The sequence below is a fragment of the Caulobacter sp. genome (assembly GCF_017744445.1).
Taxonomy (GTDB): Bacteria; Pseudomonadota; Alphaproteobacteria; order Caulobacterales; family Caulobacteraceae; genus Caulobacter.
On the sequence record NZ_JAGIBH010000006.1, the window covers coordinates 1 to 228230 of the forward strand.

The 228230-nt window shown below is 67.8% G+C and carries 200 protein-coding genes, 2 tRNA genes and 1 pseudogene (1 of these 203 running past the window's edge); 104 read left to right on the forward strand and 99 right to left on the reverse strand.

The window, feature by feature from the left end; all coding sequences use genetic code 11:
• The 3 genes from J7528_RS10000 to J7528_RS10010 all read right to left on the reverse strand — a co-directional run.
• A partial coding sequence (locus J7528_RS10000; RefSeq protein ID WP_291874404.1) for a hypothetical protein occupies window positions 1-95 on the reverse strand: 95 nt, incomplete at its 3' end.
• Window positions 96-250: 155 nt separating this feature from the next.
• Complete coding sequence (locus J7528_RS10005) at window positions 251-475, reverse strand: hypothetical protein (protein ID WP_291873509.1); 225 nt, start codon at window positions 473-475, stop codon at window positions 251-253.
• An 11-nt stretch (window positions 476-486) separates the two neighbouring features.
• Window positions 487-2106 (reverse strand): isocitrate lyase, encoded by a 1620-nt coding sequence (locus J7528_RS10010; RefSeq protein WP_291873511.1) that lies wholly within the window; start codon window positions 2104-2106, stop codon window positions 487-489.
• Between the two features lie 165 nt (window positions 2107-2271).
• On the opposite strand from J7528_RS10010, the gene J7528_RS10015 reads away from it, so the two are divergent.
• Both J7528_RS10015 and J7528_RS10020 read left to right on the forward strand, forming a co-directional pair.
• Window positions 2272-3696: a helix-turn-helix transcriptional regulator gene (locus tag J7528_RS10015; RefSeq protein ID WP_291873513.1), complete on the forward strand. Its 1425-nt coding sequence runs from the start codon at window positions 2272-2274 to the stop codon at window positions 3694-3696.
• Window positions 3697-3853: 157 nt separating this feature from the next.
• The gene (locus tag J7528_RS10020; RefSeq protein ID WP_291873516.1) at window positions 3854-4549 is read left to right on the forward strand and encodes a Crp/Fnr family transcriptional regulator; all 696 of its coding nucleotides are present in this window, start codon (window positions 3854-3856) and stop codon (window positions 4547-4549) included.
• Here the strand turns inward: J7528_RS10020 and J7528_RS10025 are convergent.
• On the reverse strand, window positions 4546-5262 hold the full coding sequence (locus tag J7528_RS10025; protein WP_291873518.1) for a Crp/Fnr family transcriptional regulator: 717 nt from the start codon (window positions 5260-5262) through the stop codon (window positions 4546-4548). The genes J7528_RS10020 and J7528_RS10025 overlap by 4 nt on opposite strands.
• A gap of 311 nt (window positions 5263-5573) precedes the next feature.
• On the opposite strand from J7528_RS10025, the gene J7528_RS10030 reads away from it, so the two are divergent.
• Entirely contained in the window at window positions 5574-6146 is a 573-nt protein-coding gene (locus J7528_RS10030) for a sigma-70 family RNA polymerase sigma factor (protein ID WP_291873521.1), read from the forward strand.
• Window positions 6143-7144 (forward strand): FecR domain-containing protein, encoded by a 1002-nt coding sequence (locus tag J7528_RS10035; protein WP_291873523.1) that lies wholly within the window; start codon window positions 6143-6145, stop codon window positions 7142-7144. Before J7528_RS10030 ends, J7528_RS10035 begins: the two co-directional genes overlap by 4 nt.
• On the opposite strand, the gene J7528_RS10040 is transcribed toward J7528_RS10035, so the two are convergent.
• A complete protein-coding gene (locus tag J7528_RS10040) occupies window positions 7141-7563 on the reverse strand; it encodes an AraC family transcriptional regulator (protein WP_291873526.1) in 423 nt (140 codons plus the stop codon). The two genes, J7528_RS10035 and J7528_RS10040, sit on opposite strands and share 4 nt — an antisense overlap.
• Before the next feature lie 88 nt (window positions 7564-7651).
• On the reverse strand, window positions 7652-8488 hold the full coding sequence (locus J7528_RS10045) for an alpha/beta hydrolase (protein WP_291874406.1): 837 nt from the start codon (window positions 8486-8488) through the stop codon (window positions 7652-7654).
• Window positions 8489-8784: 296 nt separating this feature from the next.
• Between J7528_RS10045 and J7528_RS10050 the strand changes: the two genes are divergently transcribed.
• Window positions 8785-10227, forward strand: coding sequence for a catalase (locus J7528_RS10050; RefSeq protein WP_291873528.1), 1443 nt, complete (start codon window positions 8785-8787; stop codon window positions 10225-10227).
• Between the two features lie 96 nt (window positions 10228-10323).
• On the opposite strand, the gene J7528_RS10055 is transcribed toward J7528_RS10050, so the two are convergent.
• The gene (locus tag J7528_RS10055; protein WP_291873530.1) at window positions 10324-11214 is read right to left on the reverse strand and encodes a LysR family transcriptional regulator; all 891 of its coding nucleotides are present in this window, start codon (window positions 11212-11214) and stop codon (window positions 10324-10326) included.
• Between the two features lie 120 nt (window positions 11215-11334).
• Here J7528_RS10055 and J7528_RS10060 point away from each other — a divergent pair, with 120 nt between their 5' ends.
• The 3 genes from J7528_RS10060 to J7528_RS10070 are packed head-to-tail and all read left to right on the forward strand — an operon-like array spanning window position 11335 to window position 13163.
• Window positions 11335-12069 (forward strand): hypothetical protein, encoded by a 735-nt coding sequence (locus J7528_RS10060; protein ID WP_291873532.1) that lies wholly within the window; start codon window positions 11335-11337, stop codon window positions 12067-12069.
• An 11-nt stretch (window positions 12070-12080) separates the two neighbouring features.
• A complete protein-coding gene (locus J7528_RS10065) occupies window positions 12081-12602 on the forward strand; it encodes a redoxin domain-containing protein (RefSeq protein WP_291873535.1) in 522 nt (173 codons plus the stop codon).
• 15 nt (window positions 12603-12617) lie between these two features.
• Window positions 12618-13163, forward strand: a complete 546-nt coding sequence (locus J7528_RS10070; RefSeq protein WP_291873537.1) for a peroxidase-related enzyme — start codon at window positions 12618-12620, stop codon at window positions 13161-13163.
• Here J7528_RS10070 and J7528_RS10075 read toward each other — a convergent pair.
• The 10 genes from J7528_RS10075 to J7528_RS10120 all read right to left on the reverse strand — a co-directional run bounded on the left by J7528_RS10075 (window position 13147) and on the right by J7528_RS10120 (window position 26131).
• Window positions 13147-13317 carry a hypothetical protein gene (locus J7528_RS10075; protein WP_291873541.1) on the reverse strand — a complete coding sequence of 57 codons (171 nt, stop codon included), beginning with the start codon at window positions 13315-13317 and terminating at the stop codon, window positions 13147-13149. The genes J7528_RS10070 and J7528_RS10075 overlap by 17 nt on opposite strands.
• Window positions 13314-14414, reverse strand: a complete 1101-nt coding sequence (locus tag J7528_RS10080) for a PepSY domain-containing protein (protein ID WP_291873544.1) — start codon at window positions 14412-14414, stop codon at window positions 13314-13316. Before J7528_RS10080 ends, J7528_RS10075 begins: the two co-directional genes overlap by 4 nt.
• A 235-nt stretch (window positions 14415-14649) precedes the next feature.
• Window positions 14650-16794 carry an outer membrane beta-barrel family protein gene (locus J7528_RS10085; protein ID WP_291873547.1) on the reverse strand — a complete coding sequence of 715 codons (2145 nt, stop codon included), beginning with the start codon at window positions 16792-16794 and terminating at the stop codon, window positions 14650-14652.
• 99 nt (window positions 16795-16893) lie between these two features.
• Window positions 16894-18393 (reverse strand): MFS transporter, encoded by a 1500-nt coding sequence (locus J7528_RS10090; RefSeq protein ID WP_291873550.1) that lies wholly within the window; start codon window positions 18391-18393, stop codon window positions 16894-16896.
• Window positions 18394-18463: 70 nt separating this feature from the next.
• Entirely contained in the window at window positions 18464-19969 is a 1506-nt protein-coding gene (locus J7528_RS10095; RefSeq protein WP_291873553.1) for a PepSY-associated TM helix domain-containing protein, read from the reverse strand.
• On the reverse strand, window positions 19969-20532 hold the full coding sequence (locus tag J7528_RS10100; RefSeq protein ID WP_291873556.1) for a hypothetical protein: 564 nt from the start codon (window positions 20530-20532) through the stop codon (window positions 19969-19971). Before J7528_RS10100 ends, J7528_RS10095 begins: the two co-directional genes overlap by 1 nt.
• Complete coding sequence (locus J7528_RS10105) at window positions 20529-22805, reverse strand: TonB-dependent receptor (protein ID WP_291873558.1); 2277 nt, start codon at window positions 22803-22805, stop codon at window positions 20529-20531. Before J7528_RS10105 ends, J7528_RS10100 begins: the two co-directional genes overlap by 4 nt.
• A 171-nt stretch (window positions 22806-22976) precedes the next feature.
• Window positions 22977-24440: a D-aminoacylase gene (locus tag J7528_RS10110; RefSeq protein WP_291873561.1), complete on the reverse strand. Its 1464-nt coding sequence runs from the start codon at window positions 24438-24440 to the stop codon at window positions 22977-22979.
• A gap of 8 nt (window positions 24441-24448) precedes the next feature.
• Window positions 24449-25732 (reverse strand): alanine racemase, encoded by a 1284-nt coding sequence (locus J7528_RS10115; RefSeq protein ID WP_291873563.1) that lies wholly within the window; start codon window positions 25730-25732, stop codon window positions 24449-24451.
• A 9-nt stretch (window positions 25733-25741) separates the two neighbouring features.
• Window positions 25742-26131 carry a RidA family protein gene (locus tag J7528_RS10120; RefSeq protein ID WP_291873566.1) on the reverse strand — a complete coding sequence of 130 codons (390 nt, stop codon included), beginning with the start codon at window positions 26129-26131 and terminating at the stop codon, window positions 25742-25744.
• Between the two features lie 225 nt (window positions 26132-26356).
• On the opposite strand from J7528_RS10120, the gene J7528_RS10125 reads away from it, so the two are divergent.
• Window positions 26357-27310 (forward strand): MurR/RpiR family transcriptional regulator, encoded by a 954-nt coding sequence (locus J7528_RS10125; RefSeq protein ID WP_291873569.1) that lies wholly within the window; start codon window positions 26357-26359, stop codon window positions 27308-27310.
• Between the two features lie 139 nt (window positions 27311-27449).
• Here the strand turns inward: J7528_RS10125 and J7528_RS10130 are convergent, their stop codons facing one another.
• Window positions 27450-29744, reverse strand: coding sequence for a family 20 glycosylhydrolase (locus tag J7528_RS10130; RefSeq protein ID WP_291873572.1), 2295 nt, complete (start codon window positions 29742-29744; stop codon window positions 27450-27452).
• Window positions 29745-30298: 554 nt separating this feature from the next.
• Here J7528_RS10130 and J7528_RS10135 point away from each other — a divergent pair.
• From J7528_RS10135 to J7528_RS10180, 10 genes are all read left to right on the forward strand, one after another.
• Entirely contained in the window at window positions 30299-33226 is a 2928-nt protein-coding gene (locus J7528_RS10135; RefSeq protein ID WP_291873574.1) for a TonB-dependent receptor, read from the forward strand.
• A gap of 210 nt (window positions 33227-33436) precedes the next feature.
• Window positions 33437-34765 (forward strand): gluconate:H+ symporter, encoded by a 1329-nt coding sequence (locus J7528_RS10140; protein WP_291873576.1) that lies wholly within the window; start codon window positions 33437-33439, stop codon window positions 34763-34765.
• 91 nt (window positions 34766-34856) lie between these two features.
• Window positions 34857-36605 (forward strand): response regulator, encoded by a 1749-nt coding sequence (locus J7528_RS10145; protein WP_291873579.1) that lies wholly within the window; start codon window positions 34857-34859, stop codon window positions 36603-36605.
• 80 nt (window positions 36606-36685) lie between these two features.
• Window positions 36686-38032, forward strand: a complete 1347-nt coding sequence (locus J7528_RS10150; RefSeq protein ID WP_291873582.1) for a glycosyl hydrolase 53 family protein — start codon at window positions 36686-36688, stop codon at window positions 38030-38032.
• A 140-nt stretch (window positions 38033-38172) separates the two neighbouring features.
• Window positions 38173-40818 (forward strand): TonB-dependent receptor, encoded by a 2646-nt coding sequence (locus tag J7528_RS10155; protein ID WP_291873585.1) that lies wholly within the window; start codon window positions 38173-38175, stop codon window positions 40816-40818.
• 157 nt (window positions 40819-40975) lie between these two features.
• Complete coding sequence (gene galA / locus J7528_RS10160) at window positions 40976-43465, forward strand: beta-galactosidase GalA (protein WP_291873588.1); 2490 nt, start codon at window positions 40976-40978, stop codon at window positions 43463-43465.
• Between the two features lie 402 nt (window positions 43466-43867).
• The gene (locus J7528_RS10165; protein WP_291873591.1) at window positions 43868-46963 is read left to right on the forward strand and encodes a TonB-dependent receptor; all 3096 of its coding nucleotides are present in this window, start codon (window positions 43868-43870) and stop codon (window positions 46961-46963) included.
• A gap of 99 nt (window positions 46964-47062) precedes the next feature.
• The gene (locus J7528_RS10170) at window positions 47063-47785 is read left to right on the forward strand and encodes a SapC family protein (RefSeq protein WP_291873594.1); all 723 of its coding nucleotides are present in this window, start codon (window positions 47063-47065) and stop codon (window positions 47783-47785) included.
• On the forward strand, window positions 47782-48816 hold the full coding sequence (locus J7528_RS10175; RefSeq protein ID WP_291873597.1) for a cupin-like domain-containing protein: 1035 nt from the start codon (window positions 47782-47784) through the stop codon (window positions 48814-48816). Before J7528_RS10170 ends, J7528_RS10175 begins: the two co-directional genes overlap by 4 nt.
• 19 nt (window positions 48817-48835) lie before the next feature.
• A complete protein-coding gene (locus tag J7528_RS10180) occupies window positions 48836-50335 on the forward strand; it encodes a tryptophan halogenase family protein (protein WP_291873599.1) in 1500 nt (499 codons plus the stop codon).
• On the opposite strand, the gene J7528_RS10185 is transcribed toward J7528_RS10180, so the two are convergent.
• The 4 genes from J7528_RS10185 to J7528_RS10200 form a co-directional block, all read right to left on the reverse strand.
• Entirely contained in the window at window positions 50332-51633 is a 1302-nt protein-coding gene (locus J7528_RS10185; RefSeq protein WP_291873602.1) for a glycosyltransferase family 4 protein, read from the reverse strand. The two genes, J7528_RS10180 and J7528_RS10185, sit on opposite strands and share 4 nt — an antisense overlap.
• A 12-nt stretch (window positions 51634-51645) precedes the next feature.
• On the reverse strand, window positions 51646-52914 hold the full coding sequence (locus tag J7528_RS10190; protein WP_291873605.1) for an FkbM family methyltransferase: 1269 nt from the start codon (window positions 52912-52914) through the stop codon (window positions 51646-51648).
• A gap of 86 nt (window positions 52915-53000) precedes the next feature.
• The gene (locus tag J7528_RS10195; RefSeq protein ID WP_291873607.1) at window positions 53001-54575 is read right to left on the reverse strand and encodes a hypothetical protein; all 1575 of its coding nucleotides are present in this window, start codon (window positions 54573-54575) and stop codon (window positions 53001-53003) included.
• 67 nt (window positions 54576-54642) lie between these two features.
• Window positions 54643-54942, reverse strand: a complete 300-nt coding sequence (locus tag J7528_RS10200) for a helix-turn-helix transcriptional regulator (RefSeq protein ID WP_291873610.1) — start codon at window positions 54940-54942, stop codon at window positions 54643-54645.
• 265 nt (window positions 54943-55207) lie between these two features.
• On the opposite strand from J7528_RS10200, the gene J7528_RS10205 reads away from it, so the two are divergent.
• From J7528_RS10205 to J7528_RS10245, 9 genes are all read left to right on the forward strand, one after another.
• Window positions 55208-58387 (forward strand): calcium-binding protein, encoded by a 3180-nt coding sequence (locus tag J7528_RS10205; RefSeq protein ID WP_291873613.1) that lies wholly within the window; start codon window positions 55208-55210, stop codon window positions 58385-58387.
• A 259-nt stretch (window positions 58388-58646) separates the two neighbouring features.
• Complete coding sequence (locus J7528_RS10210; RefSeq protein ID WP_291874409.1) at window positions 58647-60368, forward strand: type I secretion system permease/ATPase; 1722 nt, start codon at window positions 58647-58649, stop codon at window positions 60366-60368.
• Between the two features lie 62 nt (window positions 60369-60430).
• Window positions 60431-61741, forward strand: coding sequence for an HlyD family type I secretion periplasmic adaptor subunit (locus J7528_RS10215; protein WP_291873616.1), 1311 nt, complete (start codon window positions 60431-60433; stop codon window positions 61739-61741).
• A gap of 136 nt (window positions 61742-61877) precedes the next feature.
• Window positions 61878-62855: a GDP-mannose 4,6-dehydratase gene (gene gmd / locus J7528_RS10220; protein WP_291873619.1), complete on the forward strand. Its 978-nt coding sequence runs from the start codon at window positions 61878-61880 to the stop codon at window positions 62853-62855.
• Window positions 62855-63487, forward strand: a complete 633-nt coding sequence (locus tag J7528_RS10225; protein WP_291873621.1) for an acetyltransferase — start codon at window positions 62855-62857, stop codon at window positions 63485-63487. Before gmd ends, J7528_RS10225 begins: the two co-directional genes overlap by 1 nt.
• A complete protein-coding gene (locus J7528_RS10230) occupies window positions 63484-64611 on the forward strand; it encodes a DegT/DnrJ/EryC1/StrS family aminotransferase (RefSeq protein WP_291873624.1) in 1128 nt (375 codons plus the stop codon). Before J7528_RS10225 ends, J7528_RS10230 begins: the two co-directional genes overlap by 4 nt.
• 3 nt (window positions 64612-64614) lie before the next feature.
• Entirely contained in the window at window positions 64615-65652 is a 1038-nt protein-coding gene (locus tag J7528_RS10235) for a glycosyltransferase family 4 protein (protein ID WP_291873627.1), read from the forward strand.
• Window positions 65649-66686 (forward strand): glycosyltransferase family 4 protein, encoded by a 1038-nt coding sequence (locus J7528_RS10240; RefSeq protein ID WP_291873629.1) that lies wholly within the window; start codon window positions 65649-65651, stop codon window positions 66684-66686. Before J7528_RS10235 ends, J7528_RS10240 begins: the two co-directional genes overlap by 4 nt.
• 56 nt (window positions 66687-66742) lie before the next feature.
• Window positions 66743-68326 (forward strand): TolC family outer membrane protein, encoded by a 1584-nt coding sequence (locus J7528_RS10245; protein ID WP_291873633.1) that lies wholly within the window; start codon window positions 66743-66745, stop codon window positions 68324-68326.
• On the opposite strand, the gene J7528_RS10250 is transcribed toward J7528_RS10245, so the two are convergent.
• Entirely contained in the window at window positions 68323-69609 is a 1287-nt protein-coding gene (locus tag J7528_RS10250) for a glycosyltransferase (protein ID WP_291873635.1), read from the reverse strand. The genes J7528_RS10245 and J7528_RS10250 overlap by 4 nt on opposite strands.
• A 184-nt stretch (window positions 69610-69793) precedes the next feature.
• Between J7528_RS10250 and J7528_RS10255 the strand changes: the two genes are divergently transcribed.
• Entirely contained in the window at window positions 69794-71329 is a 1536-nt protein-coding gene (locus J7528_RS10255; RefSeq protein WP_291873637.1) for a class I SAM-dependent methyltransferase, read from the forward strand.
• A 589-nt stretch (window positions 71330-71918) separates the two neighbouring features.
• Here the strand turns inward: J7528_RS10255 and J7528_RS10260 are convergent.
• From J7528_RS10260 to J7528_RS10275, 4 genes are all read right to left on the reverse strand, one after another.
• Window positions 71919-72668, reverse strand: a complete 750-nt coding sequence (locus J7528_RS10260) for a DUF599 family protein (protein ID WP_291873640.1) — start codon at window positions 72666-72668, stop codon at window positions 71919-71921.
• 41 nt (window positions 72669-72709) lie between these two features.
• Entirely contained in the window at window positions 72710-74149 is a 1440-nt protein-coding gene (locus tag J7528_RS10265) for an MFS transporter (RefSeq protein WP_291873643.1), read from the reverse strand.
• Between the two features lie 69 nt (window positions 74150-74218).
• Window positions 74219-74374 (reverse strand): DUF3309 family protein, encoded by a 156-nt coding sequence (locus J7528_RS10270; RefSeq protein WP_099580360.1) that lies wholly within the window; start codon window positions 74372-74374, stop codon window positions 74219-74221.
• A gap of 105 nt (window positions 74375-74479) precedes the next feature.
• The gene (locus J7528_RS10275; RefSeq protein ID WP_291873649.1) at window positions 74480-74863 is read right to left on the reverse strand and encodes a DUF983 domain-containing protein; all 384 of its coding nucleotides are present in this window, start codon (window positions 74861-74863) and stop codon (window positions 74480-74482) included.
• 282 nt (window positions 74864-75145) lie between these two features.
• Between J7528_RS10275 and J7528_RS10280 the strand changes: the two genes are divergently transcribed.
• Complete coding sequence (locus J7528_RS10280; RefSeq protein ID WP_291873652.1) at window positions 75146-75313, forward strand: hypothetical protein; 168 nt, start codon at window positions 75146-75148, stop codon at window positions 75311-75313.
• A gap of 3 nt (window positions 75314-75316) precedes the next feature.
• On the opposite strand, the gene J7528_RS10285 is transcribed toward J7528_RS10280, so the two are convergent.
• The 4 genes from J7528_RS10285 to J7528_RS10300 form a co-directional block, all read right to left on the reverse strand.
• Entirely contained in the window at window positions 75317-75454 is a 138-nt protein-coding gene (locus J7528_RS10285; RefSeq protein WP_291873655.1) for an entericidin A/B family lipoprotein, read from the reverse strand.
• 80 nt (window positions 75455-75534) lie between these two features.
• Window positions 75535-75939 (reverse strand): beta/gamma crystallin-related protein, encoded by a 405-nt coding sequence (locus J7528_RS10290; RefSeq protein ID WP_291873657.1) that lies wholly within the window; start codon window positions 75937-75939, stop codon window positions 75535-75537.
• A 12-nt stretch (window positions 75940-75951) separates the two neighbouring features.
• Window positions 75952-76539, reverse strand: a complete 588-nt coding sequence (locus J7528_RS10295; protein ID WP_291873660.1) for a beta/gamma crystallin family protein — start codon at window positions 76537-76539, stop codon at window positions 75952-75954.
• 87 nt (window positions 76540-76626) lie between these two features.
• The gene (locus J7528_RS10300) at window positions 76627-78729 is read right to left on the reverse strand and encodes an acylase (RefSeq protein ID WP_291873663.1); all 2103 of its coding nucleotides are present in this window, start codon (window positions 78727-78729) and stop codon (window positions 76627-76629) included.
• 163 nt (window positions 78730-78892) lie between these two features.
• On the opposite strand from J7528_RS10300, the gene J7528_RS10305 reads away from it, so the two are divergent.
• Together J7528_RS10305 and J7528_RS10310 are read left to right on the forward strand one after the other, a co-directional pair.
• Window positions 78893-79642: a class I SAM-dependent methyltransferase gene (locus tag J7528_RS10305; RefSeq protein ID WP_291873666.1), complete on the forward strand. Its 750-nt coding sequence runs from the start codon at window positions 78893-78895 to the stop codon at window positions 79640-79642.
• A 9-nt stretch (window positions 79643-79651) separates the two neighbouring features.
• Window positions 79652-79751: pseudogene (locus J7528_RS10310) on the forward strand (hypothetical protein); the annotation flags it as partial.
• 23 nt (window positions 79752-79774) lie between these two features.
• Here the strand turns inward: J7528_RS10310 and J7528_RS10315 are convergent.
• Window positions 79775-80863: a L,D-transpeptidase gene (locus J7528_RS10315; protein WP_291873669.1), complete on the reverse strand. Its 1089-nt coding sequence runs from the start codon at window positions 80861-80863 to the stop codon at window positions 79775-79777.
• A gap of 77 nt (window positions 80864-80940) precedes the next feature.
• Between J7528_RS10315 and J7528_RS10320 the strand changes: the two genes are divergently transcribed.
• Window positions 80941-82023 (forward strand): M15 family metallopeptidase, encoded by a 1083-nt coding sequence (locus tag J7528_RS10320; protein ID WP_291873672.1) that lies wholly within the window; start codon window positions 80941-80943, stop codon window positions 82021-82023.
• Here the strand turns inward: J7528_RS10320 and J7528_RS10325 are convergent.
• Together J7528_RS10325 and J7528_RS10330 are read right to left on the reverse strand one after the other, a co-directional pair.
• Entirely contained in the window at window positions 81953-82573 is a 621-nt protein-coding gene (locus J7528_RS10325; RefSeq protein WP_291873674.1) for a glutathione S-transferase, read from the reverse strand. The two genes, J7528_RS10320 and J7528_RS10325, sit on opposite strands and share 71 nt — an antisense overlap.
• Window positions 82570-82746, reverse strand: a complete 177-nt coding sequence (locus J7528_RS10330) for a hypothetical protein (protein ID WP_291873677.1) — start codon at window positions 82744-82746, stop codon at window positions 82570-82572. Before J7528_RS10330 ends, J7528_RS10325 begins: the two co-directional genes overlap by 4 nt.
• A gap of 63 nt (window positions 82747-82809) precedes the next feature.
• Between J7528_RS10330 and J7528_RS10335 the strand changes: the two genes are divergently transcribed.
• Together J7528_RS10335 and J7528_RS10340 are read left to right on the forward strand one after the other, a co-directional pair.
• Window positions 82810-83361: a hypothetical protein gene (locus J7528_RS10335; protein WP_291873679.1), complete on the forward strand. Its 552-nt coding sequence runs from the start codon at window positions 82810-82812 to the stop codon at window positions 83359-83361.
• A gap of 53 nt (window positions 83362-83414) precedes the next feature.
• Window positions 83415-84191 carry a DUF3883 domain-containing protein gene (locus J7528_RS10340; protein WP_291873682.1) on the forward strand — a complete coding sequence of 259 codons (777 nt, stop codon included), beginning with the start codon at window positions 83415-83417 and terminating at the stop codon, window positions 84189-84191.
• 7 nt (window positions 84192-84198) lie between these two features.
• Here the strand turns inward: J7528_RS10340 and J7528_RS10345 are convergent, their stop codons facing one another.
• Both J7528_RS10345 and J7528_RS10350 read right to left on the reverse strand, forming a co-directional pair.
• On the reverse strand, window positions 84199-84759 hold the full coding sequence (locus J7528_RS10345; protein WP_291873685.1) for a hypothetical protein: 561 nt from the start codon (window positions 84757-84759) through the stop codon (window positions 84199-84201).
• Window positions 84759-85802 carry a hypothetical protein gene (locus tag J7528_RS10350; protein ID WP_291873687.1) on the reverse strand — a complete coding sequence of 348 codons (1044 nt, stop codon included), beginning with the start codon at window positions 85800-85802 and terminating at the stop codon, window positions 84759-84761. The genes J7528_RS10345 and J7528_RS10350 overlap by 1 nt, the downstream gene beginning before the upstream one ends.
• Before the next feature lie 276 nt (window positions 85803-86078).
• On the opposite strand from J7528_RS10350, the gene J7528_RS10355 reads away from it, so the two are divergent.
• Genes J7528_RS10355 through J7528_RS10365 form a run of 3 tightly spaced genes read left to right on the forward strand, consistent with a single transcriptional unit; the run spans window position 86079 to window position 89735 of the window.
• The gene (locus tag J7528_RS10355; RefSeq protein ID WP_291873690.1) at window positions 86079-86720 is read left to right on the forward strand and encodes a hypothetical protein; all 642 of its coding nucleotides are present in this window, start codon (window positions 86079-86081) and stop codon (window positions 86718-86720) included.
• Window positions 86717-87286, forward strand: a complete 570-nt coding sequence (locus J7528_RS10360) for a hypothetical protein (RefSeq protein WP_291873693.1) — start codon at window positions 86717-86719, stop codon at window positions 87284-87286. Before J7528_RS10355 ends, J7528_RS10360 begins: the two co-directional genes overlap by 4 nt.
• A gap of 1 nt (window position 87287) precedes the next feature.
• Window positions 87288-89735 carry a nucleoside triphosphate pyrophosphohydrolase gene (locus J7528_RS10365; protein WP_291873695.1) on the forward strand — a complete coding sequence of 816 codons (2448 nt, stop codon included), beginning with the start codon at window positions 87288-87290 and terminating at the stop codon, window positions 89733-89735.
• Between the two features lie 145 nt (window positions 89736-89880).
• Here J7528_RS10365 and lepA read toward each other — a convergent pair whose 3' ends face one another.
• On the reverse strand, window positions 89881-91689 hold the full coding sequence (gene lepA, locus J7528_RS10370) for a translation elongation factor 4 (RefSeq protein WP_291873697.1): 1809 nt from the start codon (window positions 91687-91689) through the stop codon (window positions 89881-89883).
• A 161-nt stretch (window positions 91690-91850) separates the two neighbouring features.
• Between lepA and J7528_RS10375 the strand changes: the two genes are divergently transcribed.
• Window positions 91851-92591 carry an EipA family protein gene (locus J7528_RS10375; protein ID WP_291873699.1) on the forward strand — a complete coding sequence of 247 codons (741 nt, stop codon included), beginning with the start codon at window positions 91851-91853 and terminating at the stop codon, window positions 92589-92591.
• Window positions 92592-92595: 4 nt separating this feature from the next.
• Here the strand turns inward: J7528_RS10375 and msrA are convergent, their stop codons facing one another.
• The 11 genes from msrA to infC form a co-directional block, all read right to left on the reverse strand.
• A complete protein-coding gene (gene msrA / locus J7528_RS10380; protein ID WP_291873701.1) occupies window positions 92596-93186 on the reverse strand; it encodes a peptide-methionine (S)-S-oxide reductase MsrA in 591 nt (196 codons plus the stop codon).
• A 73-nt stretch (window positions 93187-93259) separates the two neighbouring features.
• Window positions 93260-93547, reverse strand: coding sequence for a hypothetical protein (locus tag J7528_RS10385; protein WP_291873703.1), 288 nt, complete (start codon window positions 93545-93547; stop codon window positions 93260-93262).
• Window positions 93532-93828 (reverse strand): hypothetical protein, encoded by a 297-nt coding sequence (locus tag J7528_RS10390; RefSeq protein WP_291873705.1) that lies wholly within the window; start codon window positions 93826-93828, stop codon window positions 93532-93534. The genes J7528_RS10385 and J7528_RS10390 overlap by 16 nt, the downstream gene beginning before the upstream one ends.
• A 122-nt stretch (window positions 93829-93950) precedes the next feature.
• Complete coding sequence (locus J7528_RS10395) at window positions 93951-94103, reverse strand: hypothetical protein (protein WP_291873707.1); 153 nt, start codon at window positions 94101-94103, stop codon at window positions 93951-93953.
• 255 nt (window positions 94104-94358) lie between these two features.
• Entirely contained in the window at window positions 94359-96794 is a 2436-nt protein-coding gene (pheT, locus tag J7528_RS10400) for a phenylalanine--tRNA ligase subunit beta (protein ID WP_291873709.1), read from the reverse strand.
• A gap of 10 nt (window positions 96795-96804) precedes the next feature.
• Window positions 96805-97878: a phenylalanine--tRNA ligase subunit alpha gene (gene pheS / locus J7528_RS10405; protein ID WP_291873711.1), complete on the reverse strand. Its 1074-nt coding sequence runs from the start codon at window positions 97876-97878 to the stop codon at window positions 96805-96807.
• Window positions 97879-98123: 245 nt separating this feature from the next.
• Entirely contained in the window at window positions 98124-98480 is a 357-nt protein-coding gene (rplT, locus tag J7528_RS10410; protein WP_291873714.1) for a 50S ribosomal protein L20, read from the reverse strand.
• Window positions 98481-98495: 15 nt separating this feature from the next.
• Window positions 98496-98696: a 50S ribosomal protein L35 gene (gene rpmI, locus J7528_RS10415; RefSeq protein WP_010918930.1), complete on the reverse strand. Its 201-nt coding sequence runs from the start codon at window positions 98694-98696 to the stop codon at window positions 98496-98498.
• Window positions 98697-98819: 123 nt separating this feature from the next.
• Window positions 98820-100010 (reverse strand): MFS transporter, encoded by a 1191-nt coding sequence (locus tag J7528_RS10420; protein ID WP_291873729.1) that lies wholly within the window; start codon window positions 100008-100010, stop codon window positions 98820-98822.
• A 35-nt stretch (window positions 100011-100045) separates the two neighbouring features.
• Window positions 100046-101989 (reverse strand): S9 family peptidase, encoded by a 1944-nt coding sequence (locus J7528_RS10425; protein ID WP_291873731.1) that lies wholly within the window; start codon window positions 101987-101989, stop codon window positions 100046-100048.
• Between the two features lie 141 nt (window positions 101990-102130).
• A complete protein-coding gene (infC, locus tag J7528_RS10430) occupies window positions 102131-102652 on the reverse strand; it encodes a translation initiation factor IF-3 (RefSeq protein ID WP_172263415.1) in 522 nt (173 codons plus the stop codon).
• A gap of 239 nt (window positions 102653-102891) precedes the next feature.
• Here infC and J7528_RS10435 point away from each other — a divergent pair, with 239 nt between their 5' ends.
• Complete coding sequence (locus tag J7528_RS10435) at window positions 102892-103491, forward strand: YitT family protein (protein ID WP_291874411.1); 600 nt, start codon at window positions 102892-102894, stop codon at window positions 103489-103491.
• 13 nt (window positions 103492-103504) lie between these two features.
• Here J7528_RS10435 and J7528_RS10440 read toward each other — a convergent pair whose 3' ends face one another.
• The 3 genes from J7528_RS10440 to J7528_RS10450 form a co-directional block, all read right to left on the reverse strand.
• A complete protein-coding gene (locus J7528_RS10440) occupies window positions 103505-103894 on the reverse strand; it encodes a GIY-YIG nuclease family protein (RefSeq protein ID WP_291873736.1) in 390 nt (129 codons plus the stop codon).
• Between the two features lie 111 nt (window positions 103895-104005).
• Window positions 104006-104977 carry a glycosyltransferase family 9 protein gene (locus J7528_RS10445; protein WP_291873738.1) on the reverse strand — a complete coding sequence of 324 codons (972 nt, stop codon included), beginning with the start codon at window positions 104975-104977 and terminating at the stop codon, window positions 104006-104008.
• Window positions 104974-106146, reverse strand: coding sequence for a glycosyltransferase family 4 protein (locus J7528_RS10450; protein ID WP_291873741.1), 1173 nt, complete (start codon window positions 106144-106146; stop codon window positions 104974-104976). Before J7528_RS10450 ends, J7528_RS10445 begins: the two co-directional genes overlap by 4 nt.
• 56 nt (window positions 106147-106202) lie before the next feature.
• Here J7528_RS10450 and J7528_RS10455 point away from each other — a divergent pair, with 56 nt between their 5' ends.
• Window positions 106203-107075, forward strand: coding sequence for an alpha/beta hydrolase (locus J7528_RS10455; protein ID WP_291873744.1), 873 nt, complete (start codon window positions 106203-106205; stop codon window positions 107073-107075).
• A gap of 3 nt (window positions 107076-107078) precedes the next feature.
• Here the strand turns inward: J7528_RS10455 and J7528_RS10460 are convergent, their stop codons facing one another.
• On the reverse strand, window positions 107079-108023 hold the full coding sequence (locus tag J7528_RS10460; RefSeq protein WP_291873747.1) for a class I SAM-dependent methyltransferase: 945 nt from the start codon (window positions 108021-108023) through the stop codon (window positions 107079-107081).
• Between the two features lie 115 nt (window positions 108024-108138).
• The gene (locus J7528_RS10465) at window positions 108139-108999 is read right to left on the reverse strand and encodes an SDR family oxidoreductase (protein WP_291873749.1); all 861 of its coding nucleotides are present in this window, start codon (window positions 108997-108999) and stop codon (window positions 108139-108141) included.
• Between the two features lie 149 nt (window positions 109000-109148).
• On the opposite strand from J7528_RS10465, the gene J7528_RS10470 reads away from it, so the two are divergent.
• From J7528_RS10470 to J7528_RS10500, 7 genes are all read left to right on the forward strand, one after another.
• A tRNA-Gly gene (locus J7528_RS10470) sits at window positions 109149-109223 on the forward strand.
• Window positions 109224-109272: 49 nt separating this feature from the next.
• A tRNA-Gly gene (locus tag J7528_RS10475) sits at window positions 109273-109347 on the forward strand.
• A gap of 99 nt (window positions 109348-109446) precedes the next feature.
• Entirely contained in the window at window positions 109447-111204 is a 1758-nt protein-coding gene (locus J7528_RS10480) for a DUF885 family protein (protein ID WP_291873752.1), read from the forward strand.
• Between the two features lie 126 nt (window positions 111205-111330).
• Window positions 111331-112254: a sugar kinase gene (locus J7528_RS10485; RefSeq protein ID WP_291873753.1), complete on the forward strand. Its 924-nt coding sequence runs from the start codon at window positions 111331-111333 to the stop codon at window positions 112252-112254.
• Between the two features lie 9 nt (window positions 112255-112263).
• Window positions 112264-113130 carry a hypothetical protein gene (locus tag J7528_RS10490; protein WP_291873756.1) on the forward strand — a complete coding sequence of 289 codons (867 nt, stop codon included), beginning with the start codon at window positions 112264-112266 and terminating at the stop codon, window positions 113128-113130.
• A gap of 146 nt (window positions 113131-113276) precedes the next feature.
• Entirely contained in the window at window positions 113277-113645 is a 369-nt protein-coding gene (locus J7528_RS10495) for a helix-turn-helix domain-containing protein (RefSeq protein WP_291873758.1), read from the forward strand.
• The gene (locus J7528_RS10500; RefSeq protein ID WP_291873760.1) at window positions 113645-114370 is read left to right on the forward strand and encodes a DUF6456 domain-containing protein; all 726 of its coding nucleotides are present in this window, start codon (window positions 113645-113647) and stop codon (window positions 114368-114370) included. Before J7528_RS10495 ends, J7528_RS10500 begins: the two co-directional genes overlap by 1 nt.
• On the opposite strand, the gene J7528_RS10505 is transcribed toward J7528_RS10500, so the two are convergent.
• A complete protein-coding gene (locus J7528_RS10505; protein WP_291873762.1) occupies window positions 114367-115116 on the reverse strand; it encodes a glucose 1-dehydrogenase in 750 nt (249 codons plus the stop codon). The genes J7528_RS10500 and J7528_RS10505 overlap by 4 nt on opposite strands.
• 188 nt (window positions 115117-115304) lie before the next feature.
• Between J7528_RS10505 and J7528_RS10510 the strand changes: the two genes are divergently transcribed.
• Entirely contained in the window at window positions 115305-115778 is a 474-nt protein-coding gene (locus J7528_RS10510) for a GatB/YqeY domain-containing protein (RefSeq protein WP_291873766.1), read from the forward strand.
• A gap of 111 nt (window positions 115779-115889) precedes the next feature.
• Window positions 115890-116768 carry a glutathione-dependent disulfide-bond oxidoreductase gene (gene yghU / locus J7528_RS10515; RefSeq protein WP_291873769.1) on the forward strand — a complete coding sequence of 293 codons (879 nt, stop codon included), beginning with the start codon at window positions 115890-115892 and terminating at the stop codon, window positions 116766-116768.
• Here the strand turns inward: yghU and J7528_RS10520 are convergent.
• The 5 genes from J7528_RS10520 to J7528_RS10540 form a co-directional block, all read right to left on the reverse strand.
• Complete coding sequence (locus tag J7528_RS10520) at window positions 116741-117043, reverse strand: helix-turn-helix domain-containing protein (protein WP_291873772.1); 303 nt, start codon at window positions 117041-117043, stop codon at window positions 116741-116743. The genes yghU and J7528_RS10520 overlap by 28 nt on opposite strands.
• A 74-nt stretch (window positions 117044-117117) precedes the next feature.
• Window positions 117118-117567, reverse strand: a complete 450-nt coding sequence (locus tag J7528_RS10525; RefSeq protein WP_291873774.1) for a PA2169 family four-helix-bundle protein — start codon at window positions 117565-117567, stop codon at window positions 117118-117120.
• Window positions 117568-117625: 58 nt separating this feature from the next.
• Window positions 117626-118567, reverse strand: coding sequence for a rhodanese-related sulfurtransferase (locus J7528_RS10530; RefSeq protein ID WP_291873777.1), 942 nt, complete (start codon window positions 118565-118567; stop codon window positions 117626-117628).
• Window positions 118551-118976, reverse strand: coding sequence for a SufE family protein (locus J7528_RS10535; protein ID WP_291873779.1), 426 nt, complete (start codon window positions 118974-118976; stop codon window positions 118551-118553). The genes J7528_RS10530 and J7528_RS10535 overlap by 17 nt, the downstream gene beginning before the upstream one ends.
• Window positions 118977-119020: 44 nt before the next feature.
• Entirely contained in the window at window positions 119021-119815 is a 795-nt protein-coding gene (locus J7528_RS10540) for a HAMP domain-containing sensor histidine kinase (RefSeq protein ID WP_291873781.1), read from the reverse strand.
• Between the two features lie 198 nt (window positions 119816-120013).
• On the opposite strand from J7528_RS10540, the gene J7528_RS10545 reads away from it, so the two are divergent.
• The gene (locus J7528_RS10545; protein WP_291873784.1) at window positions 120014-121759 is read left to right on the forward strand and encodes a HAMP domain-containing sensor histidine kinase; all 1746 of its coding nucleotides are present in this window, start codon (window positions 120014-120016) and stop codon (window positions 121757-121759) included.
• A gap of 198 nt (window positions 121760-121957) precedes the next feature.
• Here J7528_RS10545 and J7528_RS10550 read toward each other — a convergent pair whose 3' ends face one another.
• A complete protein-coding gene (locus tag J7528_RS10550; RefSeq protein ID WP_291873787.1) occupies window positions 121958-122839 on the reverse strand; it encodes a hypothetical protein in 882 nt (293 codons plus the stop codon).
• A 75-nt stretch (window positions 122840-122914) separates the two neighbouring features.
• On the opposite strand from J7528_RS10550, the gene J7528_RS10555 reads away from it, so the two are divergent.
• The gene (locus J7528_RS10555) at window positions 122915-123244 is read left to right on the forward strand and encodes a DUF1491 family protein (protein WP_291873789.1); all 330 of its coding nucleotides are present in this window, start codon (window positions 122915-122917) and stop codon (window positions 123242-123244) included.
• A gap of 144 nt (window positions 123245-123388) precedes the next feature.
• The gene (locus tag J7528_RS10560; protein WP_291874413.1) at window positions 123389-123769 is read left to right on the forward strand and encodes a hypothetical protein; all 381 of its coding nucleotides are present in this window, start codon (window positions 123389-123391) and stop codon (window positions 123767-123769) included.
• Between the two features lie 4 nt (window positions 123770-123773).
• Here J7528_RS10560 and J7528_RS10565 read toward each other — a convergent pair whose 3' ends face one another.
• Window positions 123774-123911, reverse strand: a complete 138-nt coding sequence (locus J7528_RS10565) for a hypothetical protein (RefSeq protein WP_291873791.1) — start codon at window positions 123909-123911, stop codon at window positions 123774-123776.
• A gap of 254 nt (window positions 123912-124165) precedes the next feature.
• Between J7528_RS10565 and J7528_RS10570 the strand changes: the two genes are divergently transcribed.
• The 5 genes from J7528_RS10570 (at window position 124166) to J7528_RS10590 (ending at window position 132919) form a co-directional block, all read left to right on the forward strand.
• Window positions 124166-126559, forward strand: a complete 2394-nt coding sequence (locus J7528_RS10570; RefSeq protein WP_291873794.1) for a TonB-dependent receptor — start codon at window positions 124166-124168, stop codon at window positions 126557-126559.
• 104 nt (window positions 126560-126663) lie between these two features.
• Entirely contained in the window at window positions 126664-128253 is a 1590-nt protein-coding gene (locus tag J7528_RS10575) for a hypothetical protein (RefSeq protein WP_291873795.1), read from the forward strand.
• Window positions 128250-129782, forward strand: a complete 1533-nt coding sequence (locus J7528_RS10580; protein ID WP_291873797.1) for a DUF1570 domain-containing protein — start codon at window positions 128250-128252, stop codon at window positions 129780-129782. The genes J7528_RS10575 and J7528_RS10580 overlap by 4 nt, the downstream gene beginning before the upstream one ends.
• Before the next feature lie 2 nt (window positions 129783-129784).
• The gene (locus J7528_RS10585; RefSeq protein WP_291873798.1) at window positions 129785-131296 is read left to right on the forward strand and encodes a hypothetical protein; all 1512 of its coding nucleotides are present in this window, start codon (window positions 129785-129787) and stop codon (window positions 131294-131296) included.
• Window positions 131297-131320: 24 nt separating this feature from the next.
• Window positions 131321-132919: a peptide chain release factor 3 gene (locus J7528_RS10590; protein ID WP_291873799.1), complete on the forward strand. Its 1599-nt coding sequence runs from the start codon at window positions 131321-131323 to the stop codon at window positions 132917-132919.
• Here J7528_RS10590 and J7528_RS10595 read toward each other — a convergent pair.
• Window positions 132916-133734 (reverse strand): hypothetical protein, encoded by an 819-nt coding sequence (locus J7528_RS10595; RefSeq protein ID WP_291873800.1) that lies wholly within the window; start codon window positions 133732-133734, stop codon window positions 132916-132918. The genes J7528_RS10590 and J7528_RS10595 overlap by 4 nt on opposite strands.
• Window positions 133735-133738: 4 nt before the next feature.
• The gene (locus tag J7528_RS10600; RefSeq protein WP_291873802.1) at window positions 133739-134269 is read right to left on the reverse strand and encodes a hypothetical protein; all 531 of its coding nucleotides are present in this window, start codon (window positions 134267-134269) and stop codon (window positions 133739-133741) included.
• A 228-nt stretch (window positions 134270-134497) separates the two neighbouring features.
• Here J7528_RS10600 and J7528_RS10605 point away from each other — a divergent pair, with 228 nt between their 5' ends.
• Entirely contained in the window at window positions 134498-134881 is a 384-nt protein-coding gene (locus J7528_RS10605) for a methylglyoxal synthase (RefSeq protein ID WP_291873803.1), read from the forward strand.
• Here the strand turns inward: J7528_RS10605 and J7528_RS10610 are convergent.
• Window positions 134878-135357, reverse strand: a complete 480-nt coding sequence (locus tag J7528_RS10610; protein ID WP_291873804.1) for a ribonuclease H — start codon at window positions 135355-135357, stop codon at window positions 134878-134880. The two genes, J7528_RS10605 and J7528_RS10610, sit on opposite strands and share 4 nt — an antisense overlap.
• Window positions 135358-135738: 381 nt before the next feature.
• Between J7528_RS10610 and J7528_RS10615 the strand changes: the two genes are divergently transcribed.
• The gene (locus J7528_RS10615; protein ID WP_291873806.1) at window positions 135739-137118 is read left to right on the forward strand and encodes a hypothetical protein; all 1380 of its coding nucleotides are present in this window, start codon (window positions 135739-135741) and stop codon (window positions 137116-137118) included.
• Window positions 137119-137181: 63 nt separating this feature from the next.
• Window positions 137182-137481 carry a hypothetical protein gene (locus J7528_RS10620; protein WP_291873807.1) on the forward strand — a complete coding sequence of 100 codons (300 nt, stop codon included), beginning with the start codon at window positions 137182-137184 and terminating at the stop codon, window positions 137479-137481.
• 22 nt (window positions 137482-137503) lie between these two features.
• Here the strand turns inward: J7528_RS10620 and J7528_RS10625 are convergent, their stop codons facing one another.
• Window positions 137504-139573 (reverse strand): ATP-binding protein, encoded by a 2070-nt coding sequence (locus J7528_RS10625; RefSeq protein ID WP_291873810.1) that lies wholly within the window; start codon window positions 139571-139573, stop codon window positions 137504-137506.
• 253 nt (window positions 139574-139826) lie between these two features.
• On the opposite strand from J7528_RS10625, the gene fliQ reads away from it, so the two are divergent.
• From fliQ to J7528_RS10650, 5 genes are all read left to right on the forward strand, one after another.
• A complete protein-coding gene (gene fliQ, locus J7528_RS10630; protein WP_291873813.1) occupies window positions 139827-140090 on the forward strand; it encodes a flagellar biosynthesis protein FliQ in 264 nt (87 codons plus the stop codon).
• A 20-nt stretch (window positions 140091-140110) separates the two neighbouring features.
• Window positions 140111-140866: a flagellar biosynthetic protein FliR gene (fliR, locus tag J7528_RS10635; RefSeq protein ID WP_291873814.1), complete on the forward strand. Its 756-nt coding sequence runs from the start codon at window positions 140111-140113 to the stop codon at window positions 140864-140866.
• Window positions 140867-140875: 9 nt separating this feature from the next.
• Entirely contained in the window at window positions 140876-141973 is a 1098-nt protein-coding gene (gene flhB / locus J7528_RS10640; RefSeq protein WP_291873817.1) for a flagellar biosynthesis protein FlhB, read from the forward strand.
• A gap of 100 nt (window positions 141974-142073) precedes the next feature.
• Complete coding sequence (cckA, locus tag J7528_RS10645; RefSeq protein WP_291873820.1) at window positions 142074-144155, forward strand: cell cycle histidine kinase CckA; 2082 nt, start codon at window positions 142074-142076, stop codon at window positions 144153-144155.
• A 40-nt stretch (window positions 144156-144195) separates the two neighbouring features.
• Window positions 144196-145734 carry a DUF5605 domain-containing protein gene (locus J7528_RS10650; RefSeq protein WP_291873822.1) on the forward strand — a complete coding sequence of 513 codons (1539 nt, stop codon included), beginning with the start codon at window positions 144196-144198 and terminating at the stop codon, window positions 145732-145734.
• Here J7528_RS10650 and J7528_RS10655 read toward each other — a convergent pair.
• Entirely contained in the window at window positions 145731-146249 is a 519-nt protein-coding gene (locus J7528_RS10655) for a DUF4199 domain-containing protein (protein ID WP_291873824.1), read from the reverse strand. The two genes, J7528_RS10650 and J7528_RS10655, sit on opposite strands and share 4 nt — an antisense overlap.
• Before the next feature lie 97 nt (window positions 146250-146346).
• Window positions 146347-146760 (reverse strand): response regulator transcription factor, encoded by a 414-nt coding sequence (locus J7528_RS10660; protein ID WP_291873826.1) that lies wholly within the window; start codon window positions 146758-146760, stop codon window positions 146347-146349.
• Window positions 146761-146868: 108 nt separating this feature from the next.
• On the opposite strand from J7528_RS10660, the gene J7528_RS10665 reads away from it, so the two are divergent.
• On the forward strand, window positions 146869-147579 hold the full coding sequence (locus tag J7528_RS10665) for a hypothetical protein (RefSeq protein ID WP_291873828.1): 711 nt from the start codon (window positions 146869-146871) through the stop codon (window positions 147577-147579).
• Here J7528_RS10665 and J7528_RS10670 read toward each other — a convergent pair.
• Complete coding sequence (locus tag J7528_RS10670; RefSeq protein WP_291873831.1) at window positions 147576-147884, reverse strand: hypothetical protein; 309 nt, start codon at window positions 147882-147884, stop codon at window positions 147576-147578. The two genes, J7528_RS10665 and J7528_RS10670, sit on opposite strands and share 4 nt — an antisense overlap.
• Window positions 147885-147918: 34 nt before the next feature.
• Between J7528_RS10670 and J7528_RS10675 the strand changes: the two genes are divergently transcribed.
• A complete protein-coding gene (locus J7528_RS10675) occupies window positions 147919-148242 on the forward strand; it encodes a (2Fe-2S) ferredoxin domain-containing protein (RefSeq protein ID WP_291873835.1) in 324 nt (107 codons plus the stop codon).
• On the opposite strand, the gene J7528_RS10680 is transcribed toward J7528_RS10675, so the two are convergent.
• Window positions 148225-149406 carry an MFS transporter gene (locus J7528_RS10680; RefSeq protein WP_291873839.1) on the reverse strand — a complete coding sequence of 394 codons (1182 nt, stop codon included), beginning with the start codon at window positions 149404-149406 and terminating at the stop codon, window positions 148225-148227. The two genes, J7528_RS10675 and J7528_RS10680, sit on opposite strands and share 18 nt — an antisense overlap.
• Before the next feature lie 105 nt (window positions 149407-149511).
• Between J7528_RS10680 and J7528_RS10685 the strand changes: the two genes are divergently transcribed.
• Complete coding sequence (locus tag J7528_RS10685; protein ID WP_291873841.1) at window positions 149512-150105, forward strand: TetR/AcrR family transcriptional regulator; 594 nt, start codon at window positions 149512-149514, stop codon at window positions 150103-150105.
• Here the strand turns inward: J7528_RS10685 and meaB are convergent.
• Both meaB and J7528_RS10695 read right to left on the reverse strand, forming a co-directional pair.
• Window positions 150102-151082, reverse strand: a complete 981-nt coding sequence (meaB, locus tag J7528_RS10690; RefSeq protein WP_291873844.1) for a methylmalonyl Co-A mutase-associated GTPase MeaB — start codon at window positions 151080-151082, stop codon at window positions 150102-150104. The two genes, J7528_RS10685 and meaB, sit on opposite strands and share 4 nt — an antisense overlap.
• 9 nt (window positions 151083-151091) lie before the next feature.
• Entirely contained in the window at window positions 151092-151409 is a 318-nt protein-coding gene (locus J7528_RS10695) for a YbjQ family protein (RefSeq protein ID WP_291873847.1), read from the reverse strand.
• Between the two features lie 182 nt (window positions 151410-151591).
• Between J7528_RS10695 and J7528_RS10700 the strand changes: the two genes are divergently transcribed.
• Both J7528_RS10700 and J7528_RS10705 read left to right on the forward strand, forming a co-directional pair.
• Window positions 151592-152056: a DUF4112 domain-containing protein gene (locus tag J7528_RS10700; protein ID WP_291874416.1), complete on the forward strand. Its 465-nt coding sequence runs from the start codon at window positions 151592-151594 to the stop codon at window positions 152054-152056.
• 36 nt (window positions 152057-152092) lie between these two features.
• Complete coding sequence (locus J7528_RS10705; RefSeq protein WP_291873851.1) at window positions 152093-152554, forward strand: DUF4112 domain-containing protein; 462 nt, start codon at window positions 152093-152095, stop codon at window positions 152552-152554.
• Here the strand turns inward: J7528_RS10705 and J7528_RS10710 are convergent.
• The 3 genes from J7528_RS10710 to J7528_RS10720 all read right to left on the reverse strand — a co-directional run bounded on the left by J7528_RS10710 (window position 152551) and on the right by J7528_RS10720 (window position 156796).
• Entirely contained in the window at window positions 152551-153126 is a 576-nt protein-coding gene (locus J7528_RS10710) for a Uma2 family endonuclease (protein WP_291873853.1), read from the reverse strand. The two genes, J7528_RS10705 and J7528_RS10710, sit on opposite strands and share 4 nt — an antisense overlap.
• Window positions 153127-153199: 73 nt before the next feature.
• A complete protein-coding gene (gene scpA, locus J7528_RS10715) occupies window positions 153200-155350 on the reverse strand; it encodes a methylmalonyl-CoA mutase (protein ID WP_291873855.1) in 2151 nt (716 codons plus the stop codon).
• A 3-nt stretch (window positions 155351-155353) separates the two neighbouring features.
• A complete protein-coding gene (locus J7528_RS10720; protein ID WP_291874419.1) occupies window positions 155354-156796 on the reverse strand; it encodes a methylmalonyl-CoA mutase subunit beta in 1443 nt (480 codons plus the stop codon).
• A gap of 209 nt (window positions 156797-157005) precedes the next feature.
• On the opposite strand from J7528_RS10720, the gene J7528_RS10725 reads away from it, so the two are divergent.
• From J7528_RS10725 to J7528_RS10745, 5 genes are all read left to right on the forward strand, one after another.
• Complete coding sequence (locus tag J7528_RS10725) at window positions 157006-158013, forward strand: nitronate monooxygenase family protein (protein WP_291873857.1); 1008 nt, start codon at window positions 157006-157008, stop codon at window positions 158011-158013.
• A gap of 93 nt (window positions 158014-158106) precedes the next feature.
• Entirely contained in the window at window positions 158107-158826 is a 720-nt protein-coding gene (locus J7528_RS10730; RefSeq protein ID WP_291873859.1) for a DUF2793 domain-containing protein, read from the forward strand.
• Between the two features lie 228 nt (window positions 158827-159054).
• On the forward strand, window positions 159055-159630 hold the full coding sequence (locus J7528_RS10735) for a TMEM165/GDT1 family protein (protein WP_291873862.1): 576 nt from the start codon (window positions 159055-159057) through the stop codon (window positions 159628-159630).
• Window positions 159631-159761: 131 nt separating this feature from the next.
• The gene (locus J7528_RS10740) at window positions 159762-163334 is read left to right on the forward strand and encodes a hydantoinase B/oxoprolinase family protein (RefSeq protein ID WP_291873865.1); all 3573 of its coding nucleotides are present in this window, start codon (window positions 159762-159764) and stop codon (window positions 163332-163334) included.
• Window positions 163319-163798: a low molecular weight protein-tyrosine-phosphatase gene (locus J7528_RS10745; protein ID WP_291874421.1), complete on the forward strand. Its 480-nt coding sequence runs from the start codon at window positions 163319-163321 to the stop codon at window positions 163796-163798. Before J7528_RS10740 ends, J7528_RS10745 begins: the two co-directional genes overlap by 16 nt.
• A gap of 134 nt (window positions 163799-163932) precedes the next feature.
• Here the strand turns inward: J7528_RS10745 and J7528_RS10750 are convergent, their stop codons facing one another.
• The 4 genes from J7528_RS10750 to J7528_RS10765 all read right to left on the reverse strand — a co-directional run bounded on the left by J7528_RS10750 (window position 163933) and on the right by J7528_RS10765 (window position 166289).
• Entirely contained in the window at window positions 163933-164424 is a 492-nt protein-coding gene (locus J7528_RS10750) for a hypothetical protein (RefSeq protein WP_291874423.1), read from the reverse strand.
• 135 nt (window positions 164425-164559) lie between these two features.
• A complete protein-coding gene (locus J7528_RS10755) occupies window positions 164560-165201 on the reverse strand; it encodes a DUF1190 domain-containing protein (protein WP_291873867.1) in 642 nt (213 codons plus the stop codon).
• Window positions 165202-165213: 12 nt separating this feature from the next.
• Window positions 165214-165645, reverse strand: coding sequence for a DUF350 domain-containing protein (locus J7528_RS10760; protein WP_291873870.1), 432 nt, complete (start codon window positions 165643-165645; stop codon window positions 165214-165216).
• Complete coding sequence (locus J7528_RS10765) at window positions 165645-166289, reverse strand: YjfK family protein (RefSeq protein ID WP_291873873.1); 645 nt, start codon at window positions 166287-166289, stop codon at window positions 165645-165647. Before J7528_RS10765 ends, J7528_RS10760 begins: the two co-directional genes overlap by 1 nt.
• A gap of 156 nt (window positions 166290-166445) precedes the next feature.
• Here J7528_RS10765 and J7528_RS10770 point away from each other — a divergent pair, with 156 nt between their 5' ends.
• From J7528_RS10770 to pelA, 4 genes are all read left to right on the forward strand, one after another.
• On the forward strand, window positions 166446-167117 hold the full coding sequence (locus J7528_RS10770; protein WP_291873875.1) for a YjfI family protein: 672 nt from the start codon (window positions 166446-166448) through the stop codon (window positions 167115-167117).
• A gap of 24 nt (window positions 167118-167141) precedes the next feature.
• Entirely contained in the window at window positions 167142-167900 is a 759-nt protein-coding gene (locus tag J7528_RS10775; protein WP_291873878.1) for a PspA/IM30 family protein, read from the forward strand.
• On the forward strand, window positions 167900-169063 hold the full coding sequence (locus tag J7528_RS10780) for a glutathionylspermidine synthase family protein (protein WP_291873880.1): 1164 nt from the start codon (window positions 167900-167902) through the stop codon (window positions 169061-169063). The genes J7528_RS10775 and J7528_RS10780 overlap by 1 nt, the downstream gene beginning before the upstream one ends.
• Window positions 169064-169286: 223 nt before the next feature.
• Entirely contained in the window at window positions 169287-170582 is a 1296-nt protein-coding gene (gene pelA, locus J7528_RS10785) for a pectate lyase (protein WP_291873883.1), read from the forward strand.
• A 4-nt stretch (window positions 170583-170586) separates the two neighbouring features.
• Here the strand turns inward: pelA and J7528_RS10790 are convergent, their stop codons facing one another.
• Window positions 170587-171324: a copper homeostasis protein CutC gene (locus J7528_RS10790; RefSeq protein WP_291873886.1), complete on the reverse strand. Its 738-nt coding sequence runs from the start codon at window positions 171322-171324 to the stop codon at window positions 170587-170589.
• A gap of 54 nt (window positions 171325-171378) precedes the next feature.
• On the opposite strand from J7528_RS10790, the gene J7528_RS10795 reads away from it, so the two are divergent.
• The 9 genes from J7528_RS10795 to J7528_RS10835 all read left to right on the forward strand — a co-directional run bounded on the left by J7528_RS10795 (window position 171379) and on the right by J7528_RS10835 (window position 181553).
• The gene (locus J7528_RS10795) at window positions 171379-172407 is read left to right on the forward strand and encodes a N(4)-(beta-N-acetylglucosaminyl)-L-asparaginase (protein WP_291873888.1); all 1029 of its coding nucleotides are present in this window, start codon (window positions 171379-171381) and stop codon (window positions 172405-172407) included.
• A 65-nt stretch (window positions 172408-172472) separates the two neighbouring features.
• Window positions 172473-173336 carry a dienelactone hydrolase family protein gene (locus J7528_RS10800; protein WP_291873890.1) on the forward strand — a complete coding sequence of 288 codons (864 nt, stop codon included), beginning with the start codon at window positions 172473-172475 and terminating at the stop codon, window positions 173334-173336.
• A gap of 98 nt (window positions 173337-173434) precedes the next feature.
• Complete coding sequence (locus J7528_RS10805; protein ID WP_291873892.1) at window positions 173435-174439, forward strand: purine nucleoside permease; 1005 nt, start codon at window positions 173435-173437, stop codon at window positions 174437-174439.
• 90 nt (window positions 174440-174529) lie between these two features.
• Window positions 174530-174988, forward strand: a complete 459-nt coding sequence (locus J7528_RS10810; RefSeq protein ID WP_291873894.1) for a MarR family transcriptional regulator — start codon at window positions 174530-174532, stop codon at window positions 174986-174988.
• Between the two features lie 6 nt (window positions 174989-174994).
• Window positions 174995-177013, forward strand: a complete 2019-nt coding sequence (locus J7528_RS10815; protein WP_291873897.1) for an FUSC family protein — start codon at window positions 174995-174997, stop codon at window positions 177011-177013.
• Window positions 177010-177219: a DUF1656 domain-containing protein gene (locus J7528_RS10820; protein ID WP_291873900.1), complete on the forward strand. Its 210-nt coding sequence runs from the start codon at window positions 177010-177012 to the stop codon at window positions 177217-177219. The genes J7528_RS10815 and J7528_RS10820 overlap by 4 nt, the downstream gene beginning before the upstream one ends.
• Window positions 177220-177245: 26 nt before the next feature.
• Window positions 177246-178103, forward strand: a complete 858-nt coding sequence (locus J7528_RS10825; protein ID WP_291873903.1) for an efflux RND transporter periplasmic adaptor subunit — start codon at window positions 177246-177248, stop codon at window positions 178101-178103.
• Entirely contained in the window at window positions 178100-179518 is a 1419-nt protein-coding gene (locus J7528_RS10830; protein WP_291873906.1) for an efflux transporter outer membrane subunit, read from the forward strand. Before J7528_RS10825 ends, J7528_RS10830 begins: the two co-directional genes overlap by 4 nt.
• Before the next feature lie 55 nt (window positions 179519-179573).
• Window positions 179574-181553, forward strand: a complete 1980-nt coding sequence (locus J7528_RS10835; protein ID WP_291873909.1) for a TonB-dependent receptor plug domain-containing protein — start codon at window positions 179574-179576, stop codon at window positions 181551-181553.
• A gap of 5 nt (window positions 181554-181558) precedes the next feature.
• Here J7528_RS10835 and J7528_RS10840 read toward each other — a convergent pair whose 3' ends face one another.
• The 4 genes from J7528_RS10840 to J7528_RS10855 all read right to left on the reverse strand — a co-directional run bounded on the left by J7528_RS10840 (window position 181559) and on the right by J7528_RS10855 (window position 188969).
• A complete protein-coding gene (locus tag J7528_RS10840) occupies window positions 181559-182524 on the reverse strand; it encodes a FecR domain-containing protein (RefSeq protein WP_291873912.1) in 966 nt (321 codons plus the stop codon).
• Window positions 182514-183035: an RNA polymerase sigma factor gene (locus tag J7528_RS10845; RefSeq protein WP_291873914.1), complete on the reverse strand. Its 522-nt coding sequence runs from the start codon at window positions 183033-183035 to the stop codon at window positions 182514-182516. The genes J7528_RS10840 and J7528_RS10845 overlap by 11 nt, the downstream gene beginning before the upstream one ends.
• Before the next feature lie 98 nt (window positions 183036-183133).
• Window positions 183134-186097: a TonB-dependent receptor gene (locus J7528_RS10850; RefSeq protein WP_291873916.1), complete on the reverse strand. Its 2964-nt coding sequence runs from the start codon at window positions 186095-186097 to the stop codon at window positions 183134-183136.
• A gap of 154 nt (window positions 186098-186251) precedes the next feature.
• On the reverse strand, window positions 186252-188969 hold the full coding sequence (locus J7528_RS10855) for a TonB-dependent receptor (RefSeq protein WP_291873918.1): 2718 nt from the start codon (window positions 188967-188969) through the stop codon (window positions 186252-186254).
• A 249-nt stretch (window positions 188970-189218) separates the two neighbouring features.
• On the opposite strand from J7528_RS10855, the gene J7528_RS10860 reads away from it, so the two are divergent.
• Together J7528_RS10860 and J7528_RS10865 are read left to right on the forward strand one after the other, a co-directional pair.
• Complete coding sequence (locus J7528_RS10860; RefSeq protein WP_291873919.1) at window positions 189219-189920, forward strand: dienelactone hydrolase family protein; 702 nt, start codon at window positions 189219-189221, stop codon at window positions 189918-189920.
• 8 nt (window positions 189921-189928) lie between these two features.
• Window positions 189929-190867, forward strand: coding sequence for an alpha/beta hydrolase (locus tag J7528_RS10865; RefSeq protein WP_291873922.1), 939 nt, complete (start codon window positions 189929-189931; stop codon window positions 190865-190867).
• Window positions 190868-191016: 149 nt separating this feature from the next.
• On the opposite strand, the gene J7528_RS10870 is transcribed toward J7528_RS10865, so the two are convergent.
• Window positions 191017-193500 (reverse strand): glycoside hydrolase family 9 protein, encoded by a 2484-nt coding sequence (locus J7528_RS10870; RefSeq protein WP_291873926.1) that lies wholly within the window; start codon window positions 193498-193500, stop codon window positions 191017-191019.
• A 422-nt stretch (window positions 193501-193922) separates the two neighbouring features.
• Between J7528_RS10870 and J7528_RS10875 the strand changes: the two genes are divergently transcribed.
• A complete protein-coding gene (locus J7528_RS10875; protein ID WP_291873929.1) occupies window positions 193923-194879 on the forward strand; it encodes a glycoside hydrolase family 43 protein in 957 nt (318 codons plus the stop codon).
• 60 nt (window positions 194880-194939) lie between these two features.
• Window positions 194940-196838, forward strand: a complete 1899-nt coding sequence (locus J7528_RS10880) for an NPCBM/NEW2 domain-containing protein (RefSeq protein ID WP_291873931.1) — start codon at window positions 194940-194942, stop codon at window positions 196836-196838.
• Window positions 196839-196860: 22 nt separating this feature from the next.
• On the opposite strand, the gene J7528_RS10885 is transcribed toward J7528_RS10880, so the two are convergent.
• Entirely contained in the window at window positions 196861-197208 is a 348-nt protein-coding gene (locus J7528_RS10885; protein WP_291873933.1) for an ethanolamine utilization protein, read from the reverse strand.
• A 167-nt stretch (window positions 197209-197375) separates the two neighbouring features.
• On the opposite strand from J7528_RS10885, the gene J7528_RS10890 reads away from it, so the two are divergent.
• Genes J7528_RS10890 through J7528_RS10905 form a run of 4 tightly spaced genes read left to right on the forward strand, consistent with a single transcriptional unit; the run spans window position 197376 to window position 201684 of the window.
• Window positions 197376-197849, forward strand: coding sequence for a MarR family transcriptional regulator (locus J7528_RS10890; RefSeq protein ID WP_291873935.1), 474 nt, complete (start codon window positions 197376-197378; stop codon window positions 197847-197849).
• A 31-nt stretch (window positions 197850-197880) separates the two neighbouring features.
• Window positions 197881-199293, forward strand: a complete 1413-nt coding sequence (locus J7528_RS10895) for an aldehyde dehydrogenase (protein WP_291874426.1) — start codon at window positions 197881-197883, stop codon at window positions 199291-199293.
• 47 nt (window positions 199294-199340) lie between these two features.
• A complete protein-coding gene (locus tag J7528_RS10900) occupies window positions 199341-200168 on the forward strand; it encodes a p-hydroxycinnamoyl CoA hydratase/lyase (RefSeq protein WP_291873938.1) in 828 nt (275 codons plus the stop codon).
• A gap of 25 nt (window positions 200169-200193) precedes the next feature.
• Window positions 200194-201684 carry an AMP-binding protein gene (locus tag J7528_RS10905; protein WP_291873941.1) on the forward strand — a complete coding sequence of 497 codons (1491 nt, stop codon included), beginning with the start codon at window positions 200194-200196 and terminating at the stop codon, window positions 201682-201684.
• A 168-nt stretch (window positions 201685-201852) separates the two neighbouring features.
• On the opposite strand, the gene J7528_RS10910 is transcribed toward J7528_RS10905, so the two are convergent.
• Entirely contained in the window at window positions 201853-202923 is a 1071-nt protein-coding gene (locus J7528_RS10910; protein ID WP_291873943.1) for an aromatic ring-hydroxylating dioxygenase subunit alpha, read from the reverse strand.
• Window positions 202924-203102: 179 nt separating this feature from the next.
• Between J7528_RS10910 and J7528_RS10915 the strand changes: the two genes are divergently transcribed.
• Together J7528_RS10915 and J7528_RS10920 are read left to right on the forward strand one after the other, a co-directional pair.
• Window positions 203103-203573 carry a MarR family winged helix-turn-helix transcriptional regulator gene (locus J7528_RS10915; RefSeq protein WP_291873945.1) on the forward strand — a complete coding sequence of 157 codons (471 nt, stop codon included), beginning with the start codon at window positions 203103-203105 and terminating at the stop codon, window positions 203571-203573.
• A 117-nt stretch (window positions 203574-203690) separates the two neighbouring features.
• Complete coding sequence (locus tag J7528_RS10920; protein WP_291873948.1) at window positions 203691-205106, forward strand: MFS transporter; 1416 nt, start codon at window positions 203691-203693, stop codon at window positions 205104-205106.
• Here J7528_RS10920 and J7528_RS10925 read toward each other — a convergent pair.
• The 4 genes from J7528_RS10925 to J7528_RS10940 all read right to left on the reverse strand — a co-directional run bounded on the left by J7528_RS10925 (window position 205103) and on the right by J7528_RS10940 (window position 211326).
• On the reverse strand, window positions 205103-205600 hold the full coding sequence (locus J7528_RS10925) for a MarR family transcriptional regulator (protein WP_291873950.1): 498 nt from the start codon (window positions 205598-205600) through the stop codon (window positions 205103-205105). The two genes, J7528_RS10920 and J7528_RS10925, sit on opposite strands and share 4 nt — an antisense overlap.
• 59 nt (window positions 205601-205659) lie before the next feature.
• Window positions 205660-206799: a CapA family protein gene (locus J7528_RS10930; RefSeq protein ID WP_291873954.1), complete on the reverse strand. Its 1140-nt coding sequence runs from the start codon at window positions 206797-206799 to the stop codon at window positions 205660-205662.
• The gene (locus tag J7528_RS10935; protein ID WP_291873956.1) at window positions 206796-208544 is read right to left on the reverse strand and encodes a CocE/NonD family hydrolase; all 1749 of its coding nucleotides are present in this window, start codon (window positions 208542-208544) and stop codon (window positions 206796-206798) included. Before J7528_RS10935 ends, J7528_RS10930 begins: the two co-directional genes overlap by 4 nt.
• A gap of 79 nt (window positions 208545-208623) precedes the next feature.
• Window positions 208624-211326: a TonB-dependent receptor gene (locus J7528_RS10940; RefSeq protein WP_291873958.1), complete on the reverse strand. Its 2703-nt coding sequence runs from the start codon at window positions 211324-211326 to the stop codon at window positions 208624-208626.
• A gap of 370 nt (window positions 211327-211696) precedes the next feature.
• Here J7528_RS10940 and J7528_RS10945 point away from each other — a divergent pair, with 370 nt between their 5' ends.
• The 3 genes from J7528_RS10945 to J7528_RS10955 are packed head-to-tail and all read left to right on the forward strand — an operon-like array spanning window position 211697 to window position 216212.
• Complete coding sequence (locus tag J7528_RS10945; protein WP_291873959.1) at window positions 211697-212953, forward strand: CaiB/BaiF CoA-transferase family protein; 1257 nt, start codon at window positions 211697-211699, stop codon at window positions 212951-212953.
• Window positions 212953-215301: a 2-hydroxyacyl-CoA dehydratase family protein gene (locus J7528_RS10950; protein WP_291873961.1), complete on the forward strand. Its 2349-nt coding sequence runs from the start codon at window positions 212953-212955 to the stop codon at window positions 215299-215301. The genes J7528_RS10945 and J7528_RS10950 overlap by 1 nt, the downstream gene beginning before the upstream one ends.
• Before the next feature lie 20 nt (window positions 215302-215321).
• Window positions 215322-216212 carry an alpha/beta hydrolase gene (locus J7528_RS10955; RefSeq protein ID WP_291873963.1) on the forward strand — a complete coding sequence of 297 codons (891 nt, stop codon included), beginning with the start codon at window positions 215322-215324 and terminating at the stop codon, window positions 216210-216212.
• On the opposite strand, the gene pcaD is transcribed toward J7528_RS10955, so the two are convergent.
• The 8 genes from pcaD to pobA are packed head-to-tail and all read right to left on the reverse strand — an operon-like array spanning window position 216209 to window position 223666.
• Entirely contained in the window at window positions 216209-217399 is a 1191-nt protein-coding gene (pcaD, locus tag J7528_RS10960; RefSeq protein ID WP_291873965.1) for a 3-oxoadipate enol-lactonase, read from the reverse strand. The two genes, J7528_RS10955 and pcaD, sit on opposite strands and share 4 nt — an antisense overlap.
• Complete coding sequence (gene pcaB, locus J7528_RS10965; RefSeq protein ID WP_291873966.1) at window positions 217399-218547, reverse strand: 3-carboxy-cis,cis-muconate cycloisomerase; 1149 nt, start codon at window positions 218545-218547, stop codon at window positions 217399-217401. Before pcaB ends, pcaD begins: the two co-directional genes overlap by 1 nt.
• A gap of 17 nt (window positions 218548-218564) precedes the next feature.
• Window positions 218565-219212, reverse strand: a complete 648-nt coding sequence (gene pcaG / locus J7528_RS10970) for a protocatechuate 3,4-dioxygenase subunit alpha (protein WP_291873968.1) — start codon at window positions 219210-219212, stop codon at window positions 218565-218567.
• Entirely contained in the window at window positions 219205-219912 is a 708-nt protein-coding gene (gene pcaH / locus J7528_RS10975; protein WP_291874429.1) for a protocatechuate 3,4-dioxygenase subunit beta, read from the reverse strand. The genes pcaG and pcaH overlap by 8 nt, the downstream gene beginning before the upstream one ends.
• A 15-nt stretch (window positions 219913-219927) precedes the next feature.
• Entirely contained in the window at window positions 219928-221127 is a 1200-nt protein-coding gene (gene pcaF, locus J7528_RS10980; RefSeq protein ID WP_291873970.1) for a 3-oxoadipyl-CoA thiolase, read from the reverse strand.
• Window positions 221124-221771, reverse strand: coding sequence for a CoA transferase subunit B (locus J7528_RS10985; RefSeq protein WP_291873972.1), 648 nt, complete (start codon window positions 221769-221771; stop codon window positions 221124-221126). The genes pcaF and J7528_RS10985 overlap by 4 nt, the downstream gene beginning before the upstream one ends.
• Window positions 221771-222481, reverse strand: coding sequence for a CoA transferase subunit A (locus J7528_RS10990; protein WP_291873973.1), 711 nt, complete (start codon window positions 222479-222481; stop codon window positions 221771-221773). The genes J7528_RS10985 and J7528_RS10990 overlap by 1 nt, the downstream gene beginning before the upstream one ends.
• Before the next feature lie 9 nt (window positions 222482-222490).
• Complete coding sequence (gene pobA / locus J7528_RS10995; RefSeq protein WP_291873975.1) at window positions 222491-223666, reverse strand: 4-hydroxybenzoate 3-monooxygenase; 1176 nt, start codon at window positions 223664-223666, stop codon at window positions 222491-222493.
• A gap of 139 nt (window positions 223667-223805) precedes the next feature.
• On the opposite strand from pobA, the gene J7528_RS11000 reads away from it, so the two are divergent.
• Entirely contained in the window at window positions 223806-224675 is an 870-nt protein-coding gene (locus tag J7528_RS11000) for a helix-turn-helix domain-containing protein (protein ID WP_291873977.1), read from the forward strand.
• A 77-nt stretch (window positions 224676-224752) separates the two neighbouring features.
• On the opposite strand, the gene J7528_RS11005 is transcribed toward J7528_RS11000, so the two are convergent.
• Window positions 224753-227662, reverse strand: a complete 2910-nt coding sequence (locus tag J7528_RS11005) for a TonB-dependent receptor (protein WP_291873979.1) — start codon at window positions 227660-227662, stop codon at window positions 224753-224755.
• 425 nt (window positions 227663-228087) lie between these two features.
• On the opposite strand from J7528_RS11005, the gene J7528_RS11010 reads away from it, so the two are divergent.
• Window positions 228088-228230, forward strand: partial view of an MFS transporter gene (locus tag J7528_RS11010; protein WP_291874431.1) — the start only. The gene runs 1045 nt beyond the window's last position; the window shows 143 of its 1188 coding nt (coding positions 1-143); its start codon is at window positions 228088-228090; its stop codon lies off the right edge, out of view.

Sequence of the window (228230 nt, forward strand, 5' to 3'; positions counted from 1 at the left end):
GCCACGAAGTCCAGCGCTTCGGGGGTGAGTACTTCCGCAGCGCGGCCTTCGACCGGACCGGTGACCTGGATGTTGGCGGCGATGTCGAGCGGCATGGGAAGCTTTCCGGTAAAGGCAGAAACGGATCTGGAGGCGACTGCCCCCGCACCGACCATCCCCGCGAAAGCGGGGATCCAAGCTGAAGCGGGATATCTAGCAGCCGAACGTCAGCTTGGGTCCCCGCTTTCGCGGGGACAGTCGGATTGAGGGGCTAACGAGTACCGTTGGGGCGGACGGTCGGGACGATCTGGTCGCCCCAGTTACCGGTTCCGTCATGGTGGCGCGAGGTGCGCACCAGTTCCACCGAGTAGCCCGCGGCGATGGCGCGCTGCACGGCGTCGTTCAGGCGGTGGGCGGCCTCGGCCACCCGGTCCACCGCGCGCTTCTGGGCGTCGGTATCCGGCATGGCGGCGGGGGCGAATTGCGTAACGCTCATGGCTTTCTCCTCTATTCAGCCGCGAACTGGTTCATGGTGTTGGCGTGGCCGCCGGCCTTCAGGGCGCGCTCGCCGGCGACCATCTCCTTGAAGGTGTCGCCGAGATCCGAGCCGACCTCGTGCTGGTGCTTGACGGCCGACACGCCGCGGCGGATCTCCTCGCGCTGCACCGTATTGACGTAGGCCTGCATCCGCTCCTCGCCGAAGTAGCCGCGCGACAGCTCGTCGACGCTCTTGGCGGTCAGGTGGAAGGTCGGCAGGGTGATCAGGTTGTGGAACACGCCGGCGCGGGTCGAGATGTCGACCTGGAAGCGCGCCAGGCGATCGTCGGCCTCGCGGCCCAGGTCGCTCTTGTCGTACTCGGCTGACATCAAGCTGTTGCCGTCCGGGTAGCTGTCCTTGTGGATCTTGCCCTCGGCGATCCACTGGTCGCGGACCTGCTTGCGCAGATTGAGCGTCCAGTTGAACGACGGCGAGTTGTTGTAGGTCAGCTTGGCGTTCGGCACGACCTTGCGGATCTCGGCCACCATCGAGGCGATCTCGTCGACATTGGGGGTGTCGGTCTCGATCCACAGCAGGTCGGCGCCGCCTTGCGTCAGGTTGGCGATGCAGTCCTCGATGACCCGGGCGCGGCCGGTGCCGTCCTGGAAGGCGAACAGGCCATTGGGCATGCGCACCGGCTTGACGAAGGCGCCGTCCTTCATGATCGCCAACTCGCCGTCCTTCAGCGGATTTTCCGGCGTGATGGCCTCGGTCTTCAGCCACTTGATGTAATCGGCGGCCAGGTCGCCTTCGCCGGCGCTGACCGGGATCTTCTGGGTCAGGCCCGCGCCCAGGCTGTCGGTGCGGGCGACGATCACGCCCTCGTCGACACCCAGTTCCTCGAAGGCCAGGCGGCAGGCGCGCAGCTTCTCGATGAAGTCCTCGCGCGGCACGGTGACCTTGCCGTCCTGGTGGCCGCACTGCTTGGCGTCCGAAACCTGGTTCTCGATCTGCAGGCAGCAGGCGCCGGCCTTGATCATCTCCTTGGCCAGCAGATAGGTCGCGTGCTCGTTACCGAAGCCGGCGTCGATGTCGGCGATGATCGGCACCACGTGGGTCTCGAAGGTGTCGATCGCCTTGATCGCGGCCTGCTCGGCGACCTGGTCGCCGGCGGTGCGGGCCGCGCGCAGGGTCTTGAAGAGGTCGTTGATCGCCACTTCATCGGCCTGGCGCAGCGAGACGTAGATCTCCTCGATCAGGTCGACGACCGAGGTCTTCTCGTGCATCGACTGGTCGGGCAGGTGGCCAAAGCGGTTGCGCAGGCCGGCGACCATCCAGCCCGACAGGTAGACATAGGCGCCCTTGGTCGTGCCGCGCAGGCGCTTGACCGCCTTGATCATCTGCTGGGCGTGGAAGCCCGACCAGCAGCCCAGTGACTGGGTGAACTTCGAACTGTCGGCGTCATAGGCGGCCATGTCGGCGCGCATGACCGGAGCCATGCCGCGAGCGATGTCCAGGTGGGTCGGGAAGGTGTTCTGCAGCTTCAGCTGGATGATGTCGTCGATGTCGACGCCGCCCGGCGCCACGCCGTTCGGATAGCGCGCCAGCAGGGCGTCGCGGTGGTCGGCATAGGTCTTGCGCTGCGTCATGGTCGTTCGATCCCACTAAGGAGCCCGGGGCGTTTCGCCTTTGCGGGCCAAGGAAAGCTGTTCGTGGTGAGCTAACGCTGCGCTGCGGGATGGGTCGAACCTATTGAAGGTGATTTGTCAAAGATCGACTTTGTAAAATCTGTAAAGTCGTGACAAGTTGACGAAATGGCGACAGGTGACAAGAAGCTCTTTCTAGGGGGGCGGCTGAAGCGGCTGCGGCGCGATCTGGGGGTGACCCAGGCGCGGATGGCCGAGGAGCTGGGCGTCTCGGCCAGCTATCTGAACCTGCTGGAGCGCAACCAGCGGCCGGTCACCGCCCAGCTGCTGCTGCGTCTGGCCGACGCCTACGACCTGGACCTGCGCAGCCTGTCGGCCGACGACCCGGGCGGCGGCGCGGGGCTGGAAGAGGTGCTGGCCGACAAGATGTTCGCCGACCTGGGCGTCTCGCGTCATGAAGCGGCCGAGGTGGCCGAGCTGTCGCCGGGCCTGGCCGAGGCGGTGACGCGGCTCTACCGCGCCTATCTGGATCGCGGCCGGATGATCGACCTGGGCGCCTTCGAACGGCCGGACGGGGCGGGGCCGGTGTCGGAGCAGTCGCCGACCGACTGGGTCCGCGACCTGGTCGGCGCCCAGCGCAACCACTTCGCCGAGCTGGAGACCCTGGCCGAGAAGATCGTCGCGCAGCTGAAGGCCGACCCGCAGGACCTGGGCCCCGCGGTCCGCGAGCGCCTGCAGAGCAAGTTCAGCGTCCAGACCCGGGTCATGCCGGTCGAGGTGATGACCGGCTCGCTGCGCCGCTACGACCATCACCGCAAGCGCCTGATGCTGTCGGAGACCCTGGCCCCGGCCAGCCGGATCTTCGGCATGTGCTACCAGCTGGGCCTGATGGAGGGCGGCGAGGTGCTGTCGGACCTGACCGACCGCTTCAAGGCGCCGGACCGCGCCACCCGTCAGTTGCTCAAGGTGTTCCTGGACGGCTACCTGGCGGCGGCGATCATGATGCCTTACGAGGCCTTCCTCAGCGCCATGGAGGCCAGCGGCTACGACATCGAGCGGGTGCGTCCGCGCTTCGGCGTCAGCTACGAACAGGCCGCCCAGCGCCTGACCACCCTGGGCCGTTCGGGCTCGCGCGGCGTGCCGTTCTTCATGATGCGGCTGGACGCGGCGGGGAACATCTCCAAACGCTTCGCGTCCGGCCCGTTTCCGTTCTCGCGCTTCGGCGGCGCCTGTCCGCGCTGGAACGTGCACGACAGCTTCAAGACCCCCGGCCGCATCGTCACCCAGGTGATCGAGACCCCCGACGGCGAGCGCTACTTCACCCTGTCGCGCACGGTGCGGCGGGTGTCGGGCCTGCACTCGGGTCTCGAGGATGAGCTGGTGATCGGCCTGGGTTGCGAGCTGAAATATGCGAGCAAGCTGGTGCAGGCGCGCGGCCTGGACATCGCCAATCCCATCACGGTCGAGATCGGCCCCTCGTGCCGGATCTGCGAACGGCCCGCCTGTCCCCAGCGGGCCGCCGCGCCGATCAACAGGACCCTGCTGGTCGAGGAGACCAGCAAGTCCCTCTCGCCGTTCCCGTTCGCCCGCTAGGCGCTCATCAGGTTGTGCTGAGGCATAAGAATATCCTTATGCGATCGGTCGACATGCCTATCAGATGATAAAGACCGTGGTCTGGCTCGCTGCTAGGGACGTAGCGACCAATGACGATATTCACGGTACGGCGCGTTTCAGTCGGGGCGGACACCCCATGATAGGCAGCCCCTCGCAGGGGGCGGTCGACAAGCCGCATGTCCGAAGGCTGAAGCGTTATGGCCCGCTCCTCGATGAGGACGTGGCGGCGCTGGAGGCGCGGCTGGGGCGCGTGGAGACCTATCCCGCCGGCAAGAACCTGGAGCTGACCGGTTCGCCGCCGATGTTCCTGCTGTCGGGCTGGGCTTGCCTGGCCCATTCGCTACGCGATGGCCGGCGGCAGATCCTGGCTTTCCTGTTGCCGGGCGACGGGATCGGCTTCGATCTCCTGACCCGCTCGCAGCGCTCGGTCGAGGTGCTGGCCCTGACGCCGTTGAAGGTGCGCCGCGCGCAGGCGGGCTTCGCCGCCGGCACCGAGCGCCTGGGCCGGGTCTTCGCCGGCGCGGCGGCGGCACAGCAAGGACGGATGATCGACCAGATGGTGCGTCTGGGCCGCCAGACCGCCCTTGAGCGCATGGCCCACCTGCTGCTGGAGCTGCACAGCCGCCTGGCCGAAATCGGCGAGGTGAGGGGCGAGACGTTCCACCTGCCGCTCAAGCAGGAGATCCTGGCCGACGCCTTGGGGCTGAGCCTGGTGCACGTCAACCGCACCCTGCAGCAGATGAAGCGCGACAAACTGATCGACATGCGTGGCGCTCAGGTGACGCTGCTGGACCGTTCCGCCCTGGAAGCAGCCTCGGACCAGAGCTCCTAGATCGGCTCTTTCTGCAGGCGCAGATAGGTCGGGTCGAACTCAGCCAGCTGGGCAAGGCGCGCCCAATCCAGGATCTCCACCTTCTGGTCGCGCCAGGTGATCAGGTCGCGCCGGCGCAAGGCCTGCAGCGTGCGGTTGGCGTGCACGACCGAAAAGCCCAGCACCTCGCCCAGCTCCTGCTGGGTCAGGGGCAGGTCCATGCGCATGTCGCTGGCCAGACCCACGACTTCCAGCCGCAGGTAGAGTTCGCAGATCAGGTGGGCCAGCCGGGCTGGGCCGTTCTGACGGCCCAGAGCCAGCAGCCACTGGCGATGCACGGCCGCGTCGATCACCGTCTCCAGCCACAACATTCGCGTCAGATGCGGATAGCGTTCGGTTACGGTCTTCAGCGCTTCGTGCGGCACGTCCAGCACCGTCGAATTCGAGAAGGCGTGCACGCCGTGGTCCAGGTGCTTCATGACGAAGCCGTGCAGGTCGACGAAGTCACCCGGTACGCTGATCTCGGTGTACTGCCGCGCGCCGCTGGCCAGGGCGGAGAAGCGTCCGCATATGCCGGAAATCAGCAGGCAGCTGACCTGGACCCGGGCAGCGTAGCCGACGACGTTTCGGCCGGCCCGCACCTCGCGCAGGCGGGCGGGCAGGGCGCGCAGGGCCTCGCGCTCGACCTCGCTAAGATCGTCGCGCCGTTCGAGCTTCCGTATGAACGGATCCATCTGGCCGCCGGCTGTCATCCACGAAAGACGCCGGGGGCGGGGTTAGGTTCCGCCCAGTACCGCGCTCTCACGTTGAACAGCACCCGGCGCGGCTCGCCCCAGTAGCCGCCTTCTCGTACCGGCTGAAAGGGGTGGCGGCGGTGCGGGCCGGCGACGCTTCGATCGTGCTGCCGCCCGGACGCGGCGTCTGGATCCCGGCCGGTATGCGCCAGCCGGTTCCTGAAACCGGACGTCGAGAGCCCTCTCTGCTGAGGGTACGGGTTTTCGCCGCCGGTGCGTGTTCGAGAGAATGACCGGCGCTGGAGTTCCGCATGCTCCTGGAGCATGAACAGTTCATGGAGGGACCGCGCGACGCGTCGAGCGAGCAAGGCCGCCGCGCCCAGGCGCGCGGGGCGGCGCTGGCGGCTTCTCTCAATGAGCCGCTGGCGGCCTTCTTCCGCCGGCGCCTTGGACCCTGCCAGGAGGCCGAGGTCGAGGACCTGACGCAGGAGGTCTTCGTCCGCGCGGCCGACCAGCTGAGCCTGGCCGAGGAAGAGCACGCGCGGGCCTATGTCTTCCGCGTCGCCGCCAGCGTCTGGATCGACCGCCATCGGCGGCGCCAGGCGCGGCGGGCCGACCGGCACGTGCCTTTCGACCCCGACCGCCACGACGGCGAAGGCCTGGATCTGGCCCGTCAGCTGGACGCCCGCGAGAGCCTGCGCATCGCCACCCAGGCGCTCTCGACCCTGCCCGAGCGCACCCGGGCCATCTTCATCCTTCGCCGCATCGAGGGTCTGGCCGTGCGCGAGGTCGCCCACCAGCTGGGGCTTTCGACCAGCGCGGTCGAAAAGCACATGGTGCGCGCCCTCGAACACCTCCTGGCGCATACGAGGATCCCGCGATGACCGACCGTATGCTCAGCGACCTGGCGGGCCTGCCGCCGGACCAGGCCGCCGCCCGCCTGCTGGTCGAGATCGACGAGGCCGATCCGGTCCAGGCCGCGCGCCTGGACGCCTGGCTGGACCAGGATCCGGCGCACCGGGAGGCCTGGCTGAACGCCCAGGAGGTGCTGGCCAGCTTCGACTTCGCCGACGAGCACCGGCCGCTGGACCTGCCGCGCCGTCGGGCAAAGGCGCTGCGGGGGCCGCGATCGGTCACGCCGTGGCTGGCGGCGGCCGCCTGCGCGGTGGCGGCGGTCGGGCTGGCCGTGACCCTGGCGCCGTGGAAGGCCGATCCGGTCACGCCGGCGGCGGCGACCCAGCGCATCGACTTCGAGACCGCCGACCAGCAGCGCCTGTTTCCCATGCCGGACGGCAGCAAGGCGACCTTGGCCCCCGGCAGCGCCCTGGACCTGGCCTATACCGCCGGCGAGCGGCGGGCGCGGCTGGTGCGGGGGCAGGCCTATTTCGATATCGCCCACGACGCCGCGCGACCCTTCGTGGTCGAGGCCGAGGGCAGGCTGGTCACGGCCTTGGGCACGCGCTTCGACGTGCGCAGCGACTCCGAGGGCCTGCGCGTGACCTTGCTGGAGGGCAGCGTCCGCGTCGACGTGCCTGGCGCCAGTCCCGCCCAGGCCGCTGTGGTGCTGCGCCCGGGGCAGGAGCTGCTGGTCGCGCCGGGCAAGCCGGAGGTGGTGCGGGAGGCTGATACGACCCGCTCGGAGACCTGGCGCGAGGTCCGCATGGTGTTTGACGACAAGCCGCTGAGCGAGGTCGTCGCCGAGCTCAATCGTTACGCCGTGCTGCAGCTGGTGATCGACGATCCGCGCGTGGCGGCCCTGCGGATCACCGGCCAGTTCCGCACCGGCGACAACGCCCGCTTCGCCCGCAGCCTGGCCAAGCTCTATCCGGTGCGGGCCGTGCCCGATGGGCCGGGCCGGTTGAAGCTGGTGCGGGCCGACTAGGCGGTGCGGTGATCGCGCCGCCAAGCCGTGGGCGTCATGCCCATCAGGCGACGGAAGCGGTTGGTGAAGTGCGACTGGTCGGCGAAGCCGCAGGCCAGGGCGATCTGGTTCAGCGGCTCGTCGGTGGTGGCCATCAGCACCTTGGCCCGATCGAGACGCTTGCGGGTGATCAGGGCGCGTGGAGCCAGGCCGAAGGTGTCCTTGCAGGCTCGCCCGAAATAGCCCGGGCCCACGCCCGAGAAGGCGGCGATACGGGCGACGCTGAGCGGCAGGCTCAGGTTCTCGTCGATGAACCGCTCGACCTGGCGGGCGCGCCAGGGCGCCAGGCCGCCGATCCTTGGCTGTTTGTATTGGGGCGGCTCGTAGTGGGGCGGCTCCCGGTAGGTATGAGTTTCGACGCCCCCGACATGTCCCAGCATGATGTTCTCCCCGAGACCCGAGAGGCCTCGACTCAAGAACACGCACGGCGCCGGAGAACCCGTACGCCGTGCGCTGGCAGAAGCGGGATCAGGCCTTGATGAAGGCCAAGAGGTCGGGGTTCACCACCTCGGGGTGGGTCGTGCACAGGCCGTGCGGCAGGCCCTTGTAGGTCTTCAGCGTGCCGTTCTTCAGCAGCTTGACCGACAGCGGCGCGCTATCCGCATACGGAACGATCTGGTCGTCGTCGCCGTGCATGACCAGGGTTGGGACGGTGATGGCCTTCAGGTCCTCGGTGAAGTCGGTCTCCGAGAAGGCCTTGATGCAGTCGTAGTGGGCCTTGATGCCGCCCATCATACCCTGGCGCCACCAGTTCAGGATCACGCCCTGGTCGACCTTCGCGCCCGCGCGGTTGTAGCCGTAGAACGGGCCGGCCGGCACGTCGTGGAAGAACTGGGCGCGGTTGGCGGCGGTGGCGGCGCGGAAGCCGTCGAACACCTCCAGCGGCAGGCCGCCGGGGTTCTTATCGGACTTGACCATGATCGGCGGCACCGCGCCGATCAGCACGGCCTTGGCCACGCGGCCGGGCTCGGAGCGCGCCACGTAGCGGGCGACTTCGCCGCCGCCGGTCGAGTGGCCGATGTGGACGGCGTTCTTTAGGTCCAGGTGCTTGGCCACCGCGATCATGTCGGCGGCGTAGGTGTCCATCTCGTTGCCGGTGTCGGTCTGGGTCGAGCGGCCGTGGCCTCGGCGATCGTGGGCGATGACCCGGAAGCCCTGGGCGTAGAAGAACATCATCTGATTGTCCCAGTCGTCCGCGCTCAGCGGCCAGCCGTGGTGGAACACGATCGGCTGGGCGGTCTTGGGACCCCAGTCCTTGTAGAAGATCTGGACGCCGTCCTTGGTGGTGACAAAGCCGCTGCTCATCTGGGTCATTCCTTGTGGGTTCTGAGGTTGGGCCGTACAGGCCGCCTGGGGCCCGGCCATCGCCAGCAGGGCGATGCCGAGGCCTCCGCCGACGACGCCGCGACGCGTGACGTCATCGTCCTTGGGTTCGGGTGAGTTCATCAAAGCCCCCGTTTTTCGAACGCGGGCATTCTTGGTCCGGCGCGGCGGATCGGTCTTGCACCAACCGAGCGTGATCCACGGTCAGTTCGTTCAATCCTGGCGGGCGCGACGTCGCCAAGCTTTGGGCCATCGCTTGGATCGCCCGGAGCCGCCTTGTGTCCGATCACCGCCTGACCCGCGCCAACGGCGCCCCCGTCGCCGACAACGTCAACATCGAGACCGCCGGCCCGCGCGGGCCCGCCTTGCTGCAGGACATCTGGCTGATCGAGAAACTGGCCCACTTCGACCGCGAGGTGATCCCCGAGCGCCGGATGCACGCCAAGGGCTCGGGCGCCTACGGGACCTTCACGGTCACCGGCGACATCACCCGCTTCACCAAGGCCAAGATCTTTGCGGAGGTCGGCAAGCAGACGCCGGTGTTCCTGCGCTTCTCGACCGTGGCCGGCGAGCGCGGGGCGGCCGACGCCGAGCGCGACATCCGCGGCTTCGCGGTCAAGTTCTACACCGAGGAGGGCAACTGGGACCTCGTGGGCAACAACACCCCGGTGTTCTTCTTCCGCGATCCGCTGCGCTTTCCGGACCTGAACCACGCGGTCAAGCGCGACCCGCGCACGGGCATGCGCAGCAGTCAGAACAACTGGGACTTCTGGACCCTGCTGCCCGAGGCCCTGCACCAGGTGACCATCGTGATGAGCGACCGGGGCCTGCCGCGCGGCTATCGCCACATGCACGGCTTCGGCAGCCACACCTTCAGCTTCATCAGCGAAGGCGGCGAACGGACCTGGGTCAAGTTCCACTTCCGCAGCCACCAGGGCATCGAGAACCTGACCGACAGCGAGGCCGAGGCCCTGGTCGGCAAGGATCGCGAGAGCAGCCAGCGCGACCTGTTCGAGGCCATCGAGCGCGGCGACTTCCCGCGCTGGACCCTGTCGATCCAGGTGATGACGGACGCCCAGGCCAAGGCTTTCAAGTTCAACCCGTTCGACCTGACCAAGGTCTGGCCCAAGGGCCAGTTCCCGCTGGTCGAGGCCGGGGTGCTGGAGCTGAACCGCAATCCCGACAATGTCTTCGCCGAGGTCGAGCAGGCGGCGTTCACGCCGGCCAATATCGTGCCGGGCATCGGCGTCTCGCCGGACAAGATGCTGCAGGCGCGGCTGTTCTCGTACGGCGACGCCCAGCGCTACCGGCTGGGCGTCAACTTCAACCATATCCCGGTCAATGCGCCCAAGTGCCCGTTCCACAGCTATCACCGCGACGGGGCGATGCGGACGGACGGCAATCTGGGCGGGACAACGCACTACTGGCCCAACAGCCGGGGCGAGTGGATCGACAGGCCCGAGCTGAACGAGCCGCCGCTGGCCATCGACGGCGCGGCCGCCCATTGGGATCACCGGGTCGACGAGGACCACTGGCAGCAGCCCGGCGACCTGTTCCGGCTGATGAACGCCACGCAGCGCCAGGCCCTGTTCGACAACACCGCCCGCTCGCTGGGCGGGGCCAGCGTCGACATCCAGGAGCGCCACATCGCCAACTGCGTCCGGGCTGATCCAGCCTATGGCGCGGGCGTCGCCGAGGCGCTGGCTCGCCTGGCGCCATAGGTTCGGGTCCGCCACCGCCGCTGCACACTTGGACCCGAAGGGCCGTCCCGAACGGTTTCCCCGGCCGCCGGGACGGCCCGCTTTCTCAGTCCATTTTCAGGCCGCGTCGGCCAGGTAGCCGGACGTCTTCAACCCCTCGGCCGTGGCCTCGACCAGCGCCCGCACGCGCGGCGTCTGGCGCACGTCGCGGTGCACTCCCAGCCACACCGTCCGCGTCGGAGGCAGAGAATGGGTGACGATCTCCACAAGGCCCGGGGTCTTCTCGCCCAGGCAGCGCGGCAGCACCGCGACGCCCGCCCCGGCGGCGCAGGCGCGGGCCTGGGCTTCGCGGCTGTTGCTGCGCAGGGCGACATGGGCGTCGACGGCGATGCCGGCCAGCCACTCGGCGTCGACCTGGCCGCCGTGCTGCTCGTCCATCTGGATGATGGCGTGGCCGCCCATGCCGGTCCGGCAATCGGGCGTACCGCGCCGCGCGATGTAGTCCGGCGAGGCGAACAGGGCGTGCGGCACGTCGGCCACCTTGCGCTGGAAGATGTCGGCCTGGTCGAAGCGGTTGAAGGACAGGGCGATGTCGGCCTCGCGCCGCGTCAGGCTGAACAGGCGCACGTCGGTCAGCAGCTCGATGGTCACCTCCGGATGCTCCAGGGTGAAGTCGGCGAAGATCGGGGCCAGGACGCGGGCGGCGAACCACTCGATGGCGGTGACGCGAACGGGGCCGGACAGGCCCGCGTCGTGGCCGATGATCATCCGCTCGACGGCGAGGGCCTCGCCCTCCATCCGCTCCAGGCCCGCCAGGATCGCCGCGCCGGCGGCGGTGGTGATGTAGCCGGTCGGGGTGCGGTCCAGCAGGCGCGCGCCGGTGCGCTTCTCCAGCGCCGCGATGCGTCGGCCGACCGTGGGCTGGCTGAGCCCCAGGTCGCGGGCCGCGCGGGTCAGGCTGCCCGACTTGGCCACCGCCAGGAATACGCGGAGGTCGTCCCAGTCCATCGCTCATCCCATGCGAATTTGAATAGCGTTCGGACGAAACTGGGCAGTCCCACAACGAAAATCAACCACCACCTTCTTCACAACGGCGGCCGAGGCCGCGCTCATCAAGGGGTAGTCTTCATGTCCAAGCTGCGTTCGGCGCTCGCCGCCTCCGCCCTTTCGTTCCTGACCGCCGGCAGTGTCGCGGCCCAAGCGATCACCGCTCCGGCCACGCCGGCCGCCGCCGCGCCGTTCGACATCGTCCGCACCGAGATCGTCTCGAACGGCGCGGATGTCGCCTTCAAGGTCCAGGTGCGCGGCAAGGCCGGGGAGCTGAAGCCCAAGGCCACCGGCCAGTTCGCCGGCAGCGCGGTCTACAGCTATGTCTGGCCGACCTCGCTGGACAGCGCCACGGTCGGCTTCGACAGCGCCCAGGGGATCCTGGCCCTGGCCGTGACCTTCCACCCGGACTTCGACGACGGCGCGGGCGGAGCGGTCAACCGCCACGTCTGGCACCCGCACTGGGTGGTGCTGACCAAGGATCCCGCCTGCGGCCCGGCCGCGCTGAAGGTCAAGGACATCCCGGAAGGCGCCAAGCCCAAGCTGCCGGCCACCTGGCCCGGCGTGCCGCTGCTGATCGACAGCCCGACCTATCCGACCACCCTGGCCACCGACACCGTGGAGGTGAAGGTCCCGGTCTCGGTGATCGGCGCGACCGAGGGCGTCAAGTTCGACGGCGTCACCTCGGCCCTGAAGGTCAACGGCAACCTGCACGCGCCGCTGCTGTGCGTGTCCGACGTCTTCGACGTGGCCTCCGGCGATCTCAGCCTGCCGGGCAAGGTCACTTCCATCACCAAGGGCGCCCACGCCCACTAAGGAACAAGCCCATGCCATCGCTGAATGGCCCTGCGCCGTCCTGGATGACGACGCAGTGGTTCAACACGCCTGTACCCCTAACCCTGGAGAGCCTGCGCGGCAAGGCCGTCGCGCTGTACGCCTTCCAGATGCTGTGCCCGGGATGCGTCAGCCACGCGCTGCCCCAGGCCCAGCGCCTGCGCGAGGCCTTCCCCGCCGAGGACCTGGCGGTGGTCGGCCTGCACAGCGTCTTCGAGCACCACGAGGCCAACAGCCCCGCCACGCTCGAGGCCTTCCTGCACGAGTACCGGATCAAGTTCCCGGTCGGCATCGACGCCGCCGGCATCGACGATCCGATCCCTCGGACCATGTCGGCCTATCGCATGCGCGGCACCCCGACCCTGGTGCTGATCGACGCCGAGGGTCGGCTGCGCCGCCAGGTGTTCGGCCATGCGCCGGACCTGAATGTCGGAGCCGAGATCACCCGCATCCTGCAATCCAAAGCCCCTGCCGACGACTGCGCCAGCGGCGTCTGCGCCATTCCCCAGACCTAGAGAAGGAGACTAACCATGACCCGTGTGAACCTGATCGACCCGGCCGCTGCCGGCGCCGACGTCAAGCCGGCCCTCGACCAGATCAAGGGCGCGTTCGGCGTCGTGCCGAACATGTTCAAGGCCGTCGCCAATTCGCCGGCGGCTCTCAGCAGCATGTGGAGCGCGTTCGGCGCCTTGGGCGGCGGCAAGCTGGGCGCGCGCCTGGGCGAGGAGATCGCCGTGGCCATCGCCAACGCCAACGCTTGCGAATACTGCCTGGCCGCCCACACCGCCCTGGGCCGCCGCGCCGGCGCCTCGGCCGACGAGATGGCCGCCGCCCAGGTCGGGACCTCGGCGGATCCGCGCACCCAGGCGGCCCTGACCTTCGCCCTGAAGGTGGTCCGCGACCGCGCGGCGATCTCGGAAGGCGATGTCGCGGCGCTGAAGGCCGCCGGCTTCGATGACGAGGGCGTGGTCGAGATCATCGCTCACGTGGCGCTGAACCTCTTCACCAACTACGTCAATGTCGCCCTGGACGTGCCGGTGGACTTCCCCGGTGTGCGCCTCAAGTCCGCCGCCTAAGGCGGGCCCAGACGATCACCACGAGCGGGACCGCCAGGCCGATCCACGAGACCCAGTCGTTGAGGCCGTCGCCCAGCAGGGCGGCGACCAGGCCGATCAGGCTGACGACGGCGATCGCGATCGGGGCGGCCCAGACGCGGCGGAAGGGGCTCATGACGCCTCTCCGCCGCGACGCTTGGAGAGCCACAGATAGAGGCCGGTGACCAGCACCACGATGGTCACCACGTCCAGCAGCGCCCACAGGATCTTCAGCGGCAGGCCGCCATAGTCGCCGAAGTGCAGGGGCTGTGACAGCAGCAGCGCCTGGGCGTACCAGGGCATGCGGCGCATGGCGGTGAGCTGGCCTGTCTCGGCGTCGATCAGCGCCGGGGTCAGCAGTTTCTCGGTGGCCGGCGTCTCGCCTTGCATGAAGACGGCATAGTGGTGGTTGCTCGAAAACGAGCCGCCCGGGAACGCCACGAACTGCACCCGCATGCCCGGCGCGGCGGCTTGAGCGGTGGCCACGGCCTTGCCGATCGAGCTGAGATGCGTCGGGACGGGCTTGCCCTTGTAGGGCGCGGTCATGGCGGCCAGTTCGTTGGCCTTCCAGACCTGGATGATCGGTTCGGACAGGGTGTTGATGACGCCCGTCAGGCCCACGACGATGACCCAGGCCGCCGTCACGACGCCCAGTAGGTTGTGATAGTCCAACCACTTTAGACGGCTCGAGCGCGAGACGCGCACCGTGCCGAAATCCAGCTTGCGCATGAAGGGCGGGTAGACGACCAGGCCCGAGACGATGGCGGCCGTGAATAGCAGCCCCATGAAGCCCAGGAACAGCAGGCCCGGCAGCCCCAGGAACATGTCCTTGTGGATGCGTAGGATGACGTCCATCACCCCGCCCGCCGCGCCGCCGGGGGCCAGGATCTTGCCCGTGGTCAGGTCGATCGACGCGAAGTGCATCTGGCTCTCGGGCGCGTCTGGGCGAGGGCCGCTGGTGACGTTCACGACCGGCCGGTCGATGTCGAAGCTCATGAACAGGCCGACCTCGCCGGGGCGCGCCTTCAGCGCGGTGTCCAGCACCTCGTCCAGGGTCGCGAGACGCTGACCGGGCTGGGCGACGATCTTCGGCTCATGGTTCAGCGCCCCGTCGATCTCGTCGTGGAAGACCAGCGGCAGGCCGGTGACGCAAAGCATCAGCAGGAACGCCGTGCAGATCAGGCTGGTCCACTTGTGGATCAGCGTCCAGGCGCGGACGGTCTTGGGCGTCATCGAGAACTCGAGCGAATGAGAAGCGTTCGCGTAGCGGTTCCGATGGCGCGGAGCAAGGTGGCGCGTCCCCGGTTCGGCGGGCAGGCCTCGCCGGGGACGCCCGCGCCGGCCCCAAGAGGAGAGCCCGAGGCGGCGCTGAGTTGTGCGGCGTCAAAGGGGAGGAAGACGCTGCTGATTAATTCCTATTCATTTGATGGGGATTAATCGAGGCAGATTTTCTGGAGGCGGTTTCAGCCTAGCCGGGACCGCCGCCGGGGCTCTGGAAGTCGAAGCCCGGATCCTTGCGAGACTTGCCGGTTCCGAAGGTCCAGGCCAGGCCCACGCGAACCCAGCGGGCGTCGACGTCGCGGACGACCAGGCTCTTCAGCGTCGGGGTGTCGATCACCTGCTTGTCGCGGAACAGGCCGAAGGCGTCCTGCACCGTGACCACCAGAGACAGCCGGTCGTCGATCTTGCGGCGATAACCCAGGTCGATGCCGATGGCGGGCAGGGCGTAGCCCTGGGCGGTCAGGCGCTTGCCGCTGATGAAGCCGTTCATCTGCAAGAGGTCCTTGGGCGTGGCCTGCCAGTTCAGGCTGCCGCGTCCCTGGACAGTGACCATCGAACGCGTGCCGGGGATGCCCAGGTTCGAACCGTCCAGCTCGGCCCAGAAGGTGTTGCTGCTGATATTGTAGGTCACTTTGGAGGTCAGCTTGCCATTCAGGACGAGCTCCAGACCGCCGTTGCGGGTCTGGGAGACATTGGCCTTGGTGGTGACGAACACCCCGCCGCCCATGTCGGTGACGACGTCCGACACCACCTTGTCGTTCTCACGATAGTACAGGGTGGCCAGGGCCGTCAGCGGGGCCTTGCGATACTGCCAGCCCAGCTCGAACGAATGGGTCTGCTGGGGTTTGAGGTTCGGATTGCCGATCCGGTAGTTCAGCGGGTCCAGCATGAACGGCACCGGGTTCAGGTCGAACGGGCCGGGGCGTTGCAGGCGCTGGCTGTAGCTGGCGGTCAGCTTCTGGCGGTCGGTCAGCGGGTACGACACGTGCAGGCTGGGCATCAGCCTGGTGGTGTCGTTGTCGGTCTTCACGCCGGCGGCGGTCAGATCCAGCTTCGACTGCTCGTAGCGCAGGCCGGCCAGCAGGGTCAGCTTGGCCAGCGGCCGCTCGTAGGTGACATAGGCCTGGCTGAGTTGCTGCTCGTAGAAGAACCGGCTGGTCAGGCCCGGATCGACCACGAGGTTTGACAGGCTGGTCCCGCGCAGGCCGACATTGTCGTAGCCGTTGTCGTCGAACTGCAGGTCGAAGCCGACCTTCAGCGTCTGGCCCGGACCCATGGGCCGGACATAGTCGCCCTTCAGGTCGGTCTGGCGGGTGTCGTAGCCCAGCCGCTGCTGGTCCCAGGTGCTGGAGGCGGTGGGCAGCACGGTCGCGGTGTGGCCGGTGCGCGTGCGGTTGTCGTCCACGACGTCGTAGCTGAGCTTCAACGACAGCTCGTGGCCGTCGCCGTCGAACTTCTTCTTCAGGTTCGTGCTGAGGGCGGCGTTGTCGCGGGTCTGGCGGATGGTCAGGTCGCGATGGAAGGCCTGGGTCAGGGCGCCCAGGCCGTCGCGGCGGGTGGTGTCGGCGGCGGCGTCCAGGCCCAGCTTGAAGCGGCTGAGACGCGCCTCGCCGCCGATCCGCAGCTTGTCGGAGATGTCGTAGTCGACCGTGCCCTGGCTGGTCAGGCTGCGGAAGTCGAAGCTGGTCTTGCCTTGGGTCTCGTTGTCCAGATTGGCCTGCTGGCGGCGCTCATAGTCGGCCTGGCTGGCCGGGTCGCGGCGCCAGTTGATGTCGCCGGCCGCCGACAGCTTGCCGCTGTTGTAGCCGATATTGGCGCTGGCCCCGCTGCGGCCCGCGTCGCCGGCGGTCAGGCGCAGGCCGCTGGTGCGACCGGCGCCCTTGGCCTTCTTGGTGATCAGGTTGATGACCCCGCCCGTGCCGTCGGCGCGGAACTCGGCCGAGGGGTTGGTGATCACCTCGACGCGGTCGATGCGCTCGGCCGGCATCTGCTGCAGCGCCTGGCCTCGGCCCTCACCCTGGAACAGGCCCGAGGGCTTGCCGTCGATCAGGATGGTGACGTTGGGATCGCCGCGCAGGCTGACATTGCCCTGCACGTCGACCTCGACCGACGGCAGGTTCCTCAAGGCGTCCGAGACCGAGCCGGTCTGGGCGGTCAGGTCATTGGCGACGCTGTAGCTGCGGCGGTCGATCGAGGTGCGCACGGCAGGCGCGTCGGCGGTGACGGTCACCGCGCTGACGCCATTGGCGGGCTCGGCCGGCTTTTGCGGCGGCGGAGCGGGCGTGGTGGCTTGCGCGGCGACGACCGCGGCCCAGACGAGGCCGATATGCACTGATGGATCCCCCAAACGGCCGCGAGGCGCGGCGACCGGCGAAGGATCGCTTTCAGGTCAGGTGAACTACAAGTGTACTTTCCGTAATGCGACGAAAGCCTACTTGTGGCCGCTCAACTCGGCTCCGGCGTCCTTGTCGAAGCGGCGGTTCCAGATCGTGGCCGAGGCGGAGATCGCGGTGACCACCAGGAAGGCGACGGTGAAGTCCAACAGCTGCGGATTGGCGTGGCCGCCGGCCAGCATGCCGACATGCAGCGCCGCCGCCCCCGCGCAGACGCCCATCGACAGCATCAGCTGCTGGAAGGTGGCGTAGAAGCTGGTCGCCGCGCTCATCCGCTCGGGCGGGATCTCGTCATAGGCGATGGTGTTGTAGGCGGTGAACTGGAACGACATGCAGAACCCGCTGGCCATCAGGGTCAGGAAGATCAGCGGGATCGGCCAGCCGGGCCGGAAGAAGCCGCACAGGGCGTAGCCGACGCTGGCGGCCAGTCCGGCGACGATCATGCTGTCGCGAAAGCCGAAGCGGCGCAGCAGGCGTGGCGCCAGGCTCTTCATGGCTAGCGAGCCGATGGCTCCGGCGATGGTGATCGTGCCGCTGACCGCCGCGCTCATGCCGAAACCCAGCTGCAGCATCAGCGGGATCAGGAACGGCTGGGCGCCCTGGGTGATGCGGGTCAGAGAGCCACCGATCACCGACAGCCGGAACGAGGGGACCTGCATCAGGGTCAGGTCAAGGATCGGCGCGGCGTGTCTGCGGGCGTGGCGGATGTAGAGCGCGCCGGCGACAACGCCGATGGCGATCAGCATCAAGGCGTTGGTCAGCTCGCCGCTGCGGCTGGTCATCTCGAAGCCGAACAGCAGGCAGCCCAGTGACATGCCCGACAGCAGGAAGCCCGGAATGTCGGTACGCTTAGGCGTCTCGCCGCGCACCTCGTCGATAAACAGGGTGACCAAAACGAGGCCCAGCAGACCGATCGGGATGTTCAGGTAAAAGATCCAGCGCCAGTCCAGATAGGTGACGATGAAGCCACCGATCGGCGGGCCGATGATTGGGCCGATCAGGGCCGGCATGATCAGCCACGAGGTCGCCGAGACCATGTCCTGCTTGGCCACCGAGCGCAGCAAAACCAGGCGCCCGATCGGGATCATCATCGCTCCGCCCATGCCTTGCAGGAAGCGGGCGAGGATCAGGAACGGCAGGTTGGTCGCCTGGCCGCACAGGGTCGAGCCGGCCACGAAGATGATGATGGCCAGGCGAAAGACGGTCTTGGCCCCGAAGCGGTCGGCCAGGCGTCCGCTGGCGGGGATGAACACGGCCAGGGCCAGCAGATAGGCGGTCAGGGCCGAGCTGAGGTTGGTGGCTGGGACGCCGAAGTCGCGGGCCATGGTCGGCAGGGCGGTCGCCAGCACGGTGGCGTCCATCTGCTCCATGAAGAGGGCGCAGGCGATGATCATCGCCACGATGCGGTAGTCGCGGGCCTTGGGGGCTTCGGCAGTCGCGGTCTCGGGCGAGACGGTCACGCCGTCGGCGGCGGGGACGATGCCGTCGCGGATCTCGGAATTGATCGACGCCAGACCGCGCCGACGAAACTTCACCATAGGAACTCGACGAGCTGCGACGTTCCTCCCTGGCGGTGAGATAGGCCCTCCGCGCACGGAGGGCCACCCACTAAACGGCCGATCTGGGTTTCAGCGTCGTGGCCGCCAGCAGCGCGGCCGTGGCTAGCAGACTGGCGTCGATGATCCAGCCCACCGGGTCGGCCATGCTGCCGAAATGGAAGCCGGCATGGGCCAGGGCGACCAGGGTCAGCAGGCCGGCGGCGATGCGGCGCAGGGCGATCGAGATGCCGGCCGGCGTCCCGACGATGGCCGAGGCGCAGGCCGCCAGGGTCGCCAGGCCCCAGACCGCGACGGGCGGCGTCGGCGGCGACAGCACCGCGACCAGGGCCGAGAAGGCGTAGGCCACGGGCTGGCTCCAGACGAAGGCGATCCAGATCCGCTCCCAGCGCGGCGCCGGACGACCCTTGTCGCGGCGGCGTGCCAGCCAGATGGCGACGCCGCTGGAGGTCACCGCCGTCAGGCCCAGGCCCAGCAGCAGATAGGCGACCTTCACCGGCCAGCCGCCGAACCAGCCGAAGTGCAGCGGGGTCATGGTCGACAGCACACGCATGCCGACCGAGCCGCTCTCGTAGCCGACCTCGCCCAGGATCTTGCCGGCCCCGTCGACGACCACGGTCTCGCCGCGCGACAGGCGGCCGTCGTGCACGACATTGACGCTGGCGTGCTGGCCCATCTCGGTCGGGTGCTCGATGTAGAGATAGTTCACGCGGCCTTCGGGGTAGCGGGCCTTCAGCGTCGTCAGGGCGGCCTCGACATTGAACGGCTGGGCCGCCGGGCGCGGGTCGTCCTTGACCTGGGGACCCGTGAACAGGGCGTAGGCTTTGCTGGTGTCGCCCTTGAAGGTGGCCAGGGCCAGCACGCCGACGATGATCACGGTCAGCCCTAGGAAGGCGCCGGTCAGCGAGACCACCAGGTGGAACGGCAGGCCCCACACCGAGATGCGGTTGTGCAGGTCGGCTTCCTGCAGGCGCTTGGAGCCGCCCCAGCGAAACGCGAAGGCGTCCTTGAACACGCGCGGATGCGACAGCACGCCCGAGACCAGCGAGGACAGCAAAGCGACGCCCGTCAGGCCGACGATGAAGCCACCCCAGGCGCGCGGCAGGTGCAGCACGGTGTGCAGCTCGGCCTGGAACGTCATCCAGGGCGTCTGCTGCTCGGCCACGACCTTGCCGGACGCGTCGGCGAACCAGGTGTGCTCGCCGCCCTTGGCGTCGTCGCCGTGGACCGACAGGCGCGGATAGGCCGGCTCGGGCAGGCGGACGAACAGGTCGTGGGCCTTGGGGTTCTTGGCCAGCACCTCACGGAAGGCCGCGTCGGCGGCCTGGGGCGTGACGTCGTGCAGGACGGGCCCGGCGGGCTGTTCCCAGCGGCCGAACTCCTGCGTGAAGACGGCGATCGAGCCCGAAAAGCAGACCAAATAGATCAGCGCCGCGAAGGCCAGGCCCAGGGCCGAGTGGCCGGCCAGCATGGCGCGGACGAACTCGGCGGGCACCTTGGGCCAGATCGGCTTGCCGGCGACCTTCGTCTTGGCCGGAGCGGCGGTTGTACCGTCCATCACAGCGCTCCCTTCAGGAAGGCCGCGCCCAAGGTGACGACCGAGACGCCGGCCAGCACGGCGAAGGCGCGCAGGATCTTGTCGTCCGACAGGGTCCAGGCCATGCCGCCGGCCCACAGGAACGGAACCATCAGCCCGCCAATGACCATGCGGCTCTGGATCTGGCCCGGCGCGCAGATGGCCACGGCCAGGCCGCAGCCCAGGGCCGCGACGCCCGCCAGCGGACCGGCGAGAAAGCCGCGCAGCCAGCCGCGCCAGACGACGCGGCGACGGTCCGAGGGTTCGGGCGCCAGCTCGCGCAGAGCCTTCTTCTTGGCGTTGCGGCGCTCGACGCCGGCGGCGACCAGGATCAGCGCGACGGTCGAGCCGATCGACAGCATGACGAACGGACCTCGCGCGGGCCCCATCAGCGGGACCGAGGCGGCGATGGCGACGGCCAGCAGGCCCCAGCCGCCGAGGATGAAACGAGGCCGGTTCGGGCCGGGCTCGTCCCAGGCCTTCTTCAGCAGAAACGCCCCCGCCAACGGCAGGGGCGCGAGGGCCAGGCTCCAGAGCGGGCTCACCAGCGGGTCTCCAGGGTCACGCCCAGGATGCGCGGCTCGCTGAGCAGGGCGATGTGGGCGTCGTCGCGATTGTACTGGCTGTAGGTGGCGTTCAGCAGGTTCTTGGCGAAGACATAGGCGCCCCAGTGCTCGCGTTCGTAGCCAAGGCGGGCGTTGAACAGCAGGCGGGCCTTCACCAGCGCCTCCTGGGCCTGGCTGATGTCGGCCTGCGAGAACGAGTCGCTGCGGTAGTTGCCGTCCAGGTGGGCCAGCACGCCGTTGTCCCAGCGGTAGTCGGCGCCGGCCGCCAGCGTCCAGTGCGGGGCATAGGGGAATTCCGAGCCCGACAGGTTTGTCGTGGCCGTGCCCGCATTGACCGTGAAGTCGTCGAACTTGGTCTTGGTGTGGCCCGCCGAGGCGTACCAGGACAGCTGCGGCGTGACGCGCTGGTTCACCTCGACCTCGAAGCCGTACAGGTGCGACTTGCCGGCGTTCTTGACCTCGTAGTCATAGGCGTTGAGGCCCATGTTGACGGTGACCTGCTGGTCCTTCCAGTCGGTGTAGAAGGCGTTGGCGTTGACCGTCAGGGTCCCGTCCAGCCAGGCGGTGCGCAGCGAGGCCTCGTAGTTCCAGGTGTATTCCGGATCATAGGCCGCCACCGACGAGCGCGCGGCGTTGACCGTCGACCCGCCCGAGCGATAGCCGCGCTGGGCGACCAGGCTGGTGTTGATGTCCGGCGTCCACTCGTATTTGACGCCGACCTTGGGCAGGAAGGCGTTGAACTTGCGAGTGCCCGTGGGCGCGGACGAGTTGGCCTGGGCGACCATGCCGGCCACGAAGGCGTTCACCTGGACCACATAGGGCGCGTAGGCGCCGAAGGCGGCGGGCGTCGGATAGGTCCCGGCGAAGCGCGCCGTCTGCACAGTGCTGCTGGTGTTCTCTTCGTGGTCGTAGCGGAAGCCGCCCAGCACCGAGAGCTTGTCGGTCAGCGCGAAGCTGGCGTCGGCGAAGATGGCGCTGGTGTCGATCACTGAGGGCTGGTCGCCGGTATAGTCGACCGGCACCACCGGCAGAGCGGCGATGTAGAGGTTGGCGAAGGCATTGGCCTGGGCCGCGGCGCCGGCCTGCTGCGCGGGCGTCGGCGAAGGCGTGCCGGCCAGCAGGGTCGAGGTCAGGACGCTGACCAGGGTGGCGCGCGGGAACGGCACGTTGGTCAGGCTGACCGAATAGTCCCGGGCGTCGCGCCGGGCTTGATACAGGCCGACCAGGCCCTTCAGCCGCTCGCCCTCATAGTTCAGCCGCAGCTCCAGCGAGGTGGTGTCGTTGCGCTGGCTGCGGGTGCCGTACGAGCTGCGGACCGGCAGGTAGTCGAAGTCGACCGTAGCGTCGCTGGCGACGGCGTTGAACGAGGCGATGGCGTTCAGGGTCAGCTTGTCGGTGAACGCGTAGGACGCGTCCAGCGTCAGGATGTCCGACTTGGTCTTGGTGCGGCTGGGATCGCCCGAGGTGTCGATGCGGTGGTCGTAGTAGTCGGGGCGATCGGTGCGCGCATAGGTGAACAGATACGCCCCGTCGCGGTCGTTGTGGGCGTAGGCTAGCATCGCCCGCAGGTTCGGCGCGGCGGTGGGCGTGAACAGCAGCTTGCCGCGGACATACAGGTTGTCGACCGCGTCCATGTCCTGCTTCAGGGTCGGATTGTAGATGAAGCCGTCGCTCTTCTTCTTCTCGGCGGCCAGGCGGAAGGCCAACTGGTCCTGGACGATCGGACCGCTGAGCGCCAGCGCCACGCTGCGCTCGTCGCCGCTGGCGTAGCCGACGCGGGCGCGGCCCTGGAAGGTCTGGGTCGGGTTGGCCGAGGTGATGATCACCGCGCCGGCCAGCGAGTTGCGGCCTTGCAGGGTCGACTGCGGACCGCGCAGCACCTCCACCTGGCCGATGTCCCACAGGTCCAGCGGACCTCCGTAGCTGGCTTCCACCGGCAGGGCCGCGCCGTCGACATAGATGGTGGCCAGGCCACCAGTCCCGCCGCCCGAGACGTTGCTGTTGGACACGCCCCGGATCGTGAAGCCGGTCTTGCCGTAGGTCTCGCTCATGTTCGCCGTGCCGGCGACCACGTCGTAGAAGTTCCGGATGTTCTCGCGCTCGATCTTGGCGGCGGTGGTGACGGCCACGCTGGTGACGGTCTGCTGCAGTCCCCGGTTGGTCTTTTCGCCGGTGACGATGACGGCCTCGACGGCATTGGCCTGATCGTCAACGGGCGGGGCGGTCTCGGCCGCGTGGACCCCTTGCGCCATAACCAGAACGCCCAGCGCGCTCGCCGCCAACCACATCCGCTTCATCGATAACCCCCGCCACAAAACTGATGGGAGGGCGCTTACGTGCTCATGATTATGCGAGTCAATCTCAATTACGAAAATGACCTGACGTAAGCGCGCCAGAACCGGCGGGCGAGCGCGGCGGCGCTCTTAGGTCGCGCGGCGCAGGAAGCGGCCGGCGCGCTGCGGCGTCGGCCCGCCGTCCGACCAGGCCAGTACGCCATTGACGAAGACATGGGCGATGCCGCGCGCCGCCTGGGTCGGGGCCTCATAGGTGGCCAGGTCCAGGATGGTCGCCGCGTCGAACACGGTGATGTCGGCCTTCATGCCCACGGCGATGCGGCCGCGGTCCTTGAGGCGGAAGGTCTCGGCGGCCAGGCCGGTCATCTTGTGCACGGCGGCCTCCAGGCTCATCAGGCCCAGGTCGCGGGCATAGTGGCCCAGCACGCGCGGGAAGGCCCCCCACAGGCGCGGGTGGGGCAGGGTGTCGTGCGGCAGGCCATCCGAGCCGACCATGCAGCAGGCGTGGCTGAGGATGGCCTGCATGTCGCGCTCGGCCATCTGGAAGTAGCTGGCGCCGCCGGGCTGCAGCCGCTCGGCCGCCTCGGGCTGGCTCAGGCCCCATTCCTCGGCGATCGACTTGAGGGTGCGGCCGCCCATATCGGGATGCGGCTCGGACCAGTTGATCAGGATCTCGACCTCGCCGTCGGCCAAGTCGGGGCGGATGATCGTCGAGCCGGCCGTGTAGGGGTAGCAATCCAGATAGACCGGCTGCTTCTGGCGGGTCTGGTCGATCAGGCCCAGGGTCTCGGCCGCGCGGCCCCAGTTGCGCACGCCGGCGCACTTGTGGTGCGACAGGATCAGCGGGGCGGGGCCACGCTCTGTTCCCCCTTGGGCGACCTCGAAGGCCTCCTTCAGCGCTTCGATGATGCCCTCACGCTCGTCGCGGATGTGGGCGGTGTAGACACCGTCGGCCTTGGCGACCGTGTGGGCCAGGCCTTGCAGTTCCGCGACATCGGCCGCCTGGGCCGGGGCGTAGAAGACGCCGGAGCTGAGGCCCAGGGCGCCTTCGTCCAGGGCGTCCTGCAGCAGGGCGTCCATGTGCGCGCGCTGATCGGCGTCGGCGGGGCGCTCCAGGTCGTCCATCGCCACGACCCGCAGGGCCGAATGGCCGACCAGGGCGGCGACATTGACGCGCGGCACGGCCGCTTCCACCGCCCGGCGGTAGTCGGCGAAGGTGTCGTATGCGAAGTCCTCGCGCGCGCCCAAGAGGTTGAAGGGCTCGGCGACGGCATCGTCGAAGCGCAGCAGCGGCGCCGAGATCCCGCAGTTGCCGGCCACCACCGTGGTGACGCCCTGGCTGATCTTGGGCGTCATGTCTGGCTGAGTGATGCAGATCAGGTCGTCGTGCGTATGCACGTCGATGAAGCCGGGGGCGACGACCAGGCCGGTGACGTCGACGATCTCGCGCGCCTCAATCGCCAGGTCCGGGCCGATGGCGACGATGACGTCGTCCTTGATCGCCACGTCGGCCGCGAAGGCCTCGCCGCCGCCGCCGTCGATGACCAGGCCGTTCTTGAGGAGGATGTCGGCGGTGATGCTGTCTGTGACCATGATACGCGTCAAAAGAACGTCTTGAGGCCGCCCAGGACGGCGTAGTCGTCATCGACCTCCAGCAGCAGCGACCACTTGTCGAAGGTCGTGCACGGGTGGGAGATCTCGAAGCCCAACAGGTCGCCGACCTTGAGGTCCGCGTCGGGCGGGACGGACAGGAAGCCGTGCTGGTCGGCCAGCTTCTCGACGGTGACGTCGGGGGCGGGCTGGGGCGCGGCGTGCAGGCCCTCGCGGAACCACTTGCGGGCCATGGGCAGGTGGATGTCGAACGACACGTCGCGCTTGCCCATCATGACCATGGCCAGGTTCGGCTGCGGGCGCGAGATGACCCGGGTCCAGACCTCTAGCGCGGGCTTCAGGCGCGGCGGTTCGCCGATCACGCTGCGATCGTCCATGCGGGCCAGAAGCTCGCGATAGAAGCCGCTGTCGTGGGTGACGTAGCAGCCGCTGCGCAGCACGGGCACGGCGCCGGGCGTATCGCCAGCCAAGGCGCGGGCGACGAGGTCGTAATAGGCCGAGCCGCCGGCGGTCAGGATGACCTCGTCCGGATCGGCGAAGAGAGCCTCGGCGCGCAGTTGGTCGTAGAAGCCCTGTAGCCCGCCCAGATAGGCGTCGACGTCGGTCGCGTCCTGCTTGGCATGGTCGGTGAAGATCAGGCCTTCATAACCCTCGACGCCGTGCAGTTCGACGCGCGGCAGGTCGCGGACCAGGCGGGCCAGGGCCAGACCCTCGTCCAGGGTGCGCACGCCGCAGCGGCCGTCGGCCATGCCCAGCTCGATCAGCAGGCGCGCGGGCGGGGCGTCCGGGAAGCGGGCGAAGACGTCCGAGATGGCGCGGGCGCCGCCCTCGCTATCGATCAGGACGTAGCAGGGGCGGTCGGGCGCGGCGGCGGTCAGGCGCGCCAGGCCCTCGATCTCGGCCCGGCCCACCAGCTGGTTGGCCAGGATGATGCGTGGCGCGCCCAGGTCGTGACACAGCTTCAGCTGGGTTATGGTCGCCACCGTCAGCCCCCAGGCGCCGCCGTCCAACTGGCGCCGCAGAAGCTGCGGGCACATGGTGGTCTTGGCGTGGGGGGCGAGCTTGGCGCCGGCCTTGTCGACATAGGCCTGCATGACGGCGAGGTTGTTCTCCAGCGCCGAGCGCTTGAGCACCGCCGCCGGGACCGGCACGTCGCCGGCCAGCAGGTTGAGGCCGGCGTGGGCCAGGTCGCCGACCGTCCGGATCGAACCATCCAGCGAAATGGCCTTGGTTCCCGGCGCGAGTTCCAGCTTGTCGATGTCCCCCAGCACCACGTCCGCCCTCTAGGCTTGCGGCTTCAGGGCGACGACTTCGATCTCGACCTTGGCGTCGATCATCAGCGGCGACTGCACGCAGGCGCGGGCCGGGAAACCCTCTGCGAAATAGCTGGCGTAGACGCGGTTGAAGGCGTGGAAGTCACGGGCGTCGTCCAGCCAGATGTTGGCCTTCACCACGTCCTTCAGGGTGCAGCCGGCCTTTTCCAGGATGGCGATGACATTCTGGATGGTCTTGTGGGTCTGCGGGACGATGCCGCCTTCGACCACGACGCCGTTCTCGTCCATGGCCACCTGGCCCGACACGAACACGAACCCGTTGGCGATCGTCGCCTGGCAGAAGGGCAGGGTCTGGCCGCCAGTTCCGGTGGCCGTGGCCCCGATGCGTTCGATCGACAAGAGAACCTCCAGAAGCTTGCGAAACACGCGCTGTTGCGATCGCAAGAGCCACTATGGATGTAGTGGTGTCAACGAAAATGTAGTGAAACTTTCATTTGATCTATCATTCAGCCGTCAAACACGATTGCCGACCCACATCGGCGCCACTATCTGTTGCGGTGCGACGCGAAACAGTCCGAAGATGTGGCCTGTGGGGTGCCCGTGGGGTGTAAGGGGAATGACGGGATGAGCAGCCAGCCTGCAGCGCCGACCGATGGCGGCGACATCCTCCCGCGGCTCGAGTCGATGATGGAGGCGATGACGCGCTCCGATCTTAAGATCGCCAAGCTGATCCTGAAGTCGCCCAACGAATTCGTCCGCTCCAGCGTCCGCTCCGTCGCCACCGATCTAGGCCTGTCCGAGCCCACCGTCCTGCGCTTCTGCCGCACCGTCGGGTGCGAGGGCTTCAAGGACCTGAAGTTCCGGCTGATCCAGGAACTGGCCCTGGCTCAGGCCATGACCGACCAGCGCGAGCGGGCCACGCGTCCGGCCCCCGCGCCGCGCCGTCCCGACCCCGCCGCGCGCAATCTGGCGGCCGGCGACGAGGCGGTCGGCGACCGCGTCTTCGACACCATCATCGAGGCCCTGAGCCGCACCCGCGACACCCTGGTCGAGAAGGACCTGGAGGCCGCCGCCGCGGCCGTCGCGCGGGCCGGGCGGGTGGTGATCTATGGCATCGGCGGCAGCTCGGCGGCCCTGGCCACCGAGATCCACAACCGCCTGTTCCGCCTGGACGTGCCGGCCATGGTATTTACCGACGGCTACGCCCAGCGCATGTCTGCGGCGATCCTGTCCGAGGGCGACGTGGCGCTGTTCCTGTCCTCCACCGGCCGCCCGCGCGAGCTGCAGGAGAGCATGGAGCTGGCCAAGTACTACAAGGCCGTCTGCATCGCGATCACCGACGGCGAGTCGCCCCTGGGCCGCGACGCCGACATCTGCCTGCACGTGGGCCTGGCCGCTTCGGGCGTGGAGGAGTTCCAGCCCAATCCGATGCGGTTCGCGCAGCTCTTCGTGATCGACCGCCTGGCCTATGCCGTGGCGGTGGCGTTGGGCGACCGCGCGCACCAGATGCTGCGCCGGGCGCGGGGGAGTGTGGCGTGGCTGCACGGCATCGCGCCGCGGCAGCCGATCGGGGACTAAGATCTCTGAACTCGCACTAAATTCCTCGTCATCCCGGGCGGCGTAGCCGACCCGGGACCCAGGGGCCAGCGCACTGCGGCTGTCCTGGGTCCCGGCTCTCCGCTTCGCTGCGGCCGGGATGACGAGTTGGAGTTTGGGGCTATGGGGTTGGCGTCAGCGTCACCGCATCCAACGCCCACAGCATGTCCCGGCTGGGGCGATTGAACGTCAGGCACAGGTCTTTGACCCCCACCGTGGCCGGGATCTTCGTGGTGATCTCCGACAGCCCCGCCTTGCCGGCCGCCGCCGCGTCGATCGGCAGGATGGCCAGGGTTTCCCCATCACACGTCGGCCCACCGGTCTCGCGCTTGCGGACTACCAGCTCACCATAAGGACTGGTCGTAGGCTTGTTGAAGTCGACGATGCGGCGGCCGCCGGCCAGCTGGAAATTGAACGGCGTCTGGCCGATGCGCGCCGTCAGGGTCGCGCCCTTGGCGACGTCCGCGCCTTCCCAGACCCAGCAGGGGCGGTAGTTGCCGGTCATGAACACCGGCCGTTGGCCGTTGCGTGGGAAGTCGGCCTCCATGCGCAGCGGCACGGTCTCGCCGCAGAACTTCAGGTGGCTGCTGACGCGGGTGTTCAGCGCCCGGGTCGAGACGTCGATGTCGCGCACGCCGCCCAGAGGCTGGCCATTGAGGAAGGTGCGGGCCTTCAGCGTCGCGCCGTCCGCCAGGGTCAGCGGCTCGGCATAGAGCGGCGAGGCGGCCGTCGGGGCCTTGCCGTCCGTAGCGTAGCGGATCTCGCCGACGCCCAGGGCCGAGGCGAGGCTGACGCTCAGGCGGTTGCCGGCCGGGGCCAGGGTCGCCTCGGGCTCGAACGGTACGCCGTCGTGCGCGACGCCCAGGGTGTCGAGTTGGCCCCGGGTCACCGTCAGGCCGTGGCTGTAACGGTTCCAGTCGCGGCGCGCGGGCTGGGTCCAGCCCAGCTCGGCCACGGCGGTCAGGCGCGGGAAGACCATGGTCTCGACCCGCTTGGCCGTGCGCTGGTGCTCGGTGAAGGTATTGGCCTGCACGCCGATCACGTGGCGCGCCTGCTCCGGCGTCATGCCCTCGGCCAGCTCGTTGAAGGTGTAGAGGCCCTTCAGCGTCGACAGCTCGCTGCGGCCGGGCGGTTCGTTGGCCGACAGGCTCTGGCGGCTGTCCATGTAGAACTGGGGGTGCGCGGTCAGGATGGTGTCGTGGCCATGCCGGGCGGCCTCGGCGGCGCGGTCGACGCCGCGCCAGGCCATGATGATCGAGCTCTGCTGGGCGCCGCCCTCGAGGATCTCGTCCCAGCCGACGATCCGCCGGCCCTTGGTCGCCAGGTGCGCGGCGATGCGGTTGATGAACCAGCTCTGCAGCTTGTCCTCGTTCTCGAGGCCCAGGGCCTTGATCTTGGCCTGGACCTTGGGGCTGGCCTGCCACTGGTTCTTGATCGCCTCGTCGCCGCCGATGTGCAGGTAGGGAGCGGGGAAGATGTCGACCACCTCGTCCAGCACCGTTTCCAGGAAGGCGAAGGTGGCGTCGTCGACATTGTAGAGGTTGGGGAAGACGCCCCAGTCCGACATGCCCGACTCCGGGATCTTCCCCGTGACGCCCAGCTCCGGATAGGCGGTGATCGCCGCGGTGGCGTGGCCGGGCAGCTCGATCTCGGGCACGACCATGATGTTGCGGGCCGCCGCATAGGCGACGATCTCGCGCGCCTGGGCCTGGGTGTAGAAGCCGCCATAGGGCTCGTACTTCGCCGGCGCTGGGCGGTAGGCGTCGGCGCCCTTGGGCTGGCGCCAGGCGCCGACGCTGGTCAGTTTCGGGTAGGCCTTGATCTCCAGCCGCCAGCCCTGGTCGTCGTTCAGGTGCCAGTGCAGGACGTTCAGCTTGTAGGCCGCCATGGCGTCGATCAGGCGCTTGATCTCGGCGACGCTCTGCATATGCCGGGCGCTGTCCAGCATGAGGCCGCGCCAAGCATAGCGCGGGGCGTCCTGGATGCTGGCGGCGGGCAGGGCGGGGCCGTTGGTCGCTAACTGCCAGACGGTGACCGCGCCATAGAACAGGCCCTTACGGTCGCCGGCGGCGATGGTGACGCCGGCGGGGGCGATCTCCAGGTCATAGGCCTCGCCCGTGCGCTCGCCGCGCTTGAGGACGATCGCGCCAGTCGGGACCGCGCCGCCCTCGACGATCTTTAGGGATGGCTTGCCGGCGCGGACCAGCATGTCGCGCAGCTGCAGCGCCACGGCCTTGGCCTCGGCGTCGCCGGCGGGGACGTGGATCGCGGTCTTGGCGGTGAGCTTGAAGGCGCCGGCCTCTGGCGCATAGGCGGCGGGCCAGGGCACCAGAGCCGGCGTCGAGGCCGCCAGGGCGGGCGAAGCCAGGCAGGAGGCGGCGGCCAGGGCTAGCATCAGGGGGCGAAAAGCCGTCATGTCGAGGTCCTCCCGGCATTCGCCGCGATCATCTTTGATAGTGTGACTACATCGCGCCTTCCTTCAGGTCGAGAGGGGCGCTGGACATTTGAAGTTGGCGTAACGGAATCTGTCGCTTGGGTAGAATTGCTGAAAATCATTGAAAAGACGAGGTATCCGGTTGTGGGACCGGTAGCATGGCGTGGCTCCGAAAATCGAGCGACCGCCGCCGACGCCGCTTTCTTGAGCATCGCGCTGTCACCTTGAAAAACAAGAGGAATTCACCGAATGGCGATGTAAAAGCGAGCAATGATTTTATGAGTGCTACATAAATGAATGTTTTGTGATTGACGATATTCGAACCCCATGCCTATCCTCGCCTCGTTCTGATCAAGGCACTCGGCAAAGGTCAATGAGAACGTATCGCAAGTACGATCCTGGTCCTCACCGATCTCCGGAAGTCGAAACGCTAACAGCGCTCCCGCGCTGATAATAAAAAACAAGTAATGCGACGCAGTCAGCGCTCCAGCAGAGGGCGCCAGGAGAGTGGTCTTCTCAGCACGGGGGTAGGGATTTTGTTCAAGTTCAATCGCGGCTTTTATGCCGGCACCGCGTCGGCGCTGGCGCTGTTGTCCTGGGGGGCGACGGCCAATGCGGCGCAACAAGCTGATACGGCGACCGCCGACGACACGACCATCACCGAAGTCGTCGTCACCGGCACGCGCCTCAATTCACGCGGCTTCAACCAGCCGACGCCGACCACGACGGTGACGTCGGAGGACCTGGACAAGGCTGCTCAGCCCAACGTCTTCCAGGCCATCACCCAGATGCCGGCCCTGCAGGGCAGCACCGGCCGCAGCGTCGGCGCCAACGGCACCAGCTCGGGCCAGCAGGGCCTGTCCTCGCTCAGCCTGCGCGGCCTGGGCGCGACCCGCACCCTGACCCTGCTGGACGGCCAGCGCGTCACGCCCGCCAACGTCAATGGCGTCACCGACGTCAGCCAGTTCCCGCAACTGCTGATCAAGCAGGTCGACGTGGTGACCGGCGGCGCCTCGGCCTCGTACGGCTCGGACGCCATCGGCGGGGTGGTCAACTTCGTCACCGACAAGACCTTCGAGGGCTTCAAGGCCCGCTTCGAAGGCGGCGAGAGCAAGTATCACGACAACGACACGGTCGTGGCCCAGGTGGCGCTCGGCAAGGCGTTCCTGAACGACCGCCTGCACGTGACCGCGAGCGGCGAGTTCAGCCGTGAAGCCGGCGTCCTGGCCGGCGGCTTCGGCACCAAGCAGGCCGGTGGCCGCGACTGGTTCACGACCCCCGCCATCCAGGTGCGTCCGCTGGCCTCGACCACCGACGGCCTGCCGCAGTACCGCGTGATCAACAACGCCCAGCAGATCCAGTACGCCCAGTACGGGCTGATCACCAACGGCCCGCTGCAAGGCATCGCCTTCGGCCCCGGCGGTCAGCCCCGTCAGTTCCAGTACGGCTCGAACGGCGTCGCCACCGGCACGGGCGCGGTGACCAACTGCTTCAGCCCGTTCTGCGTGGGCGGGGATCTCTCCGGCGGCATCGGCGCCTCGCCGACCCTGGCCGCGCGCATCAAGCGCAAGGTCGCCTATACCCGCGTCGGCTATCAGGTCAGCGACAACTTCGAGGTCTACCTGACCGCCAACTTCGCCCAGGTGTTCTCGCTCAACCAGCCGAACATCGGCGCCGAGCGCACCGGTCTGACGATCCAGTGCGAGAACCCGTTCGTGCCGGCCGCCATCAAGGCCGCCTGCGTCAGCAACGGCATCACCAACTTCCAGTTCGGCACCAGCAACGGCGGCTTTGGCCCCATCGATGTCAACATCAAGCGCGAACAGAAGCGCTTCGTGCTGGGCTTCAACGGCACGCAGAACCTGTTCGGCACGGACTGGAAATACGACGCCTACTACGCCTACGGCATGAACCGCGTCCGCCTGGACGTGGACAACATCTCGGTCACGCCGCGCTACAACGCCGCGATCGACGCGATCGCCGGTCCGAACGGCACGATCATCTGCCGTGACCCGGTCGCCCGCGCCAATGGCTGCGTGCCGCTGAACGTCATCGGCCAGGTGGCCCTGGAGCCGGCGGCGCTGAACTACGTCATGCCCAAGAACGGCCCGCGTCAGCGTTCCAAGCAGATCGAGTCGGTGGCCAGCTTCAACGTCAGCGGCGAGCCCTTCTCGCTGCCGGCCGGTCCGGTGGCCATCGCCGCCGGCGTCGAATGGCGCGAGGAAGACTACAAGACCCTCGGCGACCCCTATGGCGACGGCATCTGGGCCGAGAACCCCTATACCGACGACTATCCGGCCGACCCGCTGATCCGCACCGCCGGCAACAACTGGTACGCCGGCAACTACCACAGCGGCGCGGGCTACTACCACGTGACCGAAGGCTACGTCGAAGCCAACGTCCCGCTGTTCAAGTCGGACGCGCTGGGCGAAGGCAACATCAACGGCGCGGTCCGCCAGACCAAGTACTCGACGGCGGGCAACGTCACGACCTGGAAGATCGGCGGCGTCTGGAAGACCCCGTTCGAGGGCCTGCGCTTCCGCGCCGTGACCTCGCGCGACATCCGCGCCCCGAACCTGGGCGAGATCGCCGCGCCGCCGGTGGTGGTCAACGCTACCGTCCTCTATCGCGGTACGGCCGTGAACGTGCTGCAGGAGACCGTCGGCAACCGCAACCTGCGGCCCGAAATCGCCCGCAACACCGAGGTCGGCGTGGTCCTGACCGAGCCGAAGTTCCTGCCGGGCTTCAGCTTCTCGGCCGACTACTTCCAGATCAAGGTCGACGGCGCGATCAGCTCGCTGGCCGCCCAGGACCTGGTCGACCTGTGCGTCGCCGGGAACCAGGAGATCTGCGGCGCGATGCTGCTGACCAGCACGGTCCCGAACACCAACTACGTCCGGGTACAGGCCTTCAACGTCGCCACCCTCAGCAACAAGGGCTTCGACCTGGAAGCCGTGTACCGCAAGAACCTGGAAGACTGGGGCCTGAAGGGCACGCTCTCGCTGCGCGCCCTGGCCACCCACATGATCGAGTTCAAGACCAATTCGGGCGTCCTGGGCACGATCACGGTGGACAGCGCCGGCGTGAACAGCGGCAACACCCCGGACTGGAAGGCGACGTTCAGCCAGACCTGGTCGACCGACAGGCTCAGCCTGTCGATCTACGAGCGCTGGTTCAGCGACGGCGTCTACAACAACGAGTGGATCCAGTGCACCAGCGGCTGCCCGGTCTCGACCGTGGCCTACCGCACCATCGACAAGAACAAGATGAAGGGCGCGACCTACATCGACATCGGTGGTTCCTACGAAGTGACGAACAACGCGACGGCCTACTTCAAGGTCGACAACCTGTTCGATAAGGATCCGGCCGCCTCGCCGACGACCAATGTCAGCCCCGGCGTGAACCCCTTCCTCTATGACGTCATCGGCCGGATGTACCGCGCCGGCGTGCGCCTGAGGTTCTAGCCCCCTGGGGCGCGCCGCCGGTGGGCGCGCTTCATCGCCCGCCGCTCTCCCACCTCCCCGGTGGAGCGGCGGGCAGAGCCCCTCCGACGGTCCTCCCCGCCGCGAGGGTTCCTGATTCCCCGGTATAGCGATCGGACCTCGCGACACCGGGGAATCGCTCTTTTCTAGTCAGATCGCGGAACGTCTCCGCGTTTGAGGGCGAGGCTCCTGATGGTGTTCGCGGTCGTCGCGCTGATCGCGCTGCTGGTCGTCCTGATCGGCTGGGGCAAGGTCCCGCCGTTCGTCGCCTTCCTGCTGACCGCCCTGGTCGCGGCCTTGAGCTTCGGCATGCCGCTGGATCACGTGGCCAAGTCGATGGAGAAGGGCGTCGGCGACATGCTGGGCGGCCTGACCGCCATCATCTGCCTGGGCGCCATGTTCGGCCGCGCGATCGCCGACAGTGGGGCGGCCCAGAGCATCGCCCGCACCCTGATCGGCGCGGTGGGCCTGCGCTTCATCCTGCTGGCCATGGCCCTGACCGGCCTGATCGTTGGCATCCCGCTCTTCTACAGCGTCGGCTTCGTGGTCATGATCCCGCTGATCCTGACCATAGCCAAGCGTGCCGACCTGCCGCCGGTCTATGTGGGTCTGCCGCTGCTTTGCGGCCTGTCGGTAGCGCACGGCTTCCTGCCGCCGCATCCCTCGCCCGTGGCGCTGATCAGCCTGTTTGGCGCCGACACCGGCCTGACCCTGGGCTACGGCCTGATCGTCAGCATTGCTGCCCTGGCGGCGGGCGGGCCGCTGCTGGCCCTGACCCTCAAGCGTCTGAACGCCATTCCGCAGGCGCAGGCGGGCGCGGAGACCTCGTTCGCCGTGGCCGAGACCGAGGACGCCAAGACGCCCGGCGCCTTCAACAGCTTCACCACCGCCCTGCTGCCGGTGGTGCTGATCGCCGTGACTACAGTTCTGCTGGTGATCCTGCCAGCGGCCTCGCAGGCCAAGCCGCTGGTCGGCTTCCTGGGTCAGTCGGTCGTGGTGCTGACCCTGTCGCTAATCTACGCCAACTTCAGCCTGGGTGTGTTGCGGGGGCAGGCATTTACCGGCCAGATGGGCCGCTATGCCGACGCCCTGAAGGATGTCGCCGGCATCCTGCTGATCCTGGCCGGGGCGGGGGCGCTGAAGCAGGTGTTTGTCGATGCCGGCATCAGCGACCAGTTGGGCGCCTGGCTGACGGCGCTGCCGCTGCATCCGCTGGTGCTGGGCTGGCTGATCGCCATGGTCATCCGCGTGGCCCTGGGCTCGGCCACCATCGCCGGCCTGACCGCCGCGGGCCTGCTGCAGCCGGTCATCGCCGCCAGCCATGTCGATCCCAACCTGATGGTGCTGGCGGTGGGCGCGGGCAGCCTGATGTTCTCGCACGTCAACGACCCGGGTTTCTGGCTGTTCAAGGAGTATTTCGGCCTGGATCTCAAAGGCACCTTCCTGTCGTGGACGGTGATGGAAAGCCTGGTCGGCGTGGTCGGCCTGCTGTGCGTGCTGGGCCTGAGCCTGGTCGTCTGAGAACTCGCGTTTCGGGCGATCCCTCGGGCGCGAATCGTAGCCCTATGACAACGCGACTTCCCTGACGGAAGAGGGCTCGGGCGGGACCCTGATGTTGAAGCGGCCGACGGACGTGACCCAGCTGGACGGGCTGGTGCGCTACTCGCGTAGCGTCGCCCTGTCGCGCCTGGCCCTGGTCGCGGTTTTAGTCCTGCTGCTGATGAGCTTCGCGCCTTGGGGCATCTCCGCCCTGGGCGTCGTGGAGTTCGGCCTCTACTTCGGCCTGTTCATGGCCACCGAGGTCGCCCTGCGCGATCCGGACCCGGTGAAGGCCCACAAGCGCCTGGCCCTGCAGTCCGACATCCTGATGCTGCTGCTGGTCGGCAACGCCTGCTGGATGGCGGTGCAAATCCGGCTTTGGGAGGGCGCTCAGTATCAGGTCGAGGCCGCGCTGCTGGCGATCTCCGTGCTGCTGTTCGCGGCGTTGCGCGTGCACCTGACGCGGGTCAGCTATTTGATCGGGGTGGTCCCGCCGTCGCTGACCCTGGTCTGGATCGCGGTCGACTGGAGCCACCCCTTCCAGCTGGATCACTACACCCTGGCCGTGATGCTGTTCGTGGCGGCGGTGCTGCTGGTGACCGCGCGTCAGCAGGCGACGGATCGGGCTCTGACGCGGACCGCGCGCGACCTGACCCGCAACAACGTCGCCCTCACCCAGGCCATGCACGAGGCCAAGGCCGCCAACCGCGCCAAGAGCGAACTCTTGGCCGTCGCCAGCCACGAGATCCGCACGCCGCTGAACGCCATTCTGGGCTTTGCCCGCTCGCTGCGCGGCGAGCCGCTGACGCCGCGCCAGGCCGAGCTGGCCGCCGGGGTGGTCGAGGGCGGCGAGCAGCTGAACCGCCTGCTGGACGGGATCCTGGATTTGGCCCGCGCCGACCCGCTGCGGGCCAAGCTGGACATCGCGCCGGTCGACCTGCGGACCCTGGCGCGGTCGGTGGTGCGGGTGTGGAGCAGCCATGCCCGGGCCATTGGCGTGTCGCTGATCTTGGAGGACGCCGACCCGGCCCTGTCCTTCCACGTGGTCGCCGATCTCGTCCGGCTGGAGCAGACCCTGGTCAACCTGGTCTCCAACGCCCTGGGCGCCGTCTCGGCCGGCGGCAAGGTCACGTTGCGTCTAGCCGGGGCGGTGCAGGGCGGCGACCTGCGGGTGCTGATCGAGGTGGCCGACACCGGCCCGCCGATCCCCGCCGACGAGCGGCTCAAGGTGTTCGAGGCCTGGGAGCAGACCGAGCGTGGCCGGCTTCAGGGCGGCACGGGCATGGGCCTGAAGATCTGCGCCCAGAACCTGGCTCTGATGGGCGGCGAGATCGCGGTCGGTCCGGCGGAGGGCGGGGCGGTGTTCTGGTTCGCCTTCGCCGCGCCGATCCATCGCCCGGCGTCCACGCCCGTCTCCCGCGAGAAGGGCCAGCCCGGCGAGATCCGGGTTCTGGCGGCCGAGGACAACGCCGCCAACCGTCGGGTGCTGGCCCTGGCGCTGGAGAACGCGCCGGTTTCCCTGACCTTCGCCGAGGATGGGGCCCTGGCCCTGGATCTGTGGCGGACGGGCGCCTTCGACCTGATCCTGATGGACGTCAATATGCCGGTGCTGGGCGGCCGTGACGCTGTCCGCGAGATCCGCCGCGCAGAGCCGGCCGGGACGCACATCCCGATCTGGATGCTGACCGCCAACGTCTTCCCCGAGGATGTCGCCCGCTATCGCGAGGACGGGGCCGACGGGGTGCTGCGCAAGCCGCTGGATGTCGCCGCCCTGTACGCCCTGCTGGCCGACGTCGCCCAAGTGCGGTTCGCCGCGACCTGAACAGCCGCTTGCATCAATTGTACGATAAATGATAGTCGCTCCGCAGCGGCGCGCCTCGATGCGCCCGCGACGGAGGAAACATGTCGAACGCCCGCACCTCGCTGATCGCGCTTTCGCTGGCCGCCTTGCTGGCCGCGCCGGCGCACGCCGCGCCCCAGACCTACCTGGGCGTCGACATCTCCTACGCCAACGAGATGGAGGACTGCGGGGCGGTCTATCGGGCGGGCGGCAAGACAGTCGAGCCCTACGCCTTCTTCAAGTCGGCGGGCGCCAACGTCGCGCGGATCCGGGTCTGGAACGACCCCGACTGGACGCCCTATTCGAACCTGAAGGACGTCAAGCGCAGCATCGCCAAGGCTCGCAAGGCCGGGCTGCAGGTGCTGCTGGACTTCCACTATTCCGACGACTGGGCCGACGGCGACAAGCAGATCGCCCCCAAGGCCTGGGCCGAGCTGTCGACGCCGGATCAGGCCAAGGCGCTGTACGCCTTCACCCACGACACCCTGGCGCAGCTGGATCGCGAGGGGCTGATGCCCGACCTTGTGCAGGTCGGCAACGAAACCAATGGCGAGATCGTCTCCAGCTTGGCCAGGGCGAAGGAGCCGATCGACTGGACCCGCAACGCCCTGCTGTTCAACGCCGGGATCAAGGCCGTTCGCGACGCCGGCGCGGCCTCGAAGATCAAGCCGCGGGTGATGCTGCACATCGCCCAGCCCGAGAACGTCGAGCCCTGGTTCGCTGCCGCCGAGAAGGCCGGGGTCACCGACTTCGACCTGATCGGCGTCAGCTACTACAGCAAGTGGTCCAAGCGCTCGATGGCGCAGCTGGGTGAGACGATCAACCGCCTGCGGCACCTCTATTCGGCTGACGTGCTGGTAGTCGAGACGGCCTATCCGTTCACCAATGACGGCGCCGACAGCTCGCCCAACCTGCTGGGCGCGGACTCGCTGATCGCCGGCTATCCAGCCACCCCGGCGGGCCAGAAGAAATACCTCACCGACCTGACCCAGCTGGTCTACGCCAACGGCGGGGTCGGGGTCGTCTACTGGGAGCCGGCGTGGCTCTCGACCAAGTGCAAGACCCGCTGGGGCACGGGCTCCAACTGGGAGAACGCGGCGCTGTTCGACTTCAAGGGCCAAGCCCTGGAAGGCGTTCAGTGGCTGACCGCGCCCTATGTCATGCCGGTCGACGTGACCTTCCGCGTCGCCGCCCATGGCGAGGCCGCCCGGTTCATCGACGGCGACTTCCTGGGCGGGGTCGGGCCACGCCCGATGACGCTGGAGAACGGCGCCTGGACCTATCGCACCCGCCTGATGCCCGGCGCCTCGGTGACCGCCGCCACCGCGACCGATGCCGCTGCCGTTGGCGACGCCCCGGCCAAGACCGCGACTGTGGGCAAGGGCGCCAGCGTCATTCCGTTGGAGTGACAGCGCTTGCCTTGTCCGATTGATATGATAAATGAGGGGCGTGACGTTCGCGGGAGCGTCTGACGCCCAGACACGTCGAAGCCCAAGGCAGCCGCGCCACAAAAAACGAAGCGCGGCGCTGTTTCATCAGGGGGAAACACATGACTCGCCATGCCATTCTGCTCGCCGCTGTCAGCGGCCTTGCTCTGACGTCGGCCGCCGGAGCCTACGCCCAGACCACCGAAACCTCGCAGGTCGAAGAAGTCGTCGTCACCGGCGTGCGCAAGAGCCTGCGCGACGCCCTGGCCGTGAAGCAGGGCTCCGACAAGGTCGTCGAAGCCATCTCGGCCAAGGATATCGGCATCCTGCCCGACGTCACCATCGCCGAGTCCATCGCCCGCCTGCCGGGCGTCAACGCCACCCGCGACCGGGGCAATGACAGCCAGGCCGTCGTGCGCGGCCTGGGCGCGCGCCTGGTGCTGGGCACGATCAACAACCGCGAAGTCGCCTCGTCCGAGCCCGACCGCAACGTGCGCTGGGAGATCTATCCCTCGGAAGTCGTCTCCGGCGTGCAGGTCTACAAGTCGCAGTCGGCCGACCTGATCGCCGGCGGCGTCGCGGCCACGATCAACATCGACACCATCGCGCCCCTGGATTATCGCGGCCCGGCCTTCGTGCTGCGCGCCGGTCCGGTGTTCTATGACGGCGGCAAGGACATTCCGAACTACGGCACGACCGGCTATCGCGGTTCGGGCTCGTTCGTTCACAAGCTGAATGACGACCTGGCCGTGGTCCTGGGCGTCACCGCTCAGCGCCAGAAGAACGGCTATGGCTCGTTCACGGGCTGGGGCTACAACGACAGCAACGCCCGCCCGCCGGCCGGGGCCAGCGACTATTCCAGCGACCTGAACCGCGACGGCAAGGTCGACTACACGCCCTGGGGCGCGCAGATGTCGGCCAGCCGCATCGACCAGAAGCGCACCGGGATCTCGGGCGGCCTGCAGTTCAAGCCGACCGACAGGTTCGAGTTGAAGGCCGACGCCCTCTACTCGAAGATCAAGATCACCGAGGTCCAGGACCAGACCGTCTGGGGCGCCAACAACTGGGGCAACTGGAACCGCGGCGACGGCACCAACACCGGCTGGAACGACGCCGACTATCACGCCGCCGGTGCGTCCTTCACCCTGATCAACAACGCCGTCGTGGCCGGCCGCCTGCCGTTCAGCTCGGTGCAGACCGTGCTGGCCAAGTACAGCGAGGACAAGGACCTGTTCGCCGGCGGCCTGAACGGCAAGTGGACCGGCGACCAGTGGACCGTCACCGCCGACGCCTCGTACTCGAAGGCCAAGCGCAAGAACACCTGGAAGGCCGTGCGCTTCGAGGCTTGGCCCGCCTGGACCACCTTCGACTGGCGCGCGGGCGTGACGCCGACCATCACCACCAGCGACGAGAGCATCAAGCTCAGCCAAACCGCCGACCTGGCTGGCTCGCACGATGGCCCTGAGCGTCTGAACGACGAGTTGAAGGCGGCCGCCCTGGACTTCGCCCGCGACTTCGGCGGCGACAGCGTCTTCAAGAGCGTGCAGTTCGGCGTGCGCGCCTCGGACCGCACCAAGGACCACACCCGCTTCACCTTCAGCCCGGCGGCCACCGGCGCGACGGTGCCGGCCAGCCTGCTCAGCGCCTACAAGCTGAGCGACGGCGCCAATGTGCCGGCCCTGCTGACCGGCGACATCGACAAGATCGCGGCCGTGGCCTACGCGGCGGGCGCCTTCGACCTGAAGAACGCCAGTGAAGACCTGGGCTCGCGCTGGGCGGTCAACGAGAAGGTCTATGAAGGCTTCGGCAAGCTGAACTTCGCCGGCGACGGCGTGGGCGGTTCGTGGGTCACCGGCAATGTCGGCGCCCGCCTGGTCCACACCGAGACCAGCAGCGACGGCATGCAGCAGGACGCCGCCAGCGCCTTCAAGGCGGTGACGATCGACAACAGCTACACCGACCTCTTGCCCTCGGCGAACGCCAAGCTGGACTTCGGCGACGGCAAGCTGATCCGCCTGGGCGTGGCCAAGGTCATCGCCCGTCCGCCGCTGGATGAACTGCGCGCCAGCCGCACCCTGGCCAACTGGTCGCCGTGGACCGGCAGCGCCGGCAATCCCAAGCTGAAGCCGTTCGAAGCCATCCAGTTCGACGCCTCGGCCGAGTACTACTTCCGTCCGGAAGCCCTGGTCGCGATCTCGTACTACTACAAGGCCGTCGACAGCTATATCGGCTGGAAGCAGACCCCGGCCACGTTCAACGGCCAGACCTACACGGTCGCCAGCCCCGCCAATGGCGGCAGCGGCCACATCCAGGGCGCGGAACTGACCTTCCAGACGCCGTTCTTCTTCCTGCCGGGTCCGCTCAGCAAGTTCGGGATCTATTCGAACTACGCCTATGTGGACTCGAACCTGAAGGAGTTCTCGCCGGTCAATAATCCGCTGCGGATGACCGGTCTGGCCAAGAACACCGCGACGGTGGACCTGTGGTACTCCAACGCCGGCTTCGAGGCCCGCCTGGGCTGGAAGTACCACTCGCCGATGACCGTGATCTACGGCTGGAACGGTTCGGACCTGCAGACCCTGCAGACCGAGAAGACCCTGGACTTCAGCTCGTCCTATCAGGTCAACGAGCGCATCGGCGTCCGCTTCCAGGTCAACAACCTGACCAACCAGGAACTGCGGATGTACCGCGACAACGATCCCAACCGGATCGGCCGCTACGACAGCTATGGCCGTCGTTTCCTCGTCGACGTGACGCTGAAGTTCTAGCTTTAAGATCCGCATCCCCCGGCGAAAGCCGGGGCCCAGATGGAAGAGCGCTGTGGGTGACGCCACCAGCTCAACGCTTTTCCAATCAGCCCTGGCGCCATGGGATCTGGGTCCCGGCTTTCGCCGGGAAGACGGTGTTGAGTTGAGGGAGTTTCCGATGGTCCAGATCAACCGACGCCAGGCCCTGGCCGCTACGGCGGGCGCCGCGCTGCTGGCCAAGGCCGCCGCGGCCAACGCCCAGGTCGCGCCCGTCGCCGCCGTGGACCTGGGCCCGCGCGAGCGGACCTCCCTGGACTTCGACTGGCGCTTCGCCCTGGGCCATGCGTCCGACCCAGCCAAGGACTTCGGCTTCGGCGCCAACCAGCGCACCTTCGCCAAGGCCGGGGCCAGCGCGCCCAGCTGGTGGGTGGCCGCCGCCGCGCAGAAGGACTTCGACGACGGCGCCTGGAAACCGGTGACCCTGCCGCACGACTGGGCCGTCGAGCTGCCGTTCGCCAACAACCCCGACTACAAGCCCTCGGGCAAGCCGGACGACGAGGACCTGCGCGCCGCCCATGGCTACAAGGCGCTGGGCCGCGAGTTCCCGGAGACCAGCGTCGGCTGGTACCGCAAGACCTTCGCCCTGCCGGCCAGCGATGCCGGCAAGCGGCTGTCGATCGAATTCGACGGCGCCTTCCGCGACGCCCTGGTCATCGTCAACGGCTACGTCCTGGAGCGTGAGGACAGCGGCTATTCGCCGTTCCGCGTCGACATCACCGACATCGCCAATGTCGGCGGCGACAACCAGCTGACCGTCCGCGTCGACGCCAGCCTGGGTGAGGGCTGGTTCTACGAGGGGGCGGGGCTCTATCGCCACGTCTGGCTGGTCAAGACCGCGCCGGTGCACGTGCCGCAGTGGGGCGTCTTCGTTCGCGCCAAGGTCGACGGCACGCTGCAGATCGATACCGAGCTGGTGAACGAGGGCGATGCAGCCGCCGCTTTCGAGGTCTCGCACGCCGTGCTGGACGCCGCCGGCAAGCCGGTGCTGGCCGTGGCTCCCGCCGCCGACCGCATCCCGGCCTGGGAGCGCCAGAGCCTGTCCCAGACCGTGACCCTGGCCAATCCCGTGCTGTGGTCGCTGGAGAGCCCGCACCTCTACACGCTGGTCACCGAGGTGAAGGTGGGCGGCGCGGTTGTCGACCGTTTCGTCACCCGCTTCGGTGTTCGCTCGGTCCGCTTCGACGGCCAGCAGGGTTTCTTCCTCAACGACAGGCCGGTGAAGCTGAAGGGCGCTTGCAACCACCAGGACCACGCCGGCGTCGGCGCGGCCATCCCGGACGCCTTGCAGGTCTGGCGGCTGGAGCAGCTGAAGTCGATGGGCTGCAACGCCTATCGCGCCTCGCACAATCCGCCGACCGTCGAGCTGCTGGACGCCTGCGATCGCCTGGGCATCCTGGTGATCGACGAGACCCGCCGGATGTCCAGCGACCCGACCTCGATGGACGAGCTGGAGCGCCTGGTCCGCCGCGACCGCAACCATCCCTCGGTGATCCTGTGGTCGATCGGCAACGAGGAGCCGCAGCAGGCCACCGCGCGCGGGATCAAGGTCGCTAGGACCATGAAGCGCCTGGTCAATCGCCTGGACCCCTCGCGCCTGGTTACGGCGGCGATGGACAACGGTTTCGGCGAGGGCATCAGCACGGTCATCGACGTGCAGGGCTTCAACTATCGCCACGAGAAGATGGACGCCTTCCACGAGCGCTTCCCGGCCATGCCCATCATCGGCAGCGAGAGCGCCAGCGTGGTGACGACGCGCGGCGAATACGTCCGCGACGAGGCCAAGAGCTACGTCCCGGCCTATGACACCGACCACCCCTGGTGGGCGACGACGGCCGAGAAGTGGTGGAGTCACGCGGCCGAGCGGCCGTGGATGGCGGGCGGCTTCATCTGGACCGGCTTCGACTATCGCGGCGAGCCGACGCCGTTCAATCGCTGGCCCAGCATCAGCTCGCACTTCGGCGCCTTCGACACCTGCGGCTTTCCGAAGGACAACTATTTCTACTACCGCGCCTGGTGGCGGTCCGAGCCGCTGCTGCACCTGCTGCCGCACTGGAACTGGGAAGGCCGCGAGGGCCAGCCGTTGGCGGTCTGGGCGCACAGCAACTGCGACAAGGTCGAGCTGTTCCTGAACGGCAAGAGCCAGGGCGTGCGCGACGTGAAGGCCAACCACCACGTCGAGTGGTCCGTGCCCTACGCCGCGGGCGTGCTCGAGGCCCACGGCTACAAGAACGGCAAGGTGATCCTGCGGGCGCGTCGCGAGACGGCCGGCGCGCCGGCCGCTCTGCGCCTAACGGCGGACCGTTCGAAGCTGAAGGCCGACGGCCAGGACGTGGCGATCCTCAAGGTCGAGGTGTTGGACGCCAAGGGCCGCATCGTGCCGCGTGCCGACACGCTGGTCCGCTTCGAGCTGTCGGGCGCAGCGGACGTGATCGGCGTCGGCAACGGCAACCCGACCAGCCACGAGCCCGACGTCGCCAGCCAGCGCAAAGCCTTCAACGGCTTGGCCCAGGCGATCGTCCGGACCCGGCGGAATCAGCCGGGGCGGGTGAGGGTGGTCGCGTCCGCCGACGGCCTGAAGAGCGCGAGCGTCGATATCGACCTCGGCTGACGCGCCGCAACCAAACTCGAAAATCCATGCACGCATGGGAGGCGGCGGCTAGCGCGATGCTGGCCGCCGTCGCGCATTCGCATGCGTGGACACCGGTTTCCTTCGCGAAATGTAACGCAACCTTGGCGAGATCGGCGGAATAGGACGCCCTCGCGGCAGTGCAGCGGGCGGCCAAAAATACCGGTCATTTGTAGTAGGATTGCGACCAGAACGGCCTTGAAAAATAATTGCTAGCGCTGTCAATTGGCCATTGCGGCGGTCTGAGACCGATGTTACCGCTAACTGGTCTCTCGTGCATGGGTTGTTCACTCAGGACGGGAACGGGAAGAGGGCCGGGAAAATGCTCCCGGTTCGCAACAATAAACATCGCCCCAGAGAGGGCTTTTTTTAGGGGGAACGGCTATGAAGCGGCTTCGTCGCTTGCACGCGTCTGCCTCTTGCGTCGCCATCACGGCGGCCATGTTCGCCGGTTCGGCGATCGCGCAGACTCAAGACAGCACCGCCGTCGACGAGATCGTCGTCACCGGCATCCGCGCTTCGCTCGAACGGTCGATCGAGATCAAGCGCAACAACAGCGGCGTCGTCGACGCCATCTCCGCCGAAGATATGGGCAAGTTCCCAGACACCAACCTGGCGGAATCCCTGCAGCGCATCACCGGCGTGTCGATCGATCGCACCAACGGCGAAGGCTCCCAGGTCACGGTCCGTGGCTTTGGTCCCAGCTTCAACCTGGTGACCCTGAACGGTCGCACCATGCCGACCGCGCGGGTCGCCACGGTCGGCGGGGACCAGAGCTCGGACACCGCGGCCGGCACCAGCCGCTCGTTCGACTTCTCGAACCTCGCCTCGGAAGGCGTGTCCACGCTGGAGGTCTATAAGACCGGTCGCGCGGCCATCCCGACCGGCGGCATCGGCGCCACGATCAACGTCAAGACCCGCCGCCCCCTGGACGGCAAGCCGGGCTTGAACGGCAGCATCGGCGTCAAGGGCGTCTACGACACCAGCATGGACAAGAAGGTCGACGACTTCGGCCACAAGTACACGCCGGAAGTCTCGGGCCTGGTCAACTGGGTCGACGACAGCGAGAAGTTCGGCGTCACCCTGTTCGGCAGCTACCAGAAGCGCGACTACACCTCGCGCTCGGCCACGGTGAATGACTGGAACATCAAGTCGTACGCCGACTTCATCAATCCGGATAACGGTTTCGTTCGTCCGGGCGGCGCGACCCAGATCACCAATGCGCCGTCGAGCGGGAGCACCTGGGTCGCGATCCCCAACGACAGCCGCTACCACTTCGCGCAAGGCGAACGCGAGCGCGTCAATGGTCAGCTGACGGTCCAGTTCCGTCCGGTCGAGACCATGACGATCACGGCCGACGCCCTCTACGCCAACGACAAGACGTTCGAGCGTCGCAACGACAGCACCAACTGGTTCAACCGCCCGTTCGACCGGGTGACCTTCGACAAGAACCCGACGGTCGCCACCGCCGTGCTGTTGTCGGAAAACCTGAGCGGCACCAAGGATACGGGCTTCGAGCAGCAATATCGCGGCAACGAGGACTCGCTGAAGTCGTTCGGCCTGAACGGCACGTGGGACGTCTCGGACCGCTTCCACGTCACCGTGGACGGCCACATCTCGAAGGCCGACTCCAAGCCGAACACGCCGAACGGCGCCAGCTCGACGGCGGTTTCGATCGCCGCGCCGGTCCTGACGACCCAGACCGGCAATTATGAGAGCGGGATCCCGATCCAGAGCATCACGTTCAACGATGCTCTGCGCGGCAACGGCAACGGCCAGCTGGATGTCGGTGACTTGGCCAGCCAGGTCGCCCGCACCTGGGCGCAACGCCAGCAGCAGAAGGTCAAGGAAATCCGGGCCGACTTCCGCTGGGACCTGGACGACAACGGCAGCCGTGTCGAGTTCGGGGGTAACTACCGCGACTCCAACATGCTGCAGACCAGCAAGTCGACCCAGCAAGACCTGGGCAGCTGGGGCATGTCCAGCCCGCGCGACGTCTCGGCCTCCGCCGGAAACCTCGTGAAGGCGTTCTGCCTGGCCTGTCAGTTCAACGACTTCAACCTGAACCAGTCGGGCGCCGGCCTGGTGTCGTTCCGCGCCAACGCCATCGACCTCTACAACGCCCTGTCGCCGGTCTATGCGGCCAAGGGCAATGCGGTCGGCGTCACGGGTCAGGAAAACAACCGCATCCAGGAAAAGATCGCCTCGGTCTATGGCCAGCTGGTCTGGAAGTCGGAGCTGCTGGATCGTCCGACCGAACTGGTCGCCGGCCTGCGCTACGAAACCACCAAGACCGATGCGGTCTCGCTGGTCCTCGTGCCCAGCGCCATCGTCTGGACGGCGGACAACGACTTCACCCTGAAGACCTCGGGCGTCTACCAGCCGCTGACGGGCAAGGGTAAGTACAACAACCTGCTGCCCTCGATGGACTTCAAGATCGAGCTGCGGGACGACCTGACGGGCCGCTTCTCGTTCAGCCGCACGATCGCGCGTCCGGACTACAACAACCTGTTCGCCGCCCAGAGCGTCGGCACGCCGAACCGCCCGGTCGCCAACGGGGCCATCCCGCTGGGCGCCATCGGCAACACCGACCTCGACCCGCTGGTCTCCGACAACGTCGATGTCTCGCTGGAGTGGTACTACAAGCCCAGCAGCTACATCTCGGTCGGTTTCTTCGACAAGCGCGTGAGCAACTTCGTCGGCACCGGCACGAAGATGTCGAGCATGTTCGGCCTGCGTGACCCCAGCTCCGGCGCGCCGGGCACCCTGTCGGGCAACGCCAAGACCGCCCTGGCGGCCATCGGCGCGGGCGTCGGCGACGTGAACCTGTTCACGATGGCGGCCCTGATCCAGACGACCGGTTCGGTGGCGGCGGCCACGGCCCAGTTCCAGGCCAACCGCCTTCCCAGCGGCGATCTGAACCAGGCCTTCGTGGACCAGATTCTGGCGGCCACGGACATCACGGCCAGCGCCACCGATCCGCTGTTCAACTTCCAGGTCTCGCAGCCGATCAACAAGACGGGCAACATCCACGGCTTCGAAATCGCGGGTCAGCACTTCTTCGGCGACACCGGCTTCGGCGTCGCGGGGGCCTACACGCTGGTGCGCGGTGACGTCGGCTTCAACAACGCCGCCGACCCCGGCCAGGACCAGTTCGCCCTGCTGGGTCTGTCGGACACGGCCAACGCCACGCTGATCTACGAGAAGTACGGCTTCTCGGCCCGTGTGGCCTACAACTGGCGGGACAAGTTCCTGCAAGCCACCAATCGCGGCGGCTCGCGCAACCCCGTCAACGTGGCGCCGTTCGGCCAGCTGGACATCAACGTCAGCTACGACGTGACCGAGAAGCTGTCGGTCTCCTTCGAAGGCATCAACCTGACCAAGGAGCACCTGCGCACCTACGCGCGTGACGAGAAGCAGGTCTGGTTCGCTCAAGAACTGGATCGCCGCTTCCTCCTCGGCGCCCGCTACCGCTTCTAGGACCGGAAGTCTCCTAGCAGTGAGGGCAGGGACCGTCGCGCTTGCGGCGGTCCCTTTCTTCCTTTGAAGTGCACGCCTTCAGGGCGTGAGTAGGCCGATATGAACCGAGTGCTTCTGAACAACGTCGACCACGCCGACCTGCGCGTGATCGCCGGCCACGGCGTCGCCTATGGCGATGCGCTGAACCAGGTGCTGGTGCTGCCCACCGAGTTCGAGGCGGTGCAGCGCGAATATCCCATCCTGATCCGCAAGGACGCCGCCGGGGCCTGGCAGGCCGTGGCGCTGCTGGGTCTGGACCGTGACGAGAACCTGTTCCTGGACGAGACCGGCTGGAACGCCCGCTACGTCCCGGCCGTGCAGCGGCGCGGCCCGTTCTCGATCGCGCTGCAACGCGACGAGCGGGGCGCAGAGCCCCGGCCGATGATCCATGTCGACCTGGATCACCCGCGCGTCAGCCGCGACGAAGGCGAGCGCCTGTTCCTGCCGGCTGGCGGCAACTCGCCGTACCTGCAAGGGATCAACCAGGCGCTGGGCCAGATCCACGACGGCCTGGAGATCAGCGGCCCGATGTTCGCCTTCTTCGAGGAGCTGGGGCTGATCGAACCGATCGACATCGAGATCAAGCTGGGCGACCAGACCAGCTACGACCTGCCCGACGTCTTCACCCTGGCCCCGGATCGCCTGGCGGCCATCACCGGCGAAGACCTGGAACGGCTGCACCAGTCGGGGCTGCTGCGCGCGGCGCATTGGATCATCTCGTCGATGGGCAACATCGAGGAGCTGGTCGCCCGCAAGACTCGTAAACAGGCTCATCTCGCATGACCGCGATCACCGCCCGTCGGACGCTGGAGACCACGGTGGCGACGCCGGGTCAGATCCCGTTCGAGGCGGTGCTGACCGGCCAGACCCCCATGCTGTTCAAGGGCCTGGCGCGCGACTGGCCGCTGGTCCAGGCGGGCCTCCAGTCCGCCCAGGCGGCCCGCGACTACATCCGCGCCTACGACCGGGGCGGCCGGGTGGTGGGCTACACCGGCGACGCGTCGATTGGCGGGCGCTTCTTCTACGACGACACCCACACGGCCATGAACTTCAAGGCCGAGCGCGCGCCGCTGGAGGTGTTCCTCCAGCGCCTGGAGGAGGTCGAGGGCCGCAACGACGCGCCGGCGGTCTATGTCGGCTCGGCCGACCTGGACGCCTATTTCCCCGACCTGAAGGCCGCCAACGATCTGGGCCTGGGCTCGGAGGTGTTCGGCCCCGAGCCGCCGATGGCCGGCATCTGGATCGGCAACCGCACGACAGCGGCGGCCCACTACGACATGTCCAACAACATCGCCATCTGCGCCGTGGGCCGGCGGCGCTTCACTCTGTTTCCGCCGGACCAGGTGGCCAACCTCTATCCCGGCCCGCTGGAGCCGACGCCCGGCGGCCAGGTGGTCAGCCTGGTCGACTTCCAAAATCCCAACTTCGACGCCCATCCCGGTTTCCGCGCGGCGATCGACAGCGCCCAGGTGGCGGAGATGGAGCCCGGCGACGTGCTGGTCTACCCGGCCCTGTGGTGGCACCAGGTCGAGGCGCTGGAGCCGTTCAACGTGCTGGTGAACAACTGGTGGAACAGCGCGCCGGCCCATCTGGACACGCCGATGACGACGCTGCTGCACGGCCTGCTGAGCCTGCGCGACCGGCCCGATTTCGAGAAGCAGGGCTGGAAGGCCCTGTTCGACTACTACGTGTTCGGTCCCGCCGACCGCGCGGGGGCGCCGATGCCCGAAGCCGCGCGCGGTCCACTGGGACCGATGGACCAGACCAAGGCCAGGCGGCTGCGGGCGTACCTGCTCGACCGGCTGAACCGATAAACGAAGGGGAGGGGACGCCATGACCCAGCAGACGATCCGCAAGGTGGTGATCGCGGGCGGCGGCACCGCTGGCTGGATGGCCGCCGCGGCCCTAGCCCGCCAGTTGGGCCCGCTGCTGGACATCACCCTGGTCGAGTCCGAGGACATCGGCACGGTCGGGGTCGGTGAATCGACCATCCCGACGGCCCGCACCTTCAACGCCCTGCTCGGCATCGACGAGCCAGAGTTCATGCGCGCCACCCAGGCGACCTTCAAGCTGGGCATCTCGTTCGAGCATTGGGGCGAGATCGGCGACCGCTACATCCACTCGTTCGGCCAGGTCGGCAAATCCACCTGGATGGGCGGTTTCCATCACTTCTGGCTGCAGGCCCAGGAGCAGGGTTTCGGCGGGGATCTGGGCGACTACTGTTTCGAGCTGAAGGCGGCCGAGCAGCACAGGTTCTTCACCGGCGAGCAGAGCCCGCTGAACTATGCCTACCACCTGGACGCCGGCCTCTACGGCCGCTTCCTGCGCGGCATGGCCGAGGGCGACGGCGTGCGCCGCGTCGAGGGCAAGATCGCCTCGGTGCGCCAGAACGCCGAGAGCGGCTTCGTCGAGGCCCTGGTCATGGAGAGTGGTGCGGTCGTCGAAGGCGACTTCTTCATCGACTGCACCGGTTTCCGGGGGCTGCTGATCGAGCAGACCCTGAAGGCGGGATTCGAGGATTGGGGCCATTGGCTGCCGACCAACAGCGCCTTGGCCGTTCAGACCCGCTCGACCGAGCCGGCCGTGCCCTACACCCGCGCCATCGCCCACAAGGCCGGTTGGCGCTGGAAGATCCCGCTGCAGCACCGCGTGGGCAACGGCCTCGTCTACTGCAACGAATACATGTCCGACGACGAGGCGCGCGACATGCTAACGGCCGAGATCGAGGGCGAGACCCTAATCGAGCCGCGCCTGATCCGCTACCGCACGGGCCGCCGCCGCAAGACCTGGGACAAGAACGTCGTGGCGCTAGGCTTGGCCAGCGGTTTTGTCGAGCCGCTGGAGTCGACGTCGATCCACCTGATCATGATCGGCATGACGCGCCTGATGAAGCTGTTCCCGTTCGGCGGCGTCAGCCAGGCGGCGGTCGACTTCTACAACCATCAGGCCGACGACGAGCTTGAGAAGATCCGCGACTTCATCATCCTGCACTACAAGGCGACCGAGCGGACCGACAGCCCGTTCTGGGACCGTGTGCGGACGATGGACATTCCCGACAGCCTGGCCCACCGGATCGAACTCTTCCGCGAGAGCGCCCAGGTCTACCAGGCGGCCGGCGAGCTGTTCCAGACCGACTCGTGGCTGCAGGTGCTGCTGGGCCAGCGTATCCAGCCCCAGACCTATCACCACATGGGCCGGCTGATGCCGCCGCAGCAGCTGAAGGCGGCGCTCGAGGATCTGAAGCGCAACATCGCCGGGGCGGTGACGCGCCTGCCGCAGCACCAGGCCTTCCTGGACAGCTACTGCGCCGAGCCGGTCAGCAAGAGCGCTTAAGGCTCGATCGGCGCGAACAGCTTCTGCAGCGTGGCGCCGATCCGGGTCGTGGCCGGATCGGTGTCGGCCAGGCCCATGGCGTTCAGCTGCCAGCCCAGGCGGGCGCCGACATCCAGCAGGGGGCGGCTGGTGACCTGCGCGTTCGCCAGAGTCTCAATCGCCTGCGCATAGCGGGCGGCGTTGAGGTTCTCCAGCGCCCAGGCGCGAGCGGCCTTGCCCGTCTCGCGGCGCAGGGCCTCGTCGGCGACCAAGCGCTCGAGCACTTCGCGCAGCTCGTCGACCACGATCTCGCCGTCGATCTTGAACACCAGGTCGTCGGGCAGCTCGCCGTAGAAGCCGGCGCGGGCCACCACGGTCGGGCGGCCGCTGAGCATGCCTTCGCAGGCCGAGCCCGAAGCGCCTTCCAGCACCGGCTTGCGCAGGGCGACCATGATGTCGGCCTCGTCCAGGCGGCGGTCCAGGGTCTCGTCATCGACAGCGCCGTCGATGACCAGGTTCGCAAAGCCCACCTCGGCCGCGACGCCTTCCAGCTTGACGCGCTCCTCGTCCGAGATCGGGCCGACCAGGCGATAGACGCAGGCCTTCAGCGCGTCGGAACCGCCGATGGCGTGGATCACGTCGGCCACGCGCTTGTTGGGGTTCATCACCCCGACGGTGGTGAGGGTCAGCTGGCGCTTGGGCTTGGGCGGACCGGGCGGCGTGGCGCGATCGGGGCAGCACAGTGGCGTGACGTCCACCGGGCCGGTGACGACGGCCTCCAGCTTGGGCGCATAGAAGCGCGCATGGGCCAGGGCGGCCTGGCAGCGGCGAGCCAGCCATTCGGTCATCGGCAGATGCTTGGCGATCTCGCCCATGTCCAGCATCTGGCCCGAACGCACAGCTACGGCGTGGGGCAGGGCCGCCTCGCCATAGGTCGCGACGATCTCGGCGTCGTGCCGACGATAGTCCAGGCCGTTGTGGTACAGCCAGCCCGAGAACAGGTTGTAGATATAGAAGTCGTGGAAGATCCCCAGGCACGGCGCGGCGTCCAGCACGTGGAACACGCCGGCGTGGAAGGGGAAGTTGTCGCCGATATTGACGATGACGACGTCGAACTCGGTTCGCAGGCGCGACAGGTCGTAGCGGCGCCAGTGATGGACGGGCAGGGCGGTCGGGTGCAGCGGCTCCTCGCCGACCTCATCCTCGCAGCGCAGGATCTCGACCTGGTGGCCGCGCGCGGCCAGGGCCTGGGCGACCTCGGCGCTGACCCGGCCGATCGACGAGCGCAGGACGAAGGGCGTCACCCAGCAGATCTTCATGCGGAGCAGTCCTTAGCGCTTCAGCAGGCGCTTTTCGGCGTCGCCGCCGGCGCGCACGAAGGCGATGTTGGCCGAAACCACCTTGGCGGCGGCCTTGGCGCTGGTCGGTTCGGCCGCGCTGGTCGCCTCGTCGATGATGTAGGCCTTGAAGCCGGCGTCGGCGAAGGCCTTGAACCACTGGACCGGGGTCTGGCCGACGCGCTTGAGGTGCTCGGGGCCGAACTCGGCGACGATGGCCAGGTCGGGATTCTTGGCGATCACGCCCTTCATGCCGGCCAGTACGTCCAGCTCGGCGCCCTCGACGTCGATCTTGACGACATCCATGCGCTTGGCAGGGGCGACATCGTCGAGGCGGACCACCTCGACCTGGATTTCGCGGGAGCCCTCGTTTTCGGGCAAGGCGTACAGCGAGCTGTGGCCGATGATGTCGCTGACGTGGAAGGTCAGCTGGCCAGCCTTCTCGCCGACGGCCTGGTCGCGCACCTCAACCCAAGACAGGCCATTGAGATGCTTCATCTTTTCGAGGTTCGAGCGCGGAACGGCCTCGGGCTCGAACGAGATCACCCGACCGCCGGGGCCGGTCGCCCAGGCCATGACGAGGGTCAGCATGCCGATATTGGCGCCGACGTCGGCGACCACCATGCCGGGCTGGACCAGGCGGCGCAGGACGTCGCTGGTGCCGGGCTCCAGGCCCTTGCTGGTGGCGTTGGCCAGCATGGTGACGAAGGTCGGCAGGGCCGTGGGGGCCATGACATAGCCGTCGCGCATGCGGATCGCGGTCGACTCGGCGTCGTAGTGGATCAGCGGCCGTTGCTTTATCTCCAGCTCGTCGAAGCGCGGGCCGAACAGGGCGGGTAGGGCGGCCAGCTCGCCATAGGCTTGGTCGCCGCGCGTCTCGATGCGTTGGGTGGCCGGTTCGATGCGCGCCAGCTGGGCCGTCATCGACTGCATGGCCGCGGCCGAGACCTGCTGTTGTTGCAGCACCAGATGCAGCAGGGTCTGGGTGTGGTCCAGACGCGCCTGGGTCGCGTGCAGCTCGCCGGACAGGGCGTTCAGATGGTGCTGGGTCTGGCGCAGCTCGTGCTCGACCGTGGCCTGCAGGTAGCGGCGGGCATAGTTGGCGACCGGCGAGAGCACCGGGGCCAGCAGGCGGCGCGCGAACGCGAAGCGGCGACGCGGCGGCGGACCGGCCGGGCCGGCTTCGGGCGAAACGTTCGGAGTCTCGGCGGCGGGAGCGCGCATCGCGGCGCTCATCGCCAGGTCCAGGCGTGCGGGCCTCAAGTCAGTCCTTCCCGCGCGCGGCTCTCGCAAGACCCGTCGCGCCTCTGATCTGGCAACATCCGGAGCGCGAACTCCGGACGTTTCGTCTAGACCAGATTCCCGTCGTTCAGGAAGGACGAATGATTGCCGACCAGGCTGATCGAGCCGCCGTCGGCGAAGTCGAACGTCATGCTGGTCAGGTGGGTGGCCGCGCTGGCGTCATGCAGGATGCGGGCGTCGAACATCACGATGTCCGTGCCCTGCACCATCACCTCGACCACCATGGTGTGCGCCATGAAGTAGTCGATGAATTGCTTGACCAGGTCCGACGAGACGAACGGCGAGGTCGGCGCCGCCGGAAGCGGCGCCGGCGTCGGGATCGGCGTCGGTGCGACCGGCGTCTGGATCGGCGCCGTGTCGGTCGGTTCCGTCGGCGTCGGCGTCGACGTCAAGCTGTCCTGCGGCGGGGCCGCCGGCGTTTCGGCCACGGGCGTGGTGACGACGGGTTCGGCCGGAGCGGCAGGCGCGCTGGGCGGCGTGACCGCGTAGTGATCACCCTTGGAGATCAACTCGGCCAGGATGTCGGGCAGCTTGGCGACTTCGATTACCGAAATCTTCTGCGCGCCGGTATCGCCGGCCAGGCCGCGGATCAGCTGCACGGCTTCGACCGAGGGGAGGCCGCTGAGCGACAGGCCCAGGCGCACGTCGAGCGCCCAGTTCGCCGCATCGCTGGTCGGCGCGGGCAGGGGGGAGAGTTCGATGCCGTGGCTGGGCGGGCCGCCGCCGCCATTTCCACCGCCGCTACCGCCGCCGCCGCCGATCATGCCCTCAGAGGCGGAGGCTTCGAGTTGCGGCATGGTCGAGAGGATCGCCACCAGCGACAGCACGCTCGAGACCGTCTGGACCGGCGTGTTCTCGATCACCGTCGCGTGCGTCGTCGGCATGAGCAGCGCGCTGCTGTCCTGGCTGTGCTGGGCGGGCGCGCCGCCGAAGTCGAGCGAGGCCGCCGCCGCGGAGATCGCCGCGCGGGCGGACGCGTCCAGGCTGGCGGTGTCGACGCCGTAGTCCGAGGCCAGCAGAGCCGCGGCCAGGATCAGCACGGCCTGATTGGCCGGAACCTGCACGGAATCATAAGTAGGCTGCTGGAAGCCGACGGGCGCGACGCCGTTCGTCAGGCCGGCGTTCGAGCTGGACGACAGGAGCGCCGGGCGGGCGTGACCCGACTGCGGCGGGTTGGCCGCGCCGGTCTCGGCCGCGCGGGCCTCGCCCGTCTTGAAGAAGGCGGTGCCGACCACGGCGACCAGCAGGGCCGCGGGGTGGATCGACAGGTTGCTGTTGTTGTCGGCGCGACGGATCAGCGGGTGGCGGGCCACCATGTTGCGGACCAGGGCCGAGAAATCGAACCCACGGGCGATCTCTTCATAGGCCGGGCCGGCGATCAGATATTCGCCGTCGATGCGCGCGAAGTGAATCACCACCTCGCCGTCGTCGGAACGATAGAAGACGAACCACGGCTCGTTCTCGTCGCTCAGGCCGCGGTCGGTGCCGACGCGGATGCCGGCGCGGATCAGGGCGCTCTCGACGCGATAGAACTCGGCCAGCTCCTGCTGGGTCCAGTCTACCGACGGAGTGGGCGCGTAGCGCGGCGAACGCTGAAAGAACGAAAGGACCTGAGCGGCCATACGGTGGACGTTTCCCCACGTCTAGACGAGCTGCCGGCTTCCCTCCGGCGGCGGCACACTAACCGAACTACTCTCCGCTGAACAGGATTTCGTAGGTGATCGGATCGTAGAAGCGGAGCAGTTCGCGGACGAAAGTCTTTTCCGACACCTCGAGGGCCTGCGCCCAGTCGCGATAACGGTCCGGCGGAATGCGGCCGCGGCCCGTCTCTAGCTGAGAGATGAAGGTATAGTAGTCGGCGCCCACCTTGGCGGCGAGCTGGCGTTGCGACAGGCCGGCGGCCTCGCGTTGCTCTTTAAGCCAGCGACCGCCCTCGCGGCGGAGGTCTTGAACCTCCGAGGCGCTGCGGCGTTGTGGATTGCCGTACATAATCAATGACCTCACGCTTCTTCCGACGCGGGGAACGCGGGCGCGCGCTCGCTCATCCGCCAGTCGAAGTCACTCTATATATAGCCGGTTCCGGAGGGGGGTTCAAGGAACGCTATATAGGAATTTGCTGTACCGGTTAGAAAAATGCTGTACCCCGCGATTTCAGGTATTGTCGACGTATGACGTTTGCTCTATAGCCATCGCTGCTCCCATGCGCGCCACTCGGTCGCAGGGGGTGTGGGATTTTTTTTGGGAGACGATCCTCATGGCCTATACCACGGCCCAGTTGGTGACTGCGTACACCAACGCTAACCTCGGCAAGGCGCCCGACGCCGCCACCACCCTGACGCTGGACGCCTACGCGTCGCAGTCGCAAACCGGTGGCATCTCGGACGCCGCCGCTCTGGCGAACACCCTGAAGCTGGTGAACAACACGACGGCCGTCGCCGTCGAAACCTACCAGTTCTTCACCGGCCGCGCTCCGTCGGCCGCTGGTCTGTCGTACCTGGTCAACTCGACCACCAACACGAACGACCTGAACGACACCTACTACTCGAAGTTCGGCCAAGAAAACCGCTTCATCAACTTCTCGATCAACCTGGCCACCGGCGCCGGTGAAGGCGCTGCCGCCTTCGCGACCGCCTATGGTTCGGTCTCGTACGCTCAAACCGTCGCTTCGGCCTATGACAAGATCATCGGCAACGAAGTCGCCAAGGCCGCCGGCGTCGACGTCGCCGCCGCCGTGGCTTACCTGAGCCGCGCCGAGAACGTCACCTACCTGACGAACTTCGTGAAGGCCAACACGACCCTGACGGCCGCGGCCGACATCGATCTGGCCGTCAAGGCCGCCCTGATCGGTGAAATCCTGAACGCCGCCACGGTGTCGGGCCTGGGTGGTTACGCCACCGCCACGACCGCTCTGATCAACGACCTGTCGGACGGCACCCTGACGTCGGACAACGCCGCTGGCGTGAACATCTTCACGGCCTACCCGTCGTCGGGCGCCGTTGGTAAGTCGTTCGTGCTGACCACGGGCGCTGATACCGGCGCTACGTTCGTCGGCACCACCGGCAACGACACCTACACGGCCGCTGAAGTCGGCGGTAACACCGTGTTCACCGTCGGTGACTCGGTCGATGGCGGCGCTGGCGTCGACACCCTGAACATCACGCAGACGGGCGCCTTCGCGATGCCGGTCGGCGCGACCGTCTCGAACATCGAAGTCGTCAACCTGACCACGGGCACCTCGGGCTCGGTGATCGACACGTCGACCTGGACCGGCGTGACCACCCTGGGCGTCATCGGTACGGGCGCTCAGACCGTCACCGCCGCCACCACCACCAACGTCACCGTTGGCGATGCGACCCTGGGCGCCAGCGCTCTGTCGGTCACCGGTGGTTCGGCCGTCAACGTGACGACCGCCACGACCGCCGGTGGCACCATCGCCGTGTCGGGCGCCGCTGGCGCTGTCACCGTGAAGGCCACCGTCAATGGCACCGGCGCTACGACGCAGGGCACCATCGGCGTGACCGGCGGTACGGCCATCAACATCACGACGGCCGCGACCCAAGCCACGAACAACACCTCGACCACGCAGGCCGCCATCACCGCCACCGGCGGTGCGACGACCACGTCGGTCACGGTTGTTGAACAAGCCGCTGTCGCCGCTGGCGCCTCGGCCAAGGGCATCATCGGCGGCGCCGTCACGGTTCTGGACGCTAACCGCACCAGCGCCACGAAGGCCGGCACGATCGCCACTGTCTCGCTGACCAACTACGGCGACGGCAGCACGATCAACTCGGGCGCTCTGACCACCCTGAACCTCAGCGGCACCGTCGGTGACCTGGGTGTCACCACCGGCGCTCTGACGACGGCGGCTGTCACCACCCTGGCCCTGAACGTCAACGCCGTCAGCAAGGCCGCCAACGTCGCCGACAACGACCTGACGATCGACACCGACATCACGACGCTGAACATCACGTCGTCGACCAAGGCTTCGACCTTCAGCAACGTGACCGCCGCTGGCGTGACCACGCTGAACATCGCTGGCGACGCCAAGCTGACCCTGACCGCCGACACCTTCGCCGCGCTGACCTCGGTCGTCTCGACGAACACCGCTGGCGTGACCCTGGGCACCGCCCTGGCCGCTGGCACCGCCTTCGCGGGCGGCGCTGGCGCCGACACCATCACCCTGTCGAACCTCTTCACGAAGGCGATCACGCTGGGCGCTGGTGACGACAAGGTGACCTACGGTGGCGCTGCTGGCACGGGCGGTTCGGTTGTGGCCGGCGACGGCACCGACACCATCGTGATGACGGGCGCTCAAGCCGCTGCGGCTTCGGGTTCGGCTGTGTTCAACAACAGCTTCTCGGGCTTCGAAGTCCTCGACGTGACCACCCCGGCTGCCACCACCATCAACCTGGCTGGCATCAACGGCGTGAACAGCGTCGTGACCCGCGGCGCCACCGGCGTCACGCTGAACGGCTACACCTCGGGCGGCACGCTGACCATCGATGCGGCCAGCACCACCATCAACGCCAACGTCACGAACGCTGTCCTGTCGGCCAGCGACGTGTTCAACATCAAGGTCACGGGCGCTGCCACGGTTGCCGCTGGCACCGTCGTCGCGACCGGCGTTGAAACCATCAACGTCACCGCGACCGACACGGACGTGGATGGCGGCGCCAACCTGCACACGCTGACCATCAGCGACGCCGACGCCACGAAGATCACCGTGGCTGGCAACACCGGTATCAACCTGACGAACACGACGGCCACCCTGGTGACCACGTTTGACGCCAGCGCGCACACCGGCGACGCCAACGACGGCGCGGGCGTGGGCTACACCTCGGCCTACGTCGGTGCGAGCACCACCTCGATCACCGGTGGCGCTGGTAACGACACCCTGACCGGCGCGTCGGCCAAGGACGTCATCGTCGGCGGCGCTGGCGACGACACGATCACGGGCGGTACGGGCATCGACACCCTGACGGGTGGCGCTGGCGCCGACACCTTCAAGTTCGCGTCGGGCGATGCTGGCATCACGGGTACGGAAAAGATCACGGACTACACCACCGGCACCGGCGGTGACATCCTGGATCTGGCCACCACCACCCTGATCGCCGACAACGCCGGCGTGACGGTCATCGGCGCCGTTGGCGGCGCTGTCGACCTGACCGCGGTTGTCAAGAACGGCGTGATCACCCTGTCGGGCGCCGACGTTGGCCTCGTCGACACGATCGGCGAAATCAAGGCCATCTTCGAGCTGCTGGACACGGACGGCGCTGCCGACGTCGGTGCGATCCAACTGGGTAACAACACCTACGTGCTGATCGACAACGGCGCTGGCCCGGATGTCACCACCGACATCATCCAGCTGACCGGCGTCACCGGCATCACCTCGGTTGGCGGCGCCGACGGCGCTCACGCCATCCACATCGCCTAATCTGCTTCCGCCGCCAGCCGGGTTCACCCGGTTGGCGGTCCGGAAACGGACATCTGCGCCGCCTCGGGCAACCGGGGCGGCGTTTTTGTTTGGATACAACCGTCGGCCGGGCCTCTTGCGGGCGGCGCATTGCTGTGGTCTAGCCGAGGCGGTAGGCGGGGCTGCTTATTTTCCGCCACAATTTCGTGGTCGAGACGCGACCTAAGTTGTTACTGTATACGGCTCGCCCCACGGCGGGCTGTCTCGAAGGCTCAACATGATCTTCAACCGCTCCGGCGCGAAGCCCACCATCCTTGATCGCGCGGTCGAGGTCATGAAGCCGGCGGTGATCACCGCCATGGTCTTCAGCTTCTTCATCAACATCCTGGCGCTGGTCAGCCCGCTGTACATGCTGCAGGTCTATGACCGCGTGCTGTCCAGCCGCAACGTCGGGACGCTGGTGGTGCTGACCATCATCTGCGTCTTCCTGTTCATCATCTACGGCCTGCTGGAAGCGCTGCGCACGCAGGTGCTGGTGCGCGGCGGCCTGAAGTTCGACGGTACGGCGCGCGATCCCATCTTCCGGGCGGTGCTGGAATCGACGCTGACGCGCAAGGGCGGCGGCGGCCAGGCCTTCCGTGACATGGACCAGATCCGCGAGTTCCTGGCCGGCGGCCTGATCGCGTTCTGCGACGCGCCGTGGACCCCGGTGTTCATCGTGGTCTCGTGGATCCTGCACCCCTTCTTCGGCGTCCTGGCCATCATCAGCTGCTTCATCATCTTCGGTCTGGCGATGATGAATGACCGCGCCACCAAGAACCCGATCCAGATGGCCACCATGGCCTCGATCGCCGCCCAGAACGACGCGGGCTCCACCCTGCGCAACGCCGAGGTCATGAAGGCCATGGGCATGTGGGGCGGCCTGCAGCAGCGCTGGCGCCTGCGCCGCGACGAGCAGGTGGCCTGGCAGGCCGCCGCCAGCGACGCCGGCGGCGCCGTGATGTCGGGCATCAAGGTCTTCCGCCAGGTCGTGCAGACCCTGATCCTGGGCGGCGGCGCCTATCTGGCGATCCAGGGCAAGATCTCGCCCGGTTCGATGATCGCGGGCTCGATCCTGGTCGGCCGCGCCCTGGCGCCGATCGAAGGCGCCGTCGGGCAGTGGAAGAACCTGATCGGCACGCGCGGCGCCTGGGATCGCCTGCAAGGCATGCTGCGCGACCAGGCCAATACCGAAGATCACATGCCGCTGCCCGAGCCGCGCGGCGTGCTGTCGGCGGAAGCCGCCTCGATCCTGCCCCCCGGCGCTCAGCAGCCGTCGATGCGCCAGGCCAGCTTCCGCATCGACGCCGGCACTTCGGTCGGCATCGTCGGCCCCAGCGCGGCCGGCAAGTCGTCGCTGCTGCGCGGCATCGTCGGCGTCTGGCCGTGCGCGGCGGGCGTGATCCGTCTCGACGGCTACGACATCAAGCAGTGGGATCCCGAGAAGCTGGGCCGCCACATCGGCTACCTGCCGCAGGATATCGAGCTGTTTCAGGGCACGGTCGCCCAGAACATCGCCCGCTTCACCGAGTACGAATCCCAGGAAGTCATCGACGCGGCCACGCTGGCGGGCGTCCATGAGATGATCCAGGGCCTGCCCATGGGCTACGACACGCCGATCGGCGAAGGCGGCGCCTCGCTGTCGGGCGGTCAACGCCAGCGCCTGGCCCTGGCCCGTTCGGTCTTCCGGATGCCGGCCCTGCTGGTGCTGGACGAGCCGAACGCCAGCCTGGACCAGACGGGCGAACTCGCCCTGATGGAGGCCATGAACCGCCTGAAGGCCGCCAAGCGCACGGTGATCTTCGCCACCCACAAGGTGAACCTGCTGAACCAGGCGGACTACATCATGGTCGTCAATCAAGGCGTCATCGCCGACTTCGGCGAGCGTGACGCCATGCTGGCCAAGCTGACCGGGGCTGCTCCGCCGCAGGCGCCGGCGCCCACGCCGATCCGCGCCAACTGATCCGTCCGTTCGCCCCCATTTTCTAAGGCCGCCTCGTGCGCGCCCATCAGGCTGAAGACAAGATGAAGCCCCCCAAGATCCAGCGTCCGACGGACAACTACCAAGGCGTGGCGCGTATCGGCTACGCCATCATCGGCATCACCTTCGTGGGGCTGCTGGGCTGGGCGGCGCTCGCGCCGCTGGACAGCGCGGTGATCGCCAACGGCGTCGTGTCGGCCGAAGGCAACCGCAAGACCATCCAGCACCTGGAAGGCGGCATGCTCCGCAAGATCCTGGTGCGTGAAGGCGAGAAGGTGAAGGCCGGGCAGCTGCTGTTCGAGCTGGATCCGACCCAGGCCAATGCCGCCGCCGGCATCACCAAGAACCAGTATGTGGCGTTGCGGGCGATGGAAGCCCGCCTGCTGGCCGAACGTGACCAGCGGCCGTCGATCACCTTTCCCGCCGATCTGCTGAACCAGCGCGCCGACCCGATGGTGGCGCGGGCCATCTCCGACGAGCAGGCCCAGTTCCTGGAACGCCGCCAGACGATCTCGGGTCAGGTCGACCTGATGAACGCCCAGCGCGACCAGTACCAGAGCGAGATCGACGGCATCGAGCGCCAGACCCAGGGCCTGAAGGACCAGCTGGGTTATATCGAGGACGAGCTCTCGGACCTGCGCAAGATCTACGACAAGGGCCTGGTGCCGCGTCCGCGCCTGCTGGCGATGGAGCGTGAACAGGCTTCGCTGTCGGGCTCGATCGGTCGCTTGACCGCCGACCGCGCCAAGGCGGTGCAGGGCATGTCGGAGACGCAGCTGAAGATCCGTCAGATCAAGCAGCAGTTCTTCCAGGAAGTCAGCCAATCCATCACCGAGACCCGCGTGAAGCTGGCCGAAGTGACCGAAAAGGAAGTGGTGGCTTCGGACGCCCAGCGCCGGATCAATGTCGTGTCGCCGGTGAGCGGCACGGCGCAGAACCTGCGCTTCTTCACCGAGGGCGCCGTGGTGCGTCCGGCCGAGCCGCTGGTCGACATCGCGCCGGATGACGAGGCGTTCGTCATCCAGGCCCACTTCGCGCCGACCGACGTCGACAACGTCCATACGGGCATGGTCACGGAAGTTCGCCTGCCGGCCTTCCACTCGCGCGAGATCCCGATCCTGAACGGCAAGATCGAGGCGCTGTCGCGCGACCGGATCTCCGATCCCGAGAACAAGACGGCCTATTTCCTGGGTGTCGTCCGGGTCGACATCAAGCAGCTGCCCAAGGAGTTCCGCGCCAAGGTCACCGCCGGCATGCCTGCCCAGGTGGTCGTGCCCACGGGCGAGCGCACCGTGTTGCAGTACCTGTTCTCGCCGCTGCGCGACACCCTGCGCACCACCATGCGCGAGGAGTAGGGCCGGGCGATTTCAAGAGCCTGAATTCCCACGCTTTTCGGAAAGCGGCGCCTGACGGCCGAAATGTCGTCGGCGGCGCTTTCCAATCGGCTCCAATAGTGTAGTCAGACACCTTTCATTCTTACTGGAGTCGAGTGTGGCGAAGACGGCTTTGATCACCGGCATCACGGGCCAGGACGGCGCCTATCTCGCCAAGCTGCTGCTTGAGAAGGGCTACAAGGTCCACGGCATGCTGCGCCGCTCGGCCTCGGCCGACGTGATCGGCGACCGCCTGCGCTGGATCGGTGTCTATGACGACGTGCAGATGGAGCTGGGTGACCTGCTGGACCAAGGCGGCCTGACCCGCCTGATGCGCCGCCTGCAGCCCGACGAGGTCTATAATCTGGCCGCCCAGAGCTTCGTCGGCGCCTCGTGGGACCAGCCGCACCTGACCGGTTCGGTCACCGGCCTGGGCGCGACCAACATGCTGGAAGCCGTGCGCGAGGAGTGCCCGCAGGCGCGCTTCTACCAGGCCTCGTCGTCGGAGATGTACGGCCTGGTGCAGCATCCGATCCAATCGGAGAAGACTCCGTTCTATCCGCGCTCGCCGTATGCCGTGGCCAAGATGTACGCCCACTGGATGACGGTGAACTACCGCGAGAGCTTTGGCCTGCACGCCTCGGCCGGCATCCTGTTCAACCACGAGAGCCCGCTGCGCGGCATCGAGTTCGTGACCCGAAAGGTCACCGACGCCGTGGCCGCCATCAAGCTGGGTCAGCAGAAGACCGTCGAGCTGGGCAACCTGGACGCCAAGCGCGACTGGGGCCACGCCCAGGATTATGTCGAGGCCATGTGGCTGATGCTGCAGCAGGACGTCGCCGACGACTACGTCGTGGCCACCGGCAAGACCTGGACGGTCCGCGAGATGTGCGAGGTGGCCTTCGCCTCGGTGGGCCTGAACTACCAGGACCACGTGACGATCAATCCGAAGTTCCTGCGTCCCGCCGAAGTGGATCTGCTGCTGGGCGACCCGACCAAGGCCAAGGAAAAGCTGGGCTGGGTCCCTAAGATCAGCATGCAAGAGCTGATCGCCGAGATGGTCGAAGCCGACATCGCTCGGCGCTCGCGGAACTGATGAGCGCCGGCGTCGTCATCATCGGCGGCGGCGGCCACGCCAAGGTGGTCATCGAGAGCCTGCGGGCCTCGGGCCTGACCGTGGCGGCGATCGTCGACGCCGATCCGACGCCGCGTCAGGTTCTGGGCGTGCCGGTGGTCGGCGACGACCTGAAGCTGCCCGATCTGAAAGGGCAGGGGCTTTCCCAGCTGTTCATCGCCATCGGCGACAACCGCCTGCGCGAGAAGCTGGGGCGCAAGGCCCAGGGCCTGGGCTTTGTCCTGGTCAACGCCATCCACCCTTCGGCCGTGATCTCGCCCAGCGCCAAGCTGGGCCAAGGCGTAGCGGTGATGGCCGGCGTGGCGATTAATGCCGACACGGACGTCAGCGACCTGGCGATTATCAATACCGGCGCTGTCGTGGATCATGACGGCCGCCTGGGCGTGGCCTGCCATCTGGGGCCGGCCTCGGCCCTGGCTGGCGGCGTGACTGTCGGCGACCGGGCCTTTCTCGGCGTCGGCGCGCGGGTGATCCCGGGCGTGACGATCGGCGCCGATACGACCGTCGGCGCCGGCGGCGTCGTCGTGCGAGACCTACCGGATGCCGTTCTCGCGATCGGCGTCCCCGCGAAGATCAAAGGAGACCGGCCATGACCAGCCCGGCGAACACTCTGCCCAGGATTTCCGTCGCCGCCCCCCGCCTGGACGGCAAGGAGCGCGAATACGTCCTGGAATGCATGGACACGACCTGGATCTCGTCGGTCGGCCGCTTCATCTCGGAATTCGAGAAGGGCTTCGCCGAGTACTGCGGCGTGCGCAACGCCATCGCCTGCAACAACGGCACGACGGCGCTGCATCTGGCGCTGGTGGCGCTGGACATCGGTCCGGGCGACGAGGTGATCGTCCCCAGCCTGACCTATATCGCCTCGGCCAACGCCGTGACCTATTGCGGCGCGACGCCGGTGCTGATCGACAACGACCCGCGCACCTTCAACCTGGATCCGGCCAAGCTGGAAGCGCTGATCACGCCGCGCACCAAGGCGATCATGCCGGTGCACCTGTACGGCCAGGTCTGCGACATGGACCCGATCCTGGAGATCGCCAAGAAGCACAACCTGCTGGTCATCGAGGACGCGGCCGAGGCCGTCGGCGCGACCTACAAGGGCAAGAAGTCCGGCGCGCTGGGCACGTGCGCGACCTTCAGCTTCTTCGGCAACAAGATCATCACCACTGGCGAAGGCGGGATGATCACGACCGACGACGACGAGCTGGCCGCCAAGATGCGCCTGCTGCGCGGCCAGGGCATGGATCCCAACCGCCGCTACTGGTTCCCGATCGTCGGCTACAACTACCGTATGACCAACATCCAGGCCGCCATCGGCCTGGCGCAGCTGGAGCGGGTCGACGTCCACCTGGACGGCCGCGAGAAGGTCATTGGCTGGTACGAGGAAAAGCTCTCGCGCCTGGGCAATCGGGTGATCAAGCCGCTCGTCGCCGACACTGGCCGCCACGTGTTCTGGATGTACACCGTGCGCCTGGGCGAGGGCCTGAAGACCTCGCGCGACCAGGTGATCAAGGACTTGGACGCTCTGGGCATCGAGAGCCGCCCGGTGTTCCACCCGATGCACGTCATGCCGCCCTACGCCCACCTGGCGACCGACGACCTGAAGCAGGCCGAGGCCTGCGGCGCGGACGGCCTGAACCTGCCGACCCACGCGGGCCTGACCGAGGCCGATATCGACCGCGTCGTCGCCGCGCTCGACCAGGTGCTGGTCTAGCCGATGCGCATCATCCTCCTGTCCTCGATCGTGCCGTTCATCAACGGCGGCGCGCGCTTCATCGTCGAGTGGCTCGAGGAGAAGCTGATCGAGGCCGGCCATCAGGTCGAGCGGTTCTACCTGCCGTTCACCGACGATCCGAACGAGATCCTGCACCAGGTCGCCGCCTGGCGGCTGATGGACCTGACCCAGTGGTGCGACCGGGTGATCTGCTTCCGGCCGCCGGCCTATGTGGTGGATCACCCGAACAAGGTGCTGTGGTTCATCCACCACATCCGCACCTTCTACGACCTGTGGGACACGCCCTATCGCGGCATGCCCGACGACACCCAGCACCGGACGATCCGCGACAACCTGCGGGCGCTCGACACCCAGGCGATCTCGGAAGCGCGGGCGGTGTTCACCAACTCGCAGGTGGTCGCCGACCGCCTGAAGGCGTTCAACGGCCTGGACTCCACGCCGCTGTATCCGCCGGTCTACAAGCCCGAGCGCTTCACCCACACCGGCTATGGCGACGAGATCGTCGCGATCTCGCGCCTGGAGCCGCACAAGCGTCAGGCCCTGATGATCGAGGCCATGGCGCACGTGAAGACCGGCGTGAAGCTGCGCCTGGCTGGCACGGCGTCCAGCCCGGAATACGGCAGCCAGCTGCTGCAACGGGTCCAGGAGCTGGGCCTGCAGGACCGCGTCATTCTCGAAGACCGCTGGATCAGCGAGGACGAGAAGGCGGAGATGCTGAAAGAGGCCCTGGCCATCGCCTACCTGCCCAAGGACGAGGACAGCTATGGCTACCCGTCGCTGGAAGGCGCCCACGCCAAGAAGGCGATCATCACCACGACCGATAGCGGCGGGGTGCTGGAACTGGTCGAGCACGGCCGCAACGGCTTGATCAGCGAGCCCGATCCGCGCGCCCTGGCCGAGCAGTTCGACCGCCTGCACGCCGACAAGCAGGCTGTGGCCAAGATGGGAACGGCCTCGCTGAACCGCCTGGCCGAGATGAAGATCGACTGGAGCTCCGTGGTGGAAAGGCTCACCGCATGAAGGTTCTGGTCGTCAACAATGCCGCCCCGTTCCAGCGCGGCGGCGCCGAGGAGCTGGCCGACCATTTGGTCCGCCGCCTGAACAGCACGCCTGGTGTTCAGTCGGAGCTCGTCCGCGTGCCGTTCACCTGGGAGCCCGCCGAGCGCCTGATCGAGGAGATGCTGATCTCCAAGGGCATGCGGCTGTACAATGTCGACCGCGTGATCGGCCTGAAGTTCCCGGCCTATCTGATCCCGCACCAGGACAAGGTGCTGTGGCTGCTGCACCAGTTCCGCCAGGCCTATGACCTGTCCGAAGCCGGCCAGAGCCACTTGGACTTCGACGAGACGGGGCGCACGGTGAAGGCGGCGATCAAGGCGGCCGACAACGAGTGCTTCGCGCAGTGCCGCAAGATCTATTGCAACTCGCCGGTCACCCAGAACCGCCTGGCGCGCTTCAACGGCGTGCCCAGCGAGGTGCTGTATCCGCCGCTGAACGACGGCGAGCTTTTCACCGGCGGCGAGTATGGCGACTATGTCTTCGCCGGCGGCCGGGTGGCGGCGGGCAAGCGCCAGCATCTGCTGATCGAGGCCCTGGCCCTGCTGCCGGGCAGCCTGCGCCTGGTTATCGCCGGTCCGCCCGAGAACCAGGCCTATGCCGATCGCCTGACCAAACTGGTCGAGGACCTGGACCTGAAGGATCGCGTCGATCTGCGCTTCGGCTTCCATCCGCGCGAGGACATCGCCCGCTGGGCCAACGACGCCCTGGTCTGCGCCTACCTGCCGTTCGACGAAGACAGCGTGGGCTATGTGACCATGGAGGCCTTCGCGGCGGGCAAGGCGGTGCTGACCGTCACCGACAGCGGCGGCCTGCTGGAGATCGTCAGCCAGGACACCGGCGCGGTGGCCGAGCCGACGCCGCAGGCCCTGGCCCAGGCGCTGGACCGTTTGACGTCCGACAAGGCGCGGGCGATATCGCTGGGGACCGCGGCGCGCGATCTCTGGCGCAACAAGAACGTTACGTGGGAGGCGACTGTGCATCGCCTTCTTGATTAAGCCACAAATATTAGGTTGAACGCCGCGTTCCGGCGGGGGCCGTGGAAGTCTAGGAAATGCGAGTGCTGTCGAAAGTCTTGTCCGTTCGGACGTCCGTGATCGCCTTGGCTATCGCCGCGGCGGTGTCCGGCCGTGCCGACCTCGCCCACGCCGAGACCCTGGCCGACGCGATCACCGCCGCCTACAACAGCAATCCCAACATCCAGGCCCAGCGCGCGGCCATGCGCGCCCTGGACGAGAACTACACCCAGGCGCGGTCGGCGTACGGGCTGCAAGCCTCGGCCAGCTTCTCCGAGAACTACAATTGGGCCAAGCTGAACCGGGACCCATCCGGCGTCGAAGGCACCTTGCCCAGCAGCCAGCTGAGCGTCTCGCAGGCGCTCTACACCAACGGCCGTTATGCCGCGCGCCTGTCGAGCGCCGAGTCGCAGATCAAGGCGGCGCGCGAAAACCTACGCCGCATCGAGATGGACCTGCTGGTGCGCGTGGCCAACGCCTATGTCTCGGTGCGCCGCGACCGCGAGATCCTGCGGATCTCCCAAGGCGGCGAGGCCTGGCTGCGCAAACAGCTTCAGGACACCGAGGACAAGTACGGCGTTCGCCAGGTCACCCTGACCGACGTCCAGCAGGCCAAGGCGCGTCTGGCCTCGGCCAGCACGCAGGTCGCCAACGCCCAGGCTCAGCTCAATGTCAGCGTCGCCTACTATGCTTCGCTGATCGGCCATCTGCCCGACACGCTCGAGCCGGAACCCGACGTCGACGGCCTGCCCGCCAACCTGGACGAGGCCTTCAACGAGGCTGAACAGGCCAACCCGTCGCTGCTGGCGGCCGGCTATACCGAAAAGGCGTCGCGCGAAGGCGTCGCCGAGGCGCGCGCCCAGCGCCTGTTCACGGTCAGCGCGCGCGCCGACTATCGCAACGCGCCCAACAGTCCCTACAACGGCAAGGTCGGCCTTCGCGAGGACTCGCTAGCCGCCGGCATCACCGTCTCCCAGCCGCTGTTCTCGTCCGGCCAGCTCAACTCGGTGGTCCGCCAGTCGATCGAGGAAAACAACCGCGACAAGCTGCTGATCGACGACGCGCGCCGCAACATGGTGCTGGGGGTTTCGCAGTACTGGGACCAGCTGGTCGCCTCGCGTCGATCGCTGGTGACGCTGGAAGAGGAAATGAAGGCCGACACCATCGCCTTCTACGGCGTGCGTGAAGAAGAGCGCTTCGCCCTGCGCAGCACGATTGAAGTGCTGAACGCCCAGGCCGAACTGCAGAACGCCCAGATCAATTTCGTGCGTGGCCGCATGAACGAATATGTCGGTCGCCTGCAGCTGCTCGCCCAGGTCGGTACGCTGGAAGTCGGCAATCTGGCGCCGGGCGTCCAGCCCTACGATCCGACGCGGCACTTCAAGAAGGTCCGCTACAAGGGCATGTTGCCGACGGACCTGGTCGTGCAGACCCTCGATCACATCGCCCTGCCGATGGAGCCGAAGAAGCCGAAGGCCGGCGACACGACTCCGATCCGCCCGCCGTCGTCTGAGCTTCCGGCCGCGCCGATCTCGGCCGACAAGGTCACCCCGCCGCAGTCGATCAACGACCTGCCGGCCCTGAACGACGACGCGCCGGTCAAGACCTCGCCGAAGGGCTAGAGCGGCAGCAGGCCGCGGGTCATCCGCAGCCAAGCTTCACGATCGAACGAGACATGGCCGTTGCGCGCCGTCGCAGCGGCCATTTCCTTGCGCCACGTGTCGTCCGACAGCATGCGCGCCAGCTTGGCCGCGGCGTCGTCGACATCGGCATCGGCCCAGCGGCCGGCCCGATAGATGTGCCCGTCGCCCTCGACCGGGATCAGCGTGAAGTCCACGCGCTGGCTCGAGGCCGGGTCCATGAACTCGGCGGTCGAGGACCAGCCGGTCGCCAGGGTCGGCTTGCCCAGCCAGATCCCCTCGGCCAGCAGCAGGCCGTAGCCTTCGGAGCGGTGCAGCGACAGGATGATGTCGCAGCTGGCCGTCAGCAGGGCCATGTCGTCGGCCGACAGGTTCTCGGTCATCAGCCGGATCGACGGAGTGTCGGCGACCAGATCCTGGAGCGCCTGGAAGGTCTCGGGATAGAGGTCGGCCCCGACCACCTTGCAGACCAGCAATGCGGGCCGAGAGGCCAGGGTGTGGGCCTTCCGGAAGGCGGCCAGCGCGGCATAGGGGTTCTTGCGCTGGGCGGTGGAGCGCAGGTCGAACGCCATCAGCACGACGACGGCGTCCTCGGGAAAAGCAAAGCGAGCGCGATCGGGCGCAGGGCGGGGGTTCAGATACAGCGGGTAGGGGGCCGGCGTGACCTTCACGCGGGCGGGCGCGATCTTGCGGATGGCGTCGGCGGCGAAGGCCGAGGGGGTCCAGACCTCGTCGACGAGGTCGAAGGCCGGGATCCAGTCGGCTGGAGCGTCTTCCAGTTCCCAGGCCCAGTAACCGATGTGGCGGCGCCTCTCCAGCGGACGCCCCTCGGTCTTGCGGGCCCAGCGCAGGAGTTCCGGCGGGTTGATGTGCGAGATCACCACGCCGCGTTCGGTCTCGGCGGGGGCTTGGAAGGGAACGGGCAGGTCGATCGGAAAGCCCACGCTGGCCGACAGGTCGATCGCGCGCACGGCCAGGCCGGCGTCGGCGAAACCCCGCGCCAGCATCCGCGCGCCTTCACCCAGGCCATGCACGGCGCCGTGGAAGCCCACGATGGTCACGGGCAAGGCGGGGGGCAGGTTGTGGCGCCGGGCGCGGCGGCGCGCCCTGGCCTGCGCCGCGCGCAGCTTTCGCGCCTTGGCGGCCTCGTCCAGCGCCTCGCCGATGGCGCGCCAGGCCGCGCCAGGCGCGCCGGCGGCCAGGTGCGCGGCCCGACGCACTGGAACAGGCAGGCCGCGCCAGAGCGCGAGGAGGGCAGACTTCATGGGCGTGCTGACGACTTCGATCGCGGTCCGAGGGGCCTCCGACCTATAGCGACTTGCCCGGCGCCGGCGCCACGACAAAGGCGGCGATCGCCCCATCTTAAATTGTGGCCGGAACTTGTCAGGGGCGATCAATCCATGCAGCAATCCCCCTGGGGTCGGGGTTTGCTGAACAGTGGGGACATACGTGTCGACTGAGTGGAACTCCGGCTACGTCACGGACGTAAACTACACCTTTGGCTACTATGGGGAGCTCAATCCCCTTCGGTGCCGCCTTCCACTGTTGATGGTCGGTCGTCACGCTCCCAAGATCGAGAACGCCTGCGAACTGGGTTTCGGCCAGGGGCTGTCGGTGTCCATCCACGCCGCCGCCCAGCCGGGCATCAACTGGTATGGCACGGACTTCAATCCCTCCCAGGCCGCCTTCGCCTCGGAGATGGTCCGCCTGGCCGGAGCGGACGCCAAGCTTTACGACGAGGCCTTTGCCGAGTTCTGCAATCGCCAGGATCTCCCGGACTTCGACTTCATCGGCCTGCACGGTATCTGGACCTGGATCTCGGACGCCAATCGCGGTGTGCTGGTCGACTTCATCCGTCGCAAGCTGCGGCCGGGCGGCGTGCTCTACATCTCGTACAACACGCTGCCGGGCTGGTCGGCTTCGGCGCCGATCCGGCACCTGATGAAGCGCCACGCCGACGTGATGGGCGCGCCGGGGCAGGGGATCATCGGCCAGACCGACGCGGCCCTGGGCTTTATCGATCAGTTCCTGGCGTTGGAGCCGCTCTACGCGAAGGCCAACCCCGGCGCGGCGGAACGGCTCAAGCAGGTCAAGGGCCAGGATCGCAAGTACCTGGCGCACGAGTACATGAATCGGGACTGGCACCCGATGTACTTCGCCGACATGGAGAACTGGTTGGGGGACGCCAAGGTCGGCTTCGCGTCCTCGGCGCACACGCTGGACAACCTGTATGAGCTGAACATGACGCCGCAGCAGGCGGAGTTCATGCGCGGCGTTCCCGATGTCTCGTTGCGCGAAACGATCCGCGACTACTGTGTGAACCAGCAGTTTCGGCGCGACTACTGGGTGCGCGGCGTGCGCGCCTTGGTGGGCCACGAGCAGGTCGCCGCCATGCGGGACGAGCGCGTGGTGTTGACCACGGCGCAACCGGATCTGCCCAAGACGGTGCGGGGCGTCCTCGGCGAGGCGGGTCTGCTCGACGCCATCTACGAGCCGATCTACGAGCTGCTGCTGGATCACAAGCCGCACACGATCCTGGAGCTGGAAACCCATCTGGGCGGCAAGAACGTCAGTTTCGCCCAACTGGTGTCGGCGTTGACGATCCTGCTGGGCTTGGGCGTGATCCAGCCCGCGGCGTCGGACCAGGACGCGGCGAAGGCCCAGGCGCGCACCCACGCGATGAACAAGGCCATTTCGCGCCGGTCATTGTCTGTCGGTGATATCGGCCACTTCGCATCGCCGGTGGTCGGCGGCGGGATTTCGGCGCCGCGCTTCCATCAGCTGTTCTGGCTAGGCAAGCAAAGCGGAGGGCAGGGGCCGGCCGACTGGGCGCAGTTCGCCTGGTCCTTACTCCAGGCCCAGGGCCAGTCGCTGATCAAGGAAGGCGCGACGCTGAAGGGCGACGACAATCTGACCGAACTCAAGTCACAGGCCGAAAAGTGGGGGGCGCACACCCTGCCGGTCTGGACCGCGTTGGGTGTCTGATCGTTCTCGTTTAGCGCGAGTTTCGGGCTGACGAGTCATGCGAAGGCTGATCGACGCTGCTCCGGAGTGAGCGCGTCGATCTCGCCTCTCCGGAGAATGGTCGTAGAATCTTCAAACGCTGTCTGGCGTATTCGAAACCTTGAGAAAATGTAGTTGGCGCTGATCGATAAGGTTCAGTCTGAAAATCAGTGTTTCTGGCTCAGTGCTGGGTAAGAGCATTGCGCAATAGATCTTCTATGGAGAACTCAATAAATCGAACGAGGTTGGAGAACCTCCTTCAATGGCCGTGGGTGGCGTTCGATATTGTGAATGTCGCTGCGGGAATCTGATCGGAGCTTTGCAATAGCGGAAGTTGCAGAGCGAATTCACGACGAAATGTCGGATTCTCGTAGCTAGGTGGTTGCGAAACGCCACGGGTTAAGGTATGAAGAAGCTGTCTACCCACAAGACTTCCCATTAGCCCCGCCGGAGACCGAGTCACCGGCGGGGCTTATTGCATTCGGGGTCTGGATGTTCGCGGCCAAATGAACGCCGCGTCCCGGGCGGCGTTCCTCCTGCCAAGCTTTCGGATACCGAAAACCGGTTCGGTCTAGATGCGATCTTCCGGCGGCGGCGGGTTCAGGCGCGTCAGGTGCGGGCCATGGACGACCGGCTGGCGTTCCAGGATCTGGCGCACCTTGCGCACGGCCGTCGAGGCGCGGCTGCGGCGCTGGCGCCAAAGCAGCAGGAACATCGCCCCCAGGGTGGCGGTCAGGAAGGGCAGGGGGCCCAGCAACCACACGGCGGCCGCCAGGGCGAAATAGTAGGCTCGGACGCCGGCGTTGAAGGCCGACAGGGCAGGATTGAGGATGCCGCCGGCGGCTTCCGCATATTCGGCCAGCACGGCCGGCGGCGCCCACATCGGCGCGGCGCCGATGGCGGCCAGGCAGTAGTTCATCTGGCGGATCGACCAGATGAAGTCGAGCAGGCCACGCGCCAGGGCGATGAGGACCAGGCCCAGCTTAACCTGGAACATCAGCGGCGTGGTCTTGGCCAGCACGGCCAGGCCCTCGACGCTCTTCCAGGCGCTGTCGCCGCCGAACAGCACCCCGGCCGCCGCGGCGATCAGGATCAGGTTCGACGAAGCGAAGAAGCTGGCCGAGTTGATGGCATGACCCAGCAGCTGACCGTCCAGCAGGGCGATCTCGCGCACCGCCATCTCCTGCATCCACCGGCGGCGGATCACGGTCATGTCGGTGTTCAGCACGCCGCCGCCTTCGCCCAGGCGCTTGAGCATGGGCTCGTACAGCAGCCAGCAGGCGGCGAAGACGGTCAGGACGATGGTATCAATCACGTGCATGACGGTTTTCTAGCCCGACAATTAGAGTCGGAAAACGGGGTTCAGTCCTCGTGAATGAGGCTGTGATGCCGGGTGTCCTTCAGGATGACCGAGCAGATCAGGCCCAGGGTCATCACCCCAGCGACATAGAGGTAGAAGGTGCTCTCCAGCCCGCCATGCTTGAAGGTCAGGGCGACCATTTCGGCCGTGCCGCCGAACAGGACATTGGCCAGGGCGTAGGGCAGGGCCACGCCCAGGGCGCGGATCTCGGCGGGGAACATCTCGGCCTTCACCACGGCGCTGATCGAAGTGTAGCAGGACTGGAAGGTCATGCCGGCCAGGATCAGGACCAGGGCCGTGGTCACCGACGCGGTCTGGCTGATGCCGGTCATGATCGGCCAGATGGTCAGGGCGCCGCCGCCGAAGGCCAGGATCAGCATCGGCTTGCGCCCGAAGCGGTCCGACAGCCAGCCCGCGAGCGGCTGCAACAGCATGAAGCCGATCATGGACAGGGCGCTGATCTCGGACGCCTGGCCCTTGGAAAAGCCGGCTGTGTTGACCAGGAACTTCTGCATGTAGGTCGTGTAGACATAGAAGGTCAGCGAGCCGCCGGCCGTCAGGCCCATAATCAGCAGGCTCTCGCGCGGATGGCGGCGCACCAGCGGCACGATCAGCGACACGAAGAACAACACCAGGAACACCGCGCCCAGGATCTGGGCGGGTCTGGCCAGCGGGCCGGTGGTGACGCCCGTGACGCCGGCGACCACGGTCAGCACCAGGAAGACCGCGGCGCTGGTCACCTGGCCGCGCGACAGGGTCTCGCGCTGGGCGGGGCGCTTGAAGGCGATGCTCTCTTCCAGGCCGCGCCGGATCCAGAACACCACCACCGCCAGCAGGGCGCCGATGACGAACGGCACGCGCCAGGCCCAGGCCTTCAGCTCGGCCTCGCCCACGAAGCGTTGGAGGATAATCAGCACCGCGAGCGCCAGCAGCTGGCCGGCGATCAGGGTCACGTAGTGGAAGCTGGACCAGAAGCCCCGCCGGGCCTTGCCGGCCATCTCGCTCATATAGGTGGCGCTGGCGCCGTACTCGCCGCCGACCGACAGGCCCTGAAGCACGCGCGCGAAGAGCAGGATGGCGGGGGCCCACAGGCCGATGGTCTTGAAGCCAGGCGTGACGGCGATGATCAGCGCGCCGCCGCACATCAGGGCCACCGAGACCGACAAGGCCGCGCGGCGGCCGGCATGGTCGGCATACAGCCCCATCAGCCAGGCGCCGATCGGGCGCGCGACGAAGCCCAGGAAAAAGACCGCCGCCGCTTGCAACAGCTGCACGGTCTGGTCGCCCTTGGGGAAGAAGGCGGGCGCGAAATAGAGGGTGAAGGCGGCGTAGGCGAACCAGTCGTACCACTCGACCAGGTTGCCGGCCGAGCCGCCCAGGATGGCCTTGGCGCGGGCCAGCGGCGAGAGGCGCGTGCTGGCCGCTTCGGCGGTCGCCGTCATGTGGATCTCCCCCTCCCGGTGCGAAGGGGGAGATTAGGCGAACGCTGATCTAGAGCAAGCTAGGCTCGCCTAGATCCTGCCGAGCAGGACCAGGATGATCAGAATAATCAGGATCAGGCCCAGGCCGCCGCTGGGGAAATAGCCCCACGAGCGGCTGTGACCCCAGGTCGGCAGCGCGCCGATGAGGGCCAGGATAAGGATGATGATGAGGATCGTGCCGAGCATGGTCCGAAGTTTCCCTCCAATCCGGCGTCGGCCACCGTGGCGACGCTAGGTTCAGGACTTCGGAATTCTTGGCGACGCTTATCGGTTCCGCGCCAAAAGGTTCCCTCAGCAGGGCGTGTCTTCGGCTTTTCTCAGCTTGATGGCCCAGAGGGCGCCAATCACGCCGCCTTTCACGCGCGGCAGCAGCGCCAGGGTCAGGACCGCCAGCGGGATCAGGGTCAGCGGCGCGACCAGCCAGGGCGAGGCTTCCCAGATCCAGGGGAAGAACAGCAGCGGCGCCACCAGCAGGTGGCCGACCAGCAGGATGGTGAAATAGGCCGGGCCGTCATCGGCCGGATAGCAGCCCAGCTCGTGCCCGCAGGCCTCGCACTCGGGATCGACCTTCAGGTAGCGCATGTACAGCCGACCGTCGCCGCAGTTGGGGCAACGGTGCATCAGGCCGCGCTTGAGGCCGGTCAGAAGGGACGGAGAGGGCTGGGTCTCTGACATGGGCGCTCATATGCGCCTTCGGGCGCGGCGAGAAAAGGGCGACCAGCCGTCGCACGGCGACGATTTGTCCAGGATCTGAGTAAGTATCGATGAACCAGTTCCTGGATCTTATCGGCGCATCGTCATGCAAACGATGTCCTGCTGATCTGCCGGGCGTGTCCTGGTTAATGAAGAATAGTTTCCGGACCGACGTTCCGGGAATTGGAGTCCTCGATCCGGGGTCTTCGGAACTGCGACGACGCGCTGACGTTGATCGGCTGTTCTGAAAAGTGGAGGCGAAGCATGACGCCCGACCCGCGAAAACCCACCGATCCAGGCGCTGAGCCGCCCCGCAAGGGCGAGGCGGCTTCCAAGGCCGAACACGCCGTCCGCCACGCGCCGGAGGGCGCCGTCGCCCCGCATGAGAAGCGGACGATCGGCGCCGAGACGTCGCGAGAAGAGGACGCGTAAGGTTTAGCGCTTGGCGTCGCGCGCGGCGCCGGCGACGGCCTTGCCCGCCGACGAGACGTCGCGACCGGCGCCTTCGATGGTGTTGCAGGCCGAGACCAGCAGGGCGGCCGCGGCGGCGGCGAGGACGACGATCTTACGCATGAAATTAGAGCTCCAGCTTGGAAGGCGCGGGACCTTAAGCGCAGGCCGCGCCGGGCTTCAAGAGGCCCGGCGCGGGAGTTTTAGCGAACCCGGCGGACCGAGCTGTAGCGGTCGTTCTGCTTCTTGGGCAGGCTGGCCATGTCGTAGTCGTAGCGCCAGCACTTGCCCTGGTAGTAGGCGTGCTCGCAGAACTCCCACGACCCGCGCGAGATGCGCATGGACGAGACGCGGTCGTTGAAGCCCAGGCGGACCAGGTCGGGGACGTCGCCACGGATCGGACGAGCCTCGCCACGGAAGCCGTCGTGCTCGAACAGGACGACTTCGCCGCCGCGGTCCCAGCGGCCGTCGCGGCGATCATCGCGGCGGTCGTCACGGCGATCGTAGCCGTCGCGGCGATCGCGGTCGTAGCCACGATCCTGGGCGACGGCGCCGCCGGCCAGCAGGGCAATGGATCCGCACAGGATCAGGAAAGCGGACTTGCGCATGGGATCTTCTCCTTAGCGAACGCGGCGGATCGAGCTGATCTGGTCGTTCCACTCGCGGGGCAGAATGGCCTGGTCGGCGTCGAGACGGCTGCAGCGGCCCTGGTAGTTGGCGTGCTCGCAGATCTCCCAGCGACCGCCGGTGCGGCCGATCTGGATCGACGAGGCCTTGTCGTTGAACTTGACCGCGCCCAGGTCGGGCATGTCGCCATTCACTTCGAAAGCGCGGCCCTGGTATTGCGGATCCTCGAACAGCACGACGCCGTCACGGCCGCCGCCCGGGCGACCCCCGCCATAGCCGCCGCCACCGCCGTTCCAGCCGCCGCCACCGCCGTAGCCGGTGCATTGCAGGCGGCCGTCGCGGTTCTCCAGGCCCTGGCTGCCGCAGTCGCGCGTGCGGGCGCTGGACCAATCGAAACCGCCGCGACCGTTCTGGCAGCGCGCCCAGACCTGGCCGTTGAAGGCGGTGATGTCGCGGCACGACTGGGTGTAGGAGCCGCGCGGCGGATCGTCGTAGCGACCGTTCCAGCTGGGCGCCTGGGCAGAGGCCACGCCGGCCAGCAACAGGGTCGAAAGGGCCGCGAGGCCGAGGGTCTTGTGCATGTCAGTTTCCCCACCGAAGAGCGTCGTTGTTGACGCCAGCTAGCCGTCCCCCAACTGAACGGCAGCTGAACGGCCAAGTTTTAACGCTCAACGGTCCCGAGGGCGATAGACAACCTGCACGTGCCCTTGCAGCTGGGCTTCGGTGAAGCGGACGGGCTTGGTCTTCATGGCCACGAACAGCGGCGTCTGGTCGGCATAGTGGGGCGACTTGGCGTCCAGCGTGGCCGAGCCGAACTGGTGGATGCTTTCGGAGCGTAGCTGGCCGGCTTTGTCCCAGATGACGAACATGATGAAGGTGTCGCCGCCGTCGGCGGTGGTCGTACCGTCCTTCTCGGGCTTGCCCCAGACCGAGCGATAGGTGTCGGCCGCCCCGTCGATGGGCAGGTTCACACTGCCGCGCCGGATGCGATTGACCTGGCCCCACTCCGGATCCAGGCGGCCGAAGTGGGTCTTCAGCTGGGTGATCGCCGCCTTCAGGCTGTCGATCGGCGCCGGGGCCGGATCGCCGTTAGAGCGCGCGAACAGGATCGGCTGGGTCATCAGCGCCGCCAGGGCCGCGCCGCGATTGTGGACGTCAGCCCGTTTGTCCCAGGCGCGCAGGATCTTCTGGGCCTGGGCGAGGTCGGCGTCACCCTTGGGATCGATGGCCGTGACCTCGCGGACCATCTCCATGACGCTGGAGCGATCGCTGAAGGCGATGTCGAACTTGTGGGCCCGGAAGCTGGCGTCCGTGATCGCGTGGTCGGTTCCGAAGGTCTCCAGCGCCCGCCAGGCGCGGTTGGTCATGTTGGTCTGCAGGCCCATAGAGGCGGGGAAGGCCGCGGCCTTGAGATTGTCGGCGTCCTCGCTGGCGCGGAACGGCGTGTTGTTGGAGTTGAACACCATGCCGGACTTGGGATTCCACAGCTGCGGGGTCTGGTCGACGGGGCGATAGCCCTGCCAGATCAGGTCCGAGCGGTCGCCGGGCAGGACGCCGCTCCAGTCAGCTTGCGCCGTGCGGTTCGGATACTGGCCGTTGTGCACGAAGCCGATATTCCCGGCCGCGTCGGCATAGACATAGTTCAGGCTGGGAATGGCGTGGGTGGCGATGGCGGCGCGCCACTCGTCCATCGTGCGGGCGCGGTTCAGCCGCCAATACTGCAAGGGCTGGCGCCACTCGCCCATGCCGGCGTAGCGGATGGCGAAGACGCCGTGATCGGTCTCCAGCACCGGCCCGTGGACTGACCGCAGCACCGCCTTCTTCACCGGCAGCACGATGGGGCCAAACAGCTTCACGCGTAGGGTGACCCAGCGCTTGTCGAAGTCCCTCCACTGGCCATCCAGGCGGTACTGGTTCTTGTTCGCCGGGTTGAGGGTGAGGCGGTAGATGTCGACCAGGTCGGGCTTCGACACCGTGTTGGCCCAGCCCAGCGTGGCGTTGTGGCCATGCAGCATGAACGGTGAGCCCGGGAAGAAGCCGCCGGCCACGTGCCAGCCCTGGCCGCTCTCGACCACGGCCTCATACCAGGCCACTGGGCCGGTATAGGGCTGGTGCGAATTGACCAGCAGCCGCGTCGCGCCGTCGGCGCTACGCGAGGGCGCGGTCGCCAGGCCGTTGGAGCCCTTGGGCGGCGGAGCCTTCTCCTGGGGCGCGGTCAGGTGCTTCAGCTCGGTGTCCAGGCCGTAGAAGAACGGCTGCTTGAAGATGAAGCCGGCCTCGATGTCCTGGCCGGTCAGGGGCAGCAGGCCGGCCTTCACCTTTTCCGGGTGCTTGGCGGCATAGACGCTGACCCCGTCGGCATAGGCCTCCATGATCTTGCGCAGGTCGGCCGGCAGCTGGGCGTAATGGTCGTTGGTGGTCTTCCAGACATCCAGCAGGGCGACGACATAGTCGGTCGGCGCGGCCTTGGCGCCCTTGTCGCGGGCCAGCACGCCGCGCGTGGCCAGCACCACGTCCTGCAGGGTGTCGAAGTCGTCCTCGCTTTGGGCGAAGCCTAAGCCGAAGGCCGCGTCGGCGTCGGTCTTGCCCAGCACGTGCGGCACGCCCCACTCGTCGCGGCGGATGCTGACGTCATAGGCCTTGGCCTTGTCCAGAAGGGCCTGGCGGGGAGGGGCCTTGGGCAGGCTGGCCTGGTCGATGACGATCAGCGTCGCACCGGCCAGCACGATCAGCGCAAGCAGCGCGCCGACCCCACGCAGGATCCACTTCATCCGAGCCTCCCCGACCCTTCTTGATTACCGCCGATCATGAAGGGCGGTTTTCGTCGACGGAAGAGCCGGTTTCGACGAAACCTCGCTGAAACGTCTAGATAACGCCGTTCGTCGTTCCTAGCTGTGCTGTCAGGTTCGACCCAACAATGAGGGAGGCGTCGTCATGGTTCGCAAGCACGTGGTTTCGGTTCTGGCCGCTCTGGCCTTTAGCGCCGGTGGCGCAGCGTTCGCGGAAGTCCCCGCCAACATCACCAAAGCCCTGGCCGATCCGTCACGTCCGGCCGCCGACACGGCCCGCGACGCCGCGCGGCATCCGGGCGAGATCCTGGCCCTGGCCGAGATCAAGCCGGGCGCCACGGTCGTCGACTACGTCATGGGCGGCGGCTACTTCACCCGCATCATCTCGGGCGCGGTCGGTCCGAACGGCACGGTCTATGCTTATCAGCCGGCCGAGTTCATCAAGTTCATGGCCAAGTACGGCGAGGACCAGAAGACGGTCGCCGCCGCGCTCTCGAACGTGAAGCCGCTGAACGGCCCGATGGTCGGCCTGGACCTGCCCGACAATGTCGACGCGGTGATCACCGTCCAGAACTATCACGACATGCACTTAAAGCCGTTCCCGACGGACACGGCGGCCAAGGCCAATGCCGAGATCTTCAAGTCGCTGAAGCCGGGCGGCGTCTTCCTGGTCATCGACCACGCCGCTCTGCCCGGCGCGACGACGGCCCCGGACGCCCTGCACCGCATCGACATCGCCCAGGTGAAGACCGAGGTCGAGGCCGCCGGCTTCAAGCTGGAGAGCGAGAGCCCGCTGCTGGCCGACAAGGCCGACACGCATACGGTCAGCGTCTTCGATCCCAGCATTCGCGGGAAGACGGATCAGTTCATCCTGAAGTTCAGGAAGCCGAAATAACCGACTCGTCATCCCGGCCGCAGCGAAGCGGAGAGCCGGGACCCAGGGGCGGCCTCACTGCGCTTGGCCCCTGGGTCCCGGATCAGCCCTGCGGGCTGTCCGGGATGACGAGAATGGTGCGTTGGGCAGGAGTTACGAACTCCGCGCTTCCGCGCCCATGAAGATCACCTTGGCGCCCTTGTTCACGGCCGAGCCCAGCTCGGCCGCGTCCCAGTTGGTCAGGCGCACGCAGCCATGCGAGGCGCGCTTGTTGACCAGCTTGGGATCGGGCGTGCCGTGGATGCCGTAGGTGTCCTTGGTCAGGTCGATCCAGGTCGAGCCCACCGGATTGTTCGGCCCCGCCTTGATGGTCAGCTTGGCCTTGGGCTTGCCGAACGTCAGGCGCGAGGGGTCATAGGTATAGGTCGGGGCCGGAGCCAGGGTGCGCACGGCCCACTCGCCGGACGGGGCGGGGCGCTCGGTGCTGCCGACGGTGGCGGGGTAGACCGCCAGCTCGACGCCGTCCTTGTCGAAGGCGCGGACCTGGCCCAGGGCCTTGTCGATCTCGATGCGGTCGACCTTGCGGTCCAGGGTGTCGGCGCCAGCGGCCGTGACCACGATATTCGTCCCGGCAACGGCGAAGTCGACGCCGGGATTGAGCGCCTGCAACAGGGCCTCGTCCATGTGGAAGCGCTCGGCCAGCAGCTCCAGCGGCGTGTGGTAGTTCATGGCCGGCAGCTTGGCCATCGCCTCGTAGTCTTCCTTGGGCAGCACGGGCGCGAAGGGGCCGGCGACGTCCTCAGGCGTGATCTTGTAGTCGACCAGCACGGGGCCGCCGTCGCCGGCCGTCAGGGTGTCGACCAGTTCCTTGGTGATCTCGCCATTGGCGGTGAGGTTGCGCGAGCCCTGGTAGGCCTTGATCGCCAGGGTCAGGTTGGTGCCGTCACGCCCGTCGATGACCCCGGGCGAGAAGTGGGCGCGGTCCAGCAGGGTCTGGACGCGGACCAGCAGGTTGCGGTGAGCGTCGGGATCGGTCGCGGCCGGGTCGAAGGTCGCGGCGTTGATCGTCTGGGCCAGCGGCGAGGCGGCCGCGACGGCGGGCGGGGCAGGGACCATGGGTGTCGGCGCCGGCGGCGTCTTCTGCACGGTCTTGGCGGGCGCGGGCTTGGCCGGAGGCTTGTCGTCGCAGGCCGACAGGGCCAGGACGGCGATCAGGGCGAAACGGGAAACCAGGCCGGTCATGTACTCTCCACGGGGGAACGACTCTCCCGTCTCAAGCCTTGAGCCATGGCGAAGTTCCACCCGTAACGAGGATCGGCTTGAGGGCGCTGCGTCGACTGCTCTGGGGTCTGAGCCTGCTGCTGCTGGCGGTCGGCGGCTTCTGGGCGTGGGTCTATTGGCCGTCGGGCAAGTCGTCGCCGACGCCAACGCCTCCGATCGACGAGGCCGGGTACCTGCCGCCCCAACACGTGCCATCGATCGATCCTCCAGCGCTAGCTGGGGCTCTGCCGCTGGCCGGCGCGCCTGAAGCCTGCGACGGCAACGACGCCCCCGACACCGCCGCCGCCGTCAATGCCGCCTCGCTATCGACCCTGGCCTGGACGCCGTTCGGCAAGTCCGAGACCGGCTGGGAGATCTACGCCCCCCGCATCGCCGCCGAGATCGGCACGACGTGCGGTCCCGGCTCGAACGGCTTCGCCTCGGCGCTAGCGCGCTGGCAGGGGGCCCATGGGCTGCAAAAGACCGGCGTGGTCGATCCGGCGGTGTTCGGCGCCATGCTGGTGCGCTGGCACCTGGCGCGGCCCTTCGTGCGCACCAACCGCGAGGGTATCTGCCCCGGCGCGCCGCCCGAGGCCAATCTGGAGCTGGCCAAGCCCGAGGAAAGCTACGGCGGCAAGGCCATCCGCATGCGCCCCGGCGCGCTGGCGGCCTATCGCAACATGGTCGCCGAGGCCCGGGCGGCCGGTGTCTTGCCGCGTCCCGAAACCCTGCGGATCTTCTCCGGCTTCCGCGCTCCGGACGCCGACGCCCAGCGCTGCGCGCGGGACAAGAACTGCCAGGGCCTGATCCGCACCATCTGCTCGGCCCACCGCACGGGCCTGGCCATGGACGTGGTGATCGACGCCGCGCCGGGCTTCGGGCCCGACAGCTCGGCCGACGCCAACCGCCTGGTGATGGCGCGATCGGCGCTGTTCAAATGGATGGTCGTCAACGCGCCGCGCTTCGGCTTCGTCAACTACGCCTACGAGCCGTGGCACTGGGAGTGGACCGGCGAGCCGCTGTTGCCCGGCGTGCCGATCTCCAGCCTGCCCCAGGAAGGCTCGGAGCCTGTTACGGAACCTCCGGCAGCGCCCACGTCTGGAAAGCCGGCCGCTGCCGCAGGCGCTCGTAATAGGCGGTGAGCGTCGGCCAGTCCTCGCGCGCGATCGGCGAGTACAGCCAGCGATGCACCGACAGCCCCAGCACGATGTCGGCCAGGGTGAACTGCTCAACGGCCACATAGGCGCCGGTGTCGAGGATGCGCGCGCTGAGCAGGCCCATGGCCGTGTTCCAGGCCGTGACGCTGCTCTCGATCTGCTTGGGATCGTCGAAGCCCGGCGTCTTGCGCACCAGGCCGGCGAAGGCGTAGCGCCAGGCGGTGTTCAGCTCGGTGCACTGCCAGTCCATCCACTGGTCGACCAGCGCCCGCTGGCGGCGGTCGTCCGGGAACAGCGGCGTGCCGGCCGCGACGTAGCGGCAGATGGCGTTGCTTTCCCAGACCGGTCCATGCTCGTCGACCAGGACGGGCACCAGGGCGTTGGGGTTCAGCGCGACGAACTTCGGGTCGCTGGTGGGCGCGAAACCCTGGCCCCAGTCCTCGCGCTCATAGGCGATGTGCAGCTCGTCCAGGGTCCACAGCACCTTGCGGACATTGATGGAAGAGGTGCGGCCGAGGACCTTGGGGATCGTCACCGGGTCATCCAGGGCTTGGACTTGCCGGTGGGGGCGGCGGCGTTGGCGCGATCGACCTTGCCGGTCGAGGCCTTGGCGCCGTGGCCGTGCTTGCCCTGGGCGGCCTTCTTCAGGCGCAGGGCGCGCTGCATCGGCGTCTCGTCAGCCGGCGGGGTATCGGTTTTATCGGTCATCAGGGCGATGTAGGCCTCGAATGGCGCCTTGAGAAGGCCGCGCTTGAAGGTCAGTCTGGAAAGATGTCGTCGCCTCGTTCGGTTCCCGTCCTGATCGCGCTCGCCGTCCTGGCGGCGACCAGTGCTCACGCGCAGGTCAAGGGCGATCCCAACGAGGTCTCGCCGGTGCTGATCCTGCCGCCGACCCTGCCGCCCAAGCTGGTCTCGACCTATCCGGCGCAGGACGAGACCGTGGCCCCCGGCGTGTTGATCCTGAAGGTCGCCTTCGATCAGCAGATGTCGCCCACCGCCTGGAACTACGCGCCGGCGCAGGGCGCCGAGCCGATGGACTGCGTGAAGACGCCCCGCCTGCTGCCCGACCAGAAGACCTTCGTCCTGCTGTGCCGGGTGCTGTCCAACAAGACCTATGGCGTGACCTTCAACGCCGCGCGCGACGGCGGCTTCGCCAATCTCGGCGACAATCCGGCCCATACGGCGGCCCTGACCTTCAAGGTCGACGCCGAATATCCGATCACCACGGTCCGCCAGGCGATGGAGAAGGCCAAGCTGCTGCCCGACCAGATGCCGGTGCAGGACGCCCCTATGGCGGTCGCTTCCGGAGCGAGCGGCCGCTAGCCTTCTAACTGAAGCGTGTGGCGCGCGAGGCCCGACTCCCTCATCATCATGAGATGATAGGGGAATCGGGGCGCGAGTGGACGGGGGCTGACCTCGCTGTGGTGGTGGGCGACTATGTCTCCCAGCTGGAGAAGACGCTTGCCGGCAAGCCCTTCGATCGCGCCACCCACGACCGCACGGTGCGCTTCGTCACCGGCAAGTCGGACATGCCGATCACCTGGAAGCAGGGTGAGATCTCGGCGGTGCTGTCGCTGATCGGCCTGCCGATCCTCAAGGACATGCCGCCGCGGTGGTCCTATGACGAGGCGCTGCTGGACGCCGTCGAGGACCAGCTGGCCATGAAGCCGACCCTGCTGGCCTCGGCCGTCCGCCCCGCCGCCCTGTTCACCGCGCCGTCGGCCATTCCGCTGATCGAGACCGCGCCGCCCAAGCCAATGCCGATGGACGATCGCCTGATCCGCGCCATCCAGCGCTTCGACATGTCGGGTCGCGAGGCCGACGACCGCTTCCTGAAGGGCCTGGGCGTGGCCAGCGTGGTGGCGCACGAGGCCCGCCGCCTGTCGGATCGCGGCCGCCCGGACCTGGCCGGCCGCATCCGCCCCGCTCGCGACGGCGATCCCGACGGCTGCGACGTGATCAGCTTCGGCCTGGACGAGATCCCGCGCCTGATCGTGGTCAAGGCCACCCTGGCCGGCGAGGTGGCCCCGTTCGGCCTCAGCCACGCCGAGTTCGAACTGGCCAAGGCCCAGCCCAGCGCCTTCCGCATCCGCCGCGTCTACGACCTCTTGGGCGAGGCGCGCTTCTACCGGATGAAGCCGCCGTTTCACTGAGCCGGCGTCAGGCCTTGAAGACGTGGGCCGCCATCACCGCCAGCCCGCCCAGCGTCCGGCCGTGGTTCAGCTCGCCGGGCAGGCGCATCAGCGTTTCGTAGAAGCCCAGCGGGGGCAGGGCGGTCATCACCGTGACGATCTGCTTGCGCGACAGGCCCTTGGACACCCGCCCGCCGCTGGCGTCGACCCAGTCGGCCTTGCGCACGGCGTTGACCACATCCGCCTTCGGACCTCGGAACGGGGTGATCTTGTGATGCCAGTGGATCAGGTCGCGGACCAGCATCGCGTCCAGCTCCGGCGCGCGGGCCTGGCGGGCCAGCTCGGCGTGGACCTCGGACGGCTCCAGATAGGCCAGCGCCCGGTCGGTCCATAGCCCGACATCGTGATGCGCCAGGGCGAAGGCGATCGGCGCGCGCCATTGCTGATCCCCGTCCAGGAAGTGCAGGGCATAGGTCAGGACCCGATAGACGTGGTTGCGATAGCCGGGAAAGTCCGCGCCAACCCGGTCGCGCACCAGCGCCAGTTCGCGCTCGATAATCGGGTCGTGGTCGATGACGGCGATGGACATCAAAGCAGCTCAGCGTATCCGGCGATCCATAGCTTGCATGAAGTCACCGGAAAGGCGGGGGGACGGCCTGTTCGGCAAGTCGCCGCCGGCGGACGCGAGGGCGGCCAGGTCCGCGCCGGGATCTTGCGCGCTGGCTTCGGCTCCGGGCCGTTGAAGTCCATGAACGGGATGTCCAGCGCCTTCAGCGCGTACGCCGTGGTGCGTTCGGCCGCCTCAAGGGCCTCGGCGTCGTCCTCGCCCAGATAGTCGCGCCGAAAGCGCATGACCCGCCGCTTGAACAGCGCCGGTACTTTATCGGGCTTCAGCAGCATGGCCAGCGCCACCAGGTAGATGCTGCGAAACATCAGGTCGGTCTCATGTTCGACCGCCGCCTTGGTCGGCCGCCAGTCGACGAAGCCGGTCATCAGCAGTTTCGCGCGCTCATCATCGAAGCCCTCGGAGGTCGCCCCCGCCAAGGCGGTGGTCGAAGGCGGCTCCGGCGCGGTCAGCCGCGCCAGCCGATCGGCCAGGGTGGTCAGGCGCAGCGCCTCGTGGTCGCGCCCGTCCTTGATCGCCTCCGCCAGCCGCACCATCGCGGCGTCGCGCAGATCGGCGGGCGCGGTCGACAGGGGCAGGGCCTCTGCCGATGCGTCGCTAGCGTGCTGCGCCTCGCGGGACGCCGGCGTCAGCGCACGAATGTCCGCCTCGGCCTCGGCATGAGCCCGCGCGACGGCGTCGCTACAGGCTTTCTTGGTCCAGCCGTCCTTGCAGGCATGTTGATAGATGCTGGTCGGCGAGACCTTCCACTTGCGCGCCAATTCAGCGGCGGTGGCGCCATTGCGATACTCGGCGGCGATCTCGGCCCAGGAGGCGTCGGAGAGCCGGAACCAGGTGGCGGTGTTTCGGGGCGTGATTTGCTCATGGCCGCTAGTGTGCGGCGGTTTAAGGCAGCGGGGATTGATTGTCGTTGAAAACTGACAAGACCTTGAAAAGGCGAATATTTTTCTCTCTAGGGTGGGCGGTTGCGCGAGCGTTTGGCCCTCGCGCGCGTTGATGCAGGCCATGCCGGTTGGCGCCAGTAGCGGAAGTCAGCCTGGACGCCATATGCGGACCTTGGAGAGCTGCCATCCGAGGCGCGAGCAAGACCCCTGCCTAGTCCTTTACGTACCAAGCCTGGGAGCCTTTAGCCAGCTGCCCCGCAGTCACGTGGCCGCGCATACAGCTTTCTAGGTGCCTCCGACCGTCCGGCGCTTGCAACGGTTGGGGAGCGGGTCCATTTGTGAACCAATGGACCACAGACTTCAGGTATGCTTCCTCTGCGTTGCTAGGGGAGATTGGACATGATCAGCACGAGTCGATTCGCTGAGGCGCTATCTTCACAAGCGGGATCAGCGCTGGAGAACCGGTCGCTCGTTCAAGGGATCCATAACGTCGTCGTCCCTACCATAGGGATGATCGTTCCCAATTGGCTTCTGGTCGTCCCGCGTGGACATACGCTTAACTTCGCCCAGCAGACGTCCGCCGCGCGCCTGGAGGCCGAACGGATAATCCAGGACCTTTCGCACGAAGTTGCCGGATCAGATCTGGACACCATAGTCCTGGAGCATGGTCCCGCAGTTGTGGGATCGGCAGTAGGCTGTGGCGTCGATCATGCCCACCTGCACGTACTCTTGCTGCAGCGCGGGTTTGCCGACGTGCTCTGGAAGCGAATCGAAGCCGACTTGGAAGCTGAGCCCGAGGTCGCGCCTCTAAACGCTCTCCATCGCGGAGTTGACGCCAACAGTGCCTATTATCTGGCTTGGCGCAATGGGTCGCGCCTGCTTGAGCAGCCCGTTAAGGCTGAGGTGTCGCAGCGGTTTCGCAAGCTAGTGGCCCAGGCTGCGGGCGTTGCGGATCAATGGGACTACCGAGTTCACCGGTTCGACGACAATGTTTGGCAAACGGTCGCTGCATCCCAACATCGGCGCGTGTTGGCCGCTTGAGCGGCGAGGATCCAAATACCGTCCCTCCACCGGTCATCCGACCGGATGGCCGCGATCCGTGGCAATGGGAAACTAAATACGCGCAGGTCGCTACGCAGATTTGGCGCGAGGCGAAGATCCTAGGCACTTACCTTGCCGTTTTCGGGAGCCTGACCCTACTGGTCTTCGCCCTGGTCGCCGATCCGGCCTATCCAGCAGGCTCTTCCGCCCAAAACGCGGTGTTTTTTCTCAGACGGCACGATTTGCTGGTGTTTTTCGTCGGCTCGGTCGGGGCGATAACGTTCGCCATCAAGTGGCTGGTGCATTCGGTAGCCAAGGGTCTCTGGCATCAAGACCGCTTTTTGTGGCGGATCTTCGTGCCACTCACCGGCGGCATCTACGCACTGGTCGTGCTGGGTCTTGTCCAGGCTGGACTGATGGGTGGGCAGAAGGCTGGCGAAGCCAACGTGACCGTGCTTACCAGGGACTTGGTCCTGGCGTTCCTTGCTGGATATTTCGCTGACGGCGTCAGTGGTCTGCTGTCAAACGTAGCCAACGCGATCTTCGGGCAGGTGGATAAGAAATAGTATGGCCGAGCTGGGGGCGTCCGACCTTATATTCCACCCTAGCGACCATGCGATCCTGTCAACGCGCATTGAGCCTTATGCCGAACGGCTTGGGACCAAAGGGGCTTTTCTCGCGGGCTTGCCGCCAGCCTGGACGCCAGAGTACCTGATCCTCACCGTAGAGTGGGTCGAGCGACTGGCGCAGGGACAGGCCCCTTTTTTAGAGCTCCCACCTCCTCTGGTCGGGCAACCCTTGATCCTGCGATCGAGCATCGTTGGTGAGACCATCTGGGAGCGAGGTACCTATCTGTCGGTACCGCTGGAGCAGCCGTGCAGCCACCTCGACGTCACATCCACGGTTTTGAGAATTCGCGAAGACGCACTGCAAAAGCGCTCGGGCGTCAAAGTCGCGATTATCATCCAGAGGTTCCTTCGACATTGCGAGAAAGGCACTCTCGGCAACCTCAACAGCCTTTCGAAGACCCGAGAGCAGTGGTCGCGCTTCTCTGAAATCGCTGGAAGAAAGACTGCTCCGGAGCGCTTTAATTCTCAGCGTGATGCGCCGGCCGACACACGGGCCCCACTTCGAGTTTATCCAGCCATACATATCGACCGCACATTCGGATCGGCGGTCCGGTGGTTGATCGATCACCTGGGCGTGGCGCTGGGTAGGGACCGGATGCTGCTCGAATGGGCCACAGCGGAGGACAAGGTCTTCCTCCTGCAGTGCGACCTGGATCAAGATAACGCCGTTGGCGTCAATCCTATGGATCAGCAGATCACTTCACGCTTGTCGTCCGCGTCGGGTACGGCAACTTACTTCAGGACTCCTGACCGGGGCGATATTGATGCTTGGGACAAGCTTAAGATCATCGACGAACTATCGACGGATTTCGCGCCACTTCCGCAAGCCCTCTATGTACTGACTTATTATGAAGCAGCCCAAGCGCTCGTTGATCCAGCCATAGCGGCTGCCCTGGCCAAGGAGTATTCGGCCCATTTTGGTGATGACGGCATTATTAGGGTGAGCCGAAGGACAGGGTCGAATTCCACCACCAACCTACCTTGCACTAGCAGTTGCATGGCGGCACCGGCTGCAATCGCCTGGATAAGGCAGGCTCTAGAAGATGTGGCTGAACGGCCAGAGGAGGTTAGCGAGCGCGCCTTCATTTTGCACAAGTTCATAGGCGCGCGCTCAGGCGCATGGGCACTCTATGATCCGGAGTCGCCCTACATCCAAGTCCACGCCAATTGGGGCCTGCCCGATTCCTTACAGTACTATCCCTATGACGCCTGGGACGTGCATACGATCACTGAGGAAGTAAACGCGTACCCTAGTTACAAATCCCACTTCCTATGGCCACAACCCGGTGGGGAATGGGCGTTCGAAGAGATCCGAAACTCGATCGCCCGCCACCAGTGCCTGAAATCTCACGAGGTTCTGGACATTGCGCGCCGGACTAACGCGATCGGCGTGAAGCTGGGTCGCCGGGTTGCAGTGATGTGGTTTGCCGGTGTGGAGTCCGAGACGGGCACGACGTTTTCACTGCCCTGGTATCGAACCTTTGAATACTCCGAACCCGACCTCGACACCGCATTGGAGAAAGACCACGTCATTATCGACGTTCGTGAGCCTCGTGATTTGGATGAGGTGCGTCAGGCCTTTGCTCAGCACTCTCCTGCGCTGCGGGTGGCGATGGACATTCAGCCCAGTGAACACCTGATCCGCGAACCGCATTTTTTGGAGCAGATCATTGAGGTGGCCCAGGCCGTCGATGCCTCAGTGATATTTTCCGGATCATCGCTGTCCCACCCGTTCTTCCAGCTAAAAGGCCGCGTCCGCGTCTATCTGCGTGTGCAGCGTAAGTCTTTCCGGACCCGGAGCCGCATCAAGTACCACAAGCTCGTTCGCGACAGGATTCCAGAGCGCGTCAGTGCCAAACACGAACGCGTCGTCTACGCCAACCTTGGCAGCCGCGAGATCCTTCAGTTGTTGACGGGCAAATTGATCGAAGAAGCTCAGGAGCTGATCGCCGCCGAAGGGGCTGACGCGACCGCCGAGGAATTGGCCGACGTCTACGAAGTGTTGCGGGGCATGATGCACCAGGCCGGTGTTGAAGAGCAGCGAGTCGTGGAGATCGCCGACTCCAAGCGCGAGCGCGTCGGCGGCTTCGACAAGGGCATCTTCCTGCTGGAGACTAGCCTACCCAAGCCCGGGGAACCCGTTGTCGATATCCGCAACGTCAGCTTCGACGAACTGGTGCGTGAGGAGTACGCCAAGGAGCGGGTGCGGATACCTTTCGCCTTACTTGGACGCCTCAACATTGCCGGCGATCGGGTCTTCAAAATTCCGGGCACCGATAAAGCGGTTCGCTTCAGCGGCGGGCGCGATGGGTTCGAAATATCCCTCGAACAGCAGGAGTATCAGCTCGAAATCGACTTTGATTGCGAAGACGACCTGCTGGACTAAATGCCTGGAGATAAAACGGCACCAAACCGAGCACAAGCTCGCGCCGGAAGCCGACCCTCCCAACGTCAGCTAAGAGTCAAAAACGCCCCCGCCTGCTTCCGCAGACGAGGGCGCTAAAACCCCGACCGGCTAGTCGCCCGCCCGATCAATCCTCGTCCATCTTCAGCGCCGCGATGAAGGCTTCCTGCGGGATCTCGACCTTGCCGAACTGACGCATGCGCTTCTTGCCTTCCTTCTGCTTGTCCAGAAGTTTGCGCTTTCTAGAGGCGTCGCCGCCGTAGCACTTGGCCGTCACGTCCTTGCGCAGGGCGCGCACGGTTTCGCGGGCGATGATCCGGCCGCCGATGGCCGCCTGGATCGGGATGACGAACATGTGCTGCGGGATGAGTTCCTTCATCTTCTCGCACATGCCGCGGCCGCGGCTTTCGGCGCGGCTGCGGTGGACCAGCATCGACAGGGCGTCGACCGGCTCGCTGTTGACCAGGATCGACATCTTCACCAGGTCGCCGGCGCGGTAGTCCTCGAGCTGGTAGTCGAAGCTGGCATAGCCCTTCGAGATCGACTTCAGGCGGTCGTAGAAGTCGAAGACGACTTCGTTCAGCGGCAGGTCGTAGACGACCATGGCGCGGCTGCCGACGTAGGAAAGCTCGCGCTGCATGCCGCGGCGGTCCTGGCACAGCTTGATGACGCCGCCCAGATATTCGTCCGGGGTGAAGATCGTGGCCTTGATCCAGGGCTCGGCGATCTCTTCGATCTGCATCACGTCGGGCAGGTCGGCCGGGTTGTGCAGCTCGACCTCGTCGCCGTTGCGCAGCTTGATCTTGTAGACCACCGACGGGGCGGTCGCGATCAGGTCGAGGTCGAATTCGCGGGAGAGGCGCTCCTGGATGATCTCCAGGTGGAGGAGGCCCAGGAAGCCGCAGCGGAAGCCAAAGCCCAGCGCGGCGCTGCTTTCCATCTCGTAGGTGAAGCTGGCGTCGTTCAGGCGCAGCTTGCCGACGGCGGCGCGCAGGTCCTCGAAGTCGGCGGCGTCGACCGGGAACAGGCCGCAGAACACCACCGGCACGACTTCCTTGAAGCCCTTGAGGGCTTCGGCCGTGGGCTTGCGTTCGTCGGTGATGGTGTCGCCGACGGCGGCGTCGGCCACTTCCTTGATCGAGGCGGTGAAGAAGCCGACCTCGCCGGGACCCAGCTCGGCCACGTCGGTAGCCTTGGGCGTGAACACGCCGACCTTGTCCAGCTTGTGGGTGGCGCCGGTCTGCATCATGCGGACCTGCTGGCCCGCCTTCAGAACGCCGTCGAAGATGCGCACCAGCACCACGACGCCCAGGTAGGGGTCGTACCAGGCGTCGACCAGCAGCGCCTTCAGCGGCGCGTTGCGGTCGCCCTTGGGGGCGGGCAGGCGGGTGACGATGGCTTCCAGCACGTCGGGGATGCCGATGCCGGTCTTGGCCGAGCACTCGACGGCGTCCGAGGCGTCCAGGCCGATGACTTCCTCGATCTGCGCCTTGACCCGATCGACGTCGGCGGCTGGCAGATCGACCTTGTTCAGGACCGGGACGATCTCGTGATTGTTGTCGATGGCCTGGTAGACATTGGCCAGGGTCTGGGCTTCCACGCCCTGCGAGGCGTCGACGACCAGGATCGAGCCTTCGCAGGCGGCCAGCGAGCGGCTGACCTCGTAGGCGAAGTCGACGTGCCCGGGGGTGTCCATCAGGTTCAGGATATAGGTCTCGCCGTCGGCGGCCTTGTACTGCAGGCGCACGGTCTGCGCCTTGATGGTGATGCCGCGTTCCTTCTCGATGTCCATGTTGTCGAGCACCTGCGCGCTCATCTCGCGCGCGGTGAGGCCGCCGGTCGTCTGGATCAGACGGTCCGACAGCGTGGACTTGCCGTGGTCAATGTGTGCAACGATCGAGAAGTTGCGGATCTTGTCGAGAGGCGTCGAAGTCATGGGCGTGCGCATACCACATTTGGGCCGCTTCGCGAGGGCCTGAGCGCGCGTCACGTGCGGCGACGCGTCGCGCATGCTTAACCGGTCGTTAAGTTTGGAGCCGCAAACCGGTCTCAATGGCTTGCAACAGTGTTGCAATGAAATTGATCCGGAGGGCTCCCATGGACCGTCGCAAGCTGATCCTCTCGGGCGCCGCCGCCGGCCTGAGCGCCGCCGCCACGCAGGCTTCGGCCCGTCAGAGCAACTACAGCGAACAACTGCCGCCGCCGCAGCCGATCGGACCTGCGCGTCCCGCCTCGGCGGATCCTTACGCGTCGTCGTCGCCGCAGCCGGTGGCGCAGGATTCCTATGCTTCGCCGCCGCCTTCTCCCGCGCCGGCCTCGAACGGTTCGCAGCCGGTCTATGACACTGGCCGCGCCCAGACCTATTCGGCCGACGAGATGATCCGCGCCACGTCCGACTTCCTGGGCGTGACGGCCGAGAGCGCCGGCGCGGCGATCGAGAAGATCTTCAAGGACAAGGGGCAGCCCACCGCCTACATCGCCGGCGAAGAAGGCTCGGGCGCCTTCGTGGCCGGCCTGCGTTACGGCCGTGGCCTGCTGTACATGAAGGGCCGGCCGACGATGGAGGTCTTCTGGCAGGGCCCGACCATCGGCTGGGATTGGGGCGGCAACGCCAGTCGCGTCTTCACCCTCTGCTATAACCTGCAGTACCCGGACGCCATCTTCCGCCGCTTCCCCGGCGTGGAGGGCAGCGCCTACCTGATCGGCGGCCTGGGCGTGAACTATCAGAAGGCCGACGAGATCACCCTGGCCCCGATCCGCGCCGGCGTCGGCCTGCGCCTGGGCGCGAACGTCGGCTACCTGGGCTATAGCCGCCAGCGGCGCTGGCTGCCGTTCTGAGGCGTCAGCCGCCCCAGACGTCCTTCAGCCGCGCGTCGCGCCCGCAGCCGGTGCGATAGGCGAAGTAGTTCAGCTTGTTCCGCTTGGCGTAGTCGCGGTGATAGGCCTCGGCCGGGTAGAAGATCTGCAGCGGCAGGATCTGAGCCTTCATCGTGCCGGTCTTCAGGCGCTTGGCGGCCTCGGCGCGGGACTTCTCCGCGATCGGGCGCTGGGCGGGGGTGACGAAGACGGCCGGGCGATAGGACGGACCACGGTCGCAGAACTGGCCGCCGTCGTCGGTCGGATCGACCAGCTTCCAGTAGCGATACAGCAGGAAGCCATAGTCCAGCTTGGCTGGGTCGTAGGTGACGCGCACGGACTCGTAGTGGCCCGATGTCTCGCTGGTGACGTCGCGATAGGTCGGGTTCTTCAGGTGGCCGCCGGTGTAGCCGCTCTCGACCTTGATGACGCCCGGCACGCCTTGCATGTCGTGCTCCATGCACCAGAAGCAGCCGCCGGCGAACACGGCGGTCTCGGTCTTCAGCGTGGCGGCGGCCGAGGCGCTGACGCCGGTGAGGGCGAACAGCGTGGCGAGGAGGGCAAGCAGGCGGCGCATCGAGGTCTCTCCAGAAAGCGGACTCGAACTCAGATACGCACGGAAGCAGGCGAAGGTTACAGCCGCTAGAAGCTTATTGGCGCCAGCCGAAACCCACGCCACGTACGCTGGGACAGGCAGCCAGGCGTGAAGCCAGCACCTGCGCCCGGTCGTCGCCCTGGTCGTCGATCTCGAGCCTAATGGTCATGTGCTGACCCTCGGGAGCGGCAGACAGGGCGCGCAGGCGAGCCTGCTGCACGGAAGCCACGCCCAGGACGCGCATCAGGGCGTCGGGCGTGTCTTCGGCGGTGACCAGGAAGAGGCGGCGTTTTTCCTCTTCCGGTTTGGCTACGTCTGCGAGGTCGCTCACGGGCGCAGCCACTGGTGTTCGACCGAGGCCGAATTGACGCCGGGCCAGGCGGCCAGGTCACGGGCCAGCAGGCGGGCGGCCTGGTCGCCCAGGTGGCGGACCTTCAGCGAGGCTTCGACGATGTGGCCCACCGGGCGCATGGTCAGGCCGCACAGTTCGGCGCCGCTGTCGGCGAGGCCCTGGCGGACGGCTTCCAGCGCGCTGGGGGCGTCCTGGGCGGCCAGCAGCAGCTGGTGGACGGTGACGCCTTCCTGGTCGCTATGGAAGGCTGGAGGGGAGGGCAGGTAGCTCATCGGAGTGGTCCCTTGCATGAGAGGCTTGGAGACCGACGAACCGCGCAACAAAAAAGCCCCGCTCGTGGGAGCGGGGCTTTTTGGAGATCTTGCGATCCTTCGGCTTTGGTTTTGGTAGGTTCCTACCGCTGCTTGCGCCGATTTTGCCCCGTCCGAATGGGAACGGTTTTAATCTGGGTGTTAATCATATTCCACATCGCCACGGCGCACGACATCGCAGCCACGGCGGCGAGGCCGGTGGTCACAAAGGCGGCGAAGGCGAAGGTCGATTGCATGTGGAAGCGATGAATCCAGTTAGCGCCTAATACAGGTAGCGTGACGTTTGGGATTGCGCAAGGTCTTGCCTGTGCGAGAGGCGTTCGGTCGCGGCGGGGGCGGGTTTTGCCCAAGCGGCGCCTTGAAACTCAGCACTTGCCCCCACCTGACCGCTTCGCGGTCGTCCGCCCCCGGAGGGAGCGGAAGGTTCACGAGCGTCCTTCTTCCCCCTTCGGGGGAGGAGGGCCGCAGGCCCGGAGGGGGCAAGTGAAGGTTTACGACCGCAGCTTACCGCCAGCCTTCTCGGCCGCCGCAACCACCTTCGCCGACAGCGCCTCAATGTCCGCGTCGGTGAGAGTAGCCTCACGCGGCTGCACCACCACCTCGATCGCGACCGACTTGAAGCCTACCGGTACGCCGGGGCCTTCATAGACGTCGAACACGCGGGCGGCGGTGATCAGCACCTTGTCGGCGCCGGCGGCGGCCTTCACCAGGTCGCCCGCCGGTTTGGCCTTCTCGACCAGGAACGCGAAATCGCGGGTCAGCGGCATCAGGGCCGAGGGCGAGAACGCCGGGCGGGTCTTGATGGCCTTCTTCTTCGGCTCGGGGATCGCCTCCAGGGTGATCTCGAAACCGTAGACCGGGCCGGCCACGTCCATGGCCTTGAGGACCGCTGGGTGGATCTCGCCGAACTCGGCCATCACCGCCTTGGGGCCCAGCTGCAGGCGCGCCGAGCGCCCAGGATGCCACCAGGACGAGGCCGAGCGGGCGGTCTGCAGCGAGGCCACCGGCGCGCCCAGCTCTTCCAGCAGGGCCAGCAGGTCGGCCTTCACGGTGAAGACGTCGCCTTGCGCCGCCTTGTCCCAGCCGCGCGGGGCCTTCGGGGCCAGGATGGCCGCGACGACGGTGCGCTGGTCGCTGGGACGCTCGCCGTGGAAGGTCGGGCCGATCTCGAACAGGGCGGCGTCAGGGAAGCCCTGGCGCGCATTGCGGCCGGCCGCGTCGATCAGGTTGGGCAGCAGCGACGGGCGCATGCAGTCCAGCTCCGAGGCGATCGGATTGGCCAGCAGCAGCTCGGGCTGGCCGCCGCCGAACAGCGCGGCCGTCTCGTGGTGCGTGAAGCTGAAGGTCACCGCTTCGGCGTAGCCGGCTGCCGCCAGGGCGCGACGGGCCGTGCGGGCGCGCGCCTGCTTGGCCGTTAGGATGCCGCCCACCGCACGCGCCACTTCCGGCAGCGGCGTCGAGGGCAGGGCGCCGTAGCCGGCGATGCGGGCGACTTCTTCCACCAGGTCAGCCTTGCCTTCCACGTCGCGGCGGAAGGTCGGCGGGGTCACGCAGACCGCGCTCTCGGCATGGGTGGCGAACTCGGTGGGCGAGACGTCCTTGGGGGCGTCCAGCTTGAAGCCGAGGTCCGTCAGGATCTTCAGCGACTTCTGCGGCTCGATCTCCAGGCCCGACAGCTGGCCGACATAGGCCGGGTCGAACAGGATCGGTTTCGGCGCGGGCAGCACCTCGCCGACGAACAGCACCTCCGACGGCTCGCCGCCGCACAGCTCCAGGATCAGCTTGGTCGCCAGCTCGATGCCGTCGACCAGCGAGCCGGTGTCGACCGTGCGGGCGAAGCGGTACTGGGCGTCGCTGGCGATGCCGGTGGCGCGGCCGGTCTGGGCCGTGCGGATCGGGTCGAACCAGGCGCTCTCGACGAAGACGTCGACCGTCTCGTCCGAGCAGCCGGTGCTCTCGCCGCCCATCACGCCGCCCAGGCCGATCGGGCGCTCACCCGAGGCGTCGGCGATCACCGACATCTCCGGGGTCAGCTCGTAGGTCTTGCCGTCCAACGCGATCAGGTGCTCGTCGCCGTTGACGCCGTGACGGCCCAGGCGCGTCGAGATCACCGTCCCCGACAGCTTGGCCGCGTCATAGACGTGCAGCGGGCGGGCGCGGTCGTACGAGATCAGGTTGGTGACGTCGACCAGGGCGTTGATCGGGCGCAGGCCGATGGCGGTCAGGCGGTCGGCCAGCCACTTGGGCGAGGGACCGTTCTTGACGCCGCGGATGTAGCGGCCGGCGAAGGCCGGGCAGGCCTCGCCGTCGACCGTCACGGTGATCGGGCTCTGGAACGTGCCGGCGATCGGCGCGATCGAGACGTCCTTCAGCTTGCCCACGCCGGCGGCGGCCAGGTCGCGGGCGATGCCCACGACGCCCAGCCAGTCGGGGCGGTTGGGGGTCACTTCGAAGTCGATGACGGCTTCCAGGCCCAGGGCGTCGACGGCGCTGGTCCCGACCGGCAGGGCGTCGGGCAGCTCCATGATGCCGTCGCTCTCGGTGGCGTACTCCAGCTCGGCGGCCGAGCAGAGCATGCCGTTCGAGACGACGCCGCGCACGGGCTTCTCGACCAGGGTCACGTCCAGGCCGGGCACATAGGCGCCGATCGGGGCGTAGATCGTGGTCAGGCCCGGACGGGCGTTCGGCGCGCCGCAGACGATCTCCTTGCGACCGTCGACGGTGTCGACCTGGCAGACCTGCAGGCGGTCGGCGTTCGGGTGGCGGGCGGCCTCGACGATCTTGCAGACCGTGAAGGGGGCCAGCTTGGTCGCCGGATCAGTGACGTGCTCGACCTCGAGCCCGGCCATGGTCATGGCCGCGACGATCTCGGGGACGGTGGCGGTGGTCTCAAGGTGATCCTTGAGCCAGGAGAGGGTGAATTTCATCGTTCTGGTCTCAGCTCAGGCCCGAGGCGGCGTTCGGCGCGGCGAAGGCGCTGAAGCCGTAGTGCGACAGCCAGCGGACGTCCGACGACCACATGTCGCGCAGGTCCGGCATGCCGTATTTCAGCATGCCCAGGCGATCGACGCCCATGCCGAAGGCGAAGCCCTGGTACTCGTCCGGATCGATGCCGCAGGCGCGCAGGACGTTCGGGTGAACCATCCCGCAGCCCAGGATCTCGAGCCACGAGGTGCCCTGGCCGATCTTGATCTCGCCGCCCGAGCGGTCGCACTGCACGTCCATCTCGGCCGACGGCTCGGTGAACGGGAAGTGGTGCGGGCGGAACTGGGTCGTGACCGCGTCGGTCTCGAAGAACCGGGCCAGGAACGTCTCCAGGGTCCACTTCAGGTGGCCCATGTGGATGCCCTTGTCGATCACCAGGCCCTCGACCTGGTGGAAGACCGGGGTGTGGGTGGCGTCGTTGTCCACGCGATAGGTGCGGCCCGGCGCGATGATGCGGATCGGCGGCTTCTGCGACACCATCGTCCGCACCTGCACTGGGCTGGTGTGGGTGCGCAGCAGCATGCGTTCGCCATTCTCCTTCGTGTTGAAGAAGAAGGTGTCGTGCATCTCGCGGGCCGGGTGCTTCTCGGGGAAGTTCAGGGCCGTGAAGTTGTGGAAGTCGTCCTCGATGTCCGGACCTTCGGCCACGGCGAAGCCCATCTCGGCGAAGATGGCGATCATCTCGTCCATGGTCTGCATGGTCGGGTGGACGCTGCCCTTGCGGCGGTGCGGGGCGGGCAGGGACAGGTCCAGCGTCTCGCTGGCCAGGCGCGCGTCCAGCTCGGCGGCCTCCAGCCAGGCCTTCTTGGCCGCGATCGCGTCGGCGACCTTGTCACGCAGGGCGTTGATCGCCGCGCCCTGGGTTTTGCGCTCCTCGGGGCTCATCGCGCCCAGGGTCTTGAGCAGGCCCGAGATCGAGCCGGTTTTGCCCACAGCGGCCACGCGGACGGCGTCGAGCGCTTGGAGGTCCGCAGCGCGGGCCACCTGGGCCAGGACGTCGGATTCGAGAGTGTTGAGATCGGTCATGACGGGCATCCGTCTAGGCGGTTTTCACGATGGTTGAAACCGGGGATGCATCCCCAATTCCGCTCATTCCCGCGAAAGCGGGAAACCAAGCCGAGCTGGCCTTCTGATCCGCGTCTTTTCGGCTTGCTCAGCTTGGGTCCCCGCTTTCGCGGGGATGAGCGGAGAAAAGGACACAGCAAAAAGCCCTCCGGCTCGCGCCGAAGGGCTTTTCAGGATCGGTCGAACTCGAATGAGCTCAGATATCCTTAGGCCAGGGCAGCGCGGACCTTGTCAGCGATAGCCTTGAACGCAGCCGGGTCGTTGCCCGCGATGTCGGCGAGGACCTTACGGTCGATCACCACACCCGCCACGTCCAGGCCGTGGATAAACTGCGAATAGGTGAAGCCTTCGATGCGCGCACCAGCGTTGATGCGTTGGATCCACAGCGAACGGAAGGCGCGCTTGCGCACCTTGCGGTCGCGGTAGGCGTACTGGCCGGCCTTGTCGACCGCGGCCTTCGCCGTGCGGATGGTGTTCTTGCGGCGCCCGTAGAAGCCCTTGGCTTGCTCGAGAACCTTCTTGTGCTTGGCGTGAGCGACCACACCACGTTTAACGCGAGCCATGTGTCAGCGCTCCTCTTACAGGCCGTAGGGCAGGTACGTACGGATGATCTTGGCGTCAGCCTCGCTCATCACCTTGGTGCCGCGGTTTTGGCGGATGTACTTACCGTTGTGGCCGATAAGGCGGTGGCGCTTGCCAGCGACGCCGGCCTTCAGCTTGCCCGTAGCGGTCAGTTTGAAGCGCTTTTTAGCGCCCGACTTGGTCTTCAACTTCGGCATTTCGCGTCGGAGCTTTCGCCCCGTCCTCTGGGATAGCAAGACGAACCGCCATGGCATGCCTAGTGGCCAGGCGGTTCCGGAAAGGCGGCGTTGCTACAGGAAAGACTCGGTCCTGGCAAGCACTTACGCCGCGGCCTTGGTGCGCTGGACGATCACCAGGGCGAAGCCGATGGCCGGAACCATCAGCGCCGCGCCGAACCAGTAGGGGCCGCCGATGTGCAGGCCAAACAGCGGGCCGGCCAGCAGCGGGCCGCCGATGCGGGCCAGCGAGCCGGCGGCCATGTTCAGGCCCAGCATCTGGCCCTGGCGGTCCGGCGGGCTGGCGCGGGAGATCAGGGCGGCCACGCACGGGAAGACCAGCGACTGGCCAAAAGCGGTGCACCCCACCAGCACCACGGCCAGGGTGGGAATCGCGATGAAGGGCGTGGTCAGCAGCGTCAGCGCGATGATCGACAGGCCGGTGGTCAGCACCCGTCCCTCGCCGAAACGGCGCGCCAGGCGGCCGGTCAGCAGGCCCTGGCCCAGTGAGGCGATGACGCCGATGATGGCGAAACACGCGGCCACCTGGCTGGGACCCCAGTGGAACCGCACGTCGGCATAGAGGCCAAACACCGCCTCCATCCCCGCGAAGGCCCCGGTCGAGATCAGGGTGACCAGCAGCACGCGCGACAGGATAGGGTGAGCGGCCGCGGCGGCCAGGGCCTCGCGGCGGTTGGGCTGGACGGCGCCGGGCGCGGACGGCGCGCGGCTCTCGGCCACGAACAGCACCACGCCCAGGGCGGCGGTCCCGGCCATGGCGGCGGCCAGGAACAGCGGCAACTGGTAGCCCAGGTGGCCCGCGCCGGGATGGATGACCATCACCAGGGCCGGGCCGATCACGAAGCCGGCCCCGAACGCCGCGCCCAGCAGGCCCATGCGGCCGGCGCGCTTCTCGGGCGGCGTGACGTCGGCCATGTAGCCCTGGATCGTCGAGATGTTGCCGCTGCCAAAGCCCCCGACCAGGCGCACGGCCATGGCGATCCAGATGTTTGGGGCGAAGGCCAGGGCGATGTAGGCCAGGGTGTTGGCGATGATGGTGACGATCAGCACCGGCCGTCGGCCGATGCGGTCGGACAGCCGCCCCCAGAATGGCTCGCCGAAGAACTGGCCCAGGCTGTAGGCGGCGAACATGGTCGTCACCTGCCACGGGGCGGCGTTCATCGACTTGGCGTAGAAGGGCAGCAGCGGAATGACCACGCCAAAGCCCACCAGGTTGATGAAGACCACCAGGAGCAGGACGACCAGGGCGCGGGCGCTGTGAGACTGTTCTGACATCAGGACGCGCGGTTTACGCCTGAACCTTGGGCTTGTCAGTCCGGCGGGTTGTGCTTTTCGACGAACGCGACGGTTTCGCTCAGCATCTTCAGGCGGGTGGAGCCGCGCGACAGCCAGTGGTCCTCGCCGTCCAGGGTGATGAAGTTGACGGGCTTGCCAGCCTTTCTTAGGGCGTCGGCCATGGCCTGGCTCTGGTCGTAGCGGACGACGGTGTCGTCCTTGCCATGGATCAGCAGGATCGGCGCCTCGACCCTGTCGGCCAGCTTGGCTGGTGAGACGGTGGCCAGGTCCGGGTCCTTGATGCCGTCCGCGCCCATGAACCGCAGCCAGTAGCGCTGGGACGAGCCGGTCTCGCCGTTATTGGCTTCGCGCACGGACAGCAGCATCTTCTTCAGGTCGGACGGACCGGCCACCGAGACGGCGCAGCGATAGACGCCGCGATCCAGGGTCGCGCCGGCCAGGGCCGCGTAGCCGCCATAGCTGGCGCCGACGATGCAGACGCGCTTGGGATCGATGATGCCTTGCTTGGCCAGGTCGCGGACGCCGTCCGACAAGTCGGTCTGCATCTTCTTGCCCCACTCGCCGAACCCCGCCTTGACGAAGTCCCAGCCAAAGCCTTCAGAGCCTCGGAAGTTGGGCTGCAGCACCGCATAGCCGCGCGAGGCCATCGCCTGGCTCCACCAGTCGAAGCCGGGTTCATCGCGGCCCTCGGGACCGCCATGCGGCAGGACGATCAGCGGCAGGTTCTTGGGATCGCGGCCCTTGGGCAGGGTCAGGTAGCCGGTGATCTCCAGCCCGTCGGCCGCCTTGTACTTGATCGAGCGGACTGGCGAGATCGCGTCCGGGGTGACGCCCTGATAGACGTCGCCCAGCCATGAGGCCTGCTTGCTGGTCAGATCGACCAGGGCGTAGGCCTGACCGCTCTCTGCAGAATCGACCAGCACGACCACCCGCTTGCGGTCGTTGGACCACGAGGCCAGGTGCACCCGGTCGCCCTTGAACGCCTTGACCACCGCGTTCCACGCCTTCTGACTGGCCTCGTCGAAGAAGGTGTAGGTCAGGTCGTCGCCCTTCAGCGTCACGCCGCCCAGCAGGGCCAGGGTGGCCGGGTCATGGATCAGGCCGCTGAGATCCAGGTCGTTGGGCAGGTCTGTGTGCTTGTCGCCGGTATATTCACGCAGGAACGACTTGTTCTTATCGTCGGTGCGCCAGACCAGCACCGACTTGCCGTCACGGCCGAAGCCCGCCATCCCGTACGAGCCCATCGGCGCGTCGGCTTCATCGACCGTCTTCCAGCCGCCTTGCAGCTTCATCCGCAGCGACCACTGGCCTCGCTTGGTGTCGTAGAGGGTGGTGGCGACCGGATCGCCCTTGACGTCGACCAGCCAGCCGTCGGTATCGAGGCGGACCCCGTAGTCCATCATCCGGGTCGTGTTGCTGCGCAGGTTAACGCGGTACAGCATGTCCACGCCCTGGTTGGAGAGGAAGTGGATGCCTTCCAGGAAGACGACCGGCTCGTTGTTGATCGTGCGCACCATCGGCGCGCCGATGATGACGTTCATGGCTGACTCCTGGTTGCGCAGCAGGAGCGTCTGTTTCTTGGTCTTCCAGTTGAAGGTCGAGGCCATGTAGTACTCGCGCGCCGGACCCGACAGGCCGATGACGTCGGAGGTCTGGGACGTGATCAGCAACAGGTGGTCATCCCCGGCCCATGTGACGCCGCGCAGCTTGGTCGGGCCCGCATTGATGCCGCCCAGCACACCGCCGCCGACCTGACGGATCATCAGGAAGCGCTGCTCGCCGGTCGTCACGATCAGCGCCAGCTTGGAGCCGTCGGGCGAGATCTCGACCTCTTCGATGTTCGGCAGCTGGCCGTAGATGGCCAGGTTCGGCTTGGCCGCGGGCGCGTCGGCGGCATGGGCCGACGCGGATAGCAGGGCGCAGCAGGCCGCGCCGGCGGCCAGAATGGTCTTCAACACGTCGCAATTCCCCCAACCTGGCCAAACTCTACCAGAGGGTGCGAGCCTGTCGAGACTCCCGAATGGGAAGGGGGGCAGGGCGCAAAACAAAACGCCCCGGCGCGGGGCCGGGGCGTTTCGGTGTCTACCCAATGATCGATCTTAGCGCGGAGCCAGGATCATGATCATCTGCCGGCCTTCCATGCGCGGCTCGTATTCGACCTTGGCGACCTCGTCGAAGTCGGCCTTGACCTTGAGCAGCAGCTTCATGCCCAGCTCCGGGTGCGCCATTTCACGACCGCGGAAGCGCAGGGTCACCTTGACCTTGTCGCCTTCCTCGAAGAAGCGAGTCATGGCTTTCGCCTTCACTTCATAGTCGTGGATGTCGATGTTCGGACGGAGCTTGATTTCCTTGAGCTCGACGACCTTCTGCCGCTTGCGCGCCTCGTTCTTCTTCTTCTGCTCCTGGAACTTGAACTTGCCGTAGTCCAGGATCTTGCAGACCGGCGGATTGGCGTTCGGAACGATTTCCACCAGGTCCAGGCCAGCTTCCTCGGCCGCTTCCATGGCGGACGCGGTCGGCATCTCGCCTTGCTTTTCGCCGTGTTGGTCGATCAGCAGGACGCGCGGGACGCGGATGTCTTCGTTGATACGCGGTCCGTCTTTAACGGGCGGCGTTTGCATAGGACGGCGAATAGGGACGGCTCCGAGGCAGTTAATGAGGGTATAGTTGAACGTGTACGCGCCGCGCTGGGCGCGCCGCGAGAAAGTGATATATGACGCGCCCGCTGCCGCGTATCAAGCGACGGCGGACAAAGAGAGGCCGCGCAGGTCCAGTTTTTTCTGGTCTAGCGGCCAATAGGGCGGAAACGGCGGGACGGGGACGAGTTTTCCCTGATTTGAGACGCCTGTTTCCGACCTGCATGACCCAGCATCGCCACACTGCCCTGGAGGACGTCCACGCCCTCCTGATCGGCTCCAGTTTCATCGCCGTCGGACTCACCCTGCTGAAGGCCGCCGGCCTCGTCACCGGCGGGGTGGCCGGGGTGGCGCTGATCATCTCGTATCTGACCAATTGGCAGGTGGGCACGGTGTTCTTCCTGCTGAACCTGCCGTTTTATGTGCTGGCCCAGCGGACCCTGGGCTGGGCGTTCACCTTCAAGACCCTGGCGACCAACCTGCTGCTGGCGGGCCTGGCCTTCGGCATGCCGTACTGGCTGAAGGTCGAACGGGTGGACCCGATCTTCTCGGCCGTGTTCGGCGGCACGATCATCGGCATGGGCATCCTGGCCCTGGCGCGGCACCGCTCCAGCGTGGGCGGTACGGGGGTGCTGGCCCTGTGGCTTCAGGAGCGGCGCGGCATCAGCGCCGGCAAGGTGCAGATGACGGCCGACTGCCTGGTCATCGCCGCAGCCTTCTTCACGATCAACTTCGACAAGCTCTTGCTATCCATCGCCAGCGCCGTGGCGCTCAGCGCGGTGATCATCGCTAATCACAAGCCGGGCCGGTACGCGGGGTACTAGACCCCGCCGGAGCTTATCCTTCCCTGTCATCCCGGCCGAAGCGCAGCGTAGAGCCGGGACCGCCAAACCCCGGAACGGCGGGTGGTTCGTGCCAAGGATATTCGGCCTCGCCTATGAGCGCCGGATAGAGGTCGCCCCACTCGGGATTGCGCGCCTCGACCAACGCGAATTTCCAGTCTCGCCGCCAGCGCTTGATCAGTTTCTCGCGATGGATCGCGCTTTCCACATCGGTGTGCATTTCGAACCAGACTAGGCACGTGCAGCCGTGGCGATCAGTGAAACCCGGAAGCAGATGTTCGCGATGTTGCTGGGCGCGATATTGCAGGTTCGCCGTGACGCCAACGTATAGAACGCCGCGCCGAGTGTTCGTCATCAGGTAGACGGCGTAAGAATGCTCTCGCATCCCTGGAACATAGTGAGAACGCCGTTCCGGCGATAGTGCTTCCGGCGGTCCCGGGTCTTCGCTGCGCTTCGCCCGGGATGACAGGTTTGGGTTGGCCGGCGACGCTGTGATTTAGTGCGGCAGCAGCGCCATCGCCGCGCTGGCCACCGTGCTGACCGGCAGGGCCTGGAGGTCGGGCGAGCGGATTACCGCCACGTGGCCGCGCGGGCCGCACAGGTCGGGGTCCGAGGCGTCCGAGAACAGCACGATGGTCGGCGCGCCGGCGGCGGCCAACAAGTGCGTCGGGCCGGTGTCGTTGCCGACGGCCAGGGCGGCCTTGGCGCCCAGCACGGCCAGCTGGGCGAAGTCGGTGCGGCCGGTCAGGTCGCGGGCGCCGCCGACGGCCTTCTGGATGTGGCGGGCCATGGCGCTTTCCTGCGGACCGCCGATGATCACGATGTCCAGGCCGCGCGCCTTCAAGAGCGAGCCCAGCTGGGCATAGTACTCGACCGGCCAGCGCTTCTCGGGCCGGTGGGCCGAGCCGCCGGGCACGAACAGGACGTAGGGCTTGGGCGTGGCGGCCCCGGCGACGGGGCGCGGCTCCTTGTGCTTGCGCAGGATCCACGACAGGTCCGGCGGCGGGGCGCTGCCCGGCTCGGTCGGGGCGTCGGGCCAGATGCCGGCCGCGCGCAGCTGGTCGGCCTGCCGCTCCAGCGTGTGCATGCGCAGCCGGGCCTTGCCCTTCTGCGGCAGCTGGGCGCCGACGGCGATGCCGTTCCATTGCGGCGGGAAGGGGCGCAGCAGCTGGAAGTACCAGTTGGTGCGATTGTTGGTCTGCAGGTCGTAGATCCGGTCGTAGCGCGCCTTGCGGATACGGCCGATCATGGCCAGCGTCTCGCCGATGTCGCTAGGGCGTCCGTCGGTCTCGACGTGGTTGAAGTAAGGGCTGAGCTTGGCCAGGCCCTCGAACGGCGGCGTGGTCAGCAGGGTGATCTTAGCCTTGGGGTGGGCCTCGCGGATCTTCTTCATCGCGGCGAGCGCCAGGACGAAGTCGCCCAGGGCGCCCAGCTTGATCACCAGGACCTTCTTGATCTCCTTGCTCAAGCCGAACGCTCCAAACCCAATACGCGTGCATAGACGTTGAGGGTCGCTTCGCACATAGCGTCCACCGAATACAACCGCCGCGCACGTGTTCTAGCGGCCAGGCCCATGGTCTGGCGACCGGCGGCTCCGATCTCGCAGGCGTGCAGCAGGGCCTCGGCCCAGGCCTGGGCGTCGCCCGGCGGCACCAGCCAGCCGGTCTCGGCGGGCGAAACCGTCTCGCGCGTGGCGCCGTGGTCCGAGGCCAGCACCGGGCGGCCCATCACCTGAGGCTCGACGGCGGTGCGGCCGAAGGCTTCCGGCTCCAGCGAGGGGGCGATGGCCAGGTCAGCCAGCAGATAGGCGGCCGGCATGTCGTCGCAGTGGCCGACCAGCTTGACCGCGTCCTCCAGGCCAGCGGCGGCGATGGCGGCTTCCAGCTCGGCGCGGTAGCCCTTGCGGCCCTGGTCGTCGCCGGCCAGCAGCAGCAGGATACGGTTCTCGCCGCGCTCCTTGAGGATCTTCATGGCCTCGACCATCAGGCCCTGGCCCTTCCAGCGGGTCAGGCGGCCGGCCAGCAGCACCTTCAGGCGGCGCTCGTCGGGGGCGATCCCCCAGGCCTTGCGCAGGGCGTCGATCCGCGTGGCCGGCACGACGCCCGGCTCGAAGCGCGAAAGGTCGACGCCGCGCGGGATGGCCACCACCTTCTCGGGGGCGATGCCGTGTTCCTTGATCACGTGCTGGCGGGTGTATTCGGAGTTGGCGATGACCAGATCGCCCTTGGTCATGACCGCGTTGTACCAGCGCTTGAGGTCGGACTTGGCGTTGTAGACCCCATGGTAGGTGGCCACGAACGGCACCTTGGTCGCATGCGCGGCCCACAGGGCGCTGAAGGCCGGTGCGCGCGAGCGGGCGTGGACCAGGCTGACCTTCTCGCGCTTGATCAGGTCGATCAGGCGGGCGGCGTTGCCCAGCATGATCAGCGGGTTTTTGGACTGGGCCGGCATCTGGGCCAGGCGACCGCCGTCGGCCTCCAGGCGCGCGGCCATGCGCCCGCCCTTGGTCGCGACCAGGGCCTTGCCGCCTTGCGCCACCACCGCATGGGCGACATCAATCGTCGTCTGCTCCGCCCCGCCGGTTTCCAGCTCGGGCGTCACTTGCAGCAGGGTGAAGTCGGGGGGTAGGTCGGACACACGACTCTCGGCGAAAACGACGCGGTTTTAGTTAGCGAAAGGATCGAGGCGACGCCATGACCGAATCCCGGGGCGCCCTTGCGCGTGAAGACGGCTCGAAACTCGCCTTTCGCCGCGTGGAGGGCGAAGGACCAACGGTCGTGTGGCTGGGTGGTTTCCATTCGGACATGACCGGGACCAAGGCCGAGGTGCTGGCCGAGCAGGCCAAGGCCACCGGCGGCAGCTACATCCGCTTCGACTATTTCGGCCACGGCGAGTCGGAGGGGCGGTTCCAGGACGGGACCATCAGCCGCTGGCGCGCCGACGCCCTGGCGGTGATCGACGAGCTGACCACGGGGCCGCTGGTGCTGGTCGGCTCGTCCATGGGCGGCTGGCTGTCGTGCCTGGCGGCGATCGCGCGGCCCGACCGGGTCAAGGCCATGGTGCTGATCGCCCCCGCGCCGGATTTCACCGAGAAGCTGATGGAGCCGGAACTCTCGGCCGAGGCCAAGGCGGCCATCGCGAACGACGGCTTCTGGATCCGGCCCTCGGAGTATGACGACGGCGGCTATGCCATCACGCGTGAGCTGCTGGAGGACGGGGCGCGGTGGTCGATCCTGCCGGGACCCGTGCCGATCGACATCCCCGTGCGCGTGCTGCAGGGCGGCGCGGATCCGGACGTGCCGTGGACCCACGCGCTGGAGCTGGCCAACGCCCTGAAATCCGAGAACGTCGTCTTCAACCTGATCAAGGACGGCGACCATCGCCTGTCCCGTCCTCAGGACCTGGAGCGCCTGGTCGCGGCCGTCGTGGAGGCCAAGGGTCTGGCCGAGCCGGAGGAGGGCGACCTGGTCTCCCGCCGCCTGGCCCGTGCGGCAAGGCTGCGCAACGCGGCGGGGCTGGACGCGGTGGGGATCACGCCGAGGGCGCCGGCGATCGACGACGAGTAGCGGTCAGCGGCCCGAGATGACGTCGGCCAGATTCCGCAGCTGCCGGCTCACGGCCTGTCGCAGGCGATAGCCCGCGGAGCTCGGCGGTTTGTCTTCTAGCGGACGGCCATAGGGATACTCGTCCTCTGGAGCTGAGGAGGCGCCGTCCTGAGGCTTCCGCGCGATGGCCAGGTTGACCCAATGGGCGTCCATCAGCGCGAACGTCCTCACCGGTTCCGCCTCGCGGTCCGTCGGCGTCAGGCCATTCACCAAGTGGCAGCGCTTGATATCGACGAAGCCCTTCTCCGCCAGCAGCCAGGTCATGTAGTCGGCGGTAAGGGGGCTTTCGAGTGTCCCGTAGGCGGCCATTTCCGCCGCCAAGGCCGCTTCCTGCTCGACATTGCCCGGGATCCAGTTGGAGTCGCCCAGGATGACCAGCTGGCCGCCGGGGCGCAGGGCGTTCAGGGTCTTCTCCAGCGCCACATGCTCGTCGACGACGTGGTGGAAGCTCTCGAAATAGATCACCGCGTCAGCGGAGTCCGGCTCCAGCTGAGCCTCCTCCATCGTGGCGGCCTGCCAGGTCACGCGACGGTAGAAGTGCTCGCTGCCACGCAGTCGAAGATATTCGCGCACCCGCTTGCGGGCCGCCTGGATCATTTCCGGCGAGGGTTCGACGCACTCGACGCGGTACCAGAGGGAAGCCAGGATTTCGGTCGCCCATCCGGCGCCGGAGCCGACCTCCACGATCCGGGCGCCCGGCGGCAGGTTCAGCGCTTGCAGCGCGCTGAGCAGCTGGAGCATCGCGGTGAAATAGCTGGGATGCCCGGGACGCCAATCCAGCGGTTTTTCGACCAGGCCCCGACGATCGTCTGGCGCGAGATTGGCGACGTAGCGGATCGCGGCATCCGTGAACGCCGCATAGTCCTGGCGGGCGTTCGCATGGAAACGTTTCGGGCCGGCATAACTCATGGCGACCTCCCTGGTACGACTTGTGTCGAGGTCGCTACGGCCACCCCTTCAGCCAGTGAAGGGGGAAATCAAAAGTTGAGTCCATCGGCAAGCGATCTTTTTGAGCGCGTGCGCTTCAGCCGCCCGCCTTCTGGATCGCCGCCAGGCCTTCGCGATAGGTCGGGTACAGCGGTCGCCAGCCCAGCTCGGCCTTGGCTCGGGCGTTCGAGACACGCTTGTTCTCGGCGTAGAACCGCCGCGTGGCGGGCGACATGCCCAGTTCGTTGAACGGCAGGTCCGGCGGAACGGGGACGCCCAGCAGGTGGGCGGCGTGCTCCATGACATCCTGCGGCGGAGCCGGGGCGTCGTCGACCAGGTTGTAGATGCCGCCGGCGCGAGGACGCGCCAGGGAGGCCAGCAGGCCCGTGACGATGTCATCCAGGTGGATGCGGCTGAACACTTGGCCCGGCTTGACGATGCGGCGGCCTTCGCCGGCCCGCAGGCGATCCAGGGCGCTGCGGCCGGGGCCGTAGATGCCGGGCAGGCGGAAGGTCGTGACCGTCAGGCCCATGCCGCGCCCGACCTGGCGCCAATCACGCTCGGCCCCCACGCGGCGAGCGCCTTCGACCGACTGGGCCTTGAGGGGAGACGTCTCGAACACCCAGCGGCCTTCGAAGTCGCCATAGACTCCGGTCGTGGAGAGGTAGCCGATCCAATCGGGAAATGACCCTGCCTGCGCCAGGGCGGGAATCAGCGACTCGAGCGCCGGGCAGCCGTCGGGGCCGGGCGGGGCGGTGATCAGGATCGCATTCACGCCGGTGAGCGCGGCGGCCATGGCGTCCCGGTCGTCCGGATCGGCGGGCGTGATTCCCTGGGCGCGCAGCCGATCGGCCTGATTGGCGTCCCGCGCCGTGGCGGCGATCTCCCAGCCACGTGCTCGCAACACGCGTGAAAACGCCGCGCCGACATAGCCCAGACCGAACACAAACAGACGCAACGCTTAGAACTCCGCCCCCAGAAGACCCGGCGGAATCTAGCCTCCGAAAAAACCTGCTCCGCAACCCCCCAAAGGGCGCTTGCAAAGCGCGAAGGCCTCTGCCATAAGCCGCCTCCTCGTCGCGGGGCGCTCTTCTGAGCCCCTCCGATGCGGGCGTAGCTCAGTGGTAGAGCGCAACCTTGCCAAGGTTGATGTCGAGAGTTCGAATCTCTTCGCCCGCTCCATTCTCCCGGCTTTTCGGGTAGTCTGGATGAGTACATATCTCGCGAATGGGCGGGCGTAGCTCAGTGGTAGAGCACAACCTTGCCAAGGTTGGGGTCGAGAGTTCGAATCTCTTCGCCCGCTCCATTCTCGAATTTTTCCGGACAACCTAGACGCAGACGACGGCCTCATCTGGACCGGCGATTCGCGTGTTCCTGCGCGTCGGCTTGGCCTAAGCTCCGCCGCATGACTCGCATCGCATCCTGCCTGGCCGGTGTCTGCCTCGCCGCGCTGACGGTCTCGGCCGCCTGGGCCGGACCCGCGTCCGTCAACCTGACCAAGCTGGTCATCCGCTACGAGGCCCTGGGCGATCCGGGCGAGGACCCTGATTCCGGCGGCTCGGCCGATGCGCGCTGGAAGCTGCCCGACGTCTCGCCGGCCGCCGACGCCGATCGCACCGCCAGGCTCAAGCAGATCCAGGGCGAGCTGAAGGCCATGGGCGACAAGGGGCTGGGCGATGATGAGCGCCTGACCCGCGACCTGCTGCTGTTCAGCCTGCGCGACCGCATCGAGGCGGCGGGTTTCGACGAAGCGCGCATGCCGTTCAGCAGTGACGGCGGCTTCGACGTGATGATGCTTTACCGGGCCAGCGGCACGACCCTGCGCGACGCCGACGAGGCGCGCCGCTGGATCGCGCTGTTGAACGGCATGCCCAGCTGGTACGCGACCAATATCGACAATGCCCGGCGCGGCGTCGCCAGCGGCTTCGTCCAGGCCGTCCCGACGGCTCAGGCGGTGCTTGAGCGCGCCCAGCGGGCGGCCGCCACGCCGCTGTCCGACGACCCGCTGCTGGCGCCGCTGCGGGCGTTGCCTGACAGCATCCCCGAGCGCGCGGCCCTGATCGCTGAGGGCGAGAAGGCGGTCACTGACAAGGTCGCGCCCGCTCGCGCCAGCTTCGTCAAATTCATGACCGACGAGTATGTCCCGCACGCCGCCAGGAGCCTGGCGGCCTCGGACCTGCCGGATGGCAAGCGCTACTACGCCTTCCTCGCGCGTAGGCACACGACCACCGACCTGACGCCGGACCAGATCCACGACATCGGCCAGGCCGAGGTGGCCCGTATCCGCGCCCGGATGGAGCAGGCCATGAAGGCCGCGGGCTTCCAGGGCGACCTGACGGCCTTCATCGCCATGCTGCGCAAGGATCCGCGCTTCTATGCGACCAGCCGCCAGCAGCTGCTGGAGAAGTCCAGCGAGATCGCCAAGCGCGCCGACGACCAGCTGCCGGCCCATTTCGGCGTCCTGCCGCGCCTGACCTACGGCGTGCGGCCGGTGCCGGCCAGCATCGAGAAGGGCTATACCACCGGCCGCTATTTCGGCGGCGATCCCAAGGTCGGCCGGGCCGGCGGGCTGATGATCAACACCTCGGAACTGGACCAGCGGCCGCTGTACGAGCTGCCGGCCCTGGTGCTGCACGAAGGCGCGCCGGGTCACCACATCCAGACCTCGCTGGCCCAGGAGCAGGTTGGCGTGCCGGAGTTCCGCAGGAACCTCTACTTCACCGCCTATGGCGAGGGCTGGGGCCTCTATTCGGAGTGGCTGGGCGAGGAAATGGGGATCTACCGCGACCCCTATGAGCTGTTCGGCCGGCTGTCCTACGAGATGTGGCGCGCCTGCCGCCTGGTGGCCGACACCGGCATGCACTGGAAGGGCTGGACCCTGGACCAGGCCCGCGCCTGCTTCACCGACAACACCGCCCTGTCGCCGGTGAATATCGAGGTCGAGCTCAAGCGCTATGTCTCGTGGCCTGGCCAGGCCCTGGCCTACAAGATCGGCGAGCTGAAGCTGCTGGAATTGCGCCAGAAGGCCGAGAAGAAGCTGGGCGACCGCTTCGACGAACGCGGCTTCCACGACGCGGTGCTATTGCACGGCTCGCTGCCGCTGTCGGTGCTGGAGACCCGCGTCGACGCCTGGATCAGTCAACAGAACAACAAGAAGAAATAGGGGCTTGTCATCCCGGCCGAAGCGTAGCGAAGAGCCGGGACCGCAACAGGCTCCGCGTTTCCGGCGGTCCCGGCTCGGCGCACTTCGCGCTTGGCCGGGATGACAGGATTTGAGGGAAGAACGTAGATGGCCAAGATCACCGTCCTCGGCGAATGCATGGTCGAGCTGTCGCCGGAAGCTCATGACGGCGGCGCGCCGCTGTACCGGATGGGCTATGCCGGCGACACGTTCAATACGGCGATCTACATGGCCCGGCTGGGCGACCAGGTGGCCTACTGCACGGCGCTGGGACAGGGGGATCCCTTCAGCGAGGGCGTGCTGTCGACCATGCGTCGCGAGGCCATGGACACCCGCCTGGTCCGCCAGGTCGAGAACCGCCTGCCGGGCCTCTACGCCATCGTTCTCGATGACCACGGCGAGCGTAAATTCCATTACTGGCGCGAGCGGGCCCCGATCCGCGACCTGTTCTCGGCCCACACCGCCGACCAGCTGATCGAGGCGGCCAAGGCCAGCGACCTCGTCTACCTGTCGGGCGTGACCCTGGCGGTGGTCGGCGACATCGGCCGGGCGCGCCTGAAGGACATGCTGGCCTATGTCCATTCGCGCGGCGTCGCCGTGGCGCTGGACTTCAACTATCGCTCGGCCCTGTGGCCCAGCGCGGAAGCCGCCCGCGAAGCGCTGGACGGCGTCGTGCCGTCGTGCCGCTACGTCTCGCTGAGCAGCGAGGACAGCCGCCCGCTCTATGACCGCGAGGCCGAGGACCTGGCCGGCGAGTGGGCCGCGGCGGGCGCCGAGGTAGTGGCGCGCGACGAGAGCCATTGCGTCAATGTCCATCGCCAAGACGGCCGCACGGCCACGCCGGCGCCGGGGCGGGTCAAGGCGGTCGACACCACCGGGGCGGGGGACAGCTTCAACGCCGCCTACCTGTCGTCGCGCCTGGCGGGCCTGTCCATTCCGGAAGCGGTCGCGCGCGCCCATGCCCTGGCGGCGCTGGTGGTCTCGCACCGGGGCGCCATCCTGCCCCACGACGTGGCGCTGAACGTCGCCTAGGCACGGCTCATGATTTCACTGCCCGACGCGCTTGAGCCGAGCCCCGTCCAGGCGGACCTGGCCGCCCGCTTCCTGACGCCCGCGATCCCCGCGATCGAGGCTCTGCTGCTGGCGCTGCGGGCGGAAACGGACGCAGCGCTGGCGACCGACGCGCCGCGCTACGGCAAGCCCTATCCCTATGGCTATTGCCTGGAGATCACCCTGGATGTGATGACGCGGCTGCGCCTGCGGATGCAGCAGGCGCCCCGGTCCACGGGCGAGGAGGCGGTGCGGGCCTTCTTGCTCGGCGGCGGGGAGGGGCGGCAGGTCTGGGGCATCCTGCGCGAACGCTATTTCCAGAACGCGATGGTGCTGGGCGACCTCTATGTCGATGTCGCCAACGACTCCGTCGATCCGAGCAAGCCTAAGGTCGAGATCCTGCCGTTGGCGGCGTCGGGCCTGGCCCTGGTCGAGACCGTCGAGGACTTCGTCCGCATCGCTGAGCCCTATTGGAACGTGCGTCTCTACGCCAATACGGCGCTGCCGTTCCTGGCCCCGCTGTTTCCGTTCCTGGCGGTGAACGCCTCGGGCCAGGTCAGGCTGGAGGCGCGACCAAACCACATGATGCGCCTGCTGGCCGGCGGGGGCTTTGTCCAGTCGGAGCGCTGGCTGGCCGAAGGCCCCGAGCCGTCGCCGGAGATCGTCCAGGCGGTGCGCGAGGCTTGCCCGCCGGATATCCTGGCGCTTGGCCCCCACGCGAGCCGCGAGGCGTCGATCGCGATGTGCCGCGCCCTGCGAGCGGCGGGCGCCAGCGACAAGGCCTGGCTGGACCAGATGTGTGTGATTCTCGAACGCATCCCGGTGGTGAGCGTCCAGGGCGCGAACGCTCGTCTCTGAGCGGGAATTGGCGATCTGCTATCCAATAAGATCAATGAGTTATGTTCATGGAGCTTGAGTATAATAGGAATATCTTCCTCTCCTCAGGAAAATAAACCTATAGTCGTATCCATCGGCCGCGCTCGCGGTCGAGAGGAGAGGACGCCATGCTGGTTCAAGCCCTTGAGGACATCTGGGCGATCACGCCCGATCCCCGTCGCGACCGCCTGACGGTCGGCTTCGTCACCCATCTCGTTTCCCTGGCCACCGGCGTGCCGGCGGCCGAGATCTCGACGCCCAAGCGGGCCTCGCACGCCGCCGTCCGCGCGCGGCAGCTGGCCATCTACCTGACTCACATCACCTTCCACTGGCCGCTGGCGCGGGTGGCCTTCGCGTTCGGCCGCGACCGCACGACCTGCGGCCACGCCTGCCGCAAGATCGAGGACCTGCGCGAGGACGCCGCCTTCGACCGCCGTCTGGCCGAGCTGGAAGCCTGCCTGCGCCAGGCGCCGGCCCACGCCCAGGGGATGCCGTGATGAGCGTCGACGCGATCTTCGAGGCGGAGCTGGAGACTCGCCGGCTGGCGGAGCGCGCTATGCGGCTCTTGGCCCGTCCCGGCGCGGTGATCGAGGCGCAGGGCGTCGGCTACGGCGTGCGGCTGGGCGCCAGCCGGCGGCGCAGCGTGATGCTGGTGCTGGACGAGGCCGCCTTCCAGGTCCTGGCCCGGGAGGCGACCCTGAAGGTGCGTCCGCAGGGCGGCTGGGCGATGACCGCGCGGCTCGACCCTGTCGCGCCGCCGCCCGGACGCCCCGGCGTGATCGAAGCGGTGGTCGAAACCGCCGAAGGCAAGGTGCGCCGCAATCTGGGGGAGTCGCCGATCGCCTGGCTGGCCCGGCGTCGCGACGGGGCAGGGCGGCCATGGCTGTCGGCGATCGAGGCCGCCGCGGGCGAGCGCCTGCGCGAGGAATTCGAGAGCCTGGGAACGCAGGGGCGCACCACCATGCGCTGGGACCTGACGCCCCGCGTCTCGGGCGGTCGTCCGCGCCTGGCGCCGGCCGAACGCGACCACGCGACCCGCGAGCGGATCGCCAAGGCGCTGGCGGCGGTCGGTCCGGGCCTGCGCGAGATTCTGGAGAAGGTGTGCCTGATGGGCTCGGCCCTGGAGCAGGCGGAAGCCGCGCTGAAGCTGCCGCGCCGGGCGGGCAAGACGGTCCTGAAACTCGCCCTGCAACGCCTGGCGCAGCATTACCGGATGGCTTAGCGGTTGCCGCCGGCGACCGCGATGATCTCGCCGGTGATCCAGTAGCTGTCCGGCGAGGCCAGGAAGGTCGCCACCGGCGCGATGTCCGACGGCTGGCCCATGCGGCCCAGCGGGGTCTGGGCGATCATCTGGGTCTCCAGCTCGCTGCCGATGATGCCCATGGTGTGGGTGCCTTCGGTCTCGACCGCGCCGGGCGAGATGGCGTTGACGCGGATCTTGCGCGGACCCAGCTCCTTGGCCAGCACGCGGGTGATCGAGTCCACGGCGGCCTTGGTGCCGGTGTAGACCGAGGCGGTCGGGATATCGACCGTGGTCGCCGCCGAGCTGATGTTGATGATGCTGCCGCCCTCGGGGCCGAAGCGCTTGGCCGCTTCCTGCGCCGACAGCAGCGTGCCTAGCACGTTGATGTCGAACTGGCGGCGGTAGTGGGCTTCGGTCACGTCTTCCAGCGCCGCGAACTCGTAGACGCCGGCGTTGTTGACCAGGATGTCGACGCCGCCGAAGGCCTTCACGGTCTCGTCGAACAGGGCCGTCACCTCGGCGCTCTTGGCCACGTCGCCCTTGACGGCGATGGCCTTGCCGCCGGCGGCGACGATCTCGGCCACCACCTTGTCGGCGCCTTCGCGGCTGGAGGCATAGTTGACCGCCACGGCTGCGCCCTCGGCGGCCAGGGCCTTGGCGATCGCCGCCCCGATGCCCTTCGAGGCGCCGGTCACGACGGCGGTTTTGCCGGTAAGCTTGCTCATTGATCTCTCTCCGTTCGGCCAGAGGCCGGTCGCCCTTATCGGCGAACGCTTCGACATTTAGATAATCATCGAAGTGATTCAATGAGCGAGGAGACGAGAATTTTTGCATGCCTGTCGATGCAGGCTAGAAGTGGCCCGGAAACGGGATGGCTCTGTCCTCGAACAGAGTGAACTGAAAGGACGACGACATGGCTTTGCTCGACGCGCTCAAGGCGGACCAACTGGCGGCGCGCAAGCAGAACGACCGCCTGAAGGCCGATGTGCTCACCACCCTGATCGGCGAAGCGACCCAGATCACGACCGAGGAATTCAAGCGCGGCGTGACGGAGGTCTCGGACGAGAAGGTCGTCGCCACCGTCGCGAAGTTCGTGAAGAACACCAAGCTGACGCTGGAAAACCTGGCGACCGAACGCGCCCGCCTGGCCGAAGCCGGCGGCGATGCGTCCAAGGTGGATGAGCGGATCAAGGCGGCTGAAACCGAACTGGCGATCCTGTCCTCGTATGGCCCCAAGCAGATGACGGAAGCCGAGCTGCGCGAGGTCATCAATGACTTCAAGACCAAGAACCCCGACGCCAATGTCGGGGCGATCATGGCTTACCTGAAGACCAGCTTCGGCGGTCAGTATGACGGCAAGTCGGCCAGCGCCTTGGCAAAGGGGTAGGTCGACGCCGCGATGCGGAAAAGACTCTGCCGAAACGGGGAATAGTCCCGAGGCGGGGCGCATGAGACGACCTTGAGGCGGCCAGCCGGCCAATCAGCCCAGGAGCGTCTCATGTCCGACCCCGCCGAAAACCAGCCTGCCGGCTATGTGCCGCCAGAGGTTTGGGCCCCCAAGACCGTCTATGGCGGCGCGTTCGGCGGCCTCAACCAGCCGGTGTCGGGCGCGCGGTTCGAGCGGGCGCTGCCGGTCGGCAGGCATCCGCTGCAGCTCTATTCGCAGGGCACGCCGAACGGCCAGAAGGTGACGATCCTGCTGGAGGAACTGCTGGCGGCGGGCCATGCGGGCGCCGAGTACGACGCCTGGCTGATCGACATCTTCCAGGGCGACCAGTTCGGAAGCGGCTTCGTGGAGATCAATCCGAACTCGAAGATCCCGGCGCTGGTCGATCGCTCGACTGATCCGGCCACGCCCGTGTTCGAGAGCGGGTCGATCCTGGTCTATCTGGCCGAGAAGTTCGGGGCGTTCCTGCCGACCGAGGCGCGGGCGCGGACCCGGACCTTCAACTGGCTGATGTGGCAGATGGGCACGGCGCCGTTCGTGGGCGGCGGGCTGGGCCACTTCTACGCCTATGCGCCGTTCAAGATCGAGTACGCCATCGATCGCTACGCCATGGAGACCAAGCGCCAGCTGCACGTGCTGGACACGCATCTGGCTTCAAACGAATTCCTGGCGGGAGACCAGTACACCATCGCCGACATGGCGGTCTGGCCCTGGCATCCGGGCAGCCTGTACGGGGTCTACAACACCCACGCTTTCCTGGCCGTGGAAGAATATGTCCACCTGCTGCGCTGGTACGAGGCGATCGCCGCTCGGCCCGCCGTGGCGCGGGGGCGGATCGTCAATCGCACCTCGGGCGCGCCGGGATCGTTCCTGCGCGAGCGGCACGACGCCGCCGATTTCGTTCAGATCTCGGCCAGCTGGGCCAGATAGGCGTTCAGCACGTCGCGCTGTAGGACCAGGAAGGCGAACTTGCCCTGGCGGCAGATCTTGATCAGGCCGGCCGTCTCTAGCTCCTTCATGTGGTGCGAGAGGGTGGCGGCGGTCACGGGCACGTGCTGGGCCATCGCGCCGCAAGGAAAGGGTTCGCTGGCCGCGCCGACCTCCTTGAGGATCTGGCGGCGGCGCGGATCGGCCAGGGCCTTGGCGATCAGGTTGACCTGGCGGTCGTCTAGAACAGGGCGCGACGCGTCTTCCATGGCCTTCATATGCGGTGGCGCGCCCGAATTGTCATCCCGGCTCGGCGCGCTGCGCGCTTGGCCGGGATGACAGTTTCTACGGCCTAGTGCTTCAGCATGTGCTTGATATCGCGCATCTGGTCGTGGCCGGACTTCACCGAGGTCCAGGCCTTTTCGATCGCCGCGCGGGTCTGAGGATCGACGTCGGTGTCCTGCAAGGCCTTTTCGTACTTGGCCTTGATGTGGTCCTCGCCGGCCTCGACCTCGCTGACCACGGCTTCGTCGCCCTTGGTCACGGCGTCCTTCAGGTTCAGGAAGGCGCGGTGGGCGGCGGCCAGGATGGTGCCGTCGTCCTTGGGCTGACCGCCCAGGCGGCGGACCTCGTCCTGCAGGTCCGAGGCGACCGTGCGGCGCTCTTGGGCGCGGCGTTCGAACAGGTCCTTGTAGCGCGAGTTGTCGGCGTCCTTGGCGGCCTCGGCATAGCCGTCGGCGCTGTCGATGGTGGTCTCGACCAGGCCGTTGACGAGCTTGATGTGGTCTTCGTTCGTATGCATCGCGGGGCTCCTCGCTAGGGAAGGGGAGCCGGGTCAACGCGGGGCGACCGCGAACGGTTCAGCCAGTCTTGGCCGGCTGTGTCGCGCCGACGTGGTCGATGCCCAGGGTCTCGCAGTGCAGGGCCTGGCGGTGACGTTCGGCGGCGCGGGCCTTCTGGTCGTCCGAGCGCTGATCGTGACAGGCGGGGCAGGAGACGCCTTCGACATACAGCGGCGAGGCCTGGCTCTCGGGCGAGACCGGCATGCGGCAGCCCCGGCACAGGGCGTGGGTTCCCGGCGTCAGGCCATGGCCGACCGCGACGCGCTCATCGAACACGAAGCACTCGCCGCGCCACAGGCTTTCCGGCTCGGGCACCTGTTCCAGGTAGTCGAGGATACCGCCTTGCAGGTGGAAGACTTCGCTGACGCCCTCGGCCTTGAGGAAGGCCGTCGACTTCTCGCAGCGGATGCCGCCGGTGCAGTACATGGCGATCTTCTTGGGCGGCGCCTCCAGCCCCTGGCGCCAGTCGCGGAACCAGGCGGGGAAGTCCGAGAAGCTGGCCGTCTTCGGGTCCAGCGCGCCCTCGAACTGACCGACGGCGACCTCGTAGTCGTTGCGGGTGTCTATCACCACGACCTCGGGATCGCTGATCAGGGCGTTCCAGTCGGCGGGGGCGACATAGGTCCCGGCGTCGGTGGGGTCCAGGTCCGGCTCGCCTAGGGTGACGATCTCTTTCTTGAGGCGCACCTTCATCCGGTAGAACGGCATGCGCTCGGCCCAGGCGGTCTTGGGCGCCAGGCCTTCGCAGCCGGGCAGGGCGCGGATGTGGTCCAGCACCGCCTCGATGGCGGCATCCTCTCCGGCGATGGTGCCGTTGATGCCTTCGCGGGCCAGCAGCAGGGTGCCCTTGACGCCCAGGCCGCAGCACAGGGCGGCCAGCGGGCCCTGGATCGCCGCCGGGTCTTCGAACCGCGTGAAGCGGTACAGCGCGGCGACGCGATAGTTAGGCGAGCCGGACATTGGCATCGTGCTGGATGCGAGCGACCATCGACTTCAGGCCGTTGGAGCGTTGGGAGGACAGCGCGCCCGACAGGCCCAGCTTGTCCATCGCGCCCTTGGCGTCGAAGGCGGCGATGTCGGCGGGCATGCGGCCCGAATAGAGGCGCAGCATGATGGCCACCAGGCCGCTGACGATATGGGCGTCGCTGTCGCCGCGGAACTTCAGGGAGCCGTCGGCCTGCGGTTCGGTGACCAGCCACACCTGGCTGGCGCAGCCGCGCACCTTGTTCTCTTCCGAGCGCTCGGCGTCGGTGAGGGGCTCGAGTTCCTTGCCCAGCTCGATCACGTAGCGATAGCGCTCCTCCCAGTCGCCGAGGAGCTCGAACTCGTCGGCGAGGTCGTTGAGGGCGGTGTCGATTGGGCTGGTCATGAGGCGCCACTTAGGCGGCGCGCCGGTTCAAGGCAAGCGCGGGGCTATGCCGCAGGCAGGATCAGCCGGGCCAGGAAGCCGGCGCCCAGACTGGACGACAGCTTCAGCGAACCGCCCATGGCGCGCGACAGCAGGTCGACGATCGGCAGGCCCAGGCCGACGCCCTCGGCCGTACGGGTCAGGGTCGAGCCGCCCTGTTCGAACGGCTGCAGCAGGCGAGGCAGTTCCGCGCTCTCCACGCCCGGGCCCTGGTCGCGGATGGTGATCTCGACCTCGCGCCCGATCTTGGCGGCGGCGACATGCACGACTCCCCCGGCAGGCGAGTGCGTAACGGCGTTTTGCAAGAGATTGGTGAGCATGGTCCGCAGGCCGCGGCTGTCGGCCAGGACCGCCGGCAGGGATCGCTCGCCGACCAGGTGGACGATCACGTCGCGGCGACGGATTTCCGACCCTAGAGCGTCGATGACATCCTCCATCGCCTCGTCCAGGCTCTCGGGCGTCATCTCGATATCGGTGACGTGACCTTCCAGGCGGGCGATCTCGACGATCTGGTTGACCAGCTTCAGCAGCTTCAGGCCGCTGTCGTGGACGATACCCGCATACTCCTTGTACTGCGGGCTTCCCAGGGGGCCGTAGAGCTCCTGGGAGAGGATCTCGGAGAAGCCGATCACGGCGTTCAGCGGGGTGCGCAGCTCGTGGCTGACCATGCGCAGGAACGACCGCTTGCGGTCGTCGAGGGCCAGGCGTCGACGCTCGATCGCGGCCGCCCGGCGCTCGGCCGGGTCGGTCTCCGCGAACGTGCGGTCCGACAATGCGTCCAGGGACGCCGGTTCTGGCATGGTAGGCTCCCGGACCTTCTGTCCGTGACGACTTGAACTGAGGATTATGCAGCCGGGCGCTTACGAATCCGTTTCCGTCCACAACGAGTCCACGAGGAAAGGTCGCTTAACGATTGTGCGGCCTTGGGAGATCGGCGGCTCCGCGTTAAGGTTTGACGACGGTGATCCTTCCCGCACCGCGCTTGAAGTCGACGGCCTTTGGAATTCGAGACGCTTCCAGACCCGATCAGGCGCCCGGCCGCTCGCGCGGCGGGGTTCGATCCCGCGCATGCGTGGCGCCTGGGATGGCTGGCGGCTATCTGCCTGGCGGCCGCGGCCACCTTGTTCACCGACGAGGGTGGCTGGCCCATCTGGGCGGCGCTGGGCGCTGGCGCGGTTCCGGCTTTCGCCTCCCTGATCTTCACCCGCGAGGACGAGCGCAGCCAGTCGCTTCTGCTGGTGCTGTGGGCCGTAGGCGGCGCCCTGGCGGCGGTGCTGACCGGCGGCGTCTCCGGCGCGATGGCCGCCTGGTGCCTGGCCCCGGTCGCGGCGGCCTCGATCATGAACCAGTCCCGGCGTCTGGCCGAGGGCGCGGCCCTGTCGCTGATCGGCGGCTGCGTGGCGGCGCTCACCCAGCTTTCCGGCCTGGCCCCGCCCGAGCCCAGCGGCCCGCTGAGCTTCGTGCTGGGCTTTCTCGCCCTGGTCACCACGGGCCTGGGCCTGGCCGCCGGCCTGCTGATCGGCCGCCGCCGCCAGGGCGCGCGCGACGATCGCAACGCCAGCGAGATCCTGGCGCTGGAAACCCTGCTGGACGGCCTGCCGCACCTGGCCATCGCCATCAAGGGCCAGGGGCAGGTGACCGCCGTGCGCGGCGCGCCGCCGCCCGGCGTCACCACCGTCGACCTGGTCAATCGCGGCCTGACCGGCGCGGCCGCGCCCGGCGACCGCCAGCGCCTGACCGCCGCCATCGCCGCCGCCCACCGCGAGGGCGTGGCCAGCCTGACCTTCAACCCGGCCCTGGGCGTCGAGCGCATCGTCGCCATCGACCTGGTCCGCGTCTCGCCCAACCAACTGGTCGGCGTGCTGCGCGACGTCACCGCCGAGCGCAACCGCGAGACCGCGCTGGACCAGGCCCGCACCGACGCCGAGGCCCTGGCCGCCGGCCGCGCCCGCTTCCTGGCCAATATGAGCCACGAGCTGCGTACGCCGCTGAACGCCATCATGGGCTTCTCGGACATCATGCGCGGCCGGATGTTCGGCCCCTTGAGCGACCGCTACGGTGAATATGCCGAGCTGATCCACGAGAGCGGCCGTCACCTGCTGGACCTGATCAACGACGTGCTGGACATGTCCAAGATCGAGGCCGAGCGCTTCGAGCTGCAGCGCGGCATCTTCGACGCGCGCGAGGCGGTGCAGGCGGCCATGCGTTTGCTGCGCGTCCAGGCCGACACCGCCAATGTCCAGCTGCGCGGCGTGCTGCCGCCGGGCGAGTTGGAGGTCGACGCCGACCGCCGCGCCTTGAAGCAGATCGTGCTGAACCTGGTCTCCAACGCCCTGAAGTTCACGCCGCGCGGCGGCCAGGTGACGGTCACGGCCCACGGCTATGACGGCGTGCTGGAAATCATCGTCGCCGACACCGGCGTCGGCATTTCTCCCGAGGATCTGGAACGTCTGGGCCGTCCCTACGAGCAGGCCGGCGGTGTCGAGCAGCGCGCCAAGGGCACGGGCCTGGGCCTGTCCCTGGTCCGCGCCTTCGCCAAGCTGCACGGCGGCGAGATGACGATCGAAAGCCGCCTGGGCGCGGGCACCAGCGTGTCGGTGCGCCTGCCGGTGCTGCTGACCCCGCTGCGCACGGCCGCGACCGAGCCGATGGCGGTGGAAGACCTGACCACGCCCGAAGAAGGCCCGCCGGCCCCGCCGACCGCTAACCTCGGCGACAACGTCATCGCCTTCGCGCCGCGCTGAGTGGGCGGAACACGCTCGGATATTCCCGGTTCTGTCTTCCTAGGCCTTGTGCCTAGGACCCATCTGTCCGGTTCGCGTGAAGTGGCAGTGAGCGACCACGCTGCCGATGCGCAGCCGACGGCTCAGAGCCTGGCGTCGCCATGGGTCCTAGGCACAAGGCCTAGGAAGGCAGCTTTGGGGTAGGCGAGAATTCTGCCTCTACCGCAGGAACGCGCGTCCCGCCGCGAAATCCCCGACCTCGACATAGGCCTTGCGGGTGACCTCGTCGCCGCGGCCGGTGAAGGCGAACTCCACCGTCACCGCTTCGCGCGGGTCCAGCTGCGAGATCGCGTCGGCCGCCGCCGTCGGGAAGCGGAAGGCCAGGCCCGTCTTGGCGCCGGTCGGCAGCAGGGTGAGGGGGGCTTCCTCGCGGGTCTCGGCCGTGAACACCAGGCTGGCGTTGCGCGGCGCGACCTTGCTCGCGAGATTGCGGCCGGCGCCGGTAGCGATGTAGGGACCCAGGGTCCGGTTGGTGTCGCGCACGATGATCCGCGCGGCATAGGGGCGTTGGCCGTTGTCGAAGGTGGCCACGGCGGTGACGGCCTTGGCGCGGCCGGCCAGGCCGAACATCAGGCGATCGGCGCCGAAGCTGGACGGTTGCGACAGCCGCCAGACGGGGATGGTCGCCGAGACCGAGCGCTCGGCCTTCCACGACGCGACATCGCCTGGATAAACCTGGCTCAGCATCTGCGAATAGCCTTCGAAGGCTTTCTTCACACGGCTGGCGGCCAGGGTCAGGTCCTTGGAATTGCAGGCCGCGCCGGCGGCCTTGGCGCGGGCCCGGCCCTCCAGGGCGGTAACCTGCTGCTCGCTGGCGCCCGAACGCAGGGTCGCGCCGCGCGCCTGGGCGCGGGAGGCGTCGAGGGCCGCGGAGATGGTGGGCGTGAACAGCCGGCAGCGGCCGTCAGCCGCTGTCATCAGCGTGCGTTCGTAGAGCTGGTCGGCGGCGTTGGCGGCAAGCAGCGCGCTGGGGATGGCCGAGGCGGCCAGCCCAATCGACACCCCGATCCATCGCGCCCCGCGACCTTTCTGGTGCGTCATAGGCGGTAGTTCTCGTATGCTTCGAGACTTAGAGGGCGACCTATAGGGGCGCTGTAGTTGCGGTTCGGTTAGCGGATGCTTCTTTCGACGGATATCTGGGTAGGCGCGCTGATCCGCCGCGCGGAGTTGGGCGGGGCCTTCGCCATGGTGGCCCGCAAGGGCGACCAGCGGGCGGGGGCGGTGCTGGTCAAGGTGGTCGACCGCCGGGCCGGGACCGCGCGGCTCTACAGCGAGGCCACGCGCGGCGACGGCGAACGGTTCTGGATGCAGCCGGTGCGTTCAGAGTTCGAACCCGACCTCGACGCCTATGCCGAACGCGCGGCCCGCATCGATCCGGACGTCTGGGTGATCGAGATCGAGGACCGGGACGGCCGCCACTTCCTGACCGAACCGGTCGAGGCCTGAAAGCAGCGGGATTCGAATCTCTTAGGTGGAGCGTCTGTGGAGAACTCGACTTAGGCGCGGCGTTAACCCTGCTCCTAAACCGGACCTAAAGCGTGTTTGAGGCATTTTGAGCGGGCCTCCAAAACGCTCTCCCCAGTGCTCGCCATGCTTTTCCTGATGAACGACGTGATCCTGAGTTTCGACGCGGCCGAACTGACGCCGCCGATGACCCGCGACCGTTTTGCGGCGCTGTCGCTGAACTATGTCGGGGAACTGGGCAAGGAACTGTTCGCCGAAGAGCCGCTGCTGCAGCACAAGGATCGTGAACGCGCCGAGCGCCTGGCGGCCCTTATCGTGGCCAAGGGACCGGATGTGAATGCGGCTTTGTTCATCGCGCCGGGACGTGGCTGCCGCAAGGAGGACGTTCAGGTGCGTTACGCGCAGCTGAGCCTGGAAGTCATGGCCGCACTGCTTCAGCGCCAGAATTCCGGCGCGCTCACCAATGTCGAAGCCGACCGTCAGGTCTGGCGGCGCCTGGCCGCCTAGCGACCTAGAAACGGATCAGCGTAAACAGCCAGCTCAGGGTCACGGCCAGGACGACCAGTCCGGCAATGGTGATCCCGAAGCACAGCGCGCTGCCGGCCGGATGCTGCCGGCCTTGGCGGTGAGGATGGTCAAGCAGGGCCATCGTTCGATTTCCTCCAGTCGCCCGACGATCTGACGCCGTCGGTGCAGGATGAGGGAAGCATGACTCCAAACCCATTTTTCGAATAGGGGCTTTTTGTCGCTTCCCTAGGCGAAACGGACAGGGAGTGGGCGGGGTTGCGCCCAAGGTTTCGGCGAACGCCGTTCCAAGCCTTCATCAAGCCGACATCGCTCAGTCGCCTGGGCGACAAAACTCGCCGTTACCCCGCGCTGAAATTCTAACAGTGCAGGTTCACGATGAAGCTTCTGTCCACCGTCGCCTGGGGCGTGCTCGCCCTGGCTCTTTCCAGTCAAGCCCAGGCCCAGCAGGTCGCCGCCGCCGACACGGCCTCGGCCGAGGTCGACACCATCGTCGTCACCGGCACGCGCCGCGTCGACCGCACGGCCTTCGAGTCGGCCGCGCCGGTGGACGTCGTCAGCCAGGAAGCCCTGCGCAACACGATCTCGGACGAGATCATGGACAAGCTGGCGGCGACCACGCCGTCGTTCAACGTCCAGCGCCTGCCGGCCGCCGACGGCCAGGCCTTCGTGCGTCCCGCCACCCTGCGCGGCCTGTCGCCCGACCAGACCCTGGTGCTGGTCAACGGCAAGCGCCGTCACCGCTCGGCGGTCCTGGGCGGCCGCGGTCAGCAGGGCGTGGACCTGGCTTCGCTGGGGACCAGCGGCATCGACCACATCGAAGTGCTGCGTGACGGCGCCTCGGCCCAGTATGGTTCGGACGCCATCGCCGGGGTGATCAACGTGATCCTCAGCGACAAGACCGGCTTCGACGGCCACGCTCAGTACGGCCGTTACTATGCCGGTGACGGCGACAAGACCGAGGTCGGCGGGCGTTATGGCGTCGCGATCGGCAGCGGCGGCTCGCTGGTCGGCGCACTGGACTACACCAAGGCCGAAGCCACCTCGCGTACGCGCCAGCGCCCCGACGCCATCGCCTTCCAGGCCGCCAATCCGACGATCAACGTCAAGAACCCGGTCCAGCGCTGGGGCCAGCCCGACCGTGAAGTCTGGCGCGCCTCGCTGAACCTGACCCTGCCGGTCAGCGACACGGTCGAGGCCTACGCCTTCGGCACGTTCAGCGACATGCATGGCGAGACCGACTTCAACTGGCGCAACCCGTCGAACGACACCTCGTACCGCACAAGCCCGGCCTTCCCGGGCTGGTCGCTGAACCAGCTGTATCCGGGCGGCTTCTCGCCGGTGTTCGGCCAGGACGAGACCAACGCCTCGCTGGCCGGCGGCCTGCGCGGCGACGCCATGGGCTGGTCGTGGGACGCCTCGATCAACTGGGGCCGCGACGATGTCGACTACTTCCTGAACAACAGCATCAACGCCTCGTTTGGTCCGCAGTCGCCGACCAGCTTCGACGCCGGCACGCTGATCCAGAAGGAGCAGACCCTGAACCTGGACGCCTCGCGTCCGCTGGCGTGGCCGTTCCTGGCCAAGCCGGCCAACCTGGCCGTGGGTCTGGAAGCCCGCAAGGAGACCTACGAGATCCGGGCGGGCGACCGCTATTCGTGGGACGTGGGCCCCGGCGCGCCGGCCGGCCTGCCCAGCGGCTCGAACGGCTTCCCGGGCTACGCCCCCAGCCAGGCCGGGTCGTGGGACCAGACCAGCTACGCCGGCTATGTCGATCTCGATTTGCCGATCACCGACAAATTCGGCGCCGACATCGCCATCCGCCACGAGGACTTCTCGGAGTTCGGCCAGACGACCGACGGCAAGATCGCCGCGCGCTATGAGTTCACCCCGAACTTCGCCATCCGCGGCGCGGTCTCGACCGGCTTCCGCGCCCCGACCGCCGGCCAGATCAACAACACCCGCACCTCGCAAGGCCTGAACACCACCACCTTGCTTCTGTTCACCTCGGGCCGCCTGTCGCCGATCAACCCGATCTCGCAGGCCCTGGGCGGCAAGCCGCTGGAGCCGGAAGAGTCCAAGAACCTGTCGCTGGGCTTCGTCTTCCGTCAGGGCGGCTTCACGGCCTCGGTCGACTACTACCGCATCGACGTCGACAACCGCTTCGCCGTGTCGCCGAACTTCACGGTGACGCCGGCGCTGCGGGCCCAGCTGATCGCGGCCGGCGTGCCCGGCGCCGACAGCCTGACGACCGTCAGCTACTTCACCAACTCGTTCGACACCCGCACCCAGGGCGTGGACGTCGTCGGCTCGTGGCGCGGCGAGCTGCTGGGCGGCAAGGCCGGCGTGACGGCGGCCTGGAACTGGAACGACACCAAGGTCACGCGCTCGAAGCTGGCCGAGGTCTCGAACCTGTCGCGTATCAACCTCGAGAACGGCCTGCCGCAGAACGCCGCCAATGTGACGTTCGACTACGCGCGCGGTCGCTTCAGCGGCATGATCCGCACCCGCTGGTCGGGCGAGTGGACCGACGCCCAGGCCAACGGGACGGCCGACCTGATCCAGAACTTCGCCGGCAAGGCCCTGGTCGACCTGTCGGTCAGCGCCGAGCTGAGCGACCAGATCAAGCTGACGGTTGGCGCCGAGAACCTGTTCGACACCTATCCGGACGAGGCGACCTTCCAGGCCTCGCGCGGCCTGATCTACTCGCGCAACGCGCCGTACGACACCGATGGCGGCCTCTGGTACGCCCGGATCTCGGCGAAGTTCTAGGCCTGTTTTCGAGGCGCGGCTTCGGTCGCGCCTCGAACCCCCTTGCACCCGCGCCTCGAGCCCGCCTAGCCTCTATCGCAGATTGCGGGATGAGGGGTACGCGCATGATAGGGCGCAAGAGGGTGGCGACCATCGTCGGCGTGTTGGCGGCGACCGCGCTGGCGGGCAATGCTTGGGCGCTAGAGGCCAAGGGCCGCTGGACCCGCGCCGAGAGCCCGCACTTCACCGTCTATGGCGACGTCACCCCGACCCAGCTGAAAGAGTATGTCGTCAAGCTTGAGCGCTATGATGGGCTGCTGCGGTACCTGCACGGCATGCCGTTGGAAGGCGACGCGGTGCGCAAGCTGCCGATCTATCTGGTGGTCTCCAAGACGGGGTTCGAGACCGTGATTCCGGGGACGGGCGAGGGCGTGGCGGGCTTCTACGTGCCCAGCCCCAACGACGTCTTCGCCGTGGCCTGGCGGCAAAAGGACAGCGACCACGTCATCCAGCATGAATACGTGCACCACTTCATGCTGCGCTATTTCCCCTACGGCTATCCGGCCTGGTTGACCGAGGGCTATGCCGAGTACTTCGGCAGCGCGGTGATGGACGACGCCAAGATCCAGGTCGGCCGCAACGCCATGCGTGGCGGCGACCTGCGAAATGGGCCGTGGGTCTCGATGGAGAAGCTGCTCAGCAAGCGGCCGTTCGAACTGTCGGGCACGGATCCCTTCATGTTCTACGCCCAGGCGTGGCTGCTGACCCACTACTTCATGAGTGATCCGGCGCGTTACCAGCAGCTGCAGGCCTATATGAAGGCAGTCGGCGGCGGGGCCGATCCGATCAAGGCCATGACCGACGTCACCGGCATGTCGCTCGGCAAGCTGCAGATCGAGCTGCGCGGCTACATGATGGGCGCGCTGAAGTTCACCGACTACACCGTCAGCAACTTCCCGACGCCCGAGATCAAGATGTCGCCGATGCCGCCGGCGGCCGACGACGTGCTGCTGGTCAGCCAGGGCCTGCGCCGCGCTGGCCTGTTCGGCGCCGACGAGGAAGTCGACGAGGACGCCCCAGGCGCGACGGCCAAGCGGATCGCCGAGTACAAGGAAGAGATGAGGGCCTGGGGGCAGGGGCTGCTGACCCAGGCCCGGCGCGGAGCCGAGCGTTATCCGGAGGCCCCGTTGGCCCGCCTGACCCTCGCGCGGGCCGAGCTGACCTATGGCGATCGCGAGCAGGGCCTGAAGCTGGTCGACGCCTATACGGTCGAGCATCCCGACGATCCCGAAGGCTTCGAACTGGCGGGCCTGGGGCGCATGGCCATCGGCGATCGTGAGCCGGCCCGCCGCGAGGCGCTGTACAAGGAGGCGGGCCTGAAGATGGGCCAGGCCTTCAAGCTGGATCCCGACCGCTTCCAGACGCTGTACGGCTACGCCCTCAGCCGCAAGCTGGATCCGAAATATCCCAGCGACAACGTCTTGAACGTCCTGGATCGGGCCCATGAGCTGGCGCCGCAGGTGCCCGACATCACGATCACCGAGGCGCAGGCCCTGATCGCGCGCGGCCAGAACGGCGAGGCCGCCGCGCTGCTCAAGCCCGTGGCCAACAACCCGCACGGCGGCAAGACGGCCAAGCAGGCCAAGGCGCTGTTGCAGAAGATCGGCAGCGAAGCGCCGTCCAGCGAGGCCAATCCCAAGGACTCCGGCCAATGATCCGCAAGCTGGCCGCCGCGCTGCTGGGCCTGGCGTTGCTGGCGCCCGTCACGGCCAAGGCCGAGTGGCGACGGGCCGAGACCGAGCACTTCGTGGTCTATGGCCGCAGCGAGAAGGCCGTGCGCCAGTACGCCTCGATGCTGGAGGACTTCGACTCCGTCCTGCGCCGCCTGCACAAGCAGCCTCCGGAAGACGCGCCGCCGATCAAGCTGCCGGTCTATCTGGTCTCGGACCTGGGGCAACTGCGTCGTGTCCTGCCCTGGGCGCGCGAGGGCATGCAAGGCGTCTATATCCCGGCGACGACCGAGGTGTTCACCATCGCCATCCGCGATGGCGTGTCCGGCGACAACGACCAGAACCGTGGCGACGACACGGTGATGCACGAGTACGTGCACCACTTCATGCTGCGCTACTATCCCAGCGCCTATCCGGCCTGGCTGGTCGAGGGTTATGCCGAATACTACATGACCACCGACCTGGGCTGGAACCGCTTCGTCGTGGGTGGTTACAACAAGGGGCGGGCCTACAGCCTGGTCGCGCCGGGCTCCAGCTGGGTCTCGATGGCCGACCTGCTGACCAAGCGTCCCAGCGAGTTCGGCAAGTGGGAGACCAACAGCTACTACGCCCAGGCCTGGCTGCTGACCCACTACATCCTGTCGGATCCCGAGCGCCGCAAGAAGCTGAGCCCGTATCTGGAAGCCGTGCGCACGGGCCAGAAGCCGACGGAGGCCTGGCAGAAGATCTTCGGCCAGGACATGGACGACCTGCGCAACGCGCTGAAATCATATCTGGACCGTCCGTTGCCGGCCGGGGCGCTGCCACGCATCACGCCGGCCGAAGCCCAGATGACCGTGACCAGCCTGCCGGCTTCGGCCGACGCCCTGCTGCTGGACTATCAGCGGCTGAAGCTGGGCGTGGGCAAGACCGAGCAGGCCGCCGTGCTGCAGTCGATCCGCACGGCCGCCGCCCGCTATCCGGCCGATCGCTTCGCCCGGCTGGTGCGCGCCCAGGCCGAGACCCAGTTCGGCGATCGCGCGGCGGGCGAGGCGATCCTCAACGCGCTGCTGGCCGCCGATCCCAAGGACAAGGACGCCCTGGTCGTACTGGGCGAAAGCCGCCTGTCCGTCGCCGATGCGGACAAGGATCATCGCAAGGAAATCCTGGGCGAAGCCGGCAAGCTGTTCGCCCGGGCCTTCAAGGTCGAGCCCGACGATCCGCGCGTGCTGCACGGCTATGCCGAGGCCAGGCAGCTGGAGCCGCTGACCGACAACATGGTCAATATCCGCGTGCGCGCCATGACCCTGGCGCCCCAGGTCGGCCATCTGCGCCTGGACGCCGGCCGGGCGCTGGCCGAGTTCAAGGAATACGACACCGCCCGCACCGTGCTGACGCCCCTGGCCGGCAGCCCGCACGGCGGTCCGGAAGTCGAGGCTGCCCAGGCGATGCTGAAGGCGCTTCCCGAAGAGAAGTCGGTCGCCAAGGCGACCGGTGGCCCGGAAGACAAACCCGCGACCGACAAGAAGGGCTGAGTATGCGTAACCCGATCTCCCGACGGACGTTCGCGCTGGGCGCGGTCGTGGCGCCGCTGGCCGTCTCGGGCCTGGCCCGCGCCCAGGCGGCCAGCGACTGGCTGCACACCAGCACGCCGTCGTTCTCGCTGTATGGCTGGACCAGCGAGAAGACCCTGGTCCAGATGGCCAAGGATCTGGAGAGCTTCGCCGGCTTGCTACGCAGCCTGCACAGCGTGGACGCCTCGGCCGGCGAGCGGCCACTGCCGATCTACATCGTGCCGCGCCAGACCGACCTGAAGCGCGTGCAGCCGGGGATCACCAATGTCGCCGGTTTCTACAACGCCTCGGTCGGGGACATCTTCGCCATCATCAGCCTGGAGGGCGACACCGAGCGCGGTCGCCAGGTGCTGTTCCACGAATACACCCACCACTTCATGAAGCAGCATGCGCCGGCTGCCTACGCTTCATGGCTGGTCGAGGGTTATGCGGAGTATTTCTCCACCGCGCTGTTCAAACCGGACGTTGTCGAGCTGGGGCGCACCAGCCCGCGCATCGCCTGGCTGCGGGGAACGGTCTGGACGCCGTTCGACCAGATTCTGGGCCGGCGGGCGCTGACGGGCGACCGGCGCGACATCGCCGCCTTCTACGCCCAGTCCTGGCTGCTGACGCACTACATGATGTCGGATCCCACGCGTCTGGCTCGCCTGACCCAGTACGCCACCGCGGTGGCCGCTGGCGGCGATCCGGTGGCCCTGATGCCCGAGGCGGCCGGTGTCCCGATGCGGGACCTGGAGCGCGTGCTCAAGCAGTACATGCTGGCCCTGCCAGGGAGGCGTCTGCCGCGCCCTTCGTCGTCAGCGCAGCAACTGGCGGTCACCCGCCTGCCGGCCTCGGCGGACGACCTGCTGCTGGAGAACCAGCGCCTGAAGATGGGCGTGCCGTCGGCCGAGCGTCCCGCCCTGCTGGCCATGATCCGCGAGCGCGCCGCCCGCTACCCCGGCGATCGCCTGGCCGAGATGACGCTGGCCCGCGTCGAGAACGACTATGGCGACCGCGCGAAGGCGCAAGGCCTGCTCAAGCATCGGATCGTGGTCGACCCGCGCGATGTTGAGGCGCTGCAGACCCTGGGCTGGTCCTGCATGCTGCAGGCTCGCAGCGACCCGGCTAATGCCGCGGCTTTGCTGAGGGAGGCCCGCGAATGGTTCGGCAAGGGCTTCGCCGTCGATCCTGACAATGCGCTGCTGCTCTACGATTACGGCATCAGCCGACGCGGCGACGCCAACTATCCCAATGACAACACCGTCAACGTGCTGCTGAAGGCTCAGGCTCTGGCCCCGCAGGTCGCCCAGTTCCGCATCATGGCCGCCGACGCTCTGGTGCGCCGCGACCGCTTCGACGAGGCCGCCGCGATGGTCGAGCCGGTGTTCAACGACCCGCACGCCGGCCCACAGGCGGCCGAGGCCAGGCGGCGGTTCCAGGAGGCTATCGCACGGCGAAAGCCGGCCGCGACATCCGAGGAAGGTGACAAGTAGGCTCCGGAGCGGTAACCCCGCGCCATGAGCAAGTCCCCCGCCGCTGAAGCCGCCCGTCGGCGCACCTTCGCCATCATCAGCCACCCCGACGCTGGCAAGACGACGCTGACGGAAAACCTGCTGCTGGCCGGCGGGGCGATCCGGGCCGCCGGCGCCGTGCGCGCGCGCGGCCAGACGCGCCGCACCCAGTCGGACTGGATGAAGATCGAACGCGAACGCGGGATCTCGGTCTCGGCCTCGGTGATGACGTTCGACCACGACGGCCTGATGTTCAACCTGCTGGACACCCCGGGCCACGAAGACTTCTCGGAAGACACCTACCGCACCCTGACGGCCGCCGACGCGGCGATCATGGTGCTGGACGCCGCCAAGGGCATCGAGCCCCAGACCCTGAAGCTGTTCGAGGTGTGCCGCCTGCGCGACATCCCGATCATCACCTTCATCAACAAGATGGACCGCGAGGCCCAGGACCCGTTCGAGCTGCTTGACGAGGTCTCGTCCAAGCTGGCCCTGGACCCGGCGCCGCTGTACTGGCCTGCCGGTTCGGGCGGCCGCTTCAAGGGCATGCTGGACCTGCGCAACGACAAGTTCATCCCCTACGCCAAGAAGAGCTCGACCGACGAGGAGGGGCACCCCGACCCCATCGCCTTCAAGGGCAATGCTGTGGTCCAGTACCTGGACCCCGAGGAGAAGGCCGAGCTGGAAGACAACGCCATGCTGGTCACCGAGGCCGGCAAGCCGTTCGACGTCCAGAGCTTCCTGGAAGGCCACATGACGCCGGTGTTCTTCGGCTCGGCCTTGCGCCATTTCGGTGTCTCGGAGCTGCTGGGCGGCATCGGCGCCTATGCCCCGCCGCCGCATCCGGCGAAGGTCAACAAGGCCGGCGTCGACACCCATGTCGCTCCGGGTGACAACGAGGTCTCGGGCTTCGTGTTCAAGGTCCAGGCGAACATGGACCCCAATCACCGCGACCGGATCGCCTTCCTGCGCCTGACCAGCGGCCGCTTCACGCGCGGCATGAAGCTGAAGGCCCAGAACACCGGCAAGGCGATGAGCGTCAACGCGCCGATCATGTTCTTCGCCAGCGACCGCGAACTGGCCGAGGACGCCTTCGCCGGCGACGTGATCGGCATCCCCAACCACGGCGTGCTGCGGGTGGGCGACAGCCTGTCGGAGACCGGCGCCCTGCGCTTTGCCGGCCTGCCCAACTTCGCCCCGGAAATCCTGCGCCGCGTGCGCGTGAAGGACCCGCTGAAGGCCAAGCACCTAAAAAAGGCGCTGGAAGGCCTGGCCGAGGAGGGCGTGACCCAGCTGTTCCGCCCGATGATCGGCAGCGACTTCATCGTCGGCGCCGTCGGCCAACTGCAGTTCGAGGTCATGGCCGACCGCCTGGCCAACGAGTACCAGCTGGAGTGCATCTTCGAGGCCAGCCCCTATGCCGAAGCCCGCTGGCTGTCGGGCGACCGGGCTGACGTCGAGGACTTCATCAACAAGCACAAGTCGGCCATGGGCCAGGACATCGACGAGCAGCCGGTGTTCCTGGGCAAGTCGGCCTGGGAAATCGGCTACGTCGCCGAACGCTATCCGAAGGTGCGCTTCGAGCGGACCAAGGAACGCGCCTAGCGGCCTCTCCGACTGTCGTCAGGGCCGTCCGCGATCGCCTGCAGGCGCTGGTAGACGGCCTTGATCTCCGGATCGGTCGTGTTGATGGCATAGGCCTTGGCCGCCGCGCGGCGGGCCTCGATCAGGTCGGGCGGCGCGCCGCCCTTGCGCTCGAAGCGGTCGATCCACGACGCGGCCTCGACCGTGGCCAGCATGGCGATCTCGGTCTGGGACGCGACCGACTTCGACGCCCAGAAGTCGCGCGCCGTCTCGATCGCCCGGTTCGGGTGGCCGGCATGGCGCTGGAACCAGGCCAGGTGCAGAGCGATGTCCGACCACGGCGCGCCCATGCTGTTGGCCAGCTGCCGCCATGATTGGGCCAGCTGGGCGCCCTGGCGGTAGAGTTCGTTTCTCTTGAGGGCTCTCACCCACGGCCCACGTAGCGCTCGCTCGGGCAGCTTGCCCTCGCGCCGGGCCATCTCGGCGGCGTGGACGGCTTCCAGATCCTCGACCGAGGCGAAGGGGCGAGGGTATTCCTCGCCCAGCTCGGTCTTCATTTGTTGATGCAGCTTCTCCTGCGGCGACACGCAGGCCCGGACCGCGGCCACGGCGGGATGGTCGACCGGCGCGACCAACAGGCAATCGACGAGGCGAGCAAACGGGATGCGGACGCGACCGCAGACGATCGCCTGGCGCTCCAGGTCGACCGCCGTGATCGCCAGCGGCTCGTCGCACTCGCCGTCATCCAGCGCGCAGCCGACCAGCAGGCCAGGCTCGGCCCCATCAGTGCGCAGCCAGCGCTGCAGCAGGCGGCCGTCGATCTCGGTTTCAGTCACTGGGTCAGGCGTCCTCGACGTCGCGCGGCAGGTGTTCGAGGCTGCGCAGATAACGACCGTCGGGGTCTTCGTCGACGGCGATCTTGAGGGCGCTGTAGGCGCGACCCAGAGGCAGCTTCAGCAGCATGCCGCGCAGTTCGTCTTCGCGGCTCAGCGCCAGCACGCTTTCGAACAGCTGGATAAAAAGGCGGACATGGTGGTGAAGCGGCACGCTGTCCTTGGCCTTCAGGCAGTCTTTGATCCGCCTTCCCCGTCCAAACAGGCGCGTGAAGGCGGTGCGGTCGCCGGACGCGAAGAGGCTTTCCCAATAGTCGAGCCGTCCCTGCTCGCCGTTCGCTCGGGTCTGCACGACCAGCCGCGCGGTCAGGGCGATGGTCCGCGAGAGATTCTCTAGATCTCCGCGCGCTAGCGAGAAGGCGGTCAGCAGTTCCTGGCTGCGGGTCTGCCGCGCCTGGATGTTCATGCTGGCGGCGATGAAGGCCAAGGCCCCCGCGCTAGCCACCGCGCCGAGGAACTCGGCCAGATGTTCGGCCATCCAGTCCCCGGGAGACGACCTCGATTTCCAGACGATAAAGACCAGGGAGATCACAGCGATCCCGAGCGTGGTCCAACGCCACCGCTTTGAAAGCTCACCCATACGCGCACCATACTCTTGGGGTGGAGCTGAACAGCTTATGCATCCCAGGATGTTGGTCCATGCACGGACTCGTGAGTGTCTCGGCGAGCCGCTATACCGGCGCGATACTCGCTCGGGATTCTCTGCATGACCGTCCCCCTCGCTATCGGCCTCGTGGCCCACGACGACAAGAAGGCCGCGTTGGTCGCGTGGGCGATCGCGCACGAGGACTTCCTGAAGGACAAGGCGCTGTTCGCCACCGGCACCACCGGCGGGCGGATCCTGGAGGCGTTGCCGCATCTCAACCTGGTGCGATTGAAGAGCGGCCCGTTGGGTGGCGACCAGCAGCTGGGCGCGATGATCGCCGAGGGGCGGCTGGACGTGCTGATCTTCTTCGTCGACCCGCTGTCGCCACAGCCGCACGATGTCGACGTCAAGGCGCTGATCCGCCTGGCGACGCTGGCCGACATCCCGTTCGCCTGCAATCCGGCCACGGCGGACCTGATCGTCGGCTGTCGAGAAGAAGCCTAGCCCGGGAACTTCATCAGGTTCGGCTTGGGGATGGCGGCCTTGAAGCTGCCGCGCGACTTGGCGGTGTCCAGGCCGAACTCCGCCCAGGCGTTGAGGAACCCTGTCGCCGTGTCGGCGGCCGAGGCGGGGACCAGTTCCAGAACGGGACGCTTGGCGACGGCGGCGCGAGCGGCGGCCCAGGCGTCGGGCTCGGCCGTGGCATAGGCGCCGTCCGAGGCTACCAACTGGCCGGCCAGGTCCATGTCCAGGAACCGTAGCGTCACCGCTGTATCCGCGGGCAGGTCAGAGAGGCCGTCCAGCGCCTCGGCCAGGGCCGCCAGGCTCATGCTGGCGGCGGTGGTTCGGCGCTCGCCGCCAGCCGCGCCCTTGATCGCCACCGCGCCGGTCTCGCCGTCGATCCTACGCACCCAGGCCCAGCCGCCATAGCCCGGATCGGTACGGCAGAGGCTGGAAATCCAGACGGTGACGGCGGCCATGGCGGGGCTCCGGAATCGGTGACGATCCGCGCTTTCTAGACCGTTTCGCGACGCGGAGGGGAGGGCGTCCGTGAACGAAAGGTAAACTCGGGCTTAAAACTTAGGGTTAACGTCATTTTCAGTTCAATGAACAAAGTTCTAAGATTTGATGGCGTTATCCGGCTCCGCTTGTATTCGTCAAAGCAAGAAGTGTGCCAGTTCACTACATCTTCGCCCAATATGGTTGAAATTCGGAACATGGTGTAAAAATATGGAAAATATTTATGGTTAACGCGCCGTATACACTCGTTAACCACTTGTTAAGTGCGTTGGCTCCGGTTTTGCTGATTACGCGTTGAACCTCCGTCGGGCTGTCCCGACGTGGGACGATCCGCAAGCGGAGTGCGCGAAGCGATGTTCGAGTTCGGACGGGATTTGAAGCGGTTGTTCGGCGTCGACGCCGAGGGTGGCTTCAAGGGAGCATGGCGTGAGGGGCTCACGGGCGGCGACACGTCGCTGCTGGAGCTGCTGGATGTTCGTCTTCTGACCAACGAGGCCCGCTCGGCCGACGTGGTCGCCGGCCGCATCGGGTCCAAGGATCGCGGCGCGCGCCTGCTGGAAGCCGCCGTCGTCTGGCGCGAACTGGCCCGCCGCAGCGGCGACGCCACGGCTCTTAGAAAGGGCGCGGCCCAGGCCGAGGCCGCCGTGAAGATCTTCGAGACCGAACGCCGTCATGACGCTCTGGCCGCCGCCCGTTGCGAGCAGGCCGTGCTGGCCGTGCTAGGCGCGGACCTGTTTGGGGACGAGGGCCTGGCAGCCGCCGCTTCGATGAATCTCGCCCGCACGCCCGCGCCGCAACGCACCGCCCTTTGCGGCGCCCTGGCCGCTGGCCTGGAAGGTCGCGCGGCCCTCTCCGACAACAATGTCGATCGCGCCCTGGCCGCGGTTCAGGCCTATGAGGCGCCGCTGCGCGCCTTGGCCGCCGCTAAGCGCGTGAAGGGCGGCCCGGCGCGCTTGCAACTGGCCGACCAGCGCGCCGCGCGTATCGAACTGATCCTGGCCTGCGCCGAGCGCATGAAGGACCGGGCGCTGGCCGAACTGGCCGTGTCGGAGGCCAAGACGGCCGCCGGCGTGCTGGATCCCGATTTCGAACCGCTGGCCTGGGCGCGGCTGGAAGGCCTGCGCGGTCAGGCCCTGGTGCTGCTGGGCGAGCTGGACGGCGAGCTTTCGCGCATCGCCGACGGCGTCGAGGCCCTGAGCGCCGCCGCCGAGGTGCTGACCGCCGACCACAGCCCGATGGACTGGGCGCGGGCCCAGGCCTCGCTGGGCGTGGCCATGCAGGCTATGGGCGAGGCCTCGACCAGCGAGCGCGCCTTCGAGCAGGCCGTGTCGGCCTATGATCGCGCCACCGTGGTGCTGAAGGTCCAGCCGGCCCTGGCCCTGCGCGCTGTCGTGGCCAACAACCGCGCCCTCTGCCTGGCCCGCTGCGCCGAGCTGACCGCCGACCTGGCCGTGCTGGACGCCGCTGAGCTGGCCTTCAAGGCCGAGCTGGCCGCCGCGCCCGGTGGCCGCGATCCGGCCAGCTGGGCCGTGGCCCAGATGAACCTTGCCCGCCTGTACGAGGCCCGCGTCGAGATCACCGGGCGCGACGACGGCCGCCTGGCCCGCGCCGGGGCCGCCCTGGCCTGCGCCTTCGACGTCTTCTCGGAACTGGGCCTGCGCTCGCTGACCGACCTGGCGGCACAAGGCCTGCAACGACTGAAGCAGGCCCAGGCCGCCTGATCCGAAACGGAACACACGGCAGCCGAGAGGCCGCCGGAAAAAGATAAAGTAAGGGATGAACTCGTGATCGCTTCGCTCGCTCTCGCCGCCGCTCTCGCCAACGCCGCTCCGGCCAAGGCTCCGTCCGAGCTGCTGACCCCGGTCTCCGAGCCGCGCGTCGCCGTCGCCCTGCTGAATTGCCTCGTCAAGAACGACGGCCACCTGACCGGCTGCACCGTGCAGGAAGAAAGCCCCAACGACCTGGGCGTCGGCCAAGCCGCCCTGTCGATGGCCTCGCAATTCCAGGTCGACCTGCTGGGTCCGGACGGCAAGAGCCGCGCGGGTTCGTACATCCAGGTCCCGGTGCGTATCCGCATCCGCTAAGGACAGTCGCAGGCCGGCGGCTTCAGGCCGCCGAAGCCTCGCGCAGCCACTTGTCGACCGTCGCGTACAGAATGTCCTTCTGGATCGGCTTGGCGATGTGGTCGACCATGCCCGCCTCGCGGCAAAGGGCGATGTGCTGGGGCAGGGCGTCGGCGCTCATGGCGATGACCGGCACGTCTGACGCGGGTCCCGGCAGGGCGCGGATGGCGCGTGTCGCGGCAAGCCCGTCCATCCCGGGCATGTGGATGTCCATCAACACGATGTCGAAGTCGCCGCCCTCGACCCGCTCGACGGCCTCCTGGCCGTTCTCGGCGGTGACCACTTCGCACCCGGCCAGGGTCAGGAAGGCGCCGCCGATCTCGCGGTTCATGGGGTGGTCGTCGACCAGCAGGACGCGGGCCGCCGCCGTCCGGTCCGGAGCCGCGGAAACGGCCTGACCCGGCGCGGCGCACGGCGCGGCCGAAAGATCGATCCAGAACGTCGAGCCCTGGTCGGCATTGGCCTGCATGCCGATCTGACCGCCCATCAGCTCGATCAGGGCCCTGCTGATCGCCAGGCCCAGGCCCGCGCCGCCGAACGCCCGGGTGACCGAGCTGTCGCCCTGGGAAAAACGCTGGAAGAGCCGATCGCGCAGTTCCGGCGGCACGCCGATGCCGGTGTCGCTGACCTCGATCCGCAACGCGTCCGTCTCCGGTCCCGGCGTGATCGTCAGGCGCGCGGTTACCCCGCCGGCGGGCGTGAACTTGACGGCGTTGTTGAGCAGGTTGAGCAGCACCTGGCGCAGGCGGGCCGCGTCCAGGGCGTGGTGACGATCGGTCTCGCCGACGACCTGGATATCCAGCGCCAGGCCCTTGCCACGGGCGTCCTGGGCGACGATGGCGGCGGCGTCGCGCAGCACCGTCTCGGCCCGTACCGGGGCGGTCTGCAGCTCGACCCGTCCCGCTTCGACGCGGGAAAAGTCCAGCACGTCGTTGACCAGGGTCAGCAGCGCGCCGCCCGCCCCGTCGATCAGGGTCACGTGGCGGCGGGCCTCCGGCGCCAGGTCGTCGCGATCGGCCAGCAGGCGGGTGAAGCCCAGCACGCTGTTCAGCGGCGTGCGGATCTCGTGGCTCATGGTGGCCAGGAAGTCGGTCTTGGCCTGGCTGGCGGCCTGGGCGCGGGCTTGGGCCTTGCGCGCCAGGACCTGGCGATGGACCAGCTGGCGCTTGAGGCGCTGCTGGTCGGCCAGCACCAGGGCGGCGGCCAGGCAGGTGAAGAACAGGGCGCCGACGAAGAGCTGCAGGCCGTGCATACGCTCGGACGCCTGCGCCCGGGTGGCGGCCTCGGCGGTGATGCCCAGGACGCTGAGCGGCGCGGCGATGGCGGCGACGACCACGGTTGCCCAGGCCGCGCCCTTGGGGCCCAGCCGGAAGGCGACCAGCACCCCGGCGGGGAAGACCAGGAAGGGCAGGGTGTGGCCGGGCCGGCCGAAGGCCCACAGGGCGGCGACCGCGACCACGAAATAGCAGGCGGCCTTCTCGAGCGAAGAGCGCTCGAAGCCGTGCCGGATCCGGGGATCGAACAGCAGCAGGGCGGTCGGCAGGCCAACGGCCATGCCCATCATGGTGATGAACAGCCAGTTCTTGATCATGCTCGCCAGGTTGGCGTGGACGATCGGCGCGGTGATCAGGGCGCCGAGCACCGCGATCCCGGCCGTCACCGGCGCGGCCAGGCCCACGACGGTCAAGGCCCGCTGGAGGTTCTTAAGGCGCGGAGGTCCACCGAAAGCCTTGCCCAGGACCAGAGCGATCAGCACCGCCTCGGTGGTGTCCAGCGAGGTGAAAAGCGCCGTCAGGTGCAGGGGCGTGCCGCTCAGGCGGTCCAGCAGCAGGTGGCTGGCGATGCTGAGCACCAGCAGCACGAGGCGTCGGCCGGGCGTGAGCAACAGCAGGCCGGCTGCCAGCAGGCCGTTGCAGGGCCACAGGGACGCCATGCCCGACGGCCCGCGGGTCAGCATGTCGCAATAGCCGATGACGGCGGCGTAGGCGATGGCGAGGATCACCAGCAGGCGCGTCTGGCGCGCTTCGTCCTCGAACCTCTTGCCAGCCTTCATGACGCTTACCTCGATACGCAGCCTGCGGGCCACACTCGCCCCAGCATCGCGTCGAACCCCGCCTATTCGGTTAAGGGAGCATGGTGTTTCACCTAAAGCCCGCCCGAGTATGGGTAGCCCCGCGACCCACCGTCGCGCCCCCCGTTTCTGACCGTCCGGGTAACAACTCCTAACGCCCTGTTAACCATATTCCGAGCATCTTCACGCCTCGAAACAGCGCGGCCAGTACGGCCGATTCCCGACGAGGCTTTGCATGAGTGGCGCCGAGGTTCTTGATGTCGGCCGCGACGCGATCTGGCTGACGCTTCAGCTGTGCGCGCCCTGCCTGATCGTCGGCCTGGTGATCGGCGTCGCCATCGGCCTGTTCCAGGCCCTGACCCAGATCCAGGAACAGACCCTGGTCTACGCCCCCAAGATCGTCGCCATCTTCGTCTCGCTGCTGATCTTCCTGCCGATGATGGGCGCGCTGATGAGCGCCTTCATGCGCCAGATCGCCGCCCGCATCGCGGGCCTGTAGGAAAGGGCGGGGCGTAACCGGTGGACTCCTTCGCCACGGCATTTCAGGTCTATGTCGCCGCCCTCGTGTTCTCGCGAGTGGCCGCCATGGTCATGACCATGCCCGGCATCGGCGACCAGGCCGTGCCGCCGCGCATCCGCCTGTCGTTCGCCCTGCTGATGGCGCTGGTCCTGGGCCCGCTGGTCGCCCCGACGGTGCCGCCGATCCCCAACACCCTGGGCGGTCTGGTCGGATCGGTGATCCACGAGATCCTGATCGGCCTGATGATCGGCTCGGTGCTGCGCCTGTTCATGACTTCGCTGACCACGGCCGGCGAAATCATCTCGATGCAGACCACCTTGTCGTTCGCCCAGAGCACCAATCCCTCGATGCAGGGCTCGAGCACGGCGGTGGCCACCTTCCTGTCGATGCTGGGCCTGACCCTGGTGATGGCCACGGGCCTGCACCACCTGTTCATCGGGGCGATCGTCAAGTCCTACACCCTGTTCCCGTTCACCCGTCCCGTGCCGGTCAATGACGCCGTCACCCTGGCGGTGCGGACGGTGGCGCAGTCGTTCACCCTGGGCGTCCAGCTGGCCGCGCCGGTGATCGTGTTCTCCCTGGTCTTCAATCTCGCTGTCGGCCTGGTCGGCCGGGTCATGCCCGCCTTCCAGATCTTCTTCGTGGCCTCGCCGCTCAGCGTGATCCTGGGCCTGTCTCTGCTGGCGCTGTCCCTGGGCGGCATCGCCATGGTCTGGACCGACCGCTACGCCGAACTCCTGCGAATTTTCAGCTAGGGGGCGCGCATGGCTGACGATTCAGATCCCGAGTCGAAAACAGAAGAACCGTCAGCCAAGAAGCTTTCGGACGCCCGCGCCAAGGGCGACGTCGTCAAGTCGGCCGATATCCCGCAGCTGGCCTCGCTGGCGGGCGCGGTCTCGGTGATGCTGATCGCCGGCGGCTGGCTGACGCGCGACCTGATGAGCGCGCTCTATCCGTTCATCGCCCACGCCGGCACGATCGAGCTGTCCAGCGGCGGCGCCATGCTGATCATGAAGCAGGCGGTCATGGCCGCCATGCCGCCCTTGGTGCTGGTGATGGTCGTGGCCTCGGCGCTGGGCGTGGTGGGCAACGTGGCCCAGACCGGCTTCATGCTGACGCCCGACAAGCTGAAGCCCGAGTTCAGCAAACTGGACCCGATGAAGGGCCTGGGCCGCATCTTCGGCATGCAGGGCATGATCCAGTTCGCCAAGTCGATCGTGAAGATCGGCGTCACGGCCCTGATCGCCTGGATGGTGCTGAAGCCCAATGTCAACGAGGTGCGCAACCTGGTCGGCATGGACGTGGGCCTGCTGATCCCCGAGGCGATCAAGCTGTCCAAGAAGCTGCTGATCATGGTGATCATCTTCCTGGTCGCCACCTCGGCCTTCGACTGGTTCATGCAGCGCCAGCAGTTCATGAAGCGCATGCGCATGACGCTTCAGGAAGTGAAGGACGAGTTCAAGCAGTCGGACGGTGACCCCCACATCAAGGGCAAGCGCCGCCAGATCCAGATGCAGCGCTCGCGCCAGCGGATGATGCAGGCCGTGCCCAAGGCGACCGTCGTCGTCATGAACCCGACCCACTACGCCGTGGCGCTGAAGTATGAGCCTGGCGAAACCCCTGCGCCGCTGTGCGTGGCCAAGGGCGTCGACGATCTGGCCCTGAAGATCCGCGCCATCGCCGAAGAGCATGGCGTGCCGGTGCTGGAAGATCCGCCCCTGGCGCGCGCCCTGCACGCCAGTGTCGAGGTCGACGAGGAGATCCCCGTCGAGCACTTCGAAGCCGTCGCCAAGGTCATCAGCTTCATCATGAACGGGAAGAAGCCGCAGGCTCGTCAGCCGACCCGCGCGCGTCCGCTCTAACCAAAATCACGAAAACTGACCTAGCGCGCGGGAAAGGCTATTCTTTCTCCGATTGCGGGTGAGTCGCAGCCTCGCCGTAACAAAGGTAACGATTGCCCCGATGGCCGATTTCCAGCTCCAGGACAAAGCTTCGACCGGCGCGCCGCGCCGGCGCTTCGACCCGTGGCTGATCGGTGCGGCGGTATTTTTCGTGGCCGCGGCCGCGTTTTCGGCCGCTCCGGCGCTGAAGGCCGGCCCGACCACCCTGGCGGGCCTGCTGCTACTGCTGGGCGTGGCCGGCGTCGCGGTGCTGGGCCTGGTGGCCATTCGGGGCTCGGGCGCCAGCGGCGATGATTCCGACCAGGCCGAAGGCTTCATCGAGGCCCTGAGCGAGCCGGCCGCCCTGGCCGGCCCCGACGGCCGCGTGCTGCTGGCCAATCCCGCCTGGCGCGACGTCATGGGCGAAAGCCGCCGCCTGCCCAACGGCGCGGCGGGCTCCAGCCTGTTCGCCGCTCTGGTCCAGGCGCGCAAGGGCCAGATGGCCGAGGGTACGCTGACGGCCGGCGCCCAGGACTACACCGCCAAGGTCTCGCGCCTGGTCGGCGGCCGGCTGCTGATCCGCCTGGCGCCGATCTATGTGCCCGAGCCGGTGGCCGAGCTGTCGATCCCGGCGCCGGTGGTCGAGCGCGCGGCCGCGCCGCAGAACGCCCTGGACGCCTTCGCCGGCGCCTCGCCGTTCGGCGCGGCCCTGCTGGAGGGCATGGAGCCCTTCAAGTCGCGCATCCTGGAGACCAACCCGGCCCTGACGACCATGACCGGCGCCCAGGCCGGCGGCGTGTTCGGCGACCTGATCGATCCCGCCTCGCGCGCTGAAGCCGAGACCCGCCTGAACGAAGGCCGCGCCGGTCCGTTCGAGGTGCGCCTGGCCCGTGATCCCAGCCGGATCGCTCACCTCTATCTCTACCGCGCCGACGGCCGCGTCGTGGCCTACATGATCGACGTCTCGGAGCAGAAGCAGGTCGAGCTGCAGCTGGCCCAGGCCCAGAAGATGCAGGCCATCGGCCAGCTGGCCGGCGGTGTCGCCCACGACTTCAACAACCTGCTGACGGCCATCCAGCTGCGCCTGGACGAGCTGCTGCATCGTCACCCGGTCGGCGATCCGTCGTACGAGGGCCTGAACGAGATCCGCCAGACGGGCGTGCGCGCCGCCGACCTGGTCCGCAAGCTGCTGGCCTTCTCGCGCAAGCAGACTGTCCAGCGCGAGGTGCTGGACCTGGGCGAGCTGATCTCGGAATTCGAGGTCCTGCTGCGCCGCCTGCTGCGCGAAGACGTCAAGCTGATCACCGACTATGGCCGCGACCTGCCGCAGGTGCGGGCCGACAAGAGCCAGCTGGAAACGGCGGTCATGAACCTGGCCGTCAACGCCCGCGACGCCGTGCGGGCGGCCAAGGGCGGCGGCATCGTGCGCATCCGCACCGCGCGCCTGACCCGCGACGAAGCCGTCGGCCTGGGCTTCCCGGCCGCCGAGAGCGACTGCGCCTTCATCGAGGTGTCGGACGACGGCCCCGGCATTCCTCCGGATGTCATGGGCAAGATCTTCGACCCGTTCTTCACCACCAAGCCGGTGGGCGAGGGCACGGGCCTGGGCCTGGCCACGGTCTACGGCATCGTCAAGCAGAGCGACGGCTGGATCCACGTCCATAGCCGTCCGGGCGAGGGCGCGGCCTTCCGCATCTTCCTGCCGATCTACGACGCGCCGCCGGCCGTCGCCGCCGCCCAGGCCGCGGCCAAGGCCGAGCCGGTCAAGCCGCGCGCCGCCCGCGACCTGTCGGGCGCCGGCCGCATCCTGTTCGTCGAGGACGAGGACGCCGTCCGCAGCGTCGCCGCCCGCCTGCTGCGCGCTCGCGGCTACGAGGTGCTCGAGGCCGCCGACGGCGAGGAGGCCCTGATCATCGCCGAGGAGAACGCCGGCACGATCGACCTGCTGATCAGCGACGTGATCATGCCCGGCATCGACGGTCCGACCCTGCTGAAGAAGGCCCGCGGCTATCTGGGCAGCGCGCCGGTGATGTTCATCTCGGGCTATGCCGAGGCCGAGTTCAGCGACCTGCTGGAAGGCGAGACGGGCGTGACCTTCCTGCCCAAGCCGATCGACATCAAGACCCTGGCCGAACGGGTCAAGCAGCAGCTGCAGGCGGCTTAAAGGGATTGCGGAATTCAAGCATGGCCGCGCTACTGCGCTCATGCGTTCGCTTTCCCTGACCCGCCGCGCCGCCACGGGCATTGGCCTCGCCGCTTTCGCCGCGCCGGCCCTGGCCGCCGCCTCGACCGTGCCCCGCTGGGGCGTGCACGAAATCACGCTCAAGGCGGCCGCTCCCGGCAATCCGTTCGACGTCGCTCTGACCGCGACCTTCACCGACGGCAAGACCAGCCTGAAGGTGCGGGGCTTCCACGACGGCGAGGGAACCTGGAAGATCCGCTTCAGTCCGCCGACGGAAGGCCTCTGGCGCTGGCGGACGAGCAGTCCGGTCAAGGCGCTGAACGGCCAGGCCGGCTCCGTCACGGCGACGGCCCCGCGCGACCACGGCCCGCTGAAGGTCGTCGCCGGCTTCCACTTCGCCCATGCCGACGGGACACCGTACCGTCAGGTCGGCACCACGGCCTATTCCTGGGCTCAGCAGAGCGACGCCCTGTGCGCCGAGACCCTGGCCACGCTGAAGGCCTCGCCGTTCAACAAGATGCGCATGTGCATCTTCCCGAACGTGGCGGGCGAGCCGATCTTCCCGTTCGAGAAGGCCGGCGAGGGCTGGAACTACGACCGCCCGAACCCGGCCTATTTCCGCATGCTGGAGGACCGCGTCCGGCGGCTGGGCGAGATCGGCGTCCAGGCCGACCTGATCCTGTTCCACCCCTATGACGACAAGACCGGCTGGCACGCCATGACGCCGGCGCGGGACGATCGCTACATCCGCTACATGGTCGCCCGGTTCGCGGCCTTCTCGAACGTCTGGTGGTCGCTCGCGAATGAGTGGGACTTGGTGAAGGCCAAGTCGATCGCCGACTTCGAGCGCATCGGCCAGCTGATCCAGGCCGAGGACCCGTACGGCCGCCTGTGCTCGATCCACAACTGGCGCGATCTCTATGACTACGGCCGGCCGTGGATCAGCCACGCCAGCGTCCAGCATGGGGCGGCGGTGATGGACGACAGCCGCGCCCAGATCTATCGCGACGTCTGGCGCAAGCCGGTGATCTTCGACGAGGTTCGTTACGAGGGCGATCTGGACAAGCGCTGGGGCGACCTGACGGCCGAAGACCTCGTTCAACGCTTTTGGCACGGTACGGTGGCCGGGACCTATGTCGGCCATGGCGAGGTCTTCAAGGAGGGCGTGCGCTGGACGGCCAAGGGCGGCCATTTCACCGGCCACAGCGTGCCGCGCCTGGCCTTCCTGAAGACGGTGCTGGAGGCCGGGCCGACACCGGGGCTGGATCCCATCGACCGCACCTGGGACCAGCACCTTGGCGGCAAGGCGGGGTCCTACTACCTGCGCTATTTCGGCGAGACCGCGCCGACCCAGTGGGCGCTGGACCTGCCCAAGGACGAGCTGACCGGTGGCGAGCGCTTCAAGGTCGACGTGCTCGATACCTGGAACATGACGGTGACGCCGGTCGACGGCGAATTCCTCATGACTAAGAAGGACGCCTACTACCTGCATGACCCCAAACGGCCGACCGTGACGCTGCCCGGCCGGCCGTGGATGGCGGTGCGGGTGGTCCGCGTCTAAGCCCGCGCGGGCAGGAACTTCGGGTTGCGCAGCAGGGCCGCACTGGCCAGGGCGACCAGCAGGCCAACCGGGAAGATCTCGGCGAAGGTCATGGGCATCCGGTACAGCGGGTTGGCGTAGTTCCTGGTCATCTGCGCCATCTCGGCCGCCAGCTTGTCATAGGCCGCGCCCGACAGGCCCTCGGCCTTTTTCGCCGCCAGCATCTGGGCGGTGTAGTCGTCCATGAAACGATAGTGGGTGATGGCCAGATAGCCTTCCCAGATCGCGACATAGGCCAGGCCCGCCACGACCGCGACGCCCAGGCCGATCAGGAAGGCCGGCCAGAACTTGATGACCCCGCCCAGCACCTTGTCGCGATGCGACTTCACCGCCAGCAGGATGGCGGGCAGCCCGACCAGCATGATCAGGTAGCCCAGGAACAGGCTGTGCTTGGCCGACAGCACGATGGTGGCGATCATGCCCAGGATGATGATCGCGCCCGAGATCAGGCCGTAGGTCAGGATGGTGCGTTTCATGGGATCCTCCCTCCGCGCCGCCCCCTGCGACGCGTCCTGAGACTGCCCAGGGTCTCGGGTAGAACGGTATCACCCGAACGGGTGAATTCGACCGGTTTCAGGGGATCAGCGCCAGGTCGCGCGCCTTGCCGATCGCCTGGGTGCGACGGCTGACCTCCAGCTTGCCGTAGAGGTTGGCCACATGGGTCTTGACGGTGTTGGGCGAGAGGCCGAGGTCCCGGGCGATCTCCTTGTTGGAACGGCCGGCGGCCAGGCGTTCCAGCACCTTCACCTCTTGCCCTGTGAGGCCCAGGCTGGCGAGGGCGGCGTCGTTGCGGGCGAAGGTCTCGGGGCGGGCGCGCGCCGCCAGTCTCCAGCCGATCCAGACCCCGCCGGCCGCGAAGGCGGCGCCGATCAGCCCGACATAGACCTGCCAGGAAAAGGCGCGGACCAGGAACCGGTACTCCAGCCATTGCAGCCCGAACGCGCCGACGGCCAGCACCAGCGCCCACAGGAGGACGGTGCGGATCATGCGGCGAAGGTGCGCGATCCGTGCGGGGATCGCCAGCATCCATCTGGCGAAACGATTGACCGTTATCTTCGAAATTCCCGACGGCGGCGGGGGCGCTAGGGTCGGGTCATGATCGAAGCATGCGACACGCTTCCGGCCGCGATGGCGGCCTATACGCAGGCCTTCCGGACCGGCGACGCCGCCGCGACGCTCGACCGCGTCCAGCCCTCGACCGTGGTCTACGCGATGGAGGGAGGCGAGGTCGTCGGCCAGACCCGCTCTGCCTGGAAAGCGGCTCCCGCCCAGCCCGCGCTGGACCTGACAACACAGGTGGTCAGCGAAGGCCCCCGCACGGCGATCGTCACGGCGCGGTGGACGCAAGCTGGCGTCGCGCGACGCGACTACACACTGTGGGCTCGCTTGCAGTGCCGCTGGCGCATCGTCGGCCGGGTGGTCGGTCCTGAAGGCCCGCTGGAAGCTTCGGCCGCCCAGGGCGTGCGGGCGGCGGTGGATATGAAGCTGCGTTCCGACGCCGGCTGGAACGCCGCCGAACTGGCGCAGGCGATTGACCCCCGCGCGCTGGTCATCACGCTCGACGACGAGCAGATAGTCGCCGCCTCGGTGGCCGACTGGCAGGCGCGCTACATCGTGCGGGCGCGGACGAACTATCCGTCGAAACAGACGGCGGTGGCGCGGGCGGAGGAGGGCAGGGGCGATCTCGGCGTGGCGACCTGGACGTTCAAGTCTGCCTCGGGCGCGATCTATGCCGACCGTGCGGTCCTGCTGCGCACGCGCGAGGGCTGGCGGATGCTGGCTCTGCTGTGGGTTCGCGAAGACTAGAGCCTGGCCTTGGCCTCGGGCGGGGCCACCTGGTCGAACAGGATCTGTAGATGCTGGTCCTTGGCGTGGTCGTTGTGCAGCTCCCACGACAGCGAGACCGGCAGGCGCAGGCGGCCGCCGTCGGGCAGGCGGGCGATCAGCACGCGCCAGGAAAAGCCCTCGCCGGGATCGCCCAGCGGATCCTTGAACTCGACCGGGGCCGGATCACGCAGGCGAAAGCGCCGCTCGGGATTGGCCTCGAACCAGGCGCGGTCGGCCTCGGCGGTCGGATCCTTGACGATCTTGGTGGTGACTTTGCGAACCATGGCGCCCTCCTACCACCGTTCCCATCTGGGTGACATGAGCGAGAAGGCGATCAAGCGCGTGAAGGCCGACTGGAGCGAGGTGGTGCTGGTGTGCCGCAAGTGCTCGAAGAAGCTGAAGGGCGGCTTCGGCGATGACGGCGACCAGAAGCTGGCCAAGGTGCTGCGCAAGGCGATCGGGGCCAGGGGCAAGGGTCGAAAGGCCAGCGCCGCCGTGATCGAGGTCGACTGCCTGGACGTCTGTCCCAAGGGCGCGGTCGTGGCCGTGAAGGCCTCTGCGCCGCGCGAGTGGGCCGTGGTCCCCAGCGGCGCGTCGACGGCCAGCGTGATTGAGCGGTTGGGCCTAGACCGGCCGCGCTAGAACCCGCTGGCCCAGGCCCACGATCGTCAGGGCCGAGGTCGCGCAGACGATCGACACCCAGAAGCCGCTGCGAGCCCCGAAGCTATCGACCACCCAGCCGGCCACGAAGGCGCCCAAGGCCATGCCGATGCCGATCCCGGTCATCACCCAGGTCACGCCCTCGGTCAGCACCTCGGCCGGCACGCGGCGCTCGACCAGGCCGAAGGCGGTGATGAAGGTCGGCGAGATGGCCACGCCGCTGAGGAAGATCGCGCCGGCCAGGGTCACGACACTGTTGGCGGCTAGCAGGGGCACGGTGGTGACCAGCAGCACGGCCAGGGCGACCAGCAGCTGGCGGTTCAGCGGCGCGCGCAGGTTCAGGGCGCCGACGATCAGGCCGACGATGAACGAGCCGATGGCGTAGACCCCGATCACCAGGCTGGCCGCGCCGGGCTGGCCCAGGTCCTTGGTCAAGGCCACGGTGCTGACCTCGGCCGTGGCGAAGATCGCGCCGACGAAGATCAGCGCCGCCGTGATGATCTGGACGGCGGGCAAGGTGATGGCCGAGCGGTGCGGGACGCCTTCGACCGCCCGGACCTTGGGCTCGGTGGCCTTTTGCAGCACGAAGGCGGTCATGCCGGCGGCCAGGAACAGGGTCGAGATCAGCACCCCAGCCTCGGGAAACAGCGCGACGCTCAGGCCCACCGACAGCGACGCGCCGGCGATATAGACCAGCTCGTCGGCGGCGGACTCGAAGGCGAAGGCGGTGTTGAGCTGCGGCGTGTCGCGGAACACCTCGGTCCAGCGGGCCCGCACCATCGCCGGCATGCTGGGCATGGCCGCCGCCAGCAGGGCCGAGCCGAACAGCGTCCAGGCGGGCCAGTCCAGATGCGTGGCCAGCATCAAGAGCGCGAAGGCGACGACGGCGATGGCGGTGGCCGGAACCAGCAGCCGGCTCTGCCCATGGCGGTCGACCAGCCGCGAGATCTGCGGCGCCAGGATGGCGTTTGTCAGGGTGAAGGTCGCCGCCACCGCGCCGGCCAACCAGTATCCGCCCTTGGCCTGGGACAGCATGGTGACGATGCCGATCGGAGCCATGGCGATAGGCAGGCGCGCGGCGAAACCGGCGGCGGCGAAGCCCTTGGTTCCCGGCGCCTGGAAGATCTCGCGATAGGGGTTCGACACGGTCCCTGCCTCCTGTTGGCGCGACGTCTTCGGAAGACATACATACGCCTCGTATGTTATCGCAGGTGGTGACATACGTACCGTATGTCAACTACGAGGTCCGTCATGTCGCGCCGATCGCGCCCGGAGATGATCGCGGAGACCCGCGCCAAGCTGATCGCCGTGGCCCGCAAGGCCTTTGGCGAAAAGGGTTATGCCGAGGCCTCGATGGACGACTTCACCGCCGAGGCCGGGCTGACGCGGGGCGCGCTGTACCACCACTTCGGTGACAAGAAGGGCCTGCTGGAGGCCGTGGTCTTGCAGATAGACGCCGAGATGGCCGAGCGGCTGTCGGCGATCGCGGCGGCCGCGCCCTCGCGCTGGGAAGGCCTGGTGGCCGAGAACGTCGGCTATATCGAGATGGCGCTGGAGCCGGACATCCAGCGGATCATGCTGCGCGACGCCCCGGCGATCCTGGGTGACCCATCCACCTGGCCCAGCGCCGACGGCTGCATTGCCACGATCCGCGCCAATCTGGAGCACTTGCAGGCCGAGGGCGTCGTGCGGACCGACATCGACCCCGACGCCGGCGCGCGGCTGGTCTGCGGCGCCTCGACCGACGCGGCTCTGTGGATCGCCAATGCCGAGGATCCCGAGGCGGCGGCCTTGAAGGCCATCCCGACCTTCAAGGCCATGCTGGAAGGCCTGCTGAAGCGCTAGAGCCCGAACGCGGCGAGCAGGCGGTCGGCGGCGGCGGAGGCGGGCAGCTCGCCCTGGCGCACGGCTGTCTCCAGCTCGGGAACGAGCGCCGCCACCGCCGGCGCGGTCTTGAAGGCGTCCTCCAAGCGGTCGCGGACCATGGCCCACATCCAGCGGGCGTCCTGGTCGGCGCGGCGAGACGCTCTCGCGCCATTGGCGGTCATGACCTCGCGATGGCGCTGGATCTGTTGCCACAGGACATCGAGTCCTTGGCCGGTGAGCCCCGAGGCGGTCAGCACCGGCGGTGTCCAGTCCGGATGAGCGGGCGTGAGGATGTGCAGGGCGTTGCGGTAGTCCCGCGCGGAGCGCTCGGCCTTTTGTGGATCGGCGTCGGCCTTGTTGATGACCAAGAGGTCGGCCAGCTCGATCAAGCCCTTCTTGATGCCCTGCAACTCGTCGCCGCCGCCAGGGATCAGCACGGCCAGGAAGATGTCGACCATATCGGCCACCACCGTCTCGGACTGGCCGACGCCGACGGTCTCGACGATCACCACGTCGAAGCTGGCCGCCTCGCACAGCAGCATGGCCTCGCGGGTCTTGCGCGCCACCCCGCCCAGGGCGCCGCCGGACGGGCAGGGGCGGATATAGGCGTTCGGCTGGACGCTGAGCTGTTCCATCCGCGTCTTGTCGCCCAGGATCGAGCCGCCGTGACGACCGGACGAAGGATCCACCGCCAGCACCGCTACCTTGTGCCCGGCCTCGACGAGGTCGCAGCCGAAGCGTTCGATGGTCGTCGACTTGCCGGCGCCTGGCACGCCCGTGATCCCGATCCGCTGGGCCTTGCCGGTCAGGGGCATCAGGCGCGAGAGCAGGGTGCGGGCGGCGGTCTGGTGATCGGCGCGGCGGCTCTCGACCAGGGTGATGGCGCGCGCGAGGGCGGCGCGGTCTCCGGTGACCAGGCGCTGCTCCAGGCTGTCGATGTCGAGATTAGGGACCACGGTCCCGGATTAGAGGACGACGGCGGTCCCGGAAACCGAAACCATCATCATCGAGCCGTTGGGGCCGACGGTGTTGTAGTCGAGGTCGACGGCCAGGATGGCGTTGGCCCCCAGCTTCTCGGCTTCCTTGACCAGATTCTTCATGGCGTCCTCGCGGGCGCGGGCCAGGACGCGCTCGTACGACTTGGAGTGGCCGCCGACGAAGTCGCGGATCGCGGCCAGCAGGTCCAGCACGACATTGGCCCCTAGGATCGACTGGGCATAGATCGCGCCCTTGTACTCCCGGACGGGATTGCCTTCGATGAACGGGGTGGTCGAGATCAGCATCCGGGAATCCTGGCGGACAACAAGGTTAACTTAGGCGCAAACGCCGCCGTTCGCGAGGGGCTCCCCCGAGAAGCGGTGCTTTCGATCACGGCGTTCGCTCAGCAGGGGAATCTGGGGCCCTGGCTCTTCCGGCGCGGCCAGGCTTCAGGCAGATTGCCCGCGTTTACCGTGTCCGGAGCCGCCTGGTGATCTTCGCGAAGTCGCACATCGAGCTGCACAACATCCGCAACAATGTCGAGCGGGTGAAGAAGCTCTCCGACAACGTGGTCGGCATCGGTCCGCTGGGCATCGGCCTGGACGGCCTGCTGACCTGGATCCCGGGGGCGGGCGAGCTGTACAGCCTGGGCGCTGGCGGCTTGATCGTGCTGGACGCCGTGCGGGCCCGCGCCGCGCCGATGATCGTCATCCAGATCGTGGCCATCATCCTGATCGACACCGTGGCCGGCTCGATCCCGGTAGCCGGCAAGGCGGTCGACGTGCTGTTCACCGGCCACAAGTGGTCGGCCGACATGCTGACCAAGCACATGGACGACACGATCTACTTCGAGGGCTCGCGCAAGGACGTGCAGGCCACCCAGGAGTATCGCGACCTGCTGGCTCGCATCCAGCAGGGCAAGGAACGCCGCCGGGTCGTGTTCCTCGGCTGATAGCAACGACAACAGGGGCGGAGCGTTGAGCCAAGCATGACCGACGATCTTTCGCTCAGCTCCGGCTATTCGGATCGGCATGAAGGCCGTCGCGCCAAGGCTCATCGCGCCTGGCGCTCGGCGGAGACGATCAAGCGCCTGTCGGACCGGCTGATCGGCATCGGTCCCATTGGTCTGGGTCTCGACGGTGTCCTGGCCTGGGTGCCGGGCGCGGGCCTGGCCTACGGCATGGGCGCGGGCGCGTTGCTGATGTTCCACGCCTTTCAGGGCGGAGCGTCGGCGGGGACACTGGCGCGGATGACGGCCTATCTGGTCGCCGACAACATCTCCGACACGGTGCCCGTCGCCGGCTGGCTGGTCGACACGCTGTTCCCCGGCCACTTGATGGCGGCGAAGGCGCTGCAGAAGGACATCGAGGCTCGCCATGGCCTGCCCGAGGAGATCGCCATGGAGCGCTCCAAAAAGAAGCGCGGGCTGTTCCGCCGGAAGGGCGGCTAGCGGATCGGCGGCAGGTCCGCGAGACGCAGGGTGACGTCCGGTAGGACCAGAGCGGTCACGGTGTCTTGGGCCGTGTAGCGAACGACGTCGCGGTAGCCGCCGTCAGCAGGATCGCGATGGACGATGACCGTGTCGGTGTTCACGTCCACGACCCAGTAGTCGCGCACGCCATATTCCGCGTAGAGTTCGGCCTTGAGCGTAAGGTCTTTTGTCACCGTCGACTGCGCGATCTCGACAATCAGGCCGACATTAGCGCCGTCTATGCCGGTGAACGGAAGAGACGCGTCATAGACATGGATATCCGGGTCGGGCGCGTAGGTCGGAGCCAGACGCAGAGTCGTATCCACGACCACTTCGACGGTATCGCCGCCAAGCGCGGAGAAGCGCTTGGCGATCTGCAACTTCAGCCAACCATGCAGCGAGCCTTCGGAGGCCATCTCGACCAGAACCCCGTCGATCAACTCGACGCGAGCATCTTCGTCGAGGATGCCAGCCTCCTGCATGCGCAATACATCGTCCAGCGTGAAGCGGTGCTGTTCCGACGTTTCCAGCGCTCGGGCGAAAGCGTTCATGGGTACAGATTGTACATCAACGGTGCACGTATGCACATGTGCATACGTGCACGAGTGCGCCGTTAATGTGCGATCACGCCGCCGCCTGCGTGTACCCCAGCTGCCGGTTCAGCTGCTCCAGCAGCTCGATCGCCGCTTCCGCGATCACCGTGCCCGGCGGGAAGATCGCCGCCGCGCCGGCGTCGCGCAGGGCCTGGAAATCCTGGGGCGGGATGACGCCGCCGACGATCATCAGGATGTCGTCACGGCCTTGCTTGGCCAGCTCTGCCTTCAGCTCCGGGGCAAGGGTCAGGTGACCCGCCGCGAGGGAGCTGGCGCCCACGACGTGGACGTCGTTCTCCACCGCCTGGCGCGCGGCTTCGGCCGGGGTCTGGAACAGCGGGCCGATGTCGACGTCGAAGCCAAGGTCGGCGAAGGCGGTGGCGATGACCTTCTGGCCGCGATCGTGACCGTCCTGGCCCATCTTGGCGATGAGGATGCGCGGGCGGCGGCCGTCGGCCTGCTCGAACGCCTCGACCATGGCCTTGGCGCGGGCGGTGGTCGGATCGTTGCCGGCCTCCTTCATATAGACCCCCTGGATCGACTTGATCTCGGCGCGGTGGCGGCCGAAGACCTTCTCCATGGCCATGCTCATCTCGCCCAGCGTGGCCTTGGCGCGGGCGGCGTCGACGGCCAGGGCCAGCAGATTGCCGGTCCCACGCGCGCCGTCCTCCAGCGCCTTCAGGGCGCGCTCGGTTTCAGCCTCATCGCGTTCGGCCTTCAGGCGGGCCAGCTTGTCCAGCTGCTGGGTGCGCACCGAAGCGTTGTCGACCTTCAGCATCGGGATGTCGTCGGCGACCTCGGGCTTGTAGCGGTTGACGCCGACCACGCTCTGGCGATTGGCGTCGATGCGAGCCTGGGTCTTGGCGGCGGCTTCCTCGATGCGCAGCTTGGGGATGCCCCGTTCGATGGCCTTGGCCATGCCGCCGGCGGCCTCGACCTCCTCGATGTGCGCGAGGGCCTTCTGGGCCAGTTCGTAGGTCAGGCGCTCGACATAGTAGCTGCCGCCCCAGGGGTCGGCGACGCGGGTCGTGCCGCTTTCCATCTGCAGGAACAGCTGGGTGTTGCGGGCGATGCGGGCCGAGAAGTCGGTCGGCAGAGCCAGGGCCTCGTCCAGGGCGTTGGTGTGCAGGCTCTGGGTCTGGCCGTTCACGGCGGCCATGGCCTCGACGCAGGTGCGCGAGACGTTGTTGAACACATCTTGCGCCGCCAGCGACCAGCCGGAGGTCTGGCTGTGCGTCCGCAACGAGAGCGAGCGGTCGTCCTTGGGATCGAACTCGCGCTTCATCAGACGGGCCCACAGCAGGCGGGCCGCGCGCATCTTCGCCACTTCCATGAAGTAGTTCATGCCGATCGCCCAGAAGAACGACAATCTGGGAGCAAACGTGTCGATGCTCATGCCCGCCGCGACGCCAGCGCGGGCGTATTCGACGCCGTCGGCCAGGGTGTAGGCCAGCTCCAGGTCGGCCGAGGCCCCAGCCTCCTGCATGTGGTAGCCGCTGATCGAGATCGAGTTGAACTTGGGCATGTTCGCCGAGGTGAAGGCGAAGATGTCCGAGATGATCCGCATCGAGGGCGCGGGCGGATAGATGTAGGTGTTCCGCACCATGAACTCTTTGAGGATGTCGTTCTGGATAGTCCCCGAGAGCTTGTCGGGGCTGACGCCCTGTTCCTCGGCCGCGACGATGTAGAGCGCCAGGATCGGCAGCACCGCGCCGTTCATGGTCATCGACACGCTCATCTTGTCGAGCGGGATGCCGCTGAAGAGCGTGCGCATGTCCAGGATCGAGTCGATGGCGACGCCCGCCATGCCGACATCGCCCTTCACCCGCTCGTGGTCAGAGTCGTAGCCGCGGTGGGTGGCCAGGTCGAAGGCCACCGACAGGCCCATTTGACCAGCCGCGAGGTTGCGGCGGTAGAAGGCGTTGGAGTCCTCCGCCGTCGAGAAGCCCGCGTACTGGCGCACCGTCCAGGGGTTGGTGACGTACATGGTCGGATAGGGACCGCGCACGAACGGCGCGACGCCCGGGAAGCCGCCGGTGAAGTCCAAGTCGGCCGCGTCCTCGGCGTCATAGGCCGGGGCGACCGCGACGCCTTCCGGCGTGTTCCAGGCCGCGCCTTCGGACGCGGGGGCGGACGCGACTTCAGCGAAGTCGATGGTGGTGAAGTCGGGGAACTTGCCCATGGCTCAGGCCTCCTCGAAGGCGGCGGCGAAGCGCACCGGGGTCAGGGCGGGGCAGCGGCTGTCGGGGCCGGGCAGGCGGATGTCGGGAGCGGCGACGGCGACGGGCTCCGGCGTCTCGACCTCCGGCGTCTTGTCGTCGGCGTTGGGGAAGGCGGTGACGCCCAGGATCTTGCGGGACTTGTCGGCGAAGGCGGCTTCCTGCGCCGCGCGTGTCGTCGCCACGATGTCGGCGATCTGGCCGCTTTCCAGCGCCTTGATCATACCGCCTAGGCCTTCGATGAACTGGAAGCCGCCCCAGGCGGCGCGGGCCATCTGGTCGGTCAGGCTGTCCAGGTACCAGGCCCCGCCGGCCGGATCGGCGACGCGGGCTAGATTGCTCTCTTCCATCAGGACGAGCTGGGTGTTGCGGGCCTGGCGGCGAGCGAATGCCGTGGGCAGGCCAATGGCGTCGGTGAAGGCGTCCAGCACGATGACGTCGGCCCCGCCCACCGCGCCGGCGAACCCGGCCGAGGTCAGGCGCAGCAGGTTGGTCCAGGCGTCGGCCTTGGCCAGCATGCGGCGCGAGGAGCGGACCTCTATCTTGGGAGGCGCTGTGACGCCGCAGGCGTCCGTGATCCGGGCCCACATCGCCTTGGCCGCCCGGACCTTGGCGACGCCGGTGAAATATTCCCCGTCCAGGCTGACGCCGAGCACGATCCTGCCGAAGGCGTCTTCCATCGAGAGGCCCGAGCGGACCAGGGCCTTGGCATAGGTCACGGCGCTGGCGGCCATCACCGCCAGCTCCTCGGTATTGGAGCCGCCGGCCTCATGGACGGCGCGGCCCGTGGCCAGGAACAGGCTGGCCTTGGCGTAGGTCCCGGCCAGGCGCGCGCCGACCGTGGCGGCGTTGAAGACGTGGGCCTCCATCGGGCCGGGACTGACGCCGGCCTGCGCGAAGGCGGTGAGGGGATCGATGTGGAAGGCCAGCGGCGCATTGGGCGCGGCCTTGGCCAGGGCGCCCAGCCAGTCGGCGGCCTTGGGACCCAGGAAACCGGCGTCCAGCGCCACCGGGGCGAGGTCCAGCAGCACGCCCGACAGCGCCTTGGCCAGGTCGTCGGCCGAGCCGATCGTGACACCGTCCATACCGGTCGGATCGATCTGCAGCAGCACCGAGGCCGCGCCGCCTTCTAGGTCGGTCAAGATGTCCTTGGCCACGCGGGTCGGGTCGGGATGGGCGGCGCGGGTGCGCAGGTCCCAGGGGCGCTCGGGATCGCGGAGGCGCAAGTCGCGGGCCACGGCGACGCCGTCCTGCGCGGTGTAGAGCGGCTGAATCGTCAGGCCGTCGGGCGTCTTGACCGTCAGGGCGTCGTCGAAGCTCTGGCCTTTCAGGGTCTTCTCGACCAGGGCCATCCAGCGGGCGCGCGTCGCGTCGTCGCCTTGGGCGCCAAATTCCTCGGCCAACGGCATTGTCGACACGGTCAAAGCGTCTCTCTCCTGCGGTGCAGCATTTTTTATCTTTTGGACCGTGATGCTCTCCTGCCCTTACGGCCGTCAAGCCTCGTGGCCATCTTGCCCCTCGTCTTCTCTTGCCTTGCAACGCAACCAAACGCGCGTTTAATCTGATCGGTGATCACATATTCGGCGTCTCAAGCCGACCTCCGAAGGGGAGCTTCTTCATGGCCCTGCCGCCCATCCTGCGTGACCGCCTGCGTCTGCCGGTCATCGCCTCGCCGCTGTTCATCATCAGCAATCCCGACCTGGTGATCGCCCAGTGCAAGGCCGGGATCGTCGGGTCGTTCCCGTCGCTGAACGCCCGCCCGATCTCGCAGCTGGACGAGTGGCTGCACCGCATCACCGAGGAACTGGCGGCCCATGACCGCGCCCACCCCGAGGCTCCGTCGGCGCCGTTCGCCGTCAACCAGATCGTCCACAAGACCAACAACCGGCTCGGGGAGGACATCGAACTGTGCGTGAAGCACAAGGTTCCGGTGGTCATCACCTCGCTGGGCGCCCGCGAGGACCTGAACGGCGCGATCCACTCGTATGGCGGCATCACCCTGCACGACGTCATCAACGACCGGCATGCCCACAAGGCCATCGAGAAGGGCGCCGACGGCCTGATTCCGGTCGCTGCGGGCGCAGGCGGCCACGCCGGCACCCTGTCGCCGTTCGCCCTGATCCAGGAGATCCGCCAGTGGTTCGACGGGCCGGTGGCGCTGTCGGGCTCGATCGCTTCGGGCCGCTCGATCCTGGCCGCCCAGGCCATGGGCGCGGACCTGGCCTATATCGGCTCGGCCTTCATCGCGACCGAGGAAGCCAACGCCATCGAGGGTTACAAGCAGGGCATCGTGGAGGGCCGCGCCGACGGCATCGTCTATTCGAACCTGTTCACCGGCGTGCACGGCAACTACCTGCGCTCGTCGATCGTCAATGCGGGCATGGACCCCGACAACCTGCCGGTCAGCGATCCGTCCAAGATGAGCTTCGGCTCGGGCGGCAACCAGGAGGCCAAGGCCTGGCGCGACATCTGGGGCTCGGGCCAGGGCATCGGCGCCATCGACAAGGTGCTGCCGGCCGCCGAACTCATCGCGCGCTTCGCCGACGAGTATGAGCAGGCTAAGGCCGAACTGGCGGCCAAGACGGCGCTTACGTCCGGAAATCATTTGGCTTTCGCCGCAGAGTAGACGGGCAGAGCACGGGGACAGGGCGTCGCCTGTCCCCGGCCTTCGCGGCGCGGTGATGCTGGGAGCGACTTCAACCGCTCCCGGAGCCGCTGCATGTTCGACGAAACGACGCCCCGCCTTGGCCTGCCCTATGTGGTCGCCGCCCAGGCCCAGAAACACATCCCGATCAATGAGAGCCTGACCCGGCTGGATGGCCTGGTGCAGTTGGCCGTCGAGAGCCGGGCGGTCTCGGTCCAGCCGACCAGCCCCGTCAGCGGCGGCATCTGGATCGCGGCCTGGGCCGGCGTGCCCGCCGGGACCCTGATGCGCTTCGAGGCCGGCGCCTGGGAGGCGCTGGCGCCGTCCGAGGGCGTGCTGGCCTGGGTCAAGGACGAGAACCAGATGGTGGCCTTCGATGGCGCGGCCTGGGTCCCCCTGTCGGCCACCTTCCGCAGCACGGTCGCCGCCCAGACGCCGAACCTGGCCAACACCCGGCTGGAGGTCCTGGAGCAGGAGGTCACCGTCACCGGCGCCTCGACCGCGACCAGCATCGCCATCCCGAGCCGCGCCATCGTGCTGGCCGTTTCGACCCGCACCACGGGCGCGATCACCGGCGCGGCGTCGTACAATTGCGGGGTCTCGGGCGAGGCCAGCAAGTTCGGCGGCTCGCTGGGCGTGGCCAAGAATTCCAGCAACATCGGGGTGATCGGCCCGACGGCCTTCTATGCCGACACGCCGGTGTTGCTGACGGCGGTGGGCGGCAATTTCGTCGCCGGCAAGGTGAGGGTGGCCATCCACGTTCTGAGGTTCGACGCGCCCGCCGCGGTCGCCTGACGCGTTGACGGCGGGGTGTCGAGCGGCTACACGCCGCCTCACCTTTGGGGAGTAGCCGCCCGCATCTATCAGCGGGCCCCGCCGTCAACACACTTGGTTCTGCGGACCATGGCGCGGGGAAGGGGAGCGACTGGAGCTTCCTTGGCGAGACCAATGGCGACGATCTCTGTCCGGGCCGGGTGGGGTTTCGACGCTATTGGCATGCGCCCGGCCCGGAGGACTATTTCAGTGGAAAGCCTGCTCGTCTCGACCCTGGTCGTGGCCATCGCCGAGATCGGCGACAAGACCCAGCTCCTGGCCATCATCCTGGCCACGCGCTTCAAGAAGCCGATCCCGATCATCCTGGGCATCCTGGTCGCCACCCTGGCCAACCATGCCCTGGCCGCCACGGCCGGCTACTGGGTGGCCGACTTCCTGAGCGGCGCCGGGTTCAAGTGGGCCATCGCCATCTCGTTCATCGCCATGGCCGGCTGGGCGCTGATCCCCGACAAGGCCGATGACGAGGAGGGGCAAAGCGTGGGTCGCTACGGTGTGTTCGTCACCACCGCCATCGCCTTCTTCCTGGTCGAGATGGGCGACAAGACCCAGATCGCCACGGTCGCCCTGGGCGCCAAGTTCCACTCGATCTTCTGGGTCGCCGCCGGCACCACCCTGGGCATGATGCTGGCCAATGTCCCGGCCGTGTACCTGGGCGAGGCCGCCACCAAGGTCGTGCCGCTGAAGTACGTGCGCATGGGGGCGGCGCTGATCTTCCTGTTGCTGGGCCTATGGCAGGTGGCGGAGTTGACGGGTTTGCTCAAATAACCCCTAAACCGACTTCCCCGGCGAAAGCCGGGGCCCAGATCGTAAGGCTGTGCGTCGCCGGGGCTGGCCGATGCTCAGGCTGAACCTGGGTCCCGGCCTTCGCCGGGAAGATCGGATTTTGGGAGACTTGGATGACCGCTCGCGGCTGGGAATTCTGGATCGACCGGGGCGGCACGTTCACCGACATCGTGGCGCGGCGGCCCGACGGGTCGCTGGTCACCCACAAGCTGCTGTCGGAAAATCCCGAGCACTATGCCGACGCCGCCGTGGCGGGTGTACGAGCCCTTCTGCCCGAGGGCGCGTCCATCGACGCCGTGAAGATGGGCACCACCGTCGCCACCAACGCCCTGCTCGAGCGCAAGGGTGAGCCCACCGTCCTGGCGATCACGGCGGGGCACGCCGACGCCCTGCGGATCGGCTACCAGGCGCGGCCCAAGCTGTTCGAGCGCCACATCGTCAAGCCCGAAGCCCTTTACGACCGCGTCGTCGAGATCGACGAGCGGATGAGCGTCGAGGGGCAGGTGCTGCGTCCGCTGGACGAGACCGCAGCGCGCGCGGGTCTGCAAGCCGCGTTCGACGCAGGCTTCCGGGCCATCGCCATCGTGCTGCTGCACGGCTTCCGCTTCACCGACCACGAAGCGCGGGTCGCGGCGATCGCGCGCGAGATCGGCTTCACCCAGGTATCCGTGAGCCACGAGGTCAGCCCGCTGATGAAGCTGGTCGGGCGGGGCGACACGACGGTGGTCGACGCCTACCTGTCGCCGATCCTGCGTCGCTATGTGGACCAGGTCGCGGGGGCGCTGGGTCATGACACCCGGCTGCTCTTCATGCAGTCGAACGGCGGCCTGACCGATGCGCGGGCCTTCCGGGGCAAGGACGCCATCCTGTCCGGCCCGGCCGGCGGCGTGGTCGGCATGGCGCGGACGGCGGGCGAGGCCGGGTTCGAGCGTGTCATCGGCTTCGACATGGGCGGCACCTCGACCGACGTCTGCCACTATGCCGGCCAGTACGAGCGGGCCTTCGAGACGGTGGTGGCGGGCGTGCGGATGCGCGCGCCGATGATGAACATCCACACCGTGGCGGCGGGCGGCGGCTCGATCTGTTCGTTCGACGGGGCGCGGCTGCGGGTTGGTCCGGCTTCGGCGGGTGCGGTTCCGGGACCGGCGGCGTATCGCCGCGGCGGACCGCTGACGGTCACCGACTGCAACGTCATGCTGGGCAAGCTGCGGCCGGAGTTCTTCCCCAAGGTATTTGGCCCGAACGCGGACCAGCCGTTGGACGCCGAGGCGGTGACGCGAGGTTTCGAGGCCGTGTCGGCCGAGATTGCGAAGGCGACCGGCAAGGCCATGACCCCGCAGGAGGTCGCCGAGGGCTTCGTCACCATCGCCGTCGAGAACATGGCCAAGGCCGTGCGGCAGATCTCGATCCAGCGCGGCTACGACGTCACCCGCTATGTGCTAGCCTGCTTTGGCGGGGCGGGCGGGCAGCATGCCTGCCTGGTGGCTGACGCCCTGAGCATGACCAAGGTGATGATCCACCCGTTCGCCGGGGTCCTGAGCGCCTACGGCATGGGCCTGGCCGACCTGCGTCTGATCCGTGAAGAGACGGTGGAGCGGCCTCTGGACGCGGCGGGCGACCTGGCCGAGCGCGCTAAGGTGCTCGCCGCCGAGGCCGAGGTGGCCCTGCGCGCTCAGGACGTGCCGATGGCCTCGGTCGAGACAGTCGCCAGCCTGCGGGTGAAGTACGCCGGCACCGACACGCCGCTGGTCGTGCCATTCGGCGACCGCGTGCGCGAGGAGTTCGAGGAGCTGCACCAACGCCGCTTCGGCTTCACCTCGCCGACGACGGCTCTGGTGGTCGAGACGCTGTCGGTCGAGGCGATCGGGCATTCGGATGCCGGTGACGCAGCGGATTGCAAATCCGTGCACCCCAACGCGGGTCCTCTCACCACCGTCGAGACCCGCATGGCCGGTGCGCTGCACAGCACCCCCGTCTTCGACCGCGAAGCCCTCGCCATCGGCGCCGAACTCCTCGGCCCGGCCATCATCCGCGAAGCCACCGGCACGACCATCGTCGAGCCCGGCTGGCGCGCCGCCGTCGACGCCCATCTGAACCTTATCCTCGACCGCGTTGTCGCCCTTCCGGCCCGCAAGGCCATCGGCACGGAAGCCGACCCCGTCATGCTGGAGGTGTTCAACAACCTCTTCATGGCCGTGGCCGAGGAGATGGGCTTCGCCCTTCAGAACACCGCCTATTCGGTCAACATCAAGGAGCGGCTGGACTTCTCCTGCGCCCTGTTCAGCCGCGACGGCGACCTGATCGCCAACGCTCCGCACATGCCGGTGCACCTGGGCTCGATGGGCGACAGCGTACGGGCCATCCGGGACGCGCGCGAGCACGACGGCCGAGGCATGAAGCCTGGCGACGTCTACATGCTGAACGCGCCCTACAATGGCGGCACCCACCTGCCGGACGTGACCGTGGTCATGCCGGTGTTCGACGTGTCGGGGGCCTTGCTGTTCTACGTCGCCGCGCGGGGGCACCAGGGCGACATCGGCGGCATCACACCCGGCTCGATGCCGCCGACCAGCAGGACGGTCGAGGAAGAGGGCGTCCTCATCGAGAATTTCCTGCTGGTCGAGGGCGGCCGGTTCCTAGAGGCCGAGACGCGGGCGCTGCTGGCCTCGGGCAAGTGGCCAGCGCGCAATCCCGACCAGAACATCGGCGACCTCAAGGCCCAGATCGCCGCCTGCGCGCGCGGGGCCGAGGCCCTGACCAGCATGGTCGCCGAGTTCGGCCAGGACGTCGTCGAGGCCTATATGGCCCACGTTCAGGACAATGCCGACGAGGCTGTCCGCCGCGTGCTGGCGACGACGCAGAGCGGGTCGTTCGCCTACGAGCTGGACGACGGCGCGGTCGTGAAGGTCGCCATCGAAGTCGATCAGCAGGCCCGAACCGCCCGCGTCGACTTCACAGGCACCAGCGACCAGGTCCCGACCAATTTCAACGCCCCGGCCTCGATCTGCCGGGCGGCGGCGCTGTACGTCTTCCGCACCCTGGTCGACGACGAGATCCCGATGAACGACGGCTGCCTGCGGCCCGTCGAGCTGGTCATCCCCGAAGGCTCGATGCTGCGGCCGCGCTATCCGGCGGCGGTAGTGGCCGGCAATGTCGAGACCAGCCAAGTGGTGGTCGACGCCCTCTACGGCGCGCTGAACGTCATGGCCGGCGCCCAAGGGACGATGAACAACTTCACCTTCGGCGACGATCGGCGGCAGTACTACGAGACCATCTGCGGCGGCTCGGGGGCGGGGCCGGACTTCGCCGGGACCGACGCGGTCCAGACCCACATGACCAACAGCCGCTTGACCGATCCCGAGGTGCTGGAGACCCGCTATCCGGTGCTGGTCGAGGCGTTCTCGATCCGGCGTGGCTCGGGCGGGCAGGGCGCGAACCGGGGCGGCGACGGCGTGGTGCGCAGGATCGGCTTCCGCGAGCCGATGACGGCCACCTTGCTGTCCAACCGCCGCCGCGTGCCGCCGTTCGGGCTGGAGGGCGGTGGTTCGGGCCAGGTTGGCAAGGCGCGGGTCGAGCGCGCCGATGGCTCGGTGCAGGCGATGGCCGCCACCGATCTCGTCGAGGTGGCCGCCGGCGACGCCATCGTCATCGAGACGCCGGGCGGCGGCGGCTGGGGGAAGGCATGAGGGCCAGCGTTCTGTTCGTCTGCCTGGGCAACATCTGTCGCTCACCTCTGGCCGAGGGCGCGTTCCGAGCGGAGGCGCAGCGGCTGGGCCTGGACGTGATGGTCGACAGCGCCGGCACGGGCGGCTGGCACGCGGGCGATCCGCCTGATCCCCGGTCGGTTGCCGTGGCGCGCCGCAACGGCGTCGACATCAGCGGCCAGCGGGCGCGCAAGGTCAGCCGCGACGATTTCCGGACATTCACCCACATCTACGCCCTGGACCAGGACAACCTGGAAGGCCTGCGGGCGGTCGCGCCGCGTGATGCGACGGCCGAGGTCGGGTTGCTGCTGGATCTGGTGGCTGGCCACGAGGGCAGGGCGGTGGCCGATCCGTACTATGGCGATGATGCGGGGTTTGATGTGACGTGGCGGGATGTGGTGATGGCCTCGCGGGCCTTGGCGCAGCGGCTGGCGGACGAGGGCTAGTCTCGAACCTAACCCCATCGATCATCCCCGCGAAAGCGGGGACCCAAGCTGAGTTAGCGGATTGGATCTCGGCCTTGCCTCATCTCCAAACGCCGCTTGGGTCCCCGCTTTCGCGGGGATGATCGGTGTTGGAGTTAGTGCAGGGTTGGCCGAGCGGCGTGGATGGGAATTTCCGGCTCATCAAACCGCATCGGCAGCGCCATCCCATCACTCGCCAACGCCATGTTCAGGAACCGCGCCATCACCGTGACGCTCTCGGGCGTGACCACCATGCCCTCGATCAGCCGGCCGGCGATCTCGGGTGAGGCGGGGCAGACGCCGCAGGCGGTGATCAGGCGCTGCTCGTCGTCGGCGTAGCCCTTGCAGCAGGGCGCCGAGACGCAGAGGGGGCGGCGAACCTGGCCCTCGATGGCGGTCATCATCAGGATGAAGGCGCTGGCCACGCGGGCCGAAACAAGGCCGCCGGCCTTCTTGGACAGTCGCTGGCCGGGCTCCTCGCCCAGCACCCGGGCCGTCACCCACTGGCGCAGCATCCACAGCAGGATCCGCTCGCCATCGGCCAGCCCGACTGGGCCACAGTGGTTCAGATGAGTCTCGTGGAAAGGGTCGGGCCGCACGCCGGAAATCTCCTCGCCAAGCAGGGGGCCGACACCCGCCGTGGCGAACCGATCTCGGTGAGCGGCCCGACGCGTTCTTGCGAACACTTCGCAACTAAACGCGACGCGCTCTTGCGAGTCAATCGCAAAAATAACGAGCTCGGCTTAACCGCCGAAACCGCCCTTGAAGCCGCCGCTGCGGGCATAGCTGCGACCGCCGCCGAAGCCGCCGCGCGACACCACCGACGTGCGGGTCTGGATCTTGGGCGGGGCGTTGCGGATGGCGTCCGGCGGATCGATGCTGGTCTTGCTAATCGTAGTGCGGCCGGTACCGTAGTCACGGCCCAGGCGACCGCCATAGGTCGAGTAGTAGCCGCCGCCATATTCGTCGTCCCGGCGGTACATGCCGGTGCCGCGGTAGTAGCCGCCGCCGGCGTTATCCAGCATGCGGCCAATCACGAAGCCGGCCAGCAGGGGCGTGAAGAAGCTGCCGCCGCCGTTCTCGCTGCGCGGCACGCAGTTGCCGACGCCATAGACGTCCTCGCACGAGGCGCGGGCCTCATAGCGCGGGGCGTTCTTCTGGTCGTCCTTCTGGGCGGCGGCGTAAGACGTGTCGCACTCGGTGTCGGACACTTCGTTGGCGGCCTTGCACTCCTCCAGCGACTTGTAGCTGAAGGCTTCGACCTGTTCGCCGCGATTGGGGTCCCAGCTGGCTTGGGGCGAGGGATCGTCGCAGCCAGACAGGGTCAGGGCCGTGGCCCCGGCCAGCATGGTGGTGAGCTTCAGCGAGCTTGAGCGCTTGCGCATGATCTCAGGTCCTCACGACGTCATGCAGGCGGCGTTCAGCAGGCCGACCGTGATCGAGATGCCGGCCAGATAGACGCCGATGGAGGTCTCGTTGTTCTCGACCCGCGCCTTGACGTCGCGCAGAGCCAGCAGGCGCACGCCGGTGAAGGCGGCGATCTGGACAACGCCGGCCACGGTGGCCCAGGCGACGAACTCCAGCAGGCTTACGGTGTGGCTCAAGGCCGAAGCCAGGGGCAGGGCGTAGCCGATCAAGGCGCCGGCCAGGGCGATGGCGGCGGCGTTGTTGCCTTCGCGGATCAGGGCCTTCTCGTTGTAGGGCGTTACCCACTGGTAGATGTACTTGAAGGCGATGGTGAACAGGCCGGCCACGACGAAGGCCAGCAGGAACGCCGTCGCGCCGTCCTGGAATGCGCTGAAGTCGAACATCTGGCTTTGGCCCCTCATCAAGCTTTGAATTCGCCCACCGACAACGGCAGGCCGATCATCATCTCGTGGCTGACGTCCTTGCTGTCCTCCGGCTCCAGCGTCAGGGCCAGCAGCAGCTCACGCCCGTCGCCGCCGGCGAGGTCGCGATGGAACAGCATGGCGGTCTGGAACAGGCGACGATCAGGTTGGTCGGCCTCGCGGTCGTAATAGACGTCTTCCCACAGCGTCACCGGATCCTGCTGCTCGGCCTCGTCGCCGAACCACAGGCGAGTGTAGGGCGGCAGGCCCTCGGGCTGGAACGTGCGGGCGCTTAGGCGCCGGCTCCACAGCTCGCGATCGGCGCGGTCGGCCGGATACTCGCTGGCCCAGGGCATGAAGATCGTGAAGTCGTTGGCCTTCTGGCCCTCGCGATCGTCCGAGACGACCTGGAACAGGATCTCGTCGTCCGTGTAGAAGCGATGCACGAACGCGCCGTCGTTCAGCTGGATCAAACCCTGGGCCGTGATCTCCAGCGTGTCGCGGTCGAGTGCGAACTTGGTCTCGGCGCCCAGGCGTCGCCAGGCCAGCGGGTCCAGCACCACGGTCCGGCCGATCGTCACGTTGCGAATGACGGGCAGGGCGGGGCGAGCGCCCTCTTTTCTGCCGAAAAGTTTTCCGAACATCGCGCTGTGCGAGCCCTCAAATGCCTGGCCGGCATACCTATCTGAACGGGGATGCCGGCTCTACCCCAAGGCGCGCTTGCCCTAAGGAGAAGTCGGCCGCAGGATGCCGTCGAACGACGTCTTGTCAAGCGTACATGTTATGCGTACATGTAACGCATGCCGGTAAAGCCGACCCGAAGCGCCCAGGCCGCTGAAAGAACCCGAGCGTGGCGCGAGGCGCGCCGCGTCGCCGGCTTCGTGAAGATCGAAGTCTGGGCCCCGGCGGCGTGCAAGTCCGACATCCTTTCGGCCGTCCAGTCCATCGTGGTGGAATCGGTGCGCGGGCCGGCCCTCAAGACCAACCCCCATCCCCCCAAGAGCGTCAGACACATGGACTCCGTTATCGACACCGCCTGGACGATCCACAGCCTGCGCGACGCGCTGGTGGAAAGCGCCCTCGTGCGCGAGGACGAGCTGACCGCCACCGTCGTCGAGGGCGTCGAGCCCGTGCTGCAGGTCGTGATGCATGAGTTCGGCGACCTGCCGATCTATGTCAGCGGCGGCGCGCTGCAACTGGTCGTCTCGACCCTGCTGTGGCCCTGCGACGAGCAGAACGATCGCGCGGCCTTCAACGAGTTCCTGCTTAAGGCCCAGAAGATCGTGCCGCTGTCGAATTTCGGCATCACCTCGGTCGAAGGCCGTGACTATTACGAGCTGATGGGCGAGATCTCGTCCAAGACTACCTTGCAGACGCTGGTCATCGAGCTGCGCACCCTGGCCGACAACGCCATCGCCGCCGCCAGCGACCTGCGTGAGTCGTTCGAAAAAAGCCGCGTCGCGGCCGCCTAAAGACCAGGACCTGGAGACTTTCTGATGTCGATGTGGAGCAAGCTCTCGGCCCTGTTCCGTGGGACCGCGCATGACGGCGCGCAGACCATCGTGGACGCCAACGCCTTGCGGATCCTGGACCAGGAAATCCGTGACGCTGACAACGCCCAGGGCAAGGCCCGCGACGAGCTGGCCAAGCTGGTCGCCCGCCGCCGCAGCCTGGAGACCGAGGTCGGCCAGCTGACTGATCAGTCGCGCAAGTACGAGTCCTCGGCCCGCGCGGCCATGAACAAGGGCGACCAGGCCCTGGCCCTGGAAGTGGCTCAACGGATCGCCGACCTCGAAAAGGACGCGACCCAGAAGTCGGGCCAGATGAACGAGCTGCGCGCCGCCGAAGAGAAGATGCGCACGGTCATCTCGCAGACCGACGTCAAGATCGAGGCCCTGCGCCGCGAGATCGAGATGGTGAAGGTCAATGAGAGCGTCCAGAAGGCGCAAGCCGCCGTCATCTCGCGCTCGGGCTCGGCCAGCGGCGTCGTCGGCTCGGCCGCCGATAGCCTCAAGCGCATCAAGGAGCGCCAGTCGGTCCGCGAGGAGCAGTTCCGCCTGCACAACGAGTCCGAGGACCGCAGGACCGGCGCTGACCTGGACGCCAAGCTCGCGGCCGCCGGCATCCTGCCGGGCGGTGGCGGCGCCGAGGACGTGCTGGCCCGCCTGATGGCTCCGAAGGACGAGGCTCTGCCTGCCCCGGTGCTGGCCATCGAGGACAAGCAGAAGGTCGCTCGGGACGGTTCGGACGCCTGATGCGCCGTCTCACCCTGACGCCTCGGTCGGACTGGAAGTCCAAGGCCGAGGCGGTCGGCTTCACCTGGCACCACGCCGACGGCCGACGCTATTGGGACGAGCGGGCGGCCTATGCCTTCACGCTCGAGCAGATCGAGGGTCATATCGAGCCCGCGACCGAGGCGCTGCACAGGCTGTGCCTGGAGCTGGTCGAGGATGCGGTGCAGAGCGACGCCCTGATGGCGCGCCTGCAGATCCCGGAAGCCTCGCGCGACGTGGTCGCCGCCTCGTGGAAGGCGCGTGATCCCTCGCTCTATGGCCGCTTCGACTTCTTCTACGACGGGGCCGGGCCGCCCAAGCTCTACGAATACAACGCCGACACCCCGACCAGCATCTATGAGGCCGGCGTGTTCCAGTGGCTGTGGCTGGAAGACCTGATCCAGCGCGGCGCGCTGCCCGAGAGCACCGATCAGTTCAACAGCCTGCACGACCAGCTGGCCGAGCGGTTCAAGGCGATCTTCCCGAACGGCGGCTTTGTCCATTTCGCCAGCGTCCCCGACTTCGTCGAGGACCGCCAGACCGTGCGGTTCCTGGAGGACATGGCGACTCTGGCGGGCCTGGAGCCCAAGTTCGTGCCGATCGAGGAGATCGGCCTGGACGCCGACGGCCGCTTCGTCGACCAGGACAACTACATCATCGGCGCGATCTTCAAGCTGCATCCCTGGGAAGAGATGCTGCGCGAGCCGTACGCGGCCAACATCGCCGGATCCAAGACCCTGTTCCTGGAGCCGCCGTGGAAGGCGGTGCTGTCGAACAAGGCGCTGCTGCCGCTCTTGTGGGAGCGCCACCCGGGTCACCCGAACCTGCTGGAGACCTATTTCGACGATGACCCCAAGGTCGAGCGGCTGGGTTCGAGCTATGCCCGCAAGCCGCTGTTCAGCCGGGAAGGCGCGAACGTCGAGCTCTGGAAGGATGGCCGTAAGGGCCGGGTGCTGGACCAGGGCTATGGCGAGGAAGGCTGGATCCGCCAGGAACTGAAGCCCCCGCCCAAGTTCGGCGTGAACTATCCGGTCGTCGGCTCGTGGGTCATCGGCGACCAGCCGGCCGGCATCGGCGTGCGCGAGGATCGGGGCCGCGTGACGCGGGACCGCTCGCGGTTCGTGCCGCACATCATTGAACCCTAACCCGTCTCCCCGGCGAAAGCCGGGGCCCAGATTCAGCCCGAGCGGCTGGGTATGATCCGAGAGACGCCCCGTGAGCTTGCTTGATGCTCTGGGTTCGATCTGGGCCCCGGCTTTCGCCGGGGAGATCGGGATGGGTACTGTTTCAACCCAGTAGGAAACCGGTATCATTCCCCGGATATCAAGGCGTTCAACGACAATGACGCCTTCGGGGAGAGACGTCCGCATGACCCGCCAAGCCGCCCTCGGCCTTGCCCTCAGCCTGCTGGCCGCGCCGGCCTTCGCCAGCGTCATCGGCACCAACGTCCCGGCCCAGCCAATCACCGCCGCGCGGATCGCGCAGCTGCCGGCCGCCCAGCAACCGGCGTGGAAGGCCTATCTCGCGCGTTCGGACGCCCAGGAGAAGGCCGACCGCGCCGCCCTGGCCGCCGAACTGAAGCCGGGTGAGACCGCGCCGCCTTCGCCCCCGACCGGACATGGCGACGGCGGCATGCCGCTGAACAAGGACGCGGCCTGGTACGCCTCGCCCGAGGCGCGCCACGTCGCCGACGTCATCGTCAGCTTCCAGACCCCAGCCGGCGGCTGGAGCAAGAACCAGGACCGCACCGGCGCCCTGCGTCTGCCGGGCCAGCCTTACGCCTCGGACAACAATTCCAAGTACCTGACCGAGAACGACTTCGACGCCGCCCGCGACCCCAAGTGGGGCTATGTCGGCACGCTGGACAACAACGCCACCATCACCGAGCTGCGCTTCCTGGCCAAGGTCGCCCTGGCGTCGGGCAAGGATGGCGAGGCCTATCGGACCAGCTTCCTGAAGGGCGTGCATTATCTGCTGAACGCCCAGTTCCCGAATGGCGGCTGGCCGCAGGTCTGGCCGCTGGAAGGCGGCTATCACGACGCCGTCACCTTCAACGACAACGCCGTCTCCGAGGCCGCCGACCTGCTGACCGAGGTGTCCGAGGCCAAGCCCGAGTTCGCCTTCGTCCCGGCCGACCTACGCGCCAAGGCCGGCGTCGCCGCCAAGAAGGGCCGCCAGGTCATCGTCGCCTCGCAGATCAAGGTCGACGGCAAGCCGACCATCTGGGGCCAGCAGGCCGACCCGTTCACCCTGGCCCCGGTCGCCGGCCGCAACTTCGAGCCGCCGGCCCTGTCGACGGGCGAGAGCGCCGACCTGCTGACCTATCTGATGAGCCTGCCTGACCCGACGCCGGCTGAAATCACCGCCGTCCACGCGGGCGTGGCCTGGCTGAAGGGCGCGGCGATCATGGGCAAGGCCTGGACTGGCGGGAAGGGCAATCCCGAAGGCCGCCGCCTGGTCGACCAGCCCGGCGCGGGTCCGCTGTGGTCGCGCTATTACAGCACGGCCGGCAAGCCAGTCTTCGGCGAGCGCGACAAGACCCTGCGCGACGACGCCAACGAGCTCTCGCTGGAACGCCGCAACGGCTATGCCTGGTTCGGCACGGGTCCGGCCAAGGCCATCACGATGTACGAGGGCTGGGCCAAGACCCACCCGGCCGGGTAGGTCCTCAGAGCGACCGCAGGATGCGGACCGCCTCGGCCACGGCCGCCTGGTCCGTGTCCCGCAGCACCGGCGGCACGAAGCCCATCTCGCCGAGCTTCGAGGCGGGATCGGCGCCCGGCAGCGTTCCGGCGAACGAGCCGTGCACCTCGCGCACGCCGGTCTTGCGGACCAGCTCGGCGACGTTGCTGGCCCGCACGCCGGCGCCGGCCAGGATGGCGATGCGGTCGCCGGCTTGGCTCACCAGCGCGGCGATCTGCTCGGCCCCCGCCTGCGCCGTCAGGGCGCCGCCCGAGGTCAGCACGCGCTCGAAGCCCAATTCGACCGCGATCTCCAGCGACGCGGCCTGATCGGCCACGAAGTCGAACGAGCGGTGCAGAGTCATGCCCATGCCTTCGCAGTGCTTGGCCAGCATGGTCAGCGCCTCGACATCCAGCTCGCCATCCGGGCGGTTGGCGCCGATCGCCACGCCCGCGAGGCCGTAGCCCCGTACCGCGTCGATGTCGCGGCGCATGACGTCCAGGTCGCGGGCGTCGAAGCAGAAGTCGCCGTTGCGCGGGCGGATCATCGGATAGATCGGGAGCGGCGCCTCGGCGGCTAGCGCCATCAGGCCGGGAGCGGGGGTCAGGCCCTGCAGGCCCAGCGCCGCGCAAAGTTCGATCCGATCCGCGCCGCCCGCGATCGCCGCCGCCAATCCGGCGGGCGTATCGACACAGACTTCTAGAAGGATGCGATCAGCGGCCATCGTGTCTTTCCAGGTCATGCTAGGGAATCAGCGCGGTCTTCTTGGAGCACACGGATGTTGAATCGTAGAGGCCTGATCGGCGCGTCCCTGGCCGGATCGGCGTTGTTGAGCGGCAAGGCGTCAGCTGGCGAGACCATCACCAAGCTGGATGGGCCGTGCGTGATCTCCACCTGGGACTTCGGCGTCGCCGCCAACCAGGCCGCCTGGGCGGTTTTGTCCAAGGGCGGTCGCGCGCTGGACGCGGTGGAGGCCGGCGCGCGGATTCCCGAGCAGGACCTGAAGAACCACAGCGTCGGCCGGGCCGGCTATCCCGACCGAGACGGCCATGTCTCGCTGGACGCCTGCATCATGGACGAGCTGGGCAACTGCGGCTCCGTCGCGGCGCTGGAGCACATCGCCCACCCGATCTCGGTCGCCCGCCGGGTGATGGAGAAGACCCCGCATGTGATGCTGGTCGGGGCCGGAGCCCTGCAGTTCGCGATCGAGCAGGGCTTCCAGTACGAGGAACTGCTGACCCCCGAATCCAAGGTCGCCTGGGAGGCCTGGAAGAAGGACGCCAAGTACGCGCCCAAGGCCAACAGCGAGGTCGGCGACTACGGCAAGACCACGGGCCAGCTCGGCACGCCGGGCGGGGCGAACAACCACGACACCATCGGCATGCTGGCCATCGACGCCAAGGGCAATATCGCCGGCGCCTGCACCACCAGCGGCATGGCCTGGAAGATGCGCGGCCGGGTAGGGGACAGCCCGATCATCGGCGCGGGCCTGTATGTCGACAACGAGGTCGGCGGCGCCACCTCGACCGGCGTCGGTGAAGAAGTGATCCGCAATGTCGGCAGCTTCCTGGTCGTGGAGCTGATGCGCCAGGGCCGCTCGCCCGAGGCCGCCTGCCGCGAGGCCGTCGAGCGGATCCTGAAGAAAAAGCCGCAGGCCAAGGACATCCAGGTCGGCTTCCTGGCGGTGAACAAGAAGGGCGAGGTCGGGGCCTGGGCGATCCAGAGCGGCTTCAGCTACGCCCTGTGCGACGGCAAGAAGCAGGACCTGCTGCTGCCGGGGAAGGCGACGTACCAAGTCGCTTCGTAAAAAGGGTGGGCGTCCGCATAACGCGGTTATAGCGTGCCGCTCCAAAACCTCAGGAGGAGACCGCCATGTGCGATGACGACATCCATCCCGGCCTCGTGCACGACCCCCGCCTTTCGCGCCGCGCCTTCGGCCTGCTGACGGTGGCGGCCACCGGCGTCGCCTCGGTCGCCCGCGCCGACGACACCGTCGAGGAGAAGGACGTCGAGGTGAAGACCGCCGACGGCGTCGCCGACGCGGCGCTGTTCTATCCGAAGGCCAAGGGCAAATACCCGGCCGTTCTGCTGTGGCCCGACGTCATGAGCCTGCGTCCGGTGTTCCGCGACATGGGCCGCCGTCTGGCCTCGGCCGGCTATGTGGTGCTGGTCCCCAACCTCTATTACCGGGTCAAGAAGGCACCGGTGATCGAGGGGACGTTCAATTTCGCCAACCCCGACGACCGCGCCAAGCTGACGCCGATGCGCGCCTCGGTGACCCCGGCCGGCACCTTCAAGGACGCCGAGGCCTATGTCGCGTTCCTGGATGCCCAGCCCCAGACCGACAAGGGCAAGAAGATCGGCGTGCAGGGCTACTGCATGGGCGGCCCGCTGTCGTTCCGCACCGCCGCCGCGGCCCCCGGCCGGATCGGCGCTGTGGCCACCTTCCATGGCGGCGGGCTGGTCACGGCCGACGCCGACAGCCCGCACCTGCTGATCCCCAAGACCCACGCCTCGTACCTGATCGAGGTCGCCGACAACGACGACCAGAAGGAACCGGACGTGAAGGACAAGCTAAAGGCCGCCTTCGCCGAGGCCAAGCGCCCGGCCCAGGTCGAGGTCTTCGCCGGCGCGGCCCACGGTTGGACGGTGAAAGGCAGCCAAGTCTACAACGAGGCCGCTGCCGAGACGGCCTGGGCCAACCTGCTGGCGCTGTACAAGAAGGCGCTGGGCTAGAGCGCGACGCATCGAAATCGAGCAATGACGGGAAGGCCCGCGTCTTCGATGGCGCGGGCCTTCGGCAAATCAGCCTCGAAGGTTGATAGCGTTCAGCCATGATCACTCGACTGAAACTGGCCGCCGTCTTCGCCCTATTGGCCTTTGCGGGTGCGGCTCAGGCGCAGCCCGCGACGCCGATCAAGGTCAAGGTCTTCGTGGCCGCCATGTTCGAGATCGGCGAGAACACCGGCGACCGCGCCGGCGAGTTCCAGCCCTGGTATGAGCGCTACTGGCGCCAGAGCGCTGCAAAGCCCGTGAAGGGCGCCCTGAAGCCCGTCTACTGCAACGCCGACGGCGTCTGCGGCTCGACCCTGGGCATGGGCAAGGTCAATGCGTCGGCCTCGATGCAGGCCATTCTGCTGGATCCGGCCTACGACTTCTCACAGGCCTATTTCATCCTCAGCGGCGTCGGCGGCACGCCGCCGTCGCGCGGGACGATCGGCGATGTCTCCTGGGCCACCTGGCTGGTCGACTACGATCTGGGCCATCGCTGGGCGCCGGAGGAGAACACGCCCGGCGCGCCGACCTTCATGCCGCGCGCCGGCTATGAGGAGTATCGCCGCTTCAAGCTGGATCCGACCCTGGTCGGCTGGGCGGTGCGCCTGTCCCAGGGCGCACCGATGCAGGACAGCGAAGACGCCCGCCGCTACCGCATGCGGTATGCCGACGCGAGGGCGCGCTCGGCCCCGTCGGTCATGGTCGGCACGCACATGACCGGCGACACCTTCTTCCACGGTCCGGGCCTGTCGAAACAGGCGCAGTACATCGCCAAGCTCTACGGCGCCGACGACTATGTGATCACCGAGATGGAAGCCGCCGCCCTGGCCCTGGTGATCAAGCGCCAGTGGGGAACGGGGCGCATCCTGAGCCTGCGCGGCGCGGTCAATTTCGACCAGGGTGCGCCGGGGGAAACGACCCTGCAGCACCTGGACCCCGCGCCGGGCCAGACGGCCGGCGGCTTCGCCGAGACCGTCGCCAATATCGGCGCGGTCGGATCGCGGGTCGTCGACCACATCGTCGCCGACTGGGCGCAGTGGCTGGACGGTCCGCCGCCGCTCTGAATCGTTTCACGGCGCCGCTCTTGCGGAAAGATAGGTAGGATGCTATCTAATTTAGATAGGAAGCTACCTATTTAAAAAGATCGCCGTTCCATGACCTCCGCTCGCACCCTCGATGAACGCGCCTTCGCCGGCGCCCTGCTGCGCCTGGCGCGGGTCTACCGCAAGGAAGTCAACCGCGCCCTGGCCGCCCATGGCATCTCGGACGCCAAGGCGCTGCCGGTGCTGCACATCGCCCGCGCGGGCGGCGGCATGCGCCAGGGCGCGCTGGCCGAGGAGATCGGGGTGGAAGGGCCGTCGCTGGTCCGCATCCTGGATCAGCTGGCCCAGGCGGGCCTGGTCGAGCGCCGTGACGACCCGTCCGACAAGCGCGCCAAGACCTTGCACCTGACCGACGAGGGCCAGGCCCTGGCCGAGGTCGTCGAGGACGCCGTCCAGGTCGTCCGCGCCCAGATGCTGATCGGCGTCAGCGACGCAGACCTTCAGGCCGCTGTGCGGACCTTCGCGGCCTTCGAGGCCGCCCTGGACGCGGCGGCTGGGCAGGGGGTCTAGCCTCCCATGCTTCCGAAGTTCGATCGGCATACGCTGCTGTTCTCGGTGAACAGTTTCGCGGCGGCGATGCTGGCCCTCTATATCGGTTTCGCCCTGGGCCTGCCGCGCCCCTACTGGGCGATGACCACCGCCTATATCGTCAGCCAGCCGCTGGCCGGGGCCGTGCGCTCCAAGGCCGTCTATCGGGTGCTGGGCACGATCCTGGGCGCCATGGCCGCCGTGGCCCTGGTCCCGAACCTAGTCAACGCCCCGTGGCTGCTGTCGCTGGCCCTGGCCCTGTGGGTCGGCGGCTGTCTGACCATTTCGCTGCTGGACCGTACACCGCGCAGCTATGTGCTGATGCTGGCCGGCTACACCGCCGCGATCATCGGCTTTCCCAGCGTCTCCCAGCCCGCCGCGATCTTCGACGTCGCCGTCTCGCGAGTGATCGAGATTGGCTTAGGGATCCTCTGCGCCACCCTGGTGCATAGTCTGGTGTTCCCGCGCCCGGTCGGCACGGTGCTGCGTTTCCGCCTGAAGACCTGGCTGGGCGAGGCCGACCGCTGGGCGCTGGACGTGCTGCGCGGCGAGGATGCCGAGGCCATCGCCCGCGACCGCCGTCACCTGGCTGCCGCCGCCAGCGAGATCCAGATGCTGGCCGTCCATCTGCCGTTCGACACCTCGCGCCTGCGCGAAACGACCGGCGTCGTCCGCGCCCTGCACGAGCGCATGCTGCTGCTGATCCCGCTGCTCTCCGGTCTCGCCGATCGCATGCAGGCCCTGCGTGAAGTGCGCGACGACCGCGTCCGCGCCGCCCTCAACACGGTGGTCGCCTGGATCGAGGCCGGCTCGCCGCGCGACGAAGGTCTCGACTTGATCGAGCGCCTGCAGGACCTGGCCGCCCGTCGTCGCGGCGCGGGCTGGGACAGCCTGCTGATCGAGAGCCTGCTGGTGCGCCTGGCCGAAGCCGTCCGCGCCCTGGCCGAGGGGCACGCCCTGCTGGCTCGGCTCTACAATCCGGATGCGCCGCTGTCGGCCGGCTTGGAGGCCACGACCCGCGCCAAGGGCCTGCGCCCCATGCACGCCGACCTGCCGCTGGCCCTGCTGTCGGGCGGCGCGGCGGCCATCGCTATCTTGCTGTCCTGCGCCGCCTGGATCCTGGCCGGCTGGGGCGACGGGGCGGCTGCGCCGGTGATGGCGGCGGTGTTCTGCTGCTTCTTCGCGGCGATGGACGACCCCGTGCCGGCCATCAAGAACTTCGGCCTGTTCACTCTGGTCTCGCTGCCGCTGTCGGCGCTCTACATGTTCGCCATCCTGCCCAGCATCGACGGCTTCCCGATGTTGTTGCTGGTCATGGCGCCGCCGCTGCTGTTCCTGGGCCTCTACATCCCCAACCCCGCGACCATGGGCGCGGGCCTGGCCGTGCTGATGGGCTTCTGCAACGCCATGGCCCTGCAAGAGACCTTCAGCGCCGACTTCGCCGGGTTCCTGAACGGCAATCTGGGCCAGTTCGTCGGGCTGCTGTTCGCGATCATGGTCACGGCCGGCCTGCGTTCGATGGGCGTGGACGCCAGCGCCCGGCGCCTGCTGGTCCGCACCTGGAAGGGCCTGGCGCGCCTGGCCCGCGCCCGCCAGGCGCCCGAGCCCGCCGCCTTCGCCGCCATCCTGGTCGACCGGCTGGGCATGCTGACGCCCAAGCTGGCCCAGGCCGGAGAGCGCCACGACTTCGTCGGCGTCGACGCCCTGCGCGACCTGCGGGTCGGCATGAACCTGGTCGCCGTCCAGGCCGCTCGCCCCGACCTGCCGCCCGAGGGCAAGGACCGCCTGGACGCCGCGCTCGACGGCGTCGGCGACCACTTCGCCGCCCTGGCCGCCGGCCAGACCCGCAAGCCCGGCGAGGACCTGTTGACCCGCGTCGACGCGGCCCTGCGCAGCTTGTCGATCGCCCCCGCCGCCTCGGCCGTCCAAGGCGTCTCCGGCCTGGTCGGCCTGCGCCGCAACCTGTTCCCGGAGGCACCCGCCTTCGTTCCGGAGATCGCCCGATGACCGGCGAGCTCAATATCGACGGGGTCTTCCTGTCGTCCGTCCTGGTCTCGGCGGTGATCGCCCTGGCCGCCTCATTCGTGCTGCGTCGCGCCCTGTCGAAAGTCGGAGCCTATCGCTTCGTCTGGCATCCGGCGCTCTTCGATACCGCCCTGTTCGTCATCCTCTGGGCCGCCGTCGTGACGGTCCCTTCGCCCTTGAAGTTCTAGCCATGCCCTCGCTGAAATCCGCCCTCATGACCACCGCCCGCGTCGCCGTCACCGGCGCCGTCGTCATCGCCGCCCTGGTCGGCGGCAAGGCGCTGTGGACCCACTACCAGGTCGACCCCTGGACCCGCGACGGCCGGGTCCGCGCCGACGTGGTGCAGGTGGCCCCCGACGTGTCGGGCCTGGTCACCCGCGTCGAAGCCGCCAACGACCAGACGGTCAAGGCCGGCCAGCCGCTGTTCTATGTCGACCGCGAGCGCTACGCCCTGGCCCTGCGCCAGGCTGATGCGGCCGTCGAGGCCCAGCGCGCAGGCCTCGCCCAGGCTCGCCGCGAGCTCACCCGCAACCGCGCCCTGGGCGACCTGGTCGCCGCCGAGGTCACCGAGCAGAGCCAGTCCAAGGTCGAGCTCAGCCTCGCGGCCCTGGACCAAGCCATCGCGGCCCGGGACGTCGCAGCGCTGAACCTGAAGCGCACCGTGGTGCTGGCCCCGACCGACGGCTTCCTGTCGGACCTGACCCTGCGCACCGGCGACTACGTCACCGCCGGCAAGCCGGTGCTGGCCCTTATCGACAGCCGCTCGTTCCGCGTCGAGGGCTATTTCGAGGAGACCAAGCTGTCGGGTCTGCGCATCGGCCAGCCGGTCAGCGTCAAGGTTATGGGCGAGGACAAGGCGCTGAAGGGCCACATCCAGTCGATCGCCGCCGGCATCGAGGACCGCGACCGCGCCGCCAGCGGCAACATGCTACCCAACGTCAACCCGACCTTCAGCTGGGTGCGCCTGGCCCAGCGGGTGCCGGTGCGCGTGGCCCTGGACCAGACGCCGCGCGACCTGCGCCTGATCGCCGGCCGCACCGCCACGGTCGCGGTGGTGGGAGCGGGTCGATGAGCCCGCTGAAAACCCTGGCGGTCGCGGCCTCGCTGCTGGCCCTGACCGCCTGCACGACCGTCGGCCCGGACTACAAGCTGCCGGAGCAAGCCAAGATCAACGCCCCGACCGCGCAGGGCCCGTTCCTGGGCGCGACCTCGAAGGCCGTCAGCCAGGACCCGGTCCCGACCGGCTGGTGGAAGCTCTATGACGACCCCGTCCTGAACGGCTTGGTCGAGGAAGCCCTGGACGCCAACACCGACCTGCGCGTCGCCGCCGCCAACCTGGCGCGTTCGCAGGCCATTGCCGGTGAAGCCGACGACGCGGGCGGCTTCAAGGTCGGGGCTTCGGCCGCCGCCATGCACTCCAGAGAGTCCGGCGAGCAGTTCCTCAAGGCCGAACAGCTGCCGGTCGAGAACCTGGCCGATGTCGGGGTCAAGGTCAGCTACCAGATCGACCTGGTCGGCCGCCTGAAACGCGCCTCCGAGGCCGCCCATGCCGACGCCGAGGCCTCGCAGGCCGCGCTGGACCTGGCCCGCGTCAGCGTCGCCGCCGACGTCGCCCGGGCCTATGTCGAGGCCTGCGCCAATGGCCATGAGCTGGCGGTGGCGCAGCGCGCGGTGGATCTCCAGACCCGCAGCCTGGACGTCACCCGCAAGCTGGTAAAGGCGGGTCGCGGCACGGCCGTGGACGTCACCCGCGCCCAGGCCCAGCTGGACCTGTCGCGCGCCAGCCTGCCGACCTACCAGAGCCGCCGCCGCGCGGCGCTGTACAAGCTGGCCACGCTCACCGGCAAGCCGCCGGCCGAGTTCCCCCAGGCGGTCGAGGCCTGCGTCGCGCCGCCGACCCTGACCCGTCCGATCCCGGTCGGCGACGGCGCGGCCCTGCTGAAGCGCCGTCCCGACGTGCGCCAGGCCGAGCGGACCCTGGCCGGCGCCACCGCCCGGATCGGCGTCGCGACGGCGGCGCTCTATCCGAACATCACCCTGGGCGCGGGCGCCGGCTCTACGGGCCTGCTCGCGGACATCGGCACGACGCCGGCCAACCGCTGGGGCCTGACCTCGCTGATCACCTGGACCCTACCGGGCGAGGGCGAGCGGGCGAGGATCCGTCAGGCCGAGGCGGGGGCGGATGGCGCGCTGGCCAAGTTCGACGGCGTGGTGCTGACGGCCCTGCGCGAGACCGAGACCAGCCTGGACACCTACGCCCACGACCTGCAGCGGCAAGCCGCCCTGCAGGCCGCCCGCGACCAGGCCCAGCTGGCCGAGAGCCAGGCTCAGCGCCTCTATCGCGCCGGCAAGAGCCCGTATCTGGCGGGCCTGGACGCCCAACGCACGCTCGCCAGCGCCGAGGCTCAACTGGCGGCGACAGACAGTCAGGTGGCGGCCGATCAGGTCAACCTGTTCCTGGCCCTGGGCGGTGGCTGGGAACGATAGCGGCGACCCGCGGCTTTGGGCTAAGCATAGCCTTTCGCCAAAGTAGAGTTCGCCCGTGCCGCTTGACGCCCCGCCGCCCCCGGTTTCCGCCGTCGTCGTGGAGGCGCCCAGGCTGTTGCCGCTGCCCGGACAGGACGTCTTCTCCACCGCCTACTACGATGCGGCCGAATTGGGCGCGCAGGCGCGGCTGGACGACGTCTTGAAGACTACGCCGGGCGTCTCGCTGTTTCGCCGCACCGGCAGCGACGCGGCCAACCCGACCATCCAGGGACTGTCGCTACGCGCCGTCGCGCCCTCGGGCGCGGGCCGGGCTTTGGTGACGCTGGACGGCGCGCCTCAGAATGATCCGTTCGGCGGCTGGGTGATCTGGACCGCCTTGCCGGGCGAGGGCCTGTCCGGCGCGACGATCGTGCGCGGCGCCGGGGCGGGGCCCTACGGGGCCGGCGCTCTGACCGGCGTGGTGGCTCTGCGCGAACGGGCGACGGGCGGCGGCCTGAGCAGTTTCACGGCCGAGGCGAGGGAGCGGAACGGCTGGCGCGCGGCGGGGACCTTTGGGACCGACCACCTGCTGTTGACCGCCAGCGGTTCGCGCACCGACGGCTATCGGCCCGTACGCGGCTCGGCGGCGGGCGCGGCCGATGTTCCGACCACCCTGGAGGACGGCTCGATCGCCGCGCGGGTGCAGGGCGAGGCCGGCGGCGTGCGCTGGGCGGCGCGGGTTGGGACCTTCCAGGAAAAGCGCGGCGCGGGGCTGTTCGGCGCCAAGTCCAATGCCACCGGGAGCTCGCTGGCCGTGACCCTGGCGACCGACACCTGGCGCTTGCAGGCCTGGGCGCGGAGCAGCGACCTGGAGAACACCTCCGCCGCCGTCGCAGCCGGGCGCACCGGCACGACCCCGGCCAACGACCAATACTCGACCCCTTCCAGCGGCTACGGCCTCAACGCCGCCTGGCAGGGCGCGCTGGGCGAGTGGACGTGGGAGCTGGGCGGCGACGTCCGGGCGACCGAGGGGCGGACCAACGAGCTCTTTCGCTACATGGCCGGGACCTTCACCCGTCAGCGCACGGCCGGCGGCCGGACCCTGGTGGGCGGGATCTATGGTGAGACCGCCTGGAGCCGGCCGGACTTCATCCTGGTCGCGGGGGCGCGGCTGGACGGCTGGCGCTCGTACGGCGGCGTGCGGCGCGAGCGGGACACGGCGACGGGCGCCCTGACCCTGGATGCGCCGCCGGCCAACGCCTCTGGGACGACCCCGACCGCGCGGGTGGGCGTGCGCCAGCGGCTATCGGGCGAGACCTGGCTGCGCGCGGCGGCCTATGCCGGCTTCCGGCCCCCGACGTTGAACGAACTGCACCGCCCGTTCCGGGTCGGCAACGATGTCACCGAGTCCAACGCCGCTCTGAAGCCCGAGACCCTGTATGGCGTCGAGGCGGGCCTGGCGGGCGAGGGGACCGTGCGCTGGAATCTCGGCGCCTTCTACAACCAGGTCCAAGACCCGATCACCAACGTCACGATCGGCATCGGCCCGGGGACCTTCCCGATCGCCGGCTTCATCCCGGCCGGCGGCGTGCTGCGCCAGCGGCAGAACGCCGGTGAGATCAACGCCTATGGCCTGGAAGGCGATGTCGCCGCCGACCTCTCGCCGGCCTGGACCGTTCGCGCGGCCTTCTCGGCGACCCACGCCCAGGTCGAGGGCAGCGGCGCCGTGGCCCAGCTGGACGGCAAACGGCCCGCCCAGGCGCCGGCCCTGACCGTCACGGCCGGCCTGCGCTGGAAGCCGGTCGACCGCCTGAGCCTCGACGCCGACCTGCGCTACGAGAGCAAGCGCTACGAGGACGACCTGAACCTGCGGCCCCTGAAGGCCGGCACGGGTGTCGACCTGCGCGCCGGCTGGGCGTTGTCGCCGACCTCGGAGGTCTATCTGGCCGCCGACAACGCCTTCGACGCCAACCTCGCGGTGGGCCAGACGGCAGATGGCGTCACCAGCTTCTCCGCACCACGCACAGTCTATGTCGGCTTTGCTTTAAGGCGCTGACCGACTTAGGTCGCCGGTTCGCGGCGTGGCGTCAGATAGACCCGCCGGCCCTCGGGGTGGGCCTTCATGTCCAGCAGGGCGGCGATCATGGTCAGGGACTCGGTCGGCCGGTCCAGCTTGAAGCGGCCCGTGACCTTCAGCTCGCCCAGGGCGGAGTCGTGCAGGGCCACGCTCTGGGTCGTGTAGCGGTTCAGGCGGGCGATCACGTACTTCAGCGGCAGGCCGTCGGCGTCCAGCCAGTCCGAGCGCCAGGCCTGGTAGCTGTCGGCTTCCAGGCGACCGGCGACCGGGGCGCGGTTCGAGGCCAGCATCAGCCACTCGCCCTTGCCCACGCGGCGCTCGGCGCCGTCGCGGTTGACCCGCACCACGCCGTCGAAGACCCGCACCTGCACGGCGTCGCTGACCAGCTCGACCTCGAAGGTCGTGCCGACGGCGGTGACCTGGGCGTCGCCGGCCTGGACGCGGAAGGGGCGCTTGGCGTCCTTGGTCACGTCGAAGACCGCGTCGCCCTTGGTCAGGGCGATGTCGCGCGCGCCGCGGCTGTAGCGCACCGAGACGCCGCTGTCGGCGGCCAGGGTGACGACGGACTTGTCGCTGAGCTGGTGCTCGGCGCGCTGGCCCAGCGGGGTGGCGAAGTCCTGAGGCGCCTCGACGCCGGCCAGATACGGACGGACCAGTACAACGGCCGACAGGCCCGCGACCAGGGCCACGCCGGCGGCGATCAGGCCCAGGCGCATCGAGCGTTTGGCCACGGGCGCGGCGCGCACGCGCTCGGCGGCCTCGAGCAGGGCGGTGTCGCGCTGGGTGTCGCGCATCAGGCCGAAGGCGGCGGCGCGGCCAGGAGCGCCGGCCAGCCAGGCCTCCAGCGTCTTGCGTTCGTCGGGCGTCAGCTCGGGCAGGCGGTCGACCCAGTCGGCGGCGATCTCCAGCTCGTCCTCGGACGGCAGACGCCAGTTGTCGTTAGCGCGCATCGCGGCCGCTCCCTTCTCGCGCGGCGTTGACCGCCGCGTCCTGCATCGCGCCGGCCAGTTCGGCCATGGCCCGCACGAGGTGTTTCTTGACGGCCTCGACATTGATCCGGAGATCGTCGGCGATGGCTTGTCTGGACTGGCCGTCGATGTGACGGCGGATGAAGATGTCGCGGCGCAGGGGCGAGAGGCGCTTCAGCGCCGCCTCGAACACCGCGGCCCGCTGTTTGTGCTCCAGAACCGCGTCGGGCAAGGGCAGGTCGCAGCCGAAGTCCTCGTCGCCGATCGGCGCCTCGCGTTTGTCACGCCTTGCCTGCGCATAGATCAGCGAGTCCGCCACCCGGTAGGCATAGGCCAGGGGCTGGGTGATCTCCTGCTTCTGGGCCTGGCGCATCACGGTGAGGAAGGTCTCCTGCAGAATGTCCTCGGCGCGGCCGGGGTCCTTGGACCGCCGCACGATATAGGCCGCGAGCTTGCGCTCGTGGGGCCGCAGCACCGCGATGATGTCGGTCATGGCGCTTCCGGTCGGCATGGTCGTGCGCGCGTCCATGTCGGGTAGAGGCGCGGGACGACCGAACGGGGACAGGGAGAAGATGCTTTTCCGCATGGCCGTCAGAATTCGTAGGTCACGCCGAGCGTGAAGGTGCGGCCGCTGACCGTGCGGGCGGTCAGGCGCTGTTCGGTGATATCGTTGTACTGGGTGATCGGGGCGTTGGTCAGGTTGACCCCCTCGACCACGATCTTGAGGCCGCCGGCGGTGTTGTAGTGGGCGGCGAAGTCGATGTTGTTGCTGGCCTTGTAGCCCGAGCCGATCGAACCCTGGCCGCCGGGACCATCCAGATAGCCCGCGCGATAGGCCGACGAGACCCGCGCGCCCCAGCGCTTGGTCTCGTAGTAGAGCGTGGCGTTCGAGGTCCATTTCGACAGCTGGAACAGGTCCAGCATGATCGAGGCGTCGTCGATCAGCACGTTGGAGCGGCCGGCGGCGCGGGTGACGTTGCCGACGAAGCCCAGGCCATTGAACGGGGCGGGCAGGAAGTCGAAGTCGCGCTGCATCGCCAGCTCGATCCCGCGGATCGAGGCGCCGTCGCCGTTCACCGGTCGCACGAAGCTGTAGACGGTGTCGGGGCCGTTGCCCGGCGACAGGAACTCCAGCGGATAGCCCGTCGAGCCGTACGCCACCGAGTTGGTCGCGGTGGTAATGAACGAGTCCATCCGCTTGTAAAACAGGCTGATGGCGAAATAACCCTGGCGGCCCTGATAGACCTCCAACGCGCCTTCGATCGCATCGGCCAGGAACGGGCGCAGGTTGGGGTTGCCGGCCGAGATGGTGCCGCCGAACGGGGCGGAGTTTACGTTGCCGGCCGCGCGCAGGTCCGACAGGCTGGGCCGGCTGATGTTGCGGTTGGCCGAGACGCGCGCCACCACGGAAGGCGTGAGGTCCAGCGCCAGGTTGAAGGCCGGCAGCACGCCGTCATAGGCGCTGTGGATCGTGGCCGGCTCCAGCTTGGTCCCGGTATTGACCATCCCTGCCGAGGTCAGGTCGGTCGTGTACCAGCGCAGGCCTAGGTCCCCGCGCCAGCGCTTGTCGCCGACGACGCCGCGGGCGCGGGCCATCAGATAGGCGGCCCAGGTCTTTTCGGTGATCGAATAGTCGGTGCCGGGCTGGTCGTCGGCCGCGCCCAGGTCGCGCGGCACGCCCAGGCGGGCGAAGGTCGCGTCGATGTCGCCGACGATGTAGGGCCGCAGAGACTTCTCGAAGATCAGTTCCTTGACCGCCTGGGGCGCGGGGCCGCCGGTCGGATAGTCGGTGCGGCCGCGCCGGGAATAGCCGTCGTTGCGGAAGGCCTTGTACTGCAGCCCGCCTTCGATCGTCAGGGTGGGGGCGGCCTGGTAGTCGAAGTCCAGCCGGCCGGTGGTGAACTGGTTGACGATCTGGTCCTCGCGCGTGTCGGCGCGCATCAGGCTCCATTGCGCGGGATCGGCGGGATCGAAGCCGTAGGTGTTGCTGGCCGCCGCGTCGCCGCCCCGCAGGTCGTAGCTGAAGGCCTTGTTGCTGGCCTGCAGGAAGATCTTGTCGAAGACCGGCCCCTCGAAGTCCGACTTTGAATAGCCGGCCATGGCCCGCAGGCGCAGGCGATCGGCGGCCTGCCACTCGCCGCTCAGCGCGCCTTGCAGGAAGACCGTCGAGTCCTCCGATCGCTTGTGTTCGCTGCGCAGGTCCACGCCGCCGGAATAGTCGGCATAGACCAGGCTGTTGCCCCGGACTTCGGCGGCGCGCAGGCGCTGAGTTCCCTTGACGTCGCCGGTCAGCGGATTGTCGCCGGCGCTGGCCAGCGAGAACTCGTCGCGGTCGTTGGAGAGGCGGCCATACAGCAGGTCGGCGCCCAGCTTCAGGCGATCGCCGGGCTCGTATTGCAGGGCCAGGGTGACGCCCAGGCGCTCGCGATGGTCGAACCAGGTCGAATAGCTCTGGGCGATCGGCATGACGACCCGGCCGGCTCCGGTCGCCATCAGGCGTCGGGCGACACCGGGATCGATCCCCGGCCCGATATTGGCCGCGCCGAACGTCACCGGCGTCCAGCCCCAGTTACGATAGCCGTACTCGTTGGCGTCGTTCTCGCTGTAGGCCACCGAGACCAGCGCCCCGAAGTCGCCCCAGCGCCGCGAGGCCAGGGCCGCGACGCGCGGGCTGACCGAACCGGTGGCGCTGTTGGTCAAGGCCTTGGCCGAGAAGGCCAGCTTGTCGCCCGCATAGTCGAACGGCTTGGCGGTGCGCAGCTCGACGGTGCCGCCGATGCCGCCCTCGTCCTGGTCGACGGCGTACGACTTCCAGACCGTGACCTTGTTGAAGAGCTCGCTGGCGAAGATCGAATAGTCGAAGGCCCGGGTGCGGCTGACGGAGCCGCGATTGTCCATGCCCGAGGCGGTCGAGGCCGAGACCTCCATGCCGTTCAGCTGGGCGCGGGTGAAGTCGGGGCCCAGCCCCCGCAGGGCGATCTGGCGGCCCTCGCCGGTGTCGCGCGAGATGGTCATGCCGGGCACGCGCTGCAGGGACTCGGCCAGGTTCAGATCCGGGAAGGCGGCGATGTCCTCGGCCAGGATCACTTCCTGGTCGCCGGCCACGCTGCGTTTCAGGTCGCGGGCGTGCTGCATCGTCTCGCGAAAGCCGGTGACCACGACGGCGTCAACCTGGGTGGCGGCCTCGGGCGGCGGGGCGTGGCGCATGGGCGGGGGAGGCGGCAGGGCGGCGAGGGGGGAGGCCTCGCGCAAGACATAGCCGCCGCCCGCCGCGACAGCGTGCAGGTTCTGGCCATCGATCAGCCGCTCCAGCGCTTGGGCCGGCGTCAGCAGGCCGCGCACGCCCCGGCTGGTGCGATGGCGGATGTCGGCCAGGGTCATGACCGGCACGTCGGCCTGGCGCGAGAAGGTGTTCAGGGCTCGGGACAGGTCGCCGCCCTCGATGGCGAAGCGGCGCGGCGCCTCGGCGCGTGCGGGCGCGACGGCGGTCAGGGCCAGCATCGAGCCGGCCAATACCGACCCCGAACGCGACAGCCAGGCGCGCCGTGCCGCCATCAAGGTCCTCACAACGGCGGCCGGCAAAGCTTCCGACGCCCGGGCGAACCCCTACAAACGGCGTATGTCAGTAATTTGAAGGTCGGCGTTCGCAAAAAGAAGGCCGCCGTCCGGGAAGGACGGCGGCCCCAAGTTCAGGGGATCGATAGAGGGGTTAGAACTCGTAGGTCGCGCCGATCAGGATCGTGCGGCCCGAGCTCACGTTCACCGTGGTCCGCTGGGCGGCGATGTCGGTGAACTGGATGCTGTGCTCGTTGGAAAGGTTGATGCCTTCGACGGTCAGCTTCAGGCCCGACAGCAGGTTGTAGTGGGCGGCGAAGTCGATGTTGTTGGTGGCCTTGTAACCGTCGCCGATGTTGCCGTTGCCGCCGGCGCCGGTCAGGTACTTGTCCCGATAGGCGGTCGACAGGCGCATGCCCCACTTGTCGGTCTCGTAGTAGATCGTGGCGTTGGCCGAGTACTTCGACAGCTGGAACAGCGGCAGGGTCACCGACTGACCGCTGATGATCACCGGCGAGGAGCCGTCGGCATAGGTGCCGTTGGCCACGACGCCCAGGTGGTCGAACGGCGCCGGCAGGAAGGTGAAGTCACGCTGGAACGCGACTTCCAGGCCCTGGATGTCGGCGCCGGGGCCGTTCACCGGACGGCTGACGTTGTACAGGATCGAGCCGTCCTGGCCCGGCAGCAGGAACGACAGCGGGAAGCCGGTCTGCGAGTACGGCATGATGCTGGTCTGCGACGTGATGAACGACGTCAGCTTCTTGTAGAAGACGCCGACCGTGAACGAGCCGACCTTGCCATCGTAGAACTCCAGCGAGCCTTCGATCGAGTCCGAGGTGAAGGGCGTCAGGTTCGGGTTGCCGGTGCTGATCGTGCCGCCGAACGGAGCGGTGGTCAGCGAGCCGGCGGCGGCCAGGTCGCCCAGGGCCGGGCGGCTGATGTCGCGGTTGGCGCTGAAGCGGACGACCATGCCTTCGTTGACGTCGACGGCCACGTTCAGGGCGGGCAGCCAGCCGTTGTACTTGTGCTTGATCGATACCGGCTGGAGGCTGGTGCCGGTGTTCAGCATGCCGTCCGAGCTGAGCTCGGTCGAATAGTAGCGGACGCCGGCGTTGGCGCGCACGCCCTTGCCCAGGATCTGGGTGTTCAGGTCGTATTGCAGGTAGGCCGCCTTGGTTTCCTCGGTCACCGTGTAGTTGGTGCCGGGGGTGGCGAACTTGGCGCCCTGGGCTTCCAGGTCACGCGTCTGGCCGATCAGGGCGTAGACCGGATCGACGTCGCCGACGACATAGGCGCCCAGCGACTTGAACGGCACGACCAGCTTCAGGTTGTCCGGAATCTTGGTGTTGGCCGGGACGTTCTTGAACTGCTTGTCGCCCCACTGCGCGCCGAAGTTCTTGAACTTCTTGTACGAGACGCCGCCCTTGAAGCTGGAGGTCTCGTTCAGGGCGTAGTCGCCGTCGAACTTGGCGTTGGTGTACTCCGACGCGATCTTGTTTTCCTGGGTGTCCATCCGCATCAGGTCCCACTTGGCGGGATCGGTGACGCCGGCGCCGTAGGTGTTGACCGGCATGGACGGACGGTCGTCGTAGCTGAAGGCGTAGTTCTTGGATTCCAGGAACACCTTGTCGAAGACCGGCAGGGCGTAGGTCGACTTCGAATAGCCGACCAGGCCGGTCAGAAGCAGCTTGTCGGTCGCCTGGTAGCTGCCGTTCAGACCCAGTTGGTAGAACTTGGTCTTGTCTTCCTCGCGATTGAACTCGCTGCGGATGTCGACGCCGGTGTAGCTGGAGGCGATCAGGGTGTTGCCCTGGATCACGGCGCTCTGCATCACCTGGGTGCCGGTGATGTTGCCGGTCAGGCTGTTGATGCCCGAGGTGGCCAGCGAGAAGTTCTGGCGGCTGTTTTCCAGCTGGCTGTACAGGCCGTCGAAGTCCAGCTTCAGCTTGTCGCCCTGGTACTGCAGGGCCACGGTCGCGCCCAGGCGCTTGCGGTGGTCGAACCAGGTCGAATAGGTGTTGGCCTGCGGGGCGAAGATGGTCGCGGTGGCGGCCGTCAGGCGCGCAGCGTCGGCAGCGCTGACGCCCGAGCCGATGTTGGCGGCGTTGGCGCGGATCGGACCCCAGTTGAAGCTGCGATAGCCGAACTCGTTGCTGTCGTTCTCACCGTAGGCGATCGAGGCCAGGGCGCCGAAATTGCCCCAGCGGTTCGAGATCAGGCCGACCACGCGCGGGGTGACCTTGTCGTCGGCGTTGCTGTTGCGCTGGGCCTTGGCCGACAGCACGGCCTTGAAGCCGGCATAGTCGAACGGCTTGGCGGTCTGCAACTGCACGGTGCCGCCGATGCCGCCTTCGTCCTGCTCGGCCGCGTAGGATTTCTGCACCGTCACGCGATTGAACAGTTCCGAGGCGAACAGGCTGAAGTCGAAGGCGCGGGAGCGGCTGACGCCGCCGCGGTTGTCCATGCCCGAGGCGGTGTTGCCCAGCACTTCCATGCCGTTCAGCTGGGTGCGGGTGAAGTCGGGACCCAGGCCGCGCAGGGTGATCTGACGGCCTTCGCCGCTGTCGCGCGAGATGGTCACGCCGGGGATCCGCTGCAGCGATTCCGCCAGGTTCAGGTCGGGGAAGGCGGCGATGTCTTCGGAGACGATCACGTCCACGGCGCCGACGGCCTTACGCTTCAGGTCGCGGGCGTGCATCAGGCTGTCGCGGAAGCCGGTGACGACGATCGCGTCGATCTCGTCGGCGGCGGGCTCGGCGGCCGGAGCGGCGGCGGGCGCGGGCGCGTCGGCTGCGTGGGCCTGCGCCGCGCCCAGCAGGGCGACGGACAGCGCCGTGGTGGTCAGAAGGTTGAACTTGATGGCTTTTTTCATGGCCCCGATCCCTTGCGGTTCTGGTGACGGGACGGGGAGGGTTCCCCGCGATCGTCGGCCGGGGAGAGGGCGCTGAGCCGCCGCCGGGGACAGGTTTGGCCCGGGGTTTTATGTGAAATGTTTGCGACGGAGAGCCAGGTCTATCCGTTGGCGGACGATCCTCTTCGGCCCAATCTCACCACGACTTCATGCAATCGCCGCGCCGGCCGGCGTCGCACTGTGGCGGCTCCTGGAACGGAGCCCAAGACCATGGACGAAACCCTGACCATCGAGGCCGCCGACGGCCGCTTCACGGCGCTTGTCGTGCGCCCGGACGATACCGGCCCCGCGCCCGTCATCGTGGTCCTGCAGGAGATCTTCGGCGTCAATGCCGGCATCCGCCAGATCGCCGCCGAATACGCGGTGCAGGGCTATATCGCCGTCTGCCCCGATCTCTTCTGGCGCTTCGAGCCGGGCCTGTCGCTGTCGGAGCATACCGAGGCCAACTGGAAGAAGGGCTTCGACTATTATGGCCGCTACGATTTCGACCAGGGCGCCGACGACATCCTGCGCACTGTCGAAGCCGCCAAGGCGCTGGAGGGCGGCAACGGCAAGGTCGGGCTGACCGGCTACTGCCTGGGCGGCCTGCTGACCTTCCTGGGCGCGGCGCGAGGCCAGCCCGACGCGGCGGTCGTCTACTATCCCGGCGGGGCCGAGCGTTATGTCGGCGAGGGCGGGCTGGTGACCTGTCCGCTGCTGATGCACCTGGCCGGCGAGGACGAATATATCGGCCATGAGGCTCGCCAGACGATCGTCGACGGCCTGAGCGGCAATCCCAACATCGAGATCCATGTCTATCCGGGCCGCAACCACGCCTTCGCCCGGCCTGGCGGCGACCACTACGACGAGGCCGACGCCCTGGCCGCCAACGGGCGCACCCAAGCCTTCTTCCGCCAGCACCTGACCGCGTGAGGACCAACATGGCTTTGCAAGACTTCACGACCGCGCGACGCGGCCTGCTCGGCTCGGCTCTGATCGGCGTCCTGGCCACCGGGCTTGCCAGCCCCGCGCGGGCCGCGACCCGCGCCTTGGACGCGCCGACCCAGCACATCGACGTCGGCGGCCGAAAGCTGGCCTATCGCAGCATCGGAACCGGCCAGCCCCTGGTGCTGTGCACCCGCTTCCGGGGCACGATCGACGACTGGGATCCGCTGTTCCTGGACAGCCTGGCCAGCCACGGCTTCCAGGTTATCACCTTCGACTACTCAGGCCTGGGCTTCTCGACCGGCGAGGCGACCCTGAACCCGTTCGCCTGGGCCAAGGACGCCGGCGACCTGATTACGGCGTTGAAGCTGAAATCGGTGGTGCTGCTGGGCTGGTCGCTGGGCGGCATCGCGGCCCAGGCGGCGCTGTCGATCTTCCCGGACAAGATCAGCCACCTCGTCCTGGTCGGCACCACGCCGCCCGGCCCGGCGGTCAAGCTGGGCGAGCCGCTGTTCTACCAGGCCGCGGCGCGCGAGAACGACTTCGAGGACGAGGTGATCCTGTTCTTCGAGCCCAATTCCCCCGCCAGTCGCGCCGCCGCCAAGGCCAGTCACGACCGTATCGCCGCGCGGAAAGGGGAGCGCGCTCCGCCGGTGCCGTACAAGTGGGCCGCGCAGAACCTGGGCGACGCGCCCAAGGCCAATCCGTTCCCGGCCCCGCCGATCCTGGCGATCCTGAAGTCGACGACGATCCCGATCCTGCACATTGGCGGCGACCACGACCTGATCTGCCCGGTCGAGAACTGGTACGCCCTGAACGATCAGCTGCCGACCCTGCAGCTGCTGACCTATCCGAACGCCGGCCACGGACCACAACATCAGCATCCGGTGTCGAGCGCGGCGCACATCGCGACCTTCGTGAGGGCGCCAGACTAAACGTCTCTAATGGTGGGGACCCAAGCTGTGCGTCGCCTATTCCGCGCTTACGCGTCGCGATCCTGCCTTCTCTGATAGGTTTCTTCGCGGCGGGCCATGGCCAGCGTCGACCCGCGCCGCTCCGGGTAAGCCGGAGCGGCGCGCTGTCTTTAGCGATGTTCCTTCGTCGCCGCGATCGCGGCCTTGGCGGCCAGGATGTAGGACGTGGTGGTGCTCACCGTGTATTCGCTCTCGAACCACAGGAACGGCCATTCGGTCATCATCTCGGGGAAGTCCGGCTTGATGACCAGGACCCCGGGCGCGATGCCGCCGGGGATGAAGCCGTAGTCGGCGCGGTTGTGACCATAGCCGTTCAGCTTCGAGCGCGTCCCCACGGTCGATACCAGGGACAGGTTGTTGGCCGGGTGGCGACCAAGCAGGTAGTCTAGCGCATGCAGGGTGTATTCCGGCCCGATCAGGTCCGGGAACGCCTGGTGCATCAGGTACATGTTGCTGCCGAAGCTGGCGACTTCGCCCGAGCCCGCCCAGGAGCCCATGCTGATCGGCACGCCGAACGGGTTGCCGGCCAGGTCCTTGTCGACCCGCGGCTTGACGCCGGCCACCAGGGTCCTGATCCGCGCCTTGTAGGCGGCGTCCATGTAGGGGATGGCGCGCACGGCCGCGCCGCTGACCCGATCGAAATTGGCTTCGATCGCCGGCGTCAGCGCTTTCAGACGCGCCGTGTAGAGCGGGTCGCCCTTGGTGGTGATGACCAGCTCGACCGTCGCGGCGACCTTGGCCAGGTCGAGGAAGCGCGACATGTTCCCGCTGTCGTCACGGCCATCGCTGCCGTTGGCGGCCTCGCCCTCACGCTTGGTCCACAGCGCCTTGGCGACGGTAAGGGCCTCGGCCGACATCGCCGGATCGAAGTCCTTCAGCGCGCGGCTGGCCGCCGCCAGGCTGCCGGCCATCATCAGGTCGTTGGCCGGGTAGGCGGTGGTGAACGCCCAGCGATCATCGGGTACGCCCGAGCGATCGCCCTTGACCTCGTTCGGACCCAGCGAGGCGTCGTACAGCTTGCCGTCGGTCTGGGACACAGCATCGCCCAGGTGCGCGTACTGGCGCAGCTTGGGGTCGACGATGCCGACGATCGAATGGCCGAAGACCTTGTACTGGGCCAGCAGCTGCAGCACGCCGTGGCGCACCTGCTGCAGCGCGTCGGGTGCGCCGTCAGGCTTGCGGATCTCGACCTCGCGCGCCTTGTCGTCGACGCTGGTTTCATCCCAGTCCAGGCCGAACAGCTCGCGCGCCCAGACCAGATCGCGCACCACCTGGGCGTTCTGCGGGGTCTGGATGTCGTAGTCGCCGGCGTCCTGGAAGCCGCCGACGGCCAGCCCCGGAATGTGCTCGCCCGGCTTGAAGGGCGAGTCCAGGTTCGGCCCCATGCGATAGCCGTCGAAGTGGGTGATGTTGGGCGGCGCCTGGACGGCGTCGTCCATGTGCGGGGCGCGCTGCCATACGCGGTATTGCTCGCGCACGGTCGTGTGGTCCATCTGCACGGGCAGATAGGTGTCCAGCGACGGCTGCCAGATCCGCTCATAGGCGTCGGCGGCGATCGGGAAGGGGTTGGTCGTGTGGCCGGCATACGAGATCGCGTAGATGCCGGGCTCACGCACGCTGGAGAAGTCGAAGGCGGCGTAGTTGTAGCGCAGGAACTTGCCGCGCGACTGGACCGGCGCGCTGAACACGGGCTTCTCGCCGCTGTCGGTCAGCTTGACCAGCGTGGCCTGCGTCGGAGCCTTGAAGTTGGGATCCAGTTCGATCAGCGCCACCTTGCTGCGCTGGGGCGTGTAGCCGGCCTGGTTGAACGAGACGACCGGCGCGCGCGTCCAGCCGGGGATCACGTTCGGCTTCACATGCCAGACGACGGCGTCTTCCTTGGCGCCCGCGGCGATCATCGAACGCACGACGAACCAGCCGTTCTGGGCGCGGTTGCGGGCGTCGTACAGGGCCAGGGGCGCATTGGCGGTGATGGTGACGCGGGTGGTCGGGTCTTCCGGCGACAGGGTCACGCTGTTGGCGCCCGACGCCATCGGCTTGGGGTCGCCCGAGCCGTCGGTCGCCATGGGGCCGTTGGGATTGCGCGGGAACAGACCCGGACGGTCGCCCATCAGGTAGGTCTTGCCGAAATAGGCGGTGGGCAGGAAGTCCAGGTTGAAGCCGGCCTTGCCGACCAGTTCCGGCGGCAGCGGAGCGTCCAGGTCAACCGCGATGCGGAAGCCGCCGCCGTCCTCGGGCGTGACCTTCACGCGATAGTTCAGCTTTTCCTTGGGAAAGCTGGACCGCACGATGATCTGGCCCGGCGCGTCGCCCAGCGTGCGCTCGCCAAACATCGGGACGGGATCCCATTGCTCGGGCGTTGGGTTCAGCCGCACCTCGCCGTCGGTGGCGATGCGTTCGCCATGCAGGACGATCTGGATGCCGGCGTTCTTCTCGTCGAAGAAGATCGGGCTGAAATGGTTCTGTTCGACGATGACGCTGAGGCCCGGCGCCTCCAGCGTCTGATCGGGGCTGCGCTGCAACGTCTGGGCGTGAGCGGCGGTGATCGCGAGCGCCGAGCAGGCGGCCACGGTCAGCAGGATGTTCCTTCGCATTTTCCTCTCCTGGTAGCGGTAACAATTCTTGTCGTGGAGCGGCGGGTTGATGTCCCGTCGTCGATCTTTGAGTGGTGTGGATCGCTGGCCGTCGCGGGTGCGGGGCAGGAACCTTTGAGTCTTGGCGTCTGGCTGGCGTCAGAGCCGCCAAGAGCGACTCGCTATGGTCCAGTACAACGTGTATTTTTGTAGGACTAATTGCAGAGCCGAAATGAAGAGCCGGCTCCGTGTCCTGGGCGGATTTATAGCTGCACCTGAAGCCGGGGCAAGGTTCATTTGCCAGTTTAGGACGTGCTCGTCGTGGGGAGGCCTACGACCAGTTCCGCATTGACGTCTCATTTTGTCTGAGTAATTTTGCCTCCCAATATCTAGGGAGCGGTAACATGGGTTTGAGGTTGGCGACGCTGGCGTTGGTGGCGGCCATGTCTGTCGGGTCCGCGGCAGGCGCGAGCGAGGCGTCGGCGCCGGGCTCCAATCCCATCATTCGCGACAAGTTCACGGCCGATCCCGCGCCGCTGGTCGTCGGCGATACGCTCTATCTGTATGTCGGCCACGACGAGGCCCAGCGCGACGAGATGTTCAACATGCGCGAGTGGCTGGTCTATTCGACCAAGGACATGAAGACCTGGAAGTCCTACGCCCCGATCATGAACGTGGCGGACTTCAAGTGGGCCAAGAAGGACGCCTGGGCGTCGCAGGCGATCCAGAAGAACGGCAAGTTCTATTTCTACGCGGCGGTCGAGCACGACAACACCCATCCGGGCAAGGCGATCGCGGTGGCGGTCTCCGACAGTCCGACCGGGCCCTTCGTCGACGCGCGCGGATCGGCCCTGATCACCAACCAGATGACGCCCAAGGGCACGCACAGCTGGGAGGATATCGATCCCACCGTCTTCACCGACGACGACGGCACGACCTGGATCGCCTGGGGCAATCGCCAAGCCTATATCGCCAAGCTGAAGCCTAACATGATCGAGATCGACGGTCCGATCACCGAGATCACGCCGCCGCACTTCGAGGAAGGGCCGTGGCTGCACAAGCGCGGCGACACCTACTACCTGACCTATGCCTCGCTGGATCGGACGACGCAGCGTGATGAGCACGTGTCCTATTCCACCGCGCCGTCCATCCAGGGGCCGTGGACCTATCGCGGCCTGCTGACCGGGTCGGGAAAGTACAGCTTCACGATCCATCCCGGCATCGCCCAGTTCAAAGGCGATTGGTACCTGTTCCTGCACAATGCCGACCTGGCGGTGGGCGACCAGAGCGGCGCCATCGGGCGCCGGGCCGTGACGGTCGAGCGCCTGCACTACAATGCCGACGGCACGATGCAGCCGGTCACTCAGACCAAGGCGGGCATCACCGCGTCGGCTCACTGAAAATCATAACAAGCGGCGCGCATCGGAGTGGTGCGCGCCCGCAATGCGCACGGGGAAACGATGAGGAAGTTGCTGACCGCGAGCCTGATGGCCGCGCTCCTTGGATCGACCGCCGCCGCCGCCCAGAGCGATCCGCTGGCGCCGACCGGGCGCTGGACGGCCTATACCGCCGGACGCGCGACGACGCCGCCGATGGGGTGGAGCACCTGGAACGCCTTCGCCACCGCCATCGACGAGGAGAAGATCCTCGGCTCGGCCAAGATCATCGTGGACAGCGGCCTGGCGGCCAAGGGCTATCGCTACATCAACATCGACGACGGTTGGGCGCTGAAGCGGCGCATGCCCGACGGCAAGATGATCATCCGTGAGGACAAGTTCCCGTCCTCGCGCACCGGCGGGGATGCGCCCAGCTTCAAGGCCTATACCGACAAGCTGCATGCCATGGGCCTGAAAGCCGGCATCTATTCGGACCTTGGCCGCAATACCTGTTCCGAGGCCTATTCGCCGACCGACGACGACCTGCCCAAGGGCACGGTGCTGGAGCGCGAAGTCGGGCTCTATGGCCGTATCGACCAGGACATCGCGCTTTATTTCAAGGACTGGGGCTTCGACTTCATCAAGGTCGACAGCTGCGGCCTGCGGGACTACGCGCCGCAAGCCGAGCGGGTGACGTCGGGCAAGTTCCGGGCGCTGGGGCCGTTCCTGGATTCCAGCGAGGTGATGCGCACCGACATCGCCACGATCCAGGGCATGTTCCGCCAGATCAACACCGCCCTGGTTCGCGAGAATCCGGATGGCGACTACCTGCTGTCCCTGTGCGTCTGGGGCTCGGCGAACGTGCGCGCCTGGGGCAAGGACTACGGCGGCATCTCGCGCACCAGCGATGACATCTCGCCGGCGTGGGGGCGACTGCTGGTCAACTACGACACGACCGTCACCCGCTCGCTGTACGCCCATCCCGGCTCGTGGAACGACCCGGACATGCTGCACATTGGGGCCGGCGACTTCGACGCCGATCACCTGACCGAAGCGCGTTCGCACTTCGCGCTGTGGGCGATCCTGAACGCGCCGCTGCTGATCGGCGCCGACCTGCGCACCACGCCCCAGTCGCTGCTGGACATCTATGGCAATACCGACCTGATCGCGATCAACCAGGATCCGGCCGGCAACCAGGCGGTGCTGGCCCACGACTCCAGCGACCTGCAGATCCTGGTGAAGACCCTGTCGAATGGCGACAAGGCCGTGGCGATCTTCAACCGGGGATCGGGCGACTACGACGTCGACCTGGGGGCCAACCACCTGAAGTTCGCCGACAATGCGCCGATCGAGCTGACCGACCTGTGGAGCAAGCAGAAGACCAGCTTCACCAAGCGCACCAAGCTGCACGTCAAACCGCGCGAGACGCTGATCTTCCGGGCGCATGGGACGAGGAGCCTGCAAGGCGGCTATTATCTGTCCGAGCAGCCGGGCAGCGTGAACCCGGCGGTCGACGGCATCGTCCAGCCGACCCCCGATCCTTCGATCTTCCGCACGGCGGCAGGTTGGGGCGGCACCGGCGGGCCGGGCGACCGTCCGTCCTATGCTGGCTGGGGCGGTGCGCGAGCCGACAGCGCGCCCTATGGTCAGAACCTGCAGATCGCGGGCAAGCGGTTCGCCGCCGGCATCGGCATCCTGGCCAATTCGCGGCTTGAGGTGCGCAATGGCGGGGCAGGGCGCTTCACCACCCTGGTCGGCGTCGACGACAGCGCCAGCGACAAGACCAGCGACGTGACCTTCGCCGTCTATGGCGACGGCAAGCTGCTGGCGACCAGCAAGCCGGCCAAGTGGGGCATGGCCCCGCAGTCGATCTCGGTCCCGGTCGCCGGGGTCAAGCTGATCGAACTGGTGGCCCGCAGCCCGCGCGGCGACAACCAGCGCCTGCCGGTCACCTGGGGCGAGGCGGCGCTGCTGGACCGCTGACGACCAGAGGGGCCGCCGTCGCCTAGAGCGCTTCCTGCCAGTGCGGGTAGGTGACGTAGGCGGTGGCAGCCCCTTCCTCGTGGGCGCGGATCGTGACCGACGCGCCCTTGGGCATATGGATGACCTCGCCGGGCCCCGCGGTCACCACGGCGCCGTCGCTCGAGACCGACAGCCTCCCCGCCAGGATGATCATGACGTCGTCCACCGCGATCTTTTCCTCGAGAGTCGCACCAGGTCCGTAGCGACCGAAGCCGATGGTGATCGGCGCGCCGTGCCGCTGGTCGACGACATTGCCGGCATAGACCTCGCCGTCCTGGCCGGGCGAGCGCTCGAGCGTCGCGTCGGCGACGTTGAACTTCTGCACCTTCATGCGGGCTCTCCTGCCTCTGTTCGCCGTCGTGACGAACGTGGCGGGGGCGGCATGGTTCAGCGCGCTTGGGCGACCAAACCGGATGTGACGCAAATTGTAATTGACGATACTGTTTCATAGACATACTAATTTTCCCCAACGAGATAACGGGTGGGGAGGGCCGCGACATGGAAGACATCACGGCCTTTGGCGTGCTCGGCGAGCGCCTGAGTTTCCTGCTGCACCACGCCGACATGGGCGCGATGACCGCCCTGGCCGAGCGCCTGTCGCCGCTGGGGGTGACGCCCGGCCGAGCCACCGCCATCGTCTATATCGGCCTGCATGAAGGCTGCGACCAGATCACTCTGGGCCGTGCGCTGGGCGTCAACCGCGCCAGCACGATGAAGGCCATCGATGCGCTGACCGTGCTGGGTGCGATCGAGCGCCGGCCCGGCCGCGACCGCCGCACCAACGCCCTTCACCTGACCGAGACCGGCCGCGGTCTGCGCGGCGCGATCGAGCAGGCGACCCGCGAGCACGACCAGGCCGCCTTCGACGCGCTGTCGGCCGACGAGCGGACCCAGCTGCGCGGCCTGCTGACCAAGCTGCGGAGCGGGGCCCGACGCCGCGCTCCGGCTATCGCCATGGCCGCTACTCGATGAGCAAGGCCTCCCCAGCGTCGCGAAAGGATTGATCATGAGCATTACCGCTACCTTCGAGCGCCTCGATCCGATGACGGGGGCGGTCGCCACGACCGCGCCGGCGATGACCATCGCCCAGGCAGAGGCCGCCGCCGACAAGGCGGAGGCCGCCTTTGCCGGCTGGAGCGCGCTGGGTCCCAATGCCCGCCGCGCCTTCCTGACCAAGGCCGCCGACGCCCTGGCCGCCCGGGGCGACGCCTTCGTCCAGGCGATGATGGGCGAGATCGGCGCCACCGAGGGCTGGGCGCGCTTCAACCTGATGCTGGCGGTCGGCATCGTCCGTGAGGCCGCCGCCCTGACCACCCAGATCGGCGGCGAGGTCATTCCGTCCGACAAGCCCGGCTGCATCGCCATGGCCCTGCGCGAGCCGGCCGGCGTGGTGCTGGGCATCGCGCCGTGGAACGCGCCGATCATCCTGGGTGTCCGCGCCATCGCCACGCCGCTGGCTTGCGGCAACACCGTGATCCTCAAGGCGTCCGAGACCTGCCCGCGCACCCATGAGCTGATCATCGAGGCCTTCGCCGAGGCCGGCCTGCCCGAGGGCGTGGTCAATGTGGTCACCAACGCCCCGGCCGACGCGCCCGCCATCGTCGGCGCCCTGATCGACCACCCGGCCGTGCGCCGCGTGAACTTCACGGGCTCGACGGCGGTGGGCAAGATCATCGCCAAGCGCTGCGCCGAGCACCTCAAGCCGGTCCTGCTGGAGTTGGGCGGCAAGGCCCCGCTGATCGTGCTGGACGACGCCGATCTGGACGAGGCGGTCAAGGCCGCCGCCTTCGGCGCCTTCATGAACCAGGGCCAGATCTGCATGTCGACCGAGCGGATCATCGTGGTCGACGCCATCGCCGACGCCTTCGTCGACAAGTTCAAGGCCAAGGTCGGGGGCATGGCAGTCGGCGACCCGCGCGAGGGCAAGACGCCGCTGGGCGCGGTGGTCGACCTCAAGGCCGTCGGCCATGTCGAGAGCCTGGTCGCCGACGCCCTGGCGGCCGGCGCGGTGCAGGTCAATGGCGGCGCCTCGAACGGCGTATTGATGCCGGCCACCGTGGTCGACAAGGTCACGCCGCAGATGAAGCTGTTCCGCGACGAGAGCTTCGGCCCCGTGGTCGCCGTGATCCGGGCCCGCGACGAGGCCCACGCCATCGAGCTGGCCAACGACACCGAATACGGCCTGTCGGCCGCCGTCTTCACCCGCGACACCGCGCGCGGCCTGAAGGTCGCCCGCCAGATCAAGTCGGGCATCTGCCACGTCAACGGCCCGACCGTGCACGACGAGGCCCAGATGCCGTTCGGCGGCGTCAAGGCCTCCGGCTACGGCCGTTTCGGCGGCAAGGCCGGCATCGACGCCTTCACCGAGCTGCGCTGGATCACCATTGAGACGCAGCCCGGCCACTACCCCATCTGACGCGGCTCAAGCGTCTTCCTCCCCCGAATTCTCCTCAAGGACCGGTCATGACCGAGATCAACGACACCGCCACCTTCACGGTCGAGAACCGCATCGCCTGGGTGAAGTTCAACCGCCCGGACAAGCGCAACTGCATGAGCCCGCGCCTCAACCAGCGCATGGGCGAGATCCTGGCCGAGCTGGAATATCGCGACGACGTCGGCGTGCTGGTGCTGACCGGCGAGGGCTCGGCCTGGTCGGCGGGCATGGACCTGAAGGAATACTTCCGCGAGACCGAGGCCAAGGGCCTGGGCGCGGTGCGTCAGGCCCAGCGCGAGTCCTACGGCTGGTGGCGGCGCCTGCGCTGGTACCAAAAGCCGACCATCGCCATGGTCAACGGCTGGTGCTTCGGCGGCGGCTACGGCCCGCTGTATTCGTGCGACCTGGCCATCGCCGCCGACGAGGCCCAGTTCGCCCTGTCGGAGATCAACTGGGGCATCCTGCCGGGCGGCGGCGCCACCAAGGTGGTGTCGGACCTGATCCCGATGCGCGACGCCATGTACCACGCCCTGACCGGCGAGCTGATCGACGGCAAGAAGGCCGCGGCCTGGCGCCTGGTCAATGAGAGCGTGCCGCTGGACCAGCTGAAGGCGCGGGTCGTCGAGCTGGCCGAGGTGCTGCTGAAGAAGAACCCGGTCGCCCTGAAGGCCACCAAGGACGCGGTCCGTCGGGTCAAGGAGATGACCTACGACAACGCCGAGGACTATCTGGTCCGCGCGCAGGAGGCCGCCAACTCGTTCGACGACGATGGCCGCAAGGAAGGCATCAAGCAGTTCATCGACGACAAGACCTACAAGCCCGGCCTGGGCGCCTACGACCTGGCCAAGCAAGGCTAGGCAGGGCTGAAAAGGGGAGGCGTTCATGGGCGGTGCGATCGATCATGTGGGCCTCCAGGCTCGCCTGGGGCCCCAGCGGCTGGCGGCGGTTGACCTGGCCAGCGGCTGGCGCTGGACCTATGGCGAGCTGGACGCGGCGATCGCCCGCTGCGTCCGGGTGCTGGTCGAGCGCGGCGTGGGCTTAGGCGATCGCGTCGTCAGCCTGGCCCGCAACCGCGTCGAGCTGGCGATCCTGCACCTGGCCTGCGCCCGGATCGGGGCGATCTATACGCCGCTGAACTGGCGGCTGAGCGCGGCCGAGATCCTGGCCCTGGTCCAGGACGCCGAGCCCCGCCTGGTGGTCGGCGACCATGAGCTACAGCGGGTCGGCCTGGACGGCCTCTCCCTCGACCTGCTGGCCGGCGAGATCGAGGCCGCTTCGCCCTTGGACCTCGGGCCGTTCGATCGCGATCGGCCGTCGCTGATCCTCTACACCTCCGGCACCTCGGGCCGGCCCAAGGGCGTGCTGCTCAGCGAGCGCAATCTGGACCAGACGGCGCAGAACTTCGGTCGACTTGGGCGGGTCACGCACGAGAGCGTGTTCCTCAACGATGCGCCGATGTTCCACGTCATCGGCCTTGTGACCTGCGTCCGACCGGCCATGCTGCACGGCGGGACCATCCTGGTGTCGGACGGCTTCGAGCCGGCCCGGACCCTGGCGCGGCTCGGCGATCCGGCGCTGAGCGCCACCCACTATTTCGGCGTGCCGCAGATGGCCCACGCCCTGCGCGCTCACCCGTTGTTCGACGCCGATCGCCTGCGTGGCCTGACGGCGATCTTCACCGGCGGCGCGCCGCATCCGGCCGCCGACATCCGCGCCTGGCTGGCCGACGGCATCCCCATCGTTGACGGCTTCGGCATGAGCGAGGCGGGGACCGTGTTCGGCATGCCCGTCGACATCGCCGCGATCGACGCGCGGGCCGGATCGGCGGGCGTGGCCATGCCGGGCGTGTTCAGCCGCATCGTCGACGCCGACGGCCGTGACTGTCCGCCCGACGTGGCCGGCGAGCTGTTGCTGAAGGGCGAGAACCTGTTCTCGGACTACTGGCGCCGGCCCGAGGAGACGGCAAAGGCCTTCGACGCCGAGGGCTGGTTCCACACCGGCGACATCGCGCGCGCCGACGCCGAGGGCTTCCACTGGCTGGTGGACCGCAAGAAGGACATGTTCATCTCGGGCGGCGAGAACGTCTATCCGGCCGAGATCGAGGCGGCCCTGGCCGGCCATCCGGCGATCGCCGAATGCGCCGTCGTCGGCCTGCCCGACGCGCGCTGGGGCGAGATCGGCTGCCTGGTCGTCGTGACCCGGCCGGGCCTGACCCTCAGCCACGACGAGGTCCTGGCGCACCTGGAACCGCGCTTGGCCCGATACAAGCTGCCCAAGTTCACCACGCCCATGGACGCTCTGCCGCGGACGGGCACTGGCAAGGTGCAGAAGACTGTGCTGCGGGAGCAGTTGCTGGAGCGGTCGCTGGCTTAGGGGCTGTAGCTTTAACCTCCCCATCACCGAGCATCCCCGCGAAGGCGGGGATCCAAGCTGGTTTTCAGGATCGGGTGAGGCCGAGCGATGTCCCGCTGACTCGGCTTGGGTCCCCGCGTTCGCGGGGATGGTCGGATTTGGGGGAGGTCAAAGCCGGATGCCGACGACCTAGCCGACCTCCTGGGCGATCATCCGATCGATCAGCCGCCGCGCGTGCGTGCCGCCGGCGTCGATGTTCAGGGTCAGCAAGCGACGGTCGGGCCGGCGCGAGAGATTGGCTTGCTGACGTTCCAGCACGGCCAGGTCCTCGCTGAAGATCTTGCCCTGGCCTTCGCGAATGGTGTCGGTCAGCGCGGCGTCGTCGACAGCGAAGGCGCGGGCCATGCCCCAGAAGTACCAGTGCGAGGTCGGGGTCTCGGGCGTGATGAAGTCGACCACGATGCTGGACGCCTTGACCGCCAGTGGGGCGTCGTAGCCGCCGCGGCCGGCTAGAGCCACGCCGACCTCGATCATCACCTGGCTGGGCAGGGAGAACCGGCAGATCTGCCAGCGATCGACCACGGCGTCTTCGTCCAGGCCGGCGCCCTTCAGCGCCATGCGCCAGAACGGCGGCGCCTTCACGCCCGGCATGTCCCGGCGGGTGACGACCTGCTGGCCTTCCAGGGACGTGTTGACCGGCGCCTCGTCGATCTCGCGCTGGCCGATGCTGGTGGCGTGGACATAGGTCTCGTGCGTCAGGTCCATCAGGTTGTCGACCATCAGCCGGTAGTCGCAGGCGATGTGATAGAGCCCGCCGCCATAGGCCCAGCCGGGGTTCTCGGCCCAGGGCATCGGCGGCAGCTTGGCGATGTCGGCCTGCGCCGCGTCGCCCGGCCAGACCCAGATGAAGCCGTTGCGCTCGACGACCGGAAAGGCGCGGGCGGCGGGCAGGGCCTCGGTGCGCTGGCCAGGCATGCCGGCTGCGCGGCCGTCGCAGCCGACCGTCAGGCCGTGATAGCCGCAAACCAGCTGGCCCTCGCGCACGAAGCCCAGCGACAGCGGCGCGCCCCGATGCGGGCAGAAGTCCTCGACCGCGGCCACCTGGCCGGCCTGGCCACGGAAGAACACCATCGGCTCGCCGCAGATCGTGCGGCCCAGCGGCTGGGTCGTCAGCTCCTCGGACGTGGCGGCGACGTACCAGGCGTTGGATGGCCAGGTCGGGGTAGAGGGGAGCGATGCGCGCTGGGACAAGGCCGTCATGGTTTCCTCCGGCCGGCGTTGATCGCTCAGCATAGGTTTTGTGGCATACTGTTTGCGTGGCAAACTGTTGTCAATTGACGGACGGGGTCGATTTCGTGGCGACAAGCTCTATGCTAGGCCTGCAAATCGTCAGGGTTCCAACAGTCGGGAACCCGCCAAACCGATATGGACCCGCGCCCATGAAAGCTTCCGCAGACCTGTCGACCGTTGAGGACGGCGCGGAGTCGGGCCTGGATTTCGACACGCTGGACCAGGTGCTGGGCTTTCACGTCCGCCAGGCCCAGGGCACCATGCACCGGCACATCATCGCGGTGCTGGCCGAGGCCGACCTGACCCAGAAGCAGTCGGCGACCCTGTGGCTGATCGGCTCCAATCCCGGCACGTCGCAGATCGCCATCGGCAACGCCCTGCGCATGGACCGCGCCACCACCATGGCGGTGATCGACAAGCTGGAAGCGCGGACCCTGGTGATCCGCCAGCGCTCGGCCGTCGATCGGCGTCGCCACGAGCTCTATCTGACGCCCGCGGGCCAGAAGCTGCTGGTCGAGGTCAAGGCCATGGTCAAGGCGCACGAGCAGGCCTTCGCCGACCGCTTCACCGCCGCTGAGCTGGATACCCTGGTCGCCCTGCTCAAGCGCCTGTACGTCTAGCCCAGCTCTGAATCTATTTGGCGACAAATAGTTTGCCAAATAAACGATCCGATATACAAACAAATATAGACGCCCTTCAGGGCGCGACGGATCGGCTTCACGCCTGGAGGAAACGGAATGACCGAGGCCCGGATCGAGGCTGATGCGCAGACGCGCGCCCCGTCTCCCGCGATGCGTTCTCCCGCGATGCGCTGGCGCCCCTATCAGATCTATATTGTCGCGCTGCTGCTGCTGGTCACCGTCTGCAACTATCTGGACCGCATCATCCTGGGCGTGCTGCAGGAGCCTATCAAGCGCGAGCTTAGCCTTAGCGACGCGCAGCTGGGCCTGCTGAGCGGGCCGGCTTTCGCGATCTTCTATTCCGTCGCTGGCATCCCGATCGCGCGCCTGGCCGAACGGGTGAACCGCGCCAGGCTGCTGGCCTTCGTCATCGCCTTCTGGTCGACCATGACCGCCTTCTGCGGGCTGAGCGTCAGCTATGTGCAGCTGCTGGCGTCGCGGGTCGGCGTCGGCATGGGCGAGGGCGGCTGCATCCCGATCAGCCACTCGCTGCTGGCCGAGAACTTCAGCATGCGCCAGCGCGGCGTGGTGATGTCGATCGTCAGCACCGCGCCCTCTCTCGCCACGATCCTGGCCCCGGTCATCGGCGGCGTGGTGGCCCAGCAGTACGGCTGGCGCGTGGCGTTCCTGACCGTGGGCCTGCCCGGTATCTTGCTAGCCCTGCTGGTCCTGCTGACCCTCAAGGAGCCGCGCACCCAAGGCCAGGCCGCCGAGGCCGCCAAGGTTGAACGTCCCAAGAGCTCGTTCCTCAGCGACCTGAAGTGGCTGATCGCCAACCGGGCTTTCGTCTGGGTCTTCGTCGGCGGCGCTTTCATCGGCCTGGCCTATAACGCCACCACCGTATTTACCGTCTCGTTCATGATCCGCAGCCACGGCCTGACCCTGGCCCAGGCGGGCGGGGTGCTGGGCCTGAGCGGCATGGTCGGCCTGATCGGCACCTTCATCGGCGGGTTCGCCGCCGACCGTTTCGCCGACGATCGTGGACGCTCGTACGTCCTGGTGCCGGCGGTCGGGGCGGTGCTGACCTGTGTCTTCTACGTGCTGGCCTTCACCCAAGCCAGCTGGGCGATCGGCATGCCGTTCCTGCTGGCCTCGTCGGTGGCCTACAATCTCAAGAACGGCCCGATGTACGCGGCCGTGCAGAACATCGTGCCCAACACCATGCGAGCCACGGGCGCGGCGGTCTTCATGTTCGGCGCGACGGTCGTGGGCGCCATGGTCGGCCCGGTGCTGGCCGGCGGCATCAGCGATATGGTCTCCAGCCAGCGTTTCCCCGAGGCCATCGGGCGGTTCTCGGCGATGTGCCCCGGCGGCCATGCGGCCAAGGGCGCGGCCGCCGAGATCGGCGCGGCCTGCGCCACGGCGTCGGCGGCGGGCCTGCAGACGGCCCTCGTCACGGTGTCGTTCGGCTTCGTGCTGGCGGGCCTGTTCCTGTTCCTGGCCAGCCGCGCCCTCAAGCCCCGGACAGCCTAGTCCCGGGCGGCGGCGACGGCGCGGTAGAGCTTGTCCAGCAGGACGCCCAGCGTCGCCTGCTCCTCGGACGTCAGGGTGGCGTGGGCCTCGGCCTCGTTCTGGCGGACCAAGGCCGTCATCTTCTCCAGCGCCTTCTCGCCCTCGGGCGTGACGAACAGGTGGTGCCGGCGCCGGTCGGTGGTCGAGCGCTGGCGGCGGGTCCAGCCGCGCGCTTCCATGTTGTCGAGAATGGCCACGACGCTGGCCTTGTCGAAGCCCACCTCGCGCGACAGGGTTTTCTGCGACAGGCCCGGATTGGCGGCGATCAGCGCGAGGGTCGAGAACACGCCCGGCCGCAGGTCGGGATCGTCGAGCAGGGCGCTGAGCGATCGCGACAGGTGGTTCTGGATGCGCCGGATCCGGAAGCCGATGATCTCGCTCAGCACGCCGAGATCGATCTCGCCCTCGGGCTCGGCGACGGGATCGGAAAGGTCGGGCGTCACGGTCGAGGTCATGATCCTGCGGGCGGTGGAACGAGGGGGCTTAACCTCCTTGTCCGCTCGGCGCGCCCGGGTCAATGGCCGTCGGCCGCGGCGAACACCACGCGCTCCCCGTCCCAGGTAAAGTCGGTCTTGAGACCGGCCTGGCGCGTGATGTCGGCGACATAGGCGGCGACCGCGCGGCCCTTCTCGTCATCGCCCAGCGGCTGGGGCTGGCCCGTGGGGGCCATCCAGATCGGTCGGAAGCCGGGGCTCAAGGTTCCGTCCGCGCCGATGTGGCAGGCGGCGACCATGCCGTTCTTGGCCTGCGGATGGAACGGATAGAGCGGATAGTCCGGATCGGGCTCGAAGCCGAACAGCACCTTGCGCTTCTCGGCCCAGGCCCGGCGTTCCGGGCTCTCATTGCCTTCGACGGAGAGGGCGCGGGTGACGGTGACGAAGTTGCCCAGGCCGTGGAAGATCGGCTTGCCGCGCCAGACCTCGACGCCACGCAGGATGTGCGAGTGGTGGCCGATGACGATGTCGGCGCCGGCCTCGATCGCCGCTCGCGACACCGCGCGCTCGTACATGGCGATGTGGGCCGGGGTGTGGACCACGCCCTTGTGGAAGGCCACGACCAGCACGTCGACCTGGGCGCGGATCGCGGCGATGTCGGCCTGCATGGCCTCGACTGTATCGGGATCGGCGAAGGTGTAGACCTTGGGCGGGCCGCCGGGATTGGCGTTCTCCAGCTCGTAGTGGGTGATGATCTTCAGATAGGCGCAGCCGGCGCGCTTGGGCCCGGCCCAGCCCTCCTTGGGGCCTACGCAGTTGTAGCTCAGCAGGCCCACGCGCAGGCCGCGCCGGGTGACGAGACCAGGGCGCCGAGCCTCCGCCAGGGTCAGGCCCGCACCCGCCGTCGCCACGCCTTGTTCGACAAGGTTGGCGATGGTGTCCTCGATGCCCTCGCCGCCGCGATCGTGGATGTGGTTGCCGGCCAGGCTGACCATGTGGAAGCCGGCCCGGCCGACCGCGCGCAGGTTCTCCGGATCGCTGGCCGGGGCAGGGATGTCGCCGACCGACTCCACCCCGCGCGTGGTGTGCGGCACCTCGACATGGCCGATCAGCAGGTCGGCCTCGGCCAGCATCGCCCGCGCCGGATCGAAGAAGAAGTCGGCGTTCGGCTCGTCCAGCACCAGGTCGCCGGTCATGTAGAGCTTGAAAGGCGCGCTCATCGGGCGGTTCCGAACGGCAGGGTGACGCTGGAGGGCGTGTCGCCGCCGGTGTGCAGGGTCAGGGTCGGGGCGGGCGTCGTCTCGATGCGGCCCCGCTCGCGCGGTTCGGCGCCCGACACGGCGATGCGCACCCGGTGACCGGCCTTGAAGACGTACGAGACCGCCAGCATGTCGAACGACACCTTGACCGGCTCGCCGGCTTTCAGCGGCTGGTGATCCTCCGTCCGGCTGCGCCGCCAGGGCGTGCCGATCGTGTCCCAGGTCGCCGGGACGACCTTGCGCAGCGAGGCGCGCTGGCGGCCCTCGCTGATCACCGTCACCGTGCCGTCGGGCGCGACGTCCTCCAGATAGGCGAAGACCGGCTGCTCGGGTTGCGTGGACGAGATCCACAGGTCGGCCAGCGGCGTGCCGGTCATCTCGGTGTCGGCGGCCAGGCGCGGACCGGTATGGACGAAGCTGGCCGTGGCCGGGTGGCAGGGCTGGACGAACGGTCCGAAGTTCGGCTTCACCGGATCGGGCGGGCAAGTGGGGGCATAGTCGACCGTGACGCTGCTGGCCTTGGCCTTGGTCGGCGCCTTGGGAGCCAGCGTGTCGGCGCTGAGGAACAGCCGGTTGGCGGCGTCGGGACGCGGCCAGGCGCGGGCCGAGCGCCATTCCTGGCCCTTGGGCGCGCCGACGGTGAAGTAGTGGATCGGCGCGTCGGCCTCGATGCCGGTCGTCTTGCCCTTCAGATAGTGGTCGAAGAACCGCAGCTGCTCGGCGCGCAGGTCGAAGCCGTCGTTCAGGCAATGGCGCCAGGGACCGATCACGATCCGCGCCTGGTCGGGCAGATTGGCCTGGGCGATCAGGCCTTCGGTGCGGAAGTCGTCGTACCAGCCGCCCTGGATGTACAGCGGGACCTTGCCGTTCTTCAGCTGGCTGAGATAGGCGCCGATGCTGACCTCGCCCCAGAACTTGGCCATGACCAGCGGCGACCAGCTGTCGCGATAGGGCATGGACTTCATCAGCTCCAGCAGGTTGGTCGACTTCAGGTGCTCCTCGGCGGCCTGGCGCAGCTGGACGCGGTCCTCGTCGCCCTGGACGGGGGTGGCCTTCAGGTCGTCCTCCAGCGTGCGGACCGGGCCGGTGCCGTATTGCGAGATGATGCCGCCGCGCGTGTGGCCGTCGTAACGCTCCCAGGCGAAGCACCCGGCGAAGGCGGCCTTCAGGTGCGGCGGGCGGGCGATCAGGGCGTGCATCACCGCCTCGCCGGTGTTGGAGCAGCCGTACATGCCGACCTTGCCGTCCGACCACGGCTGGGCGGCCAGCCACTCGGTGATCTCGTAGGCGTCGAAGCCTTCGGTGAAGTCCTCGTAGCCCCGACGCGTGCCGAACGAGGCGCCGTTGCCGCGGCGCGCGACGACGGCCACGACATAGCCGGCGCGGGTCAGGTCCGGCAGGGAGAAGCGGTCGGTCGGCGCCTTCGGATCGGCGTCGCGCAGGCCGGCCTTCTCGATGTCCAAGGTGTGGTGCCAGATCACCGGCAGGGGCGTGTCGACGGCCTTGCCGTTCACCGCGGGCCGATGCAGCGACACGGCGATCTTCGTGCCGTCGCGCATGGGCAGGTAGAACGAGGTCACCACCTGCTGGGAATAGTCGTCCTGCGGCTTGTAGGCGCCGAACGCGGCGGGCGCCTGGGCCAGGACAGGGCCGGCCAGGGCCGTGGCGGAGAGCAGGGCGGCCAAGGCCAGGGCGGTGGGTTTCATGCGCTTACTCGAAAGAAAAGGCGGACCAGGGCCTGGCCCCGATCCGCCGCAGTTGTCCGGGGAAGAATGAGCGTTGGGTCTACCAGGCCTTGCTGATCTCCAGCGACACGAAGCGGCCGATCGCCGAGGCGTTCTGGCTGTCCCACGAGAAGGTGCCGTTCATGACGACCGGCGGGTCCTTGTCGAAGACGTTCATGACGTTGGCCGAGATCCGCACGCCCTTGGCCCAGCGGGAGTCGTCCCCAAAGGCGTAGGAGGCGGTGGCGTCGTAGATGGTCTGGCTCTTGACCTTCACGTTCGGGGTGATGGCCGTGTTCAGGTAGCTGTCGGTGTAGTTGGCGAAGACATTCGCCGACCAGCCGCCCTGGCGCCAGCCCAGCGAACCGCGCACCCGCAGGTCGACCGGGTTGCCGAAGGTGTCCAGCGCATCGATCCACGGCGAGCCCGCCGCGCTCTTGCGCTCCAGCTTCAGGATCTTGGCCACCTCGGTCCCGACGGTCCAGTCGCCAACCGGCGTGCTGAAGTCGTAGCGGACCGAGACGTCCACGCCGCGCTGGTCCAGCATGCCCAGGTTCTGGCGACGGCCGTCGATCAGGACGTTGATGGCGCTGAGCGGCTCGACCGGGTTCTGTAGGTCTGGGCTGGCCATGGCCTGGGCGACCAGGGCGTCGAACGCCGCGTTGCCGGCCGCGTCGGACGCCGCTGGGCGGCGCTTGATCAGGGCGGCGTAGATCGAGCCGTTGGCCAGGGCGGTGTTGGGAGCCACGTCGATGCGGTTGTCGTACTGGATCTTGTACCAGGTGGCCGACAGGTTCAGCCCATTCAGCCACTGGGGCCTCCAATCCAGGCCCGCCGACCAGGTCTTGGCGGTTTCCGGACCCAGCTGGCTGTTGCCGCCGTTGGTGAACAGGCCGCGGGTGATGCCGCCCGGGACGGTCGGATCGGTCAGGTTCTGGATGAAGATGTTCTTGATCTGGTCGGCGGCGTCGACCAGCGACGGCGCGCGGAACGAGGTGCCGTAGGTGGCCCGCAGCGTCAGGTCCGAGACCGGCGCGTAGATCAGGCCGATCTTGGGATTGGTCGTCTTGCCGAAGTCGGAATAGTCCTCGCGACGGCCGGCCAGCGACAGTTCCAGGCGCTGGATGCCCGGCATGGCGTTCGACGAGCCGATGATCGGCACGAACACTTCGCCATAGACCGAGTGGATGTTGCGGCTGTTGGCGACCAGCTTGTAGGTCGCCGCGCCGCTGGCCAGCACGTTGTGGGCCTCCAGGGTCTGGCGGAAGCTGTTGTCGTGGTACTCGGCGCCGATGGCGACGCGGACTGAACCGCCCGGCAGTTCGAACAGCGGGCCGTCGGCCTTGATCGAGAAGTCCTTGGCGATGTTCGTGCCCCAGGTGGCGCGGTTGGCGTCGATGATGTCCAGCAGGCCGGGGTTGTTGGTCTTGTTGAAGCTGCCGTCGCCGAACGGGTTGAACGCCGTGGCGGGATTGGTGCTGGCCAGGGCCGCGGTCAGGGCGGCGTTGTTGAGCACGTTCTTCCGGTCCTGGAAGCCGCGGCTCATGCTGTGGTCGATATAGCCGGCGATCCGCCACTGCTTGGGCAGGTCCAGATTGAAGCCGATGGCGTTCTGTTGGGCGTTCTCGAAGCCGGTCGAGTTGGGATCGCTGTCTTCGTTCAGGCGATATTCGACGGTCTCGGACGTCTGGCCGGCGGGCGAGACGTACCAGGGATTGGTGTTGCGCACGGCCAGGCTGAACAGCGCCGGCGGCGCGCCCAGGTCGTATTTGCGGCGGGTGTAGAAGCCTTCGTACCAGACCTCGAGGTTCTCATCGATGTTCTGGTGGATGTTGAACAGCACCGTGTTGCGGTTCTGCTTGGGCAGCAGGTCCGAATAGGCGGCTTCGTCGTAGCGGTTGGCGGTGTTGGCCACCAGGGCGCTGGGATTGACCCCGACGCCGTTGCCGGCCGGCAGGGCGTAGCGGACGCCGCCGATGACGATGTTGCCCGGCGAGGCGGTGAACGGACGCGCGTCCGTGCCGCCGCGCGCGGTGCGGTTCTGGCTGGCGAAGTCGCGGGCCGAGCCTTCCAGGTGGCCGCGCTCATTGTGCTCGAACGAGAAGAAGAACCCGCCGCCGTCCCAGGTCTTGCCCAGGGTCTGGCTGAACAGCTTCTGCGAGACGTCGTCGGCGAAGCCGTAGCGGAAGGTGGTTTCGGCGCCGTTGAACTTCTTGCGGGTGATCAGGTTCACGACGCCGGCCACGGCGTCCGAGCCGTAGATGGCCGAGGCGCCATCGGTGACCACCTCGATGCGGCCCACCGCCGAGGTCGGGATCTGGTCCAGGTCGCTCAGGGCCTTGATCACGCCGTTGGGCGCCAGGCGACGGCCGTTCAGCAGCAGCAGGGTAGCTTCCGGGCCGATCCCCCGCAGGTTGGCGGCGCGGACGGCGGTGGAGTTGGCGGCGGCGTCCTGCGCCCCGCCGCTGAACGAGTTGCGGCTCTCGTCCGCGCCCAGGTTCAGGATCTGCGGCAGCATGCGCAGCGCGTCGCTGGCGGTGCCCGCGCCGCTGGCCTTCAGCTCCTCGATGCCGACGCCGACGGTCGGCGAGCCGGCGGCGGCGACGCCCCGGATGCTGGTGCCGGTCACGACGATCTCGGCCACGGCCGTATCCGGCTCGGCGGCGGGCGCGGTCTGGGCCTGCGCCACGGTGGCGGCTGACCAGATGGCGGCGACGATGGCCAGATGCGAGACGCAAGCCTGGCGTGAAATGATGGTCTTCATGGCGGCCCTCCCTTGAGCCGTCCGACTGCTGCCGGCGACCCTTCTTATTGCGGTGTTCGCCGGTTCATCGATTTAGATTGTCGATGAAACCGTTCGAATGAAAACAGTATGTTTCACGAACTAAATTGACGCAAGGGGGTGGGCTGAAGTTTGAGATCGGCGTTATCGGACGTCCGCCCCGCGCGCCGGGAGCCGATCAGCCAGAGTGGGTCAGTTGTTAGTTTTCAATATAGTTTATTTTGCGAACTATTTATTGACAGGAGCGGCGCCGGCTCGCTGAATGTGGAGGTTGGGGAGAGTGCGCCGGTCGCGATGACGTCGGGAAAGCTTTTCCGAAACAGGCTCTTAGTTGTTCCATCAGGTGATTTTCGTGACCGACGCCGCCGCCGACACCCGCGCCCGTCCTCTGGAGGGCTTGACCGTCATCGACCTGACGCGCGCCCTCGCCGGACCCTATGCTACCCTGCTGCTGGCCGGTCTGGGCGCTACGGTAATCAAGGTCGAGGACCCGCGCGGCGGCGACCTGGCGCGCGAGAACAGCCCCTATGTCGGACGCGACGGCGTGGGCGTCGAGAAGCGTCATGACGATGATTTGTCGATCTCCCACCTGACCCGGGCGCGGGGCAAGCATGGCGTCAGCCTGAACCTCAAGCACCCACAAGCGCGCGAGATCTTCGCCGACCTGGTCCGCAAGGCCGACATCGTGGTCGAGAACTTCACCAGCGGCACGGCCGATCGCCTGGGCGTCGGCTACGAGGCCGCCAAGGCCATCAATCCGGGCATCGTCTACTGCTCGCTCAGCGGCTTCGGCGCCGGCGTGGCCGAGGGCAGCAAGGCCATGGACGTGCTGATCCAGGCCCTGAGCGGCGCGATGTACACCAGCGGCGGCCCCAATGATCCGCCCGTCCGTATCGGCATCCCCATGGCCGATATGCTGGCGCCGATGTTCGGCGTCATCGGCATCCTGGCCGCCCTGGAGCATCGGCGGCGTACGGGCGAGGGCCAGCAGGTCGACGTCTCGATGCTGGGCGCCCTGACCTCGTTCGTGGCCATCGAGAACTGGCAGGCCATGGCCCTGGCCGGCATGGAGGCGCGCACCGGCCTGACCGTGCAGCGCCTGTCGCCGTTCGGCGTCTTCCGCTGCCTGGACGGCTACGTGTCGATCGTGGCGGTGCACGAGGGCCTGGCGCGCGGGCTCTTCCGGGCCATGGACAATGAGGCCTTGGGCGAGGATCCGCGCTACGCCACCCGCGACCGCCGGGTCGCCAACGCCGCCCAGCTGGAGCCCCTGATCGAGGCCTGGTCCAGCCAGCTGCCGACCGACGAGGTCGTGCGCCGGCTTGAGGCCCAGGGCGTTCCGGTTGCGCCGGTGCGCCATCCTGTCGAAGGCCTAAAGGACCCGCGCGTGGTCGCGCGCGGCGAAACGGCCGCGATCACCCATCCGGCCTATCCGGACGCCGAGGAACTGATGACCGCCGGCGTGCCGATCCAGTTCTCGCAGGGCCGCACGGGCTTCGACGACGTCCTCCCGGTGGCGATCGGCGAGCATAATCAGGCGATCTATCGCGATGTTCTGGGCTACTCCGAAGAGCAGGTGCAAAGCCTGATCCAGGCGGGCGCGATTTGATGAGCGGCCCGCTGCTGGCCCAGATCGGCGTCGACATCCCGCGTGAGCTGATCGCCGCGGCTGGCTTCACGCCGTATCGTCTGGCGGCCGATCCCGCTGGCGCGCCGGGGGAGGGTTTCGAGGGGCAGCCGCCCCGATCGCGGTCGCTGCTGGCCCAACTGCTAGGGGGCGGTTCTGCGTTCGCGGGCGTCGCCATCGCCCATGGCTGTGTCGAGGACGTCCAGCTGTTCTCCGTCCTGCGCCAGCTGTCGCGAACTGGACGCGGCGGCGACTTGGCCGCTGCGCATCTCGACGCCCTCCATGGTGGGGGCGAGGCCGTCGAGCACTACAACCGCGCTCGGCTGATGGGGTTCAAGGCGTGGCTGGAGGCGTTGTCCGGGCAATCGATCACGACAGACGCCCTGGCGAATGAGATCGCCCTCGCCAACGCCAAGCGTCGTCGGCTGCAGCGGGTCCTGGACCTGCGCGCCGCAGCGACCCCGTTGCTAGGCGGCGTCCAGGCCCTGGATCTGGTGCGAGCCGTAGGACAGGCCACCCTGGCCGAGGGCGACAGCTTGATCTTCGCGGCCCTGTCCAGCGCCGGGCATCGAGCGGGCCGTCGCGTACTGGTCACCGGATCACCGCACGAGACCTCGACCGCCTATGCCGCGATCGAGGCCGCCGGCTGCGTGATCGTCGGCGAGGACCATGCCTGGGGCGACCCCTGGGCCAGCATGATGTTGGACGAGACCCTGGATCCTTTCGAGGCTCTGCTGCGACGCTGGCAGGCGCCGGCGTCCCACGCCACGGACGGGTCGAGCGCTGTGCGCGCCCAGGCCCTGGCCACTCGGGCCAAACAGATGGATGTCGAAGCCGTCCTCCACATCCGCCTGCCGGGCGACGAGGCCTCGCCCTGGGACGTGGCGCGTCTTCGCGAGGCGCTGACGGCCGTGAACAAGCCGCTGCTGGCGCTGAAGCTGGACCACGCGCCGGACGAAGCCCGCCTGGCCGAGACGCTGGCGACCTTCTTCGCCGACCCCTACGCGTCACCTTCCGCACCGGCGCCGCGACCGCGGTCCGAGAAGGCTCCCGACAAGCCCGCGAAGCCCGCAGCCGACGGCGCCGGTCGCCGCAGCCGCAAGGCGCTGGCGTCGACCGCCGACTTCGGCGCCTGGCAACGCGACTGGTTCGCCGACGTCCAGCGCCGCGCGGCCGAGGGGCCGTTCGCGGTGGTCAATGCCGACGCGCCGCAGGAAATCCTGCGGGCCATGGACATCCCCTATGTCGTGAACCAGTGGTGGGCCTCGATCGTCGCCGCCAAGCAGCGCGGGCGCGACTATGCGGGACTGTTGAAGGCCGCCGACTATCCCGCCGACGTCGAGAACTACAGCGCCCAGGGCCTGGCCGCCGCGCTGGACGCCGATGTCGACAACGCCCCGTGGGGCGGCCTGCCCAAGCCCGACATCCTGGCTGTCGTCAAAGGCTCGGACGCCGGCGCCAAGCTGTACGAGGCCTGGGCGCATGAAACTGGGGCCGAGCTCTTCGCCTATGAGCGCTCGGTCGACAGCCGCTGGGACTTGCCTGTCGCCTGGTGGTCTGACCTGCCCGAGCGCTGGGACGAGACGCTGGAGGCCGAGCGGCTGGATCTGCTGACCGCCCAGCTGGAAGCCAGCATCCCGCGCCTGGAGGCCATCACCGGCCGCAAGTTCGACCCGGCCCGCTTCGTCGAAGTGATGACCCTGGTCAACGAGCAGGAGGAATACTACCGCCGCGCCCGCGACCTGATCGCCACGACGAAACCGGTACCCGCGGGGATCGTCGACACCATGCCCGCGACCATGGTGCCCCAATGGCATCGCGGCACGGTCTGGGGACGCGACGCGGCCAAGCGGCTCTACGAAGAGATCGCCGCGCGCGCCGAGGCGGGTGAGGGCGCCTGTCCGGATGAGCGCGTGCGCCTGATGTGGGTCGGGCGGGGTCTGTGGAGCGACATGGGCTTCTACCAGCGCTGGGAAGACAGCCATGGCGCGGTGTTCGTCTGGTCGATGTATCTGGGCCTGGCCGCCGACGGCTATATCCGCGACTTCAAGGGCGAGGGCGACGCCATGCGCGCCTTGGCCGCGCGGTTCGTAACCATGGGCGACGAGCTGCGCATGCCCACCTGGGCGGGGGCCTGGCATGTCAAGGAAGCCGAGCTGCATGGCGTGCACGGGGCGGTGGCCATCGACGACGCCGATCCCTTCGTGCTCGAGGCCCTGGAGCGCGCTGGCGTCCCGGTGCTGCGGTTGCCGATGAGCAATATGAGCGTCGAGGGCGACGCGCTGGAGGCCGCCGTTACGGCCTTCATCGAAGGGCTCGCAACCCCCTAATCCGGATCAAGGAGCATTCGATGAAGATCCCTCTGCTGGCCGTGCTGTTGAGCGCTTTCGTGGCAGGTCCAGCCCTGGCGGCCGAGCCCGCGCCGCCGCCCTACAAGGCGGTGATGGAAAGCGATCCTGGCCTGCCGACCCACACGGTCTACCGGCCCGAGGACATGGCCGCCGTGGGCAAGGCGAAGCTGCCGATCCTGGCCTGGGCCAACGGCGCCTGCGCCAACGAGGGCGACGCCTTCGCCAAGTTCCTGACCGAGATCGCCGGCCACGGCTATCTGGTGGTCGCCATCGGCCCGATCGTCGGCCCCAAGCCGCCGAACGCCGGCCCGCCGCCTCGGCCGGACATGAACGCCCCGCCCAAGACCACCTCGTCGCAGCTGATCGACGCCATCGACTGGGCGGTCGCCGAGAACGCGCGGCCGGCCAGCCGCTACAACGGGCGGCTAGACGTCAAGAAGATCGCGGTGATGGGCATGTCCTGCGGCGGCTTGCAGGCGATCGAGGCGTCGGCCGATCCGCGCGTCACCACCACCGGGGTCTGGAACAGCGGCGTGCTGGGCACGGGGACCGGCGGCCTGCCTGGCGCCAACGTGACCAAGGAAAGCCTGAAGGCCCTGCACGGTCCGGCGATCTATGTCAGCGGCGACGCCACCGACATCGCCTTCGCCAACGCCAATGACGACTATGCGCGGATTACCCACATCCCGGTCGTGCGCGCCTATGAGGACGGCGTCGGCCATGGCGGCACCTACGGCCAGCCGCGCGGCGGTTCGTTCGGCGAGGTCGCCGTGGCTTGGCTGAACTGGCAGCTGAAGGGCGACAAGGCCGGGCGGGCGATGTTCGCCGGCAAGGACTGCGCGCTCTGCGCGCGTCCCGGCTGGCACATTGAAAGCAAAGGCGTGAACTAGGGCGTCTCGCCCAGTTCCGCCATGACTTCGGAGGCCTCGGTGAAGGCGGTGTTGGCGGCGGGCACGCCCGCGTAGATCGCCGTCTGCATCAGCACCTCCTTCAACTCGTCGACCGTGAAGCCGCCTTGCTCCAGGCCGGCCTTCACGTGCAGGCGGAATTCCTCCCAGCGGGCCAGGCTGGCGCAGATGGCCAGCACCAGCAGGCGCCGTGTGCGGTGGTCCAGGCCCGGCCGGCCCCAGACTTCGTTCCAGGCGTAGCGGGTGATCATCGCCTGGTAGTCGGCGGTGAAGGCCGTGCGTTTGGCCAGGGATTTGTCGACCCAGGCGTCGCCCAGGACCTTGCGGCGGGTCTTCAGCCCGGCCTCGAACAGGGAGTCCTTGGCCTCCCGGACGGCGGTCCCGCTCAGCAACTCGGCGAGGAAGCCGCGCACGGCGCCGGCGAAGGCGGTTGGGGCTTCCAGGCTGGGCAGGTGAGCGCCGTCGATCTCCAGATGGCGGGCGCCGGGTACGGCTGCGACGATGCGCTCGGCATGGCCTTCGAATGGCGTGGCGGCGTCCTTGGCGCCGGTCAGCACCAGGGTCGGGGCGGTAATGGCGGGTAGCCCCTCCAGCAGCGCCATGTCGCGGATCGCCGCGCCGCAGCCGCAATAGCCGTCGGGGCTTTGGGCCAGCATGCCGGCGCTCACGGTCTCGACGACCTCGGGATGCTGGGCGCGGAAGCCTTCCGAGAAGAACCGGCCCATCACCGGCGCGACCAGCGGCGCCATGCCTTCGCGGCGGATCAGGGCAAGGCGCTGGTCCCAGGTCGAGGGATCCATGGCTGGCGAGGTGCAGGCCAGGATCAGGGCGGTGACGCGCTCGGGCGCCTTCGGGGCGAGGGCCATGGCGATCATGCCGCCCAGCGAGGTGCCGGCGATGCTGGCCGTCCGGGCGCCCGCCGCGTCCATCACCGCCAGCACGTCGTCGGCCAGCAGGTCCAGGCTGTAGTCGCCCGCTGGCGCATCCGAAGCGCCGTGGCCACGGGTGTCCATCCGCAGCACGCGGAAGTCCGGCGTCAGCAGCGGCACGACCGGGTCGTACAGCGACAGGTCCGTGCCGATCGAGGTCAGCAGCACCAGCGCCGGCTTGTCGGCCGCGCCGTCCGCGCGCCAGTAGATCCGAGCGCCGTGCGAGGTCGCGAAGGGCATCAGCGGTACTTTCGGTAGGCGGCGAGGGCGCGCTGGGTCAGCGCTTCGGACTCGCCGATATCGGCGCCGACCTGGGCGGCCGCAAGGTTGGCGGCCATGCGGTCGGTGTCGACTTCCAGGCCTTCGACTGCTGGGGCCATGGCGGCCAGGGCCCCGTGGGTCAGCTGGAACAGATCGGCCAGCACCGGCGCCTCGGCCTGCCAGCCGCCCAGGCCGCGCTCGTGCTGCTGGGGCAGAGCGGCGGTGATCGTCGCAGCCAGGTGCGGAGCGCGGATCGCAGCGGAGAGGGCGACCTGGCAGCTGGTCGGGTTGCGTTTGTGGGCCATGGCGGAAGAGCCGCCCCGGCCTTCGACGCGGGGTTCGAAGGCCTCGGCGACCTCGCCTTGGGCCAGCAGGGCGATGTCGCCGGCAATCTTGCCGACCGCGCCGGTCAAGATGGCGAGGCTGGAGGCCAGGCCGGCGAGGCCTTCGCGGCGTGAGTGCCAGGGTGTCGTGGCGGGCGGCAGGTCGAGGAGGACGGACAGGCTCGCGAGAACCGCATGCGCCTGGCCATCCAGTCCGGCCAGCGAACCCGTCGCGCCGCCCAGTTGCAGCTGAATGGCGGTGGTCTCGCGCTCGAAGCGGGCCAGGGCGCCGGCGACGCCTTGCAGCCAGCCGGCGGCCTTGAGGCCGAAGGTGATGGGCAGGGCGCCTTGCAGCAGGGTGCGGCCCAGCATCGGCGTGGTCGCGTGCGCTTCGGCCAGAGCAGCCAGCGCATCGGTCAGGCGCACAGCCTCCTCGACGACCAGCGCCGCGCCGGCCCTTGCCTGCAACATCAGGGCGGTGTCGGCCAGGTCCTGGCTTGTCGCGCCCTTGTGGACGAGTTTGGCGATCACCGGATCATTGATCCGCTTACGGATGATCTCGACCAGCGGGATCGCCAGGGTTCCGGCATGGGCGGCCGCCTCGGCCAGAAGGTCGACGTCGGGGCGTTCGACGCAGGCGGCGGCGATGCAAGCGGCGCTGGCCTGGTCGATCACCCCGACGTCCGCCTGCGCCTGAGCCAGGGAGGACTCAAAGCGCAGGGCCGCGTCCAGCAGGGCCTCGTCGCCGAAGACGGCAAGCATGGCGGCGGAAGACGCCGAGCGGTCGCGGATCAGGGAAGGCAAGGGCGACTCCGTCTTCGTCAGATGTCGAAAAAGACGGTTTCGCGCTCGCCTTGCAAGACGATGTCGAAGCGCCAGGCGCCGTCCTGCTGGCGGGCGATCAGGGTGTCGCGGCGTTCAGGCGGAACCAGGGCCAGGATCGGGTCGGCGGCGTTCTGCGGCGCGCCGTCGAAATAGACGCGGGTGGCCAGGCGCTTGATCACGCCGCGCCCGAAGACGCTGACGGCGATGTGCGGCGCCTGCTGGCTGTTTCCGGGGCCAGGGACCGGACCGGGAAGGATGGTCTTGAAGCGATACAGGCCTTCGTCGCTGGTCGAGGCGCGGCCGAAGCCGATGAAGCCGTCGTCGGGGCTGGCATATTGGCCGGCGGCGTTGGCCTGCCAGATCTCGATCATGGCGTCCGGCACGGGCTTGCCGTCGGCGTCGGTGACCACGCCTTCCAGGATGACCACCTCGCCGCTGACCGCGCCCTTGGGCGGGGCCAGGTTCAGGACGTAGTGCTCATCAGGAAAGAGTTCGGGCCGCGCGCCCATGTCGGACTGGCCGACGAGGTCCGCGCCGCCCTTCCAGGGCAGGCCGTAGTGGAAGAACGGGCCGACGGTCTGGGACGGGGTCTGGCCGAACAGGGCCGGGTCCTGGTTGTCGAGGCGCGGAGCCGGATTAGTCATGATGATCGTCCTCGAACGGCGTCTCGTCGCGTCCGCGCAGCACCACGTCGAATAGGTAGCCCAGCGCCCAGTTCGGCCGGGTGGTCTCGATGTCAAACCGGGAGACCATCCGCTGGCGGTAGGGCAGGGGCACGGCGTTGGCGATCGGGTCGATCTCGATCAGCGGATCGTCGGGGAAGTACATCTGGGTGACCAGGCGGGTGGCGAAGGCTGGGCCCAGCAGCGACAGGTGGATGTGCGACGGCCGCCAGGCGTTGTGGTGGTTGCCCCATGGATAGGCCCCGGGACGTACGGTCACGTACTGGTAGCGGCCCTCGGCGTCGGTGATCACCCGACCCGCGCCGGTGAAGTTGGGATCGTGCGGCGCGTCCCACTGGTCCTTGGAGTGGATGTAGCGACCGGCGGCGTTGGCCTGCCAGATTTCCATCACGGTGTTGGGGACGGGGCGGCCGTTCTCGTCCAGCACGCGGCCGGAAACGACGATCCGCTGGCCCTGCGGCGCGCCTTTATGCTGGGTGGTCAGGTCGGCCAGCGACGCGCCCATCAGCTTGTCCCAGCCGCCGGCCGGACCGGTGGTCTCGGTCAGAGTGTGGGGGATCTTGACCAGCGGCTGGCGCGGCGAGCGGGCGACGGTGGAGCCGTAGGACGGGCAGAGCGACGGCGGTTGGCCGGCGTCCTCTCGGGCATAGGGCAGGATCAGGCTCATGAGGTTCTCCTAGACCCGCTCGAAGGCGAGGGCGGCGCCCTGGCCGACGCCGATGCAGAGGGTGGCGAGACCGCGCTGGCCGCCAGTTGCTTCCAGCTGCCGCAGGGCGGTGAGCACCAGTCGCGCGCCGGATGCGCCGAGCGGATGGCCCAGGGCGATCGCGCCGCCGTTCGGGTTCATGTGGGCGCCGTCGTCGGGCAGGCCAAGCTGGCGCAGGACGGCGAGGCCTTGGGCGGCGAAGGCTTCGTTCAGTTCGACGGTGTCGAAGTCGCCAATCGAGAGGCCGGTCTTGGCGAGAAGCTTCTGCACCGCCGGGACGGGGCCGATGCCCATCACGCGCGGCGCGACGCCGGCGGTAGCGTAGCCGGTGATGCGAGCGCGTGGCGTCAGGCCGTGGCGCTTCACAGCATCCTCGGAGGCGACCATCAGGGCCACCGCGCCGTCATTGACGCCCGAGGCGTTGCCGGCTGTCACTGTGCCGCCCTCGCGTACGACGGACTTCAGCTTGGCAAGGGCCTCGAGCGTGGTCTCGCGCGGGTGCTCGTCGCGGTCGACGATCGTTGGGCCGGCCTTGCCGGGGATCTCGACCGGGGTGATCTCGCCGGCCAGGAAGCCGCTGGCCTGGGCGGCGGCCGCCCGCTGCTGGCTGCGCAGAGCGAAGGCGTCCTGGTCCGTGCGATTGACGCCATAGTCGGCGGCGACGGTCTCGGCGGTCTCCGGCATGGAGTCGACGCCGTAGGCCTTGCGCATGGCGGGGTTCACGAACCGCCAGCCGATCGTGGTGTCGAAGATCTCGGCGTTGCGGGAAAAAGCGCTGTCGGCCTTGCCCATCACGAACGGCGCGCGGCTCATGCTCTCGACGCCGCCCGCGATGATGAGGTCGTTGTGGCCCGACAAGATGGCGCGGGCGGCGTAGCCGACGGCCTCCAGGCCCGAGGCGCACAGGCGGTTGACCGTGACGCCTGGCACGCTCACCGGATAGCCGGCCAGCAGCAGGGCCATGCGGGCGACATTGCGGTTGTCCTCGCCGGCCTGATTGGCGCAGCCCAGCACCACCTCGTCGATCGCTTCGAGATCGAGGCCGGCGTTGCGCGCCGCCAGGGCCTTCAGCGGGATAGCGGCCAGGTCGTCCGCCCGGACTTTCGACAACGCACCACCGTAGCGGCCGAACGGCGTGCGGATCCCGTCACAGAGATAGGCGACGCTCATGCGAAGGCCCCCGCGTCGAAGTCGGCTTCGGTCTTGGCCTTGATCTCGTCCAGCGTGACGCCGGGCGCCAGCTCGACCAGCGTCAGGCCGCCACCCTTCCGGTCGAGATCAAAGACGCAGAGATCGGTGATCACCATGTCGACGCAGGCCGCGCCGGTCAGGGGCAGGGCGCAGCGCTTCAAGACCTTGCTCTGGCCGGCCTTGTTGGCGTGATCCATGACCACGATGACGCGCTTGACGCCGGCCACCAGGTCCATGGCGCCGCCCATGCCCTTCACCATCTTGCCGGGGATGGTCCAGTTGGCGATGTCGCCGTTCTGGGCCACCTCCATCGCGCCCAGCACCGTCAGGTCGATGTGGCCGCCGCGGATCATGGCGAAGCTTTGGGCGCTGTCGAAGAAGCTGGACGTCGGCAGCTTGGTGATCGTCTGCTTGCCCGCATTGATCAGGTCCGGATCGGCCTCGCCCTCGTAGGGGAAGGGGCCCATGCCCAGCATGCCGTTCTCGGATTGCAGGGTGACGCACACGCCGTCCGGAATGTGGTTGGCCACCAGGGTCGGGATGCCGATGCCGAGGTTGACGTAGAAGCCGTCCTTAAGCTCGCGGGCGGCGCGGGCCGCCATCTCGTCGCGGGTCCAGGCCATCAGACAGTCTCCCTTGGGCGGGTCGTGAGCTTCTCGATGCGCTTCTCGTTGATCGTCGAGCGGATGATGCGGTCCACATAGATGCCCGGCGTGTGGATGCTATTGGCGTCCAGCGCGCCGGCTTCGACGATCTCCTCGACCTCGACGATGGTGACCTTGCCGGCCGTGGCCATCACCGGGTTGAAGTTGCGGGCCGTCATTCGGAACATCAGGTTGCCCTCCGGGTCGGCCTTCCAGGCCTTCACGATGGCCAGGTCGGCGCGCAGCCAGGTCTCGCGCACGTAGGGCTCGCCTTCGAAGGTCTCGACCGGCTTGCCCTCGGCCACCACGGTGCCGACGCCAGTCTTGGTGTAGAAGGCCGGGATGCCCGCGCCGCCGGCCCGGATGCGCTCGGCCAGGGTGCCCTGCGGGTTCAGCTCCAGCTCCAGTTCGCCCGACAGATAGAGCTGCTCGAACAGCTTGTTCTCGCCCACATAGGACGAGATCATTTTCTTGATCTGGCCGTTGTTGAGCAGCATCCACAGCCCGAAGCCGTCGGCCCCGCAGTTGTTGCTGATCACGGTCAGGCCCTTCACGCCGGTCTCCTTCAGGGCCGGGATCAGGGTCTCGGGATTGCCCGACAGGCCAAAGCCGCCGGACATCAGGGTCATGCCGTCAAAGGCGACGCCCTCCAGCGCGGCTGCGGCGCTTTCGTAGATCTTGCTCTTCACGGAATGCTCCTAGACCAGCGGGAGGCCGACATAGTTCTCGGCGAGGGTGACCTGGGCGGCGCGGGAGCCGCGGATGTAGGCTAGCTCGGCCACCTGCATCTTGCGGTCGAAGCCGTCGCGGTCGGGGAAGCGGTGGGTCAGGCTGGTGAACCACCACGAGAAGCGCTCGGCCTTCCAGACCCTCGCCAAGGCGCGGGCCGAGTAGCCGTCGATGCCGGCGCTGGAGCGCTCGCCGTAGTATTCGGTCAGCGCCTCCGACAGCATGATCACGTCTGAGACCGCCAGGTTCATGCCCTTGGCGCCGGTGGGCGGCACGATGTGCGCCGCGTCGCCGGCCAGGAACAGGCGGCCGTGGCGCATGGGCTCGGTGACGAAGCTGCGCAGCGGGGCGATCGACTTCTCGAACGACGGGCCACGGGTCACGCGGCTGGCGGCCTCGTCGCCCAGGCGCAGGCACAGCTCGTCCCAGAAGCGGTCGTCGCTCCAGTCCTCGATCCGCTCGTCCAGGGCGCACTGGATGTAATAGCGGCTGCGGGTGGGCGAGCGCATCGAAGCCAAGGCAAAGCCGCGCTCGTGGTTGGAATAGATCAGCTCGTGATCGCAGGGCGGCACGTCGGCCAGGATGCCCAGCCAGCCGAACGGATAGACCCGCTCGAAGGTCTTGAGCACGCCCTCCGGGATCGCCGCGCGGCTGACGCCATGATAGCCGTCGCAACCGATGACGAAGTCGCAGTCGAGCCGGCGCTCGACGCCGTCCTGGCGGAAGGTCACGCTGGGCGAGTCGGTGTCGATGTCGTGCAGGGCCACCTCGTCGGCGTCGAAGACGATCGACAGCCCGCGCGGCTGCGCCGCGTCGAACAGGTCCTTCATCACCTCCTGCTGGCCGTAGACCATCACGGTGGAGCCGCCGGTCAACTCGGCCATGTCGACCCGGAACAGCTCGCCGTCGGCGGCCAGGTTGGTGCCGCCGTGCACCAGGCCCTCGCGGCGCATCCGCTGGCCCAGGCCCAGGCGGTCCATCAGGTCGACGGTGATCTGCTCCAGCACGCCGGCGCGCACGCGGCCCTCGACATAGGCCCGGTCGCGGCGTTCCAGCACCACGGCGTCGATGCCGGCGGCGGCCAGCAGGTGCGCCAGGAACATGCCCGCCGGGCCCGCGCCGATGATGGCGATCTGAGTGCGCATGGGTCCTCCCGCCGCAGTGTCCGCGATCTTGGGGAGAGACTAGTCCTCGCCGGGGCGGTGGCGATGGATGTGTCGGGGGAATAGTTGGACTTTTCGTGGGTGGGGTGAGACGCTTCTGTCGCGTCGGGAGGGCGCGCTTGTGGCCGCACAGTCCAAAATTCCCAGCTTTTTCCTGTTCGGCGAGCCGCCTCGCGTGGCCGAGGGCAAGTTCCTGCATCTGGAGGCCTTGGACGATCGCTCGCGACCCAATGACTGGAACATCCGGCCGCACGCCCACGCCGACCTCAACCACGTCTTCCATATCGCCCAGGGCGGCGGCCGCATGTCGGCGGACGGCAAGGCGGTGGAATTCGTCGCCCCCTGCCTGCTGATCGCCCCGGCGCGCGTGGTGCATGGTTTCGTCTTCGAGGCCGAGACCAAGGGTTCGGTGCTGACCATCGCCGACAGCTATCTGCGCGAGCTGGTCGGGCGCGAGCCGGCCTTCGAGGCCGTCTTCCAGCAGGCTGTCGCGCTGGCGCTGAGCGCCGATCACGGCGCGGTCCAAAGCCTGGAGCGACTGGCCAAGGAGCTGACCTGGGCCGCGCCGGGTCACGGGGCGGCGGTCGAGGCGCATCTGCTGACCATCCTGGTGGACGTGCTGCGTCTGCGCGCCCACGTCGATGCGCCGGACACCGCGCGACCCAACACCCATGCCGCCCTGGTGGCGCGGTTCCGCGAGCGGGTCGAGGCCGGCTACCGCACCAACCGTGCGCTGGAGGCCTATGCCTCCGACCTGGGCGTCTCGGTCTGGACCCTGGGCGCGGCCTGTCGAAGCGTCGCCTCGGCCTCGCCGCTCAGCCTGGTGCAGGACCGCAAGATGCTCGAGGCCCGACGGGCCTTGCTCTACTCGAACATGACGGTGGCCGAGATCGCCTACTATCTGGGCTTCGACGATCCGGCCTATTTCACGCGCGTCTTCACCAAGCACGCGGGGATCTCGCCGCGAGGCTTCCGCGACGGGGCTCCATAACAAAATCGCCGCCGACATCGCCCCGGGGGTGGGGACGATATCGGCGGCGACCTTCGCCTTCGGGTTAAACGCTGGCGCTAGAAGCGGAAGCGAACGCCCGCGCGGTACATCCGGCCGATGATGTCGTAGAGGGCCGGGTTGGCGTAGTTCGGCGACTTGGCCGGATCGCGGTCGAATAGGTTGTCGACCTTGAAGTAGGCGGTCACGTCGTCACGGATCTTATAGGTGCCGCCGACGTCCATGTAGAACGCGCCGGGCATGAAGTTCTTGTCGATGGTCGGGTTGTTGACCGTCGAGACCGGGCACGAGCCGGCGGCGCAGACGACATACTGGTTGCCGTAGTTGCCGTCGGTGAACCAGCGCTCCTGCAGCGTGACCGAGAAGCGGTCGGTCTCGTAGCTCTGGATGGCCAGCCACTTCCAGTTGGGCGTGTTGCCCTGGTTCACGCCCGCGGAGTCGACCGGGATCGTGCCGGGCAGGCCGGTGTCGGTCCAGAACTCGCGGATGTGGGTGGCCAGGGCGCGCAGGGTGAAGGCGCCCGGCAGGCCCAAGGGTTCACGCCAACGATAGCTGGCCTCGATGTCGAAGCCGCTGGTCTTGATCGACGCCAGGTTGAAGGACTGGACGTTGATGTAGTTCGGGCCGCTGCTGTTGTTGAGGTTATACGAGCCGCAGGTCTGCGGCAGGATGTTGCGGAAGCAGTAGTCGACGATCTGGGCCGCGCCCAGGCTGGAGACGACGTCGTCGACCTTGATCTTGTAGTAGTCGAACGAAGCGCTGAAGCCCGGCAGCCAGGACGGGTTGGCCAGGACCACGCCGACCTGGGTGTTGCGGGCGATTTCCGGCGTCAGGTTCGGGTTGCCGACGGCGTTCTGGATCGCCACCACGTTGCGGTTGTTGGCCGGGTCGAAGAAGTTCGGCAGGGTCGTGGTGACCGGCGCGGCGAACAGTTCCGACAGGTTGGGGGCGCGGACGTCTCGCGAGGTCACGCCCCGGAAGCGCAGGCCATCGAAGGGCGTGTCCCAGGTGCCGCCGGCCTTCCAGGTCCAGATCGTGCCCGAGGTGCTGTAGTCGGTCACGCGCGCGGCGGCGTTGAAGTTGGCGCGGCCGACCTTGTCGTTGTCGAACAGCGGCAGGTCGATTTCCAGGAAGGCTTCCTTGACGTTGTAGACGCCGTCGCCGTTCTTGTAGTTGCCCGCGTGCCAGTTGTTGCCGAGGTTCGACATCAGCGGATCGGCCGGATACGAGCCGGTGTTCGGGCTGCGATCGGCGATGCCAGCGCCGTACGGATCGGCGCGGACGGTGTAGTATTCCCGGCGATATTCGGCGCCGAAGGCCACCGACAGCGGACCGGCCCACAGATCGATCGGCGCGCCCGAGAAGTTCAGGCTGGCCACGTCCTGCTTCATGCGCAGACGCTGGAACGGACCAGCTTCCGGCTGGACATATTCCAGGGCCGAGGCCGAGGGGGGCTTGCCGCCGAAGATGTTCAGCGGCTGGCAGCCGGCGGCGCGCGCCACCGGATCGGCGCAGACGATCGCGCCGTTCAGCGTGATGGCCTGGATCGCCTGGTTGAAGCGCGGCGTCAGGATGATGTGGTCGACGTCGATGGCGGTCTTGTTTTCGCCGTGCTGGTAGTAGGCGTCATAGGACCAGTTCGACCCGAGCGCGTCGAACTTGCCCTTCAGGCCGGCGACGACGCGGTATTGGCGGCGATCGGTGTGGACCTTGGTGTTGGGCAGGACCGCGTTGCTGACGCCGTATTGGAAGCTGGTGATGCCGGCGGTGGCGCAGGCGTCGCGCACCGAGGTCGGCAGGTAGGGGTTGGCGCACTGCAGCGTCAGGCCGGTGCGGTTCATGCCGTTGACGGGCTGGTTGCTGGTCTTGACCTGGCCCAGATTGAACGAGACGTAGGCCTCGTTGCCTTCGGCGAAGTCGTAGCCGATGCGGCCGTAGGCCACCTTGCGCTCGATCTTCGACTGCAGCGTGCGGCCGCTGTCCACGTTACCCGACAGGTCGCCGCCAATGCAGAAGCCCGGCAGACAGCCATTGACCGCGCCGCCGGCGGTCTTGGACGGCACGCCGCCCGAGCCGTACTGGAACTGGAACGGATTGCCGGCCTGGTCGAAGGCGATGCCTTGCAGCGGACCGGCCGTGATCAGGCCGTACTTGGTGTAGGCGTAGGGCTGGGCGTTGTCGCGCATCAGGTACTGCGGCGAACCGTCGTTCGTGACGTTGCGATTGATCATCGTCGTCTGGGTGAACCAGTGGCGGTCACCGGCCAGGTCCAGGCCGAAGTCGCCCGGGCCGACGCCGTTTTCCTTGGCCCACTCGACGCTGCCGACAACGTGCATGCGATCACCGGCGAAGCTGCGGCCGCCGGCCAGCTGCACCAGGCCCTGCTCGTTGTCATTGTACTTCGAGATGCCGGCCTGGACGTTGCCCTTCAGGCCCTGGAAGCGGGTGTCGGTGATGAAGTTGACCACGCCGCCGACGGCGTCCGAGCCGTACGAGGCCGAGGCGCCGCCGTTGACGACGTCGACGCGCTGGATCAGCAGCTGCGGGAACAGGCTGACGTCGGTGACGCCGGTGTAGTAGGCGCCGACCACGCGCTGGCCGTCCAGCAGGGTCAGGGTGCGGATGGTGCCCAGGCCCCGCAGCGAGAACGACGACAGGCCCTGCTGGCCGCTCGACGTGCTGAAGGTGTTGGTCGCCGAGCCGCTCGAGCCCTGCAGCGACGGCAGCTGGACGATGGTGGCGAAGACGTTCGGCTGAGCGTTGTTCTGGATCTGCTCCTCGCCGATCACCGAGGTCGGCGTCGGGGCGGTGAAGCCAGTGGTCTGGATGCGGGTGCCGGTGACGACGATCTCGGTGACCGTGGTGTCCGCCGGTTCGGCCGGCGCGGCGGTTTGCGCCAGGGCAGGACAGGCGATCAGGGTCGCCAGCAGTGCGGCCGCGCCGGCCGAGCCGAGCGCATCGCGTTTCATTTGCCGGACTAGATCACCCCGCTTGGCGCGCGGATTCGACGAGTCGGTGCTGTGTGAGAACATTTCCATCCCTCCCTGAGCGCCGTTGATCGGCGCGTTTGACGCTTGGCCACCAGGCGATTGCCGTCAGATGGTAGCGTTATCGTAAAACTTGGTATGTTCGCTGTTACAGCAAGTCAATACTCCGACATAATAACGTTGAAATGATCGTTGGCCTTCGCTAACCCGTAGATGAAGCGCGGCCTTTGCGGGCTGTTTCGGCGAAAAATCGCGAAAAGCGTGATGTTCTGCGCCCGATAGCGGGTGATGATAACGTTATCGCAATTGGGGCGGACGAGTTGATCAGTAGCGTCAAACCCGAGAATGGGGACAAACCCAGATTCCCCGTCGTGCGATGGACCATCATCGGACTGTTCGTCCTGGCGATGGTCCTGAACTATCTGGCGCGCTCGGTGCTGGGCGTGTCCGCGCCGATGATCCTCAGCGAGCAGTCGATCTCGAGCGAGCAGTACTCGTGGATCACCAGCGCCTTTCAGCTGGGCGTCATGCTGCAGCCGTTCGTCGGCTA

Excerpts from the sequence above, each read along its gene's own strand:
- J7528_RS10655 (WP_291873824.1), bottom strand. The coding sequence starts at position 146,249 with ATGAAACGCACCATCCTGACCTACGGCCTGATCTCGGGCGCGATCATC.
- pheT (WP_291873709.1), bottom strand. The coding sequence starts at position 96,794 with ATGAAATTCACCCTCTCCTGGCTCAAGGATCACCTTGAGACCACCGCC.
- J7528_RS10375 (WP_291873699.1), top strand. The coding sequence starts at position 91,851 with ATGGACCGTCGCAAGCTGATCCTCTCGGGCGCCGCCGCCGGCCTGAGC.
- J7528_RS10905 (WP_291873941.1), top strand. The coding sequence starts at position 200,194 with ATGGGCGGTGCGATCGATCATGTGGGCCTCCAGGCTCGCCTGGGGCCC.
- J7528_RS10270 (WP_099580360.1), bottom strand. The coding sequence starts at position 74,374 with ATGCTCGGCACGATCCTCATCATCATCCTTATCCTGGCCCTCATCGGC.
- J7528_RS10810 (WP_291873894.1), top strand. The coding sequence starts at position 174,530 with ATGACCTCCGCTCGCACCCTCGATGAACGCGCCTTCGCCGGCGCCCTG.
- J7528_RS10240 (WP_291873629.1), top strand. The coding sequence starts at position 65,649 with ATGAAGGTTCTGGTCGTCAACAATGCCGCCCCGTTCCAGCGCGGCGGC.
- J7528_RS10185 (WP_291873602.1), bottom strand. The coding sequence starts at position 51,633 with ATGAAGATCTGCTGGGTGACGCCCTTCGTCCTGCGCTCGTCGATCGGC.
- J7528_RS10130 (WP_291873572.1), bottom strand. The coding sequence starts at position 29,744 with ATGACGGCTTTTCGCCCCCTGATGCTAGCCCTGGCCGCCGCCTCCTGC.
- J7528_RS10935 (WP_291873956.1), bottom strand. The coding sequence starts at position 208,544 with ATGAAACCCACCGCCCTGGCCTTGGCCGCCCTGCTCTCCGCCACGGCC.
- J7528_RS10020 (WP_291873516.1), top strand. The coding sequence starts at position 3,854 with ATGATAGGCAGCCCCTCGCAGGGGGCGGTCGACAAGCCGCATGTCCGA.
- J7528_RS10495 (WP_291873758.1), top strand. The coding sequence starts at position 113,277 with ATGCTGGTTCAAGCCCTTGAGGACATCTGGGCGATCACGCCCGATCCC.
- pcaG (WP_291873968.1), bottom strand. The coding sequence starts at position 219,212 with ATGACTAATCCGGCTCCGCGCCTCGACAACCAGGACCCGGCCCTGTTC.
- J7528_RS10140 (WP_291873576.1), top strand. The coding sequence starts at position 33,437 with ATGGTGTTCGCGGTCGTCGCGCTGATCGCGCTGCTGGTCGTCCTGATC.
- J7528_RS10040 (WP_291873526.1), bottom strand. The coding sequence starts at position 7,563 with ATGCTGGGACATGTCGGGGGCGTCGAAACTCATACCTACCGGGAGCCG.
- msrA (WP_291873701.1), bottom strand. The coding sequence starts at position 93,186 with ATGCGCCGCCTGCTTGCCCTCCTCGCCACGCTGTTCGCCCTCACCGGC.
- J7528_RS10710 (WP_291873853.1), bottom strand. The coding sequence starts at position 153,126 with ATGAACGCTTTCGCCCGAGCGCTGGAAACGTCGGAACAGCACCGCTTC.
- J7528_RS10235 (WP_291873627.1), top strand. The coding sequence starts at position 64,615 with ATGCGCATCATCCTCCTGTCCTCGATCGTGCCGTTCATCAACGGCGGC.
- J7528_RS10305 (WP_291873666.1), top strand. The coding sequence starts at position 78,893 with ATGGTTCGCAAGCACGTGGTTTCGGTTCTGGCCGCTCTGGCCTTTAGC.
- J7528_RS10015 (WP_291873513.1), top strand. The coding sequence starts at position 2,272 with ATGGCGACAGGTGACAAGAAGCTCTTTCTAGGGGGGCGGCTGAAGCGG.
- J7528_RS10420 (WP_291873729.1), bottom strand. The coding sequence starts at position 100,010 with ATGTCAGAACAGTCTCACAGCGCCCGCGCCCTGGTCGTCCTGCTCCTG.
- J7528_RS10005 (WP_291873509.1), bottom strand. The coding sequence starts at position 475 with ATGAGCGTTACGCAATTCGCCCCCGCCGCCATGCCGGATACCGACGCC.
- J7528_RS10930 (WP_291873954.1), bottom strand. The coding sequence starts at position 206,799 with ATGAGCGCGCCTTTCAAGCTCTACATGACCGGCGACCTGGTGCTGGAC.
- J7528_RS10685 (WP_291873841.1), top strand. The coding sequence starts at position 149,512 with ATGTCGCGCCGATCGCGCCCGGAGATGATCGCGGAGACCCGCGCCAAG.
- J7528_RS10740 (WP_291873865.1), top strand. The coding sequence starts at position 159,762 with ATGACCGCTCGCGGCTGGGAATTCTGGATCGACCGGGGCGGCACGTTC.
- J7528_RS10510 (WP_291873766.1), top strand. The coding sequence starts at position 115,305 with ATGGCTTTGCTCGACGCGCTCAAGGCGGACCAACTGGCGGCGCGCAAG.
- J7528_RS10225 (WP_291873621.1), top strand. The coding sequence starts at position 62,855 with ATGAGCGCCGGCGTCGTCATCATCGGCGGCGGCGGCCACGCCAAGGTG.
- J7528_RS10535 (WP_291873779.1), bottom strand. The coding sequence starts at position 118,976 with ATGACCAGCCCAATCGACACCGCCCTCAACGACCTCGCCGACGAGTTC.
- J7528_RS10725 (WP_291873857.1), top strand. The coding sequence starts at position 157,006 with ATGGCCCTGCCGCCCATCCTGCGTGACCGCCTGCGTCTGCCGGTCATC.
- pelA (WP_291873883.1), top strand. The coding sequence starts at position 169,287 with ATGACCCGCCAAGCCGCCCTCGGCCTTGCCCTCAGCCTGCTGGCCGCG.
- J7528_RS10165 (WP_291873591.1), top strand. The coding sequence starts at position 43,868 with ATGAAGCGGCTTCGTCGCTTGCACGCGTCTGCCTCTTGCGTCGCCATC.
- J7528_RS10925 (WP_291873950.1), bottom strand. The coding sequence starts at position 205,600 with ATGACCTCGACCGTGACGCCCGACCTTTCCGATCCCGTCGCCGAGCCC.
- J7528_RS10890 (WP_291873935.1), top strand. The coding sequence starts at position 197,376 with ATGGAAGACATCACGGCCTTTGGCGTGCTCGGCGAGCGCCTGAGTTTC.
- J7528_RS10390 (WP_291873705.1), bottom strand. The coding sequence starts at position 93,828 with ATGAGCTACCTGCCCTCCCCTCCAGCCTTCCATAGCGACCAGGAAGGC.
- J7528_RS10145 (WP_291873579.1), top strand. The coding sequence starts at position 34,857 with ATGTTGAAGCGGCCGACGGACGTGACCCAGCTGGACGGGCTGGTGCGC.
- J7528_RS10550 (WP_291873787.1), bottom strand. The coding sequence starts at position 122,839 with ATGACGCACCAGAAAGGTCGCGGGGCGCGATGGATCGGGGTGTCGATT.
- J7528_RS10900 (WP_291873938.1), top strand. The coding sequence starts at position 199,341 with ATGACCGAGATCAACGACACCGCCACCTTCACGGTCGAGAACCGCATC.
- J7528_RS10610 (WP_291873804.1), bottom strand. The coding sequence starts at position 135,357 with ATGGCCGCCGTCACCGTCTGGATTTCCAGCCTCTGCCGTACCGATCCG.
- J7528_RS10095 (WP_291873553.1), bottom strand. The coding sequence starts at position 19,969 with ATGGACGGTACAACCGCCGCTCCGGCCAAGACGAAGGTCGCCGGCAAG.
- J7528_RS10580 (WP_291873797.1), top strand. The coding sequence starts at position 128,250 with ATGATCCGCAAGCTGGCCGCCGCGCTGCTGGGCCTGGCGTTGCTGGCG.
- J7528_RS10335 (WP_291873679.1), top strand. The coding sequence starts at position 82,810 with ATGTCGTCGCCTCGTTCGGTTCCCGTCCTGATCGCGCTCGCCGTCCTG.
- J7528_RS10215 (WP_291873616.1), top strand. The coding sequence starts at position 60,431 with ATGAAGCCCCCCAAGATCCAGCGTCCGACGGACAACTACCAAGGCGTG.
- lepA (WP_291873697.1), bottom strand. The coding sequence starts at position 91,689 with ATGACTTCGACGCCTCTCGACAAGATCCGCAACTTCTCGATCGTTGCA.
- J7528_RS10670 (WP_291873831.1), bottom strand. The coding sequence starts at position 147,884 with ATGGTTCGCAAAGTCACCACCAAGATCGTCAAGGATCCGACCGCCGAG.
- J7528_RS10195 (WP_291873607.1), bottom strand. The coding sequence starts at position 54,575 with ATGGCCGCTCAGGTCCTTTCGTTCTTTCAGCGTTCGCCGCGCTACGCG.
- J7528_RS10075 (WP_291873541.1), bottom strand. The coding sequence starts at position 13,317 with ATGAGCCCCTTCCGCCGCGTCTGGGCCGCCCCGATCGCGATCGCCGTC.
- J7528_RS10790 (WP_291873886.1), bottom strand. The coding sequence starts at position 171,324 with ATGGCCGCTGATCGCATCCTTCTAGAAGTCTGTGTCGATACGCCCGCC.
- J7528_RS10775 (WP_291873878.1), top strand. The coding sequence starts at position 167,142 with ATGTCGATGTGGAGCAAGCTCTCGGCCCTGTTCCGTGGGACCGCGCAT.
- scpA (WP_291873855.1), bottom strand. The coding sequence starts at position 155,350 with ATGGGCAAGTTCCCCGACTTCACCACCATCGACTTCGCTGAAGTCGCG.
- J7528_RS10665 (WP_291873828.1), top strand. The coding sequence starts at position 146,869 with ATGATCGAAGCATGCGACACGCTTCCGGCCGCGATGGCGGCCTATACG.
- J7528_RS10280 (WP_291873652.1), top strand. The coding sequence starts at position 75,146 with ATGACGCCCGACCCGCGAAAACCCACCGATCCAGGCGCTGAGCCGCCC.
- J7528_RS10585 (WP_291873798.1), top strand. The coding sequence starts at position 129,785 with ATGCGTAACCCGATCTCCCGACGGACGTTCGCGCTGGGCGCGGTCGTG.
- J7528_RS10815 (WP_291873897.1), top strand. The coding sequence starts at position 174,995 with ATGCTTCCGAAGTTCGATCGGCATACGCTGCTGTTCTCGGTGAACAGT.
- J7528_RS10330 (WP_291873677.1), bottom strand. The coding sequence starts at position 82,746 with ATGACCGATAAAACCGATACCCCGCCGGCTGACGAGACGCCGATGCAG.
- J7528_RS10855 (WP_291873918.1), bottom strand. The coding sequence starts at position 188,969 with ATGAAAAAAGCCATCAAGTTCAACCTTCTGACCACCACGGCGCTGTCC.
- J7528_RS10955 (WP_291873963.1), top strand. The coding sequence starts at position 215,322 with ATGAAGATCCCTCTGCTGGCCGTGCTGTTGAGCGCTTTCGTGGCAGGT.
- J7528_RS10455 (WP_291873744.1), top strand. The coding sequence starts at position 106,203 with ATGACCGAATCCCGGGGCGCCCTTGCGCGTGAAGACGGCTCGAAACTC.
- J7528_RS10110 (WP_291873561.1), bottom strand. The coding sequence starts at position 24,440 with ATGGTCACAGACAGCATCACCGCCGACATCCTCCTCAAGAACGGCCTG.
- J7528_RS10275 (WP_291873649.1), bottom strand. The coding sequence starts at position 74,863 with ATGTCAGAGACCCAGCCCTCTCCGTCCCTTCTGACCGGCCTCAAGCGC.
- J7528_RS10010 (WP_291873511.1), bottom strand. The coding sequence starts at position 2,106 with ATGACGCAGCGCAAGACCTATGCCGACCACCGCGACGCCCTGCTGGCG.
- J7528_RS10730 (WP_291873859.1), top strand. The coding sequence starts at position 158,107 with ATGTTCGACGAAACGACGCCCCGCCTTGGCCTGCCCTATGTGGTCGCC.
- J7528_RS10625 (WP_291873810.1), bottom strand. The coding sequence starts at position 139,573 with ATGAAGGCTGGCAAGAGGTTCGAGGACGAAGCGCGCCAGACGCGCCTG.
- J7528_RS10090 (WP_291873550.1), bottom strand. The coding sequence starts at position 18,393 with ATGGTGAAGTTTCGTCGGCGCGGTCTGGCGTCGATCAATTCCGAGATC.
- J7528_RS10820 (WP_291873900.1), top strand. The coding sequence starts at position 177,010 with ATGACCGGCGAGCTCAATATCGACGGGGTCTTCCTGTCGTCCGTCCTG.
- J7528_RS10150 (WP_291873582.1), top strand. The coding sequence starts at position 36,686 with ATGTCGAACGCCCGCACCTCGCTGATCGCGCTTTCGCTGGCCGCCTTG.
- J7528_RS10025 (WP_291873518.1), bottom strand. The coding sequence starts at position 5,262 with ATGGATCCGTTCATACGGAAGCTCGAACGGCGCGACGATCTTAGCGAG.
- galA (WP_291873588.1), top strand. The coding sequence starts at position 40,976 with ATGGTCCAGATCAACCGACGCCAGGCCCTGGCCGCTACGGCGGGCGCC.
- J7528_RS10065 (WP_291873535.1), top strand. The coding sequence starts at position 12,081 with ATGCCATCGCTGAATGGCCCTGCGCCGTCCTGGATGACGACGCAGTGG.
- J7528_RS10055 (WP_291873530.1), bottom strand. The coding sequence starts at position 11,214 with ATGGACTGGGACGACCTCCGCGTATTCCTGGCGGTGGCCAAGTCGGGC.
- J7528_RS10170 (WP_291873594.1), top strand. The coding sequence starts at position 47,063 with ATGAACCGAGTGCTTCTGAACAACGTCGACCACGCCGACCTGCGCGTG.
- J7528_RS10840 (WP_291873912.1), bottom strand. The coding sequence starts at position 182,524 with ATGCGCGCTAACGACAACTGGCGTCTGCCGTCCGAGGACGAGCTGGAG.
- J7528_RS10080 (WP_291873544.1), bottom strand. The coding sequence starts at position 14,414 with ATGACGCCCAAGACCGTCCGCGCCTGGACGCTGATCCACAAGTGGACC.
- J7528_RS10800 (WP_291873890.1), top strand. The coding sequence starts at position 172,473 with ATGTGCGATGACGACATCCATCCCGGCCTCGTGCACGACCCCCGCCTT.
- J7528_RS10485 (WP_291873753.1), top strand. The coding sequence starts at position 111,331 with ATGGCCAAGATCACCGTCCTCGGCGAATGCATGGTCGAGCTGTCGCCG.
- J7528_RS10660 (WP_291873826.1), bottom strand. The coding sequence starts at position 146,760 with ATGATCCGCACCGTCCTCCTGTGGGCGCTGGTGCTGGCCGTCGGCGCG.
- J7528_RS10765 (WP_291873873.1), bottom strand. The coding sequence starts at position 166,289 with ATGTTCGGAAAACTTTTCGGCAGAAAAGAGGGCGCTCGCCCCGCCCTG.
- J7528_RS10910 (WP_291873943.1), bottom strand. The coding sequence starts at position 202,923 with ATGACGGCCTTGTCCCAGCGCGCATCGCTCCCCTCTACCCCGACCTGG.
- rplT (WP_291873714.1), bottom strand. The coding sequence starts at position 98,480 with ATGGCTCGCGTTAAACGTGGTGTGGTCGCTCACGCCAAGCACAAGAAG.
- J7528_RS10880 (WP_291873931.1), top strand. The coding sequence starts at position 194,940 with ATGAGGAAGTTGCTGACCGCGAGCCTGATGGCCGCGCTCCTTGGATCG.
- J7528_RS10155 (WP_291873585.1), top strand. The coding sequence starts at position 38,173 with ATGACTCGCCATGCCATTCTGCTCGCCGCTGTCAGCGGCCTTGCTCTG.
- J7528_RS10440 (WP_291873736.1), bottom strand. The coding sequence starts at position 103,894 with ATGCGAGAGCATTCTTACGCCGTCTACCTGATGACGAACACTCGGCGC.
- J7528_RS10520 (WP_291873772.1), bottom strand. The coding sequence starts at position 117,043 with ATGAAGGCCATGGAAGACGCGTCGCGCCCTGTTCTAGACGACCGCCAG.
- J7528_RS10605 (WP_291873803.1), top strand. The coding sequence starts at position 134,498 with ATGACCGTCCCCCTCGCTATCGGCCTCGTGGCCCACGACGACAAGAAG.
- J7528_RS10460 (WP_291873747.1), bottom strand. The coding sequence starts at position 108,023 with ATGAGTTATGCCGGCCCGAAACGTTTCCATGCGAACGCCCGCCAGGAC.
- J7528_RS10805 (WP_291873892.1), top strand. The coding sequence starts at position 173,435 with ATGATCACTCGACTGAAACTGGCCGCCGTCTTCGCCCTATTGGCCTTT.
- J7528_RS10570 (WP_291873794.1), top strand. The coding sequence starts at position 124,166 with ATGAAGCTTCTGTCCACCGTCGCCTGGGGCGTGCTCGCCCTGGCTCTT.
- J7528_RS10770 (WP_291873875.1), top strand. The coding sequence starts at position 166,446 with ATGCCGGTAAAGCCGACCCGAAGCGCCCAGGCCGCTGAAAGAACCCGA.
- J7528_RS10300 (WP_291873663.1), bottom strand. The coding sequence starts at position 78,729 with ATGAAGTGGATCCTGCGTGGGGTCGGCGCGCTGCTTGCGCTGATCGTG.
- J7528_RS10245 (WP_291873633.1), top strand. The coding sequence starts at position 66,743 with ATGCGAGTGCTGTCGAAAGTCTTGTCCGTTCGGACGTCCGTGATCGCC.
- yghU (WP_291873769.1), top strand. The coding sequence starts at position 115,890 with ATGTCCGACCCCGCCGAAAACCAGCCTGCCGGCTATGTGCCGCCAGAG.
- J7528_RS10030 (WP_291873521.1), top strand. The coding sequence starts at position 5,574 with ATGCTCCTGGAGCATGAACAGTTCATGGAGGGACCGCGCGACGCGTCG.
- J7528_RS10695 (WP_291873847.1), bottom strand. The coding sequence starts at position 151,409 with ATGCTGATCTCGACCACCCCGTTCATCGAAGGCAATCCCGTCCGGGAG.
- rpmI (WP_010918930.1), bottom strand. The coding sequence starts at position 98,696 with ATGCCGAAGTTGAAGACCAAGTCGGGCGCTAAAAAGCGCTTCAAACTG.
- J7528_RS10205 (WP_291873613.1), top strand. The coding sequence starts at position 55,208 with ATGGCCTATACCACGGCCCAGTTGGTGACTGCGTACACCAACGCTAAC.
- J7528_RS10045 (WP_291874406.1), bottom strand. The coding sequence starts at position 8,488 with ATGAGCAGCGGCTTTGTCACCACCAAGGACGGCGTCCAGATCTTCTAC.
- J7528_RS10950 (WP_291873961.1), top strand. The coding sequence starts at position 212,953 with ATGAGCGGCCCGCTGCTGGCCCAGATCGGCGTCGACATCCCGCGTGAG.
- J7528_RS10295 (WP_291873660.1), bottom strand. The coding sequence starts at position 76,539 with ATGCACAAGACCCTCGGCCTCGCGGCCCTTTCGACCCTGTTGCTGGCC.
- J7528_RS10675 (WP_291873835.1), top strand. The coding sequence starts at position 147,919 with ATGAGCGAGAAGGCGATCAAGCGCGTGAAGGCCGACTGGAGCGAGGTG.
- J7528_RS10290 (WP_291873657.1), bottom strand. The coding sequence starts at position 75,939 with ATGCGCAAGTCCGCTTTCCTGATCCTGTGCGGATCCATTGCCCTGCTG.
- J7528_RS10285 (WP_291873655.1), bottom strand. The coding sequence starts at position 75,454 with ATGCGTAAGATCGTCGTCCTCGCCGCCGCCGCGGCCGCCCTGCTGGTC.
- pcaF (WP_291873970.1), bottom strand. The coding sequence starts at position 221,127 with ATGAGCGTCGCCTATCTCTGTGACGGGATCCGCACGCCGTTCGGCCGC.
- J7528_RS10175 (WP_291873597.1), top strand. The coding sequence starts at position 47,782 with ATGACCGCGATCACCGCCCGTCGGACGCTGGAGACCACGGTGGCGACG.
- J7528_RS10435 (WP_291874411.1), top strand. The coding sequence starts at position 102,892 with ATGACCCAGCATCGCCACACTGCCCTGGAGGACGTCCACGCCCTCCTG.
- J7528_RS10555 (WP_291873789.1), top strand. The coding sequence starts at position 122,915 with ATGCTTCTTTCGACGGATATCTGGGTAGGCGCGCTGATCCGCCGCGCG.
- J7528_RS10315 (WP_291873669.1), bottom strand. The coding sequence starts at position 80,863 with ATGACCGGCCTGGTTTCCCGTTTCGCCCTGATCGCCGTCCTGGCCCTG.
- J7528_RS10600 (WP_291873802.1), bottom strand. The coding sequence starts at position 134,269 with ATGGCCGAACATCTGGCCGAGTTCCTCGGCGCGGTGGCTAGCGCGGGG.
- J7528_RS10590 (WP_291873799.1), top strand. The coding sequence starts at position 131,321 with ATGAGCAAGTCCCCCGCCGCTGAAGCCGCCCGTCGGCGCACCTTCGCC.
- J7528_RS10180 (WP_291873599.1), top strand. The coding sequence starts at position 48,836 with ATGACCCAGCAGACGATCCGCAAGGTGGTGATCGCGGGCGGCGGCACC.
- J7528_RS10525 (WP_291873774.1), bottom strand. The coding sequence starts at position 117,567 with ATGCATACGAACGAAGACCACATCAAGCTCGTCAACGGCCTGGTCGAG.
- J7528_RS10985 (WP_291873972.1), bottom strand. The coding sequence starts at position 221,771 with ATGGCCTGGACCCGCGACGAGATGGCGGCCCGCGCCGCCCGCGAGCTT.
- J7528_RS10035 (WP_291873523.1), top strand. The coding sequence starts at position 6,143 with ATGACCGACCGTATGCTCAGCGACCTGGCGGGCCTGCCGCCGGACCAG.
- J7528_RS10650 (WP_291873822.1), top strand. The coding sequence starts at position 144,196 with ATGCGTTCGCTTTCCCTGACCCGCCGCGCCGCCACGGGCATTGGCCTC.
- cckA (WP_291873820.1), top strand. The coding sequence starts at position 142,074 with ATGGCCGATTTCCAGCTCCAGGACAAAGCTTCGACCGGCGCGCCGCGC.
- J7528_RS10575 (WP_291873795.1), top strand. The coding sequence starts at position 126,664 with ATGATAGGGCGCAAGAGGGTGGCGACCATCGTCGGCGTGTTGGCGGCG.
- J7528_RS10350 (WP_291873687.1), bottom strand. The coding sequence starts at position 85,802 with ATGGCCTGCATCAACGCGCGCGAGGGCCAAACGCTCGCGCAACCGCCC.
- J7528_RS10260 (WP_291873640.1), bottom strand. The coding sequence starts at position 72,668 with ATGCACGTGATTGATACCATCGTCCTGACCGTCTTCGCCGCCTGCTGG.
- J7528_RS10490 (WP_291873756.1), top strand. The coding sequence starts at position 112,264 with ATGATTTCACTGCCCGACGCGCTTGAGCCGAGCCCCGTCCAGGCGGAC.
- J7528_RS10125 (WP_291873569.1), top strand. The coding sequence starts at position 26,357 with ATGAGCAGCCAGCCTGCAGCGCCGACCGATGGCGGCGACATCCTCCCG.
- J7528_RS10480 (WP_291873752.1), top strand. The coding sequence starts at position 109,447 with ATGACTCGCATCGCATCCTGCCTGGCCGGTGTCTGCCTCGCCGCGCTG.
- J7528_RS10830 (WP_291873906.1), top strand. The coding sequence starts at position 178,100 with ATGAGCCCGCTGAAAACCCTGGCGGTCGCGGCCTCGCTGCTGGCCCTG.
- J7528_RS10365 (WP_291873695.1), top strand. The coding sequence starts at position 87,288 with ATGGCCGAGCTGGGGGCGTCCGACCTTATATTCCACCCTAGCGACCAT.
- J7528_RS10885 (WP_291873933.1), bottom strand. The coding sequence starts at position 197,208 with ATGAAGGTGCAGAAGTTCAACGTCGCCGACGCGACGCTCGAGCGCTCG.
- J7528_RS10345 (WP_291873685.1), bottom strand. The coding sequence starts at position 84,759 with ATGTCCATCGCCGTCATCGACCACGACCCGATTATCGAGCGCGAACTG.
- J7528_RS10860 (WP_291873919.1), top strand. The coding sequence starts at position 189,219 with ATGGACGAAACCCTGACCATCGAGGCCGCCGACGGCCGCTTCACGGCG.
- J7528_RS10355 (WP_291873690.1), top strand. The coding sequence starts at position 86,079 with ATGATCAGCACGAGTCGATTCGCTGAGGCGCTATCTTCACAAGCGGGA.
- J7528_RS10395 (WP_291873707.1), bottom strand. The coding sequence starts at position 94,103 with ATGCAATCGACCTTCGCCTTCGCCGCCTTTGTGACCACCGGCCTCGCC.
- J7528_RS10200 (WP_291873610.1), bottom strand. The coding sequence starts at position 54,942 with ATGTACGGCAATCCACAACGCCGCAGCGCCTCGGAGGTTCAAGACCTC.
- J7528_RS10795 (WP_291873888.1), top strand. The coding sequence starts at position 171,379 with ATGTTGAATCGTAGAGGCCTGATCGGCGCGTCCCTGGCCGGATCGGCG.
- J7528_RS10340 (WP_291873682.1), top strand. The coding sequence starts at position 83,415 with ATGATAGGGGAATCGGGGCGCGAGTGGACGGGGGCTGACCTCGCTGTG.
- J7528_RS10755 (WP_291873867.1), bottom strand. The coding sequence starts at position 165,201 with ATGCGCAAGCGCTCAAGCTCGCTGAAGCTCACCACCATGCTGGCCGGG.
- J7528_RS10875 (WP_291873929.1), top strand. The coding sequence starts at position 193,923 with ATGTCTGTCGGGTCCGCGGCAGGCGCGAGCGAGGCGTCGGCGCCGGGC.
- J7528_RS10530 (WP_291873777.1), bottom strand. The coding sequence starts at position 118,567 with ATGTCCGGCTCGCCTAACTATCGCGTCGCCGCGCTGTACCGCTTCACG.
- J7528_RS10920 (WP_291873948.1), top strand. The coding sequence starts at position 203,691 with ATGACCGAGGCCCGGATCGAGGCTGATGCGCAGACGCGCGCCCCGTCT.
- J7528_RS10760 (WP_291873870.1), bottom strand. The coding sequence starts at position 165,645 with ATGAGGGGCCAAAGCCAGATGTTCGACTTCAGCGCATTCCAGGACGGC.
- J7528_RS10105 (WP_291873558.1), bottom strand. The coding sequence starts at position 22,805 with ATGGCGCAAGGGGTCCACGCGGCCGAGACCGCCCCGCCCGTTGACGAT.
- J7528_RS10720 (WP_291874419.1), bottom strand. The coding sequence starts at position 156,796 with ATGCCGTTGGCCGAGGAATTTGGCGCCCAAGGCGACGACGCGACGCGC.
- pcaD (WP_291873965.1), bottom strand. The coding sequence starts at position 217,399 with ATGCCCTTCGCGACCTCGCACGGCGCTCGGATCTACTGGCGCGCGGAC.
- fliQ (WP_291873813.1), top strand. The coding sequence starts at position 139,827 with ATGAGTGGCGCCGAGGTTCTTGATGTCGGCCGCGACGCGATCTGGCTG.
- J7528_RS11005 (WP_291873979.1), bottom strand. The coding sequence starts at position 227,662 with ATGAAACGCGATGCGCTCGGCTCGGCCGGCGCGGCCGCACTGCTGGCG.
- J7528_RS10505 (WP_291873762.1), bottom strand. The coding sequence starts at position 115,116 with ATGAGCAAGCTTACCGGCAAAACCGCCGTCGTGACCGGCGCCTCGAAG.
- J7528_RS10845 (WP_291873914.1), bottom strand. The coding sequence starts at position 183,035 with ATGACCGACATCATCGCGGTGCTGCGGCCCCACGAGCGCAAGCTCGCG.
- J7528_RS10825 (WP_291873903.1), top strand. The coding sequence starts at position 177,246 with ATGACCACCGCCCGCGTCGCCGTCACCGGCGCCGTCGTCATCGCCGCC.
- J7528_RS10850 (WP_291873916.1), bottom strand. The coding sequence starts at position 186,097 with ATGGCGGCACGGCGCGCCTGGCTGTCGCGTTCGGGGTCGGTATTGGCC.
- flhB (WP_291873817.1), top strand. The coding sequence starts at position 140,876 with ATGGCTGACGATTCAGATCCCGAGTCGAAAACAGAAGAACCGTCAGCC.
- J7528_RS10230 (WP_291873624.1), top strand. The coding sequence starts at position 63,484 with ATGACCAGCCCGGCGAACACTCTGCCCAGGATTTCCGTCGCCGCCCCC.
- J7528_RS10070 (WP_291873537.1), top strand. The coding sequence starts at position 12,618 with ATGACCCGTGTGAACCTGATCGACCCGGCCGCTGCCGGCGCCGACGTC.
- J7528_RS10560 (WP_291874413.1), top strand. The coding sequence starts at position 123,389 with ATGCTTTTCCTGATGAACGACGTGATCCTGAGTTTCGACGCGGCCGAA.
- J7528_RS10500 (WP_291873760.1), top strand. The coding sequence starts at position 113,645 with ATGAGCGTCGACGCGATCTTCGAGGCGGAGCTGGAGACTCGCCGGCTG.
- J7528_RS10870 (WP_291873926.1), bottom strand. The coding sequence starts at position 193,500 with ATGCGAAGGAACATCCTGCTGACCGTGGCCGCCTGCTCGGCGCTCGCG.
- J7528_RS10540 (WP_291873781.1), bottom strand. The coding sequence starts at position 119,815 with ATGCCAGAACCGGCGTCCCTGGACGCATTGTCGGACCGCACGTTCGCG.
- J7528_RS10265 (WP_291873643.1), bottom strand. The coding sequence starts at position 74,149 with ATGACGGCGACCGCCGAAGCGGCCAGCACGCGCCTCTCGCCGCTGGCC.
- J7528_RS10940 (WP_291873958.1), bottom strand. The coding sequence starts at position 211,326 with ATGAAGACCATCATTTCACGCCAGGCTTGCGTCTCGCATCTGGCCATC.
- J7528_RS10250 (WP_291873635.1), bottom strand. The coding sequence starts at position 69,609 with ATGAAGTCTGCCCTCCTCGCGCTCTGGCGCGGCCTGCCTGTTCCAGTG.
- J7528_RS10865 (WP_291873922.1), top strand. The coding sequence starts at position 189,929 with ATGGCTTTGCAAGACTTCACGACCGCGCGACGCGGCCTGCTCGGCTCG.
- pobA (WP_291873975.1), bottom strand. The coding sequence starts at position 223,666 with ATGCGCACTCAGATCGCCATCATCGGCGCGGGCCCGGCGGGCATGTTC.
- J7528_RS10705 (WP_291873851.1), top strand. The coding sequence starts at position 152,093 with ATGACCGACGATCTTTCGCTCAGCTCCGGCTATTCGGATCGGCATGAA.
- pheS (WP_291873711.1), bottom strand. The coding sequence starts at position 97,878 with ATGACCGATCTCAACACTCTCGAATCCGACGTCCTGGCCCAGGTGGCC.
- infC (WP_172263415.1), bottom strand. The coding sequence starts at position 102,652 with ATGCAAACGCCGCCCGTTAAAGACGGACCGCGTATCAACGAAGACATC.
- J7528_RS10915 (WP_291873945.1), top strand. The coding sequence starts at position 203,103 with ATGAAAGCTTCCGCAGACCTGTCGACCGTTGAGGACGGCGCGGAGTCG.
- J7528_RS10565 (WP_291873791.1), bottom strand. The coding sequence starts at position 123,911 with ATGGCCCTGCTTGACCATCCTCACCGCCAAGGCCGGCAGCATCCGGCC.
- J7528_RS10780 (WP_291873880.1), top strand. The coding sequence starts at position 167,900 with ATGCGCCGTCTCACCCTGACGCCTCGGTCGGACTGGAAGTCCAAGGCC.
- J7528_RS10060 (WP_291873532.1), top strand. The coding sequence starts at position 11,335 with ATGTCCAAGCTGCGTTCGGCGCTCGCCGCCTCCGCCCTTTCGTTCCTG.